The organism is Streptomyces sp. NPDC048442 (genome assembly GCF_040651475.1).
Taxonomy (GTDB): domain Bacteria; phylum Actinomycetota; class Actinomycetes; order Streptomycetales; family Streptomycetaceae; genus Streptomyces.
On record NZ_JBEZKB010000002.1, the window covers coordinates 222,970 to 448,510 of the forward strand.

A 225,541-nucleotide genomic window follows, 5' to 3' on the forward strand; every position below is an offset into this window, starting at 1 on the left:
GGCGAGGGCAAGTCGATCTGGTTCGAGCTCTACGAGGATGCGCCGCCGGTGTCGTACGAAGGCGTGTGAGTCCGCGCCGGGTCCGGTGAGGGCGAGTAGTTCTTCCGGATCTCGGAGAAGACGCCGAACGCGGCGGCCGTCAGCGGCACCGCGAGCAGCATGCCGATGATCCCGGCGACCGATGCCCCCGCGGTGATGGCCAGCATCACCACCGCCGGGTGCATCTGGACCGTACGGCTCTGGATCATCGGCTGCAGGATGTGCCCCTCCAGGACCTGCACCGCGAGGACGACGCCGAGCGCCCACAGGGCGATCACCGCGCCCCGGTCGGCGAGCGCGACGAGGATGGCGACGGCGCCGGAGAGGAACGCACCCAGGTAGGGGATGTACGCGCCGACGAACACGAGCGCACCGAGTCCGACCGCGCCAGGGACGCGCAGGATCAGCAGGCCGACGGTGATGCAGAGGGCGTCGATGAGCGCGATGAACGTCGTGCCGCGCATGAACCCCTCCACCGCTTCGAAGGCGCGGCGGGCCATCGCCTCGGCCATGTCGCCCGTGTCGCGGGGCGCGAAGGCGCGCAGGGAGGCCACCGCACGGTCGGAGTCTCGCAGGAAGAAGAAGATCAGCAGCATCGCGAGGACCGCCGTCGCGACGATCTCGCCGACGATGCCGAGCCCGGCGAGCACCCCGGACGCGGCGGTCCCGCCGAACTTGGCGAGCAGGTCCTGCGCCTTGTCGCCGAGGTCGCCGAGGGTGGTGCCCTCGCCGCCGAAGCGTTCGACGAGGTCGGTGGCGGCGCGCTGCACGGACGAAACGATCTGCTCGCCGCTGTCGATGAGGGCGCTGACCACGATCCAGGACGCCCCGCCGACGACGGCGACGACGGCCGCGCAGGTCAGGCCGGCGGCCAGCGACTTGTTCACCTTCATCTTGACGAGCCGGCGGTAGAGCGGCCCGAGCAGCGCCGTCCCGAGCAGCGCGAGCAGGACGGGCGTCACGGCGGTCTTGAACGTGATGCACCACCAGATCGCCACGGCCACGACCCCGGCCACGAGCAACACCACACCGCACCAGGCCGCGAGACGACGGGCGGGGAGGGGGAGGAGGGGCTTGGGGGGCGTGGGGGGCGTGGGGGACATGGGGCCAGGGGAGCATGGCGTCCGGGGGGACGCGCGGCGGCGAGAGCCGGACGAGGTACGTGCGGGTGCGTGCGGGTGCGTCGTGGCTGGTCGCGCAGTTCCCCGCGCCCCTAAATGCCTGCCCCTTGCCCCCTAGCCTCCTGGGCAGCGGGGCCAGGTAGGCAAGGGCTGAAGTCGCCTACATTCCGTGCACCGCCGGCACCCGTCCCAGCCTTCCCGCCTGAAAGTCCTCGAACGCCTTGCGGAGTTCTTCCTGGCTGTTCATGACGAACGGGCCGTAGTGCGCCATCGGTTCGCGGATCGGGCGGCCGCCCAGGAGTACGACTTCCAGGTCGGGGGTGTGGGCGTCCTGGGATTCGTCCGCGCGGACCGTCAGCGAGCCTCCGTCGCCGAAGACCGCCGTCTGGCCGACGTGGACCGGGCGGCGGTCCGTGCCCACCGAGCCGCGGCCGGCCAGCACGTACGCCAGGCCGTTGAAGTCGGAGCGCCAGGGGAGTGTCACCTCGGCACCCGGGCGGATCGTCGCGTGGATCATCGTGATGGGGGTGTGGGTGATGCCGGGGCCCTCGTGCCCGTCCAGTTCGCCCGCGATGACGCGGAGGAGGGCTCCGCCGTCGGGGGAGGCCAGGAGCTGGACCTGGCCGCCGCGGATGTCCTGGTAGCGGGGGTTCATCATCTTGTCGGCGGCGGGCAGGTTCACCCACAGTTGCAGGCCGTGGAAGAGGCCGCCGGACTGGACGAGGGACTCCGGCGGCGCCTCGATGTGGAGCAGGCCGGAGCCGGCCGTCATCCACTGGGTGTCGCCGTTCTGGATGGTGCCGCCGCCACCGTTGCTGTCCTGGTGGATGAAGCTGCCGTCGATCAGGTACGTCACCGTCTCGAAGCCGCGGTGCGGGTGCCAGGGGGTGCCCTTCGGCTCCCCTGCGGCGTACTCCACCTCGCCCATCTGGTCCATCATGATGAACGGGTCGAGGTACTGGTAGTTGATGCCCGCGAACGCGCGGCGCACCGGGAAGCCCTCCCCCTCGAAGCCGCTCGGCGCCGTCGTGACGGCGAGCACGGGTCGGGCCACGGCGTCCGCCGGAGCGGACACCCTCGGCAGGGTCAGCGGGTTTTCGACGGTCACTGCGGGCATCTTGAGCCACCTCCAGGCGGGATGTTCAACATTCAACTTAGTTGAAGACTGAACATCCTGCAAGGAGAGCCGCTCCGAGGGGCCCGAAGGGCAAGGGGCCGGGGGTGTCAGCCGTACATGCGGCGCATCGCGAAGTCGACCATCTGCTCCACAGCCTTCGCGTCGAACACCATCCGGTGCTCACCCTCCATGTCGAGCACGAAGCCGTAGCCGGTGGGGAGGAGGTCGATGACCTCGGCGCCCGTGATCACGAAGTACTTGGACTCCTTGCCCGCGTACCTGCGCAGCTCCTTGAGCGTGGTGAACATCGGGATCACCGGGTGCTGCGTGTTGTGCAGCGCCAGGAACCCGGGGCCGTCCCCGCGCGGGCAGTAGACCTTCGACGAGGCGAAGATCTGCTGGAAGTCCTCCGCGGACAGCGTCCCGGTGGTGAAGGCCCGCACCCCGTCGGCCAGCGACGGCGGCGACGGCTCGGGGTACAGCGGCTGCTCCGCATACGCCTGCTGCTGGGGCGGCGGCTGCGGCGGGGCGTAACCCTGCTGGGCTCCCCCCGGCGGGGCGTAGCCCTGCTGTGCGCCCGGATTCTGCTCGTAGCCATACATGCGGCCAAGAGTACTGATGCCACCCCGCCGGCTGTACGGTCGTCAGCCCTGCCCGACCGCGCGCAGGCCCCGTACACAGGCCGCCGTCACCGGGACCAGCACCTCCTCCACCGGAACGGGTTCCTCCGCCGAAGCCGAACCCTGCGCCAGCGCCTCGATCTCGCCGCCGAACGCCCCGAAGGAGCCGTCCGGTTGCTGCTGCGCGAGCAGGAAGTCCACCGCCCGCAGGACCGTCGGATCGTCGCGGCCGCGCAGGGCCACCACCGCACGCAGCAGCTCCGGGCCGAACACCAGGTCGTAGCAGCGCAGCGCGGCGACCAGCACCGCCGGCAGCGTTCCGGCCAGCTCCGCACGCACCTCGGCGGGCAGCCGGTCGGCCGCCTCCGCCGCCCGGCAGGCCTCCTCAAGACGCGCACGGTCGGCCCGCAGCAGGGACGAAGGCGGGCCTGGGCGGTAAGGGGCGGGAGGTTGCTGGACGGCCGGGGCGGCGGTGCAGTCGTGCAGGGCTCGTTCCGCCGTACGGAACAGCTCGCCGGCCGGGTCCAGCCGGTCCAGCGCACCGCGCAGCCAGTCCGCCGCCAGGGCGAGCGCCCGTTCGGTCGCCTCCGCCGTGGTCGGTGCGGTGACAGTCGTCGTGGTCATCGGGCGGCTCCGTTCCGTGCGTCGGGGCGGCCCTGCCCGTACAGGCGGTCGGCCAGGGTCATCGCGACGACCAGGGTGGTGTGGTAGCTGCGGGCGAAGGCGTAGTCGGCGCGGCGTTCGGCGGGCAGCGCCTCGTGCATCCGGGGGTCGAAGTGCGGACCCGGCATCGAACCGTCGGCGTGCTGCGCGAGCAGCAGGCACTCCAGGGCGTACTGGTCGCGGGGGGTGTGCTCCGCGCCCAGGGTCGGGCGGCAGAGCAGGAGTTCCGCGATCAGGTCCCAGTTGCCGAAGCAGAGGTACAGGTCGAGGAGGGTGTCCACCGCGTGCACGCAGTCGGCGTGCTGCGCCTCGTCCAGGCTGTGCAGGGGGATCAGTCCCATGTCGCTGAGGTAGTAGACGACATGGGTGACGGCGTACGCCTCCACCTCCGTGACGTACAGCGGGTCGAGCGGGGCGGCGAGGACGTCGGCCTCGTAGAGGGTGCGGTGGTCGGGCAGCCGGTGGGTGACACCGGCGAGGTCCAGTACGTAGCGCAGTTCCAGCACCCCGTGCGGGGGGTGGGTGGGGTTGTGCAGGTCGGCGTGGCCCCGGTCCACGAGGTGCTGCAGCGCGTCCCGTTCGGCGGCGGGGAGCCTGCCGGTGTCCAGGAGGCAGGCGACGAGCCAGGCGTAGTACTGGAAGTACGGGGTGGCCCGCAGCATGCGGTGCCGGAAGCCGCCGCGCAGGAACGCCTCCGCCGCACCGTCCAGGCAGCGGCCGACCCGGGCCGCGAGGGGCGCCGGCAGGTCCTGGTGGTACAACTGCCGCAGTACGACGACGAGTTCGAGCAGCGCACTGCCCGGAGGACCGGGCCGCGCCCGGCCGTCGGCGGCCGGGTCGAACCGCGGAAGCGCCCCCTCCACCCAACCCAGCGCCCGCTCCAACGCATCACCCGCACCGGGCACCTGATGAGTGGGCGCCGGCGCCTGCGGCCCGTGCCATCCGGGCAGAACCGCCCGCACCCGGGGAGAGAGAGCAACGGGGTACGACACGGATACCTCCTGTGAGTAAAACCGCTCCAACGTTCCATGAGCACATGGGGCGGCCCCCGGCGGAGCCGCCCCCTCGCTCCGGCACACGCTCGCCGCCGCCGCCCTACCGCCCGCTACGCCACCGAATCGCCACCACCAGCACCACCGCCGGCACCGCCAGCGCCAGCAGATCCGCCCAGGCCGGCATCAGCACCGGCACCTTCCCGCCGGGCATATTGATCAGCACCTGCCGCAGCAGATCCACGCAGTAGCTCATCGGGTTCGCGTACATCGCACTCGACAGCCACCCCGGCGCCTGGTCCGGCCGGAAGATCGACCCGGACAGGAACAGCAGCGGGAACATGGCCAGTTGGACCGCCCCCTGCAGCACCTCGATCCGGGTGAAGAGCAGCGCGAGGACCAGCCCCACCCCGCAGAAGACCGCCGCCGTCGCCGCGCACACCACCAGGCCGAGCAGTGCCGAGAGCGGCGTGAGGTGCACTCCGGCGATCGGGGCGAACGCCAGCAGGACCGCGCTCTGGGCGGTGCCGATCACCGTCGTCCCGGCCGCCTTGCCGAGCGGCAGCGACCAGCGCGGCACCGGGGCGACCTCCATCTCCCGCAGGAAGCCGAAGCGGCGGTCCCAGGCGAACGACATGCCCGTGTTCACACCGGTGGAGACGACCTGGATGGCGAGGATGCCGGGGAAGACGTACGCGCTGAACGGCACGTCACCGACCGAGCCGATCATGCCGTTGAAGCCGATCGCGTAGACCAGCAGGAAGAACAGCATCTGGAGGCCCTGGGTGGCCAGCATGCCGGGCTGTCCGACCAGCCGGTACAGGTCCCGGCCCGCGACCACGCCGACCGCGCGGACCGCGACCGCCGCACTGTTCACGCGTCCGCCACCCGGGCGGACGGCCACCGCCGCGGCGCTCATACGCCCGCCTCCTGAACCGCACCGGCGCGACTGCCGCCGGACTCGTGGCTGTGGTGCACCGCTGCCTCCAGGAATACGTCGTCCATCGTGGGGTGCCGTACGGACACCGACCGGATCGCGGCGCCGACCGCGCCGAGCACCGCCGACACGTCCTCCTCCGGCGCGGTGGACCGCACGAAGAGTCCGCCCGGTTCGCCGCCCTCCCCCGGCGGGGCCGCGGAGACCGTGAACCCGGCCCGTCCCAGGGCGAGTTCGGCGGCGGCGTCGTCGTGGGTGAGCAGCAGGAGGCCCGACAGGCCGAGGCCCGACTTGAGCGCGCTGGGGGTGCCTTCGCGCACCACGCCGCCGTCCCGCACGATGACGACCTGGTCCGCGTACTCGACCTCGTCCATGTAGTGCGTCGAATAGAGGACGGTCAGCCCGCTGCTGGAGCGCAGGGCGCGCAGGTCGTTCCAGACCGCGCGGCGGGACTCCGGGTCCAGGCCCACGGTCGGTTCGTCCAGTACGAGCAGCCGCGGCCGGTGCACGAGCGCGCGGGCGATCTCCACCCGGCGGGCCAGACCGCCGGACAGGTCCTCCACCTTGGAGTTCCGGCGGTCGGTGAGCCCGAAGGACTCCAGGAGTTCCTCGATCCTGGTGTCGGCCGCCGCCCTGCGCAGCCCGAACAGGCGGGCGTGGAAGCGGAGGTTGCGTTCGACGGAGAGGTCCTGGTCGAGGGTGGGTTCCTGGAAGACCACGCCGAGTTCCCCGCGTACCGCCATCGGGGCGTCCTGCGTGTCGTGGCCGAAGACGCGGGCCCGGCCGGCGGAGGGGCGCAGCAGGGTGCAGATCGCCTTGATCACGCTGGACTTTCCGGCGCCGTTGGGGCCGAGCAGCGCGCTGATGCGGCCCGCCTCGATGCCGAAGGACATCGCGTCGACCGCCACCGTGTCGCCGTACCGGACGCCGAGTCCTTCGAGGACCACGGCGGGAAGGGAGGCGGGGCGGGAATCGGGGCGGGAAGCGGCGAGGGAAGGGGAAGGGGAAGGGGAACGGGACTTCATGCCGCCTCCTCCGTGACCCGCCGGGTGGCGGCCAGGAGCGTTTCGGGGGGCGGCAGGGTGAGTCCCGGCCGCAGGGTGCGGGTGGCCACTTCGTAGGCCTGGCCCTCGACCGGTTCGACCACCACGTGGCCGTCCGCCCTGAGCTGGCGCACATTGCGCCGTACCGCGGCTCCCCGCCACATCACCGGGTTCATCGCCGGGACGAACACGACGGGCTCCTCGGCCGCCAGCAGCGTGGTGGAGAGGAGGTTGGGGCCCAGGCCGTGTGCGGCGCAGCCGAGCAGGTGGGCCGTGGCGGGCAGCACCAGGATCCCGTCGGCCCACCGGGCCAGCGCCACGTGCCCCGGGCCGTGGTCGGCCTCCGTGACGACGGTGTCGCTGATCAGGGCGAGCGTGGCGGCCGGCAGGAACTTCTCCGCCGCCGGGGTCAGGACCAGCGTCATCCGGTCCACACCCATCGCCCGGAAGACATTGAGGTACGTGGGCAGGGCGAGCGACGCGATGGAGCCGCTGACGCCGATCAGCAGCCGCTGCGGCACATCGGGCTTCGGTGGCTTCGGTGGCACGAACGTCATGGAAGGTTCCTTTCTGAAGCCGGTGTCCGCGGCGGAGCAGGCAAGCGAAGAAGACAGTGGTCGTCAGCCGAGCATCAGTACGCGGTCCCAGGCGGCACCCCGCCACAGCCCGCCGCCGGTGCCCCGGGCATCGCCGTCCGGCAGGACCTCCAGCAGCGCGCAGGCCACTCCGGCCGCGCCTTCGAGCACTCCGGCCACGTCGAGGCGCCGGTGCGCGGTGGCCCTGCGCCAGCCCTCCGGGTGGTCGGGGACCAGGTGGCGGAAGACGAACGGGGCGTCCTCGTCGGCGAAGTCCAGCACCCGCAGCGCCATCCGGCGGGCGCCCGCCGCCAGGGTCTCGTCGCCGGTGTCGCGGGCCATCCGTACGAGGACCTGGAGCAGTCCCGCGTACCCGTGGCAGACGGTCGGCCCGTCCACCCGCCATTCGCTCTCGTCGCGTTCGAGCGCCACCCGCATCGAGGACACGGCCAGGTCCTGCCAGGTCTGCTCGCCGAGCAGCCGTCCCGCCCGGTGCAGTGCCCCGGCCACTCCGGGTGCTCCGTAGCACCAGGCGGTACGGGTGAAACCTGCGTCAGGGCGCTGTGCGCCGGTCTCCTCCTGCCACGACACCCGGCACGGCCAGTAGGGGCCCGCCGCGTCGTGCATGGTCCAGTCGGCCAGCCACTGGGCGAGCGCGCGCACCGCGTCCCGCAGCCCCGGCACCTCGACGCCGCGCTCGGCGGCCAGGCAGAGCAGGGTCAGCGGTCCTGGCGCGCCGTGGGCGAGTCCGAGGTTGAAGTCGCCCTCCGGGTACTGGATCTTGTCCTGCTCGACGGGCTGCAGCTCCTGCGGGATCCACCAGCCGGGCACCCGCTCGCCGCGCACGTCGAGGGGTTCGGTCATCCGGACGAGGTGCTCCAGGGTGGCGCGCAACGCGGTGTCCGCGGTGTCGGAGACCACGCCCGTACCACCGGCCTCCGGGGCCGCCGCGTCCAGCAGCAGCCTGCCCGTTCCGGACAGCCCGTTGATGACGTCGTACGCGAACCAGGGCACGCCCTGTTCCCCGCGCTCCGTCCGCTCGCGCAGCGAGGCCAGTCGTTTCTGCTGGTCGGCGGCGACCCAGTGGGTGAGCTTGGCGCGCAGCGTCGCGTAGTGCCCCTCCGCGCCTGCCACGGTCTCGGCGGCGGCGAGTACCGCGGCAGGCCCGTAGTAGAGGCCGTTGGTCGGGTTGCGGGGCATCTCCCGCAGTGCCACCCGGAGATGGGCGTCGGCGGGGGCCAGCCACTTGGGGTCCCGGCGGGCCAGCTCGCCGAACATGAGGGCGGTGCCCGGGTAGCCGTGGGAGAGCGCCATCGGCTCCCACATGAGGGTGTTGAAGACGGGTTCCCGGTTGCCGTCGGCACCTGCCACGTCCGCCACCGTCTGCGGGTCGGCGAGCCGAATGCCCGTCAACTCGACCAGTTCGGCGGCGCGTTGAGCCTCAGGACCGGTCAGCACCGGGGCGGGCGCTGTGGTCGTCGTAGGGGGAGCGCCTGCGGTCATGCGGTGTGCCTCCGTCGGTCGAGGTGGTCCAGTACGGTCGCGCGGGAGACGGCGAGCGCGGCGTCCTCGCGTTCCTGGGTGCCGCCGAAGAGCCGGTTGCAGGTCATGTGGATGAGGCTGCCGACGATCCGGAACTCCGGTGTGGGCAGGGCCCCTTGGGCTGCCAGCTCCCGTACCCGCTCGCCGTAGCGGGCGGCTGCCGCGTCGCGCAGTGCGAGTGCGGCGAGCACCCGCCGCCCCGCCTCGTCGGCGGCCAGACCCGGCCAGCCGCCGTAGGGGTCCAGGAGTCCGCGCCAGTACTGCCGCTTGGCGCGGTAGCGCGGCGGTACGTCCTTGCGGTCGCCCGTCGCTCCGAGCCAGGCCGCGGCGGGGTCGCCCTCGGTGCGCGGGTGCGTCCACGGGGTGCCCGGCGAGGGCGCACCGAAGGAGTGCGCGAGCGCGGCGACGGCGATGGTGGCGAGGGTGTCCAGGTCGTAGGGGGCGCCCGGCTGCCTGGCCAGGTCCATCAGGGTCGCGCACAGCACGCTGTCGGCCTGCAAGAACTCCTCGCAGGCCCTCTGCGCGGCAGGTCCTCCGTACCGTTCCCACTCGGGGTCGAAGGTGTCGAGCACGTACCGGCCGATCAGGCCCGCCGCGCGCAGCGACTCCAGTCCTGGTACGAGCGCGGGCAGCACCTTCGGCCACAGTGTGGCGGCGTCGCCGTGCAGCCGCAGCCGCAGATGGGTATCGGGGTCCCGGTAGCGGATGAAGAACCAGCGGTCGGCGCCCGCTTCGAGTGCGGTACTGACCAGCGGGCCCAACTGCTCGCAGATCAGGGCCTCTTGACCGCGCCACGCACCGTACAGCTTGAGGTAGATCCACTCGCCGCCCGGCAGGACCGCCCGGGGTCCGCCGCCGGGGGCGGTGAGGACCTGGGTGGCGCCGGCCGGGAGGGTGGGCGGCAGATCGGGGTCGCGCTGCGCGGGGAGCACCAGCTCCACCGTCCTGCCGAACGGCCAGGCGGGTGCGCTTCCGTCATCCGGTGAATGCTCGCCGTCCGAGGCTTGTGTGTCGTCCGATTCCTGTGCGTCGTCGGATGACGGTCCGGCGTCCGGTGACGGTCCGTCACCGGAGGCCGGACCGGGCAGGGTGTCCGACGGCTGCGTGCCGTCGGGGCGGGGCAGGGTGTGCGCAGGCGGTTCCTGCGCCATCAGCTTGTCGTCCTTGCGCACCTCGTCCCGGAGGATCTCCCGGTGCAGGGGGTCCGTGAGGTCGAGCAGCAGCCGCTGGTCCTGGCTGAGGGCCAGAATCTGCAGGGGCACCCGCCAGGTCCGGCGCCACTCGTCGATGGCGGCCGCCCACTTCGGGCCGCCGGTCTCGGCGTGGGCGCGCAGTGCGTCGAGCTTCCAGACGGCGGGGAAGAGGACGACCCGCCCGTACCGCACCCGGGGCAGGAACGGCGCCGCCGACGCGGGGCCCCAGTCCCAGGGCTCCCAGAGCCGGTGGCCCTCCTGGCCTATCTCGTACAACATCCTTGCGGCATTGGGTGCTTGGGTGCCCGGACTGAGCATGTTGTGTGCCACGGCGACGAGTTCACGACCGGTGGGCAGGTGGACCGCGTACATCCGGTCGAGGGTGGTGCCGATCGCGATGTCGTCGAGCCGGATGTCGTCGGGGCCTTCGACGGGCAGCCCGACCGGTATGCGGCGGCCGGTGCAGGCCCGGTTGTGGGCGATGTTCCCCGCCCTGGCGGAGCGCGGTACGTACGCCAGGTCGGCGACGATCGCGCCCGGCACCTGGGGCGGAATGTTCCCGCAGCGCTCGGTGACGCCCTCGGCCACCGCCGGGTCGAGGAGGTCGGCGAACCTGCCGAGGGTGGCGCCCGCCCGGTGCGAGCCCGGGTTGGGTGCGAGGACCAGCCGGAACCGGCCGTCGCACAGGTCCTCCGCGCTCTCGGTCGCGAGCTGGAGGTACAGCTCGCAGGAGGTGGAGGCGGTGCGCGGGTCCGCCGGATCCGGATCGAGTTCGTCGAGCACCTTGTCGTCGAGTACGACTTCGATCCTGCCGTCGCGGACGGCCTCGGCCGCCAGCCGGGCAAGGACCCGTTCGTGCCCAGGGCCCCGGCTCTCGTCGCCGGGTTCCTCGATCGCCTCGGCGTTGGGCCAGGTGTATCCGGCGGGTGCGCCGAGACCGACGGTCTCGTCGAGCAGTTCGAGGATCGGCACGAGCCGTCCCACTCCGTACTTCTCCAGGAAGAGACGCTGGTACGGGCGCAACGGGCGCATCCCGAGGCGGTCGGGGGCGATCCGCCACATCACGTCGAGGGCGCGCTCCGCCTCGGTGCGGACCTGTTCGGGCAGGGTGACGTGCGCGCCGAGCGAGGTCTCCAGGTGCAGGGGCGTCTCGTTCTCCCGCAGTTCGCGCATCGCCCCGGTGAGCGCGGCGAGCGCTTGCCTGCCCTCGCCTGGCGGGCACGCGTCGTAGGCGTCCCGGAGTTCGGCGATACGTAGGAGAACGGGGAGGACGTCGGGGGCGGGGGCGCCCTCGGGCGGCCGGAGCGCGTCGACGACGTGGTCGAGCGGGTCCTCGCCGTCCAGCGGCGGGCGCAGCGAGGTGATCAGCAGTTCCTGCTTCACCAGGCCCTGCACCATGCGCAGTGCGGACTCCTCCGACGCGGAGGGGAAGGCGGTGAGGAGGTGCTGGGCCAGTTCGGGTACCGGGATCAACTCCCGCGCCGCGCCCAGTACTTCCCGCACGGCGGGCGTCGACCGGACGGAGACGCTGCTGCGGGCCTCCTGGCCTGCCGAGACGCCGGGGTTGGCGGGGGTGTCGAGCCTGATCCGGCCGCCGCGCTCGACGAGCGCGGTGTGCGCCTGCACCCGCAGCCGGGTCAGGATGCCGGGCAGCGCCTCCAGGTCCTGGACCAGGCCGAACAGCCAGTCCATGTCGACCCGGGTGCGGTGCCGGGGCCCGCGTGCGTCGTCCTCCGTCTTCGCGCCCGTGTCGAAGCGGCCGCCGGCCACTCCGGCGAACAGCCCGAAGGGGGTGGGGCGGGTCCGCATCCGGATGTCGTAGCGCAGTGCGGACAGCGCGGCGCGGCGCACCTGCGCGTCACTGAGCCGGTCGGTGTCGCCCCGCCCCGCGAGGTCGATGGTGCGCGACAGGCTGGGGCTGGCCAGGGCGACGGCCTCGCAGAGAAGGGGGTCCGCCGCGAGCGCGGCGAGCAGGGCGAGCTGGCCGGTCCGGCCCTCGCCCGGGGGGAGCTGTTCCGTGCGCGGGCCCGCGAGCGGCGCGCGCAACAAGAAGTGGTCCCAACCGCGGAACAGTGTCCGCCGGGATTCCTGCACCGTCACCGTTGCCTCCGGGTCCATCGCGTGCGGGTCTTTCGCGTGTGGGTCGGCCTTGGTGCCGCCGCCCCGGAGGGCGGCGGCACCAGGACCGTTCAGACCAGCAGCCTCAGCTGCCTGGGATCAGCAGCAGTAGCTGCAGGCGCTGCCGCCACCGGGGGAGGTGCAACCCGGGGTGCATACCGACCAGCTGGTCACCATCGGGCCCACGGCGGATTCTTCGACCGCAACCTCGATGTCGAGGTCCAGGACGTCCAGGTCACGGGCGAACTCGTTGTTGGTAGGCATAAGACCCTCCAGAGTTGTTCGTTTCCGAGCCACCGGGCTGGCGGCCTGGAACCAGTAAGACCGCCGCTCGGGATGGACTCAAGACCTGCTGGAGACGTTGGCAGGAGTGGCAGCGGAGTGCCACGGTGATGGGTTGGTGCCAGACCCGTGGCGCCGAAGTACCCCACACCTCAAGGGACTTGGGCTTTCCCGTTCGGACTGTGCCGCCGGGGAGTGAACCAAAGCCGCAGGAGCTGCTACGTACATGACAGTGCCTGACGACCGAGAACTCATGAACGCGCTCGCACTGGGCGACAGAACCGCTCTGCGACCGCTGTACGAGCGGCATGCCGCCGCGATGTTACGGCTGCTCAGACGGCTCTGCCCGAGCACTTCGGTGGCCGAGGAGATCATGCAGGAGTCCTGGCTGGCGGTGTGGCAGTCCGCTGCTGCGTTCCGGGGCGATTCCTCGGTTCGCGGCTGGCTGCTCGGGGTGGCCCGCCGGCAGGCCCACAACAGACTCCGGCGCAAGGAGGCAGAGACGGTGGACTTGGAACAAGCGAGTGAAGTCGCAGATCAGCGGCCTGGAACGGAGGCTCAGGTCCTTGCGAGCGCCTCGCGGCAACGCATCGTCGCAGCCGTGCGGGCGCTGCCCGACATCCACCGCGAAGTGATCGTTCTGGCCCTGGTGGAGGAACTGCCGCAGCGTGACGTCGCCGCCGTGCTCGGGGTGCCCGTCGGCACGGTCAAGAGCAGAATGTCCCACGCACGCGCGGCCCTCGTCCGGGCGCTCGCCGAAGAACGGGTGGAGCCGTGACACATCTGACCGACGACCAGTTCACCGCGCTGGGCGGCGCGGGGAACCCCGGGCCCGACAGTGCCCGCGTCCCCGATTCCGTCCGCGCCCACCTGCACGTCTGTGCGAGATGCCGTACGGAGGCGGAGAGCTGGACCGCGCTGGCGGAGGCGGTCAGGACGGCGGACCGGCTGGACTTCCCGCCGACTCCCGTGCCGGACTTCGACTTTCTGCTCGGCGCGCTGCTGGACGACGCACCGGCGCCGGCGGTGACTTCTGCTGGTGCTTCTGGTGCTGCTGCTGGTGCTCCTTCGGCTGCTGCTTCTGCTGGTGCTCCTTCGGCTGCTTCTGCTGCTTCGGTGTTCCCCGTACCGCACCGCCCCCGGCTCCGGCGGCTCGCGCCCGCGCTCGTACGCCAGCAGTTCCGGCTGCTGCCGCGTTCCCTCGGGCCCGTCGTCTTCGCCCTGTTCGTCACCGGCGGCGCGCTGGCGCTGCTCACCGGGGACGACGCCTGGGGCGCCATGGTCTTCGGCGCCTGCCTCAACATGGGCGCCCTGCTGGCCGCCCTGGGCGTGGCGTCGACCGGCCGCAACCCGCGTTCCGAGCTGTTCCACACGCTGTACGTCCCCCCGCAGACCGTGTTCATGGCCCGGCTCGTACTGGTGCTGGCGATGACGGTCGGTGCGGCGCTGGCCACCTCCGCGGTGACCGCGGGGGTCGGCGGGCCGCCGTTCACCGCGTTGCTCGCCGCCTGGTTCGGGCCGTCCCTGCTCGGCGCCTCGGTGGCTCTCCTGGTGGCCCTGTGGAAGGCGCCCTGGCTCGGCTGGATCGCGGGATTCGCCCTCTGGGCGGTGGGCGCGCTGGGGGCCCGCTCCCGGGCGTCCGACGGCCTGGGGCGCGAGGACGTCGGCATCGGGCACGTCATGTCGCTGGTCTGGTCGACCAATGTGTGGACGGTGACCGCCGCGCTGGTGTTCTTCGCGGCCGCGGCCGTGCTCGTGTCGCGTCCCGAATCGCGCCCGGGAAAAACTTTCCCTGTGGAGTGAACCTCCCGCCGCCCGGCCGCTACGTACTGGGTATGGAACAAGCCCTCTGGATCCACGAGGCCCGCCGGTGCGGGAAGGCCGCCCCGGCCCTGCCGCTGCTGGCCGCCGCCGCGATCATCGCGATGTCCCTGGTGGTCGGCTCGCAGGACGCGTCGGCCGGCGACGACGCGGGTACCGGCATGGTGCGCCTGGTGGCGAGCGTGCTGCCGGTCGCGGTCGGCCTCGCCGCCGCCACCGCCGCCGCCCGCGACCCGATGGTGGAGGTCCAACTCGCCCTGCCCACCCCGTACTCGGTGACCGTACGACGGCGGCTCACGGTGGTGACCCTGGTGTCGCTGCTGGCCGCCGGGATCTGCATCGTCGGTCTCGCCCTGGCCGGCCAGTGGAACCATCCCGCGCAGGGGCCCACCGCGCTGCTGGTGCCGATGGGGCCGAGCGTGCTGCTCATCGGGGCCGCCGCCTGGGCCCAGGCCAAGATGCGCTCCACGGCTGCCGCCTCATCGGTGGTGCTGGGGGTATGGCTGCTGCAGGTGATGTGGCTGGACCGTTTCATCTCGTCCTGGATCGTCAACCGTTCGCTCCTGCTGGCCCTCGGCGTGGCCATGGCCCTGCTGGCCGTGCACGCGCTGAAGGACAGCGAGCGCCAACTCGCCGGGAGCGCCTCATGAGCCTTCACCAGCACCGGGCCGACGCCACCGCGGCCCGTACCCGCCCGCGGCTGCTGCCGCTCGCCTTCACCGCGACCGCGCTCTACGAGTTCCGGATGGCGATGCGCGGCAAGATGCTGTGGCTGTCCGTACTGCCGCTGCTCGCCGTCGCACTGCTGATCATGATCACGTCGCCGCGCACGGCGAACCTGGACGACACGATGGCCAAGCTCGCCACCTGGGCGGTGCTCGCCAACATGATCACGACGGTCGGCACGGGCGTCTCGCTGGCGGACCGTTTCGTACGCATCAGGGGTCTCGGCCTCACCGAGCTGCTGCTCTCCACCCCGGCGAGCGTGTCCTGGCGGATGGTGGGCACCCTGTTCGGCGCGCTGACCGCCGCGCTCGCGCCGGTGGCGGCGCTCTTCCTGGTCCTGGGTGTCGTCACGGCCGTCACGGACGGCGCGCCCGCCTCGCCGCTCTGGGCGGTCCTGGCGCTGCTGGCCATCGTGGTGCCGGGCGCGCTGGTCCTGGCCACGTTCGCGGCGACGCTCGCGCTCTTCCTGCCGCTGCCGCTGGCCCGGGTGATCGCGGTGCTCGGCTGGTTCTGGACGACCGTCTTCAGCACCAACCTGGTGCCGCTGCCCACGCCGACCGGCACCCTCCTCTCCCCGCTGGGCGACTACGCGGGGGCGGGCTGGCTGCACGCCGACGTGCTGTGGGCGGGACGCGGGTCCCCCGGCGTCCTGTCACCGGACCCGTCGGCCACCACCGCGCTGTGGAGCGTGCTGGCGCTGCTCGCCGTGTCCTGCGTCCTCTTCCTGATCGCCAGGTCCACCACCGCCGTACGCCGCTGAACCGGCCCCTTCTCTCCGGTTCGCCCTTCCCCTCCCGCCCTCACCACCGACTGAGGAGAGGTCCTCCATGGACATCCTGATCAACCGGCTCACCAAGGAATTCAAGGGCGGCGTACGAGCCCTGGACGAGATCGACCTCCAGCTGCGCGGCGGCATGGTCGGCCTGCTGGGCGCGAACGGCGCGGGCAAGACGACCCTGATGCGCATCCTGACCGGCATCATCACCCCCACCTCGGGGACGGTGGCAGTCGGCGGGCACGACCTCTCCAGCAGCGCGGGCCGGGCCGCCGTCAAGCGGACCCTGGGCTACCTGCCGCAGGAGCTGGACGTCTACCCGGACCTGACGGGGCGGGAGTTCCTCGACTACATCGGTCTGCTCAAGGGCCTCGACGACAAGCGCGCCCGGCGCCGCCAGATCGACTCGCTGCTGGAGCGGGTGGCGCTCACGGAGGCGGCCGGACGGCGTGCCGGCGGGTACTCGGGCGGCATGAAGCGCCGCCTCGGCATCGCGCAGGCGCTGCTCGGCGACCCGCAGCTGATCATCGTGGACGAGCCCACGGCAGGCCTCGACCCGGAGGAGCGGATGCGTTTCCGTGCCCTGCTGGCCGAGCTCGGCGCGGGGCGCACGGTGATCCTCTCCACCCACATCCTGGACGACGTCGCCCAGACCTGCCCCGAGGTCGCCGTCATGACGCACGGCAGGCTGGTCCACCACGGCTCCACCCAGAGCCTGGTCGACGCCGCGCGCAACAGCACGTACGCACTGATGACCGCGGGCCCCGCCCCGGCCGGTGACATCGCGGTGGTCAACGCCCAGGCAGGTCCGCAGGGGACGCTCTACCGCATCGTCACCGAGCGCCCGCCGGAGGGCGCACAGCCCGTCGAACCGACCCTGGAGGACGGCTACGTGGCGCTGATGCGCCTCAGCCGCCGGACGCCGGTGGGGGAGCGGTGAACACACGGGACGGACGAGGCACCCGAAGCACACGCGGCACCCGAAGCACACGCGGCACACGAATCGCAGAGATCACAGGGATCGCAGGGATCGCACAGATCGCAGGAGGGGAACGGGAGATGACGCACAGGAACACGGCTCGCAAGACGCTGCTCTCCGTGGCGGCGGTGGCCGTGACGGCCCTGCTCGCCGGGTGCGGCGCGGTCGGCATGGACCCGGAAGCGGGCAAGTCGCCGGTCCCGCTGCCGTCCCCGAACGGCACCCGGCAGGCGATCGCCAAGGAGAACCTGGTGCACCTGTGGCCGCTGACCGTGGACCGTGGCAGCATCGAGTGCCGCAAGGACGAGCAGACGGTCTTCGTCGACGAATCGGGGAAGGCCTACGCGCTGAACCGCAAGGCCGAGGACGCCGGCGTGACCAAGATCGACGGGATCCGGCGGGAGTCCGAGGGCGGCTGGCAGGTCGGCCTGGGCGCGATGCGCAGCCACGCACTGGCGCTCTGCACCACGGGCAAGGACAAGAAGAAGAGCTGAGCCGAGGCGGGGGCGTCCGCGGTCAGGACACCCTCGCCATGCCCGACCGCGCGGCCAGTTCCCGCAGCTCGCTGCGGTTGCGCACGCCGCATGCCACGTAGAGCGACCGGATTCGCCGGTATGCGGAGCGCTCGCTGCAGAAGAGCGCATCGGCTATCTCGACGGTCGTCTTGAAACTGCAGAGGAGGCGCGCGAGCCGTATTTCACCCTCGTCCCTGAGGCCGAGGAATTCACCATCATACGACCGGTCGCCGGATTTCTTCACGGACGACCAATAAACCATTTCCTCACACCTGCGCGCGACCGTCCGTAACGCCTCCCGATATTCCTCGATCGGTATGAGGACGTTCATCGCCAGGACGGCGCCGGCCTGGATGACTTCCCGCGTGCGGTATCCCTCGGCCTCGTGCACCACGCCGATCACGCTCGCCAGGGGGAATCGCTCGGCGACCTCGCTGACCCTCCCCACCTGCAGTTCGTTCAGAGCGGGCAGCACCGCCACGCCCGTCGGACAGCGGCTGAGCTCCTCCTCGACGTCGTCCGTGAGGAGCAGGGAAAAGTCGATCTCCTCAAGCATCGACGACATATCCAGGAGCCGCGGCCCGAGTTCCGACTGGACGATCACGATCCTCGTACATCGCAAAACAGACATTCGGACTCCCCCGTACATCAAAAATGCTGGAGATGCCTTACAGAGTTTCAACCTAACAGAGCAAGGAAAAGTATCAAGCCATCATTGTCGTTCATTTACCGACCCCACTCATACTCGACCACGGCGCGACTTCGGCGCTTTCCCGCCACGACCACGACGCGACGCTTTCGTGCCCGGTGACACGCCCGGGACCCCACGTGGACGCCCCTGCGGCAGCCCTCACCCCGGCCCCGGTCCCGCCCGCGAACCCGGTCCCGCCCGCGGACCCGCCCGCAACTAGACCCTCGTCACATCGGACCGTCCGGGGTTGCGGCTTATTACCGGTGGGTAGCATCATTGTGATTACTTGCTGGTAGTAGTTACGAGGATCCCGCCTCCCCGAGTTATACGGAGCCGTCGCCATGGGGCACTACAAGTCGAATCTCCGGGACATCGAGTTCAACCTCTTCGAGGTGCTCGGTCGCGACAAGCTGTACGGCACCGGCCCGTTCGCGGAGATGGACGTCGAGACCGCCAAGAGCATCCTCGACGAGCTGCGCCGTCTCGCCGAGAACGAGCTGGCCGAGTCCTTCGAGGACGCCGACCGCAACCCGCCGGTCTTCGACCCGGCGACGAACACCGCTCCCGTCCCCGCCTCGTTCAAGAAGAGCTACCAGGCCTTCATGGACTCCGAGTACTGGCGCCTGGGCCTGCCGGAGGAGATCGGCGGCACGACCTCCCCGCGCTCCCTGATCTGGGCCTACGCGGAGCTGCTGCTCGGCGCCAACCCCGCGGTCTGGATGTACTCCTCGGGCCCGGCCTTCGCCGGCATCCTCTTCCAGGAGGGCAACGAGGCGCAGAAGAAGGTCGCGCAGATCGCCGTGGACAAGCAGTGGGGCTCCACGATGGTCCTCACCGAGCCGGACGCCGGTTCGGACGTGGGCGCGGGCCGCACGAAGGCGATCCAGCAGGAGGACGGCTCCTGGCACATCGAGGGCGTGAAGCGCTTCATCACGTCCGGCGAGCACGACATGTCGGAGAACATCCTCCACTACGTCCTCGCCCGCCCCGAGGGTGCGGGACCCGGCACGAAGGGCCTCTCCCTCTTCCTCGTGCCGAAGTACAACTTCGACTGGGAGACCGGCGAGCTCGGCGAGCGCAACGGTGCCTACGCGACGAACGTCGAGCACAAGATGGGCCTCAAGGCCTCCAACACGTGCGAGATGACGTTCGGCGACCAGCACCCCGCCAAGGGCTGGCTGATCGGCGACAAGCACGACGGCATCCGCCAGATGTTCATGATCATCGAGTTCGCCCGGATGATGGTCGGCACGAAGGCCATCGCCACCCTCTCCACCGGCTACCTCAACGCCCTTGAGTACGCCAAGGAGCGCGTGCAGGGCACCGACCTGGCCAACTTCATGGACAAGGCCGCGCCCAAGGTCACCATCACGCACCACCCGGACGTCCGCCGCGCGCTCATGGAGCAGAAGGCGTACTCCGAGGGCATGCGCGCGCTGGTGCTGCACACCGCCTGCGTACAGGACGAGATCGCGCTGAAGGAGGCCAACGGCGAGGACGCCAAGGCCGAGATCGCGCTGAACGACCTGCTGCTCCCGATCGTCAAGGGCTACGGCTCGGAGAAGTCGTACGAGCAGCTGGCGCAGTCGCTGCAGACCTTCGGCGGCTCCGGGTACCTGCAGGAGTACCCGATCGAGCAGTACATCCGCGACGCCAAGATCGACACCCTCTACGAGGGCACCACCGCGATCCAGGGCCAGGACTTCTTCTTCCGGAAGATCGTCCGCAACCAGGGCGCCGCGCTGAACCAGCTCGCCGAGGAGATCAAGAAGTTCCTCGCCGTGGGCACCGGCGGCGAGGAGCTGGCCGGGGCGCGCGAGCAGCTCGCCAAGGCGGCCGTGGACCTGGAGGCCATCGTCGGCGCCATGCTGACGGACCTCGCGGGCACCGAGAAGGACGTCAAGGCCATCTACAAGGTGGGCCTCAACACGACCCGTCTGCTGATGGCATCGGGCGACGTCGTGGTCGGCTACCTGCTGCTCCGCGGCGCGGCAGTCGCAGCCGAGAAGCTGGCGGGCGCCTCCGCCAAGGACACCGCCTTCTACACCGGCAAGATCGCCGCCGCGAAGTACTTCGCCGCGAACGTGCTGCCGGGCGTGGGCGTCGAGCGGGCGAAGGCCGAGTCGGTCGACGGCTCGCTGATGGAGCTGGACGAGGCTGCCTTCTAGTCCTTCGGGACGAGGCTGCTTCCCAGTCCTTCTGGTCCTTCCAGTCGGCATCGGGGACTGAGTGCGCGGGCCGGAGATGTTTCACGTGAAACATCTCCGGCCCGTTGTCAGTGGTGCGTGCGAACCTTGGTGACATGGCAGGACAGGAACAGCAGGGCAAGGGCAACGGGTACTCGGTCCCGACCGGGCTCCCACACGCGCTCAAGGAGCTGCGCAGCAGACTCGGCTCGGCGAACGACCTGGTGAGCGAGTTGTACGACGGCGCCCACCCCTCCGATTACGAACCGATCGCCGACTCCCTCTACAGCGCGTTCCGCACCGCGTCCGAGCTCGCCCCCGCACGCAACGTCACCGGCTGCAAGGAGCACCCGGACGGCGCCGTCGACCCGACCGTGCCCGACGGCTGGGGCCGCTGCCTGATCTGCAACCACCGCCGCCGGCTCACCGAGCGCGGGGCGCCCACCCCGGCCGAGGAGACGCCCCGGCTGCCCGAGCACTCGGCGCAGCGCACCACGCGGGCCACGCTGACCGCCCAGTTCGATCTGGTCAACGAGCGGTCCTTCAACCTCGGGACGGCCTCGCGGCCGGAGGAGTTCGCCGCCCTCGCCGAGGCTCTGCACCGGGCCTTCGTGCTGGCCCGCGAGCTGTCCCGGCCGCGCAATTCCTCCGGCTGCGCACAGCACCCCGGCGCCCCCATCGACCCGGACGCGCCGCCCGGCGAGGAGTGCATCTTCTGCGCGGGCCGCCGCCGCCAGGCGCAGCGCGCGGCGGGTACCCCGCAGATGCTGCCCAGAGTGGCGCGCGGAGACCGCCGGATGCCGCTGCGCAGGAGGTTCGAGCGGCCGCCGGGGCTTTAGGGCCTGTCCGGCGGATCTTGCCGCGGTCGCGTGCCCTAGTCCTCCGGAGCCGCGGGACCCTTGCCGGGGCCGGGGCCGCTGCCGGACCACGACCCGGGTGGCAGCCGGTATCCGGCCGTGACCCGGGTGTCAGTGGGCCTGGTTACGCTGATCTCATGAGCACAGCAGCCCGCTTCGATCGCGGACACACCGACGACTTGATGTCCTTCCTGATGGCCGGCCCTTCGCCGTACCACGCCGTCGCCGCGGCCGCCGAGCGGCTGGAGAAGGTGGGCTTCCGGCAGGTGGCCGAGACCGATGCCTGGGACGGCACCACGGGCGGCAAGTACGTGCTGCGCGGCGGGGCCATCGTCGCCTGGTACGTCCCGGAGGGCGCGCAGGCGCACACCCCGTTCCGTATCGTCGGCGCGCACACCGACTCCCCCAACCTGCGCGTGAAGCCGCTGCCCGACACCGGCAACGAGGGCTGGCGCCAGGTCGCCGTCGAGGTCTACGGCGGGACGCTGCTGAACACCTGGCTGGACCGGGACCTCGGTCTGGCCGGCCGGCTGACCCTGCGCGACGGTTCGCACCGCCTGGTCGACATCGACCGGCCGCTGCTGCGCGTCCCGCAGCTCGCCGTCCACCTCGACCGCCAGGTCAACGAGGGCATGAAGCTCGACAAGCAGCGCCACATGCAGCCCATCTGGGGCCTGGGCGAGGTGCACGAGGGCGACCTCATCGCGTACGTCGCGCAGGAGGCGGGGGTGGACCCCGAGGACGTCGCCGGCTGGGACCTGATGCCGCACGCCGTCGAGGCCCCCTCCTACCTGGGCCGCGACCAGGAGCTGCTGGCCGGCCCCCGGATGGACAACCTGATCTCCGTGCACGCGGGCGTCGCCGCGCTGGCCGCCGTCGCGAGCGGCGACGAGAAGCTGTCGTACATCCCGGTGCTCGCCGCCTTCGACCACGAGGAGAACGGCTCGCAGTCCGACACGGGCGCCGACGGCCCCCTCCTCGGGAACGTGCTGGAGCGCTCCGTCTTCGCCCGCGGCGGTTCCCCCGAGGACAAGGCGCGCGCCGTCGCGGGGACGATCTGTCTGTCCTCCGACACCGGGCACGCCGTGCACCCCAACTACGCGGAGCGGCACGACCCGACGCACCACCCGCGCGCCAACGGCGGCCCCATCCTCAAGGTCAATGTGAACCAGCGGTACGCCACCGACGGCGCCGGCCGTGCGGTGTTCGCGGCGGCCTGCGAGAAGGCGGGGGTGCCGTGGCAGAACTTCGTGTCGAACAACGCGATGCCCTGCGGCACGACGATCGGCCCGATCACCGCCGCCCGGCACGGCATCCGGACGGTCGACATCGGCGTCGCGATCCTCTCCATGCACAGTGCGCGCGAGCTGTGCGGGGCCGACGACCCGTACCTGCTGGCCAACGCGCTGACGGCCTTCCTGGAGGCCTGAGGCGGGAATCGGAGTCCACAGCCCGACGGGCTGGGAACTCCGCCTCCGCGCATGGCCGTTACGGGCCCGGGTACTCGCCCTCGTACAACGAGGTCCGATTGATTCCGGGCCCGAAGCGGTCACGAGCAAGCGCATTCGGAGGCGAACTGACATGGGACTGGGCGGCTGCATCGTCCTCGTCGCGGTGGGGGCCATCCTGACCTTCGCGACGGACTGGGAGATGAAGAGCGTCAACCTCGACCTGGTCGGGGTGATCATGATGCTTGTCGGCATCATCGGGATCGTGGTCTTCACCAGCATCCTCAAGCGGCGCCGCGGCGTCGGCACCCCGCCCGTCGAGGGCGGCGTGGTCGAGGAGCGCTACCGGCACTACGAGTGACGGGCAACGGGCGCACCAAGTGACCGGCACCACCCGCAACGGGTGCGCCAAGCGACCGGCACCACCCGCAACGGGTGCGCCAAGCGACCGGCACGACCGGTAACGGGTGCGACGAGTGCGCGCCACGAGTGACGCGTCACATCCGTCATCACGCCTCAATATCGCCCCCGGCCTGCGGAACCTCCCCCGGTAGTCTGACCCTCTTGTCCACCACAGGGTTCACAGGTGTTACCGGGAGGCGTCAGTGGAGTTCCGGCTACTCGGAGCGGTGTCCGTCACCACCGAGGCCGGAGAGCTGCCACTGGGCCCGGCCAAGCGCCGCAGCGTACTGGCCGCACTGCTGCTGCGCCCCAACACCGCCGTCCCCGTCGACCAGCTCATCGACACCATCTGGGACGAAACACCGCCCGCCCACGCACGGACCGTCGTCCAGGGCCACGTATCACGGCTGCGTGCGCTGCTGAACGACGGCGAGGCAGCGGCGTACGGAGTAGAACTGGCCACCCGTGGACGGGCCTACGTCCTCCAGATGTCGGAATCGCTGCTGGACGCGCACCGCTTCGACGAGCTGGTGCAGCTGGCGAAGCGGCAGCGGCAGCCCGCCGACGCGGTGTTGATGCTGCGTGAGGCACTCGCCCTGTGGCGTGGCCCCGCGCTCACCGGAACGGTCTCCTCCGAGCCACTGCTCGCGGCGGCGCACGCACTGGAGGAGACCCGCCTGGTCACGGTCGAGAACCTGGCCGACGCGTACGGAGCGCTGGGCGAGCACGGCCGTGCGGCGGCCGTGCTGCGCGCCGAGGCGGTCGCCCACCCGATGCGCGAGTCACTCGCATCGGCGCTGATGCTGGCGCTGTACCGGGCGGGCAGGCAGTCCGACGCCCTCGACTGGTACCACCGCACCCGGCGCCTGCTCGCGGACGAGCTGGGAGTCGACCCGGGGCGGGCGCTGCAGGACGCGTACGGGGCGATCCTGCAGGGGGAGGGCGGCGAGGAGACGACGGGCGGCACGCATGCGTACCCGCACCCGGCGGACCCGTACGAGGCCGAGCATGTACAGAGTCCGGCCGTGGGCGGCACCTCGCCCGGCGGGACCGCCCCGGGGCGGCCCGGAACCCGGACGAGTCCGGTCACCGCCGCTGCGACGACCCTGGGCCCGGAGGCCCGCATACCCGGCCAGGGCGTGCAGGGCCGGCACGACCGGCCCACCACCGACCGGCCCACCACCGATCGCCACCCGTCCGGACAGCGGACGCCGGAGACGGTGGACGGCACGGACCCGTCCAGGCCCGGCAGGCCCGCGGGGGCCGCATGGGCCGGGACCGCGCAAACGACCGGGGCGGGGACCGACGGGACCGGGCCGGGGGCCGACCGCGAGGTGCAGGCACTGTCCGCCGGGCCGCCCGCCGCCTCCGCCTCCGGGGCGCCCGCTGCCTCCCTGCCGCCCGCAGCTTCCGGCTCTCCCGCCGATTCGGTACGGATCCCCCCGGCCGACACGGCCACCCTCGCCACAGCCCCCGGGGCCGACCCCGGCTACAGGTCCGGCACCGGCACCGGCACCGGCACCGGCTCCGGCTCCTTCTTCGCCGCGCAACAGCACTGCGCACCCCACGTCCCGTACACCGTCCCCGAGTTGCTCGCCCGCCGCCCCCGCGGCTTTCTCGGGCGGGATGCGGATCTCGCCGCGATCAACGCCGTCACGGCCGGTGGGGAGGCGCCGATCGCGGTCGTCACCGGGCCCGCCGGAGTCGGCAAGACCGCGCTCGCCCTGCACTGGGCGCACGGGCACCGCGAGAACTTCCCGGACGGCCGGCTCTTCGCCGACCTGCACGGCTTCGACCTGCTCTCCGACCCCGAACCCGCCGATGTCGTACGGGAGTTCCTCCTCGCGCTCGGCGTTCCCGGGCACGCCCTGCCCGAGACTCCGGCCACCGCAGGCGCGCTCTACCGGCGACTCACCGCGGGCCGCCGGCTGCTCGTCGTACTCGACAACGCCCGCAGTTCGGAGCAGGTGCGTCCACTGCTGCCCGCAGGCGACGACTGCGTCACCGTCGTGACCAGCAGGAACCGGCTCGGCGGGCTGATCGCGGACGACCTGGCCCGGCCCGTACCACTGGACGCGCTCGGCCCCGAGGACTCGGTCGCGCTGCTCGCCAAGGTGCTCGGCGAGCAGCGGGTGGCCGCCGAGCCGACTGCCGCAGACCGCCTCGCCAAGCTCTGCGAAGGGCTGCCGCTCGCCCTGCGCATCACGGCGGCCCGGCTCACCGCCTACCCCGACCGCACTCTGGAACACCACGCCGCCGAACTCGCCGACGAACAGCGCAGGCTCACCCTCCTGCAGGTCGAGGACCGGGGCGTGGAGGTCGAACTCCGGCTGACTCTCCAGCAGTTGGACGCGGTCACCCAGCGGGTGTTCCGGGGTCTCGGCGCGCACACGGGGCCGACCGTCGACCGGTACGCCGCCGCCGCGCTCGCCGGGCTGCCGGTCCCTGAGACCGCCGCCGCGCTGGACCGGCTTGCCGCCGCGCACCTGGTGCAGGAGTCGGGCCTCCCCGGGCAGGGCCGGTACGCGCTGCACGATCTGGTCCGCCTGTTCGCCCGCTCCACCGCCGACGACCCCGGCGCGCTGGGCCGCCTGCTCGACCACTACCTGCTGACCGAACTCGCCGCCAACGCGGTCGCCGAGCGGGGCAGCCGCCCGTGCTGTTCGCTCCCCGCCGACGTACAACACCCCACCGATATACGGGAGTTCCACTCCCGCGACGAGGTCATCGAGTGGTACGCGGCAGAGCGCGAGGCACTCGCGGGGGCGATGGCGGCGGCCACGGCCGCCGGGTCGTACTCCGGCCTCGACACCCGGCTCGCCGAGCGCGTGTGGCGGCTGGGGATCCTCCAGTGGCCGTACATCCTGTGGCGGGTGCGGGACGGCTGGGCGCCGATGCTGGAGGTGGCCCTGACGGCGGCCGTCGCGCTCGACGACCCCGAGGCGGAGTCACGGGTGCGGGCGCTGCTCGGGTGGGTGCTGGTCGAGGAGGAGCGGACCGAAGAGGCCTACCCGCACCTGGAGTTGGCGCCGGTGCTCGCCGCGCGGGCAGGCGATCTCGTGGACGAGGCGATCGGCCGCGTCAACCTGTCCGTCGCCCAGTGCCGGCGCGGCCTGCTCGCCCAGGCACAGGAGAACTGCGTACGGGCGGCGGCACTCGCCCGGCAGGCGGGCGACCGGCAGACGGAGATGCTCGCCCTCCAGTCACTGGCCGACCACTGCCTGCTCGCGGGCGAACCGGAGGCCGCCCTGCGGCACTCCCTGAACGGCCTCGCACTCGGCCCTGCGGACCTCGGAGTGATCCGCCGGGTGCTGCTGCGGACCGCACAGGGCGAGTCGCTGACCCAGCTCGGACGGGTACCCGAGGGCCTCGACCTGCTCCACCTGGCGGCGGACACAGCCGAACACGAGGGCTTCCACGAGGGCGCGTGCCGAGCGCTGAGCGTACTGCTGCGGATCACCGGGGACAGTGCCACGTACGAGGACAGGTACGAGCGGGCGATGGCAGCGCTGACGGACTGCGGGGTGCCGGGGCGGCCGTAGCGCGGCTGGTGACGAGTGCGCCGGGAAGCCGGGCCGCCGACGAGACCCTCGTTGGTGGTGCCTGCGGCGACGCGGACCCGTCCCGACTCGGGGTCGTACGCCCAGAGCTGGTGCACACCGGCCATGGCGATCCAGACCTCGCCGCGCCACCGGGCCACGTCCCACGGGGACGACAGCGACACGTCGTGGGCGGGCCCGGAGGTCGGCTCGCCCTGCCACCACTGCTTGCCGGTCCCGGCGAGTACGGCGACCTCGCCGCTCTCCGGGTCGTACGACTTCAGCTGGTGGTTGACGGTGTCGGCGACGATCACGCGGCCGTCGGGGAGGAGTGCGAGCCCCTCTTCCAGGTGGCCACCCTGCGGCGGGGCTTGCCGCAGGGTGGTGGTTTGTGTGCTCGGGCCGGGTGCGCGGGGTCGGGTGTGCGGTCCGGATGGTGCTCCGTGCTGCTACTTCGGGTCGCGGTTGAACAGCGACGTCGTCCAGCGGTAGCCGAGTAGGGACAGGCCGACGCACCAGGCGAGCGCGATCCATCCGTTGTTGCCGATCTCGGTGCCGAGCAGCAGGCCGCGCACGGTCTCGATGGCAGGCGTGAACGGCTGGTACTCGGCGATTGGCCGGAACCACCCCGGCATCGTGTCGGCCGGAATGAACGCGCTGGAGACGAGCGGGAGGAGGATCAGTGGCATGGCCATGTTGCTGGCCGCCTCGGCGTTCGGGCTGGCCATGCCCATCCCGACCGCGATCCAGGTGAGCGCCAGGGCGAAGAGGGCGAGCAGCCCGAACGCCGCCAGCCACTCCAGGGCCGTGGCGTCCACGGACCGGAAGCCGATGGCCACGCCGACGGCGCCGACGAGGACGAGGCTGGCGAGCACCTGCAGGACGCTGCCCACGACATGCCCGATGATCACGGAGCTGCGGTGGATCGCCATCGTACGGAAGCGGGCGACGAGGCCCTCCGCCATGTCGGTGGAGACGGACACCGCGGCCCCGATCACGGTGGATCCGATGGTCATCATCAGGATGCCCGGGACGATGTAGGCGATGTAGTCGGAGCGGTCGGTTCCGCCGATGCCGGCGCTCATCACGTCACCGAAGATGTAGACGAAGAGCAGCAGCATCATGACCGGCGTGAGCAGCAGGTTCAGGGTGAGGGACGGGTAGCGGCGCACGTGCAGCAGGTTGCGGCGCAGCATCGTGGCCGAATCGCGTGCGGCGAGGGACAGGGCGCTCATCGTGCAGCCTCCTCGGGCTGGTTGTTCAGACTGGCGGGGCCGGTCAGGGCGAAGAACACGTCGTCGAGGTCGGGGGTGTGCACGGTCAGCTCGTCCGCCTCGATGCCGGCCGAGTCCAGCCGGTCGAGGACGGAGCGCAGCTCGCGCTGACTGCCGTCGCTGGGCAGTTGCAGGGACAGCGCCTCGTCGTCCGCGGAGACCCCGTGCAGGGCGGCGGCTGCCGAGCGGTACGCGGCCGGGTCGGTGAAGCGGAGCCGTACGTGTCCGCCGGGGACGAGCCGCTTGAGCTCGTCGGCGGTCCCCTCGGCGGCGATCTTCCCGTTGCTCAGGACCGCGATGCGGTCGGCGAGTTCGTCGGCCTCCTCCAGGTACTGGGTGGTGAGGAAGACGGTGACGCCGTCGGAGACCAGCTGCCGGATGATCTGCCACATGTTGTGGCGGCTGCGCGGGTCGAGGCCGGTGGTCGGCTCGTCGAGGAAGATGATCCGCGGGCTGCCGACCAGCGTCATGGCGAGGTCGAGGCGGCGCTTCATGCCGCCGGAGTACGTGGAGGCGGGCTTCTTCGCGGCCTCCACCAGGTCGAAGCGCTCCAGGAGTTCGGCGGCGCTGCGGCGGCCCTCGCGGCGGGAGAGGTGGTGCAGGTCCGCCATGAGGAGCATGTTCTCCTCGCCGGTGATCAGGCCGTCGACGGCGGAGAACTGCCCGGTGACGCCGATCGCGGCCCGTACGGCCTGGGGGTGGCTGGCGATGTCGTGACCGGCGACCTGAGCCTGGCCGCCGTCGGCGGTGATGAGGGTGGACAGGATCTTCACGGCGGTGGTCTTGCCGGCGCCGTTCGGGCCGAGCAGGGCGAACACGGACCCGGCCGGGATCCGCAGATCGATGCCGTCGAGGACGGTCTTGTCGCCGTACGACTTGCGCAGTCCGACGGCGGATACGGCGGTCTGTGCGGGCCGGCCGTCGTCTCGACTGGTCGTGGACATGACAGATTTGGGCATGGGGCCCTCCTGTGGGAAGGATGAAGTGACGAAGCGGCGGGGGTGAGCGAGGCGGCTGGGACTGGGGGCTGGGACTGGAGGCTGGGACTGGGGGCGGGGCTCTCAGATCCGCGCGCGGCGGACGTCGATGTTGCCGTAGCGGGTGCGGGCCCGGATCTTGACCGTTTCCTCGGCCTCCCCCGGGGCGTCGGACGCGGTGAGCGAGTTGCGTGCCTGCCCCTTGTCGGAGCTGACGTCGAGCCAGGCGGCCGTACCCTCACGGACACCGACCTCGATGGCGCCGTAACCGGTCTCCAACTGGACGTTGCCGCGCACGACTTCACCGACGCGCAGGGTGCCGTGGGCGGTGGTCGCGGTGACCGAGCCCTCGGCACGCACGATGTCGATGTCGCCGTTGGCGCCGCTCACCCGCAGGTCGCCGGTCGCGGCGCCGACGTGCGTGCTGCCGTGCGAGTTCTTCAGTACGGCGGGGCCGTCGACGAGGCCGACGCGCATGCTGCCGGAGCTGGTGGCGATCTCGGCCCTGCCCTCGACGCGCTCCACGGTGATCGAGCCGTGGGAGGCGGTCAGCTCCAGCGGCCCTGTGGTGTCGAGGCGAACGTCGCCGGACGAGGTCTTCACCCGCATCTCACCGAGCCGGCCCTCGCCGAGCAGCTGGACCCAGGATCCGGTCACCTCGACGCGCGAGCCGACCGGCAGGTCGACCGTCACGTCGACGGCGCCGGTGGGGCCGATCATGTACCGGTCCTTCGTCCTGATGGTCAGGGCGCCGCCCGTGTACGAGACCTCGGTCTGCTCGGCGGCCCGCACGTTCTTCTTGTCCTTCTTCGCGTCGCCGGGCAGGACTTCGACGACGGTGTCGAGCCGGTCGCTCGCGGTGATCCGGAGGGAACCGGCTCCCACGTGCGCCTTGACCGAGATCGGTTCGGGAGTGTCGAAAGAAGGCATGGCTGTCCCGTCCTCTTGAGTCGTTGGTACGTCCCCGCAGGTGGGGCGTGGTTCGGGTGAAGGGTGTGGCTCGGGTGAACGGCGTGGTCCCGTGCCCGGTGAAGGGGTGCGGGCGGGGTGCGGCTAGCGCATCCAGCCCGTGATGCTCTGTCCGACGCTCGTGGTCCTCTGTGCCGTACGCGGCCGGACGTCAGTGTCGACCGCGGCCGACACCGCGCGCACCAGCCACGCGTTGACCGACAGGCCCTCGCGGCTCGCGGCGCTCTCGGCGTGGGCCTTGAGGTGGGCGGGGAGACGGAAGTTGATCCGCGCCGTGGCGCCGTCATCCGCGTCCGCGGGCGGCAGCGGGGACGCGGCCACGGGGCTCGCGAGCGGCTCCCGTACCTCCTGGAACGGCTCCGCCGCGGGCGGCGCCGTCACCACGAACTCCGGGTCGAGTCCGCGCAGCCGCACATCGACCGAACCCGGTGCCAGCTCCCGTGTGACCTCGCCCATGGCTGCGGACAGCGCGTTGAGAAGGGTCAGGCGGGCGGCGGACTCCAGGGGGGCGGTCAGCCGCTCGGCGAGGGCGCGGGCGTCGTCGCCGCCGGCGTCCGCTGCGACGGCCAGCTCGTGCCGGAGGTTGTCGACGTAGGGCGTGAGGTCCATGGCGCCATGATGGCACATCTCATGCACCATGGCGAGCCAGAGTGCCCACCACTTGGCACACACGCCTCTGACCTGGCCTTCCCTACGGAAATTGCCACACCCTGGCACTGCACCGACAACGAAATGGCTTACGCACACACCATGACGACACCACATTGGCACCACCCGAACGACGCCCCTTGCACCCTCGCCTGGCCGACTGAGGGGGCACGGCTTGCTGGGCGCCGGCTCTGGGAAGCGGCCTCTTGGGCGCCGCCTCTTGGAAGCCGCCTCTGGGAAGCCGCCTCTCGGGCGCCGCCTCATGGAAGCCGATCCGCTGGGTGCCGTTTGCTGGCCGTCGCTCCCTGGGCGCCGAGACGCAGAACGCCGCCTGCCACGCCATCCGCTCAACGCCGGTCCGACAGACACCGCCTCCTGGGCACCGGACCGCCGGGCGCCGCCCCCGAGCCCCGCCCTCGAGCCCCGCCCCCGAGCCCCGCCTCCTGGAAGCCGTCTCTTGGAAACCGCCCCGCCGGGTGCCACCTCCAAGAAACCGCCCCGCCGGGTGCCGCCTCCAAGGAAGCCGCCCCGCCGGGTGCCGCCTTCTGGACGCCGCTCCCTGGGCGCCGAGCCGCTGAACGTCGTCTCCCTTCGCTGAACACCAGTCCGGCAGACGCCCCTTCCGAGGACGCCGGCCCGCCGGGTGCCGACCCCGAGCCCCCGCCCCCTGGGCCCCGTCCGTCCTCGACCCCGAAGCCCGGCCGGCCGGCCGAGGGAGCCACCCGCCGCCCACCCACCGACCGGCCCGCCGAAGGTGCCGTCCACCCCAGCCAAAATCCCTTGCCCCCGCATCACCCCTCTGCGAGGGTTCGGGCGGTCCGGCGCCGGGGTCCCGCACCCCCCTCTCCCCGGCCCACCCCGCCCCGCCCCGTGGACCGTCCCCACCGCCGTCTTGCCGTCAGGAGTCCTGCCTTGTCCCACGCCATCCCCGACCTGACCACCGACCGTCTCCTCCTCCGCGCCTGTGTCCCCGAGGAGACCGAAGCGATGGTCGGCGGGAAGCACCTTCCGCACTGGGCCGAGGACTTCCCGTCCGACACCGACAGGGTCCGGGCGGGGCTCTACGCCAAGAACCCCGCCTGGTACGGCGAGTACGGCCACCGCCAGATGATCGAGCGCGAGGCGGGTCAAACGGTGGGCTCCATAGGCCTGTTCTGGCCGCACAAGGACGGGAAGGTCGAGTTCGGGTACGGAGTCGCCCCGTCCCGCCGGCTCCGGGGGTACGCCAGCGAGGCGGCCCGCGCCCTGGTCGCCCACGCGTTCACCGCCCCCGGCGTCCACACCGTCTACGCGAAGGTGTCGCTCGACAACCCCGCGTCCTCCCGCGTCCTGGAGAAGGCGGGCCTCACCCCCTGGCCCGGCCTGCAACTCGACCCCGGCCTGACCGCCTTCCGCACCACCACCCCCTGACACCACCCCCCTGACACCAGTCCGGGCCGGGCCGGGGGCGGATCGGCCACGGCCCGGCCCGGCTCGACCCCGCCACAAAATCCCCAAGTCGGATCGCCCGCCGCCCCCTACCCTCGCCCCATGCCCGAGCTCCAGCGCCTGCGCGCCGATCACGCCCCCGCCCTCCTCGCCTTCGAGCGCGAGAACCGGGACTTCTTCGCCGCGTCCGTCCCCGACCGGGGCGAGGCGTACTTCACCGAGTTCGAGGCCCGGCACCAGGCGCTGCTCGCCGAACAGGCCACCGGGGCGATCGCCTTCCACGTACTGGTCTGCGACGACCACGAGATCCTGGGCCGCTTCAACCTCGTCGACATCGCCGACGGCGAGGCCGAACTCGGTTACCGGCTCGCTCAGAAGGCCACCGGCCGCGGCCTCGCGACCACCACCGTCCGCGCCCTGTGCACCCTCGCGGCCCCCCGGTACGGCCTCCACACCCTGCGCGCCGAGACCACTCTCGACAACGCCGCATCCCGCACGGTCCTCGCCCGCACCGGCTTCGTCCCGACGGCCACGGCGGACTTCGACGGCCGCCCCGGCCTGACGTACGTACGCCACAACCCGGCCTGACGCCGCGTGACACGGCCACCGGTGCGGGTAGTGGTCATGGCATGAAATACCTCGTACGCGACAAGCTCTTCTCGATCGGCGACGACTACTGGATCGAGGACGAGAAGGGGCAGCACGCCTTCCTCGTCGACGGCAAGGCGCTCCGGCTCCGGGACACCCTGGAGATCAAGGACTCCGGCGGGCGGGTGCTGATCACGCTCAAGGAGAAGATGCTCAGCTGGCGCGACGCGATGAAGCTGGAGCGGGACGGGGAGACCCTCGCGACTGTACGGAAGAAGCGGCTGTCGCTGATCCGCAACCACTACCGCGTGACGCTCAACGAAGGCACCGAACTGGACGTGAGCGGGCGGGTGCTGGACCGGGAGTTCGCCATCGAGTACGACGGCGAACTCCTGGCGCACATCTCGCGGAAGTGGTTCCGGGTGCGCGAGACGTACGCCGTCAATGTCGTACGGGAGGACACGGACGCAGCCCTGCTCATCACCGTCGCGGTCTGCGTGATCCGCATGGCGGAGAAGGAGCGGGACGAGGACTAGGACCAGGCCCCGGGGTCCGGGGCGGGGCCGCCCCTCGCCCCGTACCCGTCCCTAGCGGCGCGGTTCCGCCAGGCCCAGCAGCCGGTCCTTGAGGGCCGGGAACTGTTCCCGGGTGGCCGCGGGACGTGCCGCGTCGAGATCCACCACCAGGACCTCCTCGCCCGCGCCCGCCTCGGCCAGCACCTCGCCCCACGGGTCAACGACGATGCTGAACCCGGCCTGCTCGACACCGGCGTGCGTCCCCGCGGTACCGCAGGCCAGGACGTACGCCTGGTTCTCGACGGCCCGCGCGCGCGCCAGCAGCGTCCAGTGCCCGCGCCGCCTGGCCGGCCATCCCGCGGGGACGACGAAGGTGTCCGCGCCCCGGTCGACCAGTCCACGGAAGAGCTCGGGGAAGCGCAGGTCGTAGCAGGTGGCCAGGCCCAGGTGCAGGTCCGGCGTGCGGACGGTGACCAGTTCGCCGCCCGCGCCCATCAGCACCGCCTCGCCCTCGTCGAAGCCGAAGCGGTGGATCTTCCGGTAGGCGGCGGCGAGTTCACCCTCGGGGGAGAAGACCAGGGAGGTGTTGAAGAGCGGCCCCTCCGGGTCGCGCTCGACGAACGATCCGGCGTGCAGCCAGACCCCGGCGTCCTGCGCGGCCTTCGCCATCACCTCGTACGTCGGGCCCTCAAGCGGCTCCGCCTCGTCGGCGAAACCCTCGTACGCCCAGGCACCGGTCGGCCAGAGTTCGGGGAGCACCACGAGGTCACTGCCCCGCTGCTCCCGCACCAGTGAAGCAACCCGCTCCCGGCGGGAATTGACCGATTCTCCGTCATTTACGTCGATCTGGAGCAGAGAGGCGCGCACACTACCACCGTCCTGGCATTCGAGCCGTCAACACGGGCCTACGATCGTCACACGAAAGCACTGCCGGGGTGCCTTCGGGCAGCGTAACTTAGCGTCCAAGTCCGTCACCCGGAACGCACCTGCCCGCACGCACGCACGGCAACCCAGCCGCACCGCCCGCGCCGCCGCCACTGAACCGCCCGAGGGGTCCCGTGACCGTCCACCATCCCAGCCTGCAGACCTACGCCGACGCCTGGTCGCACTCCATAGAGGCGATATCCGAGCTGGTGAAGCCGCTCGTCGAGGGCGAGTGGAACCGCCGTACGCCATGCCCAGGCTGGTCGGTGCGCGACATGGTCTCCCACATCATCGGTGCCGAGTGCGAGATGCTCGGCGACCCCCGGCCGATCCACTCCCTGCCGAGCGACCTCTTCCACATCACCTCCGACCTGGCCCGCTACATGGAGGTGCAGGTCGACGTACGACGCCACCACACGGCGCCGGAGATGACCTCGGAGCTGGAGTACACGATCATCCGCCGCAGCCGCCAGCTGCGGAACGAGACCCGGTCCCCCGACACCGTGGTCCGTTCCGTGCTCGCCGGGCGCGAGATGACCCTCGAAATGACCCTGTGGATGCGGGCGTTCGACGTATGGGTGCACGAGCAGGACCTCCGCACCGCCCTCCACCAGCCCGGCAACCTGGACTCCCCCGGCGCACATATCACCCGCGACTTCCTGCTGCGCAACCTGCCCAAGGTCGTCGCCAAGGACGCGGGCGCACCCACGAACTCGGCGGTCGTCTTCGACGTCCACGGCCCCATCGAGTTCCTGCGCACGGTCCGCGTCGACGACCGCGGCCAGGGCAGCGTGGACGGCACCCCCTCGCTCGGCCCGCTCGTCACGATCGCGCTCGACTGGGAGACCTTCTACCGGCTGGCCTGCGGCCGGGTGCGGTACGCGGCGGTGGCCGACCGCGTCAAGATCGAGGGCGACGAGGACCTGGCCGACGCGATCCTGCGGAACTTCGCCGTCACGCCGTAGCGACTTGGGGAGGTGGCTGCGTCGTGCCGGCGATGTAGCTCCGTAGCGATGTTTCACGTGAAACAGACTCACGCGGGACTCCCCCGGGACTCACACGGGGCTGCTCTCATACAGGTACGTGCACGGCCTCCACCCGGCTCGCCACCAAGTGCTCCCGCTCACGCCGCGCCGTCCTGTTGCGCAGCCGCAGGATCTGGGTCAGGCCCACCGCCTCCAGCACGAACACCGAGGCGAACGCGGCGCGGTAGTTGTCACCGGTGGCGTCGAGGAGCACGCCCACCGCGAACAGGGTGGTCATGGAGGCGACGAAGCCGCCCATGTTGACGATGCCGGAGGCCGTGCCCTGCCGCTCCGGCGGGTTCGCGGGCCGCGCGAAGTCGAAGCCGATCATCGACGCGGGACCACACGCCCCGAGCACCACGCACAGCGTGACCAGCAGCCACATCGGCACGTGCGGCGCCGGGTAGGCGATCGTGGCGCCCCACAGCACGGCGGTCGCCGCGACCGTACCGAGCGCGAGCGGGACGCGCGCGTTGTGGTGCCGCGCGATGACCTGCCCGTACACGAGTCCGATCGCCATGTTGGAGAGCACCACCAGCGTCAGGAGCTCACCGGCCGCCGCCCGTGACATGCCCTGCGCCTCCACCAGGAACGGCATCCCCCACAGCAGCAGGAACACCATCGCCGGGAACTGCGTCGTGAAGTGCACCCACATCCCGAGCCGCGTCCCGGGCTCCCGCCACGCCGCCGCGATCTGCCGGCGCACGAAGGTGGGGCCCCCGCGCGGGGCGGCGGGCGGCTCGTACCCCTCGGGGTGGTCCTTCAGCAGGACGAGGGTCAGTACGAGGACGACCACGCCCGCCGCCGCGCTGCCCACGAAGGTCGCGGTCCAGCCGTACCCGTGCAGCGCGCGGGCGATGACCAGTGTCGAGACGAGGTTGCCCGCCATCCCGAACAGGGCCGCGACCTGCGCGATCATCGGCCCGCGTCGGGCCGGGAACCAGCGGGTGCCGAGCCGCAGCACGCTGATGAACGTCATCGCGTCGCCGCAGCCGAGCAGCGCGCGGGAGACGAGCGCCGTGCCGTACGTCGGCGAGAGCGCGAAGCCCACCTGGCCGACGGTGAACAGGACGGCGCCGAGCGCCAGGACCTTCTTGGTGCCCAGCCGGTCGACCATCAGGCCGACGGGTATCTGCATGCCCGCGTACACGAGCAGCTGGAGGATCGAGAAGGTGGAGAGGGCGGAGGCGTTGACCTGGAAGCGGTCGGCGGCGTCCAGGCCCGCGACGCCCAGGCTGGTGCGGAAGGTGACGGCGACGAAGTAGACGGCCACGCCGATGGACCAGACGGCAAGGGCCTTGCGCCCACCGGGCGGGTCACCGTGCAGCCGTGGCATCGCGGGTGACTTGCTCATCGGTCGTCGCCCCTGACCAGCACCTTGACCCGGCTGACGTGCCGGTGCACACAGGCCGCGGCGGCATCCGCGTCGCCTGCCCTGAGTGCGTCCAGGATCTCGGCGTGCTCGGCGATGTTGAGCGCGATGCGGTCCGGGTGGGCCTCCATCACGGCGACGCCCATCCGCAGCTGCCGGTCGCGCATCTGGGCGTAGAGGCGGGAGAGGATCTGGTTGCCGGCGTTGCGGACGATCTCGGCGTGGAAGCAGCGGTCGGTGACGGCGACCTCCGCGAGGTCACCGGCGAGCGCCCGGCGCTGCTGCTCGGCGAGGAGCTCTTCGAGGCGGGCGATCAGGCGCGGCGACGCCGGTACGGCCTTGCGTACGGCGAACTCCTCGACCAGCAGCCGGGTCTCGACGACGTCGGCGATCTCCTGCGCGGAGACGGCAAGGACCAGGGCGCCCTTCTTCGGGTAGAGCTTGATCAGTCCTTCGACCTCAAGACGCAGGAGCGCTTCGCGGACCGGGGTGCGCGACACCCCCACCGCTTCGGCGAGATGGCCCTCGGTGAGGAGCGTTCCGCCCTCGTAGCTGCGGTCGAGGACGCCCCTCTTGATGTGGTCGTAGACACGTTCGGCGGCGGGGGGTGCGGCAGGCATGCGCACAGCTTAGATACAACAGAGGTGCAAGCAGTAGGCCCGTCCGCATGGCGGACGGGCCTACTGCTGGGGGCCGGGCCCCGCGCCTGCTAAGCCCAGGTGATGAGCCTCTTCGGGTGTTCCAGGATCGCCGCCGTGTCGGCCAGCACCTTGGAACCGAGCTCGCCGTCGACCAGGCGGTGGTCGAAGGACAGCGCCAGGGTGGTGACCTGGCGGGCCTTGACCTTGCCCTTGTGGACCCAGGGCTGGAGCTTGATCGCACCGACCGCGAGGATCGCGGACTCGCCCGGGTTGATGATCGGCGTACCGGTGTCGACGCCGAAGACGCCGACGTTGGTGATGGTCACCGTGCCGCCCTGCATCGCCCCGGGGGACGTCTTGCCCTCGCGGGCGGTGGCCACCAGGTCACTCAGGGCGGCAGCCAGTTCCGGCAGGGTCTTGGCGTGGGCGTCCTTGATGTTCGGGACGATCAGCCCGCGCGGAGTGGCTGCGGCGATGCCCAGGTTCACGTAGCTCTTCTGCACGATCTCCTGGTTCGCCTCGTCCCAGGCGGCGTTGACGCCCGGGTTGCGCTTGATGGCGACGAGGAGGGCCTTGGCGATGAGCAGCAGCGGGTTGACCCGCAGACCCGTCATCCCGTACTTCTCGGGGTCCTCCTTGAGCTCCGTCACGAGCTTCATCGTGCGCGTCACGTCGAGGGTGATGAACTCGGTGACGTGCGGGGCGGTGAACGCGCTGTTCACCATCGCCGCGGCGATCGCCTTGCGCACTCCCTTGATCGGAATGCGCGTTTCGCGCGATGCGACCGTTTCACGTGAAACATCGGCTGCGACCGGCTGCGGCGCGGGCGCCTCAACCTGCTCGGTGCGTACGGGCGTTGCCGCCGCGTGCACGTCCTCGCGGGTGACGACCCCGCCGGGACCGGTCGGGGCGACCGTCGCCAGGTCGACGCCGAGGTCCTTGGCCAGCTTGCGCACGGGGGGCTTGGCGAGGGGCCGCGCACGGTCCTCGACCGCCTGCGCGGACGCAGTCACGGGCGAAGCCGAAGCGGCCGGCGTGCCGTTCAACTCGGCCTGTACGGCGGCGGAGTAGGCCGCCTTCTCCGGCGCGGGCGTGTCCGTCTTACGGGCCCGGCGCTTGGTGGAGGACTCGGCGACGCCGTAGCCGACCAAAACGGGCTGGCGGCCCTTGGGCGCCTCGTCCTCCTCCGGCTCCTCGACAGGAGCCTGAGCAGGAGCCGCGGCGGCCGGCGCCTCGGGGGCCGCGGTTCCCGGCGCCACGTCGACCGTGATGATCGACGTGCCGACGTCGACCGTCGCCCCTTCCTCGAAGCGCAGCTCGTGCACCACTCCGTCGTACGGAATGGGCAGTTCGACGGCCGCCTTGGCGGTCTCGACCTCGCACACGACCTGGCCGTCGGTGACGGTGTCACCGGGCTGGACGTACCACTTGAGGATCTCGGCCTCGGTGAGGCCCTCGCCCACGTCGGGCAGCTTGAACTCGCGGTAGCGGGCGGAAGTGTCAGCAGTAGTCATGTGGTCGGCCCCTTAGTACGCGAGCGAGCGGTCGACGGCGTCGAGTACCCGGTCCAGGCCGGGGAGGTACTCCTCCTCCAGGCGCGCCGGCGGGTACGGCGCGTGATAGCCGCCGACCCTCAGCACCGGGGCCTCCAGGTGGTAGAAGCACCGCTCCGTGATGCGGGCGGCGATCTCCGCGCCCGCACCGTAGAAGACCGGCGCCTCGTGCACGACGACCAGACGACGCGTCTTCTCGACCGAGGTCTGGATGGCGTCGAAGTCGATCGGGGACATCGACCGCAGGTCCACGACCTCGACCGACTTGCCCTCCTCGGCGGCGGCAGCGGCCGCCTCCACGCACACCTTGACCATCGGGCCGTACGCGACGAGCGTCAGGTCCGTGCCCTCGCGGGCGACCCTGGCCCTGTGCAGCGGGGCGGGGATCGCCTCGAAGTCGACCTCGCTCTTGTCCCAGTAGCGCCGCTTCGGCTCGAAGAAGATCACCGGGTCGTCGCCCTGGATGGCCTGCTGCATCATCCAGTACGCGTCGGACGCGTTGGAGGGCGAGACCACCTTGAGGCCCGCGACGTGCGCGAACAGCGCCTCGGGCGACTCGCTGTGGTGCTCGACCGCACCGATGCCGCCGCCGTACGGAATGCGGATGACGACCGGCAGCTTGATCTTGCCGAGCGACCGGGCGTGCATCTTCGCGAGCTGCGTGACGATCTGGTCGTACGCCGGGAAGACGAAGCCGTCGAACTGGATCTCCACCACGGGCCGGTAGCCGCGCAGCGCGAGGCCGATGGCCGTGCCCACGATGCCGGACTCGGCGAGCGGGGTGTCGATGACCCGGCCCTCGCCGAAGTCCTTGAACAGGCCGTCGGTGACCCGGAAGACACCGCCGAGCTTTCCGACGTCCTCGCCCATGATCAGGACCTTGGGGTCGGTCTCCAGGGCCTTGCGGAGGGATTCGTTGATCGCCTTGGCGATCGGAAGCTTCTTCACAGCCATGGCTTACTTGCCCTCCTCGGCGAACGACGCCTGGTAGGCGGCGAACTGGGCGCGCTCCTCGTCGACGAGCGCGTGCCCGTCCGCGTAGACGTTCTCGAAGATCGCCATGGTGTCTGGGTCCGGCATCGAGCGCACCGCCTCGCGGACCCGCTTGCCGAGCGTCTCGCTCTCGGCCTCCAGCTCCTCGAAGAACGCGGCGTCGGCCAGGCCCTGCTTCTCCAGGTACGTGCGGACGCGCAGGATCGGGTCCTTCGCCTCCCACGCCGCGCGCTCCTCGTCGTCCCGGTACTTCGTCGGGTCGTCGGAGGTGGTGTGCGCGCCCATCCGGTACGTGAACGCCTCGACCAGGGTGGGGCCTTCGCCGTTGCGGGCCCGCTCCAGGGCGGACTTGGTGACGGCCAGACAGGCCAGCACGTCGTTGCCGTCGACACGGACGCCCGGGAAGCCGAAGCCCTGGGCGCGCTGGTAGAGCGGCACCCGCATCTGCTTCTCGGTGGGCTCGGAGATCGCCCACTGGTTGTTCTGGCAGAAGAAGACCACGGGTGCGTTGTAGACCGCGGAGAACGTGAACGATTCGGCGACGTCGCCCTGGGAGGACGCCCCGTCCCCGAAGTACGCGATCACGGCCGAGTCCGCGCCGTCCTTGGCGACGCCCATGGCGTAGCCGGTGGCGTGCAGGGTCTGCGAGCCGATGACGATCGTGTACAGGTGGAAGTTGTTGGTGCTGGGGTCCCAGCCTCCGTGGTTCACACCGCGGAACATGCCCAGCAGGTTCGTCGGGTCGACGCCGCGGCACCAGGCCACGCCGTGCTCGCGGTACGTCGGGAAGACGTAGTCGTCGTCGCGCAGCGCGCGGCCCGAGCCGATCTGGGCGGCCTCCTGGCCGAGCAGCGAGGCCCACAGGCCCAGCTCGCCCTGGCGCTGCAGCGAGGTCGCCTCGGCGTCGAAGCGGCGGGTGAGGACCATGTCCCGGTACAGCCCGCGCAGTTCGTCCGCCGACAGGTCGATCGAGTAGTCCGGGTGCTCGACCCGCTCGCCCTCGGGCGTCAGCAGCTGGACCAGCTGCGGCTCGTCAGGGGCCTGCGGCTTCTTGGCGCCGGCGCGCTTGGCGGCCGCTCCTGATGCTCCGCTGCTGCGTCGCGGTTTACGCGCGGCAGTGCTCTCCACGGTCACGTGCGTGCTCCTCCGTCGGTCCGGCCCCCGGGGTCTGCCGGGAGACCAGTGCGGCTCGCCCTGAATCCGTACCCGCGCACGGGGTGGGTGCGGCTCGGCCGGGACAGGGCGTGACAGGTGCCCCGGCGAATGCCTGTGCAAAGCACGTTACCCAGTGCTTCGCATAACTGCGAAACCCCACTTGACCTGCGATTTTGCTTGGATTTCCAAGTAAATCGAAGAATGCGGGAACAACCACTGGTCAGAGCCTTGCAGGCCGCCGGAACAGGGGCACGTTATCCCGGTCACCTCGGGCACGGGAAGGGTTGATGTGTGAGGATGACGTCGTGCGCGAATCAGGCAAAATCACTGTTTTCCTTCTTGATGACCACGAAGTCGTCAGGCGTGGCGTCCATGAATTGCTCTCCGTCGAGGAGGACATCGAGGTCGTCGGAGAAGCAGGTACGGCGGCAGATGCCCTGGTCAGGATCCCTGCGACCCGTCCCGACGTCGCCGTCCTCGACGTCCGGCTGCCGGATGGAAGCGGTGTGGAGGTCTGCCGCGAAGTCCGTTCGCAGAATGAGGACATCAAATGTCTGATGCTCACTTCCTTCGCGGACGACGAGGCCCTTTTCGACGCGATCATGGCCGGTGCGTCCGGCTATGTCCTCAAGGCGATCCGCGGCAGTGAACTGCTGTCGGCCGTTCGCGACGTGGCGGCGGGCAAATCCCTCCTCGACCCGGTGGCGACCGCCCGCGTCCTGGAGCGGCTGCGGGCCGGCAACAACGTCAAGGGCGACCAGCGGCTGGCCAACCTCACCGAGCAGGAACGGAAGATCCTCGACCTGATCGGCGAGGGTCTGACCAACCGGGTGATCGGCGAACGGCTGCACCTCGCCGAGAAGACGATCAAGAACTATGTCTCCAGCCTGCTCTCCAAGCTCGGCATGGAACGCCGCTCGCAGGCCGCCGCCTACGTCGCCAGGATGCAGGCCGAAGAACGCCGCTGACCGGCTGTTCCACCTGAATCAGCACGGCCGCTGACCGACTGTTCCACGTGAAACAGCACACCCCTGATCAGGCACTTTGTGACTTTTATCGGGACCTAGGTCTCTTTTGGCGCGCCCGCCGCATGGCGCACAGTGAGGGCATGCCCACCTCCGACAGCCTCCGCGCCATCGAGCTGCTGACCTCCGTGCCGTACGGCAGGGTCGCCACCAGCATGCGCGCGCTGCCGTTCCTGGCCGTCGCCCGCCACGTCGTCGTGGACGGCAAGATCCTGCTGCGCATGCACGCCGGTTACGGCTACCACCAGGCCTGCAACGGCAGCGTCGTCGCGTACGAAACCGACAACTTCAACTCCGGCGCCGGCCGCCTGTGGTCCGTCCAGGCCACCGGCGAGGCCCGCGTCGTCGAGCCCACCCCCGCCGAACTGGAGCTCTTCGGACCCGGCCCGGCCGAGGTCGAGGGCGAACCGTTCGAGGCGGTCCACATGCGGATCGATCCGCAGTTCTTCCTGGTCCACACCCTGCACGGGTCCCGCGAGCGCACCCTTCAGCACACAGGGTGAGCTCCCCTCACCTCCCGTGATCTAACATCTGCCGGGTGCCGCGCTCATCTGTACCCGCTCCCGCCGCCCCCGCCGATCCTGCTCCCGCCGGCGCCACCGACGCACCCGTCCCGCCCGCCCCGCCCCTCGGCCGGCTGCTGAGCCGGTACGCGGCCCTGGGCGAGCCGGTGTCCTGCAAACCCGTCGCCCAGGGCCTGCTCAACCACGGGTTCCGGCTCGCCACCACGCGCGGCGACTTCTTCCTCAAGCACCACCTCGACGGCGACCGCCCCGCCATCGCCCGCCAGCACCGCGCCACCCAGCGCCTCCAGGAGCTCGGCGTGCCCGTCGCCCCGCCCCTGCACGACACAGGCGGCGACACCGTCGCGGTGATCGGCGACCGCTGCTACGCCCTGCACCCCTGGATCGACGGCAGCCACCGCGACGGCGCCCAGCTCACCGAGACCGAATCGCTGCGCCTTGGCACGCTGCTCGGCGTCGTACACACGTGTCTGGACCAGGTGATGGAGGCGGAGGCGGGCCGGGACGGCGGGCAGCTCAGCGCCGATCCTGCGGACAGCTTCGAGACCATCGACGAACTGCTGCTGCTGGCCCGCCGGCGGCACCCGCAGGACGCCTTCGACGTACTCGCCGAGCACCGTCTGCTGGAGCGGCGGACGCTCCTGGAGCGGCACGCGCACCGGCGGCCTGCGGCCGGCGCCGAGCCCAGCGCGGGGTGGGTGCACGGCGACTTCCACCCGCTGAACCTGCTGTACCGGGACGCGGAGCCCGCCGCGATCGTCGACTGGGACCGGCTCGCCGTGCAGCCGCGCGCCGAGGAGGCGGTCCGTGCGGCGGCCATCTTCTTTGTCCGGCCCGACGGGGAGCTGCCCCTGGCGAAGGTGCGCGCCTACGCGCGCGCGTACCGGGAGGCGGCGGGCGCGGGGGAGGACGAGCTGGCCGCCGCGGTGCACCGGGTGTGGTGGGAGCGGCTCAACGACTTCTGGATACTGCGCTGGCGCTACCAGCTGCACGACCGAAGGGCCGACCCGCAGTTTCCTGCGGCGTCGGCCCTGGCGGTCTGGTGGACCAAGGAGTACGAGGCGGTGCTGGACGCCTTCGCGGGGTGACCCCGGCCCTGGCGGGCCGCGCGGCTACGGCGTGGTGCCCGGGGTGCCCGCGCTGGCGTTGCCTTCGACCTCGCCCGCGTTGCCACCGCTCGGGGTGCCCGCGTTGGCGTTGCCGTCCACCGCGCCCTCGTTGGCGTTGCCGCCCGGGGTGCCCGCGTTGGCGTTGCCGTCCGCCGTGCCCTCGTTGGCGTTGCCGTCGCTCGTGCCCGTGTTGGCGTTGCCATTGTTCGTGCCCTGGTTGACGTTGCCCTCGACGTCCGGGTTCTTCGTCGGATCGCTGGTCGGCGACTTCGGCGGAGTCTTGGTCGGCGGCTTCGTCGCAGTCTTCGATGGGCTGTTCGGAGGCGGGTAGCCGCCCGTGCTGCCGCCGCTCGTCGACGAGTTGGAACTGGAGTCGCTGTCGCCGTCGGAGGTGTTGTCGTCCTCGGTGGGGGACGACTTGTCGGACGGGGTGTTGTTGGGGGTGCTGACGACGCTCTTCGGCGGGTCCTTCGGCTTCTGCGTGTCCTTGTCCATCGCGTTCACCGCGTACGCCACACCGCCCGCGATCGCGAGGATCGCCAGGACCGCGAAGATCCACATCTTGGCGCGGCTCGGACGGCGGTCCTGGTCGTACCCGTCGTCGTACGACCCGTCGTGCGGGTTCCTCGGCGGCAGCATCGCGCCGCCCTGCCGGAACTGCGAGGTCTCCCCGTGCTGCGGGTGCCCCATCGCGGTCGTCGCGGCGCTGCCGTGCGCGGGCGTGTAGCCGCTCTCGTGCATCTCGACGGGGCCGGTGTTCCAGGTGCCGGTGTGGCTGCCCTGCTGCTGGAGCATCTGGAGCCCGTACTGGACCAGCCCGCGCATCTCCTCCGCGCTCTGGAACCGGTCGTCCGGGTCCTTCGCGAGGGCACGCATGGCGAGGCCGTCGAGCTCCGGCGGGGCCACGTCCGACATTTCGGACGGCGGCACCGGAATGTCCTGGACGTGCTGGTAGACCACCGACAGCGGCGTCTCACCCATGAAGGGGGGCCGCAGCGCGAGCAGTTCGTAGAGCAGGCAGCCGGTCGCGTACAGGTCGGAGCGGTGGTCGACGGCCTTGCCGAGCGCCTGCTCCGGGGAGAGGTACTGCGGCGTGCCCATGACCATGCCGGTCTGCGTCATCGTCGACTGCACGCCGTGCAGGGCGCGCGCGATGCCGAAGTCCATCACCTTGACCGCGCCGCCGTGCGTGATGATCACGTTCGCGGGCTTGATGTCGCGGTGCACGATGCCGTGCTGGTGGCTGTACGCGAGGGCCTCCAGCACGCCGGAGACAATGATCAGCGCCTGCTCCGGGCCCGGGGCCTCGGCGTTGAGCAGCAGGTCACGGATGGTGTTGCCCTCGACGAGCTCCATCACGATGTACGGAACGAGGTTGCCGCCGATGCGGTCCTCGCCCGAGTCGTACACGGCGACGACGGCATGGTGGTTGAGGCCGGCGACCGACTGCGCCTCACGCGTGAAGCGGGCCTTGGAGACCGGGTCCTCGGCGAGGTCGGACCGGAGCAGCTTCACCGCGACCGTACGACCGAGCCGTACGTCCTCCGCGGCGAAGACCTCGGCCATGCCGCCGCGGCCGAGGCGGTGCGTCAGCCGGTAGCGACCGTCACCGACAAGTCCGCCCATACCGAACGATTCCGGCAGGTCAGACACTCCGCCGCCGGTGTCCTCGGATTCGGGTGCCATCAGTCCTCGCCGTCATCATCTGTCCGCGCCGGCGCATGTATCGCGTCGCGGGGGTTCACAGGGTTCTCCGCCACGTCACGCTACAGCCTCGTACGAGGGAGCCCTGCTACGAGATGGACCTGCCATCAAAACCGTTGCGCCTGTACCCGTGCAAATTACCCACCCCTCACGGCCCCGCGGACACCCCGCCGGTAACGCTTCCGAGACTCTTCCTTGCGCGTACGGTCACGGATCGGGCACCTCGCTTGACGTGTCGGTGCCCTCGGGCAGACTTGGCCGGTAATGAGGGATGATCGAGCGATTGTCCCGGCAGGGCCCGGAGAAGCACACGGCGGGACCCGGAGAAACAAGCACTGCGGACTGACGCGGAACCACCGCGCCAAGGGGGAAGCACAGTCATGAGCCAGGACGGCACTCAGGGCCGGTATGCGGGCGGCTCGGTGGCAGGTGGTCGGTACCAGCTCCGCGACCTGCTCGGCGAAGGCGGCATGGCGTCCGTCTACCTGGCGTACGACTCCGCGCTGGACCGCCAGGTCGCAATCAAGACACTGCATGCGGAGATGGGCCGCGAGGCAGCCTTCCGCGAGCGCTTCCGGCGCGAGGCACAGGCCGTGGCCAAGCTCTCGCACACCAACATCGTCTCCGTCTTCGACACCGGCGAGGACGAGCTCGGCGGCATGCAGATGCCGTACATCGTCATGGAGTACGTCGAGGGCCAGCCGCTCGGCTCGGTCCTGGCCGCCGACGTCCAGCAGCACGGTGCGATGCCCGCCGACAAGGCCCTGAAGATCACGTCCGACGTGCTCGCGGCGCTGGAGACCAGCCACGAGATGGGCCTGGTGCACCGCGACATCAAGCCAGGCAACGTGATGATGACCAAGCGCGGCGTCGTCAAGGTCATGGACTTCGGCATCGCCCGCGCCATGCAGTCCGGCGTCACCTCGATGACCCAGACCGGAATGGTCGTCGGCACCCCGCAGTACCTCTCGCCCGAGCAGGCCCTGGGGCGCGGCGTGGACGCCCGCTCCGACCTCTACTCGGTCGGCATCATGCTGTTCCAGCTGCTCACCGGGCGGCTTCCGTTCGAGGCCGATTCGCCGCTGGCCCTGGCGTACGCCCAGGTCCAGGAGGAGCCGGTCGCCCCGTCGTCCATCAACCGGACGATCCCGCCGGCCGTCGACGCGCTCGTCGCCCGCGCCCTGAAGAAGAACCCGAACGAGCGCTTCCCCAGCGCGGCGGCGATGGCCGACGAGTGCACGCGCGTGCTCACCACGGTCCAGCCGGGCGCCGCGCCGATGATCATTCCCGGCAGCGGGCCCACCCAGAACAGCGGCTCGGGCGTCGGCTCGGCGGTCTTCCCACCCGTCGACCAGAGCGGTTACGCGGTCCCGGCGAGCGGCGTGCAGATGCCGTACCAGCCGCCGACCCCCGGCCCGAGCCCGTACGGCCCGGCGACGCCGATGCCCACCCCGGCACCCGCACCGCAGCCGGCCTACGGGTATCCGCACCAGACGGGCTACTCGACGCCCCCGCCGTCCCCCTACGCACCGCACGCCGCACCGGCGCCGCAGACGGTGCAGACGTCCACTCCGCCCGCCAAGAAGAACAGCCTTCCGCTGGTCATCGGGGCGATCGTGGTCGCGCTGATCGCGATCGGCGGCGTCGTCTACGCCCTCGTACCGAAGGACAAGCCCAAGGACACGGAGGCCGACGGGCAGACGACCGGGCAGCAGGAGGGCTTCAAGGGGCCCGACCGGGCGAAGACCATCGAGTCGACGAAGTGCACCAGCCCGGACGAGAACGAGCTCGACCCGACCAAGGTCAATACGCCCGACTTCGTCTTCAAGAACGTCCGCTCCGTCAAGGAGTGTCTCCAGGCGGCGGGCTGGAAGTTCACGGAGAAGTCGACCGACGAGAACCAGTGGGGCCAGGAGACGGTCATCGACCAGTACCCGCGCGGGGGCTCGCCGATGGACCCGGAGAAGACGACCATCGAGCTGACGGTTTCGACGGGCAATCCGGCCAAGTAGCAGGCAGCAGCAGTACGCGACGGGGGCGATCGCCCCGGGCCCGGCCCGGCACCCATTTCGGGTGCCGGGCCGCTTCCTTGCCTTGTCCGGGCCATTTCCCTGCCCTGTCCGGGCCGTTTCCCAGCTCTGCCGGGCCGTCTCCCAGCCCTGCCGGGCCGTTTCCCTGCCCCGACGCGGCCCACCGGCGTCCGGACTGCTTGCGGGCCGCGTCCGTATGGCTCGACCCGCGTGCCCGTTTTATTACCGTATGTGACGCTGAGTCCGATGGCTCGGCGCTACCGGACGGGAGGCGGTCGCCCATGGCTCCAAGGCTCCGCGCACAGGTCGCCGCCCTCGCGGTGACGGTCTCACTGGGGCTGTGCTCCCCGTCCCCGTCGTACGCAGCGCCACCCACGCCGACCCCCTCGGACTCCCCGGCCCTCTCGAACTCCCCGGCCCCCTCGGGCTCCCCCGTGACCACGGACCGCCCCGACGAGCGTCTCGCCGGACGGCGGGCCGGGGTCGGGCGGACCCGCCCCGGGCGGACGCCGGAACCGGAAGCTCTGGGGCCGGTCGCGGCGTACGTACCGGTGGCGCCGCCCACCCGCCGACCGCCGGCCACCCCACCCCGTACCCCCGAACCGGAACGCGGAACACCCCCTCCCACATCCCTGCAGCAGGCCTACCCGCGCCCCGACATGCTCCAGATCAGAGCCCTGCCACTGGGAACCGGAATCGCCCTGGTGGGGCTCGGGCTCGGGTTCCTTGCGATGCGACTGCGCCGCCGTTAGAGCGCCGGCGGACCGCAAGCAGGCCACGGGTAAGACTTGCCAGCACGCCCATACTCGGTATACATACTCAGTATGTCGATCCGTCACGGGCTCCTCGCCCTCCTTGAGCAGGGCCCCCGGTACGGCTCCCAGCTGCGTACCGAATTCGAGTCCAGGACCGGCGCCACCTGGCCGCTGAACGTCGGGCAGGTCTACACGACGCTCAACCGCCTGGAGCGCGACGGCATGGTCGCCCCGGACGGCGACGACGACGCGGGGCACCCGCTGTACGCGATCACCGACGCCGGACGCGACGAACTGCACCAGTGGTTCGAGCGGCCCGTCGACCGCACCAGCCCGCCCCGCGACGAACTCGCCATCAAGCTCGCCATGGCCGTCGGCGCGCCCGGCGTCGACATCCGGGCCGTCATCCAGTCCCAGCGGCACGCCACCCTGAAGGCCATGCAGGACTACACCCGGCTCAAGGCGCGGGCTCTGATCGCCGTGGAGTCCAGCAGCAGTCAGGGCGACTTCCAGGGCAGCGCCGAGGGCCGCGACGACATGGCCTGGCTGCTCGTGCTGGAACAGCTGATCTTTCAGACCGAGGCCGAGGCACGCTGGCTCGACCACTCCGAGTCCCGGCTCGTCCGGCTCTCCGCCTCGGCCGCGCGGGGAGCCACTCCACCACCGGCCGACGCACCGACCATCGGTGCTCCGGCGGCTTCGGGTGCTCGGGAGGCCTCGGCCGCCCCGGTGCCACGGCGCCGTGCGGGACGGCACTGACCGCGCCCACCGCACCTTCCCGAGCCACCCGATCTTCCTGATCTTCCGGCCTTCCTGATCTTCCCGGCCTTCCCGCACCTTCCCTTCCCGCACCTTCCCGCCCGGCGCCCGGCGCCCCGCGGCCTTCACAGGGGGAACCCACACCCATGTCCGACCAGTCCCATCTGCCTCACCAGTCCCACCAGCAACAACAGTCCCAGCGGCCCGTGCTGCAGCTGGAGCAGCTGACCCGGGTGCACGGCAGTGGCGCCACCGAGGTGCACGCCCTGCGCAGCGTGAATCTCTCCGTCTTCCCCGGTGAACTCGTCGCTGTCATGGGCCCCTCCGGGTCCGGCAAGTCCACCCTGCTCACCATTGCGGGCGGCCTCGACAACCCCACCTCCGGGCGGGTCGTCGTCGAGGGCACCGACATCACACAGGTCGGCCGCAAGGCACTCGCCGCCCTGCGGCGCCGCAGCATCGGCTACGTCTTCCAGGACTACAACCTCATCCCGGCGCTGACCGCCGCCGAGAACGTGTCGCTGCCGCGCGAGCTCGACGGGACGTCCGCCCGCAAGGCCCGCGTCTCCGCACTCGCCGCCCTGGAGGAGATCGGTCTCGGGCACCTCGCCGACCGGTTCCCCGACGAGATGTCCGGCGGCCAGCAGCAGCGCGTCGCCATCGCCCGCGCCCTGGTCGGCGACCGCCGTCTGGTCCTCGCGGACGAGCCGACCGGCGCCCTCGACTCCGAGACCGGCGAGTCCGTGCTCGCCCTGCTCCGCGCACGCTGCGACGCGGGCGCGGCCGGCATCCTCGTCACCCACGAGCCGCGCTTCGCGGCCTGGGCGGACCGCGTGGTCTTCCTGCGCGACGGCTCCGTGGTCGACGAGACGATACGCACCGAGGCCGACTCCCTCCTCACCGTCGCCACCGGAGCCGGGAACACCGGTACGACCGGGCAGGCGGGCGCCAAGTGAGCGGCTGGTACCACTCCTGGCTCGCGGCGATCCGCATCGCCCGCCGTGACGCCTGGCACTCCAAGGGCCGCAGCATCCTGGTCCTCTCCATGATCGCCCTGCCCATCCTCGGGGTGAGCGCCGTCGACGTGACGCTGCGCAGCGCCGAACTGGGCGTCGCCGACCGGATGGACCGCCGGCTCGGCGCAGCCGACGCCCTGCTGGACGACAGCGGGATGGGCGGGACCGCCATCGTGCAGAACCCGCACAACGGAACCCTGGGCTCCGACAACTACGAGCCCGTCGGCGGCTGGGAGGCCTATCAGAACAAGCCCGCCCCCGAAGGGAAGGTGGACCTCGCGAAGGCCGTTCCCGCCGGGGCCAAGTTCCTCACCGACACCAAGGGCACCACCCCGATCCGTACCGAGCACGGGCTGCTCCAGGCCGAGGTGCGCGAGCTGGCGGCAACCGACCCGCTGGCGAAGGGCCTGCTGGCCCTCGGTGAGGGCCGCTTCCCCGAGAAGGCCGGCGAGATCGCGGCGACCCACCACTTCCTGGAAGCGGGCGGCCTGTCCATCGGCGACAAGGTCAAGCCCCGTTCCCTGGACACCGAGTTCACGATCGTCGGCGCCTACGAGCTGCCCGACGACCTGTCGCTCGACCAGATCAACGCACTGCCCGGCACCTTCCTCGCGCCGCTGAACAAGTCCCTCGCCACCCAGGGCCTGTCGCCCACCGGAGGCGACACGAAGTACCTCGTGGGCCCCGGCAGCAGCGGCGAAGGTTTCACGTGGAACATGGTCAAGGAGGCCAACACCAAGGGCATCACGGTGCTCTCCCGTGCGGTCGCCCTGAACCCGCCCGCCGACTCCGAAGTGCCCTACTTCAAGCAGAGCGGGCCGCGTGACACCTCCGGCGGATCGGGCGACGCCCTCGCGGCGGCGGCCACCGTCGTCGGTCTCGCCCTCCTGGAGATCTGCCTGCTGGCCGGCCCCGCCTTCGCGGTGGGCGCCCGCCGCTCGCGCCGCCAGCTCGGCCTGGTCGGCGCCAACGGCGGCGACCGCCGCCACATCCGAGCCATCGTCCTGTCCGGCGGCCTGGTCATCGGCGTCGCCGCCGCCGTCATCGGCACCGTGCTCGGCATCGCCCTCACCCTGGCACTCCAGCCCGTCCTGGAGGGCTACCTCGGGAAGAGGTTCGGCGACTTCGACCTGCGTCCGCTGGAACTCCTCGGTATCGCGCTGCTCGCCGTGTTCACCGGCCTGATGGCGGCGATCGTGCCCGCCGTCACCGCCTCCCGGCAGCCCGTCCTGGCCTCCCTCACCGGGCGGCGCGGCGTCCGCAAGGCCAACCGGGTCCTGCCGATCGTCGGCCTGATCGCCGTCGCACTCGGCGCGACCATCGCCCTGTACGGGGCCGTGGCCAGCGACAGCTTCCTCCTCGTCGGCGGCGGCAGCGCCCTCGCCGAACTGGGTGTGGTCGCCCTGACCCCGGTCCTGGTCGGCCTGTTCGGACGGATCGGCGGCTGGCTGCCGCTCTCGCCCCGGCTCGCCCTGCGCGACGCCGTACGCAACCGGGGGCGTACGGCACCCGCCGTCGCCGCGGTGCTGGCCGCCGTCGCGGGCACCGTCGCGGTCGCCACGTACACCGCCAGCAGCGAGGCCAAGCAGCGCGCCGAGTACCAGGAGACGCTCCCGTACGGCGTGGGGTCCGCCACCACCGACGAGGCGGGCGGCCGCGATGTGACCGCCATGCGCTCCGCGATCCAGGCGAACGTGCCGCTCGACGTCCTCGCCGACGTCCAGCGCATCGTCATCGGGAACAAGAACTGCACCGAGTACAGCGACGACGCCAAGTGCGGCAAGTACGAGGTCTACGTACCGAAGGCCAACCGCTGCCCGCTCCACGAGGGCGGCATCCAGGGCAGCGACCCGACCGAGCGCTTCTCCGTCGAGGAACGCCGCAAGCTGGCCAAGGACTGGCGCTGCACCCGGGAGTTCGGCGGCAACGCCTACGGCTCCAACGGGGTGGCCATCGGTGACGAGAAGATCCTGAAGGTCCTCGGCATCACCGACCCGGGCGTCGTGAACGCCCTCAAGCAGGGCAAGGCCGTCTCGTTCGAGCGCGCCCACAGGGAGAAGAACAGCGACAAGGTCGGCATCAAGGTCATCACCGACCACAAGAAGGCCGACGAGGCGGTGATGGCCGGCAAGGAGGCACCCGGAAAGATCACCTACCTGCAGGTCCACCCGGCCCCCGCGAGCGTCAAGACGTACGGCCTCCAGCTCCTGATGCCGCCGGCCACGGCCAAGGCGGCCGGGTTCACCACGGTGCCCTACGGACTGTTCTTCTCGACGTCCGCCCTGCCCAGCACCGAACAGACACAGGCCCTGAACGGGTCCTTCGACAAGATCGGCATCACCACGATGCCGTACATCGAGTCCGGGTACACCGGCCGCACCGGCATCGTGCTGCTCGCCCTCACGGTGTTCGCCGGGCTGATCACCATCGGCGCGGCCGGCATCGCCACCGGCCTCGCCCAGGCCGACGCCGAACCCGACCTGAAGACCCTCACCGCGGTCGGCGCCCCGCCCCGGGTGCGCCGCGCCCTCAGCGGGTTCCAGTGCGGGACGGTGGCCCTGATGGGCGTGGTCCTCGGCTCGGCGGCGGGCGTCCTGCCTGCGATCGGACTGCTGCTCAACCAGCGGCGGGCCGACGCGGCCAACCTCCAGAGCAACATCGACCAGGGCTGGTCGGGCGGCGCGGGCACGACCGAGATCCCCATCGTCGTCCCGTGGGAGACCTTGGGCGCGCTCCTGATCGCCGTCCCCGTCGGCGCGGCGCTGCTCGCCGCCCTGGTCACCCGCTCCCGGGGCGCACTCGCCCGGCGCGCGGAGGCCTGACGCGGCACGCCGTACAAGCTGTGCCCCCGTACGAAGGTGGATCATCTTTGTACGGGGGCACACCCACTTGTGATGCAGGTGTACGAGAGAATGGCGGCATGGAGATGCCGAGGAGTGAACGGTCGCAGGAGAGCCCCCAGGTCCTGGTCGTCGGGCAGGACGGAATGGCGCTCGGCGGCGGTGACGACGAGTCGCGCGAGGTGCCAGTGACAGACATGGTGGAACAGCCCGCGAAGGTCATGCGGATCGGCAGCATGATCAAGCAGCTCCTGGAGGAAGTCCGCGCGGCTCCCCTGGACGAGGCGAGCCGGGTGCGGCTCAAGAACATTCACGCCAGCTCGGTGAAGGAGCTGGAGGACGGGCTCGCCCCCGAGCTCGTCGAGGAACTGGAGCGCCTGTCGCTGCCGTTCACCGAGGAGGCCATCCCCTCCGAGGCGGAACTGCGCATCGCGCAGGCCCAGTTGGTGGGCTGGCTCGAAGGGCTCTTCCACGGCATCCAGACCGCGCTGTTCGCCCAGCAGATGGCGGCACGCGCACAGTTGGAGCAAATGCGCCGGGCACTTCCGCCGGGCGTCTCGCACGAGGACGACGAGGACGACAGCCACGGCCACGCGGCCCGCACGGGCGGCCCGTACCTGTAGGTCCCCGGTTCGGCCTGTAGGTCACCCACACGGCCTGTAGGTCACCCATCCGACGAGGGGCCCGGTTCCGCACGGAACCGGGCCCCTCGTCGTGTGCCGCCGCTCAGCTCACGGTGAGCAGGATCTTGCCGATGTGACCGCCCTCGTCCAGCGCCTTGTGCCCCTCGGACGCCTGCTCCATCGGGAGGACCCGGTCGACCACCGGACGCACCCGCCCGGCCGCGATCATCGGCCACACGTGCTCGCGCACCGCCGCCACGATCGCCGCCTTCTCGCCCAGCGGGCGGCTGCGCAGCGACGTCGCGGTGATCGCGGCCCGCTTGCGCAGCAGGGTGTTGAGGTTGACCTCGCCCTTCACACCGCCCTGCAGACCGATGATCGCGAGACGGCCGCTGGTGGCGAGCGCCTTCACGTTCTGGTCGAGGTACTTCGCGCCGATGATGTCGAGGATGACGTCCGCGCCCTTGCCGTCGGTGGCCTTGCGCAGCTCCTGTACGAAGTCCTGCTCGCGGTAGTCGATGAGGATGTCCGCACCCAGCTCGGCGCAGCGCGCCAGCTTCTCCGGGCCGCCCGCCGTGACGGCGACGCGCGCGCCGACCGCCTTGGCCAGCTGGATCGCCATGGTGCCGATGCCGCTCGCACCGCCGTGCACCAGCAGGGTCTCGCCCGGACGCAGGTGGGCGATCATGAAGACGTTGGACCAGACCGTCGCCGCCACCTCGGGCAGCGCGGCTGCCGTCACCAGGTCCAGGCCGTCCGGCACCGGCAGCAGCTGCCCGGCGGGAACGGCGACCTTCTGTGCGTACCCGCCGCCGGCGAGCAGCGCGCACACCTCGTCGCCGACCGCCCAGCCGTGCACCCCGGCGCCCAGCGCCACGATCCGGCCGGAGCACTCCAGGCCGGGGTAGCGGGACGCACCGGGCGGCGGGTCGTAGAAACCCTGCCGCTGGAGCAGGTCGGCCCGGTTGACGGCGCTCGCGGCGACCTCGACGAGGACCTCGCCCTCGTTCGGGACAGGGTCGGGGACCTCCGCCCAGACGAGGGCGTCGGGGCCACCGGGTTCAGGGATCGTGATCGCATGCATGGCGGCGAGGCTACCCCGGGTGCCTGTGCTCAGTCCGAAGGGCCTTGCGAAGAATCTTCCGAAGGGTCACGGGGGCCCGTTTTCCGCCCTACTCGGCCGAGGTGACGCGTACGCTGTGGGACCCTTCCGAGCCCTGCGACGCCCGTACGATCGTGATGAGCCGGTCGGTGAGCTGGAGCGGGCTGGCCTTCGGGTCGTCGTAACCGAGCAGCCGGTGCCCGCGCAGCACGCTCACCACCAGGTCCTCGGTTTCCCTGACGTTCTTGCCGACCTCGCTCTTTATGACCGGGCGCTCGATCAGGTCCAGGCCCGAACCCTGCTGGATCAGGTCCTCCATCACGGTGCCCGCGCTCGGGCTGAGCACCGAGAGGCCGAGCAGACGGCCCGCCGCGCTCGCACTGGTGATGACCGCGTCCGCGCCGGACTGGCGCAGCAGCGGCGCGTTCTCCTCCTCGCGGACCGCGGCGACGATCTTCGCGCCCCGGTTGAGCTGGCGCGCGGTGAGGGTGACCAACACCGCGGTGTCGTCGCGCTGGGTGGCGATCACGATCTGGCGGGCCCGCTGGAGTTCGGCCCGCAGCAGTACGTCGCTGCGCGTCGCGTCGCCCACCACACCGGTCAGCCCCTCCGCGTTGCAGGTCTCGATGACCTTGACGCTCGGGTCCACGACGACGATCTGGTCCTTCCGCAGGCCGGTGGCGATGAGGGTCTGCATCGCGGACCTGCCCTTCGTCCCGTACCCGATGACGACAGTGTGGTCTCGCAACTGGGACCTCCAGCGATTCAGCCGGAACTCTTCGCGGGTCCGCTCGGTGAGGACTTCGAGAGTGGTGCCGACCAGGATGATCAGGAAAAGAACCCGCAGCGGCGTCACGAGCAGCACATTGGTGAGCCGCGCGCCGTCGCTGTACGGGACGATGTCGCCGTACCCCGTGGTGGAGAGGGTGACGGTCGAGTAGTAGACGGCGTCGAGGAGATCTACGCCGCCGTCGGAGTTGTCGTGGTAGCCGGAGCGGTCGATCCACACGATGAGGACGGTCACCGCGAGCACCGCCAGCGCCATCATCAGCCGCTTGGCGACCTGCCGCAGCGGGCGGTCGACGACGCGCTTGGGCAGCTTCACCGGGGCGGTCGTCAGATGCTCGTCCGCGTCTCGCGCCATCGCGTCATGGCCGGGCAGTTTCACGTGAAACATCCTTCCGTGCGGGCCGGTTGTTTCACGTGAAACACCCTTCGGCCCAGGGCAGGTCGAGGATTTCCAGCTCGTCGCCGGCCCGCGCACCACCGGGCGGTACGACGGCCAGCCCGTCGGCGGCGGCGATCCCGCGCAGCATCGCCGGGCCGTTGTAGTGCAGCGGTACGGCATGGTCCGCGCCGGTGGGGCTGGTGCGGTGGGTGACGGGCACGAGCCGGGTCGAGACGGGGTGGCCGGGGATCTCGTCGCGGACCGGCGCACGGTACGGCTCGGGGGCCGGCCGGTGGGCGAGTGCCCGCAGCAGGGGTTCGGCCAGCGTCAGCAGTCCGGACACGGCGGCGAGGGGGTTGCCGGGCAGCCCCACCAGATGAGTGTCGGGGGCGAGGCGGGCCAGCAGCATGGGGTGGCCGGGGCGCACGTCCACACCGTCGACGAGGATCTCGGCTCCACTCTCGGCACCGCTCTCAGCACCGCTCGCGGCGGCCTTCGCGGCCGCCTTCGCGAGGAACGGCCGGACGTGGTCGACGGGTCCTGCGGCAGTGCCGCCGGTGGTGATGACGACGTCGGCCTCGGAGCCGAGCACCGCCTTGCGCAGTGCCTCCGGGTCGTCACCCAGGCACCGGGTGTCCAGGACCTCGGCGCCCAGTGCGCGCAGCCAGGGCGCGAGGAGCGGGCCGAGCGCGTCGCGGACCATGCCGTCGTGGGGCAGCCCCCCGGCCAGCAACTCGTCGCCCAGGATCAGTACTTCGACCGTGGGCCTGGGGACCGTCAGCAGTGCGTCGTAACCGGCGGCAGCGGCGAGACCGAGGACGGCCGGGGTCACCACGGATCCGGCGGGCAGCAGGTGGTCGCCGGTGCGGCACTCCTGGCCCCGCGGGCGGATGTCCTGACCGGGGATCACCTCACGCTGGGCGTACAGCCGCAGCTTGACCTCGTCGGCGCGGGCGTGCTCGCTGCGGATGACGGCGGTCGCCTCGGCGGGGATGCGGGCGCCGGTGGCGATGCGCACCGCTTCGCCGTCGGTCAGCGGGTCGGGGGCGGCGCGGCCCGCGAGGATGCCCGTGCCCTCGGGGAAGGACCAGGGGCCGGGGCCCGCGACGGCCCAGCCGTCCATGGCGGAGGTGTCGAAGGACGGCAGGTCGGTGAGCGCTTCGAGGGGCTCGGCGAGGACCTGCCCGAGCGCCTGGCCGAGGGGTACGCGGCGGGGGCGCGCCGGAGCGGTGCGCCCGGCGCGGGCGGCGGTGGCACGGGCTTCGGCCCAGGCAGCGGCGGCGTGGTGCGCGGGGGCGGCCGGGGTGGTGCGGGCGCCGAGTCCGTGGTCTGCGGGGTCCTGGGCTCCGGCGGCGGGGGTTTCGGCTGCCGGTGCGGGAACGGCGGGCTGGTCGCGAAGGTGGTCACGGGACTGCCCGCGTGGTTCGCGGGGCTGCTCGCGGGACTCGCGGGGGCGGTCGTGGGGCTGCTCGCGGCTGACCAGAGCGAGGGCCTGGTCGACTCCGTCGATCTCGTGGTCGGTGTCGCTCATGCGGTGCCGCCCCCGTCTCCGGAGGTCTTGTCGGAGGTTTCCGCCGCCCATCGGGCCGCGAGGGCGGTGGCCTTGCGGACGGCTTCGGCGACGGCTTCGGGGGCCTCGCCTCCGGCCCGCCCGGCGGCGTACCCGACCAGGAACGTCGTCAGAGGGGCGGCGGGTCGGGCGACGCCGTGCGCGGCGTCGCGCGCGAGGTCGAGGAGGAGGGGGGTGTCGACGGCGAGGTCGAGGCCGAGTTCGTCCTTGACTGCGGTGATCCATTCATCCAGCACGTGCCCATGCTCCCTGATGCGGGCACGGGCTGCGGCGATGTTTTCCCAGGTGTCGCAGTCGAAGGAGGCGAGGGGAGCGGCCGTGGTCACGCGGGCGAGGGCGAGTCCGGCGGTGAGCAGCCGCAGCGGGAGCCCGGCCGGGGACCCGTACTCGGCGTCCAGCAGGGCCAGTTCGCGGCGCAGCGGCTCCGCACGGTAGACGGCGACCAGGGGCTGGTCGCGTCCGCCCGCGTCGACGAGCAGCGCGGCTTCCGCGTGCGGATCCGATTCCAGCGTGGCGACGAGCGTGTCCACCGTCACCCGGTCGATGAACGGCAGGTCGACGGAGAGCACGACGACGAGCGCCGTCCGGGTCTCCCGCACCCCGGCGGCGAGCGCGGCGAGCGGCCCGCCACCCGGCGGCTCCTCGCGCGTCCAGGCCACCGGCCGTGCGGTGGCGCGGCGGCCCCCGACGACCACGGTGGCCCCGGCCCCGCCACAGGCCGTCAGCACACGGTCGAGCAGGGGCCGTCCGCCGACCCGCACGGCGGCCTTGTCCACCCCGCCGAGCCGTCGCCCGGCCCCGCCGGCCAGCACGACGGCGTCATACGCATGGGCACTCATGCCCCCGAGTATGTATGGGCCTTCGTCGCGGCCGGAGGCGAGGGGAGCCGCCCGGAGCGCCGGAACCGCGCCCAGCGCCGCGCCCGGCGCCTCAGAACGTGCGCAGCAGCAGCGCCGGGTGCTCCACGCAGTCGGCGACGTACCGCAGGAAGCCCCCTGCGGCGGCGCCGTCGCAGACCCGGTGGTCGAAGGTCAGCGACAGCTGAACGACCTGGCGCACCGCCAACTCCCCTTCGTGCACCCAGGGCTTGGGCACGATGCGGCCGACACCGAGCATCGCGGCCTCCGGGTGGTTGATGATCGGCGTGGAGCCGTCGACGCCGAACACTCCGTAGTTGTTCAGCGTGAAGGTGCCGCCGGTGAGCTGGGCCGGGGTGAGCCGGCCCGTCCTGGCCGCCTCGGTCAGCCGTACGAGCTCCTCGCCCAGCGACTCCACGTTGCGGGTGTGGGCGTCGCGGACGACCGGGACGACGAGACCGCGTTCGGTCTGGGCGGCGAACCCGAGGTGCACCTCGGGCAGGCGGACGATCTCCCGGGCCTCGGTGTCCACGGTGGAGTTGAGCTCCGGGAAGCGGGCGAGGGCCGCCGCGCAGATCCGGGCGAGCAGTGCCAGGACCGACACCTTGGGGCCGCTGCCCACGCTGTTCATCGCCGCACGGGCCGCCATCAGCTCCGTCGCGTCGGCGTCCACCCAGCAGGTCGCGTCCGGTATCTCGCGGCGGCTGCGGGACAGCTTGTCGGCGACAGCGCCGCGCACGCCCTTGAGGGGGAGGCGCTCGGCAGTCGCGGCGGAGGCGGCTCGCGCGGGAACCGGGGCAGGGGCGTGGGCGGCCTCCGGCGGCCGGATCGCCCGCTCCACGTCGGTACGGAGGATGAGCCCCTCGGGTCCCGACCCGTCCAGCTGCCGCAGATCGACGCCGTTCTCGCGCGCCAGCCTGCGTACGAGAGGAGAGATCACCGGCACGGGCCCGGCCGGGGGTACCGCCGGGGTGGCGGGAGCCGCTGGGACGGCGGGAGCCGCTGGGGCGGCCGACGTGGCCCGCGTGTCCCGCACCACACCGTTGGTGCTCCGCGCCCCGGGACGCACCCGGCGGCGGCGTGCCGCCGGAGCGGTGGTGCCGTATCCGACCAGCACGTTCCCCGACCCGGAATCACCGTCACCGGCAGCGCGACCGTTACCGGCAGCACGACCCTCGCCGACAGCGCGACCCTCGCCGGCAGCGGCACCGTGCTCGGCAGGCCCCGGGCTGCCACCCTCTGACGCCGCCGCGCCGACCGCCACCGTCAACAGCGGGGATCCGACCGGCAGTTCCGTGCCCTCCTCGCCGAAGCGGGCCGTGACCACGCCTCCGTACGGGCACGGCACCTCGACCATCGCCTTGGCCGTCTCGACCTCCACGACCGGCTGGTCGACGGCGACGACGTCGCCCACCTCCACCAGCCAGCGCACGATCTCCGCCTCGGTCAGCCCCTCACCGAGGTCGGGGAGCTTGAACTCCAGGCTCGCCATTCCAGAAACCTGTGGCATCAGGACTCCTCCCACTGGAGCCGCGCGACCGCGTCCAGCACCCGGTCCACACCCGGCAGGTGGTGGCGTTCCAGCATCGGCGGCGGATACGGAATGTCCAGACCGGCGACCCGCAGCACCGGCGCCTCCAGGTGGTGGAAGCAGCGCTCCGTGACGCGGGCGGCTATCTCGCCGCCGGGCCCGCCGAAGCCGGCGGACTCGTGGACGACGACCGCGCGCCCGGTGCGCCGCACCGAGGCGGCCACCGTCTCGTCGTCGAACGGGACCAGGGACCGCAGATCGACGACCTCCAGGTCCCAGCCCTCCGCCGTGGCCGCCTCCGCGGCCTCCATGCACACCGGCAGGGAGGGCCCGTACGTGATCAGCGTGGCGCTGCGCCCGGGGCGGCGGACGACCGCCCGGCCTATCGGCTCCACGGCGGCCGGGGCGTCCGGCGACCAGTCGGCCTTGGACCAGTACAGCCGCTTGGGCTCCAGGAAGACGACCGGGTCGTCGGAGGCGATGGCCTCGCGGAGCAGTCCGTACGCGTCCTCGACGGTCGCCGGGGTGACGACGTGCAGCCCCGGGGTCGCCATGTAGTACGCCTCGGAGGAGTCGCTGTGGTGCTCGACGCCGCCGATCCCGCCGCCGTACGGAATGCGGATGGTCAGCGGCATGGGGAGGGCGCCGCGGGTGCGGTTGCGCATCTTGGCGACATGGCTGGCGAGCTGCTCGAACGCCGGATAGGCGAACGCATCGAACTGCATCTCGACGACCGGTCGCAGCCCGTACATCGCCATGCCGACGGCCGCCCCGAGTATCCCCGCCTCGGCGAGCGGGGTGTCCGTACAGCGGTCCTCGCCGAACTCCTTGGTCAGCCCGTCGGTGATCCGGAAGACCCCGCCGAGTGCGCCGACGTCCTCGCCCATGACGTGCACCGTCGGGTCCTCGGCCATCGCGTCGCGCAGCGCCCGCTGAAGGGCCTGCGCCATGCTCGCGGGCTTCGCGGCGGGTTTCTTCCCCGCCACCGGGCCCGCCACCGTGCTGTTCATCGCCCGGCCTCCGCTTCTGCTTCCAACTCGGCCCGCAGCTGGCCCTCCTGCTCGCGGAGCTGAGCGGTCCGCTCCGCGTACACGTGGGTGAAGAGGTCCATCGGGTCGAGCACCGGGTCCGCGTTCATCCGGGCGCGGAGGTCCGCGGCCATCGTCTCGGCAGCCTCCCTGGCCTCCCGTATGCCGTCCTCGTCGAGCATCCCGCGCTCCGTCAGCTCGCGCTCCAGGAGTGCGATCGGATCGTGGTCGCGCCAGGCCTCGACCTCGGCGTCACCGCGGTAGCGGGTGGCGTCGTCGGCGTTCGTATGGGCTTCCATGCGGTACGTCACGGCCTCGACCAGGGTGGGGCCGCCGCCGCGCCGGGCGCGCTCCACAGCGTCGGTCAGCACCTCGTGCATCGCGGCCGCGTCGTTGCCGTCGACCAGGCGGCCCGGCATTCCGTACCCGACGGCCTTGTGGGCCAGGGAAGGGGCGGCGGTCTGCTTGGCGAGCGGCACGGAGATCGCGAAGCCGTTGTTCTGCACGAGGAAGACGACCGGGGCCTGCCAGACGGCGGCGAAGTTCAGCGCCTCGTGGAAGTCGCCCTCGCTGGTGCCGCCGTCGCCGACCATGGCGAGCGCCACCACGTCGTCGCCCTTGAGGCGGGCCGCGTGGGCGAGACCCACCGCGTGCGGCAGCTGGGTGGCGAGGGGGGTGCACAGCGGGGCCGTGCGGGTCTCGCGGGGGTCGTAGCCGGTGTGCCAGTCGCCGCGCAGCAGCGTCAGCGCCTGCACGGGGTCCAGGCCGCGCGCCACGGCCGCGAGGGTGTCGCGGTAGGACGGGAACAGCCAGTCCTGCTCGCGCAGCACCAGCGCGGCGGCGACCTCGCAGGCCTCCTGTCCGGTGCTGGACGGGTACACGGCGAGGCGGCCCTGCCGGGTGAGCGCCGTGGCCTGCGCGTTGTACCTCCTGCCGCGCACCAGCTCCGCGTACAGCCGGCGCATCAGGGCGGGGTCGATCCCGGCGGCGGCCCCGGTGCCGAGCACCCGGTACGGCTCGGAGTCCGGGAGCAGCGGGGCGGGGTCGGTGCGGGGCTTCCAGGCCGGGGGAGGGCTGGGCCGGTAGGCCGTGCTGCCCGGCATCTCTTGAATCGTCACGACGAACACCTCCTCGTGGGAGCGGTGCGGAACGGTCACGAGGGCGCCGGCACCCCTGGTCGGAATGTGGTGCGCCTCACCTACCGATTGTTCGGTCGTGGATGCAGTTTGGCTACAGGCGGCATCACCCTGTGGACAAACGGTTCTGCACGGCCTGGGATGGGAACAGGACGTCCATGGAGGGGAGGCGGGGGCACATGGCAGCTGAACAAATGGCCGGACCGGGAGCGGGTGTCCCCGGATCGGGTGACGGTTTTCGCGGCGAGCCCGAAGTTGTCCACAGCCCGCCGCCCCCGCCCAGGCCGCTGGACTCCATCGACAAGGACATCCTGCGCATGCTCCAGGCCGACGGCCGCGCCTCGATACGGTCGGTCGCCGAGCGCGTCCACGTCTCGCGCGCCAACGCCTACGCCCGGATCAACCGCCTCATCGACGACGGCGTGATCCGTGGCTTCAGCGCCCGCATCGACCACGAACGGGCAGGTCAGGGCGCCTCCGCCTACATCACCCTCAAGATCGTCCAGAACTCGTGGCGCACGGTCCGCGAGGAGCTGCAAGCGCTCCCGGGGGCCGCGCACATCGCCCTGGTCAGCGGCGATTTCGACGTACTGCTGCTGGTGCACACCCCGGACAACAGAACGCTCCGCGAGCTCGTCCTGACGAAGATCCAGGCCATACCGGAGGTACTGAGCACCCGCACGCTGCTGGTCTTCGAGGAGACCGACCTGGAGCCGCAACGGCCGCCACGGGACTGACCCGACCAGCACCGCGGACGGAAACCCGCAGGTCAGCCTGCCCATAGCCCGCCCATAGCCCGGCCGGTCAACCCGCCCGCAGCCCGTCGAAGGCGAGCCGTACGACGGTGTCCGCGAGCTGCTCCTGCTCCGCGGCCCCGTCGGGGTGCGGCCGGTACCACTCCACCAGCGAGTTGATCATCCCGAAGAGCAGCCGGGTCGCCAGCCGGATGTCCACGTCCGCGCGCAGGTCCCCGTCGGCCGCGGCGGCCTTCAGCAGGTCGGCGACCCGCTGGTCGAACTCGCGGCGCCGCTCCAGCGCCCACCGCTCGGTCTGCGTGTTGCCGCGTACCCGCAGCAGCAGCGTCACGTACGGCAGCTCCGCCATCAGCACCTCGACGGTGCGCCGGGTGACGTGCTCGACGCGCTCGATCGCCCGCCCGCGAACCGCCTGCGGCTCCTCCAGGGCGGCGAACAGCCCGTCCAGCGCCCGGCTGACCGCACGCCGCAGCAGTTCCTCCTTGCCGGAGACGTGGTGGTATATCGACGACTTGGAGATCCCGGCGGCCTTGGAGAGGTGCTCCATGGAGGTGCCGTCGTAGCCACGCTCGTTGAAGACGCGCACGGCGACGGCGAGGAGCGTTTCGGGCGTGTACGTGTCCCTCTTCACTGTGCCGACGCGATCACCGCTCGTGCGATCACCGCTCGTGCGATCACTGCTCCTGCGATCACCGCTCAGACGATCTGCGCTCGTACGGTCTGCGCTCGTACGGTCTGCGGTGGTCATCCCGTGGTCTCCTCTGCGGACGCGGGCGCCTCTTCGGCGTACCCCTGCCGGTAGTGCGCCAGGGACGGGGCGTAGCGCCCGGTCGGGCAGCGTGCGTGCATCGCGGTGAGCAGGTCGAAAGACCAGTCGCCGGTGAGGTCGCGGCCCCATTCCAGCGGTCCGCGCGGGTAGTTGACGCCCAGGCGCATCGCGGTGTCGATGTCCTCGGCGGAGGCGACGCCCTTGGCGACGGCGTCCAGCGCCAGGTCGACGAGCATGGCGACCGTACGGCCGACGATCATGCCGGGCACGTCGCCGATGATGCTGACGTCCTTGCCGAGCGCCTGGAAGAGCCCGACCGCCTCTTTGAGGGTGCGCTCGGTGACGTCGGCGGAGGCGGCGAGGGCGATGCGGGTGGCGGCCCGGTAGTCGAGGGCGAGGTCGAAGTAGACGACGTCGCTGTACTCGACGGAGGTGTGCCCGTCGACGGGGGCGAGCTGGCCGCCGCCCGGCAGGCCGATGTAGGGGCCGCCGGAGGTCAGCTGCTTCACCTCGATGCCGTCCGCCTCCTGGAGCATCGTGAGCACCTCGGCGGCCGGCCCGAAGTCACCGGTGACGGTGACGTGCGCGGGGGCCCCCTCGGGGGCCGCGGTGTGCGGCTCGGGCTTCGCCACGCCTTCCTCGTACGAGAACCAGCCGTGACCGGACTTCCTGCCGTGCCGCCCCGACTCCACCAGCCGCCGCTGCGGCAGCGACGGTACGAACTTGGGGCTCTGGTAGAACGCCTCCCAGACCGACCGGGAGACGGCCTCGTTGACGTCCTGGCCGATCAGGTCGGTGAGCTCGAAGGGGCCCATCCGAAACCCGCCGGACTCGCGCAGCACGGCGTCGATGGTGGCCGGGTCGGCGGCGCGCTCCTCGTACACCGCGAAGGCCTCGGCGTAGAAGGGGCGGGCGATCCGGTTGACCAGGAAGCCGGGGGAGTCGGCGCAGCGCACCGGGCTCTTCCCCCAGGCGAGCGCCGTGTCGTACGCGCGCGTGGCGACGGCGTCGTCCGTGGCGAACCCGCTGACGATCTCCACGAGCGGAAGCAGCGGCGCCGGATTGAAGAAGTGCATGCCGACGACGCGGCCGGGACGCTCCAGACCGCCCGCGACAGCGGTGACGGACAGCGAGGAGGTGTTCGTGGCGAGCAGACAGTCCGCGGCGACGAGCTCCTCAAGAGACCGGAACAGCTGCTGCTTCACCGGAAGTTGTTCCACGATCGCCTCGACGACCAGTGCGGCGCCGGAGAGGTCGCGCAGGTCGTAGACGGGGTGCAGCCGCCGGAGCGCCGCGTCGGCTTCGGCCCGGTCGAGGCGCCCCTTCTCCACCAGCCGCTCCACCCGCGCGCGTACGGAAGCGTCCGCGGCGGTGGTGCGGCCGGCGTCCGCATCAAAGAGGTGGACGGGGTGCCCGGCGAGGAGGGCGACCTGGGCGATGCCCTGGCCCATGGTCCCGGCGCCGACGACGGCGACGGTGCGGGCGCGCTCGATTGCTGTCATGCGGCCAATCCTCCCGGACGAGTTATCCACAGCTTTACGTCGGCCCCCTTGTCCCGACCGATCGTTCGGTTACTCTAGCCGTGTCCGTCCACCCGAGCCCAGTCCGAGCCCAGCTCGACGAGGAGTTGGTCCGCGAAATGCAGTCGCCCCAGAAGCTGACGCAGCTGACCGAGACCCACCGGCCCACACTCGACCAGGCCCTCGACGCGATCCGCACGCGCGCCTACTGGTCCCCGCACCCCGAGCACCCGAAGGCGTACGGCGAGAGCGCGGCGGCCGACGGCCTCGCGGCGTTCGAGGCGCTGAAGAACACCCGCTTCGACCTGGGCGAGCAGCCCGGCACGGACGGCTGGGTGGGCGGCGCCGCCTCCGAGGGCGGCGAAGTCTCCCCGTACGGCCCGGAGCTGGGCGTCTCGTACCCGCATGTCGACGTCGACGTGCTGCTGCCCGCGATGCGCGCGGGCATGGGTGCGTGGCGGGACGCGGGCCCCGAGACGCGTGCCGTGGTCTGTCTGGAGATCCTGGCCCGGATCAGCGCCCGTACGCACGAGTTCGCGCACGCCGTGATGCACACCAGCGGCCAGGCGTTCATGATGGCGCTCCAGGCGGGCGGCCCGCACGCCCAGGACCGCGGCCTGGAAGCGGTGACGTACGCCTACGCCGAGCAGACCCGCGTGCCGGCCACGGCCGACTGGTCGAAGCCGCAGGGCAAGCGCGACCCGCTCAACCTGTCGAAGGCCTTCACCGCCGTCCCGCGCGGCATCTCGCTGCTCATCGGCTGCAACACCTTCCCCACCTGGAACGGCTACCCGGGCCTGTTCGCCTCCCTGGCCACCGGCAACCCGGTCCTGGTGAAGCCGCACCCGCGCGCGGTGCTGCCGCTCGCCCTGACGGTGAAGGTCGCCCGCGAGGTCCTCTCCGAGACGGGCTTCGACCCCAACCTGGTGGCGCTCGCCGCCGAGCGGCCCGGCGAGGGCATCGCCAAGACCCTCGCCACCCGCCCCGAAATCAAGATCATCGACTACACGGGGTCCAGCGAGTTCGGCGACTGGCTGGAGGCCAACGCCCGCCAGGCGCAGGTCTACACGGAGAAGGCCGGTGTCAACACGGTCGTCGTCGACTCCACCGACGACTACAAGGGCATGCTCTCCAACCTGGCCTTCTCGCTCTCCCTCTACAGCGGCCAGATGTGCACCACCCCGCAGAACCTCCTGATCCCGCGCGAGGGCATCAGCACCGATGCGGGCCCCAAGTCGTACGACGAGGTGGTCGGCGACCTCGCGAAGTCGGTCGGCGGCCTGCTCGGCGACGACGCCCGTGCGAACGCGCTGCTCGGCGCGCTGGTCAACCCGGACGTGAAGTCCCGCCTGGAGGCGGCGGCCGGACTTGGCGAAGTCGCCCTCCCCTCAAGGGAGATCAGCAACCCGGACTTCCCCGGCGCGACCGTCCGCACGCCCGTCATCGTCAAGCTGGACGGCGCGAAGCCGGACGCGGAGGCGGCGTACCTGTCGGAGTGCTTCGGCCCGGTGTCCTTCGCCGTCGCCGTCGACTCCACGACCGACGCCCTGAAGCTCCTGCGCCGTACGGTGCGCGACAAGGGCGCCATGACGGTCGGTGCGTACACGACCTCCGCGGAGGTGGAGCGCGCCGTCGAGGAGGTCTGCTGGGAGGAGTCCGCGCAGCTCTCCCTCAATCTGACGGGCGGGGTGTACGTCAACCAGACCGCCGCGTTCTCCGACTTCCACGGCTCCGGCGGCAACCCGGCCGCGAACGCCGCACTGTGCGACGGCGCGTTCGTGTCGAACCGTTTCCGGACGGTGGAGGTACGCCGCCAGGCCTGACGGCGGCGTACGGACTCAAGACGGATGCCGTGGCCCGCGCCCCCCAACGGGGGCCACGGCATTCACCGCACTACGTCGGCAGCCCCCGCCGCAGGACGTCGGCGATCTGCTCGGGAGAGCCGACCATCATGAACATGCTCCCCGCGTCGGGGGCTTGGGCCTCGACGGTACGCAGCCGGGGCTCGGGCGCCTGGGCTTCGCCGGCGTCCCGCTCGCTCAGCCGCCGTACGACATCGACGAACTTGACGCTCCCGCACGGCCGGGCCGTACGGCTTCCCCTGATCCCGTACCGCTCGATCTCCTGACACCGGTAGTACGGGCCGAACGGAGGCCCACTGTCCTCTCCCGGCGCCGGAACGCAGATCTCCATCTCGCCGTGCCGACAGTGGACCGTCCCTTCGGACATCACGGTGAAGTCCTTGTCGAGGGCGTGCCCGACGTCCGCGACGGCGTGCAGTCGGTGCCCGATCGCTTCGGCGAGGGTCTCGGCCATGCGGGTCTGGTGGGCGTCGAGGCCGGTGTCGCCGCGGCGGATGGAGGGGAGGAGGTCGGCGACGATCCAGCGCTGGAAGGGGCGGGCGGCGGGCTTCCGGGACTTCAGGATCAGGGTGTAGAGACCGGCTTCGCTGACCAGGTTCAGCGGTGGAAGGTCGCGGTGACGCACGCTCTGACCTGCTGTTTCCTCGCTACCGTAGATAGTATCTAGGGCAGCGACCTTCCGGAGGTCCACCGGATCCAGGATCTTGCGCACGTCGCTCGGGTTCTCGACGCCGAGGACCCTGCAGAGGTCCACGGCCGCGAACCACGGTTCGCCGTCGAACAGGACCACCCGGACCGGATCTCCAGTGGCGGGGAACGTGGTTCGCACCATCACGGGACGCTCGTCCGCCTCGCCCCGGATCGCTCCCACCGACTCCAGCAGCTCTGCCCGGACGGCTCTCGCGATCTCGCTCGGCTCCAGCACCATCGCGAGCACAAGAGCAGCCGGAACGGTGAAGACGCCCAAGTGCCTCCTCGGAACCCTCGATTCCGGCAGATTCACCGCGACGAACGCCCGCAACTCCTCCCCCTGGAGCTGCCGGTACCCATAACCCCCCAACTCCCCGGCGTGCTTGCGCACCACCCGCCGCAGCACCACCGCGTCGACCTCGAAGTATTCGGCGAGCAGCGTCGCGGTGACATGGGTGCCGTCGGGCAGCAGCGGCAGCCGCTTCACCTCGTCGAGGACGTCCGCCCGGTGCGCCAGGGTGGCGCGCACCTCGCGCGCGTCCAGCAGAGCTCGTTCCGTGTACATGGCTGTGCCCCTCCAGGGGCTCGCAGGAATACGGCGAACCACCCCTCAGTGCAGGAACCAGCTACGGGCGGTGACAGAGACGTTCACATGACCTTGTCCAAGGTCAGCTCTCAGGCCAGCTCTACGCGCGCGGCTTCACCATTTCTGCCGCAACCAGGATCGACGCTCCGCTCGAAGACGTAAACGACACACTCGTCCGAAAGTCACACTTACGAGGGCACAGGCCTACGGGCGCACAGGCGCCTACACGCGCCCAAGCCTGCGAGGGCCTTTACGAAGGCTCCGGCACGTCCGCGTACCGCTGCACCCACGCATGCATCGCGATCGCCGCCGCGGCCCCCGCGTTGATCGACCGCGTCGACCCGAACTGGGCGATCGAGCACACCATCGACGCGTGCGCCCGCGCCTCTTCCGTCAGACCGGGTCCCTCCTGCCCGAACAGCAACACGCACCGCTTCGGCAGCACGGTCCGCTCCAGCGGCACCGCCCCCGGCAGATTGTCGATGCCGATGATCGGGAGGTCCTCGGCCGCCGCCCACGCGGTCAGCGACTCGGTGTCGGGGTGGTGGCGGACGTGCTGGTAGCGGTCGGTGACCATGGCCCCGCGCCGGTTCCAGCGCCGCCGCCCCACGATGTGGATCTCCTTCGCGAGGAACGCGTTCGCGGTCCGCACCACCGACCCGATGTTGAAGTCGTGGCCCCAGTTCTCCACGGCCACGTGGAAGTCGTGCCTCCGGGTGTCCAGGTCGGCGACGATCGCCTCGCGCGTCCAGTACCGGTACGGGTCGACGACATTGCGCCGGTCGCCGTGCGCGAGCAGCTCCGGGTCGTACCGCTCGCCCTCCGGCCACGGTTCGGGGTGCGGGCCGACGCCGATCGCGTCGCCGAAGCCGTCGTCGTACTGAACCGGCTCGCTCGGACCGGGCTCACTCGGACCGGACACGCTCAGGCCGGACTCATTCAAGCCTGGCTCACTCGGACTCGACTCGCTCGGACTCGACCCGCTCCGACTCGACCCGCTCCGGCTCGACTCGCTCGGACCGGTCGCGCTCTGTTCGGGCTGAGGGGTGTTCTCGCTGCTCACCCCACGAGCGTACGGGCCCGTCGACAGGCTCACGACGCTGCTGCACGGCCTTGCCCGGAGGCAGCACCCGGTCCCGTACACGCCCCGCGCGCCCGCCCAGCCACACCAGGAACACCGTCGGCAGGAACACCGCGTCCGCGGCGATCATCGCCATCGAGAAGAACGGCAGCCCGAGCAGCACCGCGATGCTCGCGTGCTCCACGATCATCAGCGCCAGCAGGACGTTCTTCACCCGCCTGTTGAACAGCGTGAACGGGAACGCGACCTGCACGATCACCGTTCCGTACGTCACCACCATCACCATCGTGCCGCTGGAGGCGAGCAGCGCGGACAGTTCCGGCCAGGGCGTGAAGTAGTCCAGGTGCAGCGGGTAGTAGATCGCGGTGCCGTCCTGCCAGCGCGAACCCTGCACCTTGTACCAGCCGGCCGTCGCGTAGACGAAGCAGACCTCGACCATGATGACGAGGAGCCCCGCATTGTGCACGAGGTTCGTCAGGACGTTCATCAGCAGCCGCGGCTCACCGTCCGCGTACCGGCACACCGCCCACCACAGGGCGTGGACCAGCAGCAGCGTCCAGAAGATGAGGACCCAGCCCCAGCTCATGACTCCCATGAACGTCGCCACCGCAAGGGCGACGCCGAGCACCGTCCACAGGGCGGGGCCCACCCGGTCGCGTACGACAGCGGCGACGGCGCCGCCCGCCGCACGCACCCTGCGCGCATCCAGCGACCACACCTGTCCGCAGCGGGTGAGCACCAGGTACATCGCCATCAGGTGAATGACGTTGTCTCCGCCGTCACCCATGAAGACGCTGCGGTTCAGCAGGGACAGCACGCCGATCATGAACAGGACGGACGTCGTCCGGGTGCGCCAGCCGATCAGCAGCAGCACGCTCGACACGATCGCCAGGAGGTACACGAGCTCGAACCACAGGGTGCTGTCGGCCCACATCAGCGCCGTGAACGCCTTGTTGTCGGCGATGATCTGCTCCGCCATGCCCCAGCTCCACGGCCCCTCGGGCCCGTACAGCTCGTGCCGGTGGGGCAGCTCGCGCAGCAGGAAGACCAGCCAGGTGGCGGCGAACCCTATGCGGACGACCGCCGTCTGGTACGGGCCGAGAGCGGCCGAGGTGACGTACTGGACGCCCGTCCGCAGGCCTCGCCCGAGGCCCTGCCGAAGGCGGATCAGGCTGCTCACTTGGTCACCCCTGCCTCTTCCGCGACCTTCGTGAGGTCGGCCGGTGTCACCGTCCACCAGGGCAGCACCCGGTACGAGGGTGTGGTGGCCACCTTCTCCGTGCTCCACGGCGGCGGCTTCACCGAGGTCGTACGCGAGCGGACCTGGATGCGGACGACGGCGCCGCCCATGTCAAGAGCGGACATCCGCTCCAGCACGATGCGCCGGACGTATCGCTCGGCGAGGTTGCCGCGCATGCCCAGCGACCGGTTGTTCTCGTCGTGCCAGCCGGTGTAGAAGTCCCAGCCGCGGCGTAGTTCGTTCTGGACGGTGTGACTGGGCAGCAGGCTGCTGCGGATCTCCTCGGCGTCCTTGGCGGAGAAGTCGATCCACTCCGTGGTGCGCCACTGGCCGCTCTTGGTGCGGATCTGGGCGCGGGACTGGACCGCGATGTTCTGCTGGAGCGGATTGGGCGCGAAGAGCTTCCAGTTCTGCTCGAACTCGGGGTTGATCCACTTGTCCACCACCGCGCCGTTCTCCTTGGTCACCGTGTTGGACGGGCTGACGTGCAGGAAGACCATCCCGAGGTGGACGAGGGCGGTGACCCCGACCAGCGCGAGCGCGAGAGCCGCGACGACCTGGGAACGGAAGGACAGCCCGGCGATCCCGGCCTTGTCGTCGTACGAATCCATCCCGCCCCGATCAGCACGTGTCGGCCAGTTATCCACAGAGGTTGACACCCTACGGGCCGCCGCCCCACCATTGAAGTCAATGAACCGAACGATCGGTCGGTAGGTGGCACAGGGGGCCAGGATGACGACAGTGACGGCAGAGCAGACCCCGCCGGGGACGGAACCGGCGAATCAGGCAGCGCACCAGGCGGCATTCGATACGGCCGTCGCCGCCGACGAGCGGATCGAACCGCGCGACTGGATGCCCGACGCCTACCGCGCCTCCCTGGTCCGCCAGATAGCGCAGCACGCCCACTCCGAGATCATCGGCATGCAGCCCGAGGCCAACTGGATCACCCGCGCCCCCTCGCTGCGCCGCAAGGCCATCCTGATGGCCAAGGTGCAGGACGAAGCCGGCCACGGCCTCTACCTCTACAGCGCCGCCGAGACCCTGGGCACCAGCCGCGAAGAGCTCCTCGACAAGCTCCACGCCGGCCGCCAGAAGTACTCGTCGATCTTCAACTACCCGACCCTGACCTGGGCCGACGTCGGCGCGATCGGCTGGCTGGTGGACGGCGCCGCGATCACCAACCAGGTCCCGATCTGCCGCTGCTCCTACGGGCCCTACGCCCGCGCCATGGTCCGCATCTGCAAGGAGGAGTCCTTCCACCAGCGCCAGGGGTACGAGTCACTGCTCGCCCTCTCGCAGGGCACCCCGGCGCAGCACGCGATGGCGCAGGACGCGGTGGACCGGTGGTGGTGGCCGTCGCTGATGATGTTCGGCCCGCCCGACGACCAGTCCGCGCACTCCGCGCAGTCCATGGAGTGGAAGATCAAGCGCCATTCCAACGACGAGCTGCGCCAGCGCTTCGTCGACATCGCCGTCCCGCAGGCCGAGTCCCTCGGCCTCACCCTCCCGGACCCCGACCTGCGGTGGAACGAGGAGCGCGGGCACTACGACTTCGGCGCCATCGACTGGGCCGAGTTCCGGGAAGTACTCAAGGGCAACGGCCCCTGCAACGACCAGCGGATCACCCAGCGCCGCCGGGCGCACGAAGAGGGCGCCTGGGTGCGCGACGCGGCGGCGGCCTACGCGAGCAAGCACCGTAAGCACAAGGGGGAAGCGGCATGACCGGCACCGGCAGCAACCACGACTGGCCACTGTGGGAGGTGTTCGTGCGCTCCCGCCGCGGGCTGTCCCACACCCACGCGGGCAGCCTGCACGCCCCGGACGCCGAGATGGCGCTGCGCAATGCGCGCGACCTCTACACCCGCAGGTCGGAGGGCGTCTCGATCTGGGTGGTGCCGTCCACGGAGATCACCGCGTCCTCCCCCGACGAGAAGGACTCCTTCTTCGAACCGGCCGGCGACAAGCCCTACCGCCACCCCACCTTCTACGCGATCCCGGACGGGGTGAAGCACCTGTGACCGCGGCGGCGATTTCCCGGACGGCAGCCCTGGCACTGGGCGACGACGCACTGATCCTCTCCCACCGGCTGGGGGAGTGGGCGGGCCACGCCCCCGTACTGGAGGAGGAGGTCGCCCTCGCCAACATCGCGCTGGACCTCCTCGGCCAGGCCCGGATCCTGCTCTCCCTCGCCGGCGACGAGGACGAACTGACCTACCTCCGCGAGGAGCGGTCCTTCCGCAACGTCCAGCTCGTCGAGCAGCCGAACGGCGACTTCGCCCACACCCTCGCCCGGCAGCTCTACTTCTCCACCTACCAGCACCTTCTGTATGGACAACTGGCCGCCGGTGACAGCGAGTTCGCGCCCCTCGCGGCGAAGGCCGTCAAGGAGACGGCGTACCACCGCGACCACGCCGAGCAGTGGACACTGCGCCTGGGCGACGGCACTGCCGAGAGCCACAGGCGGATGCAGCGGGCGGTGGACGCACTGTGGCGGTTCACCGGCGAGCCGTTCCAGCCGGTCGAAGGCCTGGAAGGGGTCGACCGGCAGGCGCTGGAGGCCGACTGGCTGGCCTCCGTGACGGACGTCCTGGAGCGGGCCACGCTGACCGTGCCCGAGACGCCGCGTGCCGGAGGGTGGGCGGCGGGCGCCGGACGGCAGGGCCTGCACACCGAGCCGTTCGGCCCCATGCTCGCCGAAATGCAGCACCTGCACCGCAGCCACCCGGGGGCGACATGGTGACCGGGGAAGTACGGCAGGAGACCGCGCTGGAGGGGGAGCTGCGGCGCCTGGCCGGCTCGGTTCCCGACCCGGAACTGCCCGTCCTCACCCTGGCGGAGCTGGGCGTACTGCGCGCCGTCCACGTCTCGGGGCCCGGCCGGGTCGAGGTCGAACTGACCCCCACGTACACCGGCTGCCCGGCCATCGAGGCGATGTCGGCGGACATCGAGCGGATACTTCACGAGAGCGGTGGCATGGCCGAGGTGACGGTCCGCACCGTCCTCGCCCCGGCCTGGTCCACGGACGACATCAGCGCCGAGGGGCGGCGCAAGCTCGCCGAGTTCGGGATCGCACCGCCGCGCACGACCCGCGAGGTCGGCAGCGCCGTCTCCAACGGTGCCGCTCCGGAGCCGATACCCCTGTCTCTCGCCATCCGCTGCCCGCACTGCGGATCCATCGACACCGAACTGCTCAGCCGGTTCTCCTCCACCGCGTGCAAGGCGCTGCGCCGCTGCGTGTCCTGCCGTGAACCCTTCGACCACTTCAAGGAGTTGTAGATGCCGTTCCACCCACTCCGGGTCCGGGGCATCGAGCGGCTCACCGACGATGCGGTGGCCGTCACCCTCGCCGTGCCGCCCGAGCTGCACGAGACCTTCCGGCACGTCCCCGGGCAGCACCTGGCGCTGCGGCGGGTCGTGGACGGACAGGAGGTCCGGCGCACGTACTCGATCTGCGCGCCCGCGGCCGCCGCCCCCGCCGAACCGGTGCTGCGGGTCGGCATCCGCCTCGTCGACGGTGGCTCCTACTCGACGTACGCGCTCAAGGAACTACTGGTCGGGGACACCGTCGAGGCAATGCCGCCGATGGGCCGGTTCACGCTGGAGCCGCGGAGCGGGTACTTCGCGGCGGTCGTCGGCGGCAGCGGCATCACCCCGGTCCTCTCGATCGCGGCGACGCTGCTCGACCGGTGCCCGGACGCCCGGTTCTGCCTGGTCCGCAGCGACCGGACGGCGGCGTCGACGATGTTCCTGGAGGAGGTCGCCGACCTCAAGGACCGTTTCCCCGACCGGTTCCAGCTGGTCACCGCACTCTCGCGGGAGGAGCAGCAGTCGGGGCTGCCGTCCGGCCGGCTCGACGAGGAGCGGCTGACGGGACTCCTTCCGGCGCTACTGCCGGTCGAGGAGATCGACGGCTGGTACCTGTGCGGTCCGCTGGGCCTGGTGCAGGGCGCCGAGCGGGCGCTGCGCGGGCTCGGGGTCGCCCGGGACCGTATCCACGAGGAGATCTTCCACGTCGACGACAGTCCCGCTTCCGCCGCTCCGGCCGCGACCGTCCCCGCCGCCGTGGGCGGCACGCTGACCGCGACGCTCGACGGCAGGTCCGGCACTTGGCCGGTCCAGGACGGCGAATCACTGTTGGAGACGGTACTGCGAGCCCGCGCGGACGCTCCGTACGCCTGCAAGGGCGGGGTGTGCGGGACGTGCCGGGCGTTCCTGGTGCGGGGCGAGGTGCGGATGGACCGCAACTACGCGCTGGAGGCGGAGGAGACCGAGGCGGGGTACGTACTGGCCTGCCAGTCCCATCCGGCCACCGGGGAAGTGGAGTTGGACTTCGACCGCTGAAACACGGGTGAAGCAGGAGTGCGGCAACCCGAGACGGGTTCCGCGCCCGCACCGCCATTCCCTTCCTGTAGAACGTGTTCTATCTTGACGCACCGTCAGACGTCAGTGTGTGCACGGGTACGGGAGGGCAGGCAGTGGACTTCACCTTCACCGAGGAGCAGCAGGCGGCCACCGAAGCGGCGAAGGCCGTCTTCGCCGGGGCGGCGCCCGACGCGGTACCGAGCCCGGCACTCACCCCGGGCGCCGTCGCCGACGACTTCGACCGCCCCCTGTGGGCGAAGCTCGCGGGCGCCGACCTGCTGAGCCTGCTGCTGGACCCGGCACACGGCGGCGCGGGCCTGGACCCGATCGCCCTGTGCCTCGTCCTGCGGGAGTCCGCGAAGGTCCTCGCCCGGGTCCCCCTGCTGGAGACGAGCGCGGTCGCACTGGCCGTACAGCGGTACGGAACAAAGGAGTTGGCCGAAGAGCTCCTGCCCCGGGTGGGGCGCGGCGAACTGGTCCTCACGGCCGCAGCGCACGGCCGCACCGGACACGACCCCGCCCCGCTCGCCGTCACCGCGCGGCGCCCGGACCACGACGAATGGGTCCTGGACGGCGTACAGACCGTCGTGCCGTGGGCACAGCACGCCGACCGGATCGCGGTGCCCGCCCACACCGGCGAGGGCCGCACCGTACTCGCCCTGATCCCCCGCGACCGTACCGGTGTCACACTCACCGACCAGGTCTCCACCAGCGGCGAACTCCTCGCCGAGGTGCGCCTGGACTCCGTACGCACCGCACCCCACGAGACAATCACCGACGAAGCCGCATGGGAGTGGCTGCACGCCCTGCTCACCACAGGCACCTGCGCCCAGGCCCTCGGCATCGGGGAACACGTCCTCGCGATGTCCGCCGAATACACCTCGCAGCGTGAGCAGTTCGGCTTCCCCGTCGCCACGTTCCAGGCGGTCGCCGTCCAGGCCGCCGACCGCTACATCGACCTGCGCGCCATGGAAGCCACCCTCTGGCAGGCCGCCTGGCGCCTCAGCACGGGCGGGGGTGGCGGGGGCGCGGGCGGGGCACTGCCCCTCGCCGGGGACGTCGCGGTCGCCAAGATCTGGGCGTCCGACGGCGTACGCCGCACCGTCCAGACGGCACAGCACCTGCACGGCGGCTTCGGCGCCGACACCGACTACCCGCTGCACCGCTACCACGCCTGGGCCAAGCAGCTGGAGCTCTCCCTCGGCCCGGCCGCCGCCCACGAGGAAGCCCTGGGCGACCTGCTGGCCGCCCACCCGCTGGGCTAGGACCCGTCCGGGGACATCTCAGAGCTCCCGGGCGCTCAGAGGCCCCGGACTCTCCGACCTCTCAGAACCCTCAGAGCCCTCAGAACCCTCAGAGCACGAACGCGGGGGCGCTGCCGTCGGCCACCATCGGCCGGCCGGCGCCGTCCCAGGCGAGCATCCCGCCCTCGATGTTCGCCGCGTCGATGCCCTGCTGCACCAGGTACTGCGTGACCTGCGCGGACCGCCCGCCAACCCGGCACATCACATGGGCACGGCGGCCGTCCGCGACCGCCTCGGTGACCTCGCCGAACCGGGCGACGAAGTCACTCATCGGCACGTGCAGCGCACCCTCGACATGTCCGGCCGCCCACTCGTCGGCCTCCCGGACGTCCAGCACCAGGCCGTCGGCCGGTACCGACGCGACGTCCACCGAGGGCATGGAGGCGAAATTCATGGGTCAGGCCTTCTCTCGTACACACACAGACAGTTCCTTCACACCGGCCGCGGCGGCAGCGCAGCCACAACCGTCCCGGAACGCTACTGCACCCACCGGGCAAGCTCGTCCTCACGCTCGGAGACCTGTGCCAGCAACTGCTCGGCAATCTCCTCCAGCAGCCGGTCGGGGTCGTCCGGCGCCATCCGCAGCATCGACCCGATGGCGCTCTCCTCCAGGTCACGGGCGACGAGCGTCAGGAGCTCCTTGCGCTGCGAGAGCCACTCCAGCCGCGCATACAGCTCCTCGCTCTCGCTGCGCCGCACCTCGGGCACCGGACCTGCTGCCCACTCCTCGGCCAGCTCCCGCAGCTGCGCCTCGTCACCGCGCGCATAGGCGGCGTTCACCCGGCTGATGAACTCCTCGCGCCGGGCCTGCTCCGCCTCCTCGCGCGCCAGGTCGGGGTGCGCCTTGCGGACCAGCTCGCGGTACACCTTCCGGGCCTCCTCGCTGGGCCGCACCCGCTCCGGCGGCCGCACCGGCTGCTCGGTCAGCATCGCTGCGGCCTCCGGCGACAGCCCGTCGGAGTCCATCCAGTCGTGGAACAGCTCCTCCACGCCCGGCATCGGCATGACCAGCGCCCGCGCCTCCTGCGCCTTCGCCAGGTCCTCCGGGTCCCCGGTCTTCCGGGCCTTCGCCTCGGCGATCTGCGCATCCAGCTCGTCGAGCCGTGTGTACATCGGGCCGAGCTTCTGGTGGTGCAGGCGGGAGAAGTTCTCGACCTCGATCCGGAAGGTGTCCACCGCGATCTCGAACTCGATCAGCGCCTGCTCGGCAGCCCCCACGGCCTTCTCCAGCCGCGCCTCGGGCCGGTCACCGGCCGCACCCTCGGCGGGCTGTACGTCTTCCTTGGGGGTAGCCGGTCCCCCGGCGGCATCCTGAGTCACCCAGCCAGCCTACGGTCCCACCCGCTCAGGAAGCTCCCCGCACTACTTCCCCTTCTTTCCCCTTCCTTCCTCCCTCCTTCTCCTTCCTCCTCCTTCCTCCTCCTTCCTTCGCTTCCATCTGACGTGCCCCCGTCACACCCCCGTCTCCGCCGCGATCCGCCCGTTCTTGACCGCCGTCGCCAGGACCGCGTGGTCGGCCTCCGTGCGGTCCGCGTAGGCCACGGCGAAGTCGGCGACGGCTTCGTCGAACTCCTCGTTCTTCCCGCAGTACCCGGCGACGACCTCCGGGTCGGCGCTGTGCGCGTGGGCACGGGCGAGGAGAGCGCCGGTCATCCGCCCGTAGTCGTCGACCTGGTCGGCTTCCAGGGCCGCCGGGTCCACACTCCCCTTCCTGTTCCTGAACTGCCTTACCTGGAAGGGCAGTCCGTCGACCGTGCACCAGCCGAGCAGGATGTCGCTGACCACCTGCATGCGCTTCTGTCCGAGCACCACCCGCCGGCCCTCGTGGTCCGGCCCGGGTATCGCGAACCCGGCCTTCGGGAGGTGCGGGGCCAGCGCCGAGACCCGGGCCTCCTTCACCTGGAGCACCAGCGGCTCGCCCCGGTGGTCGAGCAGCAGCACCACGTACGACCGGGTGCCCACGCTGCCGGTGCCGACCACCCGGAACGCCACGTCGTGTATCGCGTACCGGGCCAGCAGCGGCAGCCGGTCCTGCGCGACGGTGCCCAGGTACTCGCCGAGTGCCGAGGCCACGGCCGCCGCTTCGGCGTCGGGCACCCGGCGCAGTACCGGCGGTGCGTCCACAAAGCGGCAGCTGCCGTCCTCGCCCCGCTCCGTGGACCGGGCGGCGAAGCGGGCGCTGGTGTTCCTGCGGGCCTTCTCGGAGACCTTCTCCAGGGTGCCCAGCAGGTCGCGGGCGTCGGTGTGGGAGACGAGTTCCTCGTCGGCTATCGCGTTCCAGGCGTCGGCCGCGGGCATTTTCGCCATCAGCCGCATGGTCCGCCGGTAGGCGCCCACCGCGTCGAACGCCCCTTGCCGGCAGGTGTCCTCGTCGGCTCCGGCCTCGCGTCCTGCCAGTACCAGTGACGCCGCGAGCCGTTTGACGTCCCATTCCCACGGTCCGACGACGGTCTCGTCGAAGTCGTTCAGGTCGATGACGAGGCGGCCCCTGGCGTCCCCGTAGAGACCGAAGTTCGCAGCGTGCGCGTCTCCGCATATCTGCGCGCCGATTCCGCTGACGGGCGTGCCCGCCAGGTCGTACGCCATCAGTCCGGCGGCGCCACGGAGGAAGGAGAAGGGGGTGGCAGCCATCCGTCCTACCCGCAGGGGTGTCAGGGAGGCGACTCGCCCCCGGCCGGACTCCTCGACGGCGCGCAGCGCGTCCGGGCGTCCCGCGTCGAGCACCAGCGTGCGGTGCGCCCCTCGCGGCGCCCTGGCACGCAGTGCCTTGCCCTCCTGCTTGCGCGACACGGATTGCCCGGCGCCCGGCTTCCCCGCGCCCGGGACGGCCCGCTGCGCGAAGCCCTCCACCGCTGGAATCCGTGCGGTCCCCGCTTCTTTTCCGGCCTCGCTCATCACGTGTCGCCTCCCCCGCTCCGTACCGCCCCAGGAGCCGCTTGCCGCAGCCCCGAAATCAATTCCCCACGACCGTAACGCCGTTGTCGCTTCCGTGCCCCAACCCCCTGTGGACAACCCAGGAAAAGTATGAAGAACGGCCCCGGACCAGGTCCGGAGCCGTTCTCATCCACTCGCGTTCACACCCGGCTCACACGCCGACCGCTTCCTCCAACTCCTCCTCGACCGAGGCACCCGAGACGCCTGAGGCATCCGAGGCACCCGAGACACCCGAGACACCTGAGTCACCCGAGGCCTCCAAAGCGCCCGAGGCCACCGGCGCCGCGCCAGCCGGCACCACAGCCTCCCTGCGCCGCCGAGCCGCCTCGGCCAGTCCCGCCGCACCCATCACGGCAACCCCCACCACGAACCACAGAGCCAGCACCAGCACGCTGCGTCCCACACCGTTCCCGTCGAAGTACACGTGTCCGCGTGCACCCTCGATGAAGCCGGCACCGTTCCAGAAGGAGTGCAGTGAGGCGAAGAAGCCGGACTGGAGCTCGGGCTTGAAGATGCCGCCGGAACTGGTGAAGTTGAGCATCACGAACAGCACCATCACACCCAGCGTCGTCCACCTCTTGAGGAAGGTGTGCAGCCCGACGCCGACCAGCAGGATGCCCGCCGCGTAGAGCCACGACATCGCCCACACTCCGGCCAGCCCCTGGTACACCAGGTGGAAGAGCGGTCCCGCGAAGACCGCCCCGATCGCGCTCACGACGAGCGACATGCCGAGCGCGAGCAGCGCCCTGATCCGCAGCGGCAGCACCGCACCGGCTCCGCCGATCACCGCCACCGAGGCGTACGAGCCGATGCTCAGTGCGACGAGCAGGAAGAACAGCCCCTGCCCCGTCGGGTCGCCGGACGACACCGGCGCCACGTCCGTCACCTTGAGCGGCGCTCCCTGCTCCGCCGCCACCTCCGTGAAGACCTTCTGGACGACGGTCGCGGTCGTGTCGGACCCGGCCGTGGCGACCATCAGCTCGGGCTCGGCGCCGGGCACGTACGCCCCGTAGATCTCCCGGTCCATGAGCTGCGACTGCGCCACCGACCGGTCCGCGACGGTACGTACGTCGAGTGCGCCCGCACCCTTCTCGTGCAGCGTCTGCGCCAGCACCTGTGCACTCGTTCCCGAGCCGACGACGTCGACCCGCAGATTGTGCGGTTCGGGGGCGTGGAAGGCGCCCAGGTAGGCCAGCCCCATTCCGATGCACATCAGCAGCGGGGTGACGAGGTGACCGAGCACGTGCCGCAGCGACGCTCCCGTACTGCTCTTACCTATGGGGGACGCAGACATCAACAGACTCCAGGGGGACACGACACAGTGGTTGGTAATTACAACCACATCGATGGATGTACTCTACAACCAATCGAGCGGAGGGCAAAACAACCCCATGACCACCCAGCAGCCCCAGGACCCCGGGCACCCCCGGCGCACCACCGCCGTCGACACCATCGAGCGCGAGCTGACCGCCTTCGCCCGCCGGGCCCGCGCCGCCGCCGCCCGGCTCCACCCGGACCTGCCCCTGGTCTCGTACACGCTCCTCGCGCACATCCACGACCAGCAGGGCTGCCGCGCCACCGACCTCGCCGCGCACTACATGCTCGACAAGTCCACCGTCAGCCGGCAGCTCACCGCCCTCGAAAGGCTCGGCCTGGTGGAACGCCGCCCCGACCCCGACGACCACCGCGTCCAGGTCCTGCACCCCACCGAGGCGGGCGCGGCCACCCTCACGGCCACCCACGCCAGCCGCCACGCCGCCTACCAGGAACGCCTCGCCGACTGGTCCGAGGCCGACCTCACCCGCTTCGCGTCCTACCTGCTGCGCTACAACAACAGCCACGGCTGAAGCACCGCCGCAACAGCGCCGGAATCACCCGCACCTCAAAGAGGCGACGCCGGAACCAACCCCACCCAGACGGCGCCAGAGCCTCAACGAGACGACGTCAGAACAGACCAGAACAGACGTCAGAACAGACCAGCACAAAGGGGCGACGCTAGAACCGCACGCTCCACACCGTCGCCGCCCCCGCCGACCCACCGTTCGCCGCCGGCATCCGCAGCAGCGTGGCCGGACGGCCGCCGATCAGCTGCCGCACCCCCGCCGCGTCGGGCTGCAGCCGTCCCTCCTCGAACCGTACGAAGCTCACCCGGGTCCCCGGCTCCACCTTCATCCCCCGGTACTGGCGGTACGTCACCGCGTCGCACCCCGAGTACCAGCCGAACTCCGGCTCGTATCCCGTGACGATCAGGCAGCTCTCCCCGTCCTGCGCCACCAGCGCCCGTGCCACCGGCACCGTCGAGGCACCCAGTGAAGCCGGGCCGGGCATCGCCCCGTGCGCCACCGCCTGCGCCGTGCCGAACACCGTCAGACCGGCCAGCACGCCCACGCACACCAGCACCCGCGGCGCCCACGCCCGCGCGAGCTCCGCCACCGCCTGTACGCCGAGGATCGTGAGCAGTGTCACCGGCAGGTACACGAACCGCGGCTCCCCGTCCGTCGCCACCCCCAGCACCACAAACACCAGCAGCGCCGCAGCCCCCAGGAACACCCGCCGCCGGTCGTCGGCCCGCGCCCCCTCGCCCGTGCCACCCGTGCCACCCGCACCGCCGCCCCGCCGCACCCGCAGCCACGCCGCGACAGCCGCGCACACACCTGCGGCCATCACCACCGCGCCCAGGTCCCCGGCAAGCCGATAGGGGAAGACGCTCAGGTAATAGACCAGCCCGTCGCCGACGTACTCCCGGTTGGCCTGCGAGGTCGCCGAAAGGATCATCCCCAGCGGCTTCCCGGTGCGCTCCGTCGCGTACAGGAAGTGCGGTACGAGACCCAGCGCGAGCACTCCGACCGCCGCCCACAGCCGCCACCCCAGCGCCAGCCAGGCCCGCGGCCCGTACGCGAAGACGCCGGCCAGCGCGACGGCCAGGAGGTTGCCCACCACTCCGTACCGCAGATAGAAGGCGGCCAGCGCGACGAACGGCACGAGCAGCAGCGCCCGCGCGCCCGCCTTGGTGCCCGCCCGCTCCTGCGCCCTGACCAGCAGGAACACGACCATCAGCAGCAACGCGGTCGACCCGATGTCATTCAGGTACTCCGGCACCCGCCGCAGGAACCCCAGCCCGCTCAGCAGCACCAGGGTCACCACCACGGCCCGCCTCGGCGACGTCCACGCGCGTGCCACGAGGTACGTCGTGCAGAGCATCACCAGCGCCAGTACGAGCGCGACCGCCCGCAGCGCCCCCATGCCGCCGCCCGAGGCGTACCCCTCGTACCCCGTCAGCCACAGCGCGAGCGTGCCCAGCGCGGGCAGTCCGACCGGCCGGTAGACGCCCCATCCCGCATCCGGCGTCCCGTCGAACCAGAAACGTGCCTTGTTCGCGTAGACCGCTTCCTCGTGACCGAGGTACGGCTCGAAGTCCTGCAGCCAGGCCCACACCCCTGCGCTCAGGGCGAGTGCCCCGACCACGTACACCCACACCGGGATCCGCCGCAGCCACTTCTCCGCCCGCGTCCAGAACCCGGGAACTCCGGCGCCGCGCGGCCCGTTCTCCAGCCACCAGGGCTTCGCTACCAGCCAGAGCACCGCCGCAAGCAGCAGATAGGGCCACGGCTGCCACCCGGGCAGCCATCCCCCGAGACCCACGGCCAGCATCAGCTGCTGCGCCGCAGCCAGCACCGTCAGCACCAGCGCACCGACACCGAACAGCCTCGACCGCGTCACAACCGCCTCCGACCAGCAAGACACCGGCCCGGCCGGACGAGCAAGACCGTCAGAGCAGGACCAGTAAACGGACATACAGAAACGGGCCCCACCGTTTTCACGGTGAGACCCGAATCTCAAAAGTGCGCGAGGGGGGATTTGAACCCCCACGTCCCTAAGGACACTGGCACCTGAAGCCAGCGCGTCTGCCGTTCCGCCACTCGCGCATGAGTGATGTCGTTCGATTCCTCGCACTGGTTTGTGCGACTGGCTGGCGACAAGAAGAAGATTAGCACGGTGGTCAGGGTGGATTCACACGCATAGTTTCCGGGGACCCGCCAGTGGAACGCCGGCCTCCGGCACCCACTCCTCCGAGGGGAAGCACGCGTGCGGGACACTGTCAGGACGCCACCTCTACGATCCCTTGTGAGGGGTGACACTCATCGACTGGGCGGACAAGGGGAACCAGCCGTTTTCCCGGCGCGTGGATACGATCAGTAAGCAGTACCAGGACGACAACGACGGAGGAGGTGCCCCATGGGAGTCCTGAAGCGTTTCGAACAAAAGCTCGAAGGCATGGTGAACGGCACCTTCGCCAAGGTCTTCAAGTCGGAAGTCCAGCCCGTCGAGATCGCCGGCGCCCTCCAGCGCGAGTGCGACAACAACGCAACGATCTGGAACCGCGAGCGGACCGTCGTCCCCAACGACTTCATCGTCGAGCTCAGCACCCCGGACTACGAGCGCCTCAGCCCGTACTCCGGCCAGCTGGGCGACGAGCTGTCCGGCCTGGTCCGCGACTACGCGAAGCAGCAGCGCTACACCTTCATGGGCCCCATCAAGGTCCACCTGGAGAAGGCGGACGACCTCGACACGGGTCTCTACCGAGTACGCAGCCGCACGCTCGCCTCGAGCACCTCGCAGGTCGCAGCCCCCTCCGATCCGGGCCCCGCAGCCCCCTCCGCCCCTCGCGGCGGCGGTTACGGCTACCCACCTGCGGCCTCCGGCGGCGCACCGCCGATGCCGCAGGCCCCGCCCGGCGGCGCAGCCCGCCCCGGTCCGGGTGCCGACCGCGGCGACCGGCGCACTCCCGGAGCAGCTCCGGGCCCCATGCCCGGCGCCCAGACCCGGCGCTGGATCGAGATCAACGGCACCCGCCACCAGATTTCCCGGCCCACCCTTGTGATGGGTCGCAGCACAGAGGCCGACGTACGGATCGACGACCCCGGCGTCTCCCGCCGGCACTGCGAGATCCGTACGGGCACACCTGCGACGATCCAGGACCTCGGGTCCACCAACGGCATCGTGGTGGACGGCCAGCACACCACCCGCGCTACGCTCCGCGACGGCTCGCGGATCGTCGTGGGCAGCACCACCATCGTTTACCGGCAAGCCGAAGGGTGAAGCGGGGGCAATGTCAGAGCTGACCCTGACGGTCATGCGGCTAGGTTTCCTAGCTGTCCTGTGGCTATTCGTAATTGTGGCCGTCCAGGTCATCCGCAGCGACCTGTTCGGTACGCGCGTCACGCAACGCGGCTCACGCCGCGGCAATGCGTCCGACACGCGTACCCAGCAGCAGAACACCGGCGGGGGGCGCCAACAGGCCGCGCCCCCGCCACAGCAGCAACAACGCCAGCGCCGCGGCGCCCCGACCAAGCTTGTCGTCTCCGAAGGCAGCCTCACCGGAACCACGGTGGCGCTCCAGGGGCAGACCATCACGCTGGGCCGCGCGCACGATTCGACGATCGTGCTGGACGACGACTACGCGTCCAGCAGGCATGCCAGGATCTACCCGGACCGCGACGGCAACTGGATCGTCGAGGACCTTGGATCCACCAACGGCACCTATCTCGACCGGAACCGGCTCACCACGCCGCAACCGATTCCGCTGGGCGCACCGATCCGCATCGGCAAGACCGTCATCGAGCTGCGGAAGTAGTACGACAATGAGCGAGCGGAGCGAGCGAGCCGCAGCGGCCCCGGCACAGGGCCCCAGCGCCCTGGCCACGGGCCCGAGCGCGCTCCCGACCGGAGGGTGGGCAGTGTGGCTCGAAACCCGGTGTACCCGGAGCCGACGGGCGAGGTGCGTATGAGTCTGTCCCTGCGCTTCGCCGCCGGATCGCACAAGGGCATGATCCGTGAGGGGAACGAGGACTCCGGCTACGCCGGCCCCCGTCTCCTCGCGATCGCCGACGGCATGGGTGGCCAGGCCGCCGGCGAGGTCGCCTCTTCCGAGGTGATCTCCACGCTGGTCCAGCTGGACGACGACGTTCCCGGGTCGGACATCCTGACCTCCCTGGGCACCGCCGTGCAGCGGGCCAACGACCAACTGCGCATGATGGTCGAGGAGGACTCCCAGCTGGAGGGCATGGGCACCACGCTCACCGCCCTGCTCTGGACCGGTCAGCGCCTCGGCCTCGTGCATGTCGGGGACTCCCGCGCGTACCTGCTGCGCGACGGCGTCCTCACCCAGATCACGCAGGACCACACCTGGGTGCAGCGCCTCGTCGACGAGGGCCGCATCACCGAGGAAGAGGCCACCACCCACCCGCAGCGCTCCCTGCTGATGCGCGCGCTGGGCAGCGGCGACCACGTCGAACCCGACCTCTCCATCCGTGAGGTCCGGGCCGGCGACCGCTATCTGATCTGCTCCGACGGCCTGTCAGGCGTCGTCTCCCACCAGACGATGGAGGAGACGCTCGCCAGCTACCAGGGCCCGCAGGAGACCATCCAGCACCTCATCGAGCTGGCGCTGCGCGGCGGCGGCCCCGACAACATCACCTGCATCGTCGCCGACGTCCTGGACGTCGACGGCAACGACACCCTGGCCGGGCAGCTCAACGACACCCCGGTCATCGTCGGCGCCGTCGCCGAGAACCAGATCCAGCTCCACGACACCGGCGCCATGCAGACCCCAGCCGGCCGTGCGGCCGGCCTCGGCCGCCCCACGCCGACCCCCCGGTCGCAGCCGCAGCCGCCCTCGGGCAGCTTCGGACCTGCGGGCAGCGGCGGCGGGTACGGCGGGAGCCTCCCCGACGACACCTTCGACATGTACAACGGCGAGGACTTCGTGAAGTCCCCGGGCCGCAAGTGGCTGAAGAGATCCCTCTACCTCGCGCTGGCGCTCGTCGTCGTCGGAGGCGGTCTGTACGGCGGCTACCGCTGGACCCAGACCCAGTACTACGTCGGTGCCAGCAGCGAGCACGTCGCGCTCTACCGGGGCGTCGACCAGGACCTCCCGTGGGTCTCCCTCTCGAAGATCGAGAAGGACCACCCCGAGATCGAACTCAAGTACCTCCCGGACTTCCAGTCCAAGGAAGTCAAGAACACGCTGCCGGCCGGCGACCTCGCCCAGGCGCGCGAGAAGATCGAAAAGCTCGCGCTCCAGGCATCCGCCTGCAAGAAGAAGTCCGAGCAGCGCACCACACCGCCGCCGAAGCCGCCGGCCCAGCCCAACCCCGGCAAGACGCCGGGCGCCAAGAACGGCGCCAAGACGCCGAACGCAGCCACACCCACTCCAAGCGCCCCCGCTCCCGGCCCCACCCTCTCCGAGGAAGAGCAGGAACTGGCCTCGCAGTGCGGTAAGCCGGCCACACCGTAGGGGGCCCACACCACCATGAGCGTTGTCACCAACACGACCACCATCGGCGCGATCGAAGCTCCCAGCAGGCGCAACACCGAGCTGATCATGCTCGCGTTCGCCGTCGCCATCCCGGTCTTCGCGTACGCCAACGTGGGCCTCGCCAAGGACGGCAGCCTGCCCGCGGGCATGCTCGGGTACGGAGTGGGGCTCAGCCTCCTCGCCGGCATCACGCACCTGATGATGCGGAAGTTCGCGAAGTACGCGGACCCGCTGATGCTGCCCATCGCGACCCTGCTCAACGGGCTGGGGCTGGTGCTGATCTGGCGGCTCGACCAGGAGCCGTCCATCACCACCGCCGCGCTCGGCGGGCCGATGGCGGCCAAGCAGCTGATGTGGTCGACCGTCGGCGTGGCACTCTTCCTGGCCGTCCTGCTGCTCCTCAAGGACCACCGGGTACTCCAGCGCTACACGTACATCTCGATGGTCGTGGCCCTCGTGCTGCTGATCCTGCCGATGTTCTTCCCCGGCGTGAACGGCGCGAAGATCTGGATCACCATCCCCGGCCTCGGCTCGCTGCAGCCCGGCGAGTTCGCCAAGATCATCATCGCGATCTTCTTCGCGGGCTATCTGATGGTGAAGCGGGACGCGCTCGCCCTGGCCAGCCGCCGCTTCATGGGGATGTACCTGCCGCGCGGCCGAGACCTGGGCCCGATCCTCGCGATCTGGGCCCTCAGCCTGATGATCCTGATCTTCGAGACCGACCTGGGCACCTCGCTGCTCTTCTTCGGACTCTTCGTGATCATGCTGTACGTCGCCACCGAGCGCACCAGCTGGGTGGTCTTCGGCCTCACCCTGAGCGCGGCGGGCGCGGTCGGCGTCGCCACCTTCGCCAGTCACGTCCAGACCCGCGTCAACAACTGGCTCAACCCGCTGGCCACGGTCTGCGACGCCAAGGGCAACTGCGGCCTGGTCACCGAGACCGCCCAGTCGATGTTCTCCTTCGGATCCGGTGGCCTGTTCGGCTCCGGACTCGGCCAGGGCTACTCCCGCTTCATCGGCGGCATCGCCCCCAAGAGCGACTACATCCTCGCCACCATCGGCGAGGAAATGGGCCTCACCGGCCTGATGGCGATCATCCTGCTGTACGGCCTGCTCATCGAGCGCGGCATCCGTACGGCGCTGGCCGCCCGGGACCCGTTCGGCAAGCTCCTCGCAATCGGCCTCTCCGGCGCCTTCGCCCTGCAGGTCTTCGTCGTCGCGGGCGGTGTCACCGGCCTCATCCCGCTGACCGGCATGACCATGCCGTTCATCGCGCAGGGTGGTTCCTCCGTGATCGCCAACTGGGCGCTCGTGGCCATCCTGCTGCGCATCAGCGACACCGCGCGGCGCCCCGCGCCCGCCCCCGCACCGTCCCCCGACGCCGAGATGACCCAGGTGGTCCGACCGTGAACAAGCCCCTGCGCCGGGTCGCAATCTTCTGCGGAATCCTCGTCCTGGCACTGCTCGTCCGCGTGAACTGGGTTCAGTACGTCCAGGGCGACAACCTCAAGAGCCACACGGACAACCGCCGCGTCCTGGTCGAGCGCTACGCCCACCCGCGCGGCGACATCATCGTCGACGGCAAGGCCATCACCGGGTCCGTCGAGGCCAAGAACGGCGACCTCAAGTACAAGCGCACGTACAAGGACGGCCCCATGTGGGCCCCCGTCACCGGCTTCGCCTCACAGGTCTACGGCGCCACCCAGCTGGAGAATCTCAACGACGGCATCCTGACCGGCACCGACGACCGTCTCTTCTTCGACCGGACGCTCTCGCTGTTCACGGGCGGGCAGAAGAAGGGCGGCAACGTCGTCACCACCCTCAACGGCGACGCCCAGCGCGCCGCCTACGAGGGCCTGAAGGGCAAGAAGGGGGCCGTCGCAGCCCTCGACCCGAAGACCGGCAAGATCCTCGCGCTGGCGAGCACCCCCTCGTACGACCCCTCCAAGATCTCCGGCATGGGCGACGGCGAGGAGTGGAAGAAGCTCGACAAGAAGGTCAACCCGGACGACATCTCGCTCAACCGGGCGCTGCGCCAGACCTACCCGCCGGGCTCGACGTTCAAGGTCGTGACGGCGTCTGCGGCGCTGGAGCACAACAAGATCACGAACATCGACGATGCGACCGACTCGCCGTTCCCGTGGAAGCTGCCCCAGTCCTCGAAGGACCTCCCGAACGACGGCAACCACCCTTGCGAGAACGCCAGCCTGCGGGTGGCGCTCCAGTGGTCCTGCAACACCGTCTTCGGCAAGCTCGGCTCCGATCTTGGCAGGGAGAAGATGCAGGAGACGGCGGAGAAGTTCGGCTTCAACAGCGAGCAGTTCACGCCGGTCCGCTCCAACGCGAGCGTGTGGCCCAAGAAGATGGACCCGCCGTCGACCGCCCTGTCGTCCATCGGCCAGTTCGACACCGCTGCCACCCCTCTCCAGATGGCCATGGTCACCGCCGCCATCGCCAACGACGGCAAGCTCATGACGCCGTACATGGTCGACAAGCTGACCGACCCCAACGGGCTGGACGTCATCAAGCAGACCGACCCGGTCGAGATGAGTCAGCCGTTGTCGGCCGACAACGCCCAGAAGGTCCAGCAGATGATGGAGACCGTGGTCAAGGACGGCACCGGCAAGAACGCCCAGATCGACGGCGTCACGGTCGGCGGCAAGACCGGTACCGCACAGCACGGTCTGAACAACGACAAGAACCCGTACGCCTGGTTCATCTCCTACGCCAAGACCGACAAGGGCTCCCCGGTCGCCGTCGCCGTCGTCGTCGAGGACAGTGAGGCCGCCCGCGGTGAGATCTCCGGAGGCGGTCTCGCCGCCCCCATCGCCAAGGGCGTCATGAAGGCAGTACTCGACCGCGCGAAGTAGGCCGGACCGAGAGGTGGGGATGTTTCACGTGAAACATCCCCACCCGCAATCGGGGCCCGGAGTGACCCCGGTCACCACTCCGCCCCATTCGCGCACGTTGACGTACCGGTCAGGTATCAGGTGACGGTCTCGGGCCGACCGGGTGCGGACTGCCCGGTACCGTATGCGCGAACAGCACACCGCCGGACCACGCACGGGTGCGGTCGGGACAGACGGAGAGGGCTGGATTAGCTATGGAAGAGCCGCGTCGCCTCGGCGGCCGGTACGAGCTGGGCTCGGTGCTCGGCCGTGGTGGCATGGCCGAGGTCTACATCGCCCAGGACACCCGGCTCGGCCGCACCGTCGCTGTGAAGACGCTCCGGGTGGACCTCGCCCGCGATCCGTCCTTCCAGGCCCGGTTCCGCCGTGAAGCCCAGTCCTCCGCGTCGCTCAACCACCCGGCGATCGTCGCGGTCTACGACACCGGTGAGGACTACGTCGACGGGGTTTCCCTCCCGTACATCGTGATGGAGTACGTCGACGGGTCGACCCTGCGCGAGCTCCTGCACTCCGGGCGCAAGCTGCTCCCCGAGCGCACCCTGGAGATGACCGTGGGGATCCTCCAGGCCCTGGAGTACTCGCACCGCGCCCAGATCGTCCACCGCGACATCAAGCCGGCCAACGTCATGCTGACGCGCAACGGCCAGGTCAAGGTCATGGACTTCGGCATCGCCCGCGCCATGGGCGACTCCGGCATGACGATGACCCAGACCTCCGCCGTCATCGGCACCGCCCAGTACCTCTCCCCGGAGCAGGCCAAGGGCGAGCAGGTCGACGCACGGTCCGACCTGTACTCCACCGGCTGCTTGCTGTACGAGCTGCTGGCGGTCCGTCCCCCCTTCATCGGGGACTCGCCGGTCGCGGTCGCCTACCAGCACGTACGCGAAGAGCCGCAGCCCCCGTCGAACTTCGACCCTGAGATCACGCCCGACATGGACGCCATCGTCCTGAAGGCCCTGACCAAGGACCCCGACTACCGCTACCAGTCGGCAGACGAGATGCGCGCCGACATCGAGGCCTGCCTCGACGGCCGCCCGGTGGCCGCGACCGCCGCCCTCGGCGCAGTCGGATACGGCGGCTACGACGGGTACGGCAGCAACGACCAGCCCACCACCGCCCTGCGCCAGGCCGGCCATGGCGGCGGCCAGACGGCGATGATGCCGCCCGTCGGCAACGGCGGAGACGGCTACGGCAACGGGACCGGCGGCTACGACGAGCCGGCGGGCCGCCGCCGCCAGCAGCCCAAGAAGAGCAACACCTCGACGATCCTGCTGGCCCTCGCGGGCATCCTGGTCCTCGTCGGCGCCGTCCTCATCGGCAACTCGCTGTTCAACGGCGAGAAGAAGCCCCAGACCACGGACGTACCCAAGCTCGTCGGGCAGACGTACGCGGCGGCGCAACAGTCCGCCGAGAGGATCGACGTGATCCTCAAACGCAGCGACGCGCCCTGCGCGGACCAGGAAAAGGGCAACGTCTGCTCGCAGAACCCCGCGACCGGGAAGATCAAAAAGGGCGAGACCATCACGGTCGTCGTGTCGACCGGAGCCCCCAAGGTCGAGATCCCCGACGTCATGGAGCAGACCCAGAAGCGGGCCACGGAACGGTTGAAGGAGGCCGGCTTCACGCCCAGGGTCAAGCAGGCGGATTCCGAGCAGACCGAGGGCACGGTCATCAAGCAGTCCCCCAAGGGCGGTGAGTCCGCGGAGAAGGGCTCCGACGTCACCATCACCATCGCCAAGAAGAAGCAGCTGGCCGTACCGGATCTGAGCGGCCAGACCTACGAGGCTGCCGAGCAGACCCTCAAGAACCTCGGCTTCCAGTCCGTGAGCAAGGCGGAGCAGGAGTCCGAAAAGACGCCGAACACCGTCATCGACCAGAACCCCAAGGGCAACACCCAGGCCCTCCCCGGCACCGCGATCACCCTGATCGTCGCCAAGCCCAAGCCGCAGGAGACCCCGCCGCCCGATGCCGAGCAGGTGCAGATCCCGGCCGACCTCGTGGGCAAGACCTACGGCGAGGCCAAGGGCATCCTGGAGGGTCTGGGACTGACCGTCCAGCCCGGTCCCGGCGGAAAAGACAAGGACGACGCCAGGGTCGTGGCCGTCAACCCGGGCGGCGGCACCATGGTCGCCAAGGGCTCCGCAGTGGCCGTGACCGCCTTCGGCGGAGGCGGCGGCGACCACGACAACGGACTCTTCGGCAACTAGCCGTACGCACCCCCTGGGTCCCGGCTCCACCGGATCCCGGCCCCACCACAGCGAAAGGGCCCCCGGCACACACCGTGCCGGGGGCCCTTCGCCGTACCCACGAAACCTGCGAACCGCGAAACCTACGATCCTCGAAACCTACGAACCTAGAAACCGCGCGACACCTACGAGCTGCTACCCCAGCTCCTCCGGCGGCGTCCGCTTCGCATCCACCTTCTCCGTGCGCTCCAGCTCGCCCCACACCACATAGCGGTACCTCGACGTGTAGACCGGCGTGCACGTCGTCAGCGTGATGTAGCGGCCGGGGCCGGTCCTGCCCGACTCCTTCGGGACCGGGTCCAGCACCTTCACGTTGTACTTCGACGTCTCGGGCAGGGACGCGTACACCTTGTAGACGTACCAGTTGTCCTTCGTCTCCAGGACGATCGAGTCGCCGTTCTTCAGCTTGTCGATGTTGTGGAACTTCGCCCCGTGCCCGTCCCGGTGCGCGGCCAGCGCGAAGTTGCCCTGCTTGTCCCAGGGGAAGGCGGACTTCACCGGGTCCGTGTAGTAGCCCGCGACACCCGCGTTGAGCCCCTTGGTGTCGGTGCCCTTCCTGACGAGCACCTCACCGTTCTTCATCGCGGGCACGTGCAGGAAGCCAATGCCGTCCTTGGTGTCGAGGGCGCCGGGCGCGGTGCTCTCCCAGTTGTGCCGCACGTCGTCGGCCTGCTTGCCCGCCTCGCGGTCGGCCAGCACGTTCGTCCACCACAGCGAGTACGCCACGAAGAGCCCGAGGACCAGCCCCGCGGTGATCAGCAGTTCACCGAAGACGCTGACCGCGCCCGCGATCCGCCCCCGCGCACGCGAGACCCGACGCGGCGGCGCGGAATCCCCTTCCGCCCGCTCGTCCTGCTCGGTCCTCGCTGCCACCGCACCCGTCCCTCGTGTCCTGGTCGCCGGCCCGTACCGGTCCCCGCCGGTCGCCAAGCCGTCCTCGGCCGCTCCCGGCCGCTCTCGACCACTCTCAGCTGTTGAGCGCCGCCGGTATGCCCTTGCTCCGGGGCCGCTCGTCGACCATCTTGCCCCAGACAATCAGCCGGTACGTGCTGGTGAATTCAGGGGTGCACGTCGTCAGAGTGAGGTACCGCCCGGACTTGGTGAAACCAGACCCCGGCGGCACCGGCCGGATGACCGAGACATTTGCCGGTGACGTCTGCGGCAGCACCGACGTCATCTCGTACGTGTAGAACGCGTCCTGCGTCTCGACGACGATCTTGTCGCCCTTCACCAGCCGGTTGACGTAGCGAAAAGGTTCGCCATGGGTGTTGCGGTGCCCCGCCACCGCGAAGTTCCCCTGCTTGTCGGACGGCATCGCCGTCTTCAGCTTGCCGTCCGCGTAGTGACCGACCATGCCCCGGTCCAGGACCTTGTGCTTGTCGATGCCCTCGGCCACCGGAACCTTCACGTCCAGCTTCGGGATGTGCATGATCGCGAACCCTTGGCCCGGCTCGAACGCCCCGGCCGCCTTCGGCTTCGCACCACCCTTCGCCCAGCCGTCCTGAAGGCTGTGCGCGGCCCCGTCGGCCTGTATCCCGGCCCGGACGTTGGTCCACCACAGCTGGTACGTCACGAACAGCAGCATCACCACACCGAAGGTGATGAACAGCTCCCCGACGAACCGGCTGACGACCACTCCCGCTCCGTCCTTCCCCACCGACGTACCACCCCTGGCCGCCCGGCGCCGCCCGGCACGACCGCCGGGCTCGGGGACGACGGGGACAGGGACGGGCTCGGGAACGACGGGGACGGGCTCGGGGAGGGGCTCTACTATTCGGCGCCGACGGGGCGCCTGCGCGATCGTCGGCAGCGCGAACGTCTCGTCGTCCGCGGGCTGTTCGGTCACACAGGCCTGCGGCTCGGGCCGCGCATACGTCTGCGGCTCGGGCGCGTAGGCCTGCTGAGACGCCTGGGCCTGCTGAGGCCCGTACCAGTCGCGCCGGTACCCCTCGGGGTCGTACCACTCCTCGGGCTCGGGCCGAGGCTGTGGGTACTGCTGCTCCAAGTACTGCGCCTGCACCTGCTCCTGGGGGTGCTGGGCGTACTGATACTGCGCCTGCTGGTACTGCTGCTCCTGGTACGGAGGCTGCTGCAGGGCCTCCTGCTGCCCCGCGTACGGGTCGTACGCCCCGTAGGGCTCCTGGGCCCGGTCCGCCTGTTCCTGTCCCGGCAGCGGGTCGTTCAGCGGGTCCGCGAGCCGGTCCACCGCCGCGCCAAGGCCGTCCGCCCCGAAATCACCCTGTCCGCCGTACTGCTGCGCCCCGTACACCTGCTGCTGCGGGTCGTACTCGTACTCGTGGGGCACGCCGTACCCGGCGGCGTCGTGCTCGTGACGGAGCTCCGTCACGCGGCGGCCTTACCCGCACCCACCACCGGAGCCAACCCGACCGACCGCTCCACGGCCTGGGTGTCGCCGCACTGCACGAGCCAGTTGGCCAGCATCAGGTGCCCCCACTCGGTCAGCACCGACTCCGGGTGGAACTGCACGCCCTCGACCGGAAGATCACGGTGCCGCAGCCCCATCACGATCCCGTCGGCGGTCCGCGCGGTCACCTCCAGCTCCGCCGGAACGGACTCCGGTGCGGCCGCGAGCGAGTGGTAGCGCGTCGCGGTGAAGGGCGACGGCAGCCCGGCGAAGACCCCGGCGCCCTCGTGCAGCACCGGCGACGTCTTGCCGTGCAGCAGCTCCGGGGCCCGGCCGACCACGCCTCCGTACGCCACCGCCATCGACTGCATGCCCAGACACACGCCGAAGACCGGAACACCGGTCTCCGCGCAGTGCCTGACCATGTCGATGCAGACGCCCGCCTGTTCCGGCGCACCGGGTCCGGGGGACAGCAGCACGCCGTCGAAGCCGTCCTGGGCGTGACTCAGCTCGACCTCGTCGTTGCGGAGAACCTCGCACTCGGCGCCCAGCTGGTACAGGTACTGGACGAGGTTGAAGACGAAGCTGTCGTAGTTGTCGACGACCAGAATGCGCGTACTCATGAGCCGTCCGTCCCGTTCGTTCCGTCGACCGTCACTTCACCGAACGGCAGCAGGGGCTCCGCCCACGGGAAGACGTACTGGAAGAGCACGTACACCACTGCGAGGATCAGGACGAGCGAGATGAACGCCCGCACCCATGCGTTGCCCGGCAGATGCCGCCAGATCCAGCCGTACATGCTGCCCCTTCCGTTCGGTCGTGACCAGACTAAAGGGCGGCGGCAAGCAGGTGGGCTCAGCCGGTCAAAGCCGCGGGCCTGCCCTTGCTCACGGGCTGCGTCGCATCAAGATGTGCCCATACGACCAGCCGATGGCTGCTGCCCCACTCCGGGTCGCAGGTGGTGAGGGTGAGATAGCGTCCGGGCCCGTCGAACCCGGCCTTCCGCGGCACCGGGTCCACGACCCCGACATCGCTCGGCACGGTCAGGTACGGCAGCTTGTCGATGCGGTACGTGAACCAGGTCGTGCCGTCGCTGAGCACCACCGCGTCGCCCGGCCGCAGTTCGGGGAAGTCCTTGAAGGGGTCGCCGTAGGTCCTGCGGTGTCCCGCGACGGAGAAGTTGCCCGTCTCGCCGAGGCGCGCCGTGCCCGCATAGTGGCCGAGGCCCTTCTTCAGCGTCCCGGCGCCGGTGCCCTCCAGGACTGGCCAGTCCCACTTCGTGCCGAACCGGGGCACGTACATGACGGCGAAGGGTTTTCCCTCGCGGTACGAGGGCGGGGCGGGCGGCACCGGTGCGGCGGACCCCGTGGGAGCGGGGGTGGTCGCGGTGGCTGCCGGCCGGTGCGACCACTCGTCCCGCAGCGCGTCCATCTGCCCGTCGGAGGCGCCGGCGGCCTGGACGCCGGTCCAGAACAGCACGTACACGACGAACAGGACGATGACGGCGCCGACGGTGATGCAGAGCTCGCTGAAGGTCCTGACGGCCAGTCGTAAGGAAACGGACGCGGACACGGCGTGGTCCCCCTCCCGTCACCCGTGGCTGTGGCGGCTACTGCTGCACGGGCTTGGCGTAGTGGAGATCCACTGTGCCCGAGTAGCCGGGCAGAGTCATCGCCTCGTGCTCGTCGACTTTCCAGCCGAGCCCGTACGCCTTCACGTACAGCTGGTAGTTCTGCAGCGCGGGGGATGCGGTCAGCGCCCTCTTGAGACTGCCGCGGTCGCCCACCGCGGTGACGGTGTACGGCGGCGAGTAGACGCGGCCCTGGAGGATCAGGGTGTTGCCGACGCAGCGGACGGCGCTGGTGGAGATGAGGCGCTGGTCCATGATCTGGATGCCCTGGGCGCCGCCCTGCCAGAGGGCGTTGACGACGGCCTGGAGGTCCTGCTGGTGGATGACCAGGTCATTGGGGTGCGGCTTGGGGTAGCCGGGGTTGGCGGTGGCTCCGGGCGGGGCGTCGTTGAGGGTGACGGTGAGGGCCTGGCCCGAGAGCTTCCTGGACCCGGCGGCCGTCTCCAGCGCACCGAGCTTGGCATCCTCGGCCCGGGTGCTGCCGTCGTCGCGCCGGGCGAGGGCGTCGACGTCACTGCGGACGGCTCCGGTGGACTTCTCCAGCGCCTTGTTCTTCTCGCTGCGCTGCCGGGTGAGGTCGGAGAGCTTCAGCAGCGAGTCGTCGGTGCGGATGTTGGTGCCCTTGGCCGTGTTGAAGCTCGTGACGAAGATGAGCCCGGCGAGGGCGAAGACTGCGGCGCTGAGGAGGCGCACGGGGCGCAGCGCGGGACGCCGTACGGCAGCCCCCTCTGTGGACTGATCCGCAGACCGATCTGTGGACCGATCCGCGGACTGATCGGTGGACCGTTCCGTGGACTCGTCCGGGGAGTCGGCAGAATTGCTCATACCCTTATCTCCTTCGACGCCGCGGAAGCACTACGCTAACGGACGCCCGGGGGAGGCAGTGTTTCCCCTGACGGCTCCCGCCTGCCCCTTGGCGTCACGCCACAGTTCCCTGCGCGGTAACGCAGCGCATCGACAGGAGAGTCCCTCGTGCCGAAGTCACGTATCCGCAAGAAGGCTGATTTCACGCCTCCGCCCGCCGCGAAGCAGGCAACCGCGATCAAGCTGACCAGCCGGAGCTGGGTGGCGCCGGTGATGCTGGCGCTGTTCCTCATCGGTCTCGCCTGGATCGTGCTGTTCTACGTGACCGAGGGCGATCTGCCGATCAAGAGCCTGGAGAACTGGAACATCGTGGTCGGCTTCGGCTTCATCGCCGCCGGCTTCGGCGTCTCCACCCAGTGGAAGTAGAGGCACTTCCGGGGCCTGTCCCGCAAGCACTGCCCAGAACTGTCCACAGCGTTATCCACACCTGAGGAAAAGTTACGACGATCTGTGGATAACTCTCGCGCTGTTGACGCCAGTGTGATCGCATCCTCACTCCGCACCTCACTGCCGCCCCTTGTCCTGGCCGGGAAAACCCAGCTCAGCGACAAGGGGCTCAGTTGTTCCCCCGCCTCCCCACAGAATGCACAGCTTTCACCACGCGCTGTGGACAACGTACGAAGACGGGGCCGGAGGACCGGCAGGCCGGGGCCGGTATCCGGCCCTGCGCACCGTCACGCGGTGAGCGTGGCCGTTCTGACCAGCACCGTCACCAGGACCACCACGAAGACCAGGCCGAAGGTCGCGTACTGCACGAGGTTCCGCTTGTCGCGCGGCGCCGCGATCAGCCCCAGCGTGAGCAGCACACCCGCGACGAGGCCACCGATGTGCGCCTCCCAGGCGATGTTGTGGCCGCCGAAGGTGAAGATCAGGTTGATGACGAGCAGGGCGATGACGGGCCGCATGTCGTAGTTCATGCGCTTCATCAGGACGGCGGTGGCGCCGAGCAGCCCGAAGATCGCCCCGGAGGCACCGAGCGACGGCTGGTTCGGTGCGGCGACCGCATACGTCAACGCACTGCCGGCGAGCCCGGACAGCAGATACAGAGCGGTGAACCTGACCCGTCCGAGCGCCGCCTCCAGCGGGCCGCCGAGCCACCAGAGCCCCAGCATGTTGAAGGCGATGTGCCAGATCTCCTCGTGCAGGAACATCGAGGTGAACAGCCGGTACCACTCACCCTCGGCAACACCGTGAAGGGCGAAGTCCGGCGGCGGCGACCATGCTCCTCCGAGCAGGTAGAAGTCTCTGACGATCCGGTCCCCGGTGCCCGGGACGAGGAAGACGACGGCGAAGACCGCCAGGTTCAGCCCGACCAGGATCTTGGTGACGAGCCGGGGGTCGCCGCTGCTGAGGACGGTGCCGGCGATGTTCCGCGGCTGGTTGGCGGTGGGTGCGTGCCCGGTGCCCGACCCGTTCCGTACACAGTCGGGGCACTGGAAGCCGACGGACGCGTCGATCATGCAGTCGGTACAGATCGGCTTCTCGCACCGGGTGCACCGGATGCCGGTCTCCCGGTCGGGGTGCCTGTAGCAGTACGGAATCGAGCCGTCTGCGTCGGCGGGCTGTGGGTCCGGGCTCTTCGGCGGCTGGTCCATGCCGTCCATTGTCACGATGTCAGCGCATCTGGACGACGACCGTCTCCAGAACGATGTCCTCGACGGGACGCTCGGTGCGCGGGTGGCGTTCGGTGCGGGCGATGGAGTCGACGACCTTCTTGCTGGCCTCGCCGACGACCTCGCCGAAGATGGTGTGCTTGCGGTTGAGCATCACGGTCGGCTCGACGGTGATGAAGAACTGCGAGCCGTTGGTGCCGGGCCCGGCATTGGCCATCGCCATCAGATACGGCTTGTTGAAACTGAGTTCGGGGTGGAACTCGTCGGCGAACTCGTACCCCGGGCCCCCCATGCCGTTCCCGAGCGGGTCGCCGCCCTGGATCATGAACCCGCTGATCACACGGTGGAAGACCGTGCCGTCGTACAGCTTGTCCGTGGTCCTCTGCCCGGTCTCCGGGTTGGTCCACTCACGCTCACCCCTGGCGAGCTCGACGAAGTTGCGGACCGTTCTGGGAGCGTGGTTCGGCAGCAGCCGGATCTCGATGTCGCCCCGGCTTGTCCTGAGGGTGGCGTAAAGCTGCTCTGCCACGGGTCTGCCTTCCGCTGGATCCGGCGCCCGCCGAGTGGTGCGGCGGGCGTGCGCCGATCCTCGCACGGAGCCCCGGCCGACCTGCCCTGCGACCGGCTTTCTTCGGACGAGTCCGTACGGAACCAGGGCGATCGGCAGCGAAGCGTGGCATTGTCGTCCACAGTTCCCCTTGCACCGTATTTGCCCCATGATCTTCGTTCATGACCCGGATGCCCTTCCGCACGTGCCGCACGTACCTGTGACGGGCATGATTTCGGTTTGGGTGGAAAGGCGCATCGAAGAAGCGCCACCGAGGAGGAGGATTTCCGTGACCCGTAAGGACAGCGTGCGCAGCGCGACCGGTACGGCGAAGGACAGCGTGCGACACGCCGCCGAAGTGGTGGCGCCCTACGCGGGCACGGCCAAGGACACGGCCGTGCATTACGCGCACGAAGCCCGGACTCGGCTCGCGCCCCGGGTATCGCACGCCACCCAACAAGCCGCCGGACAGGCCCGCGCCCAGTACGAGGCGCATCTCGCGCCCCATATCGAGCAGGCGCGCACCCACGTTCCGGCCCGTATGGACGAGGCGGCCCACAAGGCCGCATGCGCGACGAGGAAGGCCGCCCGGCAGGCCGCGGACTACACCGTCCCGCGCGTCGAGCAGGCGGTGGCGGCAGCTCAGCCGGTACGGGACGAGGCGGCGGCCCGCAGCACGGCCGCGCTGGCCGCACTGCGCGGCCAGGTCTCCCCGAAGGAGGTCCAGAAGCTGGTGCGCAAGCACGAGCGCCGGGCCCGTTCGGGACGGCTCGCCAAGCGTCTGGCCGTGCTGGGCCTGCTGGCGGGCGGAGCGTTCGCCGCCTGGAAGTGGTGGGACAAGCAGGCCAACCCGGACTGGCTGGTCGAGCCCCCGGCCGCCACCGAGGTCCACGACCGCACACCGCTGACCTCGGTCGACGGCAGCGACCAGGACGTCCTCGACCCCGAGGTCCAGGCCAAGCAGGCCGAGGCCGAGGCGGCGGACCCGAAGGACCGCTGACCCGATACCGGCGGGCCCCGATACCGGCGGGCCCCGATACCCAAAGAGACCCTCTGACCTGCGGCGATGCAGGTCAGAGGGTCTCTTTCGCTGTGGAGCCTAGGAGATTCGAACCCGAGATCGTTACCTTTCTGACCTGCGGTTTTACCGGAGAGCCGGACATTAGGGTCGGTTTCCACCCCTCTGAGTCCAGCTCCGTCCCCCTCGATCCGGCCACCGTGTTGATGTGTCAACACGACCTCTCGGTACGTTGCATCTGCAATACGAGGGGATCACCTCACCGCCTTGAGCACAGGGAAGATGCCCCATCTCAGCACCTGCGCTCAAGCAAATCACCAGGCGCGGCCCCTGTCGTAACGCAGGCGGCCCAAACTTCTCCCAGGCGCCTTCACTTTAGGCCTGTAAGTGCCAACAAGAAGTCGACGAGCTTGGTGGTCACTGCGACGGCAACAGCCGCCGCACTCGTCTGAGCACAGCGGTGGAGGATCTCACCGGTCCGTGGGCTCCTGCTGGTCGGAGCGTAGCGTCGGCGTCGCAGCGGGCGGCGCGTACGGTTGTTCATGCAGCCTCCTCATGGGTCGTCGGGCCCTGCGCCACCGACTCCGCCAGAAGGTGTGGTGCAGGGCTCTTTGTTACGGCTTCACACTGGGGCAGCAACATCTCTGATGTCCCGTCCTGGACCGCGAATCTCGATGTACGTTCCAGACGTGGCGAATTGGGACGACGGGTGGGAGCCCGGGACAGCGGAAGACCTCGTAGCCGATGCCCGGACGCTCGGTGTTGAGATCACTCCGCGGACGGTCAAGAATCACGTGGAGTACGGGTTGCTCGCGCCCCCTGTACGTCGGAAGAGCACTCAGCGAGGCAGCGATCCGGCTGTCTTCCCGAGTGAGCAGCGCCGTCTCTCTTACGAACTGCACTCCGCGCGCCTTCGGACCACGCTTCCTCGCACGCCCTACAGGACGATGATCCCCATCGTGTTGCACCTGTGGTGCCTGGATGACGCCGTGATTCCCACAGCGCAAGCACGCCGAGCACTTCGGACCCTCGCCCTGTCAGCGGGTATCAAGTCGGCCACGCGCCGCAAGGAGAGCGTTCAGAGGGTAATCGACCAGTTCGCGCACCCTTCGGCCACAAGAAGCCAGCTCGCGGCGGCTAAAGCCTGGATCCGCGAAGGAGAGGAGTCCGGCAAGCCGAACTGGGACGCTGTCGCGGACGCCCTCAGCGCCGTGGCCAGTCCGTGGCGCCGCCTTGGCCTTCCCGAGATCGTGCGTGGTCTCGGGCCTCCGCAGGCCCCTCTCACCACAGACACGGCAGTCGCCATGTGGGAATTGCGGCATCAGACGAACAGCGCGTTGGCTTTCAGGGGCATCAACGAGGTGGTGTTGCTCCGTGCTCGTGAGGAACACCGTCGGATGTGGGAGCAGTATCAGCAGCAACGCCCGCAACTGATGGCTCAGGCCGGCGGGTTGGCTGACATCTTCGAGCTGCCTGCCGACCAGGAGCAGGCGGCTCGCCAACAGGTCAACGGCTTCGTGACGGTTCTCGGAAACACGCTGGGCTTCGCCAAGCCTGTCTTCGAGCGGGCCGGAAACCGGGCCAAGAGGCGCTGACACGCCTCGGGCCCGAGTCCGGCTCGTACCCTCGGGGGACAGCTACTTCGGCGGGTGGAGCTTGCGCCAGTACGTCCAGCTGGTCTCGTTCGGCGCGCTCCACTGTTTCGGGGCGTGGGCGAACTCCGGGTGGTGGGCGGCGATGTAGGCGCGGGTGCGCTCGGGCACCTCTTCGTACGAGCCGAGCTTGCGGCCCCGGCAGTGGTAGGTGAGCCCGCCGGGCCGCTGGCCTCGGCCCATCCACGGGAGCCACGGGGCCATCCGGCTCCACGACATCGTTGCCGGGATGCTGGGAGCCTCGCCCTCCAGGTCGTCGCGGTCGGCGAAGAACTGGAAGAGTTCCAGGGCCTTGTACGTGTCGCCGGCGGAGGCGAGCGGGTAGTCGGCCACCGGCAGCGGCGAGGGGTAGGCGAGGGGGATCTCCAGGCTGAAGCAGACCTGTCCGCCGAGGTCGGTCGTCGGGATCGGGAAGGGGCGCCACTTCTGATTAGCCGGGTCGTTCCAGATGTGCACCACCGGCAGGTCCTGCCAAGTCTCCAGGATTTCCCGGGTCGCGGGGTCCAGGTAGAAGGCTGCCTCGCGGGTGAGGAGCTGGTACGCGTCCGGGCCGTTCTCGGGGTCCTCGACGAGGCGGGAGACGTTGAGCCCCTCGAAGCCGAAGAGGCGCTGGTATGGCTCGTCGGGGGCCCAGGAGTACACGTCACCGGACCACCAGTACGTGACTTCCTCACCATCGAGTGAGGCCCGGGTGCGAGCGAAGGAACGAAGAAGCTCTGCGGGTGTCGTCATGACATCCAGCCTGCACGATCTCCCCTCCGTCCTGCACGTTCTCGCTACTCAGGGGCGATGGTCCGGCCGTTGTCAGTGCCGAGGGAGAGAATCTGCGGATGGCCAGCGAACTTACGGCGGATGGCGAGTCTGTGACCCTCGCCAGTGCCTTACGCACGTACCTCTCGGAAACCGGACTCACCTTCACCGGGCTCACCGGCTCGGAGGCAACCCGATGTATCACCCTGGCGGTAGCCGGGTGGGCACAGGCGTCAGGTTGGAGGTGCTACGCGGAGGAACCCGTGCGCTACATCGACCCGCCTCGCAGGGTACGTGGGGGCTGCATCATGTACTGGTCGCCGCCCTGGTTGGCCTACCTGGACCTCCGCGTGGTTCGTGAAAACGGCCCTCCGGTCGCCATCGAGATCGACCGAGAAGACGCCAGTACCGCCGTCGGCAAGCTCCGCGACGAGGCTCTCCGCGGGCATCCAGCAGTGTGGATTCGCTGGCACGGAGCGGTGCGTGCCGGGCTTCCCGATGGCGTCGCCCGTCTGCACCTGCCGGCCCGCTCCCGGCGCTCTCCCATCCGGTACTCGATGCCACCCGTAACTTCCTCAGCGGCAATCACCTTCGGCAACGCCGTAGCCCCCGAAGCCCGGGAAACTGCCCTGGGTCGGGACAGGCAAAGAGCAGCGAATGAGAGCCGCGCCGCCACTCTCCTCGGAGTCCCGAGCCACTCCATCCCAACGGTGATGACCAGCAACGGTCTGCTCACTTAGGCCGAGGAGATCTCCACCCAAGAAGTAAGGCAACCCTCAGTTACCTAGCGCACTCACTCCGAAGTGTGGCGCACCAGCTATTCGCCTCCGCACACCTGGAAACCCCACAGGAGATACACCCCCGCACGGGCCAGTCGCGCCAGGTCACAGCCCCAGTGGCCATACGGGGGCAACTCGGCGCAATAGTCCGAGTTTCAACCGCATCCATCCCCCCTCAAACAGCCCTTTAGGGGCTTTTAAAGGGATTCAAATGACCAAGAAGCTAAAGAGTCACGAAATATACAAAAGCCTCATAGTGGATGTGACCTTCGTCGCCAATGCCGGGACTTTCGCCCCCTATTGACTACAGCTCCACCCCAAGGTCAATTCGGCTCCTTCGCAACGCACTGCCACCGAACAACCCTTCTTCTACAGTCCGTAGAAGAAATCGGAACCAGATCTTGCGTTTCGGGAATGCTCGCGCAACTCCGACTGATCACTCAGGTGACTACGGAGAGCGATGATCACCACCGTGCAAGATGGCTTCCGACCGCTCCTGAACCAAGGGCGGTGCTTCTTCTGGATGATGGAGGACCGGCCATGTGGTGGCATCACGGTCGCTCCGACTCCCCGGCCCGACGGGGAAGGACGAGTGGCACGAACCGGGGGAGGGCGGGGACCGTGTTCCCCGCCGGGCGAGGCGACTGTGCCGACGAACGTGGTCTTCAGCGCTACGTCCGCCAACAGCTCCAGGCACTCGATGTGCGGACGCCTCTCGACGTCAAGGCACTGTGCCAAGCGTTGTCGAACCACCGGGGGCGGCACATCGAGCTGCGGGAGTTCCCCTTGCGGACCCCAGGGCCCCAAGGGTTGAGGGCCGAGCTGCCGACTGCGGACTTGATCGTCTATCAGAGCGAAACGACGAAGCTGCACCAGGACCACATCATCCTGCACGAGGTCGGCCACATCTTGGCCGATCACCCGGGCATCAGCCCCGAGAAGTTGCAGGGCGCCATGGCCCCGGACGGCAGGCCGGAGGCTGTCCGCAGCACGCAGCACCGCGAGATGTACGACACCGCGCAGGAACTCGAAGCCGAGATGGTCGCGACCATCATCCTGGAGTGGGCCGCAGTGCTCGATGACGTTATGCCGCCGAGCGCGGACGATCCGTCCGCCCGCCGGATTCAAGCGGCGCTGGGTGATCACCAGGGGTGGATGTAGTGGTCATCGTCCCGTTCTTGACCGTGCTCTTCATCGCGGTTGTCTGGAAGTTCGCCCAACTCGCTCGCGACCCAGGCAACGCTGCGCTCCGCTCGGTGGCGCTGTGCCTCTTGTGCGGCGGGCTCTCGTACACCGTCGCCATGCCCAGCGGTGTTGCCGCGTTCGACACCTTTACCGGGCACGGCCTGGCGAAGCTCGTGCAGAACCTGCTGCTGATGGCCTGCTGCTACTTCCTCATGTGCTTTTACCTGTACTCGGCTGCGGACGAGGTGGCCGGTCAGCGGCGAGCCCGCCGGGAGGGTGTGGCACTCCTGGCGGTGGCCGCCGTACTGACGGTGGACGCGCTCTCGACGTCGCAGACGGCACTCGCCGGTAGTTACTCGACGGCGGACATGACCATTCCGCAGACAGCGATCTTCTTCCTTCTGGCCGGCGGGTACATGGCGTACACGGTGGCCGCGGCCTTCTGGTGGACCCGCCGGTACGCACGGATGACGCAACGCCCGCTCTCCACCGGCCTGTGGCTGGCGGCAACCGGGCTGGCCTTCATGGCTATCTCCTGCGCCATCCGCGCGGTCTTCGTCGTGATCCGAAGCCAGGACGGTGACGTACCGAAGCCGCTCACTGCCAGCGTGGCGCTGCTGCTCGTGCTGGCGAGCGTGTTCTTCGTGGTCGGCCTCAGCTATCCGATGTTCCGTGCGCGAATTGCCTCCGTTGGCACCAGGCGCCGCCACAAGCGTGTGCACCAGCAGCTCGCACCCCTGTGGCACCTCCTCATCGAGACGTATCCGGACCTCGTACTGCGCCCTGCCAGCTCTTCGCTCCGCGACCGTTGGCGGGCCCGGAATATCCACCGGCGCTACCACCGGCGCATCGTCGAGTGCCGCGACGGCTTGGTCCGTCTCAGCCCGTACGTGGACATGAACGACACCGCCGACGCGGTTCCTTCGGTCATCGCCGAACGCCTCCGCGACGCCGTGCGGCGTGCCACCTCATCCAGCGGCGGCCCCGTACGTGCGGTGTCACTCACCATCCCCCGCCAGAGGGACCGTGCCGCCGACGTGGAACAACTCCTGCGGCTCGCTGCCGCCTTGAAGCTCCCGGCCTCCGCTCCCCGGACGGACCTCACCACCCCGAAAGTGAAAGAGAGCCAGAAGACATGCTGATCACTGCTGGACGCATCCTCACCGAAGCCACAGGCGAGTACCTGACCGACGGCGCGGTCCTCGTCAAGGGCGACTCCATCGTGGCGGTCGGCCCGCGTAAAGAGCTGGAGGACCTGGCCCCCGAAGGCACGCCGCACCTCGACTTCCCTGAGTCGACCCTCTTGCCGGGGCTGATCGACTGCCACGTCCACCTCGTCTTCGACGGCAGCGCCGACCCGACCGCCGCCCTTCAGCAGGCGCAGGACGACGACCTCTTCGCGGACATGGCGGTACGGGCCGAACAGCTCTTGGGCACCGGCGTCACCACCGCCCGCGACCTCGGCGACCGCAACGGCCTCGCCGTGCGACTGGGCGCGGCCATCGCGGAGGGCGTGGTCCACGGTCCGCGCATCGTCTCGGCGGGCACGCCGGTCACGCCCAAGGGCGGCCACTGCTGGTTCCTCGGCGGCGAGGCCGAGGGCGAGGCCGAAGTCCGTGCCCTCGTCCAGCGCAATGCAGCCAACGGCGCGACCGCGATCAAGGCCATGGTCACCGGCGGCGGGCTCACCAAGGGCGGCGCCGCTAGCTGGGAGAACCAGTTCAGCGCCGAGGAACTGACCGCGCTCGTCGACGAAGCGCACAAGGCCGGTCTGCCGGTAGCCGCGCACGCGCACGGCACCGACGGCATCGCCGCGGCCGTGGCCGCCGGTGTGGACTCGATCGAGCACTGCACGTGGATGACGGAGACCGGATTCGAGCTCCGTAAGGAGGTCCTGGACGAGATCCTCGCCAAGGGCATTCACGTCTGCCCGGCCGTCAGCCAGCACTGGCAGATGCTCCCCCGAGTCTTCGGGCAGGAGCGGGCCGACGCGATGTTCGGCCTCATCCGTGAGATGGCTGACGCAGGGGTGAAGCTCGTGGCAGGCACCGATGCCGGTGTCCAGCGCGCGGGCTTCGGAGGACTGATCTCCAGCCTGGCCTTCTACGCCCACCTCGGACTGCCGAACAGCCGGATCATCGACATGGCAACCGCCGAAGCCGCCCGCGCACTCGGACTCGGCGACCAGACCGGGCGTCTCGTGCCCAGCTACAAGGCGGACCTGCTCATCGTCGACGGCGACCCTCTGGAGGACCTCGGCGCGCTGTCCTCGGTCCGTACGGTGATCGCCGCAGGGAAGCGGTACCAGCCGAAGGCGTAGGTACCGCGAACGGAGCGGGGCTACTGCTTGTCACCCTTGGGGTCGGGCAGGCCCCGCTCTTTCAATTCGGCGGCCACCTCCTGAATGAAGGCGAGTACGTCGTCCGAGAGGCCCTCGGGTCCCAAGCCACGGGCCTGAACACGGCCGATGTCGCCTTCCGAGCCATCCCCCAGAAGCCTCAGCCCTTCGACGATTTGCCGCGCGACGGCATCACCCGTCTTGAAGTAGGCCGGCGAGACGCCGAAGAACGCACCGAGCCCTTCGCACACCAACGGCGTCGTCTCCTGCACGACGCCGGTGCGCAGATTCGTGATGTCGTCCGCGGTGACGATGGGTCCGCCCGCGTACTCGTTGACTCCGTGCGCGATCTCGGCGTCCGAGGGCGCTTCCTGATCGCCGGGGTACGAGCGGGTGAGCTGGTGGGCGAACTTGCCAGCCAGGGTCTGCGGCGCCCGGACCGAGTCGGCTGACTCACTATCAGGTTCGCGTACGTCGTTGCCGAAGGACCGCTCTTGCGCGGCGAGAAGTTCGTCAACAGTGACCCGGTATCCCTTGGCCAGCGGGACGACGAACTTGTCCCCCAGCCGCCTCTTCCCTCGCTCGGCGTTCGCGACCGGTCCTGCGCTCTTGGTGCCGAGCAGTTCCTTGGTCTCGTACTGGGAGAACCCTGCATCACAGCGGAGGTCGGTCAGATCTGGCAGGCCATCGCGCGGAAAGAGGTCGTCCAGGTCCTGCTTGAGGAAGCGGGCGACGGCGGGAAGCGCCTCGCCATCGGGGACCGAGCGTCCGCCCTCCCACGAGGCGACAGCAGCTGGGGAAACACCGAGCCCTTCGGCCATGTCGCTCTGAGTGGCGTCGGCAGCCCGACGCAGCGCACGTACGCGCTCCGGGTCGAACCGGCGAGGGGCCATCCGAGATCCTGCTCCCGAACCTTGGTTGTCGAAACTAGGGAAACTTCAATCTGTTGATCCGTTCCCCAAAATGCGATAGAGTCATTTTAGCGAAACAGGGTGCCCAACGTACACCCCGTAGCGCTACTTGCCCATTTCCCTGGGCGCATTACATCGCCCCCGGCGCGAGCCTGGAGACGACTTCGGCCCACCGACAGGAGCTGTAACTCCACGTCGGCGGGCCGAATCGCGGGGAGGCGTATGCCTCCCAAAGAAGCAGTGCAGACCGCACGTGGCGTAGGAACCTCGCGGTCAGCACAGAGCAGCAACGGCGGGGCGAAGCCCTGTCGTCACCGATCGCGGACAGGTACGAGACTGCCCGCTGAAGGAGTGATTCTCTCATGGGCCTCCCTGGAGAGGCACCTTTGGGTGCACCGGCCCTCAACCTGCCGGGCCTGGACTCGATTCTGCGCCTGCTGGCCGGCGCGGAGCACCTGGAGGCGGCAATCCGTCGGCTCCCGACCTCCGAGGACACCCGGCTGCACGTCACGTACGACGAAGCCGCCCAGCGCCTGGGCATACCGGAGAAGTGGCTCCGGGAGCGGATCGGGAAGCTCCCGCACCGCAAGATGGGCAAGTTCGTGCTCTTCACCGAGTCGGACCTCAAAGCTATTTCTGAGATGTTCTTCGTCAACCCCGAAGAAACGATTACTCCCTCATACGGCAACGGTTCCAAGTCACTGTCTGCGCTCAAGCCGTCTTCACGGTCCCGCACACGTTCCTGAAACCTGACCCGCATTCCTTCGCCTTGCGGGGATTGCCGCCTTATCACGGGGATATTCGATGCCGCTCGTGCAATTTCAGCCGCTGCCCGCTCCTGAACGAAGGGAACGGAAGAGCGGGATTCGTCTCGCTTCCACCGCCAAACTCTTGATGGAACACCCCGGCCAGTGGGCGAGGATTCAACGTCATGAGAAGTCGACGCAAGCCGCTGCCGCCGCATACAAAATCAACCACGGCCTTCTCGCAGCCTTTCGGCCTGCCGGAGCCTTCGAGGCCGCCTCACGGACCGTAAGAGGCGAGTTTTTCGTCTATGCCCGGTACACGGACCGCGAGGAAAACCCCTTGGGGGTTTCAGAATGACTCGACAGATCGCCCCCTTGCTCGCCTCTGCGCGGTCTGGTGACTGGAATCCCCTGGTCCTGACTGCTCTAGAGACAGAGAGTCGGCATTGGACCGATGCTGCTGCCTGCTCGGGACGCGCTACGGAAGACTTCTTCCCCGCCGGAGATGCCTTCGACAGGAATCCAACCGTCGTCAAATCACGGGCCGAAGAAGCGGGCAACTCACTGCAACGTAGTTTGAATACGTGCGCTCGCTGCCCACTGGCCACACAGGCTCGATGCCTCGTGGAGGCTCTGGAGCAGGAAGCCGAGTACGGCGTCCGGGCTGGGCTGCTGGCGTCGGAGCGCGAGGACCTGCATATGGGCTGGAAGCGAAGGGTCCGGGATCGGGCCGTGACGAACGCACTGAACGGGGTTTCGTCCGCCCTCTCCCAGGCTGAATTCAAGGAAGCCATTTCTCGCTTCGCCCGCAGTCAGGGAGCGCATGACGCGGAACGAACAGCCCGGGGCCTAGGAATAACCCGCAGCTACCTCTTGCAGCTCGTAAGGAACGAACGCAAGAAGTTTGAAAATCTCGCCTCTGAGCACACCGCAGCCTGACGCCGACCGATTATCTGCGGATGAGTTCCGCCATCACCGGAGATCCCCCATGTCTAAAACTAGCGAAATTCACCCCACCACCTCCTTCCATTACGGCGAAAATACGGTGTCCAGGATTTGGGCTTGTTCCCGATCCCGCAAGGGGACTCGCCTCGTACTTCTTGCCCTGGCTCACGCGATGGATGGGTCCAGCAGCGTGGAAATTTCAGTGGAGGAAATATCTACTCTGACCCACCTCACCAATCGCACCGTGTGGAAATGCCTGGGTGAACTGGACGACCTTGGCGAGATTCGAGTGACCAAGGGGGGTGGGAGCGGTCACCGCAACCGGTACACCATCGTTCTACGCGGTTCCGCGGAGGCAGAATCAACGGACTCGCGGCAACAGAACGTGCGCGGTAAGAAATTCACTGAACCCGCATCTGAAACTATGAAATCTGCTTCCGAAACCCTGAATTCCACGCCTCAGAAGGGTGAGATTTCTTCAATAGGCACGGAGGGTGTTAATACTCCCGTAGGGAGTATTAACACCCAAGAAAAGCAAGCTGGCTTGCCCAGCCGTACGACGCCGCCCGGTGAAGCCCAAGCAGCGGGTTCGGCACCAGTCCCGGAAGGCGCCACAGGTCTCGTGTCTGCGCTGACCAGTGCCGGAATGCTCGTCGGCTGGAGGCTCTCGCCGCAGGAGTGGGATCAGGTAACAGCTCTCTCGGCCCGCTGGGGAGTGGAAGCGCTCGTGGAGTTCATCAGCCGCCGCTGGAGCGCCTCCCGTCCGCCGCAGACCGCCCGCTATCTCCTCCGAATCTGGGCTGACCTCCCACCCCAGGGGCCTGACTCCAAGTTGTCCACTGTCGTACCGCTCCGCTCTGTGGCCGCCGGGTGGACGCCGTACCGCAACCCCGTCGCCGCCGCGTACCAGAACGGATTCTGATCATGTCTGAGCCTGAGACCCCGCACAGGGCGGTAGAAGCGCTCCGGCGCGCGATGGAAGCCCACGGCGCCCGTCTGGTGCCCGACCCCGCAGAACCGAGCGACATCGAGCCGGGCAGCCCGGTATGGCACCGCCAGCAGCGCGCCCGGATGGCCCTCAAGCGCTGGGAAACCGCTGCCCCACCGCGCTACCGCAAAGCGTGCTCGACCCTCCCCGACGTGAACGACTGGGCAGACCGGGTGATCGCCGATCCCACCACGGCCGGATCGCTGCTTCTCGTCGGTCCGACCGGGACGGGGAAGACGTACCAGGCATACGGCGCGCTGAGGCGGATCGCGGAGTCCGGTCCCGACCGCTACGGGGTTATCGGGACGAACAGCGCTGACCTGTATGGCGCGCTGCTGCCGTCCCAAAACCTCGGACAATCCGAGCAGGAACTTCGGCGGCTCCTGACGGTGCCCCTGCTCCTGGTGGACGACTTCGGAACGGCGAAGGGCTCCGAGTGGAAGGAGGAGATCACTTACCGGTTGATCAACCACCGGTACAACCACTGCCTCCCGACCGCGTTCACTTCCAACCTCCCCGTCCGCAGCGATGACCCGTCCGTCCCCGATCTGACGGGAACCCTCGGCGAACGGATAACCAGCCGTCTCGCGCAGATGGCAATGATCGTCCCCATGATCGGCGCGGACCGCCGCCGGGAGGCCGCGTGATGCCGCGCCGACTCCAAGGTCTCTCGCCCTCCCACGCGAGCGGTAGCCACGGGGCCGTATTCATCGGACGGGGGTTGTTCGGCAACCCCTTCCGCCCCGGTGATCCGAGCCCGACGGCTCCTGGTCCGATGTCCCCCGGTGAAGCTGTCGACCTGTACGCGGCAACGCTGCGCGGGCCGGTCGGCCGGCGGTACGCCGAGACGTTCGCCCGCCTACTTCGCGGCAAGGATCTGCTCTGCCCATGCCCGCTCGGTACCCCCTGCCACGGAGATCTGCTTCTCCAGTTGGCCAACCGCTCGCACCCCTGCAGCCGGTCACACGCCCAGAAAGTGAGCGCTCGATGAGCTACGCCAACGGCACACCGACGGGGCGCCCGCCCGTCGGTGACGACCAGGTGATGACCGGCTGGGACGTCACCGCGGTCGTCTTGCTCGGCGCGGCGGGCTTCATCTTCTCGTACGACTCGTTGCGGCAAATCGCCGTTGCGATCCACGCCCGCGCGTCGCTCTCCTACCTCTTCCCGGTCTTCGTGGACGGCTTCATCGCGTACGGCGTGAGGGCCATCGTCGTCCTGCGAAACCGGCCTTTCGGCGCCCGTCTCTACGCGTGGACGCTTTTCCTCCTGGCGACCGGCGCGAGCCTCTGGGCGAACTCGCTCCACGCGATCACCCTCAACCGCAACGCAGCCTCCGGGCCGTCCGCACTCCGCCTCGGTGACTCAGTCGTGGGCGTTCTCTCGATGCTCGCGCCGCTCGCTCTGGCCGGAGCCGTACACCTGTACATCCTCATGACGCGCACACATGGGACGGTCTTGTCGTCCCCGCCGTCCGTCCGTCCGGGACCGGTCCCGGACGGTGATGGCATCCCAGCAGTTTCGCTGGAGAAGGTTGCCCGCATCTCCTCTTCCAGCGGACGGCACCAGGCAACAAACGAACTTCCCGGCGTCGCTGTTACCGCCTCGCATGATGCTTCCCGGGAGTCCGCGGACGGTCCCGGACCGTCCGTTGCCCCGGCCGCAGAGGCCAAACCGGCACACCCGGCGGACAGCGAAACCGAACTGTCCGTCGCCAAAAGCCACGACCCCGATCCCGTCCCGGACCAAGAAGTCGAGGACGGGACGACGAAAGATCGGCCGAGTACCGTCCGGGACGGAAAGCGTGGTGCTGACAACGAAGACGACGGCATTGGCGCGCACAACGCGCCCCTGCCACAGGCTGCGGACGCTGAGGAATCGTCCGTCTCGGACGTCTGGCGCAGGAGTCCAAGAATCCCGAGCGACGAATTGCGTCAGATGCTTCCGCTGGCGCGCGAGGCCGTGAAGCACGGACGTATCACACGGGACGAGGTAGCTGCGGCCGTTCGTGCCCAGTACCGAATCAGCAACGACCGGCTCAGTGAACTCCTCGCGATCCTCCGCAAAGAGGCCGAGGACCAGGCACATGAACCGTCCGTCGAACCGCGACCGCTCTGGTAACAGCCACCGGGGCTGAGCACTGTACTTACCGTTCAACTGTGGCCGTGACGCCGATCTTCGGCGTCACGGCCACCTGCGCCAAGGAGGAAGATCCCTCAGTGAAATGGGCCCGTCACCGCTCACGCGAAATGACACTCCAGGAAGGACAGGAAGCGGCATCCGCCCTCTCCCAGTACCTCCAGGCCGGCGGCTCTCTCCGGCCGGTTCCCGCCCCCGGCCTCGCCCTCCAGAGCGGCGAGGTTCCATACACAGATGTCACCTGCACCATGGCCCGCTGGTACTCAACAGAGGTCGTCTACCCACGCGGACGGGCGGGCTTCTACGAGGACCACCCGGCCTTCGGTCGCCGCTGGGTCGACAATCCTGCGCTCGCGGCTCGGCGAGCGTACGAAGCAGAAGCGGAGGCAGAGGAACGGTGGCGCGATCACGTCTCCGCTCGCGTGGTCCTGACGTCTGTCGGCCTGCGAGTTATACCGTTCAGAAGCCGCACGTGGTTGCCTTTTGACCACGCACTCCTCGACGCTTACGAGGTAATGCCTCAACAAGGAGCGTTGGCGCTGTCGTACACCACGTGTGCCCCACTGTTGCTGGAAGGTACCTCCGCCCCCTGGGTTGCTGTCGCCCTCTCCGACATCATTACCGTCAAGAGCTGGGCGCCTTGAGCTCGTCACACGATCATGAGCGGGTCGCCTTGAGGCGTCTCCAGCAGATCAGGCTGCAGGCCAGGGAGACGAAGGCGTCGTGGAGTTCGGTGCGCGGTTCCCGCCGAACGGCGAGGCGCTTGACTGGTGGAGCAGGGCGAAGGTCTGCTCGACGACATAGCGCAGCTTGCCCAGGCCCTTGATGTTCGGGGCTCCCTGCGTGGAGATGACGAGCAGGATCCGCCGGTGAGGCAGTTCGTCGCGATGGGCGTGGGAGTCGTAGCCCTTGCCCCGAGGAGGGCATCGGGTCTGGGGCGGGGCTGGCCTGGGCGACTCCGCGACGGGTGGGGTGCCGTCGACCAGGGCGAGGGTCTGGGTGACGTCGTTGACATTGGCCGCGGTCGTGATGACCTTGAGCGGGGTGCCGCGCCCGTCGCAGATCAGGTGGTGTTTGCTGCCCGTCTTCCGCCGGTCGGCCAGCGACGGACCGGTGTCGGCGCCCCCCTTTTCGCACGGATGTGAGAACCATCCACGCACGCCCGTGACCAGTCGAGTTCGCCGGCCGCGTTCAGCTTTGAGAGCAGAAGCTGGTGCAACCGGTCGGAAGACCCCCGCCCTCTGCCACCGCTACATCCGCCGCCAGCACGTCTCTCCGGAGCCGAATCCCAGCTCAAGGGCCAGGAGTTACCCGGCCATGTCGTTGTAGAGGACGACAGGATCGCGTGCAGACAGAGCCGGTCCGATACCGTCGTCGAGTACCCACACCCTCACGAACAGCCGAGAGAGAAGCACTTTGCCGGCCGCGGTTACTCCACCTCACCTCGAAGGGCTCCCCGGGGCGAACGCCCGCACTACGCTAGCGGCTTCACCGGAGCCGCCACATCCCCGCCCCCGGCAGCGTTTCCCTCACCGTGGCCGAACATGATCCGCTGCCGAGCCGCGAAGTCCGGAGCCACAGTCACCGGCTTCCACTGTTAGCCGTCCCACCGCACCACCAGCCAGGGCGTGTTCCGTTCCGTTCCACCTGCACCCTGCACAGGTTGCGCCCGCATCTCCCCACCTGCGGCCACGGCTGTGAGTAACAGGGTGCGAAGGCGCTCAGCTATCCGGCCCGCAGGCCATGACTCCGTAGTCATTATTCACACACACGGCAGGCTCCCGGGCGGAAGATACGGTATACCACTCGCTATAAAACGCCTTGCTATTCTCAAGTTCCTTCTCGCCCAGAGTATTTTCCATCCCTGGCTGGAAAACCCACGCCCTACATCCATTAGATCCACCTGGGGTGTACCAACGCATGGCACCGGGCTTAACCTGCTGATAAATCTTGCAGCCGTCCACTACGACGAGGCGCCCCCCGTCTGCTCGACGAGCAGGGGGACTATCGGCCGCACTCCTGGCCTTCGGTGTGGCCGCAGGCAAAGGTGAATTCTCCCCTCCCTTGAGAGCGCAACCAGATGACGCCACTAGAGAAGACGCCGCAACTATCATTCCAAGAAAGAGGCGGAAATCACGGGGACTCTTTGCGAACATCACTATCCTTGAAGCCGGAGTGGGGCCGTATTTCAGGGGGGTCACGCTCACCCTTAGCGCAAACTCTACAGCTTGAACCCTCAATGGAGCGCGGGGCGTACAGGAGTGCCCTATACGCCCCGAGATATAACTGAGTGCCCTGTTTGTCAGTTGATCGGGCCGCAACCCAGCTGGCCTGACGGGCCGTTCACGCAAACCTGCATCTCGTACTCAGGGCCGTTGTAATACCACTTGCTGTAGTACGCCCCATTGGTGGTTATTTCGACCTCGGCGATTGAGCCCTTGGTGGTGGGGTTGAATATCCACGCCCGGCAGTCCTTCGACCCGCCATTCGTGTAATAACGCATGTAGTCATGCTGAGGGCTTCCTTGCAGCTGGACCTGCTGCTTGACATTGCAATAGGCAACAGTAATCTCCCAAGTCCCCGTTGCAGCCTGGGCCGGCAAAGCCATCGCCACGACAGCGGTGGCAGAAAGCCCCGCGAGGGCAGCAGTCCTACGGACCAAACTCATACTCGTCCTCTATTCCCCTATTGCCCAACAGATCACCCTTGAGGCCTAAGTGCCACTTGGGACTATTGGAGCGCGATCAGATTAGAAGGGAGAGGCGAGATAGTAAAGAAATTAGATTTAGCCCCATTTACCGCTATTTAGGGAAATGCGAGACTCCCATAACCCCCAAAAGGGATACCAGGTGACCCGCCTTGATCGATTCTTTGCAATGTATCGTCTGGATTGGATCGGCAACGTCCGAAAATGATCCTTCCTATTGGCCGTGGCCTGCCCCACGGGGTCCGTGCGGTCGTCCCTCGCAACAACTGCTGACGCCTGAGGCACAGGTGCGACTATGCAATTCGACAGCAAGAGGCCCTAACAAAGGTGCTCAGGCCGTGTACGGGGGGGGAGGTCCGGCCCAGAAACCGACCAGGTGTCGGACGCACGGGGGGGGCACCGCCGGTGTTCACTCATTCGTGGAAACCGCTCAATCCGTTAGAGCTAGGCCCCAGTCAGCCCGTGGCGGTTTCTAGGGGCCTTCACCACGGCGCGCCCGGCCCGAACGGTTCGAAAACATGACGTCCAGCGGATGCAGGTCCCGGCCGGTCAGACCGGGGAAGCCGGATTCGGCGGGGCCGCCGCGCAACCACGTGAGCAGGGTTGCCGTGAAGTCGCCTGGCAGGGGCGGTCCTTGGTCGCAGTGGCGTGGGTTGACGGCTACGCGCCATGTCTCGGGCGGGCCGTCCGCGCACCAGCCGATCTGGTCCCCGTCGATCGTCGACGCGAACGGCAAGAAGCCGCCGGGCTCGGGCCACGCGGGCATCGGGTAGTACTGGGGATGGGCGGCGCGCAGTTGGCGGTATCCGTCAAGCATGTCCTCGATGGTGGTCGCGAGCCCCTGCTCCCGTGGCCGGTCCAGGGACTGAGGGGCGCTCATGTCCAGCCACCAGCTCCAGTTGCCCGCCCCGTACCACTCCGCGAAGCGCCACGAAGTCCGGCGGCAGCCGGGTACCAAGCCGCTCGACGACCTGCTCCCATGTGCCCTCGCCCAGATACGACTCCAGGGGCGGTGGAACCAGCGCCATGAAGGCGTCGAGGCCCGCGCCCTCGGTGAGCGCCGCGTGCTGCCTTGCACTCAGGGGAGGGGGTGGCCAGCGGTGATGCGGTTTACCAGCATCCGAGCCTCCGATATGCGGGGGTGGATCGGATGCAGGTGCTGCTCGCACGCTGCCAGTGCCCTGTGGGCCGTCTGCAGCGCCTGTGGACGGTCGCCCGTCCCGTACAGGGCTGTGGCCACGGCGATGTCCAGGGCACCGGTTGCCTGGACTGACGGTCGTGGGGCAAAGGTGCGAGCCTCCGCCAGAGCCTCTTCGAACCTGACCTGCCCGTTGAGACTGCGCACCAGAACGGTGCGCAGGTTGGTCGCTGAGAAGTCATCAGCACGGGGCAGGTTCCCGCGGGCAATGGCTTCCGCTTCCGTGTAGCGGCCCTGTCCGCACTGGGCGTCGGCCAGGCAGACCAGTGCCGCCTGCTGTATCGGCCACGTGTCGGCGGGGTGCTGGGGAGCGGAGATGTTCGTGGCTTGCAGAAGGTCCTCTGTGTCTGCTTCTGCTCTGGCGTACTCCCCCTGCTGGAGAAGAATCCTCACCCTGAATGTACGGGCCATCAAATAGGAGACCCGGCCAGAGCCCGTGAGGGGTTCCATCTCTTTGATCAGGGCTTCCAGTTCGCCCTTCACCTCGGCTCCGCGCCCGTGTGCCACGGCAGCGCCAGTGGCAAGGAACCGTCCCACCCTGCCCGACACAGGCCCTCGGGCCCACGGCCGCCTCGGCGAGGCGGCGAGCGCCCTCGCGCCGGCTTCGGCCTCCTCGTACCCACCTTCCTTGAACAGGCCAAGGAGGCACTCGTACTCGGTCTTCTGGGAATGAGACAGGTCGTTCGTGTTCCACCCGCTACGCGCGTGGACCCACAGAGTTTGTAGAGCCTTCACAAGCTATGAGGATACGCGAGGAGCCGACAGTCCTGGCTGGGGCACGGAAACACGAGTTCCTACTTTCGCCCACACCTACCTCTGATCAATAGTTCAGTGAACTATTTGCGCGAAGAATTGAACGGGAAGCCAGTGCAAGAATCTTGCCACGCCCGAACAGTGCATTGCGTAAACGGGCTGCTGAGATATTGGGGCCTCCGGAGTGAATCCCCTACCGGCGACTAGCTCCGCCAGTAAGGGCGGACCCAAGAGCCACTCAGCCTCTCTCTATTCAGTACGAGGTTGTGGTCCTGCCATGTCTTTTCCAACCCGCCCTATAGCAATAGTCGGAGCGATAGGAGTTGGCATAACTGCGGCTGCGCTGGCATTCACCACCAGCCCCAATTCCTCAGCTTCAAGCGCCGCACCTAGCAACAACATTGCTGATGTGAGGCCTGAATCGGGTCCCACTCAGTTGCCCGACCCAGGTGCCGGAAAGCCTTCTCCGATGCTTCCAAGGGACGCTGCGGTAACGGCCCGGGAGTTCGCGACCGCCTATCTCCAGCACGACGCGCGGGATGGTCACGACGCGTCCTACTCCGACGCGGGACAGCGCGCCGCCCGGTACGCCTCGGCTGACCTCGGTGCCGTGCTCTCCCAGAAGCGCCCCGCACAAGATGCTCCCTGGTCGGCGCTGCGTCGTGAACAGGCTTTGGTGACCGTCAAGGTCACCGACGTCTACGTGCCGGACGGAGCTCCGGCGCCCGACAGCTCCTCGGCGCTGGCGCGCGTCTCGTACGTCCAGGCGACTGCCCCGAAGTCGGGTCCCCTACGGCGGGAAGCCGGCCAGTTCGCGGTGCGGCTCTCCCGTTCCGCGAAGGGCTGGCAGGTCACTGACCTGCCGTGGGCCTGACGGGGTCAGGGCGATGAAGAAGGTTTTGGCGGCTCTGGCTGCCCTGCTGCTGGTCTGTGTGGCCGCGTTCATGGGGTTCTTGATGCTTCTCGGCGGTGCCGACAGTGCCAAGGCAGACGAGGCCGGCGCGGGGGCTGGGCTGACGCCCGATTCCCCAGTGCCGGACTGGGTGCGGCCGTTGATCAAGAAGAACGCGGGGAAGTGCCCACAGGTCACGGAGTCCCTGCTGGCCGCCCAGCTCTTCAGCGAGTCGACCTTCGACAAGGCCGCGAAGTCCAACGTTGGCGCGCTGGGCATCGCCCAGTTCATGCCCGCTACGTGGGCAGCGTACGGCGTTGATGGAAACGGAGACGGGAAGAGGGACGTCTTCGAGCCCGCCGATGCCATCGCGGCGCAGGCCCACTACGACTGTGTCCTGGCCGACGAGGTCAAGGGTGTGCCGGGGGACAGCACGGACAACATGCTCGCCGCGTACAACGCGGGCGGTGGCGCCGTGAAGAAGTTCGGCGGCATCCCGCCGTTCCCAGAGACCCGCGACTACGTCAAGAAGATCCGGCATTACGCCGAGAAGTGGGCATCAAGCGCCGGGCCATCCCCGCTTCCTGCGGGCAAGGGCGCGGCACGCGCCATCGCAGCATCCAAGCGGGCGTTGGGCACTTGGTACCAGTGGGGCGGTGACTGCGTTGCGCCCTACACCGGCGCGGGCGGCTGCGACTGCTCCTCGCTGACCAAGATGGCCTGGGCTGCGGGCGGTGTGAACCTTCCGAGGGTCACGTACGACCAGGTCAACATGGGCACCCCGGTCAAGATCATGGCCCAGCTTCGGCCCGGCGACCTCCTCTTCTCCGTCGGCTCCGCCGCTCACCCCGAACACGTCGGGATGTACATCGGTGGCTCGCAAGTGATCGACGCCCCGCACACCGGCGTGCAGGTCCGCATCAAGCCCCTCTCGTTTTGGACCGATCAGGTCCTGGCCATGCGCCATATCGCGTAGAAGAAACGTTTCTCTCCCCATTTACAGCGCTCTGCACGAACGAAGGAATCCGTCATGCACAACCTGCTCTCCGTCGCCGCCGACCCGGCTGTCCACGGTCAGTTCTCCACCCTCGCGGCCGGTATCGACGTCGTATCGGGGGTGAAGCCAGACTGGGGGCCGTTCAACAAGCTCGGCGGAACCTCAAAGATTCTGCTGGGCGTCCTGGCCGCGCTCGTCCTGGTCACTGGAGCCGGCGCCTTCTTCACGGGCCTCGCGAAGAGCAAGGGGTGGGTGGGCGACGGTCACTCGACCATGGACTCCTCCCGGGGCAAGGGAATGATGGTGGGCGGCCTGGTCGTCGTGTTCCTCGTCGCGTCCTTCGGCACCCTCTTCACGATCACGTACGGCATGGGTGTGTGACGTGAGGAGCACACCGAAGAGGAGCCCAACCAGAGCACGCGCCTGGGGGGTTGCTGCTGGCATAGTCGCCGCGACGACCGTGACGGGAGCGGTCCTCAGCCTGACCATCTCTGCACCGTCCCCTCCCGCCTCGGCACCCGGACAGGGGAGCAGTAACGGCTCCGCTCCCGCCCGAACGGTCTCACCGTTCACGTTCAAGGACGGGGTTCCGAGCAAGTACCCGCGGACGGAGGCCGGTGCGAAGGCGGCGGCTGCCAACTTCGCGGTAGCACGGGGAAGTTCTGGCTTTCTGACGAACGCCTCCGAACGGCATCGAGTCGTTGACGCGATGTCCTCCGAGCAGGCGGCCTCAGCCCTGCGCAGGGAGGCGGACAGTTCGACCAACGCCTCCTCGCAGCAGCTGAGGGGCGGTGCGGCGAGGCCGGACCCGAAGACGGTCATCGCGCGGACAGGTGTCCTGTCAGGGCGAGTACTGGCGTTCGATATCCACAGGGCGGTGATTCGCCTGTGGACAACTGCGGTACGCGGGAACACGGTCGGCGGGCGGGTGCCGACGACTGGGTTCAGTTCCGACACGGTCAATCTGGTCTGGGAGTCGGGCGACTGGAAGATCTCCGCGTTCTCCACGGGCAAGGGGCATGTGGCGCCGGTCTCGACGGACCAGGCGACCAATGTGGCGGCGGACTTCGCCGATTACGTGCCTGCTCGGGCCGATGATCCTGTGGCGAGCGGCTCCACGGACGGTGCCGGACTCCCGGGCCCGTACCGGCGCGACGTACGGGGCGCCCGGTCCGCGGCGGTCAACTCTGTTCTGCTGCACGGCGACCCTCGTTTCTTCACCGATTCCGCCTGGCGTCACACCGTGCTGAACAGCACCAGCGCGCCCAGCGCCCTGCCAGACATGAAGCGGGACGCCGATTCGACGGCGGGTCTCGTCGCGGAGAACCGCGGGGTGGGCACGGACGGCAAGTCTGCCGACGGCGGCACTCTGGTCACGCGGACCGGTGTGCTCGCCACGCGGACGCGTACGTACTCGGACCAGGCGGCCAGTGTCGAACTGTGGACGGCGTCGGTCGGCGGCGTGGCCGGTGACGACGAGACCCTGCGTCCCCAGGTCGCATTCCTGCGGATGAGCGTCGATCTCATCTGGTCCGGTGGCACGTGGAAGGCGCTGTCGGTCTCACCGTCGGAGCCGCTGGTGCCGTCCCAGTCCCCCACCGAACAAGCGACGCCTGCGCCCCAGTTCAGCGACGTGGGAGGTGTGGCTGATGCGGCTGCGTTTGCGTGAGGACGCTCCTGGTCTGCTGACCGTCGACCGTTCCCGTCCGCGCTCCACGATCGGGCGCCGGCTGTACGCCGTGGCCTGGGTGAACGTCGTACTCGGCTTCATCTTCGTACCGGCAGCGACCGCCAACCCCTTCTGCTACATCCCGATGGTCTGCGACGCCAAGAAGGCGATCGACTTCGTGGCCGACCCGATCGGCTTCATCCTCCAGCAGATCGTCGACGCCAACCTCTGGTTCCTGCGCAAGATGCTGGAGCTGATGCAGAACAGCAGCAAGATCGACCTGACCAGTCCCGGGTTCTTGAAGCAGTACGCGATCATCTTTGCTGCGGCCTCTCTGATCACCGCAGCGCTCTGGTTCATCGCCGTGGCGAAGCGTGCAGTGCGCGGTGTGCCACTGATGAAGGCGATGTCGGAAGCTGTCGGCTTCCTGGTGCTTCAGTTCGTCGTCAACGCGCTGACGCCCGGCGTGATCGGGCTGTTCCTGAAGGCGGTCGACGAGGTCACTGCGGTCTTCGAGCCGTACGCCACGGCGAACTTCAAGCCGTTCCTGGAGAACATGCTGAAGGTCATGGCGGTGGCACCCAACCAGGGCGTCATGCAGCTCTTGATCGTGAACCTGCTGATGGTGTGCGGCGCGCTGCTGATGTGGATCGAGCTGCTGATCCGGGGCGCGGCCATCTACGTGGGCGTGGCGCTGGGACCGCTGGTCAACAGCGGCCTGGTCGACCGGGACCTGTGGGGCAAGAGCAAGAAGTGGGTCGGTGCACTCGTCGCCCTCGCGCTGAGCAAGCCGGTCTTGTTCGCTCTGCTGGGCCTGGGTGGCGCGATCATGAGCGACTCCACGGGCAACATGGAGGACACCACCTCCCGAGTTCTGATCGGCGCGCTGATCCTCCTACTCGCCGTCTTCGCCTCGGCGACCCTCTACAAGTGGGTCCCGGCGTTCGGCGACGAGATGGCGCAACTGAGCCAGGACCGTAAGACAGCTTCCTCCGCCGGACCCATGGCGGCCGTGGACGGGCCTGCGGCTCATGCCAACCGGGCGATGGGCTCGCGGATTCAGGACGCCTTGGTCGGCGGGAAGAAGCCTGGAGCCGCGAAGGCGGGTGCTTCCGCGGCGAAGTCGGGCGGCAAGGGCCCGATGGGAACCGCTGCTGCTCCTGCGGCGATGGCTCTCGCCGGGGCGAAGATCGGCGCAGACGCCGTCACGAACAAGGTGGATTCCTCGCCCGGAATGCAGGGAGCCGATGCGGGCTCCGAGAGTTCCGGTACGCCTGGGCAGGGTGGCGGCGACGGCGGGGCGGGTGCCCCGACAATGACGCGGCCCGGCGGATCGGGCAGCGGCCCCACGGGCAGTGCGGGCCCGGGTTCCTCACGGGTCCCCCGCCAGTCTCCCGGTAACGGGCCGGCGGGCGCTCCCTCCGGCCCGTCGACACCGGCGCCGCCCGCCCCGAGTGCTCCGTCTCCGGGCTCGAACCCCCGGCGTCCGTCTCCTTACTCCGGGCCGTCGCCCCGCCCGTCGGCGGGCTCCTCCCCGCCTTCCTCCCCTCCCCCCAGCGCCCGTCCCGGCTCCGGCCCCTCAACCATCCCCATGCCCCCGATGCGACCGCCCGGTGGGTCGTCGGCCCCACGCAAGCCCTCCACCGGCAAGGACCAGTGATCTCAGATGTCTCGTACGTATCAATTCGGCAAGCACCGCCCGACCGGCCTGTTCGGCCGGAGCGACCTCGGAGAGCAAGTGGTGCTGGGCGCTGGTGCAGCTCTGGGGCTCGTGTGCGGCTACGCCTTCGCCGGATTCACCGCGCTTGCGGCCTTCGGCGCGGTGGCACCGATCGTGGCCGCGCTGGTCGTGGTCTACCTCCCGTACCGGCCTAAGGGAACGTCCCAGCGGCGGACGATCTACAAGTGGTGGCGGATCACGCGCTACCACCGCATGGCCCTGCGCCGCACCGGCGGAGTCTGGGTGTCCCCGGCAGTGGAAGCCGGTGTCCGCAAGGACGGCACCGTTCCGGCTGCTGCACTCGCCGAGCCGGAGGGCATCGCCGGGATGACGTGGCTGCCGGTGACCATCCGCGGGCAGAAGGCCGTGGTCGTCCTCCAGCCCGAATCCCGCTGCGTCACCGCCACCCTCGAAGTCACCTCACCCGGCCTCGGCGGCAAGGAGGCCAGCGAGCAGGTCGTTGCCCTCGAACGCTGGGGCGAGCTGCTGGACGCCTTCGGCAACACCGAAGAGCACCCCGTCAAGCGCATCCAGGTCATTGCCCGCCAGCTCAAGAGCGATCCGCACGCCCACCAGCGCTTCATAGCCCAGCGCGACGAGTCGTCGGCCACCGCCAACTCGCCGACGTGGCTTAAGGATTCGTACGACGCGCTTTCCGAAGCGGTCTCCACGTCCGCCGAGGAACACCGCTACTACGTCACCGCTCACGCACGCTTCAACCGTGACTTCGCCGCCGACGCCTCCACCCGGGGCACCGGTGACGAGGGGATCGCCGCCACGATGGCCTCGTACATGGAAGAGCTGTGGTCGCGCTGCGAGGACGCCGACCTCTCGGTGGTCGCGCCTCTCGACGAACGCGGGCTCACCGCACTCATCCGGAACTCGTACGACCCCGACCACGCGATCTGGGACACCGGTCTCCCGCAGGCGCACGCCTTCCCGCGCAACGTCGACGTACGGGAGGGGGCGCACGTCGCCACCCGCGCCGCCGGGTCCACCGACTCCTGGTTCCATGCGACCGCTGCCGTGACGGACTGGCCGGTGACGCCGGTGGGCCCCGACTTCCTCTCGCCGCTCCTCATCGGCATGCCGGACGTGATCCGCAGCATCGCCATCACGCAGGACTTGGAGCCCAACGGCAAGGCCGTGGACCGGATGCTCGACGAGGACACGAACAACCAGGGCGAGATGCTCCGCAACTCGCAGCGCGGCAAGAACATCGACCCCCGCGACCTGATCGCCGCCGCAGCCACCGGTTCGCGCGGCATGGCGCTCGCCGAGTCGGGCGCGGCCGGCGCGGCTGTCGTCGGCTACATGACGATCTCCGCCCGCAGTGCCAAGGAGCTGGAGCGTACGAAGCGGACCGCGGGCTCGCGTGCCCGCGGTGCGAACCTGCGGATCGAATGGCTCGACATCGAGCACGCCCGTGCCTTCGCCACGACCCTGCCCTTCGCCGGAGGCATCCAGTGACCGACCTTCTCGACCTCATCCCGCTCAAGCCGCTGCACGCGACCGTGCGGCGCCCGCTCTACACCGCGACCACCAGCAGTCAGGCCCTCTTCCTGCCCATCGCGCCGCCCTCGCTCGGCTCGGCGGGCGCAGTGATCGGCCGTGAGCTGTACTCCGGCAAGGCCTTCATCTACTGCCCGTTCTGTGCTTTCGGCGACGGCCTGCCGGGCGGCAACATGCTTGTGCTAGGCGACACCGGCCGCGGGAAGAGCGCCCTGGTCAAGACGTACACAGCCCGTCAGATCCGCCTCGGCCGACAGGTCGTCGTCCTGGACACCAAGGAACAGAAGGAGCGCCAGGAGGGCGAGTGGGCAGCCCTAGGGCGCTCGCTCACCGGACACGCCCCGGTGAAGTTCGCACCGGGCGGCGGCAACGGTGCCTCCTGCGTGAACCCGATGGACCCGGCCATCGCGGGCAAGCGGCAGATCGAACTCGTCCGCACCATCGTGGAACTCGGTCTGGGAAAGAAGCTGGACGAGTTCGCGGGCTCGGCGCTTCGCATCGCCATCCGGCAGGCCCACCGCCTGTCGGCCCAGGAGGGACGGACTCCGGTCCTCACCGATGTTGCGGCAGCACTCCGGGCCCCGGAGGAGGCGGACGCGCTGGCCAAGCAGCGCACCCGCGACGAGCTGCTTGGCGACGGTCTCGAAGCGTCATACGTCCTGGACCGGCTGTGCGGCAGCGACGGCGACACCACCGGCGACCTGACGGGGATGCTCGACGGACCGACCAGCCTGAACATCGACCTCGACGCGGACATGGTCGTCTTCGACCTCACCAAGGTTCCCTCCGGCGGCATCGCCATGACGATCCTCGTCGCGGTCATCAGCGTCTTCCTGGAGGAAGTGTGGCTGCGCGCCGTCTGCGAGTGCGGACAGGGCCCCGAGCACCACGACCGCACGGTCATCGACACGGCATCCGGCGCGTGGGAACTGGGCGCCAACTCCGTTACAGGCTGCCGTCGTTACACCCAGCGCAAGCGCATCCTCGTCTGCGAGGAAGCCTGGCACATCCTCGGCACGCCTCAGCTCGCGAGCCTGCTGGAGAAGTTCCTCAAGTTCGCGCGCGGTTACGGGCTCTCCTGCATCTTCATCGTCCACCACCTGAGCGACGTCGACGACAGCTCGGAGACGCAGGCCGCGCTGAAGATGGCGGACACGATCGTCGTCTACAGCATGAAGAAGTCCGAGGCGGAAGACACCGCGAAGCGCCTCGGCCTGCCGGGCTGGACGCCCGAGCACATCATGCGGCTGCGGCGCGGAATCGCGCTCTGGAAGGTCGGCGAGGTGATCTACCCCGGGGTGCAGCACCTGCTGACCGAAGCCGAACAGCACCTCTGCTTCTCCTCCGGGTCCATGACCGATCTGGCAACCACCGACCCGTCCACGGACTGACCGGCAGGAACGCCGCCCGCCCTTCCCGCAACGCTCTGGAGGTTCTCCATGCCCGCCCTGTCCCTTGTCAGCTCCGACGAGAAAGCGGAAGCGCCCGAAGCAACGGACGTACTTGTCCGTCCCGTTCGAGGGGACGTCGACGCGCTGCACGCCGAGTTCCTCCATGCCGCGCATCGGACGTCGCAGCTGGCGGCCGACCTCGAAAGCGACGACTCGCACGCGGCCGGCGGACATGCGCGAGCAGCCGTGGGCCACCTCTGGCGGGCGGCGGAGGAGCTCCACCTGGCGTACCACTCCGCCCCACCCCGTCATGCCGGTCCGGCTGCCCCGCTCGCTCGGCTCTGTACCCGTCGAATGCGCTATCTCGTCGCACGGGCGGCCCGCAGGGGCGCGTGATGAACCTGCTGCCGCAGGGGTTCTCGTACCTGCTGTACGGCGTGGTGGTGCTGGGCGGGGTGGGGCTGATCGTCCTCTGGGCGACGGCGGTACGCACTCGCCGCAACGCGGGGTTCGCGTCGAAAGCGGCGCTCCGGCGTCAGCTGTCGGCCAAGTCGGTTCTCCGTGCGACCGAGATACGTCCGGGGCTGCTGACCCCGCCTGCACGTCGGGTGAACCTTTCCAAGACGGACCGCTGACCGCCCCGTCGCCGTACGGCCGCAAGAAATTCACGCTCTTCAACCTCCGCGGAGTACGTCCCATGCACCACATCCCATACGACTTCGGCTACCCACTGGGCAGGTCTGTCAGGCCGAAGGGCCTGGATCTGTGGTCGCGCGCTGACAAGGCGTGCCGCGTCATCGGCCCCATGGGCAGCGGGAAAACCACGCGCTTCTTCGCTCCTCTGATCCGTGAGTGGCGGGGGCCGGTAGTCGCCACGTCCACGAAGCCTGACCTGGTGGAGCTGACGCTCGACGCGCGGCGGACTGGCGACCGCCCCACGCTGGCCTTCGACCCACAGAACCTCGCCCCGTCGCTCCCAAGGTTCCGTTGGTCTCCCATGGCGGGCGCCGAGTCGACGCTGACCGCGATGTCGCGCGCGAAGGCGTTCGTCGCGGGTTCTCGTACGCCGGGAGCGGTGTCGCAGTCCTCCGAAGGATCGACGTTCTATAAGGGGCAGGCAAGCAAGGTCCTGGCCTGTCTTCTGCACGCCGCCGCGCTGGACGGCGTCGACCTCCCGCAGCTCCTCAAGTGGGCCAGAAAGATCACCGACCCCACGCCCCTCGGCATACTCAACGCCCACCCGGGCGCCGGGCCGGGATGGGCGGACATGCTCCTCACCTCGACAAGCGGCGACGACCGTACGGTGGGAAACACCGCGATCACACTGGCCGCGGCCCTGGAGCCGCTCGCGCATCACGCCGTCGTGAACGCCCTGGTGGGCGACGGCGACGAGAGCACCGACTTCCGGTCGGTGCTGGCAGCCGGGGGAACGGTCTACCTGTTGGGGAAGGACTCTGCAGTCAACTCCATCGCCCCGCTGACCACAGCGGTGACGGAGGACTTGTTCGACATCGCGGAGGAAGTCGCGATCGAGTCCCCCGCCGGCCGTCTCGACCCTGCCCTCCTCGGTGCCCTCGACGAAGCACCGAACATCGCCCCCATCCCGAGCCTGCGCCAACGTGTCGCCGACGGCCGCGGGCGGGGCATCACCGTCATCTACGGCTTGCAGGGATGGGCATCCGCCGAAGCTCGATTCGGTGCGGACACCGCGAAAGAACTGGCGAGTTTCACCAACAACCTCGTCGTCTTCGGCGGCTCGAAGGACCCCGCCTTCCTCCGCGACATGGCCGACCTCTGCGGCCAGGTCGAACGCCGCCGTACGACCAAGACGACCAACAGCGGGGAGCGGGGAGGCACTTCGACCGCCACCCACATGGCGCTCGAACCCGTCCTTCGACCCGATCAGATCAAGGGACTGAAGGAGGGCCAGGCCCTCATCCTCGCGGACAACCTTCCCCCCGTCGTAACGAAGCTGGACGGCATGTGGACATGGGAATCCTGGCCGACGATCACCGAGGAAATCACAGCGTTGCGGCGAGCAAACGAAACGGAACGCAACCGTGCCGATGCTGCACAGAAGAAGCAGGCTGCGGAGCACGCGGCCCAGTGGAGCGCACAGCAAGGAGCTGCCGCATGACCGTTGTGGGGGCTCCTCCCGGCTTCGACCGCTTTCCTGAAGTACCTGCGTTGATCGCTACGTACTTGTCAGAACGGGCTGTCGATGAAGAGCTGGCGGATGCCCCACCCCCGTGGGACATCGGCGCTCTCCCCGAACCACTCGCTTCGGTCATGCTGAACTGGACCGACAGCGTGTGCCGCTGGCTGAACACGACGTACGCATGGCAGCCAAACCACGTGATCCCGCCCTGCTGGAAAGAGCATCAGCAACTTGCGTACGAAGTCGCCGCGTTGGCATTCGCGCGAGACGACGCCTACGTGAACGCAGGCACCACCGTCGTCTGGCACGAGCAGTATGAACGCTTCACCACTCGGATGAACGTGATGCTCGGAAGGGGCGCGGATCAGTGCCGGGTGGGGCGTCACGACCCTCGCCCCTCGCGTTTTCAACTCAGCGTGTGGCACGCCGACGGGTAAGCCCGCACGCGGTGGCGGGGGCTGGGGTCGGCCGGTGAGTGCCCGGCCAGAGTGGGCGAATTCATGTGCGTGACAAGGGCGGGTCGCGATACTGGATCCATGACCGAGCAGACGAACGAGATGCCCAGCGGTGAAGCCAAGGCGCTCATGAACAGAGTGCTGTCGGACCCAAAGGCCGACCTTGCCGTTCCCCTCGCGCTCTCCCTGCTGATGCGCGAGGGACTGCACAGCAGGGTGCTCGCTACGTTGTCCCGAGGGGACTACCACCCAGCCGTCGAGGGTGTGCCTGGGAGCTTGACGTACCGCGATGGTGACCAGATGCGGGCGGCCACTCTGTCCTCGGAGTCCGAACTTCTCCTCTCCGCCTACCTGGAGTGGAGTGCATGGGAGTAAAGGAGCGGGTGCACGTCCCGTCTCAGATGGGTAGCTGCCAGCTCGGTCCCGTCGGCGAGCCAAGCCACACAGTCTGCTCGAAAGGTGTGGCGGTCATCCCGAACTCGGCTCCAGAGCACACACAAAAGCCTCTTGCCTCCGATGGGAGGCAAGAGGCTCAGCAAGCACGCTAGACAGTCCTGCTGTGCATGCTGTCTACGAAGTTCTGCCAGGTAGTTGCATCGAAGAGCAGGACTCCTCGTTCACGGCACTTGGTGTCTCGTACGGCATGGCGGCCGGTGACAAGCTGCCCGTGCTCCACGCAGTTGTTGTCCGTACCGCTGTAGGAGCTCTTGTGCCAGAACGCGCCCTCCAGTTCGTCCACGGTCGTACGGGGCGCTGACTCCTGGGTCATGATCCACTTTCCTCGATGAGATCACGAATGTACTGCTGTGATTCAGATGGGGACATTGCAGCGGCCGTCAGATCATCCCAAGCCTTGGCATACCTCTGAACATCTCGCTGCTGTTCAAGCAACGTACCACCCGTGATGTGCTCCAACCAGATTACGTCTACCGGTGGTTCGCCCCGCAGCCCGAAGATCGTGTAGGGCACGTACTGCTCCATGGGGAGCGTTGCATTCAGCGGGAGGATCTGGATGGTGATGTTGCGCTGTTCCCCAGCTTCCAGCAGGTGGCGGAGCTGGCCGCGGACGATGTCACTCCCTCCGCCTATGCGGTGCAGGGCGGGGGTGTCGATGATCGTGCGGAGGCGGAAACTGCGTCCGTCAGCCAGCAAGTCCTTGCGCTTCTTCCTCGTCTCCACCAACCTGTCGACCCGCTCGCTGGGCTCCACGGTGGTGAACATCTCCCGCATGTACTCCTCCGTTTGCAACGGTCCGGGAATGACGCCAGGTTCGTACATCCGGGAGACCTGCGAATCGGCTTCCAGCGTGAGGTAGTCCCGCAAGGAGTCGTGCAGCAGGGGACCTTGGCCGCTCCACCAGTCCACCTTGTGGATCTCCTTGGCGAGGCGCTTGATGTTCCCGCGCTGCTGATCGCCCTCAACCTGGTAGAGGTTCAGCAGAGTTGTTAGGTCGAGTGGCCTGATGCCGCGCTTGCCGTTCTCGATCTGACTGATCTTGGGCTGGCCGCACTCAAGCGCCTCGGCAGCATCCTGCACCTTGAGGCCGGCCTCCACACGAAGGCGGCGAAGCTCCCCGCCGAGACGGCGGCTACGCATCGTGGGCATCTCGTTCTGAGCCATGGCCACATGATGACCGTTCGCTCTTCCAGCACACAACTGTCATATGCCAACTCATGCCACAGGAAAGAGAGTTCGTAGGAATACTTGCCTTGGTGATGGTTCGCACGCCACCATCTTGCCTGTGACCCACAGCACCCACGGTGTGACGTGGTGTTGATCATTTGCTATGCGCTGATCGGCGCGGAGGAGCCATGACCCTCATGGCAGAGGCAGACACAGAGCAGTACAGGCAAGAGCTGACCGTCGACCCGCAACATCTCAGCGGACTACGTCAGACCGTCGCGGCCCACGTACGTAGCTGGGGCTGGGATCAGGTCGTGGACGCCGCCGCGATGTGCGTCACGGAGATGCTGTCCAACGTGAACCGTCACGCGGGTTCGGACGAGTGCGTGCTGCTGCTCCAAGCGTCCCCGTCGCGGGTGCGCATCGTCGTGAGCGACACCAGTCCGGAACTGCCCGTGGTGAGTGTGCCGGAATGGGACAGCGAGCGCGGGCGCGGGATGTTCATGCTCAGCGAGACCGCTGACGCCTGGGGTGCCGAGCCGACGGATTCGGGCAAGGACGTCTGGATCGAGTTCCGCGCCTCCGGACTTCTGGGTGCGGCATGAGCGACACGATGGTGCTGCCCCGCTTGAACGCCCGCTCCCTGGGCGGGTATTGGGTGGAGGTCAACGGATACCGTGCCGCGACCGGTGTGCACCTGAAGGGCTACCAGCTCGGCGGGTGGGCCTGCACCACGGAAGTACGGGCTGTGGCCCAACTCCGCCTCCGCGTACGGCGGGTGGCCTGGAGGATGGAAGGTTTCGCCGCACGGTCGGCCGCGTTCCAGTGGTTACGGGACGGCTGGGAGGCGCGGCAGATCATTGCCTCGCTCGCGGACGAGCAGATGTACGTGCACCTCGTCTCCGACGGGGACGCCTACTACGAGTTCTCCGTCCGCCCGATCTTCTTCCCCCAGCAGGACCCAGACCGTGCACCCTGCCCGGTGGTGCCGATCCGTGCGGGGGCCGGGCAATGAACCTTCCGCGCGCCTACTGGTGCCACGCAGCTCACCCCACCAGCTCACCGCCTGCTGTGAAACCCGGGGACTGGACGACCGAAGCCCCAGGGCAGGTCCTCGACTGGATACGGGACTCGGTGCGCGAGACCTTCCCCGCTCTCGACCGCGACGCCTTCGGCCGCGCCTGGGCCTGGCTCGGCGGCCACCACGGTGTAGCTGCCGCGGTGCGGGAGCTGCGCCGGGGACGCCCGTACGCCTTTGCCTTGAGTTCCCCGTCCGGCACGTACACGTGGACAGCGCATTTGGTGTCCGTGCTACCTGTGCTCGACACCTGCCCCCACTCCTCTTACTGCGCTCGCAAGTTGGCGCGCTGCGGCTCTGCCGCGCCCCCTCGGTGACCGCCTCCACCGCTGGCGTTCCTGCCCGCGAACGATCCTTCGGAGATTCGGATATGCACATGTCCCCCGCCCCTCTGGCCGCAGCGTCGGACCCCGGGCCCGACAGCGGCTTCTACGTCCCCTTACCGACGCAGGAAGACACGGCGGCAGCCGCTCGTGCGCTCCGCCAGGCACTGAGCGCGGCCAGTCTCAGCATCCACGCCGAGCTGGACGTCGACGGTCAGGGCCCGTACGTGCACCTGGAGCGGGCCAGTGCAGCCTCCGCGACCGCTCTCGCGGAGCTGGTCAACAAGGGAATGCGCCCCGCTCACAAGACGTGCAAGGCCCTGGAGAAGGTGTTGCGTGCCTGTGGTCTGACCGGATTCTCCCGGCCCCCGGCGGTGCTGAACGGTCTGATCGTTCTGGGTGAGGTTCCCGCCGCCACGGCGGACAAACTCGCCTGCCTGCTCGGTGCCCCGCCCGCACCGGATGACTTCGTCGGGGAAGAGGTGACGGAAGGGTTGGAGGCGGAAGCACTCCTGAGCCGGCTGAACGACGCGTTCCGCAAGGCCACCGGTGGCGGCTTCATGGATATGAAGTTCCTGCCCTACTGCCCGCGCTGCGGCGGGGACCCTGGTGTCGAGCTCGGCGACCTCACGGTTCCCACCGCGCGCAGGCTCGTGAAGGCGCTCACCCGTGAGGGCCGACGATGAACGGGGAGCCCCGGCGTCCCGACATCGCCCACGACCTGGTGGAGCGTGCACAGGCGGCCCGCCGGTTCCGGGAACATCTCACACGAGGCCGCCTCTCGGCGGAGGAGCAGCAGTGGGGCGCGCACCAGGAGCGGGCGAATTCTGGGGTGTTGCGGCGGGTCATGGGCCAGCATGGCTGGCCCGGCCGTTCCCTGGTCGGCGAGGAGGGCGCGGAAGCCGCTTGGTGGCTGGCCCTGCACGCCGATCACGAGCCGCCGTTCCAGCGGCTGGCCTTACGAATGCTGACAGACGCCGTCGAACGCGGTGAGGCGACGATCCAGCAGTGGGCCCACCTGCACGACCGCTGTCAGGTAGTTGCGGCTCCGCAGCTGTACGGGACGCAGTACCGCCAGGATCCGGACGGACAGGTGGTGCGTCTGCCGGTGGAGACTCCAGAGAACTTGGATGCCCGCCGGGCCACTGTCGGCCTGCCACCCGCCGCCGTCGCCCACGACTCCCTGCGCCGCCGCTACGCCACCGGCCCCCACGACGGCACGGACGCGGATCCACCCGATATCGCCGACCCGGTGGCTCCGGCCGTACTGGTGGGGAGTTCCGCATGAGCCCCGTGGACAACGCCCCGCTCACCCCACGCGAGTCCGAGATCCTGTCCCTGGTCGCACTGGGCCTGAACAACCCGATGATCTGCTCCCGACTGCACATCGCGATGGACACGCTCAGGACGCATCTGAAGCGCATCCGAGCCAAGCTCGGCGTCCGGCCCCCGCCCGGAACTGGTCACCGTCGCCTACCGGCGGCGCCTGGTACCGCTACCGCCCCAGCCGGACGGACAACCCCCGCACCTCACCTACAGGCAGCTGCGGCCTCTGTGCCTCCTGGGCGCCGGCGCAGACCTGTCCGCCGTGGCAAAGGCGCTGGGAATCACGCATTCCACCGCCCGAACGCGGGTGCAGGTTGCGCGCGATGTTCTCGACGCACGGACCCAGGCGCACGCGGTGAGCCTGCTCTACCAGTGGCGGATCCTGCCCCTCACCCCCGCACCGGGCCACCCGCGCCCCTCGAACTGCCCCACGACAGCACCCGCCGACGAGGGCACCCGGGGCTTCGCAGGCGACAGCGTGAACGGCGGCTGCTCCTGTGTGACAGCAGCCGCGCCGCCCGTCAGGACACCGTGGCGTTCCTCCCGCACGGGGCGCTTCTCGCGCCGCGACATCCGCGCGCCCGTCCCCTAGACGGGCCGCCCCGCCGTGCGGTTCTTATCACCGCACCGCGGGGCGGCCTCCCAACGGGCCTCTTCCTGTTCGGCCAGGAAGCCCGGCAGCCGCTGGTCACAGGCTGCCGGTGGCCGATCGCGCCCAGGGAGAGGAGAGAACCGGAGCGTCTCGTCCGCGTCGGTGCCGACGATCCTCTCCGCCCTCCGGCTGCCGCCCCGTCCCGTGAAACGGGGCGGCAGCCGTCCCACCGCCAACTACCCACGCACCACACCCTGTTGCCGCCGCACAAGGAGGAAGTCCTGATGGCACACTCGGACACCGACTACGCCCACACCGGCCACCGCCGGATCGGTGCGCTCCTGCTCATCCGTAACGAGAGCGGCAACGTCCTGCTCGTCTCGCCGTCGTACAAGGAGGGCGATCAGCTCGTCGGAGGCGGTGCGAAGCCCGGCGAGACCCCGCACGAAGCCGCCTATCGCGAGGGCGTCGAAGAGATCGGCCTGCACGGCCTGACCGTCGGCGGGCTGCTCCTCGTCGACTACATCGCGGCCAACGCCGATACCGGCGCGGTCGAGGGGTACAACTTCGTCTTCGATGGTGGCGTAATCCCGGACACCCCCAGGATCACCCTGCCCGTCGGGCTTCCCGGTCAGGAGCCCGAACTGACCGGCTGGTCCTTCTGCCCGCCCGCCGCTCTTGACGAGTTCTGCCGCCCGTACCAGGCACGGCGGATCCGCGCGGCGCTCGCTGCCCTGGACGACGCCTCGCAGCGTGGGCTGCGCATCGAGGGACGGCCCGCCTGAACCGCCTCCTGGATCAACGGCGGCGACGGCTGCCTCCCGGCCGCCCTCCTTCCCCACCCCCACGGCAGAAAGCCGTGGGGCCACCGACGGACCGTTTGGAGACAGACCTTCATGCTGACCGCCCCGGACTACCCCAGCGTGGAAGACGCCTACCTGGCGCTCCTGGACCTTGCCACCCACCACCCCGAGCACCGGATTTCCGCACGCGGCAACGACGCCCAGGAGACGATCGGCGTCAGTTTCCGGCTCACTGATCCACGCCAGCGGCTCCCGTACCTGGTGGCACGCAAAGCGAACCCGGTCTTCCAGTTCGCCGAGGCGCTCTGGTACCTGGCCGGCCGCCGGGACCTGGAGATGATCGGCTACTACGCGCCGTCCATGCGCGCCAACTCCGCCGACGGGTTCACCCTGGGCGGGTCCGCGTACGGACACACCCTCTTCAACCCGGCGCCCGGCGACACGCTCTCGCCGTTCGACCGGGTCCTTGAACTGCTGCGCACCGAGACCGACAGCAAGCGCGGGTACCTCCCCGTGCACCACGCGGCGGAACTCGCCGTCCCCGACAACCCCGACATGGCATGCCTGGCCGGGCTGCACCTCCTCGCCCGCAGCGGCAAGCTCCACATGGTGTGCCAGATGCGGGCCAACGATCTCGACTGCGGGCTTCTCTCCGACGTCTTCAGTTTCACGATGATCCAGGAGTACGCGGCCGTCCAACTCGGCCTGGACTTAGGTACGTACACCCATGTCATCGGGTCGGCACACGTGAACGACGCGAACGCCGAACGGGTCAAGCGGGTCCTGGACGAAGCCGACCGCCGGGACCGCCCGCAGCACTTCCCGTTCCCGCCCATGCCTGCGGACACCACGCGCAGCACCATCGAACAGCTGCTGCTCCACGAGCACCTGCTGCGGGAGAACCACATCCGGTACAGCGCGGACGGCATCCGGGCTCTCGGCCTCGCCCCGTACTGGCAGCAAGTGCTGCTGCTGTTCGAGGTCTACCGGCAGATCCGGCACGAGAAGTTGGACAGGGCAGGCCGCGACGTGCTCGATGCCCTGGACCCTGGCCTGCGCTGGCTCGTGGCACACCGGTGGGAGTCCTGCGCCCCGGACGAGGTCACGCGGTGACCCGGAAGCCGCCGAGCGGCATGGTGGTGGAGGGCGTCGACTTCACCCGGTACGCGGTTATCCAGTGCAAGCCGGACGCGGTGCAACGCGGCCTGGTCGATACGGTGCTGGACCGCATCGCCGCCGCCGGTGTCCGGATCAGCGGACGCCTCGACCTCACTGCCCAGCCGTGGCAGGCCCACGTCGCCTACCGCGATCTTCTGGCGACGGCGAACCGCCCCGAACAGCCGCTGCACACCCTCCTCGATGCCGCGTACGCCGACCAGCCGGTCACGGTCGCCCTCGCACACGGCGAACCCGGACTCCACGCCCGGCTGCGGCAGCTCATCGGTCACACCGACCCCACCCGGGCGGTGAAGGGCACGATCCGCCACGACCTCGGCAACGACAGCATGGCCGCCGCGCTCGCCGAGCGGCGCCTCCTCCGCAACCTCGTACACACTTCGGACGACCCGGACGCGGCCCGCCGTGACTTCGGCACCTGGTACGGCGACGACCGTTCTTTGGGCATCCCCGACTTCGACCAGTGCGCGGTCATCCTGTGCAAACCGGATGCCGTCCAGGAAGCCCTGGTGGGTTCCGTGCTGACGCGTTTCCGGGCGGAAGGCTTCACTGTCACCGCGCGCCGTGCGCTCACCGCGCGGGCCTGGCAGGCCCACGTCCACTACTGGGACCTGCTGGTCGATGCCGACTGGTTCCCGGACCGGGACATCCCCGCGTGCCTGGATGCGATGTACGCGGACCAACCGGTGACGGTCGCGCTCGCGCACGGCGAACCGGGGTTCCACGACCGGCTGCGGCAGCTCCTCGGCCATTACGACCCGACCCGTGCCGCCCCCGGCACGATCCGCGGCGACCTCGGCAACGACAGCCTGACCGCCGCGCTCGCCGAGAAGCGCCTCGTACGCAACCTCGTGCACACCTCGGACGACCCGGACGCCGCCCGCCGCGACTTCGGCACCTGGTACGGCGCGCACCACGTCGCCCTCCTCGAACCGTCGGCCCCGCCGCGCCCCCGTGTTCCCTCCGATAGCTGACCACCTCGACCCCGAGCATGGAGGCCCCCATGACCACGCACGCCACCACACCGCGCCGCGACTTACCCATCCTGTCCGTGGACAAGATCGGTGCGTTGAAGCCCGAGCTGGCCGACGTGATCGAGTACCGGAAATCGGGTCTGTCGCTGAACTGGATCGTCGGCTGCCCCCTGGAATGCGGCTACTGCGTCCGGCATCTCTTCGACAACTTCGACATGAAGGTGCCCCGGCGGCTGATGGCTGACGAAGAGGCCGCCACCCGCCTCGTCAGCCACCCGTACTTCCGGGCGCACAAGACCCCGGTCCAGCTCCTGAACCGGGCCACCGACCCGATGCTGCCCGTGGTGAAACCGCACCTGTTCAACGTGCTGCGGACGCTGGACGGCATGGGGCTGACCAACCACGTCCTGATCATCACCAGGTGGCGTGTCGACCCGGAGGACTGCGCCGTCCTCAACAGCTTGAAAAACCTGCGACTGACCGTGCTGGTCACGCACTCGAACATCCAGCACCCGGACATCGAGCCGGTCGACTCCCGCATCGCAGCCGCGAGCCTGCGCACCCTCTACGAGCACGCCGACCGCTACCGGACCATCCTCTACTGGCGCCCGATCGTGCCTGGCCTCAACGACACGGACGCCGACATCGAGCGGGCCCGTCAGCTGTCCCGACACGCGCACGCCACCGTGTTCACCGGCCTGTTCTTCCGCGACGAGATCGCCGCCTACTACGAGGGGCACGGTCTGCCGATGCCGTACGAGGAGACGGCCCGCCGCAAGATCATGCCGGAGGCCGCCGAGCAACGCATCCTGGACGCCTTCGGCGACGGCGGCTCGTGGGGCGCCCTGTTCCGCAAGACGTCCTGCGGGGTGGCCTACGCGCACGGCGAGGCCGACTACAACGGCCATTACGGGGTGCGGGAGTTGTGCGACATCTGCCCCGCAGAGCAGCTCGCACGGTGCGCGAAGGCGTGGACGCAGCCGGATCTTGCCACGGTCACCCGGGAAGCCCGTGGCCTCGGCGCGACGGGTGAGGTTGAAGTCAACGACCGTGCCATCGTCGTTGAAGGGCTGGACGAGCCGCCGCGCTACTACCTCCAGCACGGGTTCGGCTACCAGTGCCACGACCGCAACAAGCCCCACCACCACCGCCAGCACGGCCGGGCCCCCATCGGCTGGGAGGCGGAGAACGGACGCACCCCCGTATGAACTTCACCTCCTGGCCCCCGCTCTACGTCGTCGACGTCGAGGGCAACGGCGCCAACCCGCCGGACCTGGTCGAAGTCGCCGCGCTCCCGGTGCGCGAGGGCCGCCCGGACACCGGGGCGGCAGGGGCGTGGCTGACCCGGCCGCGCCGCCCCGTCACCGCTTTCGCGGCAGGGATCCACGGCCTCACCAACGAGCGGTTGGCGCGAGAGCCGGGCTGGGAGGAAATCGCCGAACAGGTGCACACCCTGCTCGGCACCGCTTGGATCTGCGCCCACCACGCGCACGTGGACTACCGGGTGCTCTCCGCGCACCTCCCCCACTGGCAGCCGGCGGGGGTCCTCGACACCCTCCGACTGGCCAAAGCCACCTATCCCGACCTCGGCAAGTACGGCCTCGACGCCCTGGTCAAGCACGTGGGCCCGGACCTGAGCGCCGCTCCCGCGCAGCGGCACCGCGCCACCTTCGACGCGTACGCCACGGCACAGCTGTTGCTCGCCATGGCAGCCCACTACGACACCTGGGACCAGCTCGTCGCCGCGGCCGTGCCGCCCGGCCTGCCCGGAGCCCCCGAACCCGAAGAGGATCTGACCCTGTGGTGAACACAACGACCGCACCCACGCGTATCGGTGTGATGGGCGCACACTCGACCGGCAAGACGATGCTGCTCAAACGCATCGAGATGGAGCTGCGCGGCCACGGCATCCCCGTGGCCCGTACCGGAGGGCTCGGGAAACGGGCCGCACGCGTGCCGCTGCCGAAGATGCAGCACCATACCGCCACCTCCACCGAGTGGATCATCACGCAGGGCATCGCCGACGAGATCGCCGCAGCGGCCCACCAGGGCCCTGAGCCCGTGCAGGTGGTCCTTGCCGACCGGGCCGCCTGGGACGCGCTCTCCTACTACCGTGCCGCTCTGGAATGGCGCCAGGAGCAGGCGGACCGGCTGGATCGCGAACGCCTGTGGATGCTCGCCTCCACCCAGAGTCCGAAGTACGACCTGGTCCTGGCGACGGTCCTCGACCCGGACCTGCCGGTGAAGCCGGGCCACGACTACGACGCCCGCTACCGCACCCTGGTCGACCACCACACCCATGCGGTTCTCGCCGAGAACCAGATCCCGCACCAGCGCGTCACCGGCGACCCCGCCAGCCAGGCCCGCGCCGTCGAACTCGCCGTCCAGATCTGCCTCAAGCAGGAGGAGCGGGTATGAGCAGCGCACCCCCGGCCGGCGCTTTCACCCTCGCCGGAAAACAGGTCTCCCGCCTCGGCTTCGGCACCATGCGCCTGACCGGCCCCGGCACCTGGGGCGACCCCGACGACCGGGACCAGGCCCTCAGCGTGCTCCGCCAGGCCGTCCACACCTACGGCATCACCCACCTCGACACCGCCGACGCGTACGGCCCGCACACCGTCGAGCACCTGATCCGTGACGCCCTCCACCCGTACCCCGAAGACCTGCTGATCGCGACGAAGGTCGGCATGGTCCGGCCCGCACCGGACCTCTGGGCCCCGCACGGCCACCCCGTCTACCTGCGCGCCTGCGTCGAAGCGAGTCTGCGCCGCCTCGGCGTGGAGCGGCTCGACCTCTGCTACCTGCACCGCATCGACCCCGAAGTGCCCCTCACCGACCAACTCGGCGCCCTTCAGGCCCTCCAGGAGGAGGGAAAGATCGGGCACATCGGCCTGTCGAAGATCGGACCTGACGACTTCTACCGGGCCAGCCTCCAGATCCAGATCGCGGCCGTGCAGAACGTCCTCAATCTCAACGACCGCCACGACCTCGTCCTCGAACTCTGCCGCGACCAGGGCATTCCCTACGTGCCCTACCGGCCACTCGACGCCGGGAAGCTCGCACCCGAAGCGAGCACCGCCCTGTCCTGGCTCCTCGAACTCGGCCCCCACGTCGCCCCGATTCCCGCCACCGGCAACCCTCACCACCTGGCAGAACTGATGAACGCCGTCGACACCATCGCGGCGGAACAATGACCGCCGCACCGGAAGCCGACCGGCTGCCCCGCAGGCGCGCCCCGTACGAGAACTGGCGGCCCCCCCGTCATCGGCGTCACCATTCTCGTACCCGTCGGCGTCGGCGAACTCCTCGCCGTCGACACGACCGGCCGCAGTGACCTGATGCTTCCCACGGGATTGGTAGAAGAAGGGCATTCGCCCGAGGAAGCCAGCCGCCAGGTATTGACGGGTGCACCTCTGGGTCGGGTACGGGAGGTCGCGGTCGACCGCGTGCAGACACGGCGGCGTCTGGTAGTGACCCACCTCGTGGTCACAGACCTTCTGTCTCACGAGGACGCATCACACCTCGCCTACCGCGACCCTCGGGCAGTCCGGCGCATACTGCCCTCCCTGCAAGTCATCGACGCTCTCCCCCACCGCGCACGAGCAAGAGCGATCCTGAGTCTGCAATGCCTCGCCGTCCGGGTTCTTGCTCAGTCGTAGCAACGCGATCCCCGCTCGTTGGCCCCCAGGCAGCACCTTAGGGATCGCAGAGAAGCAACATGTTGCTGCCGAAGAAGTACCGGCGCGGACGCCGGACTCTGATCCGCACCGACTCCGCAGGCGACACTCACGAGTTCACCGCCTGGCTCGCCCAGCGCGGAAGCTGGCTGTCGTACTCCGTCGGGATGACCATCACCGACGCCATTCACGCGGTGGTCCTCACCGTCCCCGCTTCCGCGTGGACGCCTGCCATCGAGCCCGGCGGCGAGATCCGCGACGGCGCCTGGATCGCCGAACTTTCCGGCGACGTCCTCAAGGGCTGGCCACCGGGGATGCGAGTGATCGTCCGCAAGGAACGACCCCATCCAGGCGCCCAGTTGCGCTTCACCGACGCCGACGGGCTACGGCTCACCTGTTTCGCCACCAACACCACCGGCATCCCGATCGGCGCACTCGAACTGCGCCACCGCCAGCGTGCCCGCGCCGAGGACCGGATCCGCTCCGCCCGCGCGACCGGCCTGCGCAACCTGCCTCTGCACGACACCGCACAGAACCAGATCTGGCTGGAGATCAACCAGACCGCCCTCGACCTGCTCGCCTGGATGCCGATGCTCGCCCTGACCGGGAAGGCTCGGCTCTGGGAGCCCCGACGCCTGCGGCTGAGACTGTTCTCCACCGCCGCCCAACTCATCACCACCGGCCGCCGCCGCATCCTCCGCCTCGCCGGACACTGGCCCTGGACCGACGTGATCACCGACGCCCTGCAACGGCTCGCCGCCCTGCCGAACCCAGGCTGACCACCATCTTCCCGTCCCCGCGAGTAGCACCACCCGACCGGAACCGTGGAACCCGGCGCCCACCCGACGCGACAGCCGGGCAACCGACTTGCCCGCATTCAACCCAACAAGCCGAAACAGCCAGTCAGTTGAACTGTCAGCCCGTAACGAAAGATCGAGGCTAGATCGGCGGGGGCCGGTAGCCGCGCTCCCAAGTACGTCCCACTCCCCGAGCTGCCGCATCAACAAGCAAAGCGCGCGTGGAGCAAACAGCAAATGGCACCACCCTTTGTACGCGGCTCCGCGCGCGGCTGGCGTCGATCGAATCTTGCCGATCCTGGCAGGCCGTGCACGGCGCAGAGAGTGATTATGGTGACTGCTATTGCCCCTTAAGGACCTATATTTCTAAAAGATCTAGAGGCCATGAGTTCCGATTCACTTACCTAGGGCGACTCTGCTTGCGAGTGTGACTTCGGTGAGTGATCCTCATATCACAGATCCGTCTCACTGTGACCGAAACCTAATAGATGGCTCACGGTGTGCGGATGCAACCCCCCAGATCGCAAGAACCGTTGCCTCATCGATCATGCGTGGCTACTTTTCTCGCCGAGACAGCAACTTCCGATCGAAAGGGAAACGACCATGTCAGCACGAAAGGCCATCGGTTCTGTATTGGCCTCAGTAGCGATCGCCGGGACTAGCCTCATGGTGCTTTCTGCGCCGGCCCACGCAGCTGCTCCCCCAGCGACGAGCACCGAGACGCTGAAGAATTCTGCCCTCGGCAAGTGCCTCGATGCAGACTTCACCGATTCTGTCACCACCGCGCCGTGTAACGGCGGCAACTACCAGAAGTGGTACGTCTCCGGCACAGACTCCAGGCAAATCCGAAATGTAGCTACAGGGCAATGCCTCACGACCGGCTCTGACTCGAATGTCTACACGAGAACATGTAACGGCACTTCCATCCAGAGATGGAACATAAAGGCGAATTTCCATCTCCAGAACGTCACCACTGGGCGTTACCTGGATGCCAACGCCGGCGGCTCGGTTTACACCAGTTCATGGAACGACGGCAACTACCAAGTTTGGTGGTAACTCCTCTGCTATACCTGCGGCACAAATAGGAATTAGGCCCGCCCTACCACAGGGGCGGGCCTAATCCTATGCGTCGTGCCGGCCTGCATATCCGTGCCCATGGGCGTGGGGCTTTGTTGGACCGCGTATTGTGCTGTCCGGTTCGCCATGGAGAGGGGCCCGGCGGTGCACTTACACTGCGCACGGCCATCCCGCAGTTGAGATTCGAGCCATCTGTCGAGCAATGGAGCCCTTTGGCGTTGCACGTCAACCCGAAGGCACGCCACGCGTATGTCTCCGCGATGGCGCCTAGTTTGGTATCGCCCGCGCAGCCAACGTGTCTATCTGGGGCTACCGTGTCCCGCGCGTTCGCCGAGTGCCTGTCGTTGCGCCTGGACATCACCCCGCACACGTTAAGGACAAACCTTGCTCGGCCGACGGCAGTGCTGGGCCGGCCCCGCAGGGTGCTGTTCCCGCTCTGCCCCTGCCAGTTATGCAAGTTGCGTTGCTCGTACCTTGAGGCCCCTCCAACGCCAGCAAAGGTTCACAGGCTGTTTCCATACCCCATTACTCACTGACTGGCCGCTTCAGCACATGGATTCCTTGGTCCGCGAAGATGCGTTGCCACCCACCTTCCTCTGCGTCACGCAACGCAGCAATCGACTCCTCACTCCGCCAGCCACCATGGACGTCCACCACAAGCCATTCTATGGATTTCCGCTTGTCCAGCACCCCGTAGGTAGCGATATAGACCTTTGCCTTGTCCGTTAGGTGCGGGGCTAGGCTGTTACTCGTCGCTACTTCTCCATCTGGTGGTACAAGGTCGATTGCCGTGCGAGAGGCGACCAGGCGTGGGTCGTCAAGCCAAAACTTTTCCGTAGCCATTTCCGAAAGAGGCCTGCCAAAAAAAAGCAGAAGGGAGATAAGCAAGGGGATAGACATTGGGAAACTGCGGTTTCTCCGGGCGGCATCGATCAGGGCAATAAAGAGAATTGGCATCAGAACAGCCGAATAGTGATGGGTTGTTCCCCAATACTCAGGGTTAGATGAGAACATTCTCCACACCAGTGTGGGGAGGGCGAGCAAAACGAAGGGACTACGGAAGGCAAGCCCTGCCGTCACGGCTGCAAGGGCCAAAAGTGTGCACGCCTTGTCACGCCATCCGTCCAAGAAGCCGTAGTCGTGTGGTTGTGTGATGTAACCGTATTGACCGTTGGGAGAAAATGCTGGCAGCGCAACCAGGACAATTAGGGCGGTCGCGATAATTGATGCCCCGAATAGCAGGAGACCCGCCTTGCGATGGTAGCGGATCAGGATGATGCCCAATACTGCAGAAGTTGCGCCAAGGTCTTCTTTGACAAGCATCAACGTCGAGGCCCACCAAGCTGAGGCCACCCAACGTCCGTCCAAGTAGGCGCCGCCCGCCAAGGCTACCAGTGGGACCGCAAAAGCAACCTCGTGGAAATCGAATCCAATGAGCTCCTGTAGGCCCCAAGAGAGGCCATAGGCGGTGCCGATGCAAAAAGCTGGCCAGCGTCGGCCTAAATATTTACTTGCCGACCAGGAAATTACATAAGTGGAAACGCCGACCAGCAGTGCTTGCGCGATCAGAAGCGTCTCAATGTGGGGGAAGAGGCGATATATGGGCCCTAGTATCGCGAGGATCGGGTGGAAGTGGTCCCCGAGCAATGGATATGCGGAGGCATCAAACCCCTCCGGGGCGGTGGCGGTGCGAATCTCGGATTCTGGAAGATGGAGATTTGCGTAGGAGCGAACAGCCTGCCCAAAGATGCCTAGATCATAGGCAGTTGTCTTGAAGCGGGAATGCTCCCGCAGGGCAAAGGTCAAATATCCGAGAAAGACGCACAATGCGACCGAAATAGGAACAAAGCGCCGCTCTAACTGTGTTCGTCTTCGATGTGGTGGATGCGAGAGAGCAAGAGCAGTGCTGGGTGGCATCGGCGTCATGCTGGAAGCATGACGCATGCCTATTAAAGAAAAAATGAGCAGGACTGAGAAATCTCAGTCGGCGCGCTTGGCTGCTGCAGCGACCGTAGAGATTGCGCCGATATTCGCCATCGATTTCCTGCCGGTTCTGTCAACCCCGCCCCCTTTTTTGGGCCGCCGATCGGCTGTGCCGTCTGAACCTGGGGCTCGCAGCCCGCTCCCCGCTCGTGGGAATGGGTGCGCTCGTACAACTTCAACCAGGGCTGGTGGTTGGCGTGCCGTAACCGGGGATCAGCACGCTTCGGCGAGACCGGGGCCCAGGTCAGCCTCGGACGTTTAATCGATCCGGCGCCGTGCCACGTACTTGGTAGGCCCCCGGGCGCACTTCGTCGGACATCATGCGGACGACCGATTCCAACTTCTCAGGACACTGAGTCCCCTGGCTCCAGCAAGCTCCTGCCGGCAGACGCACCCCCTGACATTCGAAGACGAGTCCCGGTCAGCTTCGCGTTGGTCAAGTTCGCATCGCTCAGGCATGCGCAGGTCAGGTTCGCGTGTGACAGGAATGCGTCGATCAGGTTCGCGTTGGTCAGGTTTGCGCCGCCCAGGCCGTCGATGGGAAACGTCGAAAGTGCCGTCAGCCGGATTAACCTCGATCTTACGTGACGGCTCATCAGTTCAACTGGTGGGCCGTTTCGGCCTGTTCAGCTGATGATGGGCATCGCCAGGGCCCGGCCGTCGTGTCGGGTGGGCGCCGGATTCCAAGGGTCCGGTGGGTGTTCAGGCTCGGCGGGGCGGGGAACGTTGCTGGTCAGCCGGGGTTCGGCACGGTCTGGAGCCGTGCCAGGGCGTCAGTGATGATGTGCCGTACTGCCGAAACTGCAGTTTTCCCATGAACGGAGCAGCAGCACGGAGGTCACGAACCCGGACCCCAGAAAGACCACCCACCCGATCAACCAGGCACCGGCGCTGTACTGCCCCCTCTTCTCCGCGGGGGAAGGCCCTACTTTGTCTGTCTCCATGGATCCGCCTTCCGCCGAGAATGGGGAACCAGAGGAGGTGGGCCGACCCGCGACCGGCCCACCTCCGCGGCGCGTGATGGTACACGGGGCCCTGTTCACAGGTGAGGTGCTCTTGGTGTGCCTGGTGTGATCACGGCGTCGGAGCCGTCCTGGATAGCCCCGTTCACCGGGCTGAGCCCCCGCCTGTTCGGGAAGTTGGTGACGGTTCTGCGGCGCGAGGGTGCGGACGCGGTCCGCAAAGGCCGGCCGTGAGGCCTGCCGTTGGAGGACCGGGCATTGTTGGTCGCCGTGTACTGGCGGACGAACCTGACCATGCGCCAGCTAGCCCCGCTGTTCGGGGTGTCCAAGTCGGCGGCGGACCGGATCATCGATCACCTCAGGCCGGTGCTTGCCCTCCAGCCCCGCAAGCGGTTCGCGAAGGACACCGTGCTGATCGTGGACGGCACCCTGGTGCCCACCCGCGACCACACCGTCGCCGAGCAGTCGAAGAACTACCGGTACTCCACCAACCACCAGGTCGTCGTCGACGCCGACACCCGCCTCGTCGTGCCGGTCGGCCGGCCCCTGCCCGGGAACCGCAACGACTGCAAGGCGTGGGAGGAGTCCGGCGCGATAGCCGCCGTCGGCACGACCATGACCCTCGCCGACGGCTGCTATCCGGGCACCGGCACCGGGTTGCATTCCAGCAGGCCGACGGCCAGCAGCACGGTCAACCACCGGTTCAGTAGCAGCTGGCACTCCCAGCACCGCAGCTCATTGCGCGACAGATCACGCCCCGGAGGGCCGCCGGCGCAGTCATCGGCAGAACCGACAACTCGTACGCCTGGCGGGGCTTACCAGGAAGATCGTCTGAGTCAGACAACATCCGGATGGTCTTGCTGCGGCTGCACATCGGGGAGGGGTGACGGCTCTACCCCATAAGGACTCTCGTACAGGTTGGAAAGGTGTTCAGACACGGGCTTCTCGGCGCGCTGTGGCTGTTCTCCAGCCCGGGACACAAGCTCGTTCCGCAGCCCTTCCGCACGGAAGTTGGCAGATACGACTCCGGCTTGTGCCTTGGCCGCATCAGTGCGTAGATCCCGTGCCCTCTGAAGGTCGGTCTCCTGCGCCGCTCGGAATCGGGTCTTCCGCCGTGCTTCCAGTTCGACGGCTTCGGCACGCACACCTTCGTGCTCCTCTGCAGGCCCAGCAACCAGCGCAGTACTTCGGAGCTGCTCCCTGGACTCATCGAGGTTGCCGTTGATCACCTCAGCGGCTTCTTGGAGCTCGTCCCTCCGGGCCTCAACACGCACACGCGCCTCACCGCGGAGCACTGAACGACCGAACACGCCCACCGCATCCAGTTGCTCTGTGAGGTCTTGGATCTGCGCGTATGTCTCGGCCCGCTGGTCGGAACGCTCCTTGATCGTCCGCTTCAGGTCGGCTACCTGCTCGATAGCTTCTGTACGTGCTCGGAGATCGCTTTCGTGTCGGCTCAGCGCCAGTACAGCAGGGCCGCTGTCGGCGGCGGCCTGCTGCTCCGCGCGCAGGGCCGCGGCTTCTGCTGCCGCCGCTTCGCGTGCGGTAGCGCGTGCTGCGGCTGCCGACTTCCTCAATGCCTCGCGGAGGGCGTCGGTGCCGAGATGGGCGTACGAGGTATTCGAGCGTGCGCTCACGGGAGCGTCACCGGCCTTCCGTGCATGCGGCTCTGCCTCGGGTGCATCGTCCCCCGGCGAGGGTTCTTCGTTGTCTTCTCCAGCACCGGGCGCACGGGAAGTGGCGAGGCTGTCCACGATCTCCTGGAGATGTGCCGGGACGGCGCCCTTCGGGAGTTCGGTGAGGATCATCCGCTCCTCGGTGCCGTTCTCGATCTCGCGGAGGAGTCCGGCGACTGCGCGGTCCATCTGCTCCTGCTCCGTGGTGGGGTCGCCGTGCTCGGCGCGGTCCGTGTCGGTCTCGTACACGGAGAGCGGGAGGAACAGGTGGGTGCTCTTCTTGTCGCGCGACAGCATCGTGTAGAGCGCGTTCGCCTGGGCGCCGGGTCCGTAGACCAATGCCTCCTCGACGGTGAGGCCCTGGCTCTTGTGGCCGGTGATGGCGTATCCGAGGGTGAGTCCGCCGTCCGCGATGTAGTCGGGCTCGACCCATTCCGCGACGTCCCGGTGTCCGGCGCCGTGCTTCTCGCGCCACTCCACTAGGACGCGGCGTTGGTCGTCCACGGCGCGGACGATGCCCCGGTATCCGTTGAGTACGTCCTCGTGTTCGCCGTTGCTCTTCCTGGCCTGGTAGTCGTTTTGGCGAAGGAGTACCTGGTCGCCGACGGAGAGGGCGAGTTCCTTTCCGCCCGCGAGTGCGTAGGTGAACTCGGGTCCGGTGAGGTTGCCGTTGATCTTGCGCAGGGCGCGGGCACCGAGGTTGAGTTCGTCGACGACTTCGTTCGTGGCGGCGAGCATGAGCAGCTTCTGCACGGCGGTGTGGTCGTCGCTGTACGCGGCCCGCTTGTCGGCCCACGCGGTGAGCATCGCGGCGAGGGTGGTGTCCTTGTCGGCCAGTGCGTGTACGCGGCCGGCGCTGACGTACGTACGGAGTGCCTGGACGCGGTCGTTGTCCCGCCAGAGTTCCAGTGCGCGGCGCTCGACCGCGTCCTTCTGCCGGAAGTTCTCGGTGAGTTCGAGTCCTCCGACAAGGTGGTGCACGGCGGCGAAGTGGCCGCCGACGCCGGGGGAATGGAGTTGTTTGGGGTCGCCGATGCCGACGACCTTGGTGCCGGTCTTCGCGGCGTGAGTGAGGAGTTCCGCGATGTCGCGGTCGTCGCACATGGCGGCTTCGTCGACGACCAGGACATCCACGCCGCGCAGGCCCGGCCCGCCGTTCCGTACGGAGGTCAGCCAGGATGCGACGGTCCGGGAGCTGATGCCCGCCTCGGCCTTGAGGTTGGCGGCGGCGACGGCTGCGGTGGAGGCACCGGCGATCACCCGGCCTTGCGCCTCCCACGCCTGCCGTGCGGCATCCATGATCGTGGTCTTGCCGGAACCGGCGTTCCCGATCACCGCGTCAATGCCGTGCCCGGCGGTGAGGATGCGTACGAGGACCTCGCGCTGTTCGTCGGAGAACGCGAAGCCGGGGCCGTGCTGCATCTCGACGACCGCGAGCGTCATGTCGACCACATCGCGGGGGACGACGGCAGCTTGCTCGTTCAGGCGCTGGGTCGTCTCGGTGACGATGCGCTCTTCGGCGGCCACGATGTCCGCGGTGGTGTAGCGGTCCGCGTGCGCGTAGTGCTGGGGCCCCTTGGGCCGAAGTTTGACCGCGTATCCGGCGTGCTGGAGTACAGCGGTGGTGAGGCGCTCGGCCTCGGCAACGTCGGCGATTCCGTACGGCAGTGCGTCGAGCACGGCCGCGAGCGCGGCGGCGTGCGTGAAGCTCTTGGAGTGGCTGGTCAGCCCCTCCTTCGGGTCGAACACGGTCGTGCAGATGTCGGCGATCTGGGGGTTGTGGCCGTCGGTCTGGTTGCCGAGTGCGGCGTTGCTGATCGCTTCGGGGTCGTCGCCCGCGGCGCGGCCTTCGGCCTGCCAGTAGGCGCGGAGTACGTCGTCGGAGACGCCTGCGGCTTCGCCGTTCTTCGCGGCCTTGGACACGGTGGAGGCGGCGGTGCGCTCCTTGAGCGAGGCATTGTCGTACGCGATGCCGAGCTTGCCGAGCAGTTCGCGGACCTGTCCGTCGCGCTTGGAGAACAGCCGGATGGTGGGCTCGGGTATCGCGGCTATCTCCCATGCCCCCGTGCGCTCGTCGCGGCGGAAGGTGACGCCGTACTGGTTGTTGAGTTCGTGGCGGATACGAGCGTTCATGACGGCCTGGGTCGCGCGGGCGTGCCGGTGGAGGTCCCGGCCTCCGGCCGCCATCGTGGACCACTGGCCATCGTCTCCACGGACCATGTTGGCGAGGGTGAAGTGCAGGTGGAAGTGCGGGTCTCCGTACGGGGCTTTACCGACGGGCCGGGCTGCGCGGTGGATCATCATCCAGCCGGAGAACCCGGAGGTCTGGACGACCTTGGCCTCCTCGCCGTCGCCGTGGTGGCCGCGCATCGCGTACGAAGCCCAGTCTTCGAGCGCGCTGATCGCTTCGCGCCCGGACTCCGTGTAGATGGCCTCGACGGCCTCGGCCAGCTCCTTGGGCGCGTACGCGAGGAAGGCGGAGTAGGACTTTCCCAGGTCAAGCGTGGTGTCGGTGCCACGATTGCCCACCTCGACCCGGCCTTGAAGGAGTGCGGCCTTGACCTCCTCGGTGTCCCACACGGTGTACGGATCGAGCCCTGCGGCCTTGGCGATGGCGACTGCTTCTCGTACCTCGATGGGGAGGTCCCGGAGGCGGCGGCCGGCCTGGGCGTCGAGCTGGCGGTGGCGGCGCTTCATCGATGCGGCGGAGAGCAGTTCGGCGGGCTGCTTCCCTGCCAGGGCTGCCTGAACTTTGATCGCATTAAGGAGAGGGCGGGCATCGAGTCGGCCTTCGGCTTCGGCGGCCAGCGCCTTCTCCACCGATTCGGCGTCGTACAGGTCGGTCGCTTCGATGCCGATCGCTGCGGAGAGCTTGAGGAGGCTCGACACCGGGGCGCGGTGGGACTCACCGAACCGCCCCAACTGGCCTTCCATCCGCCGGAACTCGTCCTTCTTGCGCTGCGAGTCGAGCAGTTCCTCCGGCTTCACGCCGCGCTCGGCGGCGGTCCGGCGCACTGCGCGTACGAGCGGGGCGACGGGGAGCTTGGCGGCGGGGTCGATGGCCAACTTCGTCTCGACCAGGGTCTTGCCGGTGGCGGGATCTTCACCGCGCATGAGGCGTCGGGCGGCCGGGAACTGGTCGGGGCTGAGCACGCTGCCGGGGGTGATACCGAACTCGGAGAGACCGTTCCCGGTCCAGACGAGGGGGCGTTCGGCGGCGTCAAGGTGATAGTCGACCTGGCCGTCAGCGAACCGGATCGGCAAGGTTTCCTCGCCGTACAGGGCTTCGGCGTCGATTCCGGATGCTGCGGCAATCTCGACGGCATCGAACCCGGTGATCTGGGCGGTGGTGCTGGTCCGGCGCTGTGCACGGGCGCGGTAGAAGGGGCGCTTGGTCTCCGGTGAACCGAGTAGGTCGGCGACCGTGACGCCGGTCTCTTCGGCCTTCGCCTCGACGGCGGCGATGAGCGGAGCGGCATCGACCATGACTGGCTTGCCGCAGCCATGCCCGCCAGTAAGGCGGTACTCGACCTGAGCCTCAGAGGGGCCGATCATCGTCACCCACGCCACCGGCCTACTCACCCCCCGTGCAACTACAGCCAGAATCGGTCATCTTGGCTAATTGTATCGTCGCGTAGCGACGATACCTTGGTCCTTGAAATTCAAGATCATGATCAACGAGGGTAAGCCTCGGACACTCGGATTGACCTCGTTGCTCCTGCGGATCAGGCTCCTGGAGCCTGGTGTCCTGTTGGACTGTTACCTCTGTACGGGGTGCGCGGGCGCGGGTGCCGTACGCGCTGAGGCGGTACGACGATCCGATGTCGGTGCGGTACCTGCGCGCCGCTGAGTCGTTGATCCGCGTATGGAGCACACCTCGAATCCGGCGGCTCCCCGCCCGTTCGCCGAGTTGTCGGCCCCGTACTGGATGGCCTCGGACTCCCCGGCGTACGGGCTCGGCTCGGAGGGCCGGTGCGGGCCGGGACGTGGGACTCCGCCCCTACACCCGGGCGAACGGCCGGAGGGCGGAGCGAGCACTCGACCGGCGGAGAGCTCGTAGCCGCTGATCCGTCGCCTGGCTGTCGTGTTGAGCGGTCTTGGTTGGGCCCTGCCCGACCCGTCAGCGCCTGGTGACATGACGAAGGTCCCCGCTCCGGCCTGGAGCAGGGACCTTCGTCATGTTCGCCGTGTGGCCTCTCGGCCGACGGCTATGTATTCAGGGGCCATTCGCCGAACGGCACCGGTGCCTGACCGTGTGCTTCGCGCACGGCTTCCTCCGTGCCGCACGTGGTGCAGATGAAGACCTCGCGGTCGGCGGTCAGCCGGGAACGCGCGGGCCGTTCACCGAGCGGGCCGCCGCAGCGCGGACAGCGGGTGTCGGGCACGGGTCACTCCTCGGGGTGCTCGCGGGCGGACTTGAGGATCAGATTCCAGGTCGGGCGGGAGTAGGTCTTCTCTGTCTGGCCCTGGAGCTGCGGGATCAGTTCGGCGTTCTTCGCGCCGGGGTTCGCCGCGATGGCCTGACGGGCGAGAGTCAGCCGCTCGTCTCCCTGGTAGGGGTAGGCCAGGCCCTTGCGACCCGCGGTGCGTCCGCCGGCGTGCCCGCGGCCCTTGCGGTCCGCGAGGTACTGCCACAGCCGCCACCGCTTCCACTTCGGGCGGTCCCTCGTCGGGAGCTTGTCCCAGTCGTCGGGGGCGGGCCACCCCTCGGGCGGGTTCTTGACGTAGTGGGAGATGGTGGCGGAGTCGGCAAAGCCGCAGACCTTCGCGGCTTCGGCCGGGCCGACCATCTCTTCGGGGTCACCGTCCAGCTTCGGCGGGTTGGTGGTGTTCGCGGCGGCGCGCTGCCGCTGAAGCTCGTGGTGCCACATCGCCCATTCGTCGCCGTCCCAGTGCATGACGCCGTCAACGGTCTTCGCGGGCGGGTGCCCGTTGTTCTCCCGGTCGGTCCAGAGGTTCTGAAGCGTGGGCTCGCTGATGCCGTGGACCTTGCGGAGGTCCGCGCGTGAATAGAGCGTGCGGCCGGTCTTGCGGGACACGGTCGCCTCCTGTTCGTGGTCGGGGTCATGACCGCTCGGCGCGGTCACTGGATGTCGTCCTGGTCCGGGGCCGGCGCCCACGTACGGCTGCCCGCCGGTTCGAGCCGGGTGAGGGTGGCTACGTCGGCCAGGGGGACGGCGGCGGCCCAGTCGGCGCGGCCGGGGTGGTCGACGGGGAGGTTGAGCACGAGGTGCCGACCGGTCGGGGGGAAGTCCTCGACGATGACGAAGCTGTCGCCGGGATCGGCGCCGATGCTGTTACCCCTGGTGAGCTGGGCGATGTCGCCGGGCTGGGGACAGTCGGGGTGTCGGTCACATAGCATGGTGTGGTCTTTCTGGTGAGAGAGACACCGACGGCCAGCGCCTTGTTGCCCTTGTGCGCTGGCCGTCATCTGTTGTCTGGGGTGTGTGGCGCCCCGTGGGACGCGCGGCCGGTCGGAGGTTGCCCGCTCCGCTGACGGCCGAGTAATTAAACCACCTTCGGGTTGAGCGGGGCGGGGCTCTGATCCGGACGACGGCGGTCATCAGAAGAGGGCCCCCTGATCTGTGGGGCGTCGGCCCCGGTCGTTGGATGGCCGGGTTACGTGGAGTTCGTAGCGGGGGCGTCCCGCGTGCGGCGGAGTGTGAGCTTCGCGGCGGAACCGGCACCACGCCACGACGGGGGCGCCCCGGTCCACCCATCCCGTCGGGTACTGGGCGGTGAGCTGAGCCCAGCGGCTCCGGCTCCGCGGGACGGCCCACCTGTCCTCAACCGTGGTGATCGGCGGCAGCGTCCGCCACCCGGGGAAACAGTGGTCGTGCGCGTCTTCCACCGCCTCGTTGTCACCGTCCCCGAACCCGTCGCCGGAGTGCACGGGGCCTTCCCACTCGCACGCGAGGCACCCGCCGCGGAACTCCTGCTCGTCCCGACGGCTGCGGGTCGGCCGGCTGCGGGAGAACAGGGTCGGGGTGTGGTGTGCGGGCGGGTCCAGTTCGTGGCCGAGGTCGCAGTACGCGCCGCCGGGGTGTCCGGGCTGGATGTGCCACGTATGACCGGCGCTCTGGGGGCGGTGGCGTGTCCGCGCGTTACGCACTCGCCAGTAGTGCGTCTGCCGTGCCCGTGCTCCGTTCGGCTCGGCGACGGTGGCGGTCACGGCTTCCTGCTTCCGGCGGCGAGCACTTCGCGGAGTGGGTCAGCGAGCACGGCCTGTTCGTCGGGGGCGTCGAGGAAACGGGGCCCGTACGCGCGGCGTACCGCGCGGCGGGCGTCCTGGTGGTGGTCGAGCTCTGGGTAGTACGACGATCGGTCGAGTACGTCATAGCCGTGCTGGGTGAGCACGTCGGCGATGAGCGACCGGACCCCTACCGGATCGAGGGTGGAGAGTTCGGTTTCCCCGGGGGCCGCGAGGAGTACGCGGATCAACTCGGTCGCGCTGAGCCGGGGGTGGAGGGGAACGCTGAGTCGGTGGACGCCGTCCCGGCTGGGGGTGGCGGCTCCTCGGCGGCTCGGCGTCCTGGTGGTGCTTCGGTCTTCTGTCGTCTCGTCCATCGTGCTGGCCTTCGTTGACTCGGGGTGCTGGCGGGCGGCGGGGGTCAGAACAGGGCGTGTTCGGCGCGTGCGGCGGCAGTACGAAACGCACGGGCGGCGTCGGCGGCGGTACGGCCGGGCTCGGCGCTCCAACGGTCGATGACGTCGCGGTGCAGGGACTTGGCGGTGGTGGGGTCGTCAGCCTGGACGGGGTGCCCGGCGAAGGTTTCCGCGAGGATGCCGAACGCCTGGTCGCGTGCGCGGTCGATGCGGTCCCAGTCGTACGTCCGGCCGGCGGCTCCCCGCCCGTGGCCGGAGGCGACTTGGACTGCGCCGCGCGGCCAGCACGGCAACGTGGCGGTGCGGCCGGGACCGTCGAAGAGTCGCGGGCCCTGGTGGATGCCGACGTGTTCGATGTGGCAGGCGGCCCATTCCAGGATGGCGGCAGGAGTGTCCGCGATGACGATGCTTTCGGGGGTGGGTCGGGTCGGCACGGTGCTGTCCTTCGGGAGGGGCAGGGGCGGCGGCGCGTGGCCGCCGCCCCTCGGTCGGGCTGCTAGTGGTAGGCGGGGATCAGTCGGCGGACCTTGCCCTCTCCGATGCAGCCCCCCTTGTGGCGGCGCGGGCTCGGCGGCTCTCCGTTGCGCCCGCGCAGGTGGCTCCAGAACTTCGGGCCTTCCCAGTCACACAATTCGCAGCTGAGGTACCAGTGGTTATCGCTGCCGGGGAAACCTGTGAGGACTGCCCGCCAGTGGTGGGACGCGAGTCCCGCGAACGCGATCTGCGCGCCCTCGGTGTTCCGATCGTTGACCGGCATCCGCGGGTGCAGTAGGGGCACGGGCCCGCACAACGGCGTGGGAGCCTCGGCGAGCACCTGTTCCAGGGGCACGGTGCCGATCCGACCAGCGGCGTACTCCTCGGCGAGATGGGCGGCGGCCATGTCGGTGCCGGGGGTTCCCTTGGGCGGGCGGCGGAGGTTGCGCTCGCCTGTGGTGGTGAGGACCAGCCAGTCTCGGTGCCACCGGTAGGCGCGGCCGATGACCTGGTCTTCGCCGACGATCACGGGGTATCGGCACTGAATGTCGGGGGTGCCGACGCGGTACGTCGGGACGGTGCTGCTGCCCCCGGTCGCGGGAACGGTGAGCCTGCCCGCTTCGGTGTCGGGGACGGTGATGGTCGCGGGTCGTTCAAGGAGTTGCGTGGTCATGGTGGTGCCCTGTTCTGGAGAGAGAGGGGCCCGCCCCGGTGCGCTCGGCCGCCGGGGCGGGCGGGGACGCAGTTACGCGGCTTCGGCGGCCGGGGCCTGCGGCGCGGCGGTCCACTCGCGGCGCGGGATGATGCCCAACTCGTTGAGGACTGGGGCGTGGCTACCGTTGTCCTCGACCCATTCCCAGTCGGCGCCCTCGGTGCCGGGCTGTTCGGTCCAGGTGAGCATGTAGGAGCGGCCGGAGGTGCGGGGGTCGCCGCACACTGCCTGTGCCTCACGGCGGGTCATCGCCCACAAGGCGCGCTTGCGACGGCGCGGGGAGTTCTTCGAGGCGATCAGCACCAGCGCCATGCCATCCAGCCAGCTCGCACCTGCGGCGCGGGCCGCTGCGGCGGTCGGCTTGCCGACCGGCACCGGTTCCTCGACCGCCGGGGCCTGCTCGGCCGGTTCCTGCGCTTCGGTGGCCGGGGCCTGGGGCGGCTGTTGCATCTCGGCGGCGCTCTTACGTCCGGAAACGTCGTCGTACGGGGCGGTCCATGTCCAGTCGTCGTGCTGGTTGCCGGTGGCACGGACGATGCGCTTGCCGATGCCGTTGTGGATGTGCGAGATGGTCACGGACTTCGGGTTGACCCGCAGGACCTCGTACCAGGTTCCGCGGTAGAGAACGAAGTCACCACGCTTGAAGTCGGCGCGCGACCACACCTTGAAGCCTTCGGCCTCGGCGTCCTTGATGACCTTCTCCCAGTGGGCGATCTCCTCGGTCAGCTCCTGGTGCTCGATCTTCAGCTCGAGGTCTGCCGGGCTCCGGGAAAACCCCTTGGCGGACTCCCCGCGCTGCCACTTCTCGACCGCGCGGAGGTCGGCCCGCAGCTTGTCGAGACGGCGGAGCGTGCGGCCGGGGTCCTTCTTGAACTGCTGGTAGTTCGCGGCGGCCTGCGCCCGGCCGGTCCAGTGGGCGGCGCGGTCACTCTCGCCGATGCTCTTGCGCATCGCGTCGTCCATCCGCGCGTGATCGCGGCGGGCGCGGCCCTCGGAGTGGTGGCCGACGATGATCGGCTGACCACCGGCGAACCGCTCGGATATGTCGTGGCTCTTCTTCCACGCGGCCTCGGAGGACTGGGCGGCGCTGGCGGCGTACTCCCCGAACCGATCGGCGCGGCCGTCGGCCTTCTCTTCCCGCTCCTCCTCGGCCTCGCTGAAGCTCCGGCGGTCGGCGTTGTCGACGGTCAACGTGACCTCGAACCCCTTGTCTCGGAGTCGCTGCGCGAGGAGTTCGAGGGAGGGGGTGTAGGTGGCGTGGTCGCGGCTGTAGGGGAGGTACCAGCAGTCAAGGTTCCTGCTCCAGCGGAACGGCTGGCGCAGGGTGCGGCCGTACTCACGGAGTCGCAGGATCTCGGCCGATCCGTCCCCCCGGCTCGTGCCCTCGATCAGGGTTCCTTCTCGGCGGGTGTGGGTGATCGCGATAGTCACTGAACTGGTCTTTTCTGGTGAGAGTTTGTGGTCCGGCCGTAGGGCGGACCGTGCGTTGGCAGCGGCGCTGCACCACCGGCGCGGGCCGTGAGGGACGATCGGCTCGCGGGTCGTCGCGCCTGCGCGACGACAGGGGCAGTCGCGCCCCGGCGGGGCGTGTCCTTTGTCGGTCCGGTGCCCGCCGTCGGTCGGTGGAGCCGCCTTCGGCGGAATCGGCCGGCGGGGGTGAACGCACCGGACCTGTCCTGCCGCCCCGAAGGGGTGTCCGCTGGGGTGCTCGGGGGCCTGCCGGTCCGGAGGTGTTGCCCTCCCCCGGACCGGCGGGGCCTCGGTCTCAGCTGCGGTGGAGCGTGTGCCGGGCGGCCGGGTCGGCGTCGGCCAGTCCGGTCCGCTCGCGCCATGCCTGTCGGACGGCGGCGCGGAGCGCGTCCCCGTCGTCGTAGGCGAACCGGCCCCGGCGCAGGTTGCGGACGATGTCGCGGAACGTGTCCTGGTGCATCGTGGTGAGCGTGTCGTCAAGCGGGGTCAGCTCGTGCGGGAACATCGCCTGGACGCTGTCGCCGGGCTGCGGGGCCCCAAGGGTGAAGAACCAGACCACGGACATGGTGGCCTCGTCCGCGAACTCCGGGCCGCCGAGCGGGCCGACGACGACGGCGGGGCGGGTGTCGAGCTGGTGGCCCCGGAACCAGGGGCCGCCGATTACGAGCGTCGCCGTGGGGAAGTCCTGCACGGTGGGCTTCTTGTCGGTGGTGAGCATGTCGTGTCCTGTCTGGTGAGAGGTTCCGCCGGGGCCGGTCGGCCCCGGCGGGGGTGCCGGTCGGGGGGTTGCCCTCCCCCTTCCGGTACCATTAATTAAACCATGTTCTTGGGTTCGGGTCAACCCGTCATGGCAAGTTCACGGCGGCACTCGGCGGCCGTCGTGACGGCGCGGGCGATGGCGCGACCGGTCTCGATGGCCCGTACGGCAGACTCGTGGATCGGGGGCTTCTTGTCCTGGGTGATGATGCCCGCGAGCGGCGGCAGGGCGGCGGGGCCCGGAGTGATTCCGAGGATGAGCGCGGCGACGTGGGCGGCTGAGGCGACTTCGGCGGCGTGCTGGCCGGGAAGGGGGGCGTCCGCCTCGGTGATGCCTCGCCATGCGTGGCCGTACAGCAGGATGCGGACGGCGTTGTCGGGGGCATCCTGGGTGAAGTCGAACCCTCCGGCCCGCTCGGGGTCCTCCTTGTATTGGTGGCGGTACTGGTTCACCAGGGCATCCCTGATGACCTCGGGGGCGAGCGGGGCAGCGGCGGGCGGCTCGTAGGCGTCACCGTCGGTCTGGCTGATGTCGAAAACCGGCCCGGCCTTGAAGCCGGACACCTTGCGCGTCTCGCCCCCGGCGGCCTCGCCGGTGGCCTCGCGCTGCCCACCGTCGGCGGCTGCGGCCGTGGCCTCCTGGGCATCCTCGGTCCGTCGCTTGATCGGCGTCCAGATGCGGAGGGAGGTGGACCCCTTGATCGGGAAGCGCCCGGCCTTTCGCCAGTCTCCAGAGCTGAGTACGTGGGTGGCGTTGGGGTGCTGGGCGGCGATGGCGATGCAGTTGGTGGGGCTGCGGTCGTCGCGGTCGGGGTGGGTCAGGTTCGCGGCCGTGCGCATGACGGCGGCCCAGAATTCCTCGCTGCCGACCATTGCGCCGTACGCACGATCCATAACGGCTTCCAGCTCACCGCGCATCTTGGCGCTGTAGGCGCGGCGCTCTTCGTCGGTCATCTTCGGCTTGCGGGGCATATCTCGGTCCTCCTGGTGAGAGATCGGCATCCGGGGCCAGCTGACCCCGGGATGTCGGGAGGCGGTGTTGCCCCCTCCCGACACCATTAATTAAACCATGTTCTTGGGTGATCGGCAACCCTCTAAATCCAGTACAACCCTGCTTCGTTGCTCACGGCGCGGTATGCGGCTATGACCTCGTCCTCTATTCGCGTCCAGCGATCGAGGATATCGGGGGCGGTCTTCTTGTCGCTGGCCGCGCGCGTGGCCCTGCGCCATTCAATGGCGATTTTGAGTGTGCGGAGTTGAGAGCGAGTCAGTTCCCATCGGCCGGAATCCGGGAGTTGATCGCCGTAGGCCATCGCTACGGCGTTGTTGATGTGCTCGGTACCGGCCCACACGTTGTGTGCGGACTGGAGCGCAAGGGCTCGTTTGAGGGTGCATCGGAGGTGCGGGGCCTGCACGATCCATTGCGGTTCGATTGTGAATACGTCGGCGCTCATCCTGTGGCCTTCCTGGGGAGGGCGGCGCACTGGGCAGCACGCCGCCGCAAAGCACGGGGATTTAGAGGGCGTATCCGTCGACGTATTCGCCGCGATCTCCCTCGGGCGTCTGAACGTGGGGAAGGAATCGGCTCACCGCGAATACGACGGCGTCGGCGATAATCCGGGGCGCATCGTTGAGTACGAGACTCACGGTGTCGCCGTCGAGCCCGATACGGACTTCGCCCGGCTCAAGGTCCATGTAAACAAAGGCGGTTGTGATGTCGATTCGGGTTCGCGCTCCGGGGAGTCGGGCGGAGAGATCGCGGGCGACCTCCTCGACGTCCCGGCGCTTTTCGGCCTGTGCGCGGTTGTGTTCCTTCACGCGCTCGTGAACGTCACGGTGCACAGGGATGAGGTCTGCGGCGATTCGGGCCGCGATGTCTGCCGGGTCCTCGCTCATGGCGACTCGGACCGTGTCGCGCTCGCCCCTACGGAACGGATAGTCGGTGGTGGGGAACGCGCCCCGAATGTGCAGGTGTCCGGGGTCGTCGAACCGCTCGGAGAGGTGGAGCTGTCGGCCGTCCAGGTGCGTGAATGTGGCGGCGTGGTCCAGCTCCTGGACGCCGTGGCGCGCGGGCTGCGGTCGCCAGTTCCCGGCGAGTTCGACGGCGATCGAGTGGGACAGCTCCGCGACGGTGAGCGGCATGTTCATCGTTCGTTCTCCTGGTGAGAGAGGTTGTCGGCGGCCGGTCGGCCCGCCGTTCGCCGGTCGGGGGTTGCCCTCCCCTTCCGACACCACTAATTAAACCATGTTCTAGGGTTCGGGTCAACCCCGACAAGGGCTCTGACCTGCCCTTTTCTCAACCCACCGACCCGCACCCGCCCGGCCGGGCCCGGCCACAACGGGCCTGGGCGGGGCTCCCTCCTCGGTCGGACAGCTCCGCCGTACCAGGGTTCCGGGCACGGTGTCCGGGCTCGCGCAGCGACCGCGCAGCGGCTCGGCCTGGACACCGTGCCCGGGTTCCTGGTACGCCCCCGGGTATCCGGCCGAGGAGGGAGCCCCGCCCCACCACCCGCACCAACAACGACGTGACACATGCCCGACGACCCCCACCCCCTCCGAGAGAGGACCCGCCAGAGGCACGAAGTCCTTCCGGCCGGCATCAAGAGGATCTATCGAGGCGGGTATCGTGCAGACGTTCTATCGCTTTACCACGGGGGGCGAGCATGACTCCTGAACAGCTCACCGCTGTCACTGGACTCGTCGGAGTCGGTATCGGCGCCGGGGGTGCACTGCTTGGTTCGCGCATGCAATCGAAAGCAGCAGGTCGGGCCGCCACAGTTGCCGCTAGGGCGGCACTGGAAGGCGTCCACGCGCAGGTGGACACGACGAAGCAGGTAGGAGTCCAGACCGCAAGGCGGGCAGCCTATGGAGCGTTCCTCAAAGAGGCCAACGAACTGCACCACCAGTTGGATGCCAACGCACTGGATTCGGAATCTACTGCACAAGCCATCAGGCGTGTCGAAACAGCCTTGGCTTTCGTGGCTTTGGAGGGCCCTGAAGGCGTCAGCGAAAGCGCCTGGAGTGTATTGAGTGCCGGGTCTGGAGCCCTGGGTATTCATGAGCATTCGGCTGAGGTGGCAGCTACCTGGGGGCGCTTGGGCGCTTACCAAGAATTTATCAGAATTGAGTTGAGAGGTCTGCGCTACGCCCTCAATGAGGAGGTGAATGAACTTTGGCGACCGACGGCAGAATGGTGGGCCTTCACCTGCGCGATGCGTCCCAACGAGGAGGTGGAGTTCCCCGACGTTCCCAAGTACCGTCGCTGGAACCGCATACGCTGCGATGCATGGTCGGATCAAGAATGTGAAGAAATGCGGGCAACGAATCAGATCGTCGCAGGTCCAATTTCCCTGGGAAGAGACTCCGCTGCGCCAACTCACACGGGCATTCTCATGGTACGAGAGCAACGTCCGGATCTCGCTGACCTGGATCGGATCAGGGTCAGAGCAACTAATGTCCACGCACTGTTGGGGTCGGCCAGACAAGACAACGAACAGCGGCAAAACGGAATAGAGTTGCCAGATTCTGAGGTCGCCCCTCTAATCTTGTTTGCGCTCCAAGAGCGCAACGTGACTCCGCGCATGGCGCTAGACGACGCAAGCGCCGAACTCCACGACGAGATCCGCGCCTTCACGGCTCTGGCGCGCGAGGCGCTTTACTCAGACGTGCCAGGGGAGTAGCCGCCCTCGTCCTCTCAACGATCGGCGGCGTCGCGCTCGGCACGGACCTGCTGTTCGGTGAGCAGGAGCCGTCTCCGGTACAGCTTCCGTGTAGGCATGCCGCGCCGCGTCGACGGCTTCCTTGTGGGCCGCGTGCATTACCGCCTCCAGTCGGGCGACGGCACCGGAGCGGCTGCGGCACACGGCAGTCATGGCGTCGTCGGTTGCGGTGACGGCGAGGAGGGCGGCCTGTCTGGCGACTTGCAGGCACGTCAGCGAAGACGGTTCTCCTGCCGGGCCAACCTGGGTTTGGACGGCGCACGTGTTCTCGGGCATGGGGTTGTTCCTCGGGTGTCTCAGTGGTGCGGTCGGCGACGTGCCGTCGCTAGGACGTGGGGTGCCGCCCGTGGTCGCGCGGAGCGCGACGGACAGTGCCGTCGTGCCCGCAGGGCACGCCCTTTGGCCCGGCGTCCGGACGGGACGGGAGGGCCGCCCGCGGCCCGGACGTCCCGGCCGGCTGCGAGCCGGGCAAGGCTGAGCCGTCCCGGAGGGACGCCCTTCGTACGGGGGCCGGTGAGCGGGCCGGCCGCCGACGCGGGTGGGCCCGGACCGTGGTGGGCGGAGCGTGGGGTGGGCGGCTCGATGCCGCCCACCCCACGGCCCGGCGGCCGGGGTCGGCCGGGCGGTGGCTCCCCCGCCCGGCCGGGCTTCTCAGGCCGCTACCGGCTGGCGCTCCGCAACTCGGCACCGGGTGAGAACGGTCTGTGCGGTCTCGCCGTAGATGCTGTGGTCCTTGACGGTGCCGGTCAGTTCGACTTCGTCGCCCTGGGCCGGGACGGTGGCGGCGCTGCTGAACCAGACGAACACGTTCCCGTCGCCGTCCTGGAACTTGACCAGTCGGCGGCGCTGGGTGTGGTAGCCGTACGACCGGCCTTCCAGCTCGATCACGGTGGTGACGGTGGCGTTCGTGGTGATGCGCTCGCCCACGGTGCCCTGCGGCCGGGAGTTCTGGGCGGCCCGCTCGGTGGCTTCCTTCTCCTGGTCGCGGTACCAACCCGCGATGGCCGAGACCAGTGTCGGCAGGTGGCGCGGGTCGACGGTCTCCGCCCTGGCCAGCTGGCCCACCTTGTGGCGGTAGTCGGAAAGGCTGCCGTATCCCTGGATCGCCCATGCGCGGACGGCGGCGGCCGTGCTCGGGGCGTCGGGCTCGGCGTCGATTGCCTCGCGCCACTCCTCGGGGGCCTTGCGGTTGAAGAAGTACGACTCAACGGAGCTGGCGGTCGGTATGACCTTCTTCCACTCCTCGGACCGGCTGTAGTAGCGGCCCTCCTGCGTCACGATGGCGGCGGTCACTCGCAGGGCCTCGATCACCGGGACGCGGAGATCGGCCGGGATGCCGCCCTCCTCGCCGTCCCAATCGGAGTCCTTCAGCGTGCCGAACCTCCACAGAGCCTCAAGGCCCTTGATCGGCAGACCAGTGTACGGCTCGACGCACGTCGTGCCCAACTGCCGCATCTCGCCGCTCTCGTGGCGCGCGAGGTAGGTGGCGGTGCGGTGGCGGGCGACGGCGCACCCGTGGCAGAAGTTCTCGATGGCGCGGTACTGGCGTACGGCCTCGGCATCCTGCTCGGGCAGACCGGGAAACAGGCTGCTGATCGTCTCGCCCTCGGCGTCGTGGTCAAGACGCGCGAGGACGGTCCACCCGTGGTGGCGGGGAATGTCCCCGGAGATCGTCACGGTGACGGTGGGCCGCTGGCCGATCAGGCGGCCGTCCGTGTCGCGGTAGTCGGACAGGAAGGGCGCGGAGATGTCGAGCGTGTACGGGGTGAGCTGGTGGACGGCTGCGCGGGCGTTCGTGGCTTCAACGAGCTGACGTACGCGGGACTGGGCCGTCGCGGGGACGGAAAATCGCATGGCTGCGCTGGTCATCGTGGGTGCTCCTGCTGGTGAGAGAGGAATGAGCGCCCGGCCGGGCGGGTTGCCCTCCGCCCACGGCCGGGGTGCGGGCCGACTCGCGGCCCGTGTGTCGGGAGGTGTGGCCCTCCCCCTCCCGACACCATTAATTAAACCATGTTTTTGGACGTGGGGCAAACATCCCGGCCGGGGATGTTCAGTGCGGCACGGTCCCGGAGAAACGCGGCGAACAGGGCGGCCGTGTAGCTGTCGGCAACGCCGTAGGTGCGGCGGCAGTCAAGGGCTCCGATGCGCTCGCCACGGTGGCGGACGGGGAAGGGCTGGCCGGGGTCCGGGATGGCGAGCGCGTACAGTCCGCGCGGGGTGTCCACGCGCAGGACGACGGCGGCGGCCTGGTGGTCGTAGGCGGCAGACCAGCGGGCGGGCCCGATGCCGAACTCCGCGAGTCCTGACGCGATGGCGCGGGCCTGCATGATGTCGGCGGTGGTGCCGGGGTCGGGCTCGGCGGGGGCGGGGACGCATCCGCAACCGTGGTCGTCGGCGTGGGTCTCGAACAGAGCTGTACGGGTCACTGTGGGGCTCCTGGGGTGGCCGGGGGGCGGATGGGACTCCGCCCCCCGGCGTCGGTCGGCTAAGGGCTACGCGGCGGCTTCGTCGTCGCTCGCGGGCTCGTCGGCGTCCTCGGCCTCATCGGCCTCGTCGGCCTCCGGCTCGTCCTGCCCTTCGTCGGCGTCGGGCTCCTGCTCGTTGCCGGACGTGATCGCGGCGCGGGGCGTCTTCTTGGCGGGGTCGTAAGGCTCGTCGTCCACCACGGACTGCTCAATCGGCGTGAGCGGGTACCCCAGGGACTCCAGCACCTTGAACCAGCGGGCCGTGGGCTGCCGCGTCCACGGGGCGCGCTGCTCGTCGGTCCGCCACGCCGATCGGTTCGCGCACTTCTCCCGCACAGCTGCGACGGCCGCGAACTGGAGTTGCGGGGCTCGGCGCGGGTCCTTGGCAACGTGCTCGGCGAAACGGCTCCGGTTGCTAGCCTGCTGGGTGCTCAGCCCCAGGAAGGACGCCAGGATCTCGGTGGTCGGCTCCTTGTTGAGGTCGTCGCAGATTCCCCACGTGCCGCTCAACAGAGCTTCGTTGACGTGGCCCACCAGTGCGTTCACGGTGTTCTTCGGAAGGTTGCGCCGCTTGATCAGGTCCGTGATCCACGTCCGGCGCACGGTCTCCGCCGCGTCCCAGTCGATGTTCCCCTTCTTGACGGCGGCGCGGGCGGCGCGCTCGGTCTCCCTCTGGGCATCGGTCTTCGTGCCACCGTTCCCGCTGCCACCCTCGGGCACCGTGTGCCCGTACAGGCCGGGGGCGGTGCAGTACGGCTCGTACCGGTCGCCTCGCGTCTCGTCAAACACCCACACCTGACCCTTGCACTCGGCGTGTTCCTCGGCACGGATGCCGCGCAGACGCCACACGGCCATGGCGCGCTCGGACAGCTCCTCGGCGTCCCTGATCCGCTGTCCGGCTGCCTCCAGCTCGGTGCGGTGCGCCTCGGCCTTGGTCCGCTTGTCGCGCTTGGTCCGCTCGATGGCAATGGCCCAGTCGACGTCTCCCTCGTCGGCGTCGTCGTCGGCGGCGGCCTCCGTGATCGCGGTAAGTGCCTCGGCGTCGTCGGCGAACTCCGACAGTGCGGCCAGGTGCTCGAACGTCCACTCGTAGCTGCTCGCGCCGATGACGGCGGCCGACAGCTTCTCGTCGGACCGGACCTTGACCAGGGTCTTGACGTCCTTCTGCCGTACACCTGCGGCCTTGGCGATTCGGCCGACCTGCGCCCCCGCCTCGGCGGCGGAGAACATGGCCTGGTTCATCTCGGAGGAACTGAGGCTCTTACGGTGCTGGGCGGTCGTGATCATGTCGAGGAACTGCCCGGCCGCGTCGCGGTCGTCGTCCTCCCACTCGTACGGCAGGTAGGTCAAGCCCGCGTCCTTCGACCCGTAGAAGCGGCGGTTCCCGTCGTTGATCTGGAGCACTCCGCCCTCAAGTCGCTGAATCTTGACGGGAATTCGGCAGCCTTCTACACGGAGCGATTCCACGAACGGGCCGTTGATGTCGAGATCTTCACGGGCGTTCTGCGGGTGCGGGCTGAGCGCGTCAATCCGGATGACCGGGCGGGGCGTGACCGGTACGGACTCCAGCCCTGCGGCGACGGCGGCGGCGAGACGCTGAAAGCCGTCGACAACCTGCGGCACGTCGCCGTGCGTGCGCACGACGTACAGCGGCTCTTGGACGCCGTTGGCCTTCACGTCGGCCAACAGATCGTCCGGAGCCTCGATGTCGCGGACGTTGCCGGGGTGCGCGGCCAGCTCGGCGACGGTGGAGGTGGGCCACGGGGCAGGAGCAGTCTGGACGCCCGCCTGGGTCTTGGTGTTGGTCATCGCTTCTTCACTTCCTGGTGAGAGTTCGTCGGGCCGGTCGGCCCGGCGGGGTGTCGGGAGGGGTGTTGCCCCCCCTCCCGACACCATTAATTAAACCATGTTCTTGGGTGCGGGACAAGCCTGCTCGATGTGACGGGGGCCACCCAGAGAGAGGGATGCTGCTGCGCGGATCGTGGCAGCGGCCTCGGCGGTGGTTCGCTCGGGTTCATCTCCCCAACACCACAGCATGGTGCGGCGGTAGGCGTCCTCGGTGAGCCTCAGCCTCCGCCAACGAACGGCGGACACGGGGCGGCCGTTGATGTGGTTGCTGAGCATTACAAGGGAGTCGGCAAGAGCTCGATGGAAGGTGTCCCACGGTTCACCGCGTACGGACCAACGGGGCCGGGCGGCACGCACGCCTCGTTCCCACGCGTGCAGCACGGTGCACGGGGCGGTATCGCCCATCCGGCCCGGCTGCCAGAGGTGGTCACCCTGGTACAGGCCAACGCGTTCGATGTGGTCAGCGGCGGCGGTGAGGATGTAGGCGGGGGTGGCCGCAATTCGGCGCTGGGGCATGACGTACTCCTGAACTGGCGGAACGGTTACGGGCGCGGGGAGTCGAGTTCGGCCCACTTGAGAAAGTCCTGCCTTGCGGCGTCGTAACTATCGCCGTGGTAGTGCCCCTGCCACCACTCGGCGGGCTCGGGACCAAAGGACTTCGGGACAACGGCGGTAACCCATTCATCGCCGTTGTGGAGCAGCACCGTACGCACTCCGGTCTTGCGGTTGGTGTGGAAGCTGAGCACTTCGTGGTTGCCGACTTTCACGGCTTGCCCTCCGGGGTGGCTGAGGAATTCCGGGGCGCGGCCGGTCGTGAACCGTGCCGGTGACCGGGGGCGGCGGACGGCCGCCCCCGGCCTGGATGGGCGGTCAGGCTGCGAGCACTCCGGCCGCCTTGGCCCCGATGCGGCGGGTGCCGCCGATGTCGGCGCGGTTGCCTGCGGCGGCCCCGTCGCCGTACCCGCTTCCGCTGTACGAGCCGCGCGAAGTCCGAACGTGCGGGTGCTCCTTGCGGTAGGCGGCCTCCACCATCGCGTCGCGGTCGGCCAGCACGAGTTCACCGCTGCGGCCCGTGGCCGACGTTTCCCCGCTGGCGGCGGCGCGGGCGGCCTGCTCGATCACCTTGAGCCGTTCCATGACGCGCTCGATGAAGCCGACGGTCCACGAGTTGCGCCAGGCTCGCGCACTCCGGACGCCGTACGGGACGACCTGCGCGTTGAGCCCGCCGAGCATCTGGATCAGGAGAGAGGCATAAAGGATCTCGGCGCGCTGGATGTCGGACTCGTGGCCGACGATGTGAACGCGGCGAACGCTGCCCCGCACGCCCATGTGCACGGCCTTGCAGCCGACGTTCTGCGCGATGAAGCAGATGAGCCGGACGCGGGACATGGACCACGGGTTGGGGAGGTCGACGTACTTCGCGGTGACCGCGTCCCGCGACGGCTGTCCGTCGCTCAACATTGCCTCTTCGACGCCGTACTTCGCCATCATCTCGAACGCCCGCTTCCGGGCCAACTCCGCCTCCGACTCCGGGGTACGGGGGTCCTCCGCCTTGGCGAGCAGAGCGCGGATGGTGTCGAGCTTTCCGGGGGCCTTCGTGGTGCTCATCGTTGTTCTCCTGGTGAGAGAGGTTGTCGGCGGCCGGTCGGCCCGCCGTTCGCCGGTCAGGGGTTGCCCTCCCCTTCCGACACCAATAATTAAACCATGTTCTAGGGTTCGGGTCAACCCTGACAAGGGCCCTGACCTGCTGTCCGTTCCCAGTGGAAGTGGCGGAGTCCCAGCCGACCTGGCCAGCGAACTGGCGATTCCCGGCGGAGTTGGCGGCGCGTCCCACGCCCCTGTCCGCTGCAACCCCATTTGCCGGGTGGCTCGTCCCAGCGAATCTGGCTGAGTCCCAGCAGACCTGGACAGCGGTACGAAGTCCCGACAGATCCGCCGGGACGGTCGAGTGGCGCATCGTCCCAGTGGATCTGACGAACTGCTGGCCAGCGCGACCCCGCCCAGCCACTTCTACTGGGAACGGACACCTGCCATTTCCTCAACCCACCGACCCGCACCCGCCCGGCCGGTCCCGGCCACAACGGGCCTGGGCGGGGCTCCCTCCTCGGTCGGACAGCTCCGCCGTACCGGGGTTCCGGGCGCGGTGTCCGGGCTCGCGCAGCGACCGCGAAGCGGCTTGGCCTGGACACCGCGCCCGGGTTCCTGGTACGCCCCCCCCGGGTGTCCGGCCGAGGAGGGAGCCCCGCCCCACCACCCGCACCAACAACGGCGCAGCACCCAACCAACCAGCCCCCACCCCCTCCAAGAGAGGACCCGCCAGAGGCACTGGTCATGAGCCGGCGGAAGGGTGAATTCTGCGCAGAGAAGTCTTCGCGCACCGCTGCCTAACGTGCGCGCATGACCACTAATTTCGACGCGGACCACGATGACACGGAAGACGCAGAGGCCGACCTCTTCGCGGGCCTGGAGGACGTCCTCCTCCAGCAGGTCGGCGACGACCTCTTCGGTTCGGGCGCCCACCCGATAGCGGTATCGGGGGAGGGCGTCCGATGAGCACAACCGACCTACCGCTCACCCCGGCCGAGTTGCGGCGCCGTGTGCGAGAAGCAGCCGCGCTCGGGGCCAAGGTCCGTGAACTCGCGGCCACGAACCTGTTGGCCAAGCGAACCGCAGCGGCGAAGGCCGCCACCGCCAAGGAGAAGGCCGACCTCGAAGTGCGGGAAGCGGTGGCTGCTGCACTGCGTCTCTTCGGCGACGGTCAGTTGGTCTCCGAACTCGTGAACATCCCGGTGCCGGAGCTGGAGCGGGACGCGAAGCCTGTTACCGCCGCCCGTGCGAAGGAGGTGGTCGAGTCGCTCCGGAAGAACGCCGAACGACCACGTTCCCGCCGTCGCCCCAAAGCGTCCGCGCCGCCGCCGGAGCACCTCGCAGAAGGCGAGTCCGTGACCCCGTTCCCTCCTCATGAGGTCTGACAACTCCCCCGACGAGGCCGGGCTCTTCCCTCTTTCCGCAGTGGGCGAGCCCGGTCCTGCACCGGACACCGACCCGCAGCAGCTCGCACTGATCGGGGAGCCGTCGCCGGTAAGGATTCCCGCCCGGCTGTGGATGGTCTGGCTGGCGGACGAGAAGATCCGGGCCCGGTACTGGGCCAAGGTCTACCGCCCCTCGCGCACGTCCGCCTGCTGGTACTTCCTGGGCGGCATTTCCGACACCGGACATGCGAGCTTCCGGGCCGCTTCCCTTCCGGGCCGCACACGGCGCGGGACGGTCCCGGCCCACCTGTACGGCTACCAGCTCGCCCACGGCGTCATCCCGCGCCTGGGCTGGGGCGAGGACAGCCCGACCGTCTGCCACACCTGCGACAACCACTCGTGCCAGCAGCCGGAGCACCTCCGCCTCGGGACTCCCGCGGAGAACCGGCACGAGTGGCTGACGCGCCGCCGCAACCCCGGAAGTCCCTTGGCGGACCTCCGCGGACCCGCCGGACGTGCCCGTGCGATCGCCCAGAGCATCCGTACGGGTCAGGCCAACGGCGAGTCCGAGCAGGAGATCGCCCACCGCATCCGGGCGACCGCCGCCGAGGGTCGGCCGCTGAGCCTCTGGTGACCCCGCCCACGCCCACCGCCTATGAACGGAATAAACGTGAACAACGACTGCACCTTGAACGACACCTTCGGCCACGCGCAGACCGCGGCCTACGCGAAACAGCGGCTGAACCGCGAGACTTCCAACTTGGATTCCCTGCTGACCCCGCCACACGTCAGCGAGGTGGTGCAGTCGCTCACGCAGTTGACCGACCGACTTCCTCAAACCTTGGATCAGCTCGCAGCGGCGCTACGACGGCAGCATGCCGAGGGGTTGGTCCGGATGGACGACGGCAGCCCGGCCGGCCCGGCTGCCGAAAAGTTCCTTCACCACCTCGGCGAAGCCCGCCTCCATGCCCGTACGCTCTCCGACAGCCTCCACAAGGCCGCCTCGCCCTTGTTCCACATGGGCTCGAAGGGGCAGTCCGCATGAATGACGACGACTTCCCCTTCCACGAGCCCTTCGGCCCGGAGTACGTGCGGCCAAAATCAGCGAACTGCCCGCGCTGCCCTTGCCACACCAGCCGTGTGTGCGAGGGATTCCAGTGGCACCTTGCCTCGACGCCCACTTACCCCGACGGCAGCTCATACACGGAGCCGTGCCCCTGTGAGCAAGCCGCCTCCGTACCGGAGGACCGCACGGTCCTCATCGAATTGGATGGTGTCCTCCGCGAAGTCTCCGCCCAGTACCACCGCACGGGACTCCTGACTGGGCGTCTCGTCACCACGCGCGTCTTCCGCGCGGAGTCTCCCGCCCTGGGAGAGTGCCCTGTCGCCGTCCCGATGGCTCTCTACCGGCCGAAGGCCGACACCGACTCCCGCTTGGTCGTCATCGACTCCGTGGGCGAGAAGTGGGTCATGGGCTTCACCGCGCAGCACAACCTCCAGCGGTACCGCATAGCTGGGTGGAGTGATGGTCGCGCATGAAGTCCGGCACCGGGTACTGGTGTTGAACGGCGGCCGGCTGCCGTGGCGGAGGTAGGCGGGGTGGCAGCACACCCTTTGGGAGCTGCTGGACGCGCCGTCGACGCGCAGGGCGGCTCTGCCCCGTCGATCGCGCGTTACGAAACTTCTTTAAATGCACGCTGCGGTCTTTCCTTCAGAACAACCATGCTGAGCTGGGAAAACGTACGGATGACCAACAGGAACCGCGTTGAGAGGGAGGATCGGCGCTAGAGTTCTTCCGGACGTACCAGCGGTGCGTCCAGACCACGAAACTCCGCCCTCATGGGCGGAGTTTTTTCGTTTGCGGAGGGCCCCCGGCGCGTGCGCCGGGGGCCCTCCGCGTTTGTGCAGCCGGAAGGACGACCACCCGTGACGTACCTCGTACTGATTCCGCTCGTCATCTTTGCCGCTGGAGCCGTCATGGGCTTGGCGGCCCTGCTCACACATGGGTTGACCGCACGCCAGGCCATGCGTCGGGCGCGGGCGGAGGATCTACCGGGGATGCTGGAGTCGAGCAACAAGACTCTGGTCTCGCTGACCAAGGCCCTCAAGGCCCCCGCCCGACGTCTTCCACTCCCTCCGGCGCCGGCGGAGAACCCGGCCTCCACCACAGAGCCCGGAGGAGAAGGGGCCGCGCTGTGAGACGTTCGATCTACGGCCCGGACCGAGACCCGGTAAGCGCACGATTCAGTGACGACGTTCTTGGCCGGGCAATGCGTGCGATCCTGCGCCCCGGCGAAAGGCGCCTGTTGCTGGACTTTCTACACGGAGCACCGGAGTACCAAATTGCCGGTCAACTCGGCATTTCCAGTATTCAGTTGCGGAACATCATTTCCCTACTGCTCGCCAAATTGCGTGATTCGGCTTTCGGTCCGCGTCTTCACGAGGAGCTGCGAAGTCGTTCGGGGCCTGGCTACTCGCGCCTTGTATGGGAGGCAGATAAGGAGATCCTTATCCACAAATGCAGCCGTTCTGGCTGCACCAGCCCTCCCATCACACAGAAGCGCACAGGACGCCCCCGCACCTATTGCAGCGACGCTTGCCGACAAGCGATGTACAGAGAGAGAGCAAAGAAGAGAGCCGCAGAGCAAATGAGATCTTCGGCGGCATCCGATGGCAAATCTGGGGCGTCCGCCAAACGGCGCAGCCTCCAGCGCCAGCCGTACCGGGTTATGGACTACTCCGCAGCTCCGTCAGCGATGCCTGTCTCGGAGGACGCTCTCTTCGCTCCACAGCTTTCCTGGTACACAGGGAACATTAATCACTGGCTGGGCCCTACGCATGACGAATCAGAACGGCACTTCTGCGGGCCCTCCGCGTACACATTCCTGTCTGCTGCGGCCCATCGCCGAATCCGTCGACTACCTAAAAATGCGAGGCTCAATTCTTACCGAACTGGGGCACGTACCTCTACTCTCCAACCAGTTATCTTCCAACGCCAAGCATTGAAACATAGGGGGCGTACTCGCGGATTTCTAACGGCCCACTCCGGATCGGGAAAAGTAAAGTTCATTCCCTACTACGGGTCGGGAAAGACCCTGGCTCTATCCTTACTCAGTCGGCCGGGATGGGACAGAGGGAACGAACCCCTCCGCCCTCTAAGAGCCGATTGGCATGCATCCCTCGGTTGGCAGAGCCGTGATCCTAGGCAATGCACGCGCCGCCGCTGGTTGTGGTCTACCGCGCCCAGCCCGCGGATCGACCGCCATGCGCATACGCGCAACGCCCTGTACCAGAACACGAGCCGGATGCGGCTACTCGCGCTCCTAGGGCCGTTGCACATCGACGACCCTTGCCCCCAGCCCGGTTCGGGCTTTCCCCATCAGGAAGTGGCCTTCCGTTTCCCGCCTCCCCGCCGGACAGAGCCGTCATGGCCTGTCCAGCGGCACGGTCGGCAGGGCCAGATCGGGAAACCCGCGTCTACTCGCTCGGCGGTGCCGCAAAACCGGCGCTGGACACCGCCAAGGGCCGCTCGCGGTTCTCGTCGCCGTCCGCGACCTGAGCCCAGGCAAGTTTGATGGCACGCGTTACCGCAGACCTGTTGATACCTCGGACGTACACCTCGGTATACCCGTTGGGGCGTCGCTCCACCCGGTACTCGGCGGCCTTGCTGGTGAACTCGTCGTGCTCGAACTCCCACGTCCACCGCCCTTCGACCGGCGTCGGCTCACTCACGGGTTCACCGGCCGCGTCGTATGTCGCCCATGTTGAGTAGACGAGTTCCCGCCCCGGCGTGCCGGTCCAAACAGGGCCGCCGCCCACCCACTTGCTACGTCGTTCGGGACCGATCGCCCCCAGAAGAGCGATCTTCTCCACGGAGGCCGCGAATCCCTCCGCACGGAGAGATTCGATTTCCTCGGCGTGGTCGTCGTTCCACTGGCTGACGAAGTCCTGCGCGTGCTGCTCGTCCACGAAGGGCACCTTGCGGCCTGCTGCTGTTACGACGAACACAGGGCCCGTCTCAACGCCAGGGGAGCGCGGTTCGTCGCTCACGTCGCTGGCATCCGTCCACCCGGCCTGAGGTGTACCGGAACTCTGCTGCGGCACGGCTGGGAGCCCTTCTGCGCCCGTGTGAAGGCCTGCGGCGGCCAGGAAGCCGGGGAGTGGGGCCATCGGGTTCATCGCCCACTCGACGGCCGCCATGACCTCGTCGTCCAGCGCGTCCAAGAGATGTCCATACGTGTCCACCGTGGTGGTGATCGACTCGTGCCCAAGGCGACCTTGGATCGCCGGAAGCGGCACCTTCGCCGCGATCAGCCACGCGGCGTGGGAGTGGCGGAGGTCATGAATACGCGGGCGCTTGATCAACCCGTACTTCTCCGCCGCGTATTCGATCGCGGGCAGCCACCGAAGCCGGCGGAAGGTCCCGGGGTCCCACTTGCCGCCCTCGGGCCCTGTGAAGAGCAGCGCGTCCTTGGCAAGTCCCTTCGCCCGGCGCCGCAGCACCCGGTCCAGGCGTTGAGTGATCACGATGGTGCGCCGCGACTTCTTGGTCTTCGGCGGCCCGAGTACCGGTTTCCCATCCTCGTCGCGCTTCCACGCCCGCTGTATTCGAACGGCGGGTCGGCCGTTCCGGCGGCGTAGGTCGCGTGGCTGGAGGGCGGTCGCCTCGCCCCACCTGCATCCGGTTTCCGCGATGGCATCGGCCAACTCCTTGGCGTCCTCCATCAGACCCTCGTAGATCCAGGCGTATTCCTCACGCTCCAGGAAAACGATGTCTTCTTCCTCTTCGGCACCGTCAGCCCTGGGGAGGCTGGTCTTGGCACACGGGTTGGAGGCTCTCAACGGCGGCTCCGCGTCGACGGCGGCCTGCATGATCGAGAAGAGGAGACCGTGCTTGTCGCGGATCGTCTTCGGCTTGTACTTCGTCCGAGGCTTCCGATCCGGCGGGTCCAACGGCGCGGGACGACCATGCTCCAGATCGTTGACCCAGTCCTGGACCATGTCCCGGATGATGCCGCCTTCGCCGTCCTCGACCGAGTAGGGACCGAACCAGGGGGCCAGGTTCTCGCGGACCTCCTTCTTGTACTTGCCGCGAGTGTCGCCCTGGATGCCGGTAAGCCGGTCGATGAAGGTGAGAGCGAACGGCTCGAACATCGTCGCAGGCCGGCGCTTCTCGGCCACGAAACCCTGGCCCCGGACCCAGCCCGGCGGCCACTGCTGGCCGTATCCGTTCACCAGATCCCGAAAGCTCTCGGCCGCCTTCAGGTCCTCGAAGATCTCGGACTCCTGCTTCGCGTTCCTCGCTCCGCCTGCACGGAACAGGACGATGAAGCTGCTGGTTCCGTCCCTTTTTGCACGTTCTCTGATCGATGCCACGAGCGGACCGTACGACAGACCGGTGTTGACACGGTGTTGACGTTATGAACACGGAGAGGCCCCCTGACCTGCGTTTCCGCAGGTCAGGGGGCCTCTCGGGATGTGGAGCCTAGGAGATTCGAACTCCTGACATCTGCCTTGCAAAGGCAGCGCTCTACCAACTGAGCTAAGGCCCCGAAAAGGGTGACCGGGACCGAGCGGAACAACGCTCGGGAACCGACGCACACCAGAATAGCGGGTGACCCCCGCAATTCCACAAACAGATTGGGACTCCCCGTCCGCGACCACTCTCCGTAAGATGCTCCGCGAGGTTCGCAGCAGCGAAGGGGAGACGCAGATGGACGCAGCACAACAGGAAGCCGCGGCAAGAGCCAGGGAGCTTCAGCGCAGTTGGTACGGGGAGCCGCTGGGGGCGCTCTTCCGTCGGCTCATCGACGATCTGGGGCTCAACCAGGCCCGGCTCGCCGCCGTACTGGGCCTGTCCGCGCCCATGTTGTCCCAGCTGATGAGCGGCCAGCGCGCCAAGATCGGCAACCCTGCCGTGGTCCAGCGTGTCCAGGCACTGCAGGATCTGGCCGGCCAGGTGGCCGACGGAAGTGTCAGCGCGGGGGAGGCGACCGATCGCATGGAGGAGATCAAGAAGTCACAGGGCGGATCCGTCCTGAACGCCACCAGCCAGACGACGGCGAGCTCGGGCGCGCCGACGGTGCGGCGCGTGGTGCGCGAGATCCAGTCGCTGCTGCGCTCGGTGGCGGGGGCCGGGGACATCATCCACGCCGCGGACTCCCTCGCCGTGGACCACCCGGAACTGGCAGAGTTCCTACGGGTGTACGGCGCCGGGCGCACCGCGGAGGCTGTCGCGCACTACGAGGCACATCAGAGCTGACGGGCCGCCGGCAGGGACACCGGCGGCGACACGAGGCGGACCGGGAGCGGGCGCAGCACAATGGGTGAGATATTCGCGGGCCGGTACGAGCTGATCGACCCGATCGGGCGGGGCGGAATGGGCGCGGTCTGGCGGTCCTGGGACCACCGGAGGCGCCGCTACGTCGCGGCCAAGGTGCTTCAGCAGAGCGATGCCCACACTCTGCTGCGCTTCGTGCGCGAGCAGGCGCTGCGCATCGACCATCCGCACGTCCTGGCGCCTGCCAGCTGGGCTGCGGACGACGACAAGGTCCTGTTCACGATGGAGCTGGTGAGCGGCGGTTCGCTCGCCCACGTCATCGGGGACTACGGCCCGCTCCCGCCCCGCTTCGTGTGCACCCTCCTGGACCAGCTCCTCGCCGGGCTCGCCGCGGTGCACGCGGAGGGGGTCGTGCACCGCGACATCAAGCCCGCGAACATCCTCCTGGAGGCGACCGGCACCGGCCGTCCGCACCTGCGTCTCTCCGACTTCGGCATCTCGATGCGCAAGGGCGAACCCCGCCTGACCGAGACCGACTACGTCGTCGGCACTCCCGGCTATTTCGCGCCCGAACAGATGATGGGCGCCGAACCGGACTTCCCCGCCGACCTGTTCGCGGTCGGTCTGGTCGCCCTCTACCTGCTCCAGGGGCAGAAGCCGGACTCCAAGGCTCTCATCGAGCACTTCGCCTCGCACGGGACCCCCACCGCCCCGGAGGGCATCCCGGAGCCCCTGTGGCAGGTCGTCGCGGGAATGCTCCAGCCGGACCCGCAGGCCCGGTTCCGTACGGCGACGGGGGCGCGCAAGGCGCTGACCGCAGCCGTCGAGATGCTCCCCGAGGCCGCCCCCGACGAGGACCCGGTCGAGGTCTTCGACCAGATCGGCCCGCTGCCGCCGGGCTTCGGCCCGTCCGGCCCCCTGCCTGCCGCCCCGCAGCCGGCCGCCGCACCCCACCCCGGCCAGGCCCAGGCCCAGGCGCAGGCTGAAGCCCAGGCCCAGGCTGAAGCCCAGGCCCAGGCCCCGTCTCCGTCCCCGTCCCCGTCCCCGCAGCACGCGGCCATGTCGCAGACCGGCAGCTTCCACCTCGCCCCGCCCCCGCAGCAGGGCCCGGTAGCACCCCAGTCCTTCCCGTCCCAGCTCTCGGCTCCGGCGGCTCCGGCTCCGTCGGCTCCGGCGCCTGCCGCGCCCTCGTCCGGCGTGCCCGCCCACCCGGCTCCGCCCTTCCTCGGTTCCGTTCCCGGCCCGCACCAGGCACCGACCGCCGTGGTCGACCACCAAGTGCCGCCCACCCGTGGATACCCCGCACCAGGCCCCGGGGTTCCCCGCCCGGCGGCGCCGGTTCCGTACCCGGGCCGGACACCGGCCGTGCAAAAGCGGCCGGGACCGCCCCCGAAGGTGACGGTCCCGGTGCTGGTGCTCGCGCTGATCTGCTTCGCCGTGGGCATCTGGGCCCTGACCCAGACCTGACCCGCGCCCGGCGGTCCGTACCGCCGGAGGGTCTGTACGCCGGGCCTACCAGGAGGCCGGAGGCGGCCCGTACCCCTGCTGGGGTGCGGGTGTGGGTGCGGACTGCGGCGGCCCTTCGACCGCACCCGCCCGGCGCCGCGCCAGCAGCGTCCACACCCCGAGTCCGAGGACGAGCACGGTGCCTGAGCCGATCCCGGTCGCCGCGACGAGCTGCATCGTGCTGCTCTGCGCGGCCTGCGCACCGCTCTGCCCGCTGGCCGCCGCGTCCCGGTCGTCCTCCGAGACTCCGAAGTCCCCGGCGGCCCCCGCGTAGGCGGGCCCCGCCCGCTTGTCGCCCTTCACGCTGACCCGCAGCGTCAACCCGTACGGCTTGTCCCCGAAGGTCGTACCGACCTTCGGGCTCAGCGTGACCCGCAGGTAGTACCAGCCCGCAAGCTGCATGTCCCCGTCGCCGCTGCTGGAGTTGAAGCGGTTCTCGTACGCCACGGGCGGCAGCGGATCCATCGCTGCCGTCTTCTGCTTCCCGTCGTACGACATCGAGCTGGCGTCCTGAACGAACCCGCGCGCGGGGTTGTACAGGTCGAAGGAGACGGCACTGCCCACGAACCCGTTCTTCGCCCCGACGGCGCTGTGCAGGTCGATGTCGGAGAAGATCTGCTGTCCCCAGTCGACGGGCACCCGGTAGAAGAGCGACTGCCCGGCCTTGATCTCGTCGCGCCACTCGCCGGTGGTCAGCCCGGTGGCGTCGTTGAAGCCCGTCCCGCCGTGGCGCTTCTGCGGCCCGCCGGAGGGCGGGGCGGGAGAGGCACTGGGCCAGCTCTTGGACGCCTCGGTCGGCCCGGCCGCCTTCAGGCCGGGTTCGGACTGGTAGCGGATCTCCAGCGCCCAGTCCTCCGGCGCGGAGGTGGCCGCCGTGGACCGCTCGACGAGCACGTAGTACGTGCCGGCCTCCTGGCAGCTGCTGGAGCCCGCCTCGATCGTCCGCGCCGCGTAGGTGCTGATCGGCCGGGCGTAATCGGCCGACCCGAAGCCCACGCTGTCGCCGGAGTCGCAGGAGCTGTTGCTGCGGTCGAGGACCGACACCTTGAGGTCGTCGCCGATCCCGACCTTGGGGCCGTTCTTGGGCACGGCGACCGCGGACACGTACGCGTTGCTCTTGGCGTCGAGGTCGAGCCGGTAGAACAGCTTGCCCTTCGGCCCGATGCTGTCCTTGTACGTCGCCCCGGCGGTCAGCGCCGGTGCGTCCGCCGTGCTCGCGGCCCCGCGGACCGGCTCGGCCGCCGTGTCGAAGACGTACGGTGCGGGCGTGCCCGCCGCCAGCGCCTGCCCCGGCAGTGCCACCACCGCACACAGCGCCGCCACCCCGGCGAGCGTCCTGCCCAGGCCCCTGGAGCCCGGAAGCCCCCGGCCTCTGCTGCGCTGCCCCATCACGAGCCACCCCTTGTCGTGTTCGCCGACGTCCGGCGCCGCACCGCGAGGAGTACAGCCCCGGCAACCACCACGACCGTCCCGCCCGCCACCGCGGCGATCGCGGTGCCGGACCATCCTGCCCCGCCCGCCCCGGGGCTGTCCGCCCGGGTGACCGATTCCCCGGCGGGGCTCGGAGCGGGAGCGGCCCGCCCCTTCACAAGAGGCGCGTCGTACTGGGGTCCTGAGCGTGCGTCACCGAGGACCGCAACGCGCAGGACCACCCCGACCCGCGGGTTCTCGGCGACCTCCGCGGTGTAGAGCGTCTTCGGGTCGAAGCCGCCGCTTCCGCTGCCGACGGGCGCCCGCGCGGGCGTGCAGACCTGCTTCATGCCGTACGACATGACGCTTGCACCGCCCTCGACCGTGGGCTCGTTGGCGAACTCCACGTCGTAGCGCACCTGTTGCCCCCAGCCCGCCGGCACCTTGCACCAGAGGGTCTGCGAGGGCAGGATCCGGTCGCGCCACACGCCGGCGCCGAGCTGCCTGGCGTCGTTGAAGCCGGTGCCGCCCCGCACGCCCTTCGGGTCGCCGGCCGGCAGCGGCGCCTTCTGGGCACCCGGGCGACGGCCGTGGTCAGCGGTGTGGCGCCCTCGTTCTGGAGAAAGCGCTCGGTGCTGTTCTCGCAGGCGCTGCTCCCGTCGTACTCGATGCGGGGCCTTCAGCGCGTCGGTACCGGGTCTCGCCCGGCCCAATGGTGTCGAGGTACTGACCGGGCGTCAGGGCCGGTGCGGCGCCCCGGACCGACGCGCCCTCGACCCGTTTGCCGCGGAAGCGGTAGCCGTCCGCGGAGAGTTGGGCGGCGCGCTGGAGCCGGCGGGCCAGCGCCGCAGCTTCGGGGGCGTCGTAGTAACGCCCGTTGCCCGCCTCCGCGATGCACTCCAGCTGCTTGCGGGCCGCACCCTTCACCTGGAAGCCGACGGCGTCGATGCGCAGCCGACGCCGCTGCGGCCGAGCTGTTCGGCGACCTCGCAGGGCTGCGGCGTACCGCAGTTGTCCTCACCGTCGGAGATCAACAGGACGGTGCGCTGCCCGATCGACCCGTCAGAAGCCCTGGGAAGGTCCTGTGCGGCCTTCAGGGGGGACAGGCCGACGGGAGTGCCCCCCTTGGGCTGCACGCCGTTCACGGCGCGTTTCAACGCCTCCCGATCGAGCTTCCGTACGGGCCGTACGAGGCGGGTGTCGGCGCACCCCTTGGGCAGGTCGGCGCCGTACACCCGCAGCCCGGTCGGATGGCCGTCCGGCAGCCCGTCCACCACGGCGGACACCGCACTGCGGGCCACCTCCATCCGCGTACGCCCGGATCCGTCGCCGTCGGCCATCGAGCCGGAGGAGTCGAGCACCATCACCAGGCCACCCCGGTCGGCACCCCCGCCCGATGTTTCACGTGAAACGCCCGGCCCGGTTTCACGTGAAACATTCGCGGCCCCGGCGGCCGAAATCCCCGCCAGCACCCCGAGCAAAGCCCCGCCGACCACAACGGCCGCCACCCGAGCCCTCACCGAGCCCCCTCGCATCATTGAGTTTGCTCTCGCAAGCCAGTGATTTGCGCAAGAGAACACAAGGGGGTTGGGTCACTGTCCCACAACGGCCACTTTCACCAAACCCGGCGGCACACAGCCCTTTACACAGCAAAGAACCCCGGCCGCATCAGCGACCGGGGTTCCTGCACTCTGACTACTGGAGCTCACACACCCGAACCTGCGGGCACGGAGTCAGTCGCCTCCGTCCACAGATCCTGCTCGGCGCGATCCGCCTGGATCTGGCGGTACACGAGGAGCCCGCCAATGGCGGCCAGTGCGACCAGGAGAAGCTTCTTCACCGCGCTACCTCGTCTTTCCATGACGTAGGAGACCTTTGGCGGCCGACTATACACACCGGCCGATACCGATCGGTGACCTACCGGGGGGTTCAACTTCGCGACGCACAAAAGCGGTTGGCCCGGACGAGAACTTCCTCGTCCGGGCCAACCGGTAACTGTGGGGCTAACAGGATTTGAACCTGTGGCCTCATCCTTATCAGGGATGCGCTCTAACCAACTGAGCTATAGCCCCGCCGCGCTCGCGCGCTGACTTCTGAAGATTAGCGCACGTGGGGGGCAGTGCCAAAATCGGTTCTCCGCCCCCCTCCGCGAGGTCCTACTCGTCCTCGGCGAGCGTGAGCTCCACACCGCCCACGAATCCGGCCGACAGGTTGTAGATAAAGGCACCCAGCGTCGCCAGCGCCGTCGCCAGCACCACGTCGATCACCGCAATCACCGACGTGAAGATCAGCACCCGCGGCAGCGACAGGAACGACTGCAGGTCAAAACCGCTGCTCTCGCCGGACCCGGCCGTCGAGCTGGTCGCCTCACTGATCGTGCCGCCGACGGTCGCGAAGACGCCCATGGCGTCCATGACCATCCACAGCACGGCCGCCGCGATCACCGTGCAGATGCCCAGCGCGATCGACAGCAGGAAGCTGACCTTCATCACCGACCACGGGTCGGCCTTCGCCACCCGCAGCCTGGCCTTGCGCGTACGAGGCGTCGTCCGCGCACCGGTACGGGGCAACCGCACGGCCCCGGTCTGCCCTCCCTGCGTACCGCCGCCGCCCTGACCCTGGGAAGCAGGACCGCGCTGGCCACCCTGGGTGGCACCGCCGCCCTGCTGAGAGCCCTGTGTCGCCTGGTAGGCCTGCGGCGGGTGGTACGGCTGGGATCCGGGCCCCTGGCCCGGCTGGTCCCGCTCGCCGGGCAGCGGCCCGGCCGCGTACCCGTCGTAGTTCTGCTGGGGCTGCGGCCCCCGGGTGTCCGTCACAGTTCCCCCCTGGGAGTCCGCGGCAGAGCCACGGGCACCGGGTGCTCCAGCACCGGAAGCGTTTCCTCCGGTGCCCGTGGCTCCACTCACGACCTACTCCTCGTGCTCCCCTGCCGAAGGCTCTGCGCCCTCGACGACTTCGGCAGCGGTCGTAGCAGCGACCGCACCGTCCGCTTCGGTCTCCGGGCCGTCATCGACGCCGTCGACCTCTTCGGCCTCACGGCCGGCCTCGGCATTGCGGGCGATGCCGACAACGGCATCCCGCTTGCCCAGGTTGATCAGTTGGACGCCCATGGTGTCACGGCCCGTCTCCCTGACTTCGCTGACTCGCGTACGAATCACACCACCGCCGAGCGTGATGGCGAGGATCTCGTCCGTCTCCTCCACCACCAGCGCACCGACGAGCGAACCCCGGTCCTCCACGATCTTGGCGGCCTTGATGCCCAGACCGCCGCGGCCCTGGACGCGGTACTCGTCGACGGGGGTGCGCTTCGCGTACCCGCCGTCGGTTGCGGTGAAGACGAACGTACCGGTCCTGACGACATTCATCGAGAGAAGTTCATCGCCCTCGCGGAAACTCATGCCCTTTACACCCGATGTGGCGCGGCCCATCGGACGCAGCGCGTCGTCCGTCGCCGTGAACCGGATCGACTGGGCCTTCCGGCTGACCAGCAGCAGATCGTCCTCGGCCGACACCAGCTCCGCGCCGATCAGCTCGTCGTCGCTGCCGTCCGGGGTCTCCCGCAGGTTGATCGCGATGACACCACCCGAACGGGGCGAGTCGTAGTCCTTCAGCGACGTCTTCTTCACCAGGCCGCCCTTGGTGGCCAGGATCAGGTACGGCGCCGCGTCGTAGTCCCGGATCGCCAGGATCTGCGCGATCTTCTCGTCCGGCTGGAACGCGAGGAGGTTCGCCACGTGCTGACCACGCGCGTCCCGGCTCGCGTCCGGAAGCTCGTACGCCTTCGCCCGGTACACCCGGCCCTTGTTCGTGAAGAACAGCAGCCAGTGGTGTGTGGTCGTCACGAAGAAGTGGTCGACGATGTCGTCCTGCTTCAGCTTCGTGCCGCGCACGCCCTTGCCGCCGCGCTTCTGCGACCGGTAGTCCTCGGTCTTGGTGCGCTTGACGTAGCCGCCACCGGTGATGGTGACGACGATGTCGTCCTCGGCGATCAGGTCCTCCATGGACATGTCGCCGTCGAAGGGCACCAGCTGGGAGCGCCGGTCGTCGCCGAACTTGTCGACGATGACGGCCAGTTCCTCGCTGACGATGCCGCGCTGGCGCTCCGGGGAGGCCAGGATCGCGTTGTACTCGTTGATCTTGGACTGGAGCTCGTCGTGCTCGGCGACGATCTTCTGCCGCTCCAGAGCGGCCAGTCGGCGCAGCTGCATCTCCAGGATCGCGTTCGCCTGGATCTCGTCGATCGACAGCAGGCCCATCAGGCCCTCACGGGCGATCTCGACCGTGTTCGACCGGCGGATCAGCGCGATGACCTCGTCGATCGCGTCCAGCGCCTTGAGCAGACCGCGCAGAATGTGCGCCCGCTCCTCCGCCTTGCGCAGACGGAAGCGCGTACGCCGGACGATGACCTCGATCTGGTGCGTCACCCAGTGCCGGATGAACGCGTCCAGCGACAGCGTGCGCGGCACCCCGTCGACCAGCGCCAGCATGTTCGCGCCGAAGTTCGACTGCAGGTCGGTGTGCTTGTACAGGTTGTTCAGCACGACCTTGGCGACCGCGTCACGCTTCAGCACGACGACCAGGCGCTGACCGGTGCGCGACGAGGTCTCGTCCCGGACGTCCGCGATGCCGCCGACCTTGCCGTCCTTCACCAGGTCGGCGATCTTCTGCGCCAGGTTGTCCGGGTTGGTCTGGTACGGGAGTTCCGTGACGACCAGGCACTGCCGGTTCTGGATCTCCTCGACCGCCACCACGGCGCGCATCGTGATCGAGCCGCGGCCCGTCCGGTACGCCTCCTCGATGCCCTTGCGGCCCACCACCAGCGCGCCGGTCGGGAAGTCGGGGCCCTTGATGCGCTCCATCAGCGCGTCCAGGAGCTCCTCGTGGGAGGCCTCCGGGTTCTCCAGGTACCACTGCGCACCGGCGGCGACCTCGCGCAGGTTGTGCGGCGGGATGTTCGTCGCCATACCGACCGCGATGCCCGCCGAGCCGTTGACCAGCAGGTTCGGGAAACGGGCCGGCAGAACCGTCGGCTCCTGGTTACGGCCGTCGTAGTTGGCCGTGAAGTCGACGGTCTCCTCGTCGATGTCGCGCACCATCTCCATGGAGAGGTTCGCCATCTTGCACTCGGTGTAGCGCATCGCGGCCGCCGGGTCGTTGCCCGGGGAGCCGAAGTTGCCGTTGGAGGCCACCAGCGGCATCCGCATCGACCACGGCTGCGCCAGCCGCACCAGCGCGTCGTAGATCGAGGAGTCGCCGTGCGGGTGGTACGTACCCATGACGTCACCGACGACACGGGCGCACTTGTAGAAGCCCTTCTCGGGCCGGTAACCGCCGTCGTACATCGCGTACAGCACACGGCGGTGGACGGGCTTCAGACCGTCCCGTACGTCCGGAAGCGCACGCGCCACGATGACGGACATCGCGTAGTCGAGATACGAACGCTGCATCTCGGTCTCGAGCCCGACGGGCTCGATCCGCATGACCTGCTCTTCTTCTGCGGCGGGGGTAACGGGGGTGTTCTCGTCGGCCATTGCTGGTCAAAATCCTTTCGAAGCGGTCAGCGACAGACCGACTCAGATGTCGAGGAAGCGGACGTCCTTGGCGTTGCGCTGGATGAACGAGCGCCGTGCCTCGACGTCCTCACCCATCAGCACCGAGAACAGGTCGTCGGCCTGGGCCGCGTCGTCGAGCGTCACCTGGCCGAGCACACGGTGGTCGACGTCCATCGTGGTGATGCGCAGCTCCTCGGCATCCATCTCGCCGAGACCCTTGAAACGCTGGAGGTCACCCTCCTTGATGCGCTTGCCCTGCTGCTCGCCCGCCTCGCGAAGCGCGTCGCGCTCACGGTCGGAGTACGCGTACTCGACGTGGTCACGGCCCCACTTGAGCTTGTACAGCGGCGGACGCGACAGGTACACGTGCCCCGCCTCGACCAGCGGCCGCATGAAGCGGAACAGGAACGTCAGGAGCAGCGTGTTGATGTGCTGACCGTCGACGTCGGCGTCCGCCATCAGGATGATCTTGTGATAGCGGAGCTTCTCGATGTCGAAGTCCTCGTGCACACCGGTACCGAAGGCACTGATCAGCGCCTGGACCTCGGTGTTCTGGAGGATCTTGTCGATCCGCGCCTTCTCGACGTTCAGGATCTTGCCTCGAATGGGCAGGATCGCCTGGTACATCGGGTTGCGGCCGGACTTCGCGCTGCCGCCGGCGGAGTCACCCTCGACGATGAAGATCTCGCACTTCGTCGGGTCGTTCGACTGGCAGTCGCTGAGCTTGCCCGGCAGCGACGCCGACTCCAGCAGACCCTTGCGGCGGGTCAGATCGCGCGCCTTGCGGGCGGCGACACGGGCCGTGGCGGCCTGGATCGCCTTGCGGATGATGTCCGCCGCCTCGTTCGGATTGCGGTCGAACCAGTCGTTGAGGTGCTCGTGCACGACCTTCTGCACGAAGGTCTTCGCCTCCGTGTTGCCCAGCTTGGTCTTCGTCTGGCCCTCGAACTGCGGCTCGCCCAGCTTCACCGAGATGATCGCGGTCAGACCCTCGCGGATGTCCTCACCGGCGAGGTTGTCGTCCTTCTCGCGCAGGAACTTCTTCTCGCGGGCGTACCGGTTCACCAGACCCGTCATCGCCGCACGGAAACCCTCTTCGTGCGTACCGCCCTCGTGCGTGTGGATCGTGTTCGCGAACGAGTACACGCCCTCGCTGTACTGCGAGTTCCACTGCATCGCGATCTCGACCGAGAGCATCCGCTCCTTGTCCTCGGCCTCGACGTCGATGACGGTCGGGTGGATGAGCTCACCCTTGCGCGAGTTCAGGTACTTCACGAAGTCGACGATGCCGCCCTCGTAGTGGTACGTGACCGTACGCACCTGCTCTTCGTCCGCGCCCTCTGCCGAGTCCGCACCGGCGACGGCCTTCGCCGACTCCCGCTCGTCCGTCAGCCTGATGGTCAGTCCCTTGTTGAGGAACGCCATCTCCTGGAAACGCCGCGACAGGGTCTCGAAGGAGTACTCCGTGGTCTCGAAGATGTCGCCGTCGGCCCAGAACGTCACCGCGGTGCCGGTCTCGTCGGTCGCCTCGTGCCGCTCCAGCGGCGCCACCGGCACACCGAGCTTGTACTCCTGCGTCCAGCGGTAGCCGTCGGTCCTGATCTCCACCGCGACGCGCTGCGACAGCGCGTTCACCACGGACACACCCACGCCGTGCAGACCGCCGGAGACGGCGTAACCGCCGCCGCCGAACTTGCCGCCCGCGTGCAGGACCGTCAGCACGACCTCGACGGCAGGCTTGCCCTCCGACGGGATGATGCCGACGGGGATACCGCGGCCGTTGTCGACCACGCGCACGCCGCCGTCGGCCAGGATCGTCACGTCGATCATGTCCGCGTGGCCAGCCAGGGCCTCGTCGACCGAGTTGTCGACCACTTCCTGCACCATGTGATGCAGACCACGCTCACCGGTCGAGCCGATGTACATGCCCGGTCGCTTGCGGACCGCGTCCAGGCCTTCCAGGACGGTGATCGCGCTGGCGTCGTAGGAGGAGTTGTTGGCTCCCATGGACACGGCTGCGACCGCCGCGGCGGGGACCACCTGAGAGGAGGCGCCGCCTCCGTCCTCGCCTGCGGTGGACTGACTGATTTCGTTGGGGTTGCCGGAATCGGCCACGAAGCGCCCTTTCTGGCACAGCACAGGCCCATCCCCTGCCGTCGGCTGGGGGAATCCCCATCCCCAGGCAGGCAGGAGCGGCTGCGTCGTTCTGTGTGAGTCGATGTGCCCCGCGAAACAAGCGAGGACTACGCATCAGTCTACCGGTAGCGCGGACATGAATGGGGGTTTGCCGGTACCTGAGTCCGCATGTGCCGCCCCGAACCGGGGCCGACCTACTCCCCATATCCGGGGAGGGGCTCCAGGCGGCTCACACCGGCGTCCAGGGCTTCGAGCTGTCAACCTCCCACTACGGTGAGGGACGCCTCACTCCCACCGCGCGGTTTCACGTGAAACATCCTCGCCATGTTTCACGTGAAACATGGACGGACCAGCCCTACCCGTACGTATCGCCGGGCCCGGTGCTCCCCGGCGCCCGAAGCGGGCCGTACCGGCGCTGCGGAGCATTCGGCCCCTGCAGTTTGATCAGCCGTACGGTGTCCCGGCCGAGCTCACCGTTGAGCCGCCGCAGCAGATCCGGAATCATCCACTTCAGCTGGGTCGCCCACGCCGTCGAATCGCACCGCACCACCAGGACCCGCTCGTCCTCGTCGAACTTCAGCGGCTCCGAATGCTGGGCGACGTCCGGCCCCACGATGTCCTTCCACCGCCCCATCACCCCGCTGACCGCGATCGGCATCTCCCAGCCCCGCTCGGTCTTCAGCCGGTCCAGCGCCGCACCCAGCTTCAGCGGGTCCCGGCCGTCCGCACCCGACCCCGACCGCAGGCTGCCGCCCCGGCGCACCGTCTTCTTCTGCTGCGCCGCCGCACCCCGGGCGCGCGCCTGCTCCTTCGCCGCAGCCAACGCCTGACGGGCCAGGTCCACGCCCGAGGACTCCGGCACCCCCGTCGCCGAAGCGGGCTTGGGTCCCGGACCGTGCTTCGGCTCCAAAGCGGGCTTCGGCTCCGGCACGGCGGACCCGTTCTTGTCCTTGGCACTCACAGTCGGGTCACCTCACCGTCGGCGACCGCATAACGGGCCCCCGCCAGCGCTCCCGGAACGTCGTCGTCCACCGCCGCCGTCACCAGCACCTGCTCCCCCGGAGCCACCAGCTCCGCCAGCCGCTCCCGGCGGCGTGCGTCCAGCTCGGCGAACACGTCGTCGAGGACCAGCACCGGCTCATTGCCCTCCGAACGCAGCAGATCGTACGAAGCCAGCCGCAGCGCCAGCGCGTACGACCAGGACTCCCCGTGGCTCGCATAGCCCTTCGCGGGCAACTGGCCCAGCTTCAGCAGCAGTTCGTCCCGGTGCGGGCCGACCAGCGTCACGCCCCGCTCGATCTCCTGCTTGCGCGCCCCGGCGAGCGCCTCCATCAGCTGCCCGTACAGGTCCTCGCGCGACAGCGCCTCACCCGGCGCCGAATTGCGGTACTCAAGCGCCACCGGGCCACCACCGGGCGCGAGTTGCTCGTACGCCTTGTCGGCCAGCGGCTGAAGCGCCGCGATCAGATCCAGCCGCTGCGCGAGGAGCTCCGCACCGACCTTCGCCAGGTGCTGGTCCCACACGTCGATGGTGGACATGTCCATCGAGCGGCCGCCGTGCCGCCTGGCCATCGCCGCGGACTTGAGGAGGGTGTTGCGCTGCTTGAGCACACGGTCGTAGTCCGACCGCACCCCGGCCATGCGCGGCGAGCGCGCCGTGATCAGCTCGTCCAGGAACTTGCGGCGCTCACCGGGATCACCCTTCACCAGCGCGAGATCCTCGGGCGCGAACAGGACGGTTCGTACGATGCCCAGCACGTCACGCGGCCTGACCTGCGACGACCTGTTGATGCGGGCACGGTTGGCCCGGCCGGGATTGAGCTCCAGCTCGACCAGCTGGGAGCGCTCGCCCTGTGTGACGGCGGCCCGGATCACCGCCCGCTCGGCCCCCATCCGTACCAGCGGAGCATCCGAGGACACCCGGTGGCTGCCGAGGGACGCCAGATAGCCGACCGCCTCGACGAGATTCGTCTTGCCCTGCCCGTTCGCCCCCACGAACGCGGTGACGCCCGGGTCGAGCGGAACCTCGACCCGGGCGTACGAGCGGAAGTCGGCCAGCGACAGATGCGTGACGTGCATGGTGGTGCGCCGACCTTCCCCGACTGTGTCCTGCTGTTGCTGCGGTCCTACTTCTTCTTGGACTCGACCGCGTGACCGCCGAACTGGTTGCGCAGCGCGGCGATCATCTTCATCTGCGGGGAGTCGTCCTGACGCGACGCGAAACGCGCGAACAGGGAGGCTGTGATCGCGGGCAGCGGCACCGCGTTGTCGATGGCGGCCTCGACGGTCCAGCGGCCCTCGCCCGAGTCGGCGGCGAAGCCGCGCAGGCCCTCCAGGTGCTCGTCGTCGTCCAGTGCGTTGACCGCCAGGTCCAGCAGCCAGGAACGGATGACCGTGCCCTCCTGCCAGGAGCGGAAGACCTCGCGCACGTCCGTGACGGAGTCGACCTTCTCCAGGAGCTCCCAGCCCTCGGCGTACGCCTGCATCATGGCGTACTCGATGCCGTTGTGGACCATCTTCGCGAAGTGGCCGGCGCCGACCTTGCCCGCGTGGACCGAGCCGAACTCGCCCTCGGGCTTGAGCGCGTCGAAGACCGGCTGCACCTTCGCCACGTCGTCGGCGTCGCCGCCGTACATCAGCGCGTAGCCGTTCTCCAGGCCCCAGACACCGCCGGAGACGCCGCAGTCGACGAAGCCGATGCCCTTGGCCTTCAGCTCCTCGGCGTGCTTCTCGTCGTCCGTCCAGCGCGAGTTGCCACCGTCGACGACCACGTCGCCGGGGGACAGCAGCTCGCCCAGCGCGTCGATCGTGGACTGGGTGGCGTCACCGGCCGGGACCATGACCCAGACCACGCGCGGCCCCTTGAGCTTGCCCACAAGCTCTTCCAGGCTGTGGACATCAGCGACGTCCGCGTTGCGGTCGTAACCGATGACGGTGTGACCTGCGCGGCGGATGCGCTCGCGCATGTTGCCGCCCATCTTGCCGAGGCCGACGAGACCGAGCTCCATCAGAGATTCCTTAACCTTCGAGGCGATTCGTACCCAAGGTCCGAGCCTACGCCCGGCCTGCGCGGATGGCCCGAGGGGCACGTGAGGCCCGGCGCCACCTGGGCCCCGGGCCTGCACCGCAGTCCTGTGGGATCAGCCCGAGAGCCGCACCGGCATGATCAGGTACTTGTACGCGTCGTCCGCCTCGGCGTCCGCGGCCGGGCGGCCGCTGAGCAGCGCCGGCTTGGTGGACGTCGTGAAGGACAGCTGGGCGACCGGGGAGTCGATCGCGCTCAGGCCGTCCAGCAGGAACGTCGGGTTGAAGGCGATCGAGATGTCGTCGCCGTCGAGGTTCGCGTCGACGCGCTCCACAGCCTGTGCATCGTCGCTGGAACCCGCTTCGAGGATCAGCACGCCCTGCTCGAAGGTCAGCCGGACCGGAGTGTTCCGCTCGGCGACCAGCGCCACACGCTTGACGGCCTCGACGAACGGGGCGGTCTCGATGACCGCGACCGAGTTGAACTCCGTCGGGAACAGCGTCCGGTACTTCGGCAGGTCGCCTTCGAGCAGACGAGTCGTCGTACGACGGCCCGCGCCCTCGAAGCCGATCAGGCCCTCGCCGGAGCCCGAGCCGGACAGCGCGATCGTCACCGTGTCACCACTGGTCAGCGACTTGGCGGTGTCCAGGAGCGTCTTGGCGGGCACCAGGGCGACCGCGGACGCCTCCGGGTCCTCCGGCTTCCACAGGAACTCGCGGACCGCGAAGCGGTAGCGGTCGGTCGACGCCAGCGTGACCGTCTCGCCCTCGATCTCGATACGCACACCGGTCAGCACCGGCAGCGTGTCGTCACGGCCGGCAGCGATGGCCACCTGGGCAGCGGCGGACGCGAAGACCTCACCGGGGACGGTGCCCGTGGCGGTCGGCATCTGCGGCAGCGCCGGGTACTCCTCCACAGGGAGGGTGTGGAGTGTGAATCGCGAGGAGCCACAGGCCACGGTCGCCCGTACACCGTCTGTGGAAATCTCCACCGGGCGGTTGGGGAGTGCCCGGCAGATGTCGGCAAGCAGCCGGCCGGACACCAGGACCGTGCCGTCCTCCTCGACCTCGGCGTCGACCGACACACGGGCCGAAACCTCGTAGTCGAAGCCGGAGAGGCTCAGCGCGCCCTCCTCGGCCTTCAGCAGAAGGCCCGCGAGGACGGGCACCGGCGGACGGGCCGGGAGGCTGCGGGCCGTCCAGGCCACCGCCTCCGCGAGTACATCGCGCTCCACCCGGATCTTCACCGGAACCGCCTCCTGCTGTTGCTGGCTCGCCCTGCTGGCTTTCGTCGTCTGACCGGTGTCTCCCGGCATCGGCCGGGGAAGTTCACCGGGGACCAGTCTGACGCACGTCACCGACAGTCCGTACGGCTGCCGGTCAAGTCGTGGCGAGAGGCGCCAGGAGCATCCGGGCCGAGTTGTGCACAGGGCCTTCTTCGATGCGGATTCTGGGCTAACTCTTAGTGGGAGTAGTAGTAGGGCCTGTGGAAACCGTGGATAACCCCGTTTCCGCAGCTCAGACCCACTTTTTTGTCCACCGCGCCTGTGGGTGGAACCCGTGGACAACCTGCCGTTTCTGTGGACGGCGAAAAGTTCTGCACACCCGATGCACAGGCAGGGGTGACTTCCCCACAGCTGTGTCCCCAGCTTTACCCACCTTCCCCACAGCCCAACCGACCCCCTTGGTGTGACGCCTTTCACTCGACCCAGTGAGAGGGGGTGTTGTGTTGCCGAACAGTGGACAGCCGTGTGGAGAAGCTGGGGACAAGACCCCGGAGCCTGTGGGCCGCCCGTGGACAACTCAATCGGCCCCCTGTGGAAGAAAAACTTGTCCACAGCCTGTGGATCAAGGTTTGCCACAATTCCACAACCACCTGACCTGGGGTGATGAAGTCTCAGCAACCGCCCCTGTGGACACAATCGGGACAACTTCCCAGTCCCCAGGGTGTGGACGGAACATCGTCCCAGGATCTGTGGAGAACTCCAGCCCACGGGGCCAAATTCGAACAGCGGCGAGCCTGGCGTGGGCATCAACAGCCTTGGGACAACGCTCCGGATGACGTCCTGGAGGTCTCGGGACGACGCAGGGACGAAGCCGGGACGAAGAAAAGGGCGCCGGGAGAATGCTTCTCCTGGCGCCCTCGCAGACGTACAGCCGGCTCTGTCAGCCGTTCTTGATGCGGTTGGTGAGCTCGGTGACTTGGTTGTAGATGGAGCGGCGCTCGGCCATCAGGGCCCGGATCTTGCGGTCCGCGTGCATCACCGTCGTATGGTCGCGGCCGCCGAACTGCGCGCCGATCTTCGGCAGCGAGAGGTCCGTGAGCTCCCGGCACAGATACATCGCGATCTGCCGGGCCGTCACCAGCACGCGGCTGCGCGACGATCCGCACAGGTCGTCCACCGTCAGACCGAAGTAGTCCGCGGTGGCCGACATGATGGCCGGCGCGGTGATCTCCGGCGAGGCGTCCTCGCCACCGGGAATGAGGTCCTTCAGTACCTGCTCGGTGAGACCGAGGTCCACCGGCTGCCGGTTCAGGCTCGCGAAGGCCGTGACCCGGATCAGTGCCCCCTCCAGCTCGCGGATGTTGCGCGAGATGCGGGAGGCGATGAACTCCAGTACCTCCGGCGGGGCATTGAGCTGCTCCTGCACGGCCTTCTTGCGGAGGATCGCGATCCGCGTCTCCAGCTCCGGCGGCTGTACGTCGGTGGTCAGACCCCACTCGAAGCGGTTGCGCAGCCGGTCCTCCAGCGTGACCAGCTGCTTGGGCGGCCGGTCGGAGGACAGCACGATCTGCTTGTTCGCGTTGTGCAGCGTATTGAAGGTGTGGAAGAACTCCTCCTGCGTCGACTCCTTGCTCGCGAGGAACTGGATGTCGTCGACGAGCAGGATGTCCACGTCGCGGTAGCGCTTGCGGAAGGCGTCGCCCTTGCCGTCGCGGATCGAGTTGATGAACTCGTTGGTGAACTCCTCCGAGCTCACGTACCGCACACGCGTGCCGGGGTAGAGGCTGCGGGCGTAGTGGCCGATCGCGTGCAGCAGGTGCGTCTTGCCGAGCCCGGACTCCCCATAGATGAAGAGGGGGTTGTATGCCTTCGCGGGCGCCTCGGCGACGGCGACTGCGGCCGCGTGCGCAAACCGGTTCGACGAGCCGATGACGAAGGTGTCGAAGAGGTACTTCGGGTTCAGGCGGGCCTGCGGCTCACCGGGGCCGGGGGCCGGCGCGGGCTGCGCGGCGAGCGGGCCCGGTGCACCGCTGGCGGCCGGCAGGTTCTGGCCGCCGCCGTGGCGCGGGCCCTGGTCCTGGCGCTCGGAGCGCTCCTGGCGCTGGTGGTCGTACTGCGACTGCTGGTCGTAGGGCTGCCGGTCGGGCAGCTGGGAGCGGTAGTCGTGCTGCGGCGGCCGGGAGTAGGAGTCGCGCTCCTGGAACCCGCCGAGCCGGGGCTGCTGCCAGCCGCCGTGGTCGTCCTGCTGCTCGCCGGGCCAGGAGCCGGGCGCGGGGCGCGACTGCTGGCGATACTCGGGGTAGGCGGGGCGGGCGGTGGGCAGACCGTCGTCCTGCTGACGGCGCCCGTAGGAGTCGTAGGTGTCGCGTGCGTCCCGGCTGTCGCGCGTATCTCTGCTGTCGCGTGCATCGCGGTGGTCGCGTACGTCGCGCTGCTGCGGGTCGTCGTGCTGCTGGCTCTGCTGCTGTCCCTGGTACGGGGACTGCTGCTGGGGCTGCTGCCGCATGGGCTGGGGTGCGGGGGACTCGCCGACGGAGTCGTCCACCGTGATCGCGATGCGGATCGGGCGGCCGCACTCGTGGCTCAGCGCCTCACTGATGAGCGGGGCGAGCCGGCCCTCCAGGACCTGCTTGCTGTACTCGTTCGGCACGGCGAGGAGGGCGGTGTCCGCGACCAGCGCGAGTGGCTGGCAGCGCTCGATCCACTGTCTGTCCTTGGCCTCGAAGCCCTGCTGGCCCTCGCCGAGCAGGTGCTCCAGCACGCGTGGCCACACTGCGGCAAGATCGGCAGGTACGTCAGCCACAGGGCACGCTCTCTCACAGGTCCCACGAAGGTGTGGTTCTCGGGACGGGACGGAATGGACAGGCTGGGCAGGCACGGACAGACGGGCCGCATGCTTACGAAAGCCTGAATCCAGGTTTGGCCACGGTAGTCGCGGCAGCTCACACGGTTCAAGTTGTTGTCCACAGGCTGTGCACAAAGCGGCTCCGGGAAGCCCCGGTTTGACCGGATGGCGTAGCCGCGCGTACCGTAACCAGGTCGAGTTGTCGATGGCTGCTGCCGCCTGCCTCCGATGGGCAAAGATCATGGTCAATGATCGTGAAGCGGTGCACTGAGAGCGTTGCGAGCTTCCTCGTGGGCGCACGGTGACAGCCAGGCGATGTGTTCGCCACCCCCGATTCATTTCTGGAGCCCCCGAGTGAGCAAGCGCACCTTCCAGCCGAACAACCGCCGTCGTGCCAAGACCCACGGCTTCCGTCTGCGCATGCGTACCCGCGCCGGCCGCGCCATCCTGGCGAACCGCCGTGCCAAGGGCCGCACTGAGCTGTCCGCCTGATCCCGTACGGGTCATGACGTGCTGCCTACCGAGAATCGGCTGAGGCGGCGCGAGGACTTCGCAACCGCAGTACGACGAGGGCGTCGCGCAGGCCGCCCGCTTCTTGTCGTCCACCTACGCAGTAGCGGTGCAACGGACCCGCACGCGGCAGGGGAGAGCTCTCCCCCGACGCGTGCGGGTTTCGTCGTGAGCAAGGCCGTTGGCGTCGCAGTGGTACGCAATGCGGTGAAGCGGAGACTGCGCCACCTCATGCGCGACAGGATCGCCGAGCTGCCCCCCGGTAGCCTGGTGGTCGTACGGGCGCTGCCCGGAGCGGGTGACGCCGACCACGCACAGCTGGCCCGAGACCTGGACGCCGCACTGCAGCGGCTGCTGGGCGGGGCTCCCCATACCGAAGGTCGGGGGAGAGGCACGCGATGAAGTACCCGCTGCTGGCACTCATCAAGCTGTACCAGTGGACCATCAGCCCCCTGCTCGGGCCGGTCTGCCGGTACTACCCGTCGTGTTCCCACTACGGATTCACGTCCATCGACCGGCACGGTGCGGTGAAGGGAACTGCCCTCACCGCCTGGCGCATCCTGCGGTGCAACCCGTGGTCGCCCGGTGGTGTGGACCATGTCCCGCCACGTACCAGGCGGCGGTGGCACGAAGCGCTGCGCGACGCGTGGCGCGGCAGCAAGGGCGAGAAGTCCGCCGTTGGCGTGTCTTCTCGGGGATCGGCCCCCGACACCCCGAGCCCGGCCGCAGAGACCTCGCCCAATGCTCAAGGAGCTTGATTAGTGGACACGATTGCCAGTCTGTTCAGCTTCATCACCTGGCCTGTTTCCTGGGTCATCGTCCAGTTCCACAAGGTGTACGGGGCCATTTTCGGCCCGGACACAGGGTGGGCCTGGGGCCTGTCCATCGTGTCCCTCGTGGTGCTGATCCGTATCTGCCTGATCCCGCTCTTCGTGAAGCAGATCAAGTCGACGCGGAACATGCAGGTGCTCCAGCCGAAGATGAAGGCGATCCAGGAGCGCTACAAGAGCGACAAGCAGCGTCAGTCCGAAGAGATGATGAAGCTGTACAAGGAGACGGGTACCAACCCGCTCTCCTCGTGCCTTCCCATCCTGGCGCAGTCGCCGTTCTTCTTCGCCCTGTACCACGTGCTCTCCGCCATCGCCGACGGCAAGAAGATCGGCGTCATCAACGAGTCGCTGCTGGACAGTGCCCGTCAGGCACACATCTTCGGTGCCCCGCTGGCCGCGAAGTTCATGGACAACGCGGACAAGGTTGCTGACCTGGGTGCCTCGGGGACCTCGGTCAAGATCGTCACCGCAGTCATGATCGTGATGATGTCGGCGTCGCAGTTCTTCACGCAGCGCCAGCTCATGACGAAGAACGTCGACCTCACGGTCAAGACGCCGTTCATGCAGCAGCAGAAGATGATGATGTACATCTTCCCGGTGATGTTCATGGTGATGGGCATCAACTTCCCCGTCGGTGTCCTCGTCTACTGGCTGACCACCAACGTGTGGACCATGGGCCAGCAGATGTACGTCATCAACCAGAACCCGACGCCCGGCAGCAAGGCCCAGGACTCCTACCTGCAGCGTCTGCTGAAGAGCACGGTGGCCACGGGCGAGGTCAAGGCGCGGCGCAAGCGCAACGTCGTCAAGGTGATCGTCGCCAAGGGGACCGACCGCAACGACGTCGAGCGCAAGTTCATCAACGGCCTGGCCAAGGCCGGTCTGGTGGCAGAGCCGGACGGCTCGATCGTGAAGAGCAGCACTGCGGTCGCAGAGGACGAGGGCGGAGCGTCCCTCGCCAAGCGCCAGCAGCCCAAGCGCCAGACCAAGGCGAAGCGTCAGTCCGCCACCGCACAGCAGGGCACGGCCGCCAAGGTTTCCGAGGACTCCGGCTCCAAGACGTCGTTGGAGAAGAAGGACGAGGCGCAGGACGCCAAGCCCACGGCCGGCAAGCCCGCCGGTTCCGCACGCCAAGCCAAGTCCGGGCAGCGCAAGGGTCCGCAGCGGCCCAAGCACCCGTCCAAGAAGTAAGAAGGAGTCCTCCCGTGACGGACGGCACCACCACTTCCTCCGCCCCTGCCGAGGGCACCGACACGCTGTCGCGCCTGGAGCAGGAGGGCGAGATCGCGGCCGACTACCTCGAGGGTCTGCTCGACATCGCCGACCTCGACGGCGACATCGACATGGATGTCGAGGCCGACCGGGCCGCTGTCTCGATCATCAGCGACTCCAGCGGCCGTGACCTGCAGAAGCTCGTGGGCCGTGACGGCGAGGTGCTCGAAGCGCTTCAGGAGCTGACCCGCCTCGCCGTGCACCGCGAGACCGGTGACCGCAGCCGGCTGATGCTGGACATCGCGGGCTTCCGGGCCAAGAAGCGCGAGGAGCTCGCGGAGATCGGCGCCAAGGCGGCGGACGAGGTCAAGACCTCGGGCGCTCCGGTGAAGCTCGACCCGATGACGCCGTTCGAGCGCAAGGTCGTGCACGACGCGGTCGCCGCGGCGGGTCTGCGCAGCGAGTCCGAGGGCGAGGAGCCCGAGCGCTTCGTCGTTGTGCTCCCGGCCTGACCGGATTCTTGCCTTTCGGCCCCGTCTGTTCGCAGGCGGGGCCGATCTTTGTCAGCCTGATAGTCAGCCACCATAGTGCGGTACGGAAGGACGGTCCCCGTGACGGAGGCAGCAGCGGAGCTTCCCCAGGCCCCGGAAGTAGCCAAGGCAGTATTCGGTGAATTCTTCCCGGAGGCTGTTCGGTACGCGGAGCTGCTCGCGGACGCGGGAGTCAAGCGTGGGCTGATCGGCCCGCGCGAGGTGCCGCGTCTGTGGGAGCGGCACCTGCTCAACTGTGCCGTGCTCTCGGAGGTCGTGCCCGAGAACATCACCGTGTGCGACGTGGGGTCGGGTGCCGGTCTGCCCGGAATTCCGCTCGCGTTGGCACGCCCCGACCTGAAGATCACCCTGCTTGAGCCGCTGCTGCGGCGTACGAACTTCCTTCAGGAGGTCGTCGAGCTGCTGGGCCTGGACCATGTCACGGTCGTACGGGGCCGGGCCGAGGAGGTCATGGGGAAGGTGGAGCCCGTGCACGTGGTGACCGCGCGCGCGGTGGCTCCGCTGGACCGGCTGGCCGGCTGGGGCGTTCCGCTGCTGCGTTCGTACGGCGAGATGCTCGCGCTCAAGGGTGACACCGCCGAGGAGGAGCTCAAGGGTGCGCGGGCCGCGCTCAGCAAGCTCGGTGTGGTGAAGACCGAAGTGCTCCAGGTCGGCGAGGGAGTGGTGGATCCGCTCTCCACGGTGGTGCGCGTCGAGGTCCGGGAGAGTCCGGGCGGTGTGCGGTTCGCGGCGAAGCGGGCAAAGGCGGCGCGGACGGGCAGGGCGCGGCGTCGCCGCTGAACGGATGATGTCCCGGTGATGCTCCATACAAGGCGCCGTACGTACGCGGCGCGGAGTGTCGGGGTCTCTTGGTGAGTCCGCCCGTGCATCGTGTTTCACGTGAAACGTCGCTCGCTGCTGCAAGGAATCATCAGCCGGGGTCGTGCGGCTGCCACTCCGCACGAATCGAGACCCGAAAGGGCCATGGGGTTGTCCACAAGGGCGGGTTCTTCCACAGGAGAACGGGCCTCACTGGTTCATGACCCCCAAAGCGTGACAGGCTCTGAGCATTACGAGCCTGAAGTCGAGGAGAGTGAATCCTTGCGGTCCGACGCCAACATCGCGGGACCGATGACCGATCCGGTCCCCGGCCCCCGTACCGAAGCGGCGGGAGACGATGTTTCACGTGAAACATCGCCCCTGCCGGACGACACCCCCATTGGTCGTGCTGCCCAACTGGCGGTAGATGCTCTCGGCCGTGCCGGCGAGGGGCTGCCGAGGCCTGAGCAGACACGTGTGATGGTGGTCGCCAACCAGAAGGGCGGCGTGGGGAAGACCACGACAACGGTCAACCTCGCTGCCTCGCTCGCCCTGCACGGTGCGCGGGTTCTGGTGATCGACCTCGATCCGCAGGGCAACGCCTCCACGGCGCTGGGAATCGACCATCACTCCGAAGTTCCTTCGATCTATGACGTCCTGATCGACAGCAAGCCGCTGTCGGACGTGGTCCAGCCGGTCCGGGACGTCGAGGGTCTCTTCTGTGCCCCGGCCACCATCGATCTGGCCGGCGCCGAGATTGAGCTGGTGTCCCTGGTGGCACGGGAGAGCAGACTCCAGCGTGCGATCCAGGCGTACGAGCAGCCGCTGGACTACGTCCTCATCGACTGCCCGCCGTCCCTGGGGCTGCTGACCGTCAATGCGATGGTCGCGGGTGAGGAAGTGCTGATCCCGATCCAGTGCGAGTACTACGCGCTGGAAGGTCTCGGCCAGTTGCTGCGGAACGTGGAGCTGGTGCGTGGGCACCTCAACCCCGAACTGCATGTGTCGACGATCCTGCTGACCATGTACGACGGCCGGACCCGGCTCGCCTCGCAGGTGGCGGAGGAAGTGCGCAGTCACTTCGCCAAGGAAGTCCTCAAGACCAGTATCCCGAGGTCCGTCCGGATCTCGGAGGCTCCCAGCTATGGGCAGACCGTGCTCACCTACGACCCGGGCTCCAGCGGCTCGCTGTCGTATCTCGAAGCGGCGCGGGAGATCGCGTTGCGGGGGGCCGGTGTCTTCTACGAGGCGCAGCACGCCCATGCTGTCGACCAGAACAATCAGCACAGCATGGCGGAGGGTGTCCAATGAGCAATCGACCTAGAGGACTGGGACGCGGGCTCGGCGCGCTGTTCCCGCAGGGTCCGCAGGAGAGGCAGACGCCTGCTTCCGAGTCGGCTCCGGTGTCGCCGGTGTCCGCGCCGGGGGTACTGACGGCCGAGCGTGGGGTGGCTGCGGCGAAGGTGACCGCACTGCCTTCGGACCATGTTTCACGTGAAACATCGGTGCCGTCGCAGGAGCGGGAACCTGAGCACGCTGCGGCGGAGCCGATGGAGTCGCCCACCGGTGCGTACTTCGCCGAGGTGCCGATCCGGGCGATCAACCCCAACCCCCGGCAGCCGCGCGATGTGTTCGACACCGACGCCCTTGCCGAGCTGGTCACTTCCATCAAGGAAGTGGGTCTCCTCCAGCCCGTCGTCGTGCGGCAGACGAGCGCGGACCGCTACGAGCTCATCATGGGTGAGCGGCGCTGGCGGGCGTGCAAGGAAGCCGGGCTGGAGCGGATTCCCGCGATCGTCCGGGCAACCGAGGACGAGAAGCTCCTGCTCGACGCTCTGCTGGAGAACCTGCACCGCGCCCAGCTCAACCCGCTGGAAGAGGCCGCGGCCTACGACCAGTTGCTGAAGGACTTCGACTGCACGCACGACCAGCTCGCCGACCGGATCGGTCGTTCGCGCCCGCAGGTCTCCAACACTCTGCGTCTGCTGAAGCTTTCCGCGCCGGTGCAGAAGAGGGTGGCGGCCGGTGTGCTGTCGGCCGGTCATGCGCGGGCCCTGCTGACGCTGGATGACTCCGACGAGCAGGACGTCCTCGCCAAGCGCATCGTGGCCGAGGGCCTCTCGGTGCGCACGACCGAGGAGATCGTCAAGCTGATGAACTCCAAGCCGAAGAGCGAGACGAAGCCGAAGGGGCCGAGGGCGGGGGCCTTGATGGCTCCCGCACTGTCGGACCTGGCGTCGCGCCTGTCGGACCGGTTCGAGACGCGGGTGAAGGTCGACCTCGGGAAGAAGCGCGGGAAGATCACCGTCGAGTTCGCGTCGGTGGAGGATCTGGAGCGGATCCTGGGCACCCTGGCCCCGGGCGAGGGGCGCGTTCTGGAGAAGAGCCTCACCGAGCAGGACGGGCAGGACGAGGAGAGCTGAGCCTCCGCGAACTGTGGTGAAGGGCGGGGGTGTTGCGGCAATGGCCGGAACACCCCCGCCCTTTGCTTGTCGTCGGTACCCGTCCGATTGCCCGGTGGATACGATGCTTGGTGGTACGGCGCATCCACTGTGATCCACCTCAGGGAGGGCGGAGCCATGCGAACGGTGAGCCGGGGCCAATTGGTGACTGCAGCGCTCGGACTTGGGGCTGTCGGCGGGTTCGTCGGCAGCTTGATCCAGGAGCGGAGCGCACTGAGCGCCGCTCGCGATGCGGCAGGCGAAGAAAGTGGGGAACAGCCTTCATGGGGCGTCGGCTCGTACCGCTCACGCTGGACAACCTTGCGGATCTTCCCAACCGGTGCCGCGGCTGCGTCTTCTGGGAACTCGATCCCGTTCGTGGAGAAGCAGCGATAGGGGCGGGCAGGGCAGAGCTGGAGAAGGAGGCCTGGATTTCGGCCGTCCTGCTGGAGTGGGGGTCCTGCGGCCGGGTGGTCTATGTGGACGAGGTCCCGGTGGGCTTCGTGATGTACGCGCCTCCGGCGTATGTGGCGCGGGCGACGGCCTTTCCCACGAGCCCGGTGTCCCCCGACGCGGTGCAGCTGATGACGGCGCTGATCGTGCCCGGATACCAGGGGCAGGGGCTCGGGCGGGTGATGGTGCAGACGGTGGCCAAGGACCTTCTCCAGCGGGGCTTCAAGGCCATCGAAGCGTTTGGTGATGCGCGCTGGAAGGAGCCGGGCTGTCTGCTCCCGGCGGATCATCTGCTGGCGGTCGGCTTCAAGACGGTGCGGCCGCATCCGAGGTATCCCCGGCTGAGACTCGAGCTCCGTACGGCGCTTTCCTGGAAGGAAGACGTGGAACTGGCGCTGGACAAGCTGCTGGGCGTGGTCCAGAAGGATCCGGCGCTCCGGCCGCTGTAGCGAAAACGGTGAGGGCCCACCCCGTCGGGGTGGGCCCTCACCGTTTCACGTGAAACAACAGCGGCGGACTACTGCTCGCCGATGAAGGCGTCCAGGTCGCGGACGATCGCGGCCTTCGGCTTGGCGCCGACGATCGTCTTGGCGACCTCGCCGCCCAGGTAGACGTTCAGCGTCGGGATGGACATGACGCCGTACTTGGCGGCAGTGGCCGGGTTCTCGTCGATGTTGAGCTTGACGACCTCGATCTTGTCGCCGTGCTCGGCCGCGATGGCTTCGAGGGACGGCGCGATCTGGCGGCACGGACCGCACCAGGCGGCCCAGAAGTCGACGAGGACGGGCTTGTCGCTCTTGAGGACGACCTCGTCGAAGGAGTCGTCAGTCACGTTCTTCAGGGCGGCCACGGCGGCCTCCTTCACTTCTTGGGTGTGGGTGGGGTGGGGAGGGTCAGGCAGCCGGGGTCTTCTCGGGCTCGGCGACCTTCTCGCTGTCGGCGAGCGCAGCGAGGTAGCGCTCGGCGTCGAGCGCGGCGGAGCAGCCGGTGCCGGCAGCCGTGATGGCCTGCCGGTAGGTGTGGTCGACGACGTCGCCCGCGGCGAAGACACCGGCCAGGTTGGTGCGGGTCGAGGGGGCTTCGACCTTCACGTAGCCCTCGTCGTCCAGCTCGACCTGGCCCTTGAAGAGCTCGCTGCGGGGGTCGTGTCCGACGGCGATGAACAGGCCGGTGACATCCAGCGGGGCGGTTTCGCCGGTCTTGGTGCTGCGCAGCGTGATCCCGGAGAGCTTCTGGTCCCCTTCAAGGGAAGCGGTCTCGCTGTCCCAGGCGAACTTGATCTTCGGGTCGGCGAAGGCGCGGTCCTGCATCGCCTTGGAGGCGCGCAGGGTGTCACGGCGGTGCACGATGGTGACGGACTTGGCGAAGCGGGAGAGGAACGTGGCCTCTTCCATCGCGGTGTCGCCGCCGCCGACCACGGCGATGTCGTGGTCCTTGAAGAAGAAGCCGTCGCAGGTGGCGCACCAGGAAACGCCGCGCCCGGAGAGTGCGTCCTCCTGGGGGAGGCCGAGCTTGCGGTGCTGGGAGCCGGTGGAGATGATCACGGCCTTGGCGCGGTGCACGGTGCCGGCGGTGTCGGTGACCGTCTTGATGTCGCCGGTGAGGTCGACGGAGATGACGTCGTCGGGGACGAGCTCGGCACCGAAACGCTCGGCCTGGGCGCGCATGCCGTCCATCAGGTCCGGGCCCATGATGCCGTCCCGGAAGCCGGGGAAGTTCTCGACCTCGGTGGTGTTCATCAGCGCGCCGCCGGCGGTGACTGCGCCCTCGAACACCAGCGGCTTCAGCGAAGCGCGCGCGGTGTACAGCGCGGCGGTGTAACCGGCCGGCCCGGAGCCAATGATGATCACATTACGGACGTCGCTCACGGGTTTCTTCCTCGTCTCTGCAGACTGCCTACTGCCAACCGGGGCCCGGTCTGAACCTTTCACCCCACCCAACGGATACTACGGGCCTGGCATTCCCGAGACGGACGAGCGCATTGGCGCGTGTGTCAGCGACGAGGGTAGGCGTGCGTCAGCAGCAGTTCGCCCTTGCCCGTGGACGCGGCACCGACGCATGCGGCGTCGACGACGTACGCCTGGACCAGGGAACTGTCGGAGGTGTGCGGTAGCACCACGAGGAACGCCTGCTTTCCTTCGTATGTGCCCTGCTCGGTGGCCAGCGGCGTGTCCGTGCGGTCGGTGCCCTTCTGGATGCAGGAGGGGACGCCGAGGGACTGCTTCGTGGAGTTGGGGCTCTCCTGGATGTCGACCGACGGGGCGTTCTTGTCCTTGGGGGTGTGCAGGCCCTCCGAGTGCGATGAGTCGAGCAGTGTCTTTACGCGGCCCTGGAGCGGGTCGCCGGAGAACTGCTGGCTCCGGGCGGCGGACGTGGCGTCCTTGCCCTGTTGGCTCGGAGTGGACTGGAACGACTGGACGAGCAGGATTCCGAGGCCGAGTGTGGCGGCGCCCAGGACGGCGCTCCACACGGTGCGCCTGCGGGGCTTGCGGGACACGGGCCGGCCGGGGCCTGTCGTGGCGCGGGCGTGGCCGGCCGGGCGGTCGGCCCGCTGGTCGGCGGACGGACGGTCGCCAGCAGGACGGTCGGCAGCCGGAAGGTCGGTGGCAGGACGGTCGGCAGCCGGAAGGCCGGAGGCCCGGCGCACAGGCGTATGCGATGTTTCACGTGAAACATCGACGGACTCGTCGGCGTCGTGTGCCATGTCGTCGGATGCCGTGGAGTTCAGCAGGGCTTCGGCAGCCAGGGCCGCGTCGATCCGCCCGGCGATGTCCGCGGGCATTCGCTGCGGTCCGGGAAGGGTGCCGAGCATTCCACGGATCTCCTCCAGGGACAGCCGTACGTCGGCGCAGAGCTCGCAGCCGTCGAGGTGCTGCCGCACGTCCTCGGTGCGGGACGGCGACAGCAGTCCCTCCGCGAGGTCGGCGATCTCCGCGACATCCGGGTGCTGAGCCGTGCCGGTCGTGGATGTCACGCGCGCCCACCTCCGCCCTTCACAGCGGCAGGACCGTTCGGCCCTGCGTCCCTAGGTTCCGTTGCCGGTGGGACGGATGTCCCCGGCCTCCGGTTCCTTCCCCCTCCGGAGTCGTCGCTACCCCTGGTACCGGTGCGCAGATGAGTGAGGAGAGGAAGGAGTCTGGCCCGGCCGCGTGCGCAGCGGCTTTTCACGGTTCCGGTCGGTACGTCGAGGACGCGGGCGGCCTCTGCCACCGGGTATCCCTGCATGTCGACGAGGACCAGTGCGGCCCGCTGCTCGACAGGCAGGGTGCGCAGCGCGGCCAGGAGTTCGCGGTGCAGGTCTTGACGTTCGGCGGGGGCCTCGGCGGACTCGTGGGGTTCCAGGAGCTGGTCCAGGCGCTCGGTGTCGTCCACGGGCGAAGTCTTGCGGGAGGCGGCCTTGCGGGCGCGGTCGAGGCAGGCGTTCACCGTTATTCGGTGCAGCCAGGTGGTGACGGCGGACTGCCCGCGGAAGGTGTGGGCGGCCCGGTAGGCGGACACCAGGGCGTCCTGGACGGCGTCGGCGGCTTCCTCCCGGTCGCCCAGGGTGCGCAGGGCCACCGCCCACAGCCGGTCGCGGTGCCGGCGTACGAGCTCGCCGAAGGCGTCCGGATCCCCTTTGACGTGCCGGGCCAGGAGATCCTGGTCGTCGGCATCGCGCAGTGTGACGTCGTCCAACGGTGAGCCCCCCTCTCCCCTGACGGCTGAGTCAGCCTGTGAATTTCACATCGGTTATGGCCTGCTTGTGACCCGCGCCGCTGTAGCCCTCCTGGCCGGCCAAGGGCATGGCCGTCATCCAGAGCAGTACGTAGCGCGTCTTCACCGGCTTCTTTGCCTTGATCGAGGCTTTCGAACCCTTGGTGGTCGTGGTGGCGATCTTCTGCATCGAGTCGACGTCGCCGGACGAGGACAGTGAGTCCGTCGCGTACAGGGTGATCGTGGTGTGGTCTCCCGGGTACCGGAGCGCTATCGACGACTCGGCCACGTTCTGCTTCGCCCCGAGGTCGTAGACGATGCCCACGCCCTTCTTGACGGAGGGAACCAGGTCGGGGCCGTCGACGAACCACTTGGTACGCCAGTACGAAGTGCTGTCGTTGTCGTACGTCTTCGCCACCTCGCCGGCGGCCTGCGGCGAGCCGTCGGGATAGAACTCGGCGGCGTCCTTGATGGCGAGCGGCTTGGGCACGACGACCTTCGATCCCTCGTTGCTCTTGGGATCGGTCTGCGTCTGGGTGTCGTCGTTCGTGCCGCGCCGGTCCAGCAGGGTGTCGGCGAGCTGCCAGCTGCCCAGGCCGATCGCTGCGATGAGCAGAGCGGCCACACTCCACTTGAGGGCCTTGCCGGTGCGGCTCTGGAGCGGCGGCGGTGGCACCGGCGCCGCCGCCTGAGCGGCAGCCGGACGGGGTTGCGGGCGGCCGTACGAACCCTGCTGGTAGTTGGTGCGCTGGTATTCGGGGCGTGGGGTGAAAGCCGGCTCCGGCGGGCGGATGCGGGGCATCGCGGCGACGGCCTTGGCCAGCTCGTCGGGGGTCGTGCAGGGCGGTTCCTGGCGAGAGGCGGTGGCGCCGTCGTTGGCCAGAGCCCGCATGGCGAGCTCGGAGAGGCCCCGGTGGACGCCGGCCCGTACCTGGTCGGGGGCGATCAGCCCGATGCCCTTGGGGAGCCCCGAGAGACCGTAGGCATCGCTCTCGTACGGCCAGCGCTGGGTCAGCGACGCGTACAGCAGTGCGCCGATCGCCTCGGTGTCGGTGAGCTGGGGTCGCTCGGAGGTGATGCCGCGCAGGGCTGCGTTCACCGCGAGGCCGCGGATCCGGTACTGGCCGGTGGAGGTGCGCAGGACGGCGCTCGGGGTGAGCCGCAGGTGGGACAGGCCCTCCCGATGTGCGGCGGCCATGGCCTGCGACACCTGGCTGACGAGCTGGTACGCGTCGTGCGGTTCCAGCGCCCCGGAGGCGAGCAGGGTGGTCAGTTCGGTGGCGTCGGGCAGCCACTCGTGGACGACGTAGACGAGGTCGTTCTCCTCGACGGCGTCCAGGACCTGTACGAAGCGGGGGTCGCCGAGCAGTGCGGAGGAGCGGGCCGAGGCGAGCACGGAGCGGGCTCTGGCGTGGTCGGCGGGCAGCAGATGAACGCCGACGGCCCGCCGCAGCTTCTCGTCGACCGCACGCCAGCTGCTGAACCCGTCCAGACGGGTGACGCACTCCTCAAGCCGGTACCGTCTGGCCAGTTTGTGGCCGCTGTGCAGTTCGGGCGCGACGATGGGGGTCTCGGTGCCCTTCTTCCGGCCCGCCTCGTTCTGCGTGCTCATTTCCGGTGTGTCCTGGCCTTCCGCCACCCCGTCGGCCGTGGCCCTGTCCGCATCAGAGGCAGACGATGCCTTCCCGCCGGGGGCGGGAGAAGGACCGTCACCGCTGTTGTCGGCCACGTCGACGGCAGCCGTGCTACGTTCCGCCACCGTCGTTCCTGCCTCCCCATCCGTTGCGCGCTGCTGAGCAGCCCTGCCAATTGTGCCCACAGTCCGCTGCTGTGCACGACACACGGCGGCGGGCGATGGTTGTGCGGACCTACCTGATTCTCAGCGGCCCAGGCGCCCGCGGACCATGCCGACCAGGGCATTCAGTTCCGCGATGCGCATTTTCTTCGCCGCGGCGAAGAAAACGCCGAGCAGGACTGCCCCGCCCACGATCAGAGCAGCGAGAGAGCCGAAAACTCCCTGGCCGAGGGCCTGTGAGAGCGCATACCCCACTGCACCGGCAAGCATGGCTGCCGGAATCGAAGCAATTGCCAGACGTGCGTACGTACGCAGGACGTTCGCACCGTCCAGGTCGCCGCCGAGGCGCTTGCGCAGCCGCTGCCAGGCGATGCCGACGCCGATCGAGTAGGCGAGCCCGTAGGAGGCGGCCATGCCGGTCACGGCCCAGCGGTCCGGCAGGACGAAGTAGCAGAGCGCGGAGGCTCCGGCGTTGACCACGGCCACGATGACCGTGTTGTAGAAGGGGGTGCGGGTGTCCTCGTACGCGTAGAAGGCGCGCAGCACGACGTACTGCACGGAGTACGGGATCAGGCCGAGGCCGAAGGCCATCAGCATGTAGCCCATGTTCGTGGCCGGGGTGATGCCCGAGGAGCCGAAGATCAGTGTGCAGATCGGCACGCCCAGGGCGAGGAACGTGAAGGCGATGGGGACGATGGCGACGGCGGTGGTGCGCAGCCCCTGCGAGATGTCGTCGCGGACCGCGCCCGCGTCGCCCTCGTTGGCCGACCGCGACAGCCTCGGCAGCAGGGCGGCCATCAGGGAGACGGTGATGATGGCCTGCGGCAGGCCCCAGATGAGCTGGGCGTTGGCGTAGGCGGCGAAGCCGATGCCGTTGCCCTCCTTGCCGACGGCGGCGGTGGCGAGCTGGATGACGACGATGGCGCCCGCCTGGTTGGCGAGGACGAACAGGATTGTCCACTTGGCGAGCTTGGCGGCCTTGCCGAGGCCCTGGCCCTTCCAGTCGAAGCGGGGGCGCAGCTTGAAACCGGTCTCGCGCAGGTACGGAATCATCGCGAGGGCCTGGACGACGAGACCGAGCAGGACGCCGATACCGAGGAGGCGTTCGCCCTCCGGCGGGATGCTCGACACCGTCATTCCGGAGGTCGCCGAGGTGCCGTACACCCAGATGAACATGCCGAGCGTGCTGATGATGACGATGTTGTTGAGGACGGGGGTCCACATCATCGCGCCGAACTTTCCGCGCGTGTTGAGGATCTGTCCCATCACCACGTGGACGCCCATGAAGAAGATCGTGGGCAGGAAGTAGCGCAGCAGGGTGACCGCGACGTCGTTGGCCGCCGGGTTGTCGGAGATCGGCACCGAGATGAAGCGGACCAGCAGCGGGGCGAAGACCACCGCGAGAGCGGTGAGGGCGCCCAGGGCGACGGTGACGAGGGTCAGCAGGCGGTTGGCGTAGGCCTCACCGCCGTCCGCGTCCTCCTTCATCGCGCGCACGAGTTGGGGCACGAAGACGGAGTTGAGGCCGCCGCCGACGGTCAGGATGTAGATCATCGTCGGGAGCTGGTAGGCGACCTGGAAGGTGTCGCCGAGCAGGCCGGCGCCGAGCGCCGCGATGATCAGTGCGGAGCGGATGAAGCCGGTGAGTCGGGAGACCATGGTGCCCGCGGCCATCACCGCACTGGACTTCATCAGGCTCGCCGCACGGCCCGCGGGTTTCTTCGGCACGGCGGCCGGGGCGACCGGTGATTCGGGTACCGCAGGGGCGGGCACTCCGGGGGTCTGCTGGTCGCGGTAGAGGTGCGCGAACGCGTCCCTCTCCGGCTGGTCGTCCTCGCTCGCCCGGGTCACCAGGTCGTCGAGGCCGGTGAACTGCACCGTGCGGGCGTCGTCCCCGTACGGCAGGTGGCGCGACGGGCCGTCGGGCTCGGGCGGCGGGGTCTGGGCCCACACCCTCGGGTTCGGGGCGTGCGGCGGCGGTGCGGGCTGCTGGTACAGCGGCTGCGTGTCCTGGTAGGTGCCGGGCGGCGGCGGAGGATGGGAGGCGCGGTCGTAGAGCGCCTCCGTCACCGGGTCCTGCGCGGAGATGTCCTGCGACCGGTAGGGGTCGTGGTCGTAGGCGGACTGCATGTACGGGTCGTCCTGGGCGGGTGGCGCGGGCTGCTGCTGCGGGGGCGCATGGCCCGCCGCATCGCCGCCCGCGCGCTGGCCGCGGTCACCGTCGTACGGCGCGTTCATTGCAACCCCACCTCATCGTCCCCGGCCGACGGCCACGACATCGCTCAACGGTCCACTTTCTCACCCGAGGCCGACGGCTCCCCGCTTTCCGGACCGGTGTCCGGGGTCGGGTCACTCGGCTGCTCGGGGTTCTCACCGTCGGGTGCGCCGCTTTCCGGCGCTTCGCCGCGGGCCGCCGCGCGCTTGCGCTGCGAGTACATCTTGATGCCGGCGAGCACGAGAAGCAGCACTCCGCCGGCGATCACCAGCATCACCGTGGGTGTGACCTCGTTGACCTTCACCATGAAATGCATCTCGGGGCCGTACGGGGTCCCGTCCTCGGTGAACAGCTGAGCGACCACCGGCACCTTGCCGTTGGCGTTCGCCGTCGTCGCGATCTTCACGGACTGGCTGTGCCCGCCCCTGACCTTGATCGGCTGTTCGGTGACCGCATGGCCCTCGCCCTCACCGAGTTTCAGGCGGGTCGGCTTGGTCGACTGGAGCCGCAGCACCAGGTGGTCGACGTCCTGCACGAGCTTGTTCTGGACCGTCACGGGGATCGTGGCGCTGCGCCCCGAAAGGGTCGCGGTCGACTTCTCGATCAGGTTGACCTCGCCGGTGAGGTCTTTCAGATAACGCTGGACGTCCTCCCGGTAGATGCCCGCCGCGGCGTCGTTGTGGCGCCAGGACGTCGACATCTCGCGGTTTATGGCGTTGCCGAACGGGGTGACCACCCGCTCCGGGCGGGTCAGCACCACGGTGAAGTGGTCCAGCTTGTTCTGGGTCGCCTTGATGTCCTCGAAGGCGGTGGTGGGCAGCTCCTGGTCCCGCAGCTCGCCCGGGTACGAGGACGACCCGGGCACCTGGGTCGTCGCGGCGGGGTCCGGCTTGGCCTTCGCCGCGGCCGGCAGGTCGAGCGGCTGGGTCCAGCGCTGGGAGTCCAGCGCGCGCAGGGCGGAGGCCATTGACTGGGCCTGGGTGACGCTCGGCATCCGCTGCGGGGCGACGACGGTGCTGCGCTGGTTGTCCTCGTCCTGCTGGGTCAGTGCCAGCGTCTGGGCGAGGAACTCCTGGACGGCGAGTGTGGAGTTCTCCGCCCGGGACATGTCGCCCTGGAAAGCGGTGGAGAGCCGGGTGTCGGCGACCACTGCGGTACGGCCGGCGCCGATCGGGCGCGCCGCGGTCGGCGCGTAGGGCAGGGAGTCCCGCAGGCTGTCGCCGCGGGCGATCACGTTGTGGGCGCCCGCCGAGGTGGCGGTGTTCACGATCGCGGGGTCGACGGCTCCGTCGACCGGCCAGGCGAAGTCCGTGGACGCCTTGACGTGCAGGGTCGAGTCCACGGTGATCTGGGCGGCCGCGGTGGCCCGCTGCAGCTGGTTCAGGGAGCCGGGGACGTTCTTGCCGCGGTGTGCCAGGGACGCCAGGTCGGGGTCGGCGAAGGGCAGCGCCACCACTTTCTGGTCCTGAACGGCCTTCTCCACCGCGTTCAGCCACTGCTTGGCCACTGCCTGGCTCTTGCCCGGCACGTTGGTGCCGGTCGCCTTGTCCTTGACCGTGTAGCCCTTCACCATCGCGTCGACGGTGGCGAGCAGGTCCGGGTCGATGACCCAGGTCACGGGCAGTTCGTCGCCCAGCTGGACCATCTGCCCCAGCCGCCCGCCGGGGGCGAGCTCCTTGGCGAGGTCGTCGTTCTCGAAGACGGGGGTCTGCTGCTCGTCGGAGCCCGTCTCGGCGCTCAGCCGGGTCGTGGAGATCAGCGGCCACAAGTAGGTGAGCTGCGTCTTCTTCTTCGTGTCGTCGTTCTGCCAGGGCAGGAACGTCCGCTCGACACCCAGGACCCGCTCGGTGGCCCCCCCTGCCGTCTTCCCCGAGAGCGTCACACCGAGCTGATAGACGCCCGCGTCTTTAAGCCCCAGCTTGTCGACGGGGACGGCGAGGGTGAAGTCCGTGCTGATACCGGCGGGCAGCTTCGGGATCTTGACGACGTACGTCTCCAGCTCCCCGGGCTCACTGCCCTCGGAGAAGCCGGTACGGGCCGCCGCGGCGTCGATCTGCGTGCGGCCGGGGAGTCTGCTGCCCACCCGCAACCCGACCCGGGCCTCGGTGACGGTCTCCCTGCCCTTGTTGGTGACCGTCCCGGACACGGTCACCGTGTCGCCCTTCACCGGGGCGCTGGGCGTCAAGGAATCGAGCGAGACATCGACGGTGCGTGACCCCGAGGCGTCCTCCGCCGCCGCATACGCGGCCGGGGCTGCCGGAAGCTGCGCCAGGCCGGCCAGGAGCGGGGCACCGGCCATGAGGGATGCCGCACGCCGTACCCATCGGCGGGCAGGAGAAGGATTCATCCCCTGGAAATCTGCCGCCTCGGCCACGCGCTCGCCCGTCCCTCGTCGTTGGCTGCCGTTGATGGTTCTCCGGTTGCTGCGTCCACGCATGGTAACGATGCGCGCCGCGGCGAAGTGCCGCGGACTGCGCCACATGATCGGAAGAGTCTCTCAGGGCCCTGAGAAAACGATGACACTCCGCCCGGCGGGGGCACGTACCCTTTTCTGTTGTGCCGAATGCCAACGAAGACAACTCCAGCGCCCTGAGCCAGGTGCAGCGCCGCGCAGTCAGCGAACTGCTGCGGGTCTCACCCGTCGCCGACGACCTCGCCCGCCGATTCCAGGAGGCCGGCTTCCGCCTCGCCCTGGTCGGCGGCTCGGTCCGGGACGCGCTCCTGGGCCGGCTCGGCAACGACCTGGACTTCACCACCGATGCCCGCCCCGAGGACGTACTGAAGATCGTCCGGCCGTGGGCGGACGCCGTGTGGGAGGTGGGGATCGCCTTCGGGACCGTGGCGTGCCAGAAGGACGCCCGCGTCGCAGACGCCGATATGCGCTTCCTGATCGAGGTCACCACCTACCGCTCCGAGGCGTACGACAGGACCTCGCGCAAGCCCGAGGTGTCCTACGGCGACTCCATCGAGGAGGACCTCGTCCGCCGCGACTTCACCGTGAACGCGATGGCGGTCGCGCTCCCGGAGAAGGAGTTCATCGACCCGCACGGCGGCCTGGAGGACCTCTCGGCGAAGGTGCTGCGCACCCCGGGGACGCCGGAGGACTCCTTCTCCGACGACCCGCTGCGCATGCTGCGCGCCGCCAGGTTCGCCGCCCAGCTCGACTTCGAGGTGGCCCCCGAGGTCGTCGCGGCGATGACCTCGATGTCCGAGCGCATCGGGATCGTCTCCGCCGAGCGGGTGCGTGACGAGCTCAACAAGCTGCTGCTCTCCGCCCACCCCGCCAAGGGCCTCTCCCTGCTCGTCGACACCGGGCTCGCCGCCCACGTGCTGCCCGAGCTGCCCGCGCTGCGGCTGGAGAGTGACGAGCACCACCGGCACAAGGACGTCTACGAACACTCCCTGATCGTTCTCCAGCAGGCCATCGACCTGGAGGAGGACGGCCCGGACCTGGTGCTACGACTGGCCGCGCTGCTGCACGACATCGGCAAGCCGCGCACCCGGCGCTTCGAGCAGGACGGCCGGGTCTCCTTCCACCACCACGAGGTGGTCGGCGCGAAGATGACCAAGAAGCGCATGACCGCGCTGAAGTACTCCAACGACATGATCAAGGACGTGTCGAAGCTGGTGGAGCTGCACCTGCGCTTCCACGGCTACGGCACCGGCGAGTGGACCGACTCCGCCGTGCGCCGGTACGTCCGGGACGCAGGCCCGCTGGTGGAGCGGCTGCACAAGCTGACCCGCTCGGACTGCACCACCCGCAACAAGCGCAAGGCCGCCGCGCTCTCCCGGGCGTACGACGGGCTGGAGGAGCGCATCGCGCAGCTCCAGGAGCAGGAGGAGCTGGATTCGATCCGGCCGGACCTGGACGGCAACCAGATCATGGAGGTCCTGAGCATCAGCCCTGGCCCGGAGATCGGGAATGCGTACAAGTTCCTACTCGAACTGCGCCTGGAGAACGGCCCGATGGAGTACGACGACGCGGTCGCTGCGCTTAAGGAGTGGTGGGCCGGTCAGGGCTGAGCCCCTGTTTCACGTGAAACATCGCCGGTCTTCCCGGCCGGTTTCACGCCGTGGGAGTCGGCAGCGGGCGGTGTTTCACGTGAAACACCGCCCGCTGGGCGTGAGCCGGTTCCAGCGGCCCAGTGCCCACGCCACCCCGGCATAGAGCACCGCGGTCCCGCAGACCAGCACGGCCGAACGTCCGTCGGGCGGCAGCACAAGGGCGGCTGTTGCCGCCGCACCGACGAAGGCGACGTTGAAGAGCACGTCGTAGAGCGAGAAGATCCGGCCCCGGTAGTCGTCGTCCACCGAGGACTGCACCACCGTGTCCGTGGCGATTTTCGAGCCCTGGGTGGCAAGGCCAAGGAAGAAGGCGCCGACCAGGACCGGTACGGGAGAGAACGGCAGCCACAGTGCCGGTACGAGCACGGCGGCCGACGCGGCACACAGCATCATCCAGCCGTACGACCCCCACCGTCCAGCCGCCCATGGGGTGAGCAGCGCCGCCGCGAAGAAGCCGGCGCCGGAGACACCCGCGGCAAGTCCCAGCAGCGCCAGCCCGTCCGTGCCGTCGCCCCGGGCGGACGTCTCGGTCCACGCGTACCGGCACAGCATCAGGACGGTCACTGTCAGAGCGCCGAAGCAGAAGCGCAGCACGGTCATCGCGGCCAGGGCGCGGGCCGCGGACCGGTGTGCGGCCAGGTGTCGCAGGCCGTCGCGGAGACCGTGGGCCGTGGAGGCGAGTGCCGCGCCCAGCCGGGGCTTTCTCAACGCAGGTTCGGGTCCGAGGAGCTCCCGGCCCATGCGCAGGGAGGCCAGGGCCGAGCAGAGATAGAGCAGGGCCCCCAGGAGGACGACCAGGGCATCGGAGTCCGGGCCCAGCAGCCGTACGCCGAAGGCGAGTCCGCCGCCCAGGGTGGCGGCGAGGGTGCCGGCGGTCGGCGACAGGGAGTTGGCGATCACCAGCCGTTCGGTGTCCACGACGCGTGGCAGGGCGGCCGAGAGACCCGACAGGACGAAGCGGTTGACGGCGGTGACGGACAGGGCGGAGGCGTAGAAGATCCAGTCCGGTGCGGAGCCCACGATCAGCAGTGCGGTGCATGCGGCGAGGACGGCGCGCAGCGCATTGCCGTACAGGAAGATCTGACGGCGGTTCCAGCGGTCGAGGAGGACTCCGGCGAAGGGGCCCACGACCGAGTACGGCAGCAGGAGCACCGCCATGGCGGAGGCGATCTCGGCGGGCGAGGTCTGTTTCTCCGGGGAGAAGACGACGTACGTGGCGAGGGCCACCTGGTAGACGCCGTCCGCGGACTGGGAGAGCAGCCGCACGCTCAGCAGGCGCCGGAAGTCGGGCAGATGCAGCAGCACCCGCAGATCACGCACGACGGACATGCGAGCAAGGGTCACACACAGCACCACGAGGAGGGGCCCCGGACAACTGCTGTCCGGGGCCCCTCCTCGTGGAAGACGGTGGCGGAGCTTAGCGCTCGACCTCGCCCTTGATGAACTTCTCGACGTTGTCGTAGGCCTCGTCGTCGAAGTACTGCACCGGCGGCGACTTCATGAAGTACGAGGACGCGGAGAGGATCGGGCCGCCGATGCCGCGGTCCTTGGCGATCTTCGCGGCGCGCACCGCGTCGATGATGACGCCCGCGGAGTTCGGGGAGTCCCACACTTCGAGCTTGTACTCGAGGTTCAGCGGGACGTCGCCGAACGCGCGGCCCTCGAGGCGGACGTACGCCCACTTGCGGTCGTCGAGCCAGGCCACGTAGTCGGACGGGCCGATGTGGACGTTGTCGGCACCCAGGTCGCGGTCGCGGATCTGCGAGGTGACGGCCTGCGTCTTGGAGACCTTCTTGGACTCCAGGCGGTCGCGCTCCAGCATGTTCTTGAAGTCCATGTTGCCGCCGACGTTCAGCTGCATGGTGCGCTCCAGGCGCACACCGCGGTCCTCGAACAGCTTCGCCATGACGCGGTGCGTGATGGTGGCGCCGACCTGCGACTTGATGTCGTCGCCGATGATCGGGACGCCCGCCTCGGTGAACTTGTCCGCCCACTCCTTGGTGCCGGCGATGAAGACCGGGAGAGCGTTGACGAAGGCGACCTTGGCGTCGATGGCGCACTGCGCGTAGAACTTCGCGGCGTCCTCGGAACCGACGGGCAGGTAGCAGACCAGGACGTCGGCCTGAGTGTCCTTCAGGGCCTGGACGATGTCGACCGGGGCCTGCTCCGACTCCTCGATGGTCTGGCGGTAGTACTTGCCCAGGCCGTCGAGGGTGTGGCCGCGCTGGACGGTGACGCCGGTGGACGGCACGTCGCAGATCTTGATGGTGTTGTTCTCGCTGGCGCCGATGGCGTCCGCGAGGTCCAGGCCGACCTTCTTGGCGTCGACGTCGAAGGCGGCAACGAACTCGATGTCCTTGACGTGGTACTCGCCGAACTGGACGTGCATCAGACCGGGCACGCGAGCGTCCGGGTCAGCGTCCTTGTAGTACTCGACGCCCTGGACCAGCGACGCAGAGCAGTTGCCCACGCCGACGATGGCTACGCGAACGGAACCCATTGACGGTTGCTCCCTGTGTGTTCTCGAGGCCTGCGGAGTGCAGACTTCAGTTGGCGGTGTCGTTGGACGGCTCCGGCGGGGTGGTGCCCCGGTGCCCGGGAAGGCCGTCCGTGTCACCTGATGTGCGGTCACCGGCTGTGCGGTCACCGGGTGTGCTGCCGGACGACGTGGTGTCGTGCGGCAGGCCGGAAGCGGGATCACCGTCGGATCGACGCTGATCCCGGCCCGCCCGCTCGCTCTCGATGAGCTCGTTCAGCCAGCGCACTTCGCGCTCCACGGACTCCATGCCGTGCCGCTGCAGTTCGAGCGTGTAGTCGTCGAGGCGCTCACGGGTGCGGACGAAGGAGGCCCGCATCTTCTCCAGGCGCTCCTCCAGTCGGCTGCGGCGCCCTTCGAGGACCCGCATCCGTACTTCGCGCTCCGTCTGCCCGAAAAAGGCGAAACGGGCTGCGAAGTGCTCGTCCTCCCAGGAGTCCGGGCCGGTGTGCGAGAGCAGTTCCTCGAAGCGCTCCTTACCGTCTGCCGTCAACCGGTAGACGATCTTGGCGCGGCGACCTGCGAGCGAGGCGGCGAGCGCGTCCTCGGGGGCGCTGCCCGGCTCCTCGATCAACCAGCCGTTGGAGACGAGCGATTTGAGGCACGGATAGAGCGTGCCGTAGCTGAAGGCCCGGAAGACCCCCAGCGAGGTGTTGAGCCTCTTGCGCAGCTCGTACCCGTGCATCGGGGACTCACGGAGCAGGCCGAGAACGGCGAATTCGAGGATGCCGGAGCGTCTGCTCATCCGTCGCCTCCCCTGCTGTCCGTGGTAAGCCCTGCCCGCTGTCCTGCACTTATGCCGAACTTATGCCGGGCCGATGTATCGACTCGATACATCCAGACGATAGAACGGCGGCCCCTCCGCGACAAGGCCAGTCATGGTGAACGGCGTCACATCATCAATTCGTGGGACACGACTTGCCTGATTTGGGGTGAACTTCGGCGCTGGGGAGGTTTTGAGCGTGCGTAGTCTGTGCGGCATGCAAAACACCGGGAGCCGCGTGACGCAAGGGGGCGTCGTGTTCCCGGCAGTAGCAAGGACGGGCCTGTGGGAGGGCGTGTCCGCATTTCGGGGGGACCGGAACTCAACTGCCGCTTCCAGGCGAACTCGCCTGCCCGAGGAGTAGTCGTTCGATGAGCGAGCACCGTCGCAAGCTTCCGCAACCGCAAGGTGGCGGTCGTGCCGCGGCCAGGAAAGCTGCCCAACAGCCTTCGGGCCGCCGTGCGGCCCCGTCGTCCCACGGCACCGCCGCAGGGACGCCGTCGGGTTCGTACGGCCAGGAGCCTTCCTACGGAGGAAGGGCCGAGGCCCGCCGTGCCGCCCAACGGGGTGGTGGCGGCGGAGGGCGCCGTGGAGGCGGTGGCGGCGGCCGGGGCGACCAAGAGGGTCCCGGGCGTGGCCGCGGAAGGGGCGGGCAGCCGCAGAAGAAGCGGTTCATCGACTACCCGCGCTCCACGAAGTACGGGTGGAAGCGATTTGTGCCGTCGTGGAAGCAGGTCACGGGGCTGTGCGTCGGCTTCGTCGGTGCGCTGATGGTGGCGGGCAGTATCGCGTACGCCATGGTGGGGATTCCCGAGGTGCACGCCGCGGCCAAGGCACAGAACAATGTGTACCTCTGGGACAACGATGAGCCCATGGCAGCCACCGGCGGTGAGTTCAATCGCCAGGAACTGGCCTACGACAGGATCCCGGAGGCCATGCGCAACGCGGTGATCTCCGCGGAGAACAAGTCCTTCGAGGAGGACCCCGGCGTCGACCCCATGGGCATCCTGCGGGCAGTCGCCAACATGGCCAAGGGCGGAAACACCCAGGGCGGCTCGACGATCACCCAGCAGTACGTCAAGAACTCGATGCTCGACCAGGATCAGACCCTGGCGCGCAAGTTCAGGGAGCTACTTGTTTCCATCAAAGTGGGAGACAAGCTCAGCAAAGAGAAGATCATGGCGGGCTACCTGAACGTCTCGTACTACGGGCGGGGTGCGTACGGCCTCCAGGCCGCCGCCCGCGCGTACTTCAACGAGGACGCAGCGGGACTCGACGCGAGCGAGTGCGCCTTCCTGGCAGCGGTCCTCAAGGGTGCGACCTACTTCGACCCGGCCGGCGCGGAAGCCATCGACCCGGAGGCCACGCAGGCGAAGAACCTCAAGCGGGCCAAGGATCGGTGGAACTGGATCCTGAACGAAGAGGTGAAGGACGGCCGCCTCAGCAAGGCTGAGCGGGCGAAGTACCCGGATTTCCCGACGGTCGTGGCGCCGAAGAAGAACGCCCAACTGAGCGGTCAGATCGGATACCTGGTCGACCTCGCCAAGGCGAACTTCATCAACAAAAACAAACAGGGCATCGACGCGGAGCAGTTGTCCAAGGGCGGCTATGTCATCAAGACCACCTTCAACAAGGCAAAGGTGGCGCGGCTTGAGAAGGCCGTGAAGAGCGTCTACGACAAGAAGATCGATCCCAAGAAGCGCCCCAAGACCGACACCCACGTTCAGTTCGGCGGTGCCTCGGTCGACCCCAGGGACGGCAAGATCGTCGCCGTCTACGGTGGTACGGACGCCACGAAGCACTTCACCAACAACGCCGACCAGACGGGTGCCCAGGTCGGCTCGACCTTCAAGCCGTTCGTACTGGCCGCAGCCATGCAGCACGGTAAGCGCAACCCCAGCGGGCCCAAGGTCCAGAACTCCACCGAGCGCACCTTGGTCTCCCCCAAGAGCGTCTACAACGGCGACGACAAGCTCAAGATCAAGCAGTACAACGGATCGACCTGGCGCAACGAGAAGGACGAGGAGTGGCTCCAGACCAACGACGGCCACGAGTCGTACGGACCCATCGACCTTCGCGAAGCGATGCGGGTCTCCGCCAACTCGCCCTACGTACAGCTCGGCATGGACGTGGGTATCGACCAGGTCAGGGAAACGGCGGAGAATGCCGGGCTGCTGGAGTCCAGCCTTGCCAAGGGCGAGAACCCGTCCTTCTCCATCGGAACCTCCGACCCCAGCGCCATCCGGATGGCCGGTGCGTACGCCACCTTCGCGGCCAGTGGTAAGCAGAACGAGCCGTATTCGGTGACGGAGGTGAAGAAGGGGGGCGAAGTCATCTGGCAGCACGAGAAGAAGCCCATGGCGGATGCGATCCCCGCCAACGTCGCCGACAACGTCACCGAAGTCCTGAAGAACGTCGTCGACAAGGGCACCGGTTCCAACGCGAAGATCCCCGGACGTGAGGTCGCCGGCAAGACCGGCACCACCGACGGCAACAAGTCGGCCTGGTTCGTGGGCTACACGCCGGAGCTGTCCACCGCCATCGACATGTACCGGCTGGACGACAACGCGGAGAGCAAGAAGCGCGCCTTCCTGGAGATGTTCGGCACGGGCGGCGAGAAGAAGATTCACGGAGCGTCCTTCCCGTCCCAGATCTGGCACGACTACATGGTCGATGCCCTCAAGGGCACGGACCCGTCGACCTTCCCCGTCCCCGAGCCCATCGGCGAGACGGTCTGGGGCGGCGGCGCCAAGAGCCCGGAGCCCACACCGACCGCCCCGGCCACCTCGGCGCCCCCGGAGAAGCCGACCGAGAAGCCGACCAAGACGGCTCCCCCGGCGCAGACCTCCCCCGCGGAGACGCCCGGTGGTGGCGGCGACGAGTGCGACCCCTTCGACTGGGAGTGCCACCAGGGCAACGGCGGTGCGGGCGACAACGGCGGCGACAACAGCGGCCAGGACCCGGGCCGCCCGCCGACAGAAACCCAGCCACCGCCCGGGGGCGGCCAGGGCGGCGGCCAGAACGGCGGCGGGAACGGCGGCGGGAACGGGGGCGGCGGCCTCATCGGAGGCTCCGAGTAGCCGCTGGTAGCACCCCGGCCACACAGACGGCCACGAGGGCCGTCGCACCGAGCAGCAAGGTGCGGCGGCCCTCCGCCGTGTCCGGGCCACCCGAGTCGCGCGGGTCCGTGTCCGGGCCTCCGTGTCCGGGCCGAGGTGCGGGCCGAGGTGCGGGCCGATGGTCCCGGCCAAGCCGTCCGTCCCACCGCGCACAGACCCGTACGGCAGGATGTCCCGCATGACGAGCGTGCACGAGGACCGGCCCGTACCCCCCACGCGGCAGGACGAAGTCGCCGCCGCGGGCAGTGAACTCATCGGCGGGCCCATCGGCCGGTGGGCCAGACTCGGCGGCAGCCGGCTCACCCCGGTGCGCGTCGTCGCGCTCGCCGCGATCGGCATGTTCGCCCTCGGTATGGTGCAGAAACTGCCCTGCTACAACTGGGCCTGGTTCCAGGGGACCAGCTCCCAGTACACCCACGCCTGCTACTCCGACATCCCGCACCTGTTCGTCGGACGCGGCTTCTCCGAGAACCTGGTGCCCTACTTCGACCGGCTCTCCGGCGACATGAACTTCCTCGAATACCCGGTCCTCACCGGCCTGTTCATGGAAGTCGCCTCCTGGCTGACCCCGGCCGGCGGCACCCTCCAGTACCGCGAGCAGATCTACTGGCTCGTCAACTGCGGCATGCTGATGATCTGTGCCGTCGTCATCGCCGTGTGCGTCGCCCGCACCCACCGCAGGCGCCCCTGGGACGGACTCCTGGTCGCCCTCGCACCGGCTTTCGCCCTCACCGCCACCATCAACTGGGACCTCCTCGCCATCGCCCTGACCGCTGCGGCGATGCTGATGTGGTCGCGCGGCAGGACGCTCGCCTTCGGCATCCTCATCGGGCTGGCGACCGCCGCCAAGCTCTATCCCGCACTGCTCCTCGGGCCGCTGTTCCTGCTCTGCTGGCGGGCCGGGAAATGGCGGGAGTTCGGGGCGGCGGTACTCGGAACCGCGGGCTCCTGGCTGCTGGTGAACCTGCCCGTCATGCTCCTGGCGCCCGAGGGCTGGAAGAAGTTCTACACCTTCAGCCAGGAACGACAGGTCGACTTCGGCTCGTTCTGGCTGATCATCACGCAGCGCACCGGGAAGTCCTTCGAGGTCAGCGACGTCAACACCTACGCCACCCTGCTGATGCTCCTGCTGTGCGCAGGCATCGGCTGGCTCACGCTCGCCGCCCCGCGCCGACCGCGCTTCGCCCAGCTTGCCTTCCTGGTCGTCGCCGCGTTCATCCTCACCAACAAGGTCTACTCCCCGCAGTACGTCCTGTGGCTGATCCCCCTCGCCGCCCTCGCCCTGCCCCGCTGGCGCCACCTCCTGGTCTGGCAGGCCTGCGAAGTCATGTACTTCCTCGGGATCTGGATGTACCTCGCCTTCACCACCAGTGGCGACAAGCGCCAGGGGCTGCCCACCGACGGATACCAGCTCGCCATCGTCCTGCACCTGGTGGGAACGCTGTACGTGTGCGCGGTCGTCGTCCGCGACATCCTCCTGCCCGAACGGGACGTCGTGCGGCGCGACGGCTCCGACGATCCGTCGGGCGGAGTGCTCGAAGGAGCCCCGGACGCCTTCGCCCTGGGCCAGGCCGCTCGCCGGCCCTCGTACACGACACAGCAGGTCCAGGGGCCACGTGTCCAGTGGGGAACCCAGCAGGGCGGCAGTACCGCGTCCGACTGACCCGGCTGCTACCACGGCCGGCCCGGCTGCCCCGACCGGCCCGACCGGCCCGTCCGTACGAGAAAGGGCCGTCCGCACGTTTCCGTGCGGGCGGCCCTTGTCACTGTTTCACGTGAAACAAGACGTCGTTTCACGTGAAACATGATGTCCAGGCGGGACTCAGCGGTCCACCAGCCGGTCGAACTGCGTCGTCGTGTGCCGCAGATGAGCCACCAGTTCCTCGCCCACCTTCGGCTCCGTCGCGTCGGACGGCACGAACAGGATCGACACCTGCATGTGCGGCGGCTCGGCGAACCACCGCTGCTTGCCCGCCCATACGAACGGCGCCAGGTTCCGGTTCACCGTCGCCAGACCGGCTCGGGCCACCCCCTTGGCCCGCGGCATCATCCCGTGCAGCGCCTTCGGAGCCTCCAGGCCCACTCCGTGCGACGTACCGCCCGCGACGACCACCAGCCAGCCGTCGGACGCCACCTTCTGCTGCCGGTAGCCGAACCGGTCGCCCTTGGACACCTGCGTCACGTCGAGCACCGCACCCCGGTACTCCGTCGCGTCGTGGTCACCGAGCCACAGCCGGGTGCCGATCCGCGCCCGGAACCGCGTCTGCGGGAACTGCTGCTGAAGCCGTGCCAGCTCCTGCGCCTTCAGGTGGCTGACGAACATCGTGTGCAGCGGAAGCCGTGCCGAACGCAGCCGGTCCATCCACGCGATGACCTCCTCGACCGCGTCCGAACCGTCCGTACGGTCCAGCGGCAGATGCAGCGCGAACCCCTCCAGACGTACGTCCTCGATCGCGGCGTGCAGCTGCCCGAGCTCCGACTCCTTCACTCCGTGCCGCTTCATCGAGCTCATGCACTCGATGACGACCCGGGCACCCACCAGGGCGTGCACCCCGTCCACGGACGACACCGAACGGATCACCCGGTCCGGCAGCGGCACCGGCTCCTCGCCCCGCCGGAACGGGGTCAGGACCAGCAGGTCGCCGCTGAACCAGTCCTTGATCCGGGCCGCCTCGTAGGTCGTCCCGACGGCGAGGATGTCCGAGCCGAAGCGCGTCACCTCTTCCGCGAGCCGTTCGTGTCCGAAGCCGTAGCCATTGCCCTTGCAGACCGGAACCAGGCCCGGGAACTGCTCGATCACGGACTTCTGGTGCGCCCGCCAGCGCGCGGTGTCGACGTAGAGAGTGAGCGCCATGAGCCGGTCCGGAACCTTTCCCGTTGCTGCGGTGTGTCAGAGACATGAAACGTACGCGGGCCCAGGGGCCCGGACATCAGCGGCGCGACATGTAGACGTCGAGCGCCTTGTGGAGCAGCTTGTTGAGGGGGAAGTCCCACTCGCCCAGGTACTGGGCGGCCTCGCCACCCGTACCCACCTTGAACTGGATCAGGCCGAAGAGGTGGTCCGTCTCGTCCAGCGAGTCGGAGATGCCGCGCAGGTCGTAGACCGAGGCGCCCATCGCGTACGAGTCGCGGAGCATCCGCCACTGCATCGCGTTCGACGGCCGGACCTCGCGGCCGATGTTGTCCGAGGCGCCGTAGGAGTACCAGACGTGCCCGCCGACCACCAGCATCGTGGCAGCCGAGAGGTTGACCCCGTTATGGCGGGCGAAATACAGCCGCATCCGGTTGGGGTCCTCGGTGTTGAGGGCCGACCACATGCGCTGGAAGTACTCGAGCGGGCGCGGCCGGAAGTGGTCGCGGACCGCGGTGATCTCGTACAGCCGCTGCCACTCCGCGAGGTCCTGGTAACCGCCCTGGACGACCTCGACGCCGGCCTTCTCGGCCTTCTTGATGTTGCGGCGCCACAGCTGGTTGAAGCCCTTGTGGACCTCCTCCAGCGACCGGTTCGCCAGCGGCACCTGGAAAACGTAGCGGGGCTGCGCGTCACCGAAACCGGCGGCGTCGTCCTCGCCCTGCTGCCAGCCCATCTTCCGCAGCCGGTCCTGGACCTCGAAGGCGCGCGGCTCGATGTGGGTGGCCTCCACGTCCCGCAGGCGCTTCACGTCGGGGTCCTGGATGCCGGACTTGATGGCCGCCGCGTTCCAGCGGCGGATCACCACGGGCGGGCCCATCTTCACCGAGAACGCACCCTGTTGCTTCAGGTGCGTCAGCATCGGCTGCAGCCAGTCGTCCAGGTTCGGGGCGTACCAGTTGATGACCGGGCCCTCGGGCAGGTACGCCAAGTATCGCTTGATCTTGGGCAGTTGGCGGTACAGCACCAGGCCGACGCCGACCAGTTCGCCGGTCCTGTCGAACCAGCCCAGGCTCTCCGAGCGCCACTCCGCCTTCACGTCGGCCCATGCCGGAACCTGCATGTGACTCGCCGCGGGCAGGCTCTGGATGTAGGCCAGATGCTGCTCTCGGCTGATGGTCCGAAGGGTCAGGCTCGTCATGCGGGGCGCTCCTCGGCAGGTGTGTCCCCATGGGGTCAGGGGCTCCGGCTCTCGCGCCGAAGCCTACTGGGCCGAAGGAGCGCCCCGCCCGGCCCTGTCCTGCCGGGATCGGAGCCGGTGCTGAGCCGGTGCTAGCCCAGGACGCCGCCGAAGAGCCCGCCGTGTGCCATGCCGAGGAAGAAGCCGACGGCCGAGGCGCCCAGACCGACGATCGTCACGAACCTCTCCCGGGTCGTCGCGGACACGTACATCGCGTACCCGCCGATGAGGATCCCGAGCAGTCCCGCCCAGGAACTCACCAGGTGGAGGTGGTGGAACATCGCCGTCACCAGCGCCAGCGCACCCAGCGCCAGCGTCACCCCCATCAGGGTGTCCTGGATCGGATGAGGTTTCCCGTCGGTCGCGAAGAGAGAAATGGACGAGCTGCGTCGCATTGTCTGTGCCATGAGGCACCTCCTGGCAGAAGGCGGCGCACCTTAGCGCCGCTCACCCCCGCTGTGTACAGATTGCGTCCCCTCGGGGCCCGATTTCAACCGGAAGCCTCTCTACGGGTACTCTGGACGGTCTGCACCGGTGTCGCCCCTGCCCTAAACGTCTCCGTGGGTCTTTTCCCGCGGGATTGTCAGTGGCAGCCGATACCGTTGCAAACGCATCACGACCCTCCTGCCACGGATCGACCGTGGCCGCTGAGTCCAAAGGAGGTGGGTTCTACATGCGTCACTACGAAATGATGGTCATCCTCGACCCCGATCTCGAGGAGCGCGCCGTCGCCCCCCTGATCGAGAACTTCCTCTCCGTCGTCCGTGAGGGCAACGGAAAGGTCGAGAAGGTCGACACCTGGGGCCGTCGTCGTCTGTCCTACGAGATCAAGAAGAAGCCCGAGGGCATCTACTCGGTCATCGACCTGCAGGCCGAGCCTGCGGTCGTCAAGGAGCTCGACCGACAGATGAACCTGAACGAGTCGGTCCTCCGGACCAAGGTCCTCCGCCCCGAGACCCACTGAACTTCGGTTCAGCGGTAATCGGGTCCGAGTAGCACCCACCAGCAGCACCACAGCAGCCAGCAGCAATCCCCGCCGAGAGGTTCACCCATGGCAGGCGAGACCGTCATCACGGTCGTCGGCAATCTCGTCGACGACCCCGAGCTGCGCTTCACCCCGTCCGGTGCGGCGGTCGCGAAGTTCCGTGTCGCGTCCACTCCCCGCATCTTCGACAAGCAGACCAACGAGTGGAAGGACGGCGATGGCCTGTTCCTCACCTGCTCGGTCTGGCGTCAGGCGGCGGAGAACGTCGCGGAGTCGCTCCAGCGAGGCATGCGCGTCATCGTGCAGGGCCGGCTGAAGCAGCGGTCCTACGAAGACCGTGAGGGCATCAAGCGCACGGTCTACGAACTGGACGTCGAGGAAGTCGGCCCCAGCCTCAAGACCGCTACGGCCAAGGTCACCAAGACCACCGGTCGCGGCGGCCAGGGCGGCGGGTACGGCGGCGGTGGCGGCCAGCAGGGTGGCGGCGGCGGCAACTGGGGCGGCGGCTCCGGTGGCGGCCAGCAGGGCGGCGGAGGAGCAGCAGCTCCCTCCGACGACCCCTGGGCCTCCAGCGCACCGGCCGGTGGGCAGCCGCAGCAGGGCGGGGGTGGCTGGGGTGGAAACTCCGGCAACTCCGGCTCCGGCGGCGGTGGCTACTCGGACGAGCCGCCCTTCTAGGGCAGTTCGATCCCCCACTTCTTGATCACACAGGAGAGACACAATGGCGAAGCCGCCTGTGCGCAAGCCTAAGAAGAAGGTCTGCGCGTTCTGCAAGGACAAGACCCAGTACGTGGACTACAAGGACACGAACATGCTGCGGAAGTTCATTTCCGACCGTGGCAAGATCCGTGCCCGCCGCGTTACCGGCAACTGCACGCAGCACCAGCGTGACGTCGCCACGGCTGTGAAGAACAGCCGTGAGATGGCGCTGCTGCCCTACACGTCCACCGCGCGATAAGGGAAGGGTGACCGACAGATGAAGATCATCCTGACCCACGAGGTCTCTGGCCTCGGCACCGCCGGCGACGTCGTCGACGTCAAGGACGGCTACGCTCGCAACTACCTGGTTCCCCGTGGCTTCGCGCTGCGCTGGACCAAGGGTGGCGAGAAGGACGTGGCGCAGATCCGCCGCGCCCGCAAGATCCACGAGATCGCGACCATCGAGCAGGCCAACGAGGTCAAGGCCAAGCTCGAGGGCACGAAGGTCAGCCTGGCTGTTCGCTCCGGCGACGCCGGCCGTCTCTTCGGCTCCGTGACCCCCGCCGACGTCGCTGCCGCGATCGTCGCCGCCGGTGGTCCGAAGGTCGACAAGCGTCGCGTTGAGCTCGGCGCCCCGATCAAGACCCTCGGTTCGTACCAGGTCTCCGTGCGTCTGCACGACGACGTGGCCGCGAAGCTCGGCGTCGAGGTCGTTGCTGCCTGAGTGCAGCTCGCCCCGGCCTGAGAAGGTCTGAGCAGAAGGAAGGGCCGCATCCCCTCGGGGATGCGGCCCTTCTCTGTTTCACGTGAAACAGCAGCGGTGAAGCCGCCGCGAACTGCTCTGTTTCACGTGAAACATGCCCGTACGGCACGTCAGCGGGTGGCGCCCGTGACGAGCCAGCGCCCCGACCTGGTGCGCCACCACAGGGTGGCCATGCGGACCGCCATCATCAGCACCATCGCCCACCACAGTGCCGTCAGGCCGCCGCCCAGCTTCGGGACCAGCAGTGCCACCGGGGCGAACACCGCGAGAGTGGCGAGCATCGCCCATGCCAGGTATGGGCCGTCGCCCGCGCCCATCAGCACACCGTCGAGGATGAAGACCACCCCCGAGATCGGCTGGCTGACTGCCACCACCAGGAGCGCGGGCAGCAGGGTGTCCCGTACGACCTGGTCGCTCGTGAAGAGCGGGACAAAGAGCGGGCGGGCGAGTGCGACCAGAACGCCCAGCACCACTCCGGCGGCAATGCCCCACTCGACCATGCGGCGGCAGGCCGCTCGGGCGCCCTCCTTGTCGCCCGCTCCCAGATAGCGGCCGATGATGGACTGCCCGGCGATCGCGATCGCGTCCAGGGCGAAGGCCAGCAGGCTCCACAGGGTCAGGATGATCTGGTGGGCGGCAATGTCGGCGTCGCCCAGGCGGGCGGCGACCGCGGTCGCGATCATCAGTACCGCGCGCAGCGACAGCGTACGGACGAGGAGCGGGACTCCGGCTTGGGCCGAGGCGCGTATTCCGGCGGCGTCCGGGCGCAGCGGGGCGCCGTGGCGGCGGGCGCCGCGGACGACGACCACGAGGTAGACGGCGGCCATCGCCCACTGGGCGGCGACGGTGCCCCACGCGGACCCGGCGATGCCGAGCCCGAAGCCGTACACCAGGAGCACATTGAGGATGCCGTTCGCGACGAAGCCGCCGATCGCGACGTAGAGCGGAGTCCTGGTGTCCTGGAGGCCGCGCAGTACGCCGGTGGCGGCCAGGACCACGAGCATCGCGGGGATGCCGAGGCTGGAGATCCGCAGGTACGTGATGGCGTACGGGGCGGCCGTGTCGGAGGCACCGAAGAGGTCGACCAGGCCGGGGGCGCCCGGCAGGACGGCGGCGATGACGACCGCGCCGAGGAGCAGAGCCAGCCAGATGCCGTCCATTCCCTGGCGGATGGCGGCGGCGAGGTCCCCGGCGCCGACGCGGCGGGAGACGGCGGCCGTGGTCGCGTACGCGAGAAAGACGAAGATGCTCACCGCGGTGGTGAGGAGCCCCGAGGCGATGCCGAGCCCGGCGAGCTGGGGGGTGCCGAGGTGGCCGACGATCGCGCTGTCGGCCATCAGGAACAGGGGCTCGGCGACCAGTGCGCCGAAGGCGGGGAGGGCGAGGGCGACGATCTCGCGGTCGTGCCGACGGCGGCCTGGTTTCGATGCCGCGGGAGCCTGGGTCATGGCCTCAATCTAATCTTCCACAGGTAAGAGATGCAAGGGTCCTGTGACCCTTACTGTTCGTCGTTCTGGGGGTCCGGGTGTGCGCCGTTTGAAGTGATCTTGGTCCGGCTTCGAAAGTTTTTCTCCCCCACAGCCGGTGGATGGTGTTTTCGCAGGTCAGGTGGGTGGTTGGGGGAGGGTTGTGAACTTGTCCACAGCGCTGTCCCCCGGTCCGTGCACAGGTTCTGGCGAGTTCTCCACAGCAAGTCGTCTGTTTCGCACAGGCCCTGTGGATAACCAGATTGGCTGACGGTGCCCGCGGGCCTACCGTGGACCGGCGCCCGCCCTGTCTTCCGGCGTCACAGGTGCCCCGGGAAACCACCGGACTTGATGTGCCGGAAGCGGAAGTCGGGCGTCTCATTTGTCAGAGCCGTGCCGTAAGAAAGAGTGGCACAGCGAGGTCCGCAGCGCGGACGGGAGGAGGTGGGCCCGGTGACGATTTCCGAGCCCTTGGACGACCCCTGGGCCGACAGCGGTCCGGGTGACCGTCTGCCCGCCCGCAAGCGGAACGGCGACGGCGGACGCGGCCGTGACGACCGGCACGACAGAGGCTCCGAGGGCGGTGGCTGGGAGGGCGGCGGGGGCAGCGGCTTCGAGCGCGTACCGCCGCAGGACCTGGACGCGGAGCAGTCCGTGCTCGGCGGCATGCTGCTCTCCAAGGACGCCATCGCCGACGTCGTGGAGGTCCTCAAGGGCCACGACTTCTACAAGCCGGCGCACGAGACCGTCTTCCAGGCCATCCTCGACCTGTACGCGAAGGGTGAGCCCGCCGACCCGATCACGGTCAGCGCCGAGCTCACCAAGCGCGGCGAGATCACCAAGGTCGGTGGCGCCCCGTACCTGCACACACTGGTGCAGTCGGTGCCGACGGCGGCCAACGCCGAGTACTACGCGGAGATCGTCCACGAGCGAGCGGTGCTGCGCCGCCTCGTCGAGGCAGGCACGAAGATCACGCAGATGGGATACGCGGGCGACGGCGACGTCGACGAGATCGTCAACTCCGCGCAGGCCGAGATCTACGCCGTCACCGAACAGCGCACGTCGGAGGATTACGCCCCGCTCGGCGACATCATGGAGGGCGCGCTCGACGAGATCGAGGCGATCGGCTCGCGCAGCGGCCAGATGTCCGGTGTGCCGACCGGGTTCACCGACCTGGACTCGCTGACGAACGGCCTGCACCCGGGCCAGATGATTGTCATCGCGGCCCGCCCCGCCATGGGCAAGTCGACGTTGGCGCTGGACTTCGCGCGGGCCTGTTCGATCCAGAACAACATGGCCAGCGTGATCTTCTCGCTCGAAATGGGCCGCAACGAGATCGCGATGCGTCTGCTGTCGGCGGAGGCGCGGGTGGCGCTGCACCACATGCGCTCCGGGTCGATGACGGACGACGACTGGACGCGACTGGCCCGGCGGATGCCCGACGTCTCGGCGGCCCCGCTGTTCATCGACGACTCACCGAACCTGTCGATGATGGAGATCCGTGCCAAGTGCCGGCGGCTGAAGCAGCGGCAGGACATCAAGCTGGTGATCATCGACTATCTGCAGCTGATGCAGGCCGGTGGCTCCAAGCGGAGTGAGAGCCGCCAGCAGGAGGTCTCGGACATGTCGCGAAACCTGAAGCTGCTGGCGAAGGAGCTGGAGGTGCCGGTGATCGCGCTGTCCCAGCTGAACCGTGGTCCCGAGCAGCGTACGGACAAGAAGCCGATGGTCTCCGACCTGCGTGAATCCGGGTCGATCGAGCAGGACGCGGACATGGTGATCCTGCTGCACCGCGAGGATGCGTACGAGAAGGAGTCGCCGCGCGCGGGCGAGGCGGACATCATCGTCGGCAAGCACCGTAACGGTCCGACGGCGACGATCACGGTGGCCTTCCAGGGCCACTACTCGCGGTTCGTGGACATGGCGCAGACCTGATCCCGGCGGGTGCCGGGCCTCGGACGGGGGTGTGCAGGGCCTCGGACGGGGGGTGCAGGGCCTCGGACGGGGGGTGCCGGGCCTCGGATTTCGCGGCACAGCGAGACGGTGAGTGCCCGTCAGCAGTCGAGTCGCGTGACGGGCGCTCAGCGCCTCGTCTCGTACCTGGTCAGGATCACGCCGCAGGGAAGCGTGCGCGTCTCCACCAGGTTCAGGTTCACCCAGCTGTCCAGCGCGGTGAAGAACGGCGTGCCGCCGCCCACCAGGACCGGCGCGGTGGCCAGCACGTACTCGTCGATCAGCCCGGCCCGCATGGCCGCCCCGGCGAGCGTCGCGCCGCCGATGTCCATCGGGCCGCCGTCCTCGGCCTTGAGCCGGGTGATCTCGGCGACCGCGTCGCCGGTGACCAGGCGGGTGGTCCAGTCGACCTTGTCGATCGTCGAGGAGAACACCACCTTCGACATGTCCCGCCAGCGGTGCGCGAACTCGATCTCCGCCGGGGTGGCGCCCGGCTGCTGGTCGCCGGTCGGCCAGTAGGAGCTCATCGTCTGCCACAGCTTGCGCCCGTAGAGCGACAGGTCGGTCGCCTGCAACTGGTCGGACCAGAACTGGAACAGCTCGTCGCTCGGCACGCTCCAGCCGATGTCGTCGCCGGGCGCGGCGATGTAGCCGTCCAGGGTCAGGTTCATGCCGAAGATCAGTTTCCGCATGGCGGCAGCCTTCCGTGAGTCGCTCCCATGTGGACAGACCGGCGCGCCGCGGGAAACTCATCGGTGCGCGATCTGAGCTCGTATCTCGTATGCAGTCCTCGTGCTCGGTGGCTCATTCGCCGTCGAGGAACCGGTCTTCGCACCAGGCCACGGCGTCGTCGCGGGTGGCAGTCCAGGAGCCGGGGTGGCCGTCGTTGTCGTCCAGGAACGGTTTCTGGAGAGCGACGGCGACCCGGTGGCCCCGTTTCTCGAGGTCCGCCAGGGTGGCGGTGAGCATCGTGGCGGGGCCGGGGCTGATGGCGGTGACTGCCGTGAGGTCCAGGAC

Annotated in this window: 212 protein-coding genes, 3 tRNA genes and 5 pseudogenes (2 of these 220 running past the window's edge); 108 read left to right on the forward strand and 112 right to left on the reverse strand. The window is 69.0% G+C overall.

The genetic code is table 11. The features are described from left to right. Positions 1 to 69, forward strand: partial view of a SpoIIE family protein phosphatase gene (locus AB0D18_RS04815; protein WP_362412806.1) — the final stretch only. 2,037 nt of this gene lie to the left of the window's left edge; the window shows 69 of its 2,106 coding nt (coding positions 2,038-2,106); the start codon falls outside the window, past its left edge; its stop codon occupies positions 67 to 69. Here AB0D18_RS04815 and AB0D18_RS04820 read toward each other — a convergent pair. The 11 genes from AB0D18_RS04820 to AB0D18_RS04870 all read right to left on the reverse strand — a co-directional run bounded on the left by AB0D18_RS04820 (position 30) and on the right by AB0D18_RS04870 (position 12,224). Next, entirely contained in the window at positions 30 to 1,142 is a 1,113-nt protein-coding gene (locus AB0D18_RS04820) for an AI-2E family transporter (protein ID WP_362412809.1), read from the reverse strand. The two genes, AB0D18_RS04815 and AB0D18_RS04820, sit on opposite strands and share 40 nt — an antisense overlap. 178 nt (positions 1,143 to 1,320) lie before the next feature. Further along, positions 1,321 to 2,277 (reverse strand): pirin family protein, encoded by a 957-nt coding sequence (locus AB0D18_RS04825; RefSeq protein WP_362412812.1) that lies wholly within the window; start codon positions 2,275 to 2,277, stop codon positions 1,321 to 1,323. A gap of 107 nt (positions 2,278 to 2,384) precedes the next feature. Further along, complete coding sequence (locus tag AB0D18_RS04830) at positions 2,385 to 2,879, reverse strand: SseB family protein (protein ID WP_362412815.1); 495 nt, start codon at positions 2,877 to 2,879, stop codon at positions 2,385 to 2,387. A 42-nt stretch (positions 2,880 to 2,921) separates the two neighbouring features. Then, a complete protein-coding gene (locus AB0D18_RS04835) occupies positions 2,922 to 3,521 on the reverse strand; it encodes a hypothetical protein (RefSeq protein WP_362412818.1) in 600 nt (199 codons plus the stop codon). After that, positions 3,518 to 4,552, reverse strand: coding sequence for a hypothetical protein (locus tag AB0D18_RS04840; RefSeq protein ID WP_362412821.1), 1,035 nt, complete (start codon positions 4,550 to 4,552; stop codon positions 3,518 to 3,520). The genes AB0D18_RS04835 and AB0D18_RS04840 overlap by 4 nt, the downstream gene beginning before the upstream one ends. A gap of 103 nt (positions 4,553 to 4,655) precedes the next feature. After that, positions 4,656 to 5,471 (reverse strand): ABC transporter permease, encoded by an 816-nt coding sequence (locus AB0D18_RS04845; protein ID WP_362412824.1) that lies wholly within the window; start codon positions 5,469 to 5,471, stop codon positions 4,656 to 4,658. Further along, on the reverse strand, positions 5,468 to 6,514 hold the full coding sequence (locus AB0D18_RS04850) for an ABC transporter ATP-binding protein (RefSeq protein ID WP_362412827.1): 1,047 nt from the start codon (positions 6,512 to 6,514) through the stop codon (positions 5,468 to 5,470). Before AB0D18_RS04850 ends, AB0D18_RS04845 begins: the two co-directional genes overlap by 4 nt. Next, positions 6,511 to 7,089 carry a flavoprotein gene (locus AB0D18_RS04855; RefSeq protein WP_362412830.1) on the reverse strand — a complete coding sequence of 193 codons (579 nt, stop codon included), beginning with the start codon at positions 7,087 to 7,089 and terminating at the stop codon, positions 6,511 to 6,513. Before AB0D18_RS04855 ends, AB0D18_RS04850 begins: the two co-directional genes overlap by 4 nt. A 63-nt stretch (positions 7,090 to 7,152) precedes the next feature. Continuing rightward, on the reverse strand, positions 7,153 to 8,610 hold the full coding sequence (locus AB0D18_RS04860) for a lanthionine synthetase C family protein (RefSeq protein ID WP_362412833.1): 1,458 nt from the start codon (positions 8,608 to 8,610) through the stop codon (positions 7,153 to 7,155). Continuing rightward, positions 8,607 to 11,942, reverse strand: coding sequence for a lantibiotic dehydratase (locus tag AB0D18_RS04865; RefSeq protein WP_362412836.1), 3,336 nt, complete (start codon positions 11,940 to 11,942; stop codon positions 8,607 to 8,609). Before AB0D18_RS04865 ends, AB0D18_RS04860 begins: the two co-directional genes overlap by 4 nt. A 117-nt stretch (positions 11,943 to 12,059) precedes the next feature. After that, positions 12,060 to 12,224, reverse strand: a complete 165-nt coding sequence (locus AB0D18_RS04870; protein ID WP_362412839.1) for a gallidermin/nisin family lantibiotic — start codon at positions 12,222 to 12,224, stop codon at positions 12,060 to 12,062. Between the two features lie 244 nt (positions 12,225 to 12,468). Between AB0D18_RS04870 and AB0D18_RS04875 the strand changes: the two genes are divergently transcribed. The 6 genes from AB0D18_RS04875 to AB0D18_RS04900 all read left to right on the forward strand — a co-directional run bounded on the left by AB0D18_RS04875 (position 12,469) and on the right by AB0D18_RS04900 (position 17,037). Next, positions 12,469 to 13,020, forward strand: a complete 552-nt coding sequence (locus AB0D18_RS04875) for a sigma-70 family RNA polymerase sigma factor (protein WP_362412842.1) — start codon at positions 12,469 to 12,471, stop codon at positions 13,018 to 13,020. Next, positions 13,017 to 14,045, forward strand: coding sequence for a hypothetical protein (locus tag AB0D18_RS04880; RefSeq protein ID WP_362412845.1), 1,029 nt, complete (start codon positions 13,017 to 13,019; stop codon positions 14,043 to 14,045). Before AB0D18_RS04875 ends, AB0D18_RS04880 begins: the two co-directional genes overlap by 4 nt. A gap of 32 nt (positions 14,046 to 14,077) precedes the next feature. Beyond that, complete coding sequence (locus AB0D18_RS04885; protein WP_362412847.1) at positions 14,078 to 14,713, forward strand: hypothetical protein; 636 nt, start codon at positions 14,078 to 14,080, stop codon at positions 14,711 to 14,713. Beyond that, entirely contained in the window at positions 14,710 to 15,549 is an 840-nt protein-coding gene (locus tag AB0D18_RS04890; RefSeq protein WP_362412850.1) for a hypothetical protein, read from the forward strand. The genes AB0D18_RS04885 and AB0D18_RS04890 overlap by 4 nt, the downstream gene beginning before the upstream one ends. Positions 15,550 to 15,616: 67 nt before the next feature. After that, positions 15,617 to 16,504, forward strand: coding sequence for an ABC transporter ATP-binding protein (locus tag AB0D18_RS04895; protein ID WP_362412853.1), 888 nt, complete (start codon positions 15,617 to 15,619; stop codon positions 16,502 to 16,504). Between the two features lie 119 nt (positions 16,505 to 16,623). Beyond that, complete coding sequence (locus tag AB0D18_RS04900; protein WP_362412856.1) at positions 16,624 to 17,037, forward strand: hypothetical protein; 414 nt, start codon at positions 16,624 to 16,626, stop codon at positions 17,035 to 17,037. Positions 17,038 to 17,059: 22 nt separating this feature from the next. Here the strand turns inward: AB0D18_RS04900 and AB0D18_RS04905 are convergent, their stop codons facing one another. After that, positions 17,060 to 17,689, reverse strand: a complete 630-nt coding sequence (locus AB0D18_RS04905; RefSeq protein ID WP_362412858.1) for a hypothetical protein — start codon at positions 17,687 to 17,689, stop codon at positions 17,060 to 17,062. Positions 17,690 to 18,090: 401 nt separating this feature from the next. Between AB0D18_RS04905 and AB0D18_RS04910 the strand changes: the two genes are divergently transcribed. The 5 genes from AB0D18_RS04910 to AB0D18_RS04930 all read left to right on the forward strand — a co-directional run bounded on the left by AB0D18_RS04910 (position 18,091) and on the right by AB0D18_RS04930 (position 26,184). Then, complete coding sequence (locus AB0D18_RS04910; RefSeq protein WP_362412861.1) at positions 18,091 to 19,917, forward strand: acyl-CoA dehydrogenase; 1,827 nt, start codon at positions 18,091 to 18,093, stop codon at positions 19,915 to 19,917. 134 nt (positions 19,918 to 20,051) lie between these two features. Further along, complete coding sequence (locus AB0D18_RS04915; protein WP_362412864.1) at positions 20,052 to 20,774, forward strand: hypothetical protein; 723 nt, start codon at positions 20,052 to 20,054, stop codon at positions 20,772 to 20,774. 155 nt (positions 20,775 to 20,929) lie between these two features. Beyond that, positions 20,930 to 22,222, forward strand: coding sequence for a M18 family aminopeptidase (locus AB0D18_RS04920; protein ID WP_362412867.1), 1,293 nt, complete (start codon positions 20,930 to 20,932; stop codon positions 22,220 to 22,222). A 151-nt stretch (positions 22,223 to 22,373) separates the two neighbouring features. Further along, positions 22,374 to 22,601, forward strand: a complete 228-nt coding sequence (locus AB0D18_RS04925; RefSeq protein WP_362412870.1) for a DUF6458 family protein — start codon at positions 22,374 to 22,376, stop codon at positions 22,599 to 22,601. A gap of 244 nt (positions 22,602 to 22,845) precedes the next feature. After that, a complete protein-coding gene (locus tag AB0D18_RS04930; RefSeq protein ID WP_362412872.1) occupies positions 22,846 to 26,184 on the forward strand; it encodes a BTAD domain-containing putative transcriptional regulator in 3,339 nt (1,112 codons plus the stop codon). Between the two features lie 23 nt (positions 26,185 to 26,207). Here AB0D18_RS04930 and AB0D18_RS04935 read toward each other — a convergent pair. From AB0D18_RS04935 to AB0D18_RS04955, 5 genes and pseudogenes are all read right to left on the reverse strand, one after another. Then, positions 26,208 to 26,525: pseudogene (locus AB0D18_RS04935) on the reverse strand (alkyl hydroperoxide reductase); the annotation flags it as partial. Positions 26,526 to 26,630: 105 nt separating this feature from the next. Beyond that, a complete protein-coding gene (locus AB0D18_RS04940; protein ID WP_362412875.1) occupies positions 26,631 to 27,416 on the reverse strand; it encodes an ABC transporter permease in 786 nt (261 codons plus the stop codon). After that, the gene (locus tag AB0D18_RS04945; RefSeq protein ID WP_362412878.1) at positions 27,413 to 28,414 is read right to left on the reverse strand and encodes an ATP-binding cassette domain-containing protein; all 1,002 of its coding nucleotides are present in this window, start codon (positions 28,412 to 28,414) and stop codon (positions 27,413 to 27,415) included. The genes AB0D18_RS04940 and AB0D18_RS04945 overlap by 4 nt, the downstream gene beginning before the upstream one ends. Before the next feature lie 102 nt (positions 28,415 to 28,516). Next, positions 28,517 to 29,362, reverse strand: a complete 846-nt coding sequence (locus tag AB0D18_RS04950; RefSeq protein ID WP_362412881.1) for a DUF4097 family beta strand repeat-containing protein — start codon at positions 29,360 to 29,362, stop codon at positions 28,517 to 28,519. A gap of 123 nt (positions 29,363 to 29,485) precedes the next feature. Then, positions 29,486 to 30,010: a hypothetical protein gene (locus tag AB0D18_RS04955; protein ID WP_362412884.1), complete on the reverse strand. Its 525-nt coding sequence runs from the start codon at positions 30,008 to 30,010 to the stop codon at positions 29,486 to 29,488. A gap of 951 nt (positions 30,011 to 30,961) precedes the next feature. Here AB0D18_RS04955 and AB0D18_RS04960 point away from each other — a divergent pair. The 3 genes from AB0D18_RS04960 to AB0D18_RS04970 all read left to right on the forward strand — a co-directional run bounded on the left by AB0D18_RS04960 (position 30,962) and on the right by AB0D18_RS04970 (position 32,601). Continuing rightward, on the forward strand, positions 30,962 to 31,459 hold the full coding sequence (locus AB0D18_RS04960) for a GNAT family N-acetyltransferase (RefSeq protein WP_362412886.1): 498 nt from the start codon (positions 30,962 to 30,964) through the stop codon (positions 31,457 to 31,459). A gap of 120 nt (positions 31,460 to 31,579) precedes the next feature. After that, complete coding sequence (locus AB0D18_RS04965) at positions 31,580 to 32,065, forward strand: GNAT family N-acetyltransferase (RefSeq protein ID WP_362412889.1); 486 nt, start codon at positions 31,580 to 31,582, stop codon at positions 32,063 to 32,065. Between the two features lie 41 nt (positions 32,066 to 32,106). Continuing rightward, positions 32,107 to 32,601, forward strand: coding sequence for an LURP-one-related family protein (locus AB0D18_RS04970; protein WP_362412892.1), 495 nt, complete (start codon positions 32,107 to 32,109; stop codon positions 32,599 to 32,601). A gap of 51 nt (positions 32,602 to 32,652) precedes the next feature. Here the strand turns inward: AB0D18_RS04970 and AB0D18_RS04975 are convergent, their stop codons facing one another. Continuing rightward, a complete protein-coding gene (locus AB0D18_RS04975) occupies positions 32,653 to 33,447 on the reverse strand; it encodes a carbon-nitrogen family hydrolase (protein WP_362412895.1) in 795 nt (264 codons plus the stop codon). Between the two features lie 191 nt (positions 33,448 to 33,638). On the opposite strand from AB0D18_RS04975, the gene AB0D18_RS04980 reads away from it, so the two are divergent. Then, positions 33,639 to 34,469: a maleylpyruvate isomerase family mycothiol-dependent enzyme gene (locus AB0D18_RS04980; RefSeq protein WP_362412898.1), complete on the forward strand. Its 831-nt coding sequence runs from the start codon at positions 33,639 to 33,641 to the stop codon at positions 34,467 to 34,469. 106 nt (positions 34,470 to 34,575) lie between these two features. Here the strand turns inward: AB0D18_RS04980 and AB0D18_RS04985 are convergent, their stop codons facing one another. From AB0D18_RS04985 to pdhA (AB0D18_RS05005), 5 genes are all read right to left on the reverse strand, one after another. Continuing rightward, on the reverse strand, positions 34,576 to 35,883 hold the full coding sequence (locus tag AB0D18_RS04985) for an MFS transporter (protein ID WP_362412901.1): 1,308 nt from the start codon (positions 35,881 to 35,883) through the stop codon (positions 34,576 to 34,578). Continuing rightward, positions 35,880 to 36,521 carry a GntR family transcriptional regulator gene (locus tag AB0D18_RS04990; protein WP_362412904.1) on the reverse strand — a complete coding sequence of 214 codons (642 nt, stop codon included), beginning with the start codon at positions 36,519 to 36,521 and terminating at the stop codon, positions 35,880 to 35,882. The genes AB0D18_RS04985 and AB0D18_RS04990 overlap by 4 nt, the downstream gene beginning before the upstream one ends. 89 nt (positions 36,522 to 36,610) lie before the next feature. Next, complete coding sequence (locus tag AB0D18_RS04995) at positions 36,611 to 38,056, reverse strand: dihydrolipoamide acetyltransferase family protein (RefSeq protein ID WP_362412907.1); 1,446 nt, start codon at positions 38,054 to 38,056, stop codon at positions 36,611 to 36,613. Between the two features lie 12 nt (positions 38,057 to 38,068). Then, entirely contained in the window at positions 38,069 to 39,049 is a 981-nt protein-coding gene (locus tag AB0D18_RS05000; RefSeq protein ID WP_362412910.1) for an alpha-ketoacid dehydrogenase subunit beta, read from the reverse strand. Positions 39,050 to 39,052: 3 nt separating this feature from the next. Further along, a complete protein-coding gene (pdhA, locus tag AB0D18_RS05005; protein ID WP_362412913.1) occupies positions 39,053 to 40,222 on the reverse strand; it encodes a pyruvate dehydrogenase (acetyl-transferring) E1 component subunit alpha in 1,170 nt (389 codons plus the stop codon). A 326-nt stretch (positions 40,223 to 40,548) separates the two neighbouring features. Between pdhA (AB0D18_RS05005) and AB0D18_RS05010 the strand changes: the two genes are divergently transcribed. The 3 genes from AB0D18_RS05010 to AB0D18_RS05020 all read left to right on the forward strand — a co-directional run bounded on the left by AB0D18_RS05010 (position 40,549) and on the right by AB0D18_RS05020 (position 42,880). Continuing rightward, complete coding sequence (locus AB0D18_RS05010) at positions 40,549 to 41,211, forward strand: response regulator transcription factor (protein WP_362412915.1); 663 nt, start codon at positions 40,549 to 40,551, stop codon at positions 41,209 to 41,211. A 140-nt stretch (positions 41,212 to 41,351) separates the two neighbouring features. Beyond that, positions 41,352 to 41,771, forward strand: a complete 420-nt coding sequence (locus tag AB0D18_RS05015; protein ID WP_362412917.1) for a pyridoxamine 5'-phosphate oxidase family protein — start codon at positions 41,352 to 41,354, stop codon at positions 41,769 to 41,771. A 134-nt stretch (positions 41,772 to 41,905) separates the two neighbouring features. Next, on the forward strand, positions 41,906 to 42,880 hold the full coding sequence (locus AB0D18_RS05020; RefSeq protein ID WP_362413423.1) for a phosphotransferase: 975 nt from the start codon (positions 41,906 to 41,908) through the stop codon (positions 42,878 to 42,880). Positions 42,881 to 42,904: 24 nt separating this feature from the next. Here AB0D18_RS05020 and AB0D18_RS05025 read toward each other — a convergent pair whose 3' ends face one another. After that, complete coding sequence (locus AB0D18_RS05025) at positions 42,905 to 44,587, reverse strand: protein kinase (protein WP_362412920.1); 1,683 nt, start codon at positions 44,585 to 44,587, stop codon at positions 42,905 to 42,907. A gap of 398 nt (positions 44,588 to 44,985) precedes the next feature. On the opposite strand from AB0D18_RS05025, the gene AB0D18_RS05030 reads away from it, so the two are divergent. The 6 genes from AB0D18_RS05030 (at position 44,986) to AB0D18_RS05055 (ending at position 52,628) form a co-directional block, all read left to right on the forward strand. Beyond that, positions 44,986 to 46,617: a protein kinase gene (locus AB0D18_RS05030; RefSeq protein WP_362412923.1), complete on the forward strand. Its 1,632-nt coding sequence runs from the start codon at positions 44,986 to 44,988 to the stop codon at positions 46,615 to 46,617. Positions 46,618 to 46,916: 299 nt separating this feature from the next. Continuing rightward, on the forward strand, positions 46,917 to 47,387 hold the full coding sequence (locus tag AB0D18_RS05035; RefSeq protein WP_362412926.1) for a hypothetical protein: 471 nt from the start codon (positions 46,917 to 46,919) through the stop codon (positions 47,385 to 47,387). Between the two features lie 72 nt (positions 47,388 to 47,459). Then, positions 47,460 to 48,149: a PadR family transcriptional regulator gene (locus tag AB0D18_RS05040; protein WP_362412929.1), complete on the forward strand. Its 690-nt coding sequence runs from the start codon at positions 47,460 to 47,462 to the stop codon at positions 48,147 to 48,149. 146 nt (positions 48,150 to 48,295) lie between these two features. Further along, positions 48,296 to 49,105 (forward strand): ABC transporter ATP-binding protein, encoded by an 810-nt coding sequence (locus tag AB0D18_RS05045; protein ID WP_362412932.1) that lies wholly within the window; start codon positions 48,296 to 48,298, stop codon positions 49,103 to 49,105. Beyond that, entirely contained in the window at positions 49,102 to 51,987 is a 2,886-nt protein-coding gene (locus AB0D18_RS05050; protein ID WP_362412935.1) for an ABC transporter permease, read from the forward strand. Before AB0D18_RS05045 ends, AB0D18_RS05050 begins: the two co-directional genes overlap by 4 nt. A 98-nt stretch (positions 51,988 to 52,085) precedes the next feature. Beyond that, positions 52,086 to 52,628: a bacterial proteasome activator family protein gene (locus tag AB0D18_RS05055; RefSeq protein WP_362412938.1), complete on the forward strand. Its 543-nt coding sequence runs from the start codon at positions 52,086 to 52,088 to the stop codon at positions 52,626 to 52,628. 103 nt (positions 52,629 to 52,731) lie between these two features. Here the strand turns inward: AB0D18_RS05055 and AB0D18_RS05060 are convergent, their stop codons facing one another. From AB0D18_RS05060 to pdhA (AB0D18_RS05090), 7 genes are all read right to left on the reverse strand, one after another. Beyond that, the gene (locus tag AB0D18_RS05060; RefSeq protein WP_362412941.1) at positions 52,732 to 53,712 is read right to left on the reverse strand and encodes an NAD(P)H-quinone oxidoreductase; all 981 of its coding nucleotides are present in this window, start codon (positions 53,710 to 53,712) and stop codon (positions 52,732 to 52,734) included. Between the two features lie 88 nt (positions 53,713 to 53,800). Continuing rightward, positions 53,801 to 54,907, reverse strand: coding sequence for a potassium channel family protein (locus AB0D18_RS05065; RefSeq protein ID WP_362412944.1), 1,107 nt, complete (start codon positions 54,905 to 54,907; stop codon positions 53,801 to 53,803). A gap of 22 nt (positions 54,908 to 54,929) precedes the next feature. Next, positions 54,930 to 56,429, reverse strand: a complete 1,500-nt coding sequence (locus AB0D18_RS05070; RefSeq protein ID WP_362412947.1) for a molybdopterin molybdotransferase MoeA — start codon at positions 56,427 to 56,429, stop codon at positions 54,930 to 54,932. Further along, positions 56,426 to 57,307, reverse strand: coding sequence for an NTP transferase domain-containing protein (locus tag AB0D18_RS05075; RefSeq protein WP_362412950.1), 882 nt, complete (start codon positions 57,305 to 57,307; stop codon positions 56,426 to 56,428). The genes AB0D18_RS05070 and AB0D18_RS05075 overlap by 4 nt, the downstream gene beginning before the upstream one ends. A gap of 91 nt (positions 57,308 to 57,398) precedes the next feature. Continuing rightward, positions 57,399 to 58,817, reverse strand: a complete 1,419-nt coding sequence (locus AB0D18_RS05080; protein ID WP_362413425.1) for a dihydrolipoamide acetyltransferase family protein — start codon at positions 58,815 to 58,817, stop codon at positions 57,399 to 57,401. A gap of 17 nt (positions 58,818 to 58,834) precedes the next feature. After that, entirely contained in the window at positions 58,835 to 59,866 is a 1,032-nt protein-coding gene (locus AB0D18_RS05085; RefSeq protein ID WP_362412953.1) for an alpha-ketoacid dehydrogenase subunit beta, read from the reverse strand. After that, positions 59,863 to 61,002 carry a pyruvate dehydrogenase (acetyl-transferring) E1 component subunit alpha gene (gene pdhA / locus AB0D18_RS05090; RefSeq protein ID WP_362412956.1) on the reverse strand — a complete coding sequence of 380 codons (1,140 nt, stop codon included), beginning with the start codon at positions 61,000 to 61,002 and terminating at the stop codon, positions 59,863 to 59,865. The genes AB0D18_RS05085 and pdhA (AB0D18_RS05090) overlap by 4 nt, the downstream gene beginning before the upstream one ends. A gap of 176 nt (positions 61,003 to 61,178) precedes the next feature. On the opposite strand from pdhA (AB0D18_RS05090), the gene AB0D18_RS05095 reads away from it, so the two are divergent. Further along, positions 61,179 to 61,757, forward strand: coding sequence for an Lrp/AsnC family transcriptional regulator (locus tag AB0D18_RS05095; RefSeq protein WP_362412959.1), 579 nt, complete (start codon positions 61,179 to 61,181; stop codon positions 61,755 to 61,757). 67 nt (positions 61,758 to 61,824) lie between these two features. On the opposite strand, the gene AB0D18_RS05100 is transcribed toward AB0D18_RS05095, so the two are convergent. Beyond that, entirely contained in the window at positions 61,825 to 62,406 is a 582-nt protein-coding gene (locus tag AB0D18_RS05100; protein ID WP_362412962.1) for a TetR/AcrR family transcriptional regulator, read from the reverse strand. A gap of 113 nt (positions 62,407 to 62,519) precedes the next feature. Next, entirely contained in the window at positions 62,520 to 64,046 is a 1,527-nt protein-coding gene (locus AB0D18_RS05105) for a 3-hydroxyacyl-CoA dehydrogenase (RefSeq protein ID WP_362412965.1), read from the reverse strand. A 137-nt stretch (positions 64,047 to 64,183) separates the two neighbouring features. On the opposite strand from AB0D18_RS05105, the gene paaN reads away from it, so the two are divergent. Then, positions 64,184 to 65,887 (forward strand): phenylacetic acid degradation protein PaaN, encoded by a 1,704-nt coding sequence (gene paaN / locus AB0D18_RS05110; protein ID WP_362412968.1) that lies wholly within the window; start codon positions 64,184 to 64,186, stop codon positions 65,885 to 65,887. Positions 65,888 to 65,957: 70 nt separating this feature from the next. Here paaN and AB0D18_RS05115 read toward each other — a convergent pair whose 3' ends face one another. The 4 genes from AB0D18_RS05115 to AB0D18_RS05130 all read right to left on the reverse strand — a co-directional run bounded on the left by AB0D18_RS05115 (position 65,958) and on the right by AB0D18_RS05130 (position 70,134). Continuing rightward, positions 65,958 to 67,181 carry a BRO family protein gene (locus AB0D18_RS05115; RefSeq protein WP_362412971.1) on the reverse strand — a complete coding sequence of 408 codons (1,224 nt, stop codon included), beginning with the start codon at positions 67,179 to 67,181 and terminating at the stop codon, positions 65,958 to 65,960. A 271-nt stretch (positions 67,182 to 67,452) separates the two neighbouring features. Then, entirely contained in the window at positions 67,453 to 68,130 is a 678-nt protein-coding gene (locus tag AB0D18_RS05120) for a TrmH family RNA methyltransferase (RefSeq protein ID WP_362413427.1), read from the reverse strand. A 22-nt stretch (positions 68,131 to 68,152) separates the two neighbouring features. Beyond that, complete coding sequence (locus tag AB0D18_RS05125) at positions 68,153 to 69,454, reverse strand: HTTM domain-containing protein (protein ID WP_362413429.1); 1,302 nt, start codon at positions 69,452 to 69,454, stop codon at positions 68,153 to 68,155. Between the two features lie 5 nt (positions 69,455 to 69,459). Then, positions 69,460 to 70,134 carry a DUF5819 family protein gene (locus AB0D18_RS05130; RefSeq protein ID WP_362412974.1) on the reverse strand — a complete coding sequence of 225 codons (675 nt, stop codon included), beginning with the start codon at positions 70,132 to 70,134 and terminating at the stop codon, positions 69,460 to 69,462. A 121-nt stretch (positions 70,135 to 70,255) separates the two neighbouring features. Between AB0D18_RS05130 and paaA the strand changes: the two genes are divergently transcribed. The 6 genes from paaA (at position 70,256) to AB0D18_RS05160 (ending at position 75,150) form a co-directional block, all read left to right on the forward strand. Next, positions 70,256 to 71,245 (forward strand): 1,2-phenylacetyl-CoA epoxidase subunit PaaA, encoded by a 990-nt coding sequence (paaA, locus tag AB0D18_RS05135; protein ID WP_362412977.1) that lies wholly within the window; start codon positions 70,256 to 70,258, stop codon positions 71,243 to 71,245. Continuing rightward, positions 71,242 to 71,541 carry a 1,2-phenylacetyl-CoA epoxidase subunit PaaB gene (paaB, locus tag AB0D18_RS05140; protein ID WP_362412980.1) on the forward strand — a complete coding sequence of 100 codons (300 nt, stop codon included), beginning with the start codon at positions 71,242 to 71,244 and terminating at the stop codon, positions 71,539 to 71,541. The genes paaA and paaB overlap by 4 nt, the downstream gene beginning before the upstream one ends. Then, complete coding sequence (gene paaC / locus AB0D18_RS05145) at positions 71,538 to 72,263, forward strand: 1,2-phenylacetyl-CoA epoxidase subunit PaaC (protein ID WP_362412983.1); 726 nt, start codon at positions 71,538 to 71,540, stop codon at positions 72,261 to 72,263. The genes paaB and paaC overlap by 4 nt, the downstream gene beginning before the upstream one ends. Next, positions 72,257 to 72,799, forward strand: coding sequence for a 1,2-phenylacetyl-CoA epoxidase subunit PaaD (paaD, locus tag AB0D18_RS05150; RefSeq protein WP_362412986.1), 543 nt, complete (start codon positions 72,257 to 72,259; stop codon positions 72,797 to 72,799). The genes paaC and paaD overlap by 7 nt, the downstream gene beginning before the upstream one ends. Continuing rightward, a complete protein-coding gene (locus tag AB0D18_RS05155; RefSeq protein ID WP_362412989.1) occupies positions 72,800 to 73,864 on the forward strand; it encodes a 2Fe-2S iron-sulfur cluster-binding protein in 1,065 nt (354 codons plus the stop codon). 134 nt (positions 73,865 to 73,998) lie between these two features. Then, a complete protein-coding gene (locus tag AB0D18_RS05160) occupies positions 73,999 to 75,150 on the forward strand; it encodes an acyl-CoA dehydrogenase family protein (RefSeq protein WP_362412992.1) in 1,152 nt (383 codons plus the stop codon). Between the two features lie 88 nt (positions 75,151 to 75,238). On the opposite strand, the gene AB0D18_RS05165 is transcribed toward AB0D18_RS05160, so the two are convergent. The 4 genes from AB0D18_RS05165 to AB0D18_RS05180 all read right to left on the reverse strand — a co-directional run bounded on the left by AB0D18_RS05165 (position 75,239) and on the right by AB0D18_RS05180 (position 79,417). After that, positions 75,239 to 75,583 (reverse strand): rhodanese-like domain-containing protein, encoded by a 345-nt coding sequence (locus tag AB0D18_RS05165; protein WP_362412994.1) that lies wholly within the window; start codon positions 75,581 to 75,583, stop codon positions 75,239 to 75,241. Between the two features lie 83 nt (positions 75,584 to 75,666). Beyond that, complete coding sequence (locus AB0D18_RS05170; protein WP_362412997.1) at positions 75,667 to 76,509, reverse strand: hypothetical protein; 843 nt, start codon at positions 76,507 to 76,509, stop codon at positions 75,667 to 75,669. Between the two features lie 132 nt (positions 76,510 to 76,641). After that, entirely contained in the window at positions 76,642 to 78,084 is a 1,443-nt protein-coding gene (locus tag AB0D18_RS05175; RefSeq protein ID WP_362412999.1) for a DUF2252 domain-containing protein, read from the reverse strand. 190 nt (positions 78,085 to 78,274) lie between these two features. After that, the gene (locus AB0D18_RS05180) at positions 78,275 to 79,417 is read right to left on the reverse strand and encodes a hypothetical protein (protein WP_362413001.1); all 1,143 of its coding nucleotides are present in this window, start codon (positions 79,415 to 79,417) and stop codon (positions 78,275 to 78,277) included. 97 nt (positions 79,418 to 79,514) lie between these two features. Here AB0D18_RS05180 and AB0D18_RS05185 point away from each other — a divergent pair, with 97 nt between their 5' ends. After that, on the forward strand, positions 79,515 to 79,970 hold the full coding sequence (locus AB0D18_RS05185; protein WP_362413004.1) for a MarR family winged helix-turn-helix transcriptional regulator: 456 nt from the start codon (positions 79,515 to 79,517) through the stop codon (positions 79,968 to 79,970). A gap of 148 nt (positions 79,971 to 80,118) precedes the next feature. On the opposite strand, the gene AB0D18_RS05190 is transcribed toward AB0D18_RS05185, so the two are convergent. Continuing rightward, entirely contained in the window at positions 80,119 to 81,843 is a 1,725-nt protein-coding gene (locus AB0D18_RS05190) for a glycosyltransferase (RefSeq protein ID WP_362413007.1), read from the reverse strand. A gap of 123 nt (positions 81,844 to 81,966) precedes the next feature. Then, positions 81,967 to 82,049: transfer RNA gene (locus AB0D18_RS05195), tRNA-Leu, on the reverse strand. 310 nt (positions 82,050 to 82,359) lie between these two features. On the opposite strand from AB0D18_RS05195, the gene AB0D18_RS05200 reads away from it, so the two are divergent. The 6 genes from AB0D18_RS05200 to pknB all read left to right on the forward strand — a co-directional run bounded on the left by AB0D18_RS05200 (position 82,360) and on the right by pknB (position 90,557). After that, entirely contained in the window at positions 82,360 to 83,223 is an 864-nt protein-coding gene (locus AB0D18_RS05200; protein WP_362413009.1) for an FhaA domain-containing protein, read from the forward strand. Positions 83,224 to 83,233: 10 nt separating this feature from the next. Beyond that, complete coding sequence (locus AB0D18_RS05205; RefSeq protein ID WP_362413012.1) at positions 83,234 to 83,758, forward strand: FHA domain-containing protein; 525 nt, start codon at positions 83,234 to 83,236, stop codon at positions 83,756 to 83,758. Positions 83,759 to 83,908: 150 nt separating this feature from the next. After that, positions 83,909 to 85,420, forward strand: coding sequence for a Stp1/IreP family PP2C-type Ser/Thr phosphatase (locus AB0D18_RS05210; protein WP_362413015.1), 1,512 nt, complete (start codon positions 83,909 to 83,911; stop codon positions 85,418 to 85,420). A gap of 15 nt (positions 85,421 to 85,435) precedes the next feature. Beyond that, a complete protein-coding gene (locus AB0D18_RS05215) occupies positions 85,436 to 86,851 on the forward strand; it encodes an FtsW/RodA/SpoVE family cell cycle protein (protein WP_362413018.1) in 1,416 nt (471 codons plus the stop codon). Further along, a complete protein-coding gene (locus AB0D18_RS05220; protein ID WP_362413021.1) occupies positions 86,848 to 88,311 on the forward strand; it encodes a penicillin-binding protein 2 in 1,464 nt (487 codons plus the stop codon). Before AB0D18_RS05215 ends, AB0D18_RS05220 begins: the two co-directional genes overlap by 4 nt. Positions 88,312 to 88,544: 233 nt before the next feature. After that, complete coding sequence (gene pknB, locus AB0D18_RS05225) at positions 88,545 to 90,557, forward strand: Stk1 family PASTA domain-containing Ser/Thr kinase (RefSeq protein ID WP_362413024.1); 2,013 nt, start codon at positions 88,545 to 88,547, stop codon at positions 90,555 to 90,557. Positions 90,558 to 90,731: 174 nt separating this feature from the next. Here the strand turns inward: pknB and AB0D18_RS05230 are convergent, their stop codons facing one another. From AB0D18_RS05230 to AB0D18_RS05255, 6 genes are all read right to left on the reverse strand, one after another. Beyond that, on the reverse strand, positions 90,732 to 91,469 hold the full coding sequence (locus AB0D18_RS05230) for a class E sortase (RefSeq protein WP_362413027.1): 738 nt from the start codon (positions 91,467 to 91,469) through the stop codon (positions 90,732 to 90,734). A 94-nt stretch (positions 91,470 to 91,563) separates the two neighbouring features. After that, entirely contained in the window at positions 91,564 to 92,865 is a 1,302-nt protein-coding gene (locus AB0D18_RS05235) for a class E sortase (RefSeq protein ID WP_362413431.1), read from the reverse strand. Positions 92,866 to 92,939: 74 nt separating this feature from the next. Further along, on the reverse strand, positions 92,940 to 93,584 hold the full coding sequence (locus tag AB0D18_RS05240) for an aminodeoxychorismate/anthranilate synthase component II (protein WP_362413030.1): 645 nt from the start codon (positions 93,582 to 93,584) through the stop codon (positions 92,940 to 92,942). Next, the gene (locus AB0D18_RS05245; RefSeq protein WP_362413033.1) at positions 93,581 to 93,760 is read right to left on the reverse strand and encodes a hypothetical protein; all 180 of its coding nucleotides are present in this window, start codon (positions 93,758 to 93,760) and stop codon (positions 93,581 to 93,583) included. The genes AB0D18_RS05240 and AB0D18_RS05245 overlap by 4 nt, the downstream gene beginning before the upstream one ends. 56 nt (positions 93,761 to 93,816) lie before the next feature. Continuing rightward, the gene (locus AB0D18_RS05250; protein WP_362413036.1) at positions 93,817 to 94,533 is read right to left on the reverse strand and encodes a class E sortase; all 717 of its coding nucleotides are present in this window, start codon (positions 94,531 to 94,533) and stop codon (positions 93,817 to 93,819) included. A gap of 37 nt (positions 94,534 to 94,570) precedes the next feature. Then, a complete protein-coding gene (locus tag AB0D18_RS05255) occupies positions 94,571 to 95,416 on the reverse strand; it encodes a DUF881 domain-containing protein (protein WP_362413038.1) in 846 nt (281 codons plus the stop codon). A 147-nt stretch (positions 95,417 to 95,563) separates the two neighbouring features. Between AB0D18_RS05255 and crgA the strand changes: the two genes are divergently transcribed. Further along, positions 95,564 to 95,821 carry a cell division protein CrgA gene (crgA, locus tag AB0D18_RS05260; RefSeq protein ID WP_362413041.1) on the forward strand — a complete coding sequence of 86 codons (258 nt, stop codon included), beginning with the start codon at positions 95,564 to 95,566 and terminating at the stop codon, positions 95,819 to 95,821. A gap of 308 nt (positions 95,822 to 96,129) precedes the next feature. Here crgA and AB0D18_RS05265 read toward each other — a convergent pair whose 3' ends face one another. Both AB0D18_RS05265 and AB0D18_RS05270 read right to left on the reverse strand, forming a co-directional pair. Continuing rightward, a complete protein-coding gene (locus tag AB0D18_RS05265) occupies positions 96,130 to 97,050 on the reverse strand; it encodes a rhomboid family intramembrane serine protease (protein ID WP_362413044.1) in 921 nt (306 codons plus the stop codon). Between the two features lie 19 nt (positions 97,051 to 97,069). Then, on the reverse strand, positions 97,070 to 97,597 hold the full coding sequence (locus AB0D18_RS05270) for a peptidylprolyl isomerase (RefSeq protein ID WP_362413047.1): 528 nt from the start codon (positions 97,595 to 97,597) through the stop codon (positions 97,070 to 97,072). A 307-nt stretch (positions 97,598 to 97,904) separates the two neighbouring features. Here AB0D18_RS05270 and AB0D18_RS05275 point away from each other — a divergent pair, with 307 nt between their 5' ends. Both AB0D18_RS05275 and AB0D18_RS05280 read left to right on the forward strand, forming a co-directional pair. Then, positions 97,905 to 98,615, forward strand: coding sequence for a DUF5324 family protein (locus tag AB0D18_RS05275; RefSeq protein WP_362413050.1), 711 nt, complete (start codon positions 97,905 to 97,907; stop codon positions 98,613 to 98,615). A 965-nt stretch (positions 98,616 to 99,580) separates the two neighbouring features. Beyond that, the gene (locus AB0D18_RS05280) at positions 99,581 to 100,228 is read left to right on the forward strand and encodes a hypothetical protein (protein WP_362413053.1); all 648 of its coding nucleotides are present in this window, start codon (positions 99,581 to 99,583) and stop codon (positions 100,226 to 100,228) included. A gap of 42 nt (positions 100,229 to 100,270) precedes the next feature. Here the strand turns inward: AB0D18_RS05280 and AB0D18_RS05285 are convergent, their stop codons facing one another. Beyond that, complete coding sequence (locus AB0D18_RS05285; RefSeq protein WP_362413056.1) at positions 100,271 to 101,017, reverse strand: DUF1838 family protein; 747 nt, start codon at positions 101,015 to 101,017, stop codon at positions 100,271 to 100,273. Between the two features lie 1,634 nt (positions 101,018 to 102,651). On the opposite strand from AB0D18_RS05285, the gene AB0D18_RS05290 reads away from it, so the two are divergent. The 3 genes from AB0D18_RS05290 to AB0D18_RS05300 are packed head-to-tail and all read left to right on the forward strand — an operon-like array spanning position 102,652 to position 105,319. Then, positions 102,652 to 102,975, forward strand: coding sequence for a hypothetical protein (locus AB0D18_RS05290; protein WP_362413059.1), 324 nt, complete (start codon positions 102,652 to 102,654; stop codon positions 102,973 to 102,975). Positions 102,976 to 102,998: 23 nt separating this feature from the next. Beyond that, on the forward strand, positions 102,999 to 104,141 hold the full coding sequence (locus AB0D18_RS05295; RefSeq protein ID WP_362413433.1) for an MAB_1171c family putative transporter: 1,143 nt from the start codon (positions 102,999 to 103,001) through the stop codon (positions 104,139 to 104,141). Further along, on the forward strand, positions 104,135 to 105,319 hold the full coding sequence (locus tag AB0D18_RS05300; RefSeq protein WP_362413062.1) for an amidohydrolase family protein: 1,185 nt from the start codon (positions 104,135 to 104,137) through the stop codon (positions 105,317 to 105,319). Before AB0D18_RS05295 ends, AB0D18_RS05300 begins: the two co-directional genes overlap by 7 nt. Before the next feature lie 20 nt (positions 105,320 to 105,339). Here the strand turns inward: AB0D18_RS05300 and AB0D18_RS05305 are convergent, their stop codons facing one another. Continuing rightward, positions 105,340 to 106,230 (reverse strand): helix-turn-helix transcriptional regulator, encoded by an 891-nt coding sequence (locus tag AB0D18_RS05305; RefSeq protein WP_362413065.1) that lies wholly within the window; start codon positions 106,228 to 106,230, stop codon positions 105,340 to 105,342. Between the two features lie 380 nt (positions 106,231 to 106,610). On the opposite strand from AB0D18_RS05305, the gene AB0D18_RS05310 reads away from it, so the two are divergent. The 8 genes from AB0D18_RS05310 to AB0D18_RS05345 all read left to right on the forward strand — a co-directional run bounded on the left by AB0D18_RS05310 (position 106,611) and on the right by AB0D18_RS05345 (position 111,710). Further along, positions 106,611 to 106,994, forward strand: a complete 384-nt coding sequence (locus AB0D18_RS05310) for a helix-turn-helix domain-containing protein (RefSeq protein WP_362413068.1) — start codon at positions 106,611 to 106,613, stop codon at positions 106,992 to 106,994. Positions 106,995 to 107,052: 58 nt separating this feature from the next. Then, the gene (locus AB0D18_RS05315; RefSeq protein WP_362413071.1) at positions 107,053 to 107,352 is read left to right on the forward strand and encodes a hypothetical protein; all 300 of its coding nucleotides are present in this window, start codon (positions 107,053 to 107,055) and stop codon (positions 107,350 to 107,352) included. Beyond that, a complete protein-coding gene (locus AB0D18_RS05320) occupies positions 107,349 to 107,933 on the forward strand; it encodes a WhiB family transcriptional regulator (protein WP_362413074.1) in 585 nt (194 codons plus the stop codon). The genes AB0D18_RS05315 and AB0D18_RS05320 overlap by 4 nt, the downstream gene beginning before the upstream one ends. 628 nt (positions 107,934 to 108,561) lie before the next feature. After that, entirely contained in the window at positions 108,562 to 108,861 is a 300-nt protein-coding gene (locus tag AB0D18_RS05325; RefSeq protein WP_362413077.1) for a hypothetical protein, read from the forward strand. Positions 108,862 to 108,863: 2 nt separating this feature from the next. Next, the gene (locus tag AB0D18_RS05330) at positions 108,864 to 109,574 is read left to right on the forward strand and encodes an ATP-binding protein (RefSeq protein ID WP_362413079.1); all 711 of its coding nucleotides are present in this window, start codon (positions 108,864 to 108,866) and stop codon (positions 109,572 to 109,574) included. Further along, entirely contained in the window at positions 109,574 to 109,918 is a 345-nt protein-coding gene (locus AB0D18_RS05335; RefSeq protein WP_362413082.1) for a DUF4326 domain-containing protein, read from the forward strand. The genes AB0D18_RS05330 and AB0D18_RS05335 overlap by 1 nt, the downstream gene beginning before the upstream one ends. Before the next feature lie 53 nt (positions 109,919 to 109,971). After that, entirely contained in the window at positions 109,972 to 111,048 is a 1,077-nt protein-coding gene (locus tag AB0D18_RS05340) for a DUF2637 domain-containing protein (protein ID WP_362413085.1), read from the forward strand. Positions 111,049 to 111,086: 38 nt separating this feature from the next. Beyond that, on the forward strand, positions 111,087 to 111,710 hold the full coding sequence (locus tag AB0D18_RS05345; RefSeq protein ID WP_362413088.1) for a hypothetical protein: 624 nt from the start codon (positions 111,087 to 111,089) through the stop codon (positions 111,708 to 111,710). A 48-nt stretch (positions 111,711 to 111,758) separates the two neighbouring features. Here the strand turns inward: AB0D18_RS05345 and AB0D18_RS05350 are convergent. The 4 genes and pseudogenes from AB0D18_RS05350 to AB0D18_RS05365 form a co-directional block, all read right to left on the reverse strand. Continuing rightward, positions 111,759 to 112,178: pseudogene (locus AB0D18_RS05350) on the reverse strand (transposase); the annotation flags it as partial. 1,190 nt (positions 112,179 to 113,368) lie between these two features. Continuing rightward, on the reverse strand, positions 113,369 to 113,734 hold the full coding sequence (locus AB0D18_RS05355; RefSeq protein ID WP_362413091.1) for a hypothetical protein: 366 nt from the start codon (positions 113,732 to 113,734) through the stop codon (positions 113,369 to 113,371). 511 nt (positions 113,735 to 114,245) lie between these two features. Further along, complete coding sequence (locus tag AB0D18_RS05360) at positions 114,246 to 114,653, reverse strand: hypothetical protein (protein ID WP_362413094.1); 408 nt, start codon at positions 114,651 to 114,653, stop codon at positions 114,246 to 114,248. A gap of 198 nt (positions 114,654 to 114,851) precedes the next feature. Beyond that, positions 114,852 to 115,706, reverse strand: coding sequence for a hypothetical protein (locus AB0D18_RS05365; protein ID WP_362413097.1), 855 nt, complete (start codon positions 115,704 to 115,706; stop codon positions 114,852 to 114,854). A 487-nt stretch (positions 115,707 to 116,193) separates the two neighbouring features. Here AB0D18_RS05365 and AB0D18_RS05370 point away from each other — a divergent pair, with 487 nt between their 5' ends. From AB0D18_RS05370 to AB0D18_RS05425, 12 genes are all read left to right on the forward strand, one after another. Further along, positions 116,194 to 116,598: a hypothetical protein gene (locus AB0D18_RS05370; RefSeq protein ID WP_362413100.1), complete on the forward strand. Its 405-nt coding sequence runs from the start codon at positions 116,194 to 116,196 to the stop codon at positions 116,596 to 116,598. A 13-nt stretch (positions 116,599 to 116,611) separates the two neighbouring features. Further along, positions 116,612 to 117,592: an NlpC/P60 family protein gene (locus tag AB0D18_RS05375; protein ID WP_362413103.1), complete on the forward strand. Its 981-nt coding sequence runs from the start codon at positions 116,612 to 116,614 to the stop codon at positions 117,590 to 117,592. A gap of 54 nt (positions 117,593 to 117,646) precedes the next feature. After that, positions 117,647 to 117,994 (forward strand): hypothetical protein, encoded by a 348-nt coding sequence (locus tag AB0D18_RS05380; RefSeq protein WP_362413106.1) that lies wholly within the window; start codon positions 117,647 to 117,649, stop codon positions 117,992 to 117,994. A 328-nt stretch (positions 117,995 to 118,322) separates the two neighbouring features. Beyond that, a complete protein-coding gene (locus AB0D18_RS05385) occupies positions 118,323 to 119,282 on the forward strand; it encodes a hypothetical protein (RefSeq protein WP_362413109.1) in 960 nt (319 codons plus the stop codon). Next, positions 119,263 to 120,942, forward strand: a complete 1,680-nt coding sequence (locus AB0D18_RS05390; RefSeq protein WP_362413112.1) for a hypothetical protein — start codon at positions 119,263 to 119,265, stop codon at positions 120,940 to 120,942. The genes AB0D18_RS05385 and AB0D18_RS05390 overlap by 20 nt, the downstream gene beginning before the upstream one ends. Positions 120,943 to 120,948: 6 nt before the next feature. Then, positions 120,949 to 122,472: an SCO6880 family protein gene (locus AB0D18_RS05395; RefSeq protein WP_362413115.1), complete on the forward strand. Its 1,524-nt coding sequence runs from the start codon at positions 120,949 to 120,951 to the stop codon at positions 122,470 to 122,472. Next, a complete protein-coding gene (locus AB0D18_RS05400) occupies positions 122,469 to 123,905 on the forward strand; it encodes an ATP/GTP-binding protein (protein ID WP_362413118.1) in 1,437 nt (478 codons plus the stop codon). The genes AB0D18_RS05395 and AB0D18_RS05400 overlap by 4 nt, the downstream gene beginning before the upstream one ends. A 48-nt stretch (positions 123,906 to 123,953) precedes the next feature. Further along, the gene (locus AB0D18_RS05405; RefSeq protein ID WP_362413121.1) at positions 123,954 to 124,301 is read left to right on the forward strand and encodes a DUF6238 family protein; all 348 of its coding nucleotides are present in this window, start codon (positions 123,954 to 123,956) and stop codon (positions 124,299 to 124,301) included. Further along, positions 124,301 to 124,540: a hypothetical protein gene (locus tag AB0D18_RS05410; protein WP_362413124.1), complete on the forward strand. Its 240-nt coding sequence runs from the start codon at positions 124,301 to 124,303 to the stop codon at positions 124,538 to 124,540. Before AB0D18_RS05405 ends, AB0D18_RS05410 begins: the two co-directional genes overlap by 1 nt. Positions 124,541 to 124,602: 62 nt before the next feature. Beyond that, a complete protein-coding gene (locus tag AB0D18_RS05415) occupies positions 124,603 to 126,042 on the forward strand; it encodes a TraM recognition domain-containing protein (RefSeq protein WP_362413127.1) in 1,440 nt (479 codons plus the stop codon). After that, positions 126,039 to 126,500, forward strand: a complete 462-nt coding sequence (locus AB0D18_RS05420) for a hypothetical protein (RefSeq protein WP_362413130.1) — start codon at positions 126,039 to 126,041, stop codon at positions 126,498 to 126,500. Before AB0D18_RS05415 ends, AB0D18_RS05420 begins: the two co-directional genes overlap by 4 nt. 99 nt (positions 126,501 to 126,599) lie before the next feature. After that, positions 126,600 to 126,893, forward strand: coding sequence for a hypothetical protein (locus AB0D18_RS05425; protein WP_362413133.1), 294 nt, complete (start codon positions 126,600 to 126,602; stop codon positions 126,891 to 126,893). Positions 126,894 to 127,062: 169 nt separating this feature from the next. Here the strand turns inward: AB0D18_RS05425 and AB0D18_RS05430 are convergent, their stop codons facing one another. After that, complete coding sequence (locus AB0D18_RS05430; protein WP_362413136.1) at positions 127,063 to 127,287, reverse strand: DUF397 domain-containing protein; 225 nt, start codon at positions 127,285 to 127,287, stop codon at positions 127,063 to 127,065. Continuing rightward, positions 127,284 to 128,138 (reverse strand): helix-turn-helix transcriptional regulator, encoded by an 855-nt coding sequence (locus tag AB0D18_RS05435; RefSeq protein ID WP_362413139.1) that lies wholly within the window; start codon positions 128,136 to 128,138, stop codon positions 127,284 to 127,286. Before AB0D18_RS05435 ends, AB0D18_RS05430 begins: the two co-directional genes overlap by 4 nt. Positions 128,139 to 128,338: 200 nt before the next feature. On the opposite strand from AB0D18_RS05435, the gene AB0D18_RS05440 reads away from it, so the two are divergent. The 15 genes and pseudogenes from AB0D18_RS05440 (at position 128,339) to AB0D18_RS05510 (ending at position 139,943) form a co-directional block, all read left to right on the forward strand. Further along, on the forward strand, positions 128,339 to 128,746 hold the full coding sequence (locus AB0D18_RS05440) for an ATP-binding protein (protein WP_362413142.1): 408 nt from the start codon (positions 128,339 to 128,341) through the stop codon (positions 128,744 to 128,746). Then, positions 128,743 to 129,156 (forward strand): hypothetical protein, encoded by a 414-nt coding sequence (locus tag AB0D18_RS05445; RefSeq protein WP_362413145.1) that lies wholly within the window; start codon positions 128,743 to 128,745, stop codon positions 129,154 to 129,156. Before AB0D18_RS05440 ends, AB0D18_RS05445 begins: the two co-directional genes overlap by 4 nt. Before the next feature lie 439 nt (positions 129,157 to 129,595). Continuing rightward, positions 129,596 to 130,228 (forward strand): hypothetical protein, encoded by a 633-nt coding sequence (locus tag AB0D18_RS05450; protein WP_362413148.1) that lies wholly within the window; start codon positions 129,596 to 129,598, stop codon positions 130,226 to 130,228. Further along, positions 130,225 to 130,830, forward strand: a complete 606-nt coding sequence (locus AB0D18_RS05455; protein ID WP_362413151.1) for a DUF6624 domain-containing protein — start codon at positions 130,225 to 130,227, stop codon at positions 130,828 to 130,830. Before AB0D18_RS05450 ends, AB0D18_RS05455 begins: the two co-directional genes overlap by 4 nt. Then, a pseudogene (locus AB0D18_RS05460) lies at positions 130,827 to 130,976 on the forward strand (helix-turn-helix transcriptional regulator); the annotation flags it as partial. The gene AB0D18_RS05455 and the pseudogene AB0D18_RS05460, both read left to right, overlap by 4 nt. A 247-nt stretch (positions 130,977 to 131,223) precedes the next feature. After that, positions 131,224 to 131,460, forward strand: coding sequence for a hypothetical protein (locus AB0D18_RS05465; RefSeq protein ID WP_362413447.1), 237 nt, complete (start codon positions 131,224 to 131,226; stop codon positions 131,458 to 131,460). A gap of 284 nt (positions 131,461 to 131,744) precedes the next feature. Then, positions 131,745 to 132,245 carry an NUDIX hydrolase gene (locus AB0D18_RS05470; RefSeq protein ID WP_362413435.1) on the forward strand — a complete coding sequence of 167 codons (501 nt, stop codon included), beginning with the start codon at positions 131,745 to 131,747 and terminating at the stop codon, positions 132,243 to 132,245. Positions 132,246 to 132,356: 111 nt separating this feature from the next. Further along, on the forward strand, positions 132,357 to 133,376 hold the full coding sequence (locus AB0D18_RS05475) for a thymidylate synthase (RefSeq protein WP_362413154.1): 1,020 nt from the start codon (positions 132,357 to 132,359) through the stop codon (positions 133,374 to 133,376). Continuing rightward, entirely contained in the window at positions 133,373 to 134,413 is a 1,041-nt protein-coding gene (locus tag AB0D18_RS05480) for a nucleoside-diphosphate kinase (RefSeq protein WP_362413157.1), read from the forward strand. Before AB0D18_RS05475 ends, AB0D18_RS05480 begins: the two co-directional genes overlap by 4 nt. Before the next feature lie 29 nt (positions 134,414 to 134,442). Beyond that, entirely contained in the window at positions 134,443 to 135,621 is a 1,179-nt protein-coding gene (locus AB0D18_RS05485) for a radical SAM protein (RefSeq protein ID WP_362413160.1), read from the forward strand. Next, entirely contained in the window at positions 135,618 to 136,220 is a 603-nt protein-coding gene (locus tag AB0D18_RS05490; protein WP_362413163.1) for a 3'-5' exonuclease, read from the forward strand. The genes AB0D18_RS05485 and AB0D18_RS05490 overlap by 4 nt, the downstream gene beginning before the upstream one ends. Continuing rightward, entirely contained in the window at positions 136,217 to 136,831 is a 615-nt protein-coding gene (locus AB0D18_RS05495; RefSeq protein WP_362413166.1) for an AAA family ATPase, read from the forward strand. Before AB0D18_RS05490 ends, AB0D18_RS05495 begins: the two co-directional genes overlap by 4 nt. Continuing rightward, on the forward strand, positions 136,828 to 137,607 hold the full coding sequence (locus tag AB0D18_RS05500; RefSeq protein ID WP_362413169.1) for an aldo/keto reductase: 780 nt from the start codon (positions 136,828 to 136,830) through the stop codon (positions 137,605 to 137,607). Before AB0D18_RS05495 ends, AB0D18_RS05500 begins: the two co-directional genes overlap by 4 nt. 530 nt (positions 137,608 to 138,137) lie before the next feature. Beyond that, positions 138,138 to 138,869, forward strand: a pseudogene (locus AB0D18_RS05505) (transposase); the annotation flags it as partial. A gap of 621 nt (positions 138,870 to 139,490) precedes the next feature. After that, a complete protein-coding gene (locus AB0D18_RS05510; protein ID WP_362413172.1) occupies positions 139,491 to 139,943 on the forward strand; it encodes an RICIN domain-containing protein in 453 nt (150 codons plus the stop codon). A gap of 546 nt (positions 139,944 to 140,489) precedes the next feature. Here AB0D18_RS05510 and AB0D18_RS05515 read toward each other — a convergent pair. Both AB0D18_RS05515 and AB0D18_RS05520 read right to left on the reverse strand, forming a co-directional pair. Then, the gene (locus AB0D18_RS05515; RefSeq protein WP_362413175.1) at positions 140,490 to 141,890 is read right to left on the reverse strand and encodes a DUF2079 domain-containing protein; all 1,401 of its coding nucleotides are present in this window, start codon (positions 141,888 to 141,890) and stop codon (positions 140,490 to 140,492) included. A gap of 401 nt (positions 141,891 to 142,291) precedes the next feature. Further along, the gene (locus AB0D18_RS05520) at positions 142,292 to 142,543 is read right to left on the reverse strand and encodes a pentapeptide repeat-containing protein (RefSeq protein ID WP_362413178.1); all 252 of its coding nucleotides are present in this window, start codon (positions 142,541 to 142,543) and stop codon (positions 142,292 to 142,294) included. 465 nt (positions 142,544 to 143,008) lie between these two features. On the opposite strand from AB0D18_RS05520, the pseudogene AB0D18_RS05525 reads away from it, so the two are divergent. After that, positions 143,009 to 143,560 (forward strand): annotated as a pseudogene (locus tag AB0D18_RS05525) (transposase family protein); the annotation flags it as partial. A 185-nt stretch (positions 143,561 to 143,745) separates the two neighbouring features. On the opposite strand, the gene mobF reads toward AB0D18_RS05525, so the two are convergent. The 13 genes from mobF to AB0D18_RS05590 form a co-directional block, all read right to left on the reverse strand. Then, the gene (gene mobF, locus AB0D18_RS05530) at positions 143,746 to 148,071 is read right to left on the reverse strand and encodes a MobF family relaxase (protein ID WP_362413181.1); all 4,326 of its coding nucleotides are present in this window, start codon (positions 148,069 to 148,071) and stop codon (positions 143,746 to 143,748) included. A 722-nt stretch (positions 148,072 to 148,793) separates the two neighbouring features. Further along, complete coding sequence (locus tag AB0D18_RS05535) at positions 148,794 to 148,970, reverse strand: hypothetical protein (RefSeq protein WP_362413184.1); 177 nt, start codon at positions 148,968 to 148,970, stop codon at positions 148,794 to 148,796. A gap of 3 nt (positions 148,971 to 148,973) precedes the next feature. Continuing rightward, positions 148,974 to 149,624 (reverse strand): hypothetical protein, encoded by a 651-nt coding sequence (locus AB0D18_RS05540; RefSeq protein ID WP_362413187.1) that lies wholly within the window; start codon positions 149,622 to 149,624, stop codon positions 148,974 to 148,976. 44 nt (positions 149,625 to 149,668) lie between these two features. After that, positions 149,669 to 149,947, reverse strand: a complete 279-nt coding sequence (locus tag AB0D18_RS05545; protein WP_362413190.1) for a DUF6211 family protein — start codon at positions 149,945 to 149,947, stop codon at positions 149,669 to 149,671. A gap of 201 nt (positions 149,948 to 150,148) precedes the next feature. Next, entirely contained in the window at positions 150,149 to 150,757 is a 609-nt protein-coding gene (locus AB0D18_RS05550; RefSeq protein ID WP_362413193.1) for a DUF6349 family protein, read from the reverse strand. Beyond that, on the reverse strand, positions 150,754 to 151,152 hold the full coding sequence (locus AB0D18_RS05555; protein WP_362413196.1) for a DUF6181 family protein: 399 nt from the start codon (positions 151,150 to 151,152) through the stop codon (positions 150,754 to 150,756). The genes AB0D18_RS05550 and AB0D18_RS05555 overlap by 4 nt, the downstream gene beginning before the upstream one ends. Before the next feature lie 44 nt (positions 151,153 to 151,196). Beyond that, positions 151,197 to 151,625, reverse strand: coding sequence for a DUF6197 family protein (locus AB0D18_RS05560; protein ID WP_362413199.1), 429 nt, complete (start codon positions 151,623 to 151,625; stop codon positions 151,197 to 151,199). Between the two features lie 62 nt (positions 151,626 to 151,687). After that, the gene (locus tag AB0D18_RS05565) at positions 151,688 to 152,338 is read right to left on the reverse strand and encodes a hypothetical protein (RefSeq protein ID WP_362413202.1); all 651 of its coding nucleotides are present in this window, start codon (positions 152,336 to 152,338) and stop codon (positions 151,688 to 151,690) included. A 72-nt stretch (positions 152,339 to 152,410) separates the two neighbouring features. After that, positions 152,411 to 153,808, reverse strand: a complete 1,398-nt coding sequence (locus AB0D18_RS05570; protein WP_362413205.1) for a DUF3560 domain-containing protein — start codon at positions 153,806 to 153,808, stop codon at positions 152,411 to 152,413. 334 nt (positions 153,809 to 154,142) lie between these two features. After that, positions 154,143 to 154,565, reverse strand: coding sequence for a DUF6409 family protein (locus AB0D18_RS05575; RefSeq protein ID WP_362413208.1), 423 nt, complete (start codon positions 154,563 to 154,565; stop codon positions 154,143 to 154,145). 119 nt (positions 154,566 to 154,684) lie between these two features. Beyond that, positions 154,685 to 155,575 carry a hypothetical protein gene (locus AB0D18_RS05580; protein WP_362413211.1) on the reverse strand — a complete coding sequence of 297 codons (891 nt, stop codon included), beginning with the start codon at positions 155,573 to 155,575 and terminating at the stop codon, positions 154,685 to 154,687. A 122-nt stretch (positions 155,576 to 155,697) separates the two neighbouring features. Then, positions 155,698 to 156,057, reverse strand: coding sequence for a hypothetical protein (locus AB0D18_RS05585; protein WP_362413214.1), 360 nt, complete (start codon positions 156,055 to 156,057; stop codon positions 155,698 to 155,700). Positions 156,058 to 156,118: 61 nt separating this feature from the next. Beyond that, a complete protein-coding gene (locus AB0D18_RS05590) occupies positions 156,119 to 156,751 on the reverse strand; it encodes a hypothetical protein (protein ID WP_362413216.1) in 633 nt (210 codons plus the stop codon). 515 nt (positions 156,752 to 157,266) lie between these two features. On the opposite strand from AB0D18_RS05590, the gene AB0D18_RS05595 reads away from it, so the two are divergent. Continuing rightward, the gene (locus AB0D18_RS05595; protein ID WP_362413219.1) at positions 157,267 to 158,283 is read left to right on the forward strand and encodes a hypothetical protein; all 1,017 of its coding nucleotides are present in this window, start codon (positions 157,267 to 157,269) and stop codon (positions 158,281 to 158,283) included. Between the two features lie 690 nt (positions 158,284 to 158,973). On the opposite strand, the gene AB0D18_RS05600 is transcribed toward AB0D18_RS05595, so the two are convergent. The 6 genes from AB0D18_RS05600 to AB0D18_RS05625 form a co-directional block, all read right to left on the reverse strand. After that, complete coding sequence (locus AB0D18_RS05600; protein WP_362413222.1) at positions 158,974 to 160,191, reverse strand: hypothetical protein; 1,218 nt, start codon at positions 160,189 to 160,191, stop codon at positions 158,974 to 158,976. Positions 160,192 to 160,325: 134 nt separating this feature from the next. Continuing rightward, positions 160,326 to 160,748, reverse strand: coding sequence for a hypothetical protein (locus tag AB0D18_RS05605; protein WP_362413225.1), 423 nt, complete (start codon positions 160,746 to 160,748; stop codon positions 160,326 to 160,328). A gap of 66 nt (positions 160,749 to 160,814) precedes the next feature. Next, positions 160,815 to 162,596, reverse strand: coding sequence for a ParB N-terminal domain-containing protein (locus AB0D18_RS05610; protein ID WP_362413228.1), 1,782 nt, complete (start codon positions 162,594 to 162,596; stop codon positions 160,815 to 160,817). 90 nt (positions 162,597 to 162,686) lie between these two features. After that, a complete protein-coding gene (locus AB0D18_RS05615) occupies positions 162,687 to 163,151 on the reverse strand; it encodes a DUF6197 family protein (RefSeq protein WP_362413231.1) in 465 nt (154 codons plus the stop codon). 26 nt (positions 163,152 to 163,177) lie between these two features. After that, positions 163,178 to 163,402 (reverse strand): hypothetical protein, encoded by a 225-nt coding sequence (locus AB0D18_RS05620; protein ID WP_362413234.1) that lies wholly within the window; start codon positions 163,400 to 163,402, stop codon positions 163,178 to 163,180. A 103-nt stretch (positions 163,403 to 163,505) separates the two neighbouring features. After that, positions 163,506 to 164,243, reverse strand: a complete 738-nt coding sequence (locus tag AB0D18_RS05625) for a DUF2786 domain-containing protein (RefSeq protein ID WP_362413237.1) — start codon at positions 164,241 to 164,243, stop codon at positions 163,506 to 163,508. Positions 164,244 to 165,032: 789 nt separating this feature from the next. On the opposite strand from AB0D18_RS05625, the gene AB0D18_RS05630 reads away from it, so the two are divergent. The 6 genes from AB0D18_RS05630 (at position 165,033) to AB0D18_RS05655 (ending at position 167,806) form a co-directional block, all read left to right on the forward strand. Beyond that, complete coding sequence (locus AB0D18_RS05630; protein WP_362413240.1) at positions 165,033 to 165,188, forward strand: hypothetical protein; 156 nt, start codon at positions 165,033 to 165,035, stop codon at positions 165,186 to 165,188. Continuing rightward, positions 165,185 to 165,607 (forward strand): hypothetical protein, encoded by a 423-nt coding sequence (locus AB0D18_RS05635; RefSeq protein ID WP_362413243.1) that lies wholly within the window; start codon positions 165,185 to 165,187, stop codon positions 165,605 to 165,607. The genes AB0D18_RS05630 and AB0D18_RS05635 overlap by 4 nt, the downstream gene beginning before the upstream one ends. Beyond that, on the forward strand, positions 165,597 to 166,241 hold the full coding sequence (locus AB0D18_RS05640) for an HNH endonuclease (RefSeq protein WP_362413246.1): 645 nt from the start codon (positions 165,597 to 165,599) through the stop codon (positions 166,239 to 166,241). The genes AB0D18_RS05635 and AB0D18_RS05640 overlap by 11 nt, the downstream gene beginning before the upstream one ends. Before the next feature lie 36 nt (positions 166,242 to 166,277). Further along, entirely contained in the window at positions 166,278 to 166,652 is a 375-nt protein-coding gene (locus tag AB0D18_RS05645) for a hypothetical protein (RefSeq protein WP_362413248.1), read from the forward strand. Continuing rightward, positions 166,649 to 167,146 (forward strand): hypothetical protein, encoded by a 498-nt coding sequence (locus AB0D18_RS05650; RefSeq protein ID WP_362413250.1) that lies wholly within the window; start codon positions 166,649 to 166,651, stop codon positions 167,144 to 167,146. Before AB0D18_RS05645 ends, AB0D18_RS05650 begins: the two co-directional genes overlap by 4 nt. A 387-nt stretch (positions 167,147 to 167,533) precedes the next feature. Next, positions 167,534 to 167,806 (forward strand): hypothetical protein, encoded by a 273-nt coding sequence (locus AB0D18_RS05655; protein WP_362413252.1) that lies wholly within the window; start codon positions 167,534 to 167,536, stop codon positions 167,804 to 167,806. Positions 167,807 to 169,084: 1,278 nt separating this feature from the next. On the opposite strand, the gene AB0D18_RS05660 is transcribed toward AB0D18_RS05655, so the two are convergent. Both AB0D18_RS05660 and AB0D18_RS05665 read right to left on the reverse strand, forming a co-directional pair. After that, a complete protein-coding gene (locus AB0D18_RS05660) occupies positions 169,085 to 170,983 on the reverse strand; it encodes a site-specific integrase (protein ID WP_362413254.1) in 1,899 nt (632 codons plus the stop codon). A 103-nt stretch (positions 170,984 to 171,086) separates the two neighbouring features. Then, positions 171,087 to 171,159 (reverse strand) — tRNA-Ala (locus AB0D18_RS05665). 161 nt (positions 171,160 to 171,320) lie between these two features. Between AB0D18_RS05665 and AB0D18_RS05670 the strand changes: the two genes are divergently transcribed. Together AB0D18_RS05670 and AB0D18_RS05675 are read left to right on the forward strand one after the other, a co-directional pair. Then, positions 171,321 to 171,869 (forward strand): DNA-binding protein, encoded by a 549-nt coding sequence (locus tag AB0D18_RS05670; RefSeq protein ID WP_362413256.1) that lies wholly within the window; start codon positions 171,321 to 171,323, stop codon positions 171,867 to 171,869. A 60-nt stretch (positions 171,870 to 171,929) separates the two neighbouring features. Further along, the gene (locus AB0D18_RS05675; protein WP_362413258.1) at positions 171,930 to 173,354 is read left to right on the forward strand and encodes a serine/threonine-protein kinase; all 1,425 of its coding nucleotides are present in this window, start codon (positions 171,930 to 171,932) and stop codon (positions 173,352 to 173,354) included. A 45-nt stretch (positions 173,355 to 173,399) separates the two neighbouring features. Here the strand turns inward: AB0D18_RS05675 and AB0D18_RS05680 are convergent, their stop codons facing one another. From AB0D18_RS05680 to dnaA, 14 genes are all read right to left on the reverse strand, one after another. Further along, positions 173,400 to 174,782, reverse strand: coding sequence for a hypothetical protein (locus AB0D18_RS05680; protein ID WP_362413260.1), 1,383 nt, complete (start codon positions 174,780 to 174,782; stop codon positions 173,400 to 173,402). Beyond that, on the reverse strand, positions 174,782 to 175,339 hold the full coding sequence (locus AB0D18_RS05685; RefSeq protein WP_362413261.1) for a hypothetical protein: 558 nt from the start codon (positions 175,337 to 175,339) through the stop codon (positions 174,782 to 174,784). Before AB0D18_RS05685 ends, AB0D18_RS05680 begins: the two co-directional genes overlap by 1 nt. A 58-nt stretch (positions 175,340 to 175,397) precedes the next feature. Next, the gene (locus AB0D18_RS05690) at positions 175,398 to 175,730 is read right to left on the reverse strand and encodes a hypothetical protein (protein WP_362413263.1); all 333 of its coding nucleotides are present in this window, start codon (positions 175,728 to 175,730) and stop codon (positions 175,398 to 175,400) included. Next, on the reverse strand, positions 175,727 to 176,167 hold the full coding sequence (locus AB0D18_RS05695; protein ID WP_362413265.1) for a VWA domain-containing protein: 441 nt from the start codon (positions 176,165 to 176,167) through the stop codon (positions 175,727 to 175,729). Before AB0D18_RS05695 ends, AB0D18_RS05690 begins: the two co-directional genes overlap by 4 nt. A 341-nt stretch (positions 176,168 to 176,508) precedes the next feature. Continuing rightward, positions 176,509 to 176,643 carry a DLW-39 family protein gene (locus AB0D18_RS05700; RefSeq protein WP_003958712.1) on the reverse strand — a complete coding sequence of 45 codons (135 nt, stop codon included), beginning with the start codon at positions 176,641 to 176,643 and terminating at the stop codon, positions 176,509 to 176,511. 158 nt (positions 176,644 to 176,801) lie between these two features. Next, positions 176,802 to 176,875 (reverse strand) — tRNA-Ile (locus AB0D18_RS05705). Positions 176,876 to 176,959: 84 nt separating this feature from the next. Further along, a complete protein-coding gene (locus AB0D18_RS05710; RefSeq protein WP_362413267.1) occupies positions 176,960 to 177,619 on the reverse strand; it encodes a DUF3566 domain-containing protein in 660 nt (219 codons plus the stop codon). A 93-nt stretch (positions 177,620 to 177,712) separates the two neighbouring features. Then, the gene (gyrA, locus tag AB0D18_RS05715; protein WP_362413269.1) at positions 177,713 to 180,334 is read right to left on the reverse strand and encodes a DNA gyrase subunit A; all 2,622 of its coding nucleotides are present in this window, start codon (positions 180,332 to 180,334) and stop codon (positions 177,713 to 177,715) included. A gap of 42 nt (positions 180,335 to 180,376) precedes the next feature. After that, positions 180,377 to 182,494 carry a DNA topoisomerase (ATP-hydrolyzing) subunit B gene (gene gyrB / locus AB0D18_RS05720; protein WP_362413271.1) on the reverse strand — a complete coding sequence of 706 codons (2,118 nt, stop codon included), beginning with the start codon at positions 182,492 to 182,494 and terminating at the stop codon, positions 180,377 to 180,379. A gap of 352 nt (positions 182,495 to 182,846) precedes the next feature. Further along, a complete protein-coding gene (locus AB0D18_RS05725) occupies positions 182,847 to 183,401 on the reverse strand; it encodes a DciA family protein (protein ID WP_362413437.1) in 555 nt (184 codons plus the stop codon). A gap of 47 nt (positions 183,402 to 183,448) precedes the next feature. Further along, positions 183,449 to 184,570 carry a DNA replication/repair protein RecF gene (recF, locus tag AB0D18_RS05730; RefSeq protein WP_362413273.1) on the reverse strand — a complete coding sequence of 374 codons (1,122 nt, stop codon included), beginning with the start codon at positions 184,568 to 184,570 and terminating at the stop codon, positions 183,449 to 183,451. Positions 184,571 to 184,617: 47 nt separating this feature from the next. Further along, a complete protein-coding gene (gene gnd, locus AB0D18_RS05735) occupies positions 184,618 to 185,499 on the reverse strand; it encodes a phosphogluconate dehydrogenase (NAD(+)-dependent, decarboxylating) (protein WP_362413275.1) in 882 nt (293 codons plus the stop codon). A gap of 132 nt (positions 185,500 to 185,631) precedes the next feature. Next, positions 185,632 to 186,762, reverse strand: coding sequence for a DNA polymerase III subunit beta (gene dnaN / locus AB0D18_RS05740; RefSeq protein ID WP_362413439.1), 1,131 nt, complete (start codon positions 186,760 to 186,762; stop codon positions 185,632 to 185,634). A 919-nt stretch (positions 186,763 to 187,681) separates the two neighbouring features. After that, entirely contained in the window at positions 187,682 to 189,544 is a 1,863-nt protein-coding gene (dnaA, locus tag AB0D18_RS05745; RefSeq protein ID WP_362413277.1) for a chromosomal replication initiator protein DnaA, read from the reverse strand. Positions 189,545 to 189,940: 396 nt separating this feature from the next. Between dnaA and rpmH the strand changes: the two genes are divergently transcribed. From rpmH to AB0D18_RS05790, 9 genes are all read left to right on the forward strand, one after another. Beyond that, positions 189,941 to 190,078 carry a 50S ribosomal protein L34 gene (rpmH, locus tag AB0D18_RS05750; RefSeq protein ID WP_014137019.1) on the forward strand — a complete coding sequence of 46 codons (138 nt, stop codon included), beginning with the start codon at positions 189,941 to 189,943 and terminating at the stop codon, positions 190,076 to 190,078. Between the two features lie 18 nt (positions 190,079 to 190,096). Next, complete coding sequence (rnpA, locus tag AB0D18_RS05755) at positions 190,097 to 190,498, forward strand: ribonuclease P protein component (RefSeq protein ID WP_362413279.1); 402 nt, start codon at positions 190,097 to 190,099, stop codon at positions 190,496 to 190,498. Beyond that, complete coding sequence (gene yidD, locus AB0D18_RS05760; protein ID WP_362413281.1) at positions 190,495 to 190,854, forward strand: membrane protein insertion efficiency factor YidD; 360 nt, start codon at positions 190,495 to 190,497, stop codon at positions 190,852 to 190,854. Before rnpA ends, yidD begins: the two co-directional genes overlap by 4 nt. A 3-nt stretch (positions 190,855 to 190,857) precedes the next feature. Continuing rightward, positions 190,858 to 192,117: a membrane protein insertase YidC gene (gene yidC / locus AB0D18_RS05765; protein WP_362413283.1), complete on the forward strand. Its 1,260-nt coding sequence runs from the start codon at positions 190,858 to 190,860 to the stop codon at positions 192,115 to 192,117. Positions 192,118 to 192,131: 14 nt separating this feature from the next. After that, positions 192,132 to 192,650, forward strand: a complete 519-nt coding sequence (locus AB0D18_RS05770) for a R3H domain-containing nucleic acid-binding protein (RefSeq protein WP_362413284.1) — start codon at positions 192,132 to 192,134, stop codon at positions 192,648 to 192,650. A 99-nt stretch (positions 192,651 to 192,749) separates the two neighbouring features. Further along, positions 192,750 to 193,469: a 16S rRNA (guanine(527)-N(7))-methyltransferase RsmG gene (rsmG, locus tag AB0D18_RS05775; RefSeq protein ID WP_362413286.1), complete on the forward strand. Its 720-nt coding sequence runs from the start codon at positions 192,750 to 192,752 to the stop codon at positions 193,467 to 193,469. A gap of 252 nt (positions 193,470 to 193,721) precedes the next feature. Further along, positions 193,722 to 194,798 (forward strand): ParA family protein, encoded by a 1,077-nt coding sequence (locus AB0D18_RS05780; protein WP_362413288.1) that lies wholly within the window; start codon positions 193,722 to 193,724, stop codon positions 194,796 to 194,798. Then, a complete protein-coding gene (locus tag AB0D18_RS05785) occupies positions 194,795 to 195,910 on the forward strand; it encodes a ParB/RepB/Spo0J family partition protein (RefSeq protein WP_362413290.1) in 1,116 nt (371 codons plus the stop codon). Before AB0D18_RS05780 ends, AB0D18_RS05785 begins: the two co-directional genes overlap by 4 nt. A gap of 302 nt (positions 195,911 to 196,212) precedes the next feature. Then, positions 196,213 to 196,830: a GNAT family N-acetyltransferase gene (locus AB0D18_RS05790; RefSeq protein ID WP_362413292.1), complete on the forward strand. Its 618-nt coding sequence runs from the start codon at positions 196,213 to 196,215 to the stop codon at positions 196,828 to 196,830. A gap of 68 nt (positions 196,831 to 196,898) precedes the next feature. Here the strand turns inward: AB0D18_RS05790 and trxA are convergent, their stop codons facing one another. From trxA to AB0D18_RS05825, 7 genes are all read right to left on the reverse strand, one after another. After that, positions 196,899 to 197,231 (reverse strand): thioredoxin, encoded by a 333-nt coding sequence (gene trxA, locus AB0D18_RS05795; RefSeq protein ID WP_362413294.1) that lies wholly within the window; start codon positions 197,229 to 197,231, stop codon positions 196,899 to 196,901. A 43-nt stretch (positions 197,232 to 197,274) separates the two neighbouring features. After that, positions 197,275 to 198,249 carry a thioredoxin-disulfide reductase gene (gene trxB, locus AB0D18_RS05800; RefSeq protein ID WP_362413296.1) on the reverse strand — a complete coding sequence of 325 codons (975 nt, stop codon included), beginning with the start codon at positions 198,247 to 198,249 and terminating at the stop codon, positions 197,275 to 197,277. Positions 198,250 to 198,374: 125 nt separating this feature from the next. Further along, the gene (locus AB0D18_RS05805; protein WP_362413298.1) at positions 198,375 to 199,355 is read right to left on the reverse strand and encodes a hypothetical protein; all 981 of its coding nucleotides are present in this window, start codon (positions 199,353 to 199,355) and stop codon (positions 198,375 to 198,377) included. Beyond that, positions 199,352 to 200,056: an RNA polymerase sigma factor SigM gene (gene sigM, locus AB0D18_RS05810; protein WP_362413300.1), complete on the reverse strand. Its 705-nt coding sequence runs from the start codon at positions 200,054 to 200,056 to the stop codon at positions 199,352 to 199,354. Before sigM ends, AB0D18_RS05805 begins: the two co-directional genes overlap by 4 nt. Before the next feature lie 31 nt (positions 200,057 to 200,087). Next, the gene (locus AB0D18_RS05815; RefSeq protein ID WP_362413301.1) at positions 200,088 to 201,833 is read right to left on the reverse strand and encodes a protein kinase family protein; all 1,746 of its coding nucleotides are present in this window, start codon (positions 201,831 to 201,833) and stop codon (positions 200,088 to 200,090) included. 120 nt (positions 201,834 to 201,953) lie between these two features. Beyond that, a complete protein-coding gene (gene murJ, locus AB0D18_RS05820) occupies positions 201,954 to 204,107 on the reverse strand; it encodes a murein biosynthesis integral membrane protein MurJ (RefSeq protein ID WP_362413302.1) in 2,154 nt (717 codons plus the stop codon). A 44-nt stretch (positions 204,108 to 204,151) separates the two neighbouring features. Further along, positions 204,152 to 206,458 carry a DUF6049 family protein gene (locus AB0D18_RS05825; protein WP_362413304.1) on the reverse strand — a complete coding sequence of 769 codons (2,307 nt, stop codon included), beginning with the start codon at positions 206,456 to 206,458 and terminating at the stop codon, positions 204,152 to 204,154. 182 nt (positions 206,459 to 206,640) lie between these two features. On the opposite strand from AB0D18_RS05825, the gene AB0D18_RS05830 reads away from it, so the two are divergent. Next, positions 206,641 to 208,107 carry a CCA tRNA nucleotidyltransferase gene (locus tag AB0D18_RS05830; protein ID WP_362413306.1) on the forward strand — a complete coding sequence of 489 codons (1,467 nt, stop codon included), beginning with the start codon at positions 206,641 to 206,643 and terminating at the stop codon, positions 208,105 to 208,107. Between the two features lie 75 nt (positions 208,108 to 208,182). On the opposite strand, the gene AB0D18_RS05835 is transcribed toward AB0D18_RS05830, so the two are convergent. The 3 genes from AB0D18_RS05835 to AB0D18_RS05845 form a co-directional block, all read right to left on the reverse strand. Beyond that, entirely contained in the window at positions 208,183 to 209,478 is a 1,296-nt protein-coding gene (locus AB0D18_RS05835; RefSeq protein ID WP_362413308.1) for an MFS transporter, read from the reverse strand. A gap of 88 nt (positions 209,479 to 209,566) precedes the next feature. After that, a complete protein-coding gene (locus AB0D18_RS05840; RefSeq protein WP_362413310.1) occupies positions 209,567 to 210,649 on the reverse strand; it encodes an inositol-3-phosphate synthase in 1,083 nt (360 codons plus the stop codon). Positions 210,650 to 210,695: 46 nt separating this feature from the next. Continuing rightward, positions 210,696 to 211,430, reverse strand: a complete 735-nt coding sequence (locus AB0D18_RS05845; RefSeq protein WP_362413312.1) for a helix-turn-helix transcriptional regulator — start codon at positions 211,428 to 211,430, stop codon at positions 210,696 to 210,698. A gap of 389 nt (positions 211,431 to 211,819) precedes the next feature. Here AB0D18_RS05845 and AB0D18_RS05850 point away from each other — a divergent pair, with 389 nt between their 5' ends. Both AB0D18_RS05850 and AB0D18_RS05855 read left to right on the forward strand, forming a co-directional pair. Beyond that, a complete protein-coding gene (locus AB0D18_RS05850) occupies positions 211,820 to 214,528 on the forward strand; it encodes a transglycosylase domain-containing protein (RefSeq protein WP_362413314.1) in 2,709 nt (902 codons plus the stop codon). A 217-nt stretch (positions 214,529 to 214,745) separates the two neighbouring features. Next, a complete protein-coding gene (locus AB0D18_RS05855) occupies positions 214,746 to 216,230 on the forward strand; it encodes a glycosyltransferase 87 family protein (RefSeq protein WP_362413316.1) in 1,485 nt (494 codons plus the stop codon). Positions 216,231 to 216,389: 159 nt separating this feature from the next. Here the strand turns inward: AB0D18_RS05855 and AB0D18_RS05860 are convergent, their stop codons facing one another. The 3 genes from AB0D18_RS05860 to AB0D18_RS05870 form a co-directional block, all read right to left on the reverse strand. Then, complete coding sequence (locus AB0D18_RS05860; protein ID WP_362413318.1) at positions 216,390 to 217,421, reverse strand: alanine racemase; 1,032 nt, start codon at positions 217,419 to 217,421, stop codon at positions 216,390 to 216,392. 76 nt (positions 217,422 to 217,497) lie between these two features. Then, complete coding sequence (locus tag AB0D18_RS05865) at positions 217,498 to 218,619, reverse strand: peptidoglycan bridge formation glycyltransferase FemA/FemB family protein (RefSeq protein WP_362413320.1); 1,122 nt, start codon at positions 218,617 to 218,619, stop codon at positions 217,498 to 217,500. A gap of 131 nt (positions 218,620 to 218,750) precedes the next feature. Then, positions 218,751 to 219,065, reverse strand: a complete 315-nt coding sequence (locus tag AB0D18_RS05870; RefSeq protein WP_362413322.1) for a hypothetical protein — start codon at positions 219,063 to 219,065, stop codon at positions 218,751 to 218,753. A gap of 266 nt (positions 219,066 to 219,331) precedes the next feature. Between AB0D18_RS05870 and rpsF the strand changes: the two genes are divergently transcribed. From rpsF to rplI, 4 genes are all read left to right on the forward strand, one after another. Continuing rightward, positions 219,332 to 219,622 (forward strand): 30S ribosomal protein S6, encoded by a 291-nt coding sequence (rpsF, locus tag AB0D18_RS05875; protein WP_055610618.1) that lies wholly within the window; start codon positions 219,332 to 219,334, stop codon positions 219,620 to 219,622. A gap of 87 nt (positions 219,623 to 219,709) precedes the next feature. Continuing rightward, a complete protein-coding gene (locus AB0D18_RS05880) occupies positions 219,710 to 220,321 on the forward strand; it encodes a single-stranded DNA-binding protein (protein WP_362413324.1) in 612 nt (203 codons plus the stop codon). 43 nt (positions 220,322 to 220,364) lie between these two features. Further along, positions 220,365 to 220,601: a 30S ribosomal protein S18 gene (gene rpsR, locus AB0D18_RS05885; RefSeq protein ID WP_003967857.1), complete on the forward strand. Its 237-nt coding sequence runs from the start codon at positions 220,365 to 220,367 to the stop codon at positions 220,599 to 220,601. Positions 220,602 to 220,619: 18 nt separating this feature from the next. Next, positions 220,620 to 221,066, forward strand: a complete 447-nt coding sequence (rplI, locus tag AB0D18_RS05890; protein ID WP_362413327.1) for a 50S ribosomal protein L9 — start codon at positions 220,620 to 220,622, stop codon at positions 221,064 to 221,066. Positions 221,067 to 221,215: 149 nt separating this feature from the next. Here the strand turns inward: rplI and AB0D18_RS05895 are convergent, their stop codons facing one another. Further along, a complete protein-coding gene (locus AB0D18_RS05895; protein ID WP_362413329.1) occupies positions 221,216 to 222,553 on the reverse strand; it encodes an MATE family efflux transporter in 1,338 nt (445 codons plus the stop codon). Positions 222,554 to 223,042: 489 nt separating this feature from the next. Here AB0D18_RS05895 and dnaB point away from each other — a divergent pair, with 489 nt between their 5' ends. After that, positions 223,043 to 224,506 (forward strand): replicative DNA helicase, encoded by a 1,464-nt coding sequence (gene dnaB / locus AB0D18_RS05900; RefSeq protein ID WP_362413441.1) that lies wholly within the window; start codon positions 223,043 to 223,045, stop codon positions 224,504 to 224,506. 146 nt (positions 224,507 to 224,652) lie between these two features. Here dnaB and AB0D18_RS05905 read toward each other — a convergent pair whose 3' ends face one another. Further along, on the reverse strand, positions 224,653 to 225,216 hold the full coding sequence (locus AB0D18_RS05905) for a dihydrofolate reductase family protein (protein WP_362413331.1): 564 nt from the start codon (positions 225,214 to 225,216) through the stop codon (positions 224,653 to 224,655). A 112-nt stretch (positions 225,217 to 225,328) separates the two neighbouring features. Beyond that, positions 225,329 to 225,541, reverse strand: partial view of a glutaminase A gene (gene glsA, locus AB0D18_RS05910; protein WP_362413333.1) — the end only. Its footprint extends 1,122 nt past the window's final position; the window shows 213 of its 1,335 coding nt (coding positions 1,123-1,335); its start codon lies beyond the right edge, outside the window; it ends in the stop codon at positions 225,329 to 225,331.

What these genes read in the sequence shown, in the direction of transcription:
- AB0D18_RS04820 (WP_362412809.1), bottom strand. Translation starts at nt 1,142, where the DNA reads ATGTCCCCCACGCCCCCCACGCCCCCCAAGCCCCTCCTCCCCCTCCCC.
- AB0D18_RS04825 (WP_362412812.1), bottom strand. Translation starts at nt 2,277, where the DNA reads ATGCCCGCAGTGACCGTCGAAAACCCGCTGACCCTGCCGAGGGTGTCC.
- AB0D18_RS04830 (WP_362412815.1), bottom strand. Translation starts at nt 2,879, where the DNA reads ATGTATGGCTACGAGCAGAATCCGGGCGCACAGCAGGGCTACGCCCCG.
- AB0D18_RS04835 (WP_362412818.1), bottom strand. Translation starts at nt 3,521, where the DNA reads ATGACCACGACGACTGTCACCGCACCGACCACGGCGGAGGCGACCGAA.
- AB0D18_RS04845 (WP_362412824.1), bottom strand. Translation starts at nt 5,471, where the DNA reads ATGAGCGCCGCGGCGGTGGCCGTCCGCCCGGGTGGCGGACGCGTGAAC.
- AB0D18_RS04850 (WP_362412827.1), bottom strand. Translation starts at nt 6,514, where the DNA reads ATGAAGTCCCGTTCCCCTTCCCCTTCCCCTTCCCTCGCCGCTTCCCGC.
- AB0D18_RS04855 (WP_362412830.1), bottom strand. Translation starts at nt 7,089, where the DNA reads ATGACGTTCGTGCCACCGAAGCCACCGAAGCCCGATGTGCCGCAGCGG.
- AB0D18_RS04860 (WP_362412833.1), bottom strand. Translation starts at nt 8,610, where the DNA reads ATGACCGCAGGCGCTCCCCCTACGACGACCACAGCGCCCGCCCCGGTG.
- AB0D18_RS04870 (WP_362412839.1), bottom strand. Translation starts at nt 12,224, where the DNA reads ATGCCTACCAACAACGAGTTCGCCCGTGACCTGGACGTCCTGGACCTC.
- AB0D18_RS04875 (WP_362412842.1), top strand. Translation starts at nt 12,469, where the DNA reads ATGACAGTGCCTGACGACCGAGAACTCATGAACGCGCTCGCACTGGGC.
- AB0D18_RS04885 (WP_362412847.1), top strand. Translation starts at nt 14,078, where the DNA reads ATGGAACAAGCCCTCTGGATCCACGAGGCCCGCCGGTGCGGGAAGGCC.
- AB0D18_RS04890 (WP_362412850.1), top strand. Translation starts at nt 14,710, where the DNA reads ATGAGCCTTCACCAGCACCGGGCCGACGCCACCGCGGCCCGTACCCGC.
- AB0D18_RS04895 (WP_362412853.1), top strand. Translation starts at nt 15,617, where the DNA reads ATGGACATCCTGATCAACCGGCTCACCAAGGAATTCAAGGGCGGCGTA.
- AB0D18_RS04900 (WP_362412856.1), top strand. Translation starts at nt 16,624, where the DNA reads ATGACGCACAGGAACACGGCTCGCAAGACGCTGCTCTCCGTGGCGGCG.
- AB0D18_RS04905 (WP_362412858.1), bottom strand. Translation starts at nt 17,689, where the DNA reads ATGTCTGTTTTGCGATGTACGAGGATCGTGATCGTCCAGTCGGAACTC.
- AB0D18_RS04910 (WP_362412861.1), top strand. Translation starts at nt 18,091, where the DNA reads ATGGGGCACTACAAGTCGAATCTCCGGGACATCGAGTTCAACCTCTTC.
- AB0D18_RS04915 (WP_362412864.1), top strand. Translation starts at nt 20,052, where the DNA reads ATGGCAGGACAGGAACAGCAGGGCAAGGGCAACGGGTACTCGGTCCCG.
- AB0D18_RS04920 (WP_362412867.1), top strand. Translation starts at nt 20,930, where the DNA reads ATGAGCACAGCAGCCCGCTTCGATCGCGGACACACCGACGACTTGATG.
- AB0D18_RS04925 (WP_362412870.1), top strand. Translation starts at nt 22,374, where the DNA reads ATGGGACTGGGCGGCTGCATCGTCCTCGTCGCGGTGGGGGCCATCCTG.
- AB0D18_RS04940 (WP_362412875.1), bottom strand. Translation starts at nt 27,416, where the DNA reads ATGAGCGCCCTGTCCCTCGCCGCACGCGATTCGGCCACGATGCTGCGC.
- AB0D18_RS04945 (WP_362412878.1), bottom strand. Translation starts at nt 28,414, where the DNA reads ATGCCCAAATCTGTCATGTCCACGACCAGTCGAGACGACGGCCGGCCC.
- AB0D18_RS04950 (WP_362412881.1), bottom strand. Translation starts at nt 29,362, where the DNA reads ATGCCTTCTTTCGACACTCCCGAACCGATCTCGGTCAAGGCGCACGTG.
- AB0D18_RS04955 (WP_362412884.1), bottom strand. Translation starts at nt 30,010, where the DNA reads ATGGACCTCACGCCCTACGTCGACAACCTCCGGCACGAGCTGGCCGTC.
- AB0D18_RS04965 (WP_362412889.1), top strand. Translation starts at nt 31,580, where the DNA reads ATGCCCGAGCTCCAGCGCCTGCGCGCCGATCACGCCCCCGCCCTCCTC.
- AB0D18_RS04970 (WP_362412892.1), top strand. Translation starts at nt 32,107, where the DNA reads ATGAAATACCTCGTACGCGACAAGCTCTTCTCGATCGGCGACGACTAC.
- AB0D18_RS04985 (WP_362412901.1), bottom strand. Translation starts at nt 35,883, where the DNA reads ATGAGCAAGTCACCCGCGATGCCACGGCTGCACGGTGACCCGCCCGGT.
- AB0D18_RS04990 (WP_362412904.1), bottom strand. Translation starts at nt 36,521, where the DNA reads ATGCCTGCCGCACCCCCCGCCGCCGAACGTGTCTACGACCACATCAAG.
- AB0D18_RS04995 (WP_362412907.1), bottom strand. Translation starts at nt 38,056, where the DNA reads ATGACTACTGCTGACACTTCCGCCCGCTACCGCGAGTTCAAGCTGCCC.
- AB0D18_RS05000 (WP_362412910.1), bottom strand. Translation starts at nt 39,049, where the DNA reads ATGGCTGTGAAGAAGCTTCCGATCGCCAAGGCGATCAACGAATCCCTC.
- AB0D18_RS05015 (WP_362412917.1), top strand. Translation starts at nt 41,352, where the DNA reads ATGCCCACCTCCGACAGCCTCCGCGCCATCGAGCTGCTGACCTCCGTG.
- AB0D18_RS05025 (WP_362412920.1), bottom strand. Translation starts at nt 44,587, where the DNA reads ATGGCACCCGAATCCGAGGACACCGGCGGCGGAGTGTCTGACCTGCCG.
- AB0D18_RS05030 (WP_362412923.1), top strand. Translation starts at nt 44,986, where the DNA reads ATGAGCCAGGACGGCACTCAGGGCCGGTATGCGGGCGGCTCGGTGGCA.
- AB0D18_RS05035 (WP_362412926.1), top strand. Translation starts at nt 46,917, where the DNA reads ATGGCTCCAAGGCTCCGCGCACAGGTCGCCGCCCTCGCGGTGACGGTC.
- AB0D18_RS05040 (WP_362412929.1), top strand. Translation starts at nt 47,460, where the DNA reads ATGTCGATCCGTCACGGGCTCCTCGCCCTCCTTGAGCAGGGCCCCCGG.
- AB0D18_RS05045 (WP_362412932.1), top strand. Translation starts at nt 48,296, where the DNA reads ATGTCCGACCAGTCCCATCTGCCTCACCAGTCCCACCAGCAACAACAG.
- AB0D18_RS05055 (WP_362412938.1), top strand. Translation starts at nt 52,086, where the DNA reads ATGGAGATGCCGAGGAGTGAACGGTCGCAGGAGAGCCCCCAGGTCCTG.
- AB0D18_RS05060 (WP_362412941.1), bottom strand. Translation starts at nt 53,712, where the DNA reads ATGCATGCGATCACGATCCCTGAACCCGGTGGCCCCGACGCCCTCGTC.
- AB0D18_RS05065 (WP_362412944.1), bottom strand. Translation starts at nt 54,907, where the DNA reads ATGTTTCACGTGAAACTGCCCGGCCATGACGCGATGGCGCGAGACGCG.
- AB0D18_RS05070 (WP_362412947.1), bottom strand. Translation starts at nt 56,429, where the DNA reads ATGAGCGACACCGACCACGAGATCGACGGAGTCGACCAGGCCCTCGCT.
- AB0D18_RS05075 (WP_362412950.1), bottom strand. Translation starts at nt 57,307, where the DNA reads ATGAGTGCCCATGCGTATGACGCCGTCGTGCTGGCCGGCGGGGCCGGG.
- AB0D18_RS05080 (WP_362413425.1), bottom strand. Translation starts at nt 58,817, where the DNA reads ATGGCGAGCCTGGAGTTCAAGCTCCCCGACCTCGGTGAGGGGCTGACC.
- AB0D18_RS05085 (WP_362412953.1), bottom strand. Translation starts at nt 59,866, where the DNA reads ATGAACAGCACGGTGGCGGGCCCGGTGGCGGGGAAGAAACCCGCCGCG.
- AB0D18_RS05095 (WP_362412959.1), top strand. Translation starts at nt 61,179, where the DNA reads ATGGAGGGGAGGCGGGGGCACATGGCAGCTGAACAAATGGCCGGACCG.
- AB0D18_RS05105 (WP_362412965.1), bottom strand. Translation starts at nt 64,046, where the DNA reads ATGACAGCAATCGAGCGCGCCCGCACCGTCGCCGTCGTCGGCGCCGGG.
- paaN (WP_362412968.1), top strand. Translation starts at nt 64,184, where the DNA reads ATGCAGTCGCCCCAGAAGCTGACGCAGCTGACCGAGACCCACCGGCCC.
- AB0D18_RS05115 (WP_362412971.1), bottom strand. Translation starts at nt 67,181, where the DNA reads ATGTACACGGAACGAGCTCTGCTGGACGCGCGCGAGGTGCGCGCCACC.
- AB0D18_RS05130 (WP_362412974.1), bottom strand. Translation starts at nt 70,134, where the DNA reads ATGGATTCGTACGACGACAAGGCCGGGATCGCCGGGCTGTCCTTCCGT.
- paaA (WP_362412977.1), top strand. Translation starts at nt 70,256, where the DNA reads ATGACGACAGTGACGGCAGAGCAGACCCCGCCGGGGACGGAACCGGCG.
- paaB (WP_362412980.1), top strand. Translation starts at nt 71,242, where the DNA reads ATGACCGGCACCGGCAGCAACCACGACTGGCCACTGTGGGAGGTGTTC.
- paaD (WP_362412986.1), top strand. Translation starts at nt 72,257, where the DNA reads ATGGTGACCGGGGAAGTACGGCAGGAGACCGCGCTGGAGGGGGAGCTG.
- AB0D18_RS05155 (WP_362412989.1), top strand. Translation starts at nt 72,800, where the DNA reads ATGCCGTTCCACCCACTCCGGGTCCGGGGCATCGAGCGGCTCACCGAC.
- AB0D18_RS05165 (WP_362412994.1), bottom strand. Translation starts at nt 75,583, where the DNA reads ATGAATTTCGCCTCCATGCCCTCGGTGGACGTCGCGTCGGTACCGGCC.
- AB0D18_RS05175 (WP_362412999.1), bottom strand. Translation starts at nt 78,084, where the DNA reads ATGAGCGAGGCCGGAAAAGAAGCGGGGACCGCACGGATTCCAGCGGTG.
- AB0D18_RS05180 (WP_362413001.1), bottom strand. Translation starts at nt 79,417, where the DNA reads ATGTCTGCGTCCCCCATAGGTAAGAGCAGTACGGGAGCGTCGCTGCGG.
- AB0D18_RS05185 (WP_362413004.1), top strand. Translation starts at nt 79,515, where the DNA reads ATGACCACCCAGCAGCCCCAGGACCCCGGGCACCCCCGGCGCACCACC.
- AB0D18_RS05200 (WP_362413009.1), top strand. Translation starts at nt 82,360, where the DNA reads ATGGGAGTCCTGAAGCGTTTCGAACAAAAGCTCGAAGGCATGGTGAAC.
- AB0D18_RS05205 (WP_362413012.1), top strand. Translation starts at nt 83,234, where the DNA reads ATGTCAGAGCTGACCCTGACGGTCATGCGGCTAGGTTTCCTAGCTGTC.
- AB0D18_RS05210 (WP_362413015.1), top strand. Translation starts at nt 83,909, where the DNA reads ATGAGTCTGTCCCTGCGCTTCGCCGCCGGATCGCACAAGGGCATGATC.
- AB0D18_RS05215 (WP_362413018.1), top strand. Translation starts at nt 85,436, where the DNA reads ATGAGCGTTGTCACCAACACGACCACCATCGGCGCGATCGAAGCTCCC.
- pknB (WP_362413024.1), top strand. Translation starts at nt 88,545, where the DNA reads ATGGAAGAGCCGCGTCGCCTCGGCGGCCGGTACGAGCTGGGCTCGGTG.
- AB0D18_RS05240 (WP_362413030.1), bottom strand. Translation starts at nt 93,584, where the DNA reads ATGAGTACGCGCATTCTGGTCGTCGACAACTACGACAGCTTCGTCTTC.
- AB0D18_RS05245 (WP_362413033.1), bottom strand. Translation starts at nt 93,760, where the DNA reads ATGTACGGCTGGATCTGGCGGCATCTGCCGGGCAACGCATGGGTGCGG.
- AB0D18_RS05255 (WP_362413038.1), bottom strand. Translation starts at nt 95,416, where the DNA reads ATGAGCAATTCTGCCGACTCCCCGGACGAGTCCACGGAACGGTCCACC.
- AB0D18_RS05265 (WP_362413044.1), bottom strand. Translation starts at nt 97,050, where the DNA reads ATGGACCAGCCGCCGAAGAGCCCGGACCCACAGCCCGCCGACGCAGAC.
- AB0D18_RS05280 (WP_362413053.1), top strand. Translation starts at nt 99,581, where the DNA reads ATGATCCCCATCGTGTTGCACCTGTGGTGCCTGGATGACGCCGTGATT.
- AB0D18_RS05285 (WP_362413056.1), bottom strand. Translation starts at nt 101,017, where the DNA reads ATGACGACACCCGCAGAGCTTCTTCGTTCCTTCGCTCGCACCCGGGCC.
- AB0D18_RS05300 (WP_362413062.1), top strand. Translation starts at nt 104,135, where the DNA reads ATGCTGATCACTGCTGGACGCATCCTCACCGAAGCCACAGGCGAGTAC.
- AB0D18_RS05305 (WP_362413065.1), bottom strand. Translation starts at nt 106,230, where the DNA reads ATGGCCCCTCGCCGGTTCGACCCGGAGCGCGTACGTGCGCTGCGTCGG.
- AB0D18_RS05310 (WP_362413068.1), top strand. Translation starts at nt 106,611, where the DNA reads ATGGGCCTCCCTGGAGAGGCACCTTTGGGTGCACCGGCCCTCAACCTG.
- AB0D18_RS05315 (WP_362413071.1), top strand. Translation starts at nt 107,053, where the DNA reads ATGCCGCTCGTGCAATTTCAGCCGCTGCCCGCTCCTGAACGAAGGGAA.
- AB0D18_RS05320 (WP_362413074.1), top strand. Translation starts at nt 107,349, where the DNA reads ATGACTCGACAGATCGCCCCCTTGCTCGCCTCTGCGCGGTCTGGTGAC.
- AB0D18_RS05330 (WP_362413079.1), top strand. Translation starts at nt 108,864, where the DNA reads ATGTCTGAGCCTGAGACCCCGCACAGGGCGGTAGAAGCGCTCCGGCGC.
- AB0D18_RS05335 (WP_362413082.1), top strand. Translation starts at nt 109,574, where the DNA reads ATGCCGCGCCGACTCCAAGGTCTCTCGCCCTCCCACGCGAGCGGTAGC.
- AB0D18_RS05340 (WP_362413085.1), top strand. Translation starts at nt 109,972, where the DNA reads ATGACCGGCTGGGACGTCACCGCGGTCGTCTTGCTCGGCGCGGCGGGC.
- AB0D18_RS05355 (WP_362413091.1), bottom strand. Translation starts at nt 113,734, where the DNA reads ATGAGTTTGGTCCGTAGGACTGCTGCCCTCGCGGGGCTTTCTGCCACC.
- AB0D18_RS05360 (WP_362413094.1), bottom strand. Translation starts at nt 114,653, where the DNA reads ATGAGCGCCCCTCAGTCCCTGGACCGGCCACGGGAGCAGGGGCTCGCG.
- AB0D18_RS05370 (WP_362413100.1), top strand. Translation starts at nt 116,194, where the DNA reads ATGCTTCCAAGGGACGCTGCGGTAACGGCCCGGGAGTTCGCGACCGCC.
- AB0D18_RS05375 (WP_362413103.1), top strand. Translation starts at nt 116,612, where the DNA reads ATGAAGAAGGTTTTGGCGGCTCTGGCTGCCCTGCTGCTGGTCTGTGTG.
- AB0D18_RS05380 (WP_362413106.1), top strand. Translation starts at nt 117,647, where the DNA reads ATGCACAACCTGCTCTCCGTCGCCGCCGACCCGGCTGTCCACGGTCAG.
- AB0D18_RS05385 (WP_362413109.1), top strand. Translation starts at nt 118,323, where the DNA reads ATGTCCTCCGAGCAGGCGGCCTCAGCCCTGCGCAGGGAGGCGGACAGT.
- AB0D18_RS05390 (WP_362413112.1), top strand. Translation starts at nt 119,263, where the DNA reads ATGCGGCTGCGTTTGCGTGAGGACGCTCCTGGTCTGCTGACCGTCGAC.
- AB0D18_RS05395 (WP_362413115.1), top strand. Translation starts at nt 120,949, where the DNA reads ATGTCTCGTACGTATCAATTCGGCAAGCACCGCCCGACCGGCCTGTTC.
- AB0D18_RS05405 (WP_362413121.1), top strand. Translation starts at nt 123,954, where the DNA reads ATGCCCGCCCTGTCCCTTGTCAGCTCCGACGAGAAAGCGGAAGCGCCC.
- AB0D18_RS05410 (WP_362413124.1), top strand. Translation starts at nt 124,301, where the DNA reads ATGAACCTGCTGCCGCAGGGGTTCTCGTACCTGCTGTACGGCGTGGTG.
- AB0D18_RS05415 (WP_362413127.1), top strand. Translation starts at nt 124,603, where the DNA reads ATGCACCACATCCCATACGACTTCGGCTACCCACTGGGCAGGTCTGTC.
- AB0D18_RS05420 (WP_362413130.1), top strand. Translation starts at nt 126,039, where the DNA reads ATGACCGTTGTGGGGGCTCCTCCCGGCTTCGACCGCTTTCCTGAAGTA.
- AB0D18_RS05425 (WP_362413133.1), top strand. Translation starts at nt 126,600, where the DNA reads ATGACCGAGCAGACGAACGAGATGCCCAGCGGTGAAGCCAAGGCGCTC.
- AB0D18_RS05430 (WP_362413136.1), bottom strand. Translation starts at nt 127,287, where the DNA reads ATGACCCAGGAGTCAGCGCCCCGTACGACCGTGGACGAACTGGAGGGC.
- AB0D18_RS05435 (WP_362413139.1), bottom strand. Translation starts at nt 128,138, where the DNA reads ATGGCTCAGAACGAGATGCCCACGATGCGTAGCCGCCGTCTCGGCGGG.
- AB0D18_RS05440 (WP_362413142.1), top strand. Translation starts at nt 128,339, where the DNA reads ATGGCAGAGGCAGACACAGAGCAGTACAGGCAAGAGCTGACCGTCGAC.
- AB0D18_RS05445 (WP_362413145.1), top strand. Translation starts at nt 128,743, where the DNA reads ATGAGCGACACGATGGTGCTGCCCCGCTTGAACGCCCGCTCCCTGGGC.
- AB0D18_RS05450 (WP_362413148.1), top strand. Translation starts at nt 129,596, where the DNA reads ATGTCCCCCGCCCCTCTGGCCGCAGCGTCGGACCCCGGGCCCGACAGC.
- AB0D18_RS05455 (WP_362413151.1), top strand. Translation starts at nt 130,225, where the DNA reads ATGAACGGGGAGCCCCGGCGTCCCGACATCGCCCACGACCTGGTGGAG.
- AB0D18_RS05470 (WP_362413435.1), top strand. Translation starts at nt 131,745, where the DNA reads ATGGCACACTCGGACACCGACTACGCCCACACCGGCCACCGCCGGATC.
- AB0D18_RS05475 (WP_362413154.1), top strand. Translation starts at nt 132,357, where the DNA reads ATGCTGACCGCCCCGGACTACCCCAGCGTGGAAGACGCCTACCTGGCG.
- AB0D18_RS05485 (WP_362413160.1), top strand. Translation starts at nt 134,443, where the DNA reads ATGACCACGCACGCCACCACACCGCGCCGCGACTTACCCATCCTGTCC.
- AB0D18_RS05490 (WP_362413163.1), top strand. Translation starts at nt 135,618, where the DNA reads ATGAACTTCACCTCCTGGCCCCCGCTCTACGTCGTCGACGTCGAGGGC.
- AB0D18_RS05500 (WP_362413169.1), top strand. Translation starts at nt 136,828, where the DNA reads ATGAGCAGCGCACCCCCGGCCGGCGCTTTCACCCTCGCCGGAAAACAG.
- AB0D18_RS05510 (WP_362413172.1), top strand. Translation starts at nt 139,491, where the DNA reads ATGTCAGCACGAAAGGCCATCGGTTCTGTATTGGCCTCAGTAGCGATC.
- AB0D18_RS05515 (WP_362413175.1), bottom strand. Translation starts at nt 141,890, where the DNA reads ATGACGCCGATGCCACCCAGCACTGCTCTTGCTCTCTCGCATCCACCA.
- AB0D18_RS05520 (WP_362413178.1), bottom strand. Translation starts at nt 142,543, where the DNA reads ATGAGCCGTCACGTAAGATCGAGGTTAATCCGGCTGACGGCACTTTCG.
- mobF (WP_362413181.1), bottom strand. Translation starts at nt 148,071, where the DNA reads ATGGTCGATGCCGCTCCGCTCATCGCCGCCGTCGAGGCGAAGGCCGAA.
- AB0D18_RS05545 (WP_362413190.1), bottom strand. Translation starts at nt 149,947, where the DNA reads ATGCTATGTGACCGACACCCCGACTGTCCCCAGCCCGGCGACATCGCC.
- AB0D18_RS05555 (WP_362413196.1), bottom strand. Translation starts at nt 151,152, where the DNA reads ATGGACGAGACGACAGAAGACCGAAGCACCACCAGGACGCCGAGCCGC.
- AB0D18_RS05565 (WP_362413202.1), bottom strand. Translation starts at nt 152,338, where the DNA reads ATGACCACGCAACTCCTTGAACGACCCGCGACCATCACCGTCCCCGAC.
- AB0D18_RS05575 (WP_362413208.1), bottom strand. Translation starts at nt 154,565, where the DNA reads ATGCTCACCACCGACAAGAAGCCCACCGTGCAGGACTTCCCCACGGCG.
- AB0D18_RS05580 (WP_362413211.1), bottom strand. Translation starts at nt 155,575, where the DNA reads ATGCCCCGCAAGCCGAAGATGACCGACGAAGAGCGCCGCGCCTACAGC.
- AB0D18_RS05585 (WP_362413214.1), bottom strand. Translation starts at nt 156,057, where the DNA reads ATGAGCGCCGACGTATTCACAATCGAACCGCAATGGATCGTGCAGGCC.
- AB0D18_RS05590 (WP_362413216.1), bottom strand. Translation starts at nt 156,751, where the DNA reads ATGAACATGCCGCTCACCGTCGCGGAGCTGTCCCACTCGATCGCCGTC.
- AB0D18_RS05595 (WP_362413219.1), top strand. Translation starts at nt 157,267, where the DNA reads ATGACTCCTGAACAGCTCACCGCTGTCACTGGACTCGTCGGAGTCGGT.
- AB0D18_RS05600 (WP_362413222.1), bottom strand. Translation starts at nt 160,191, where the DNA reads ATGACCAGCGCAGCCATGCGATTTTCCGTCCCCGCGACGGCCCAGTCC.
- AB0D18_RS05610 (WP_362413228.1), bottom strand. Translation starts at nt 162,596, where the DNA reads ATGACCAACACCAAGACCCAGGCGGGCGTCCAGACTGCTCCTGCCCCG.
- AB0D18_RS05615 (WP_362413231.1), bottom strand. Translation starts at nt 163,151, where the DNA reads ATGCCCCAGCGCCGAATTGCGGCCACCCCCGCCTACATCCTCACCGCC.
- AB0D18_RS05625 (WP_362413237.1), bottom strand. Translation starts at nt 164,243, where the DNA reads ATGAGCACCACGAAGGCCCCCGGAAAGCTCGACACCATCCGCGCTCTG.
- AB0D18_RS05630 (WP_362413240.1), top strand. Translation starts at nt 165,033, where the DNA reads ATGACCACTAATTTCGACGCGGACCACGATGACACGGAAGACGCAGAG.
- AB0D18_RS05635 (WP_362413243.1), top strand. Translation starts at nt 165,185, where the DNA reads ATGAGCACAACCGACCTACCGCTCACCCCGGCCGAGTTGCGGCGCCGT.
- AB0D18_RS05640 (WP_362413246.1), top strand. Translation starts at nt 165,597, where the DNA reads ATGAGGTCTGACAACTCCCCCGACGAGGCCGGGCTCTTCCCTCTTTCC.
- AB0D18_RS05650 (WP_362413250.1), top strand. Translation starts at nt 166,649, where the DNA reads ATGAATGACGACGACTTCCCCTTCCACGAGCCCTTCGGCCCGGAGTAC.
- AB0D18_RS05670 (WP_362413256.1), top strand. Translation starts at nt 171,321, where the DNA reads ATGGACGCAGCACAACAGGAAGCCGCGGCAAGAGCCAGGGAGCTTCAG.
- AB0D18_RS05675 (WP_362413258.1), top strand. Translation starts at nt 171,930, where the DNA reads ATGGGTGAGATATTCGCGGGCCGGTACGAGCTGATCGACCCGATCGGG.
- AB0D18_RS05680 (WP_362413260.1), bottom strand. Translation starts at nt 174,782, where the DNA reads ATGGGGCAGCGCAGCAGAGGCCGGGGGCTTCCGGGCTCCAGGGGCCTG.
- AB0D18_RS05695 (WP_362413265.1), bottom strand. Translation starts at nt 176,167, where the DNA reads ATGGTGCTCGACTCCTCCGGCTCGATGGCCGACGGCGACGGATCCGGG.
- gyrA (WP_362413269.1), bottom strand. Translation starts at nt 180,334, where the DNA reads ATGGCCGACGAGAACACCCCCGTTACCCCCGCCGCAGAAGAAGAGCAG.
- recF (WP_362413273.1), bottom strand. Translation starts at nt 184,570, where the DNA reads ATGCACGTCACGCATCTGTCGCTGGCCGACTTCCGCTCGTACGCCCGG.
- gnd (WP_362413275.1), bottom strand. Translation starts at nt 185,499, where the DNA reads ATGGAGCTCGGTCTCGTCGGCCTCGGCAAGATGGGCGGCAACATGCGC.
- yidD (WP_362413281.1), top strand. Translation starts at nt 190,495, where the DNA reads ATGAAGTACCCGCTGCTGGCACTCATCAAGCTGTACCAGTGGACCATC.
- AB0D18_RS05785 (WP_362413290.1), top strand. Translation starts at nt 194,795, where the DNA reads ATGAGCAATCGACCTAGAGGACTGGGACGCGGGCTCGGCGCGCTGTTC.
- AB0D18_RS05790 (WP_362413292.1), top strand. Translation starts at nt 196,213, where the DNA reads ATGGGGCGTCGGCTCGTACCGCTCACGCTGGACAACCTTGCGGATCTT.
- murJ (WP_362413302.1), bottom strand. Translation starts at nt 204,107, where the DNA reads ATGAACGCGCCGTACGACGGTGACCGCGGCCAGCGCGCGGGCGGCGAT.
- AB0D18_RS05835 (WP_362413308.1), bottom strand. Translation starts at nt 209,478, where the DNA reads ATGTCCGTCGTGCGTGATCTGCGGGTGCTGCTGCATCTGCCCGACTTC.
- AB0D18_RS05840 (WP_362413310.1), bottom strand. Translation starts at nt 210,649, where the DNA reads ATGGGTTCCGTTCGCGTAGCCATCGTCGGCGTGGGCAACTGCTCTGCG.
- AB0D18_RS05845 (WP_362413312.1), bottom strand. Translation starts at nt 211,430, where the DNA reads ATGAGCAGACGCTCCGGCATCCTCGAATTCGCCGTTCTCGGCCTGCTC.
- AB0D18_RS05850 (WP_362413314.1), top strand. Translation starts at nt 211,820, where the DNA reads ATGAGCGAGCACCGTCGCAAGCTTCCGCAACCGCAAGGTGGCGGTCGT.
- AB0D18_RS05855 (WP_362413316.1), top strand. Translation starts at nt 214,746, where the DNA reads ATGACGAGCGTGCACGAGGACCGGCCCGTACCCCCCACGCGGCAGGAC.
- AB0D18_RS05860 (WP_362413318.1), bottom strand. Translation starts at nt 217,421, where the DNA reads ATGGCGCTCACTCTCTACGTCGACACCGCGCGCTGGCGGGCGCACCAG.
- AB0D18_RS05865 (WP_362413320.1), bottom strand. Translation starts at nt 218,619, where the DNA reads ATGACGAGCCTGACCCTTCGGACCATCAGCCGAGAGCAGCATCTGGCC.
- AB0D18_RS05870 (WP_362413322.1), bottom strand. Translation starts at nt 219,065, where the DNA reads ATGGCACAGACAATGCGACGCAGCTCGTCCATTTCTCTCTTCGCGACC.
- rpsF (WP_055610618.1), top strand. Translation starts at nt 219,332, where the DNA reads ATGCGTCACTACGAAATGATGGTCATCCTCGACCCCGATCTCGAGGAG.
- AB0D18_RS05880 (WP_362413324.1), top strand. Translation starts at nt 219,710, where the DNA reads ATGGCAGGCGAGACCGTCATCACGGTCGTCGGCAATCTCGTCGACGAC.
- rpsR (WP_003967857.1), top strand. Translation starts at nt 220,365, where the DNA reads ATGGCGAAGCCGCCTGTGCGCAAGCCTAAGAAGAAGGTCTGCGCGTTC.
- rplI (WP_362413327.1), top strand. Translation starts at nt 220,620, where the DNA reads ATGAAGATCATCCTGACCCACGAGGTCTCTGGCCTCGGCACCGCCGGC.
- AB0D18_RS05895 (WP_362413329.1), bottom strand. Translation starts at nt 222,553, where the DNA reads ATGACCCAGGCTCCCGCGGCATCGAAACCAGGCCGCCGTCGGCACGAC.
- AB0D18_RS05905 (WP_362413331.1), bottom strand. Translation starts at nt 225,216, where the DNA reads ATGCGGAAACTGATCTTCGGCATGAACCTGACCCTGGACGGCTACATC.